This is a genomic window from Rhizobium sp. SRDI969 (genome assembly GCF_025152725.1).
Lineage (GTDB): Bacteria > Pseudomonadota > Alphaproteobacteria > Rhizobiales > Rhizobiaceae > Rhizobium > Rhizobium leguminosarum_I.
Genome location: NZ_CP104035.1, coordinates 3,150,973 through 3,378,921, shown reverse-complemented (window position 1 = coordinate 3,378,921; position 227,949 = coordinate 3,150,973). Strand labels below are relative to the sequence as shown.

The following is a 227,949-nucleotide window of genomic DNA, read 5'->3' as shown; positions in this document are numbered from 1 at the left end:
CGGCAAGGTATTTCGGGCCATAGTGCACCCTCCTAAAGTGAATTCCGGTTCCCGATGGAAACGCATCCTCGCGTTAAAAAAGGCAAACCGGGGCGTGCGGCTCTCTCCGAGCCCGCACTAAGTCAATATATAGATAAGTGTGGCGAAACAGCGGTTCAAGATGCCGCTCATGCAGGTGTGAGGCGGGCAGGCGACATTTCGGAGCCGCCTTTATTGGCGCAGCGCCTCGATCAGTTCGACCATATCATCCGGCAGCGGCACTTCGAAATGCATGATTTCGCCGGTGCGGGGATGCTCGAACTGCAGCATGAAGGCGTGCAACGCCTGGCGGCCAAAACCGTTGACGATCTTGCGGATCTCTTCCGGCAGGAGATTGGCCTTGGTCTTGAAGCCGGCGCCGTAAACCGTGTCGCCGAGCAGCGGATGGCCGATATGGGCCATGTGGACACGGATCTGGTGGGTGCGGCCGGTTTCGAGGCGGCACTCGACCAGCGAGGCGAACGCGGTTGCGTCCGGCTTCTCATGGAAGCGCTCGATCACCTGGTAGTGCGTGATCGCCTCGTCGGCGTCCTGACTGTCGGGGCGCTTGACGGCGCGGCGCGTGCGGTCACCGGTGGCGCGGCCGAGCGGGGCGTCGACCGTGCCCGACAGCGTGCGGGGCCGGCCCCAGACGATTGCCTGATAGGCCCGCTCCAGCGGCATGGTGCGGCCATGGTCGGCAAATTGCAGCGACAGGTGACGATGAGCGATGTCGTTCTTGGCGACGACCATGACGCCTGTCGTGTCCTTGTCAAGACGGTGGACGATGCCGGGGCGGCGTACGCCGCCGATACCGGAGAGCGTATCGCTGCAATGGTGGATCAGCGCGTTGACCAGTGTCCCCGTCCAGTTACCGGCGCCGGGATGGACGACGAGACCGGAAGGCTTGGAGATGACGATGACATCGTCGTCCTCATGGAGGATATCGAGCGGGATGTCCTCGCCCTGCGGTGTCGGGTCTTCCGGCTCGGGCAGCGTGAGTTCGAAATTGTCGCCGGTGCGCACCTTGCGCTGCGGGTCGGTAACGGGTTCGCCGCGCAGAAAAACCTGGCCGTCCTTGATCAACGACTTGATGCGGCTGCGCGAAAATTCCTCGCCGACTTGCGCCGTCAGCCAGGCGTCCAACCTGCCTTCGGCAGTTTCATCGGCGGTCAGGACTTTTCTATTGCCGGCTGCTTGTTTAAAGGGGTCGCTCAAGACGCTTCTTCTCCGACGTATTTTTAGAACGGGATGCACAGATGACAGCAATCGAGCCAGACGACCAGGAAGAGAAGCCCCTTGATCCGGCGATGGAAAGTGTCCGGCGCAAGATGGTCCGCCTGCAGATCGTTTCCGGCGCCATCATGTTCGTGAGCCTTATGGCGGTCTTCGGCGCGGTTGTCTACAAGGTGATGCACAGCGAACCGAAGGAGACGGCGTCCGCTGTTGCCGCCTCCGGCGTACCCTCGGATGCGCCGCTTGCGGCGACCGTTTCCCTGCCGCTCGGCTTCAAGGTGCAGTCCACCTCGTTTTCATCAGGGCAGATCCTGTTCTACGGCGAAACGGCCGAGGGCAAGAGCAAGGCGCTGGTTTACGATCTCAGGACCGGCCGGACGGTTGCCGACGTCACTGTCGCGGGCAATTGAAACCGGCATGGCCGCCGTTCCGATCGACATCAACAGCGCCGACGATCCACGCGTCGCTGAATTCCGCGCGATCCGCGAGCGCGACCTGACGGGCCGAGAGAACCGCTTCATCGCCGAGGGCACCGTCGTGCTGCGCATGCTCGCCGAGGCGCATGCGGCAGGCCGCGGCTTTTTCGCCGAGAAGATCCTGCTGCTGCGCAATCGCGTCGAGGGCGTCCTACCCGTCCTGGAGCGGTTTCCGGCCGACGTGCCGGTCTATGTCGCCGGGTCTGATGTGCTCGACGGCGTCGTCGGTTTCCACCTGCACCGTGGCGTTCTCGCGCTCGGCCGGCGGGAGGATCGCGGCGAGGCGGCACTTCTCGACGCGCTGCCGGAACGGGCGCTGGTGCTTGTCGGTTGCGGCATTTCCAATCACGACAATGCCGGCTCGATGTTCCGCAATGCGGCCGCCTTCCGAGCGGACGCGGTGCTGCTCGACGAAACCTCCTGTGATCCACTCTACCGCAAGGCGCTGCGTGTCTCGGTCGGTTCGGTGCTGAGTGTTCCGCATCGGCGTGGCGGCAAGGCCTTGGATGTGCTCCTGGCGCTTGCCGAACGGGGCTTTGCCATCTGGACGTTTTCGCCGCACGGCAAGACCGATATCCGCGCCATTCCGGCCTCGACGCGGATGGCGCTCGTCGTCGGCACCGAGGGCGAGGGGTTGCCGGAGGCGCTGCTTGCGCGGTTCCGGAGCGCGCGCATTCCACAGTCGGAGGAACTCGACAGCCTCAATGCCGCGACGGCGACGGGTATCGCGCTGTTTTCCATGGCCTCCGCGATGGGGCGGATTTAGCCTATACGCCCGAAAATCGGAATCGTTTTTTGGGATTATGCCAATTCAAAATGATGGCGCGCCGCTCGTCTTATCCGACGCGCGCCGCGCTAAGGCGTCAGCGCGGGGGATCGGCGATGATCGCCGCCGCTCTGTCGGCAAGGCTGACGCGATCGTTGGGGTTCTTTTCCGCATGTGCGAGCAGCGTGCGGATCGGCGAGGAAGGCCCCTCGTTGAGTGCGGTCAGCGCCACCATATTGGCGGCGATCGAGGCGATCTCCTCGCGGATCGCGCCATCGCGCCCGGTTACGGCCTTTGCCTTTTGCAGGCGCTCGGCAAGGGCGGCGCTGCGCTTGCGGACATCCTCGCCCATCTCGGCCGTCATGGCGGCGGTGTCGAGCGCGGATGCGGTCGTGTCTTCGGCCATCATTTCCGCCGGCAGCTCCGCGACCATCCCGGCAAGGCCGGCGTCGCGCAATACCCGGTTGACCTTGCGGATCTCTGCGTTAGCGGCCTTCAACTGCTCCTTCAATTTGGCGATCTCCTGCTGGCGGCGAACGACCAGAGTTTCCTTTTCGGCGGCGGAAGCGCTCTCACGCGCGGCCTTATCCTCCAGGCGGATCACCATATGCTGCTGTTGCGTCAGTTTCTGTTCGGCATCCTTGGCGCGCTTCTGCAGCAGGTTGACGTCCTGACGCAGGGTATCGCGTTCGTCACGCAGCGCGTTGACGCGGAATTTCAGGCTCTCTGCCTCGGTTTCGCGCGCAGCCAGGTCGATCCTCAGCCCATCGACCTGTTCACCGAGTTTGCTCAGCCGCGTCCGCATCGTCGCCAGTTCGCTCTCCTTGCTGGCAGCGGACTGCTCGGCAATATGCAGGTTGGTCTTCAACTGGCTGATATAGTTCTCGTCCTTGCGCAGATGCGAGCGCTGGTCGGCGGCCTCGACATGCATCTCGCCGATCTGGGTCTGCAATTCGCCGATTTCGGCGGCAAGCCTGCCGGCATCGACGGCGAGTGCGTCATGACGAAGCTGGAGCGACAGGGATTTCTCGCGCTCACGCAGAAGATCCTGGGCCGTGCGGGCATTTTCGGCGGCATAGAGCGCACGCACCATATCCTTCTGGGCGCGAACCTCCTGAGGGCTCAGCGGCATCGTCGCTTTCAGCCTGTTCTCGGTATACCAGACAATGCGGCGGTGAACGGCGGGCGAGACCAAAAAGACAAGGAAGGCCGCGGTCAGGAAGCCCAATCCGAACAAAAGAGCATATTCGATCACGGCGCGGCCATCGGTAAGAAGGTTGATACGGCGTCAGCCGCGATAATTAAGCACGCATGACACGCATGGCAAGGCCGCCGGTGTGAGCGGCGGCAGATTCCGGTGGCTTTGCGGCCTCAGAAAGGGTTCCAGGTCGGCGCCTGGGTGATCTTGAGATAGCCGACATTGATGCCCAGGCGGGCGCCGACGCCGGTGCGGATCGGCACGACCAGCACGTCGTTGTTCTTGAGCAAGGTCATGCCGAAGCCGGCGATCACATAGGCCGAGCCGCTGACGCCGCCGAAGCGCGCATAGATGCCGTTGACGGAGGGCAGGTCGTAGACCAGCATCATCACGCGCGAGCCCTGGCCACCGTAATCGAGACCGAGCGAAGGTCCCTGCCAGTAGAGATTATGTTCACCAGCGTTCTTGGTGTTCAGCTGGCCTTCGCCATAGGTAAGACCGGCGATGAAGGCGCCGCCGCCTTCCTGTCCGAGGATATATCCGTTTGGCAGGCCGTATTTCTGGAACGCACTCTCGACGACCTTGGCAAGTCCGCCGCTGGCGGAACCGAAGAAGGAGTGGCCGGCGTCGACGATTTCCTGAATCGTGTACTGGCCGTTGTCCTGGGCGGTGGCCGGCCCGGCAACCATCAGCGAGGAGAAGACGAGGGCCGAAAGCAACCTGAAGAAGCCGATGAATCGGTGCGGAAATCGAAGGCGCATGGTGTCATCCGTTCGTCGTTTGGCTTGGAGCGGGCAACCGCTCGCGGCGATTGGTGCATTTTGCCCCGATGATCTTAACAATCGGTTTACCAAATATGGTGTCATTATGGCACCGAGTACGATCGCAAACTTCGCGCAATTTTGATGAAGCATATTCCGGGCGCGATGAAATTGCCGCCCCTCAGGAGACGATGATGTCCAAGAACCCAAATCTTACTCTGTCTGGCCCGGATCTGGCCGCGCTTCTTTGCAGCCGCGTTTGCCACGATGTTATCTCGCCCGTCGGCGCAATCAACAACGGCCTGGAACTCCTGGATGAAGGCGGCGCCGATTCCGATGCGATGGACCTGATCCGCACCAGCGCGCTCAACGCTTCCGTCCGCTTGAAGTTTGCACGCCTGGCCTTCGGCGCATCGGGTTCCGTCGGCGCCTCGATCGACACCGGCGAAGCCGAACGCGCTGCCAAGGATTTCGCCGTCGCCGAGAAGAAGACCGAAGTGATCTGGAACGGACCACGCGCCATCGTCGCCAAGAACCGTGTCAAGCTGCTGCTCAACCTCTTCCTCGTTGCCTATTCCGCCATTCCGCGGGGCGGCGTGCTCGAGGTAACGCTCGAAAATCCCGAGTTCGATGCCAGGTTCAGGCTCACGGCCAAAGGTAAACTGATGCGCTTGCCGCCGAAATTCGTCGAGATATCGACCGGCACCATCGAGGAGGCGATCGACGCCCATTCGATCCAGCCCTATTACACCGTGCTTCTGGCGCAGGAGTGCGGGATGACGCTTGAGCACAGCGCCAGTGCCGACGAACTGGTGTTCACGGCGGTGGCCGCGGCAGCCTGATTTCGGAGCGCGGACGCGTGCCCAGGCTCGTCCGGTAACGATTCCTTAGCCTGATGGACCTATTCTCCAGGGTTGTAAGAGGCCTCTTGCTACGACGAATGCGGGGGCAAAGGAGCGGCCATGCAAAGGTTCATGATCACCGATAATTCGGACATCGTCCGTAAGGTCGGCAAGCGCATTCTCTCCGAACTCGACTTTCTCGTCAGCGAAGCTTCCAACGCCGGCGAGGCGCTGCAGCGCTGCCAGGCGGAGCTGCCGGAATATCTGATCGTCGATTCCGGCATGGAAGGTGCGCTTGACCTCATCGCCGCCATCCGCGCCATGGAGGGCGGCAAAGAGGTCAAGATCTATTACTGCGTCGTCGAGGCGGATCTGAAGAAGCTGATGGCAGGCAAACGGGCCGGTGCCACCGACTTTCTGCTGAAGCCGTTCGATCGCAAGATCCTGACCGCCGTTTTCGGAAACCGCGCGATCGCCGCCTGACCGGCGCGGCCTCTTTCCCCGCCGATGTCGGCGTCCCTGGAGCATGACGCCGAAAGTGCAAGCACGTTCGACGGCTGCCACGTTCTATTTTCTTCATCGAGATACAGGGCGCTTCAGGCTGATCCAGCCTAAGATCCTCTACATCGGGTAAGTCTCGCCCATCGTAAGCAGAAACGAAAAATCCCGCCGAAAAGGCGGGATCTTCGTTTGTCCGATAAGGGGATCGGAAAAATATCAGGCGGTTTCGGCGTATTCGGCACCATCCGGCTCGCGAAGAACGTAACCGCGGCCCCAGACGGTCTCGATGTAGTTGGCACCGCCGGCAGCATTGGCGAGCTTTTTGCGGAGCTTGCAGATGAAGACGTCGATGATCTTCAGTTCCGGCTCGTCCATGCCGCCGTAGAGGTGGTTCAAGAACATTTCCTTGGTGAGGGTGGTGCCCTTGCGGAGCGAAAGCAGCTCCAGCATCTGATATTCCTTGCCCGTCAGATGGACGCGCTGGCCGCCGACTTCCACAGTCTTGGCATCGAGGTTGACGATCAGCTCGCCGGTCATGATGACCGACTGGGCATGGCCCTTGGAGCGGCGGACGATGGCGTGGATACGGGCGACGAGCTCGTCCTTGTGGAACGGCTTGGTCATGTAGTCGTCGGCGCCGAAGCCGAGGCCACGAACCTTGTCTTCGATGCCGGCCATGCCCGACAGAATGAGGATCGGTGTCTTGACCTTGGACAGTCGGAGAGTGCGAAGCACCTCATATCCGGACATGTCGGGCAGGTTCAGATCGAGAAGGATGATGTCATAATCATACAGCTTGCCCAGATCGACGCCTTCTTCACCGAGATCGGTGGTATAAACATTGAAACTCTCTGATTTCAGCATCAACTCGATGCTCTGCGCCGTCGCGCTGTCATCCTCGATTAGAAGTACCCGCATAATTATCCCCTTTACCGCCGCCGAAAGGTGGTCTGGCCCCCTACACGATACCGAACACGCTACGTGATTTGAAAGCTGCCACGAAATGGTTAACAAATTCTAATTCACTCTGGCAAGGAGTATCGAATTTATTAAACAATTTTTCCATTTCTCTGTTTTCCAATAGGAATCTCAAAAAGGCGTTCCTCTACTTTAACATTAGGAAACAGCGCTAAGTGATTCATCCGACTCGCCAATGAAAAGGTTCGAATTTCATGCCGCGGCATTTACCGACCCTTAAATCATCGGGCCTATCATTAACGATGCCCGTAAACGAAAGGTTACCAGCGGTAGGTATTTGTTAATATCGCAGGAAATTTTTTAGCAAACCGTGTCAAAGCGGCGCGCAGGGCGGTTTCAAGTTGAGCCGGGGTCTCGCATCACGGGAGTAATGCGTATGAAGTCGCGAGAAAGTCTCGTTCGCCTGAAGGAATTTCAGGTGAATGAAAAACGACGTCAGTTGCAGCAGTTGCAGATGATGATGTCCGAATTCGAACGGATGACGAAGGATCTGGAGAGCCAGATCGTCGTCGAGGAAAAGAAGTCCGGTATATCAGACCCGAATCACTTTGCTTATCCGACCTTCGCCAAGGCCGCGCGTCAGCGGGCTGACAACCTGCAGGTTTCGATCAAGGAACTGAAGATGCAGGAAGAGACGCTGGAAATGGCGCTCGAGGAGATGCAGGCGGAATATGCAAGGGCCACAGCGCTGGAAGAGCGTGACGGCGCCGCCCGCGCAAGGGCGTAAGAGAAACGGCGGGCGCCGGCTTCGGCGCTCTGGCATCGCCACTGAGAAGCCATGTATGATGGGCGCGCTGTCCGTCATACATGGCTTTTGGTGTTTGCGCCTTGGGGCGGCTCTCGCCGAAATCGAGGTTGTCAGGCCGCGAGCGATGGAAGACGCTAGGTCCAAAGCGGGTCACATCGAGCGTGATTCACACGATGCGATTGCATTTTTTGTGCGTGTCCCAAAACCGCTGCGTGTCTTTGAGCCCGCGCATTAGAGCGCCGCGGGCCCTTCCGGACACGCAAAAGGACGCTCTAACTCTTTCAATCTCGCATCGTGCTTTTCCGAAAATCGATACCGATTTTCGGGCCAATGGACTAAAGCGCGTTGCGATCTTTCAGATTCGCTCCTTGCGCTTTAGGTCCTTGTTTTTACGCATCTAGTTCACGACGTCTTTCCATTCCGGATGGCGTTGCGCCTGCGCCTTGAAGAAGGGGCAAAGCGGGATGATCTTCCAGCCACCGGTGCGGGCTGCTTCCACAGCATGGAGCGCCAACGCCTGGCCGACACCCTTGCCGCGCAGCGCATCGGGAACGCCCGTGTGATCGATGATGACGAGCTTCGGCGATGTGCGTGAATAGGTCATCTCCGCCTCGTGTCCTTCGACCTCGGCCGCATAACGGCCGCCGGAGGCGCCTTCCTCGTTTCGAATGTCCATTGTCTTTCCTCGTAACGGATTTGTCTTGGCGGACCGTGACATGGCGGCGCGGTCATGCCAAGCCGTGGAGGCAATAGAGGCAGGAGACGGAGTGTTCATGCAAAATATAGGGTCGATACGAGGTTCGCGGCAATGAAGGCGCTTTCGATGGCTCGCCCCGTGCTTCTCGTGGCCGCGCCGTTCTTCCTGGCGCTCGGCCTCGTCTTACCGCTGGTCCGTTTCGAGACTCTATATTTCTTCGACGACACGCCGTCGCTCATCGAAATCATCGTCTCGCTTTGGCAAGGCGGGGATGGGCTGCTGGCGGCGATCGTCGCGTTGGTTTCGATCCTGCTGCCGCTTCTGAAGATGATCGGCATCACCGCGGAGGCGATGGGGATGGCCGCAGAAGCGCCGGCCGCCGGCAGCGGGGTCGGCAGCCTGTTCTATCGTCGCGTCGTACCGCATCTGTCCAAGTGGTCGATGATGGACGTGCTGCTGGTTGCGATCGTCATTGCGGCGGCGAAGACGACTGGGCTGGCCGACGCCTTCACGCAGCCCGGCCTCTGGTGCTACGCGGCCTCGTCAATGATTTCGGGCCTTCTTCATTCCCTCATGGGAGATGCGTCCGGCCCGAAATAGATGTCGTCGATGCTGGCGCGTGATCAGTGACGATATTGCTGAATGCGCGTGGTGCGCAGGCCGGCGAGACCGTGACTGTTGATCGACGACTGCCAGGAGAGGAATTCTTCGACCGTGAGCGTATAACGCTCGCAGGCCTCTTCCAAGCTCAACAAGCCACCGCGAACAGCCGCGACAACCTCTGCCTTCCGGCGAATCACCCAGCGCCGCGTATTGGGCGGCGGAAGATCCGCAATCGTCAGGGGGCTGCCATCGGGGCCGATGACATATTTCACTCGGGGACGTATCATTTCGGTCATTGGACTCTCTACACAACGCAAGACCACGAGCCCCACTCTAGCCTGCCACATTTAAAAATTGCCTAAACCCATCGTAAGACTTTGATAACAAATTTAGACGCCCGGCCCTGGCCGGCGATTTGGAGCGGCCGCTTGCCGCTACGGCAATTTGTGGCGCCTGCATGGGAGCCATGTGGAATAAATATTAGCTGATTTCCCGGGATGATCTTATCAGCGCTGCAACATAAGACTGAGCGCAAGACTTCGTCTCCGTTCTTCCCGCTGTATCAGTCCAGTCGCGTTTTTGATGCTTCGTGTCCTCGGGATGCGAGACAGAAGCCATCTTTGCTGATGCTCCGGCGCCAGCTTCTCGCCGCCGGCAGCGAGGCCGAGCCGAAGCTGGCTATATGAGGATTACGAAGATGAAAAGACCTGAGCGCGCAGTCGACGACTGCGCTGAGGATGCTGTATTTTCGCCTTCGCAGGCCGATGGCGCCGGGGTTTCGTTCAATGATGGCAACGATCGGCTCGGCGAGATGGCGAAGCTTGCGGGCTTCGATTTCTATCTGCTCTCGGCTTTCCCGCGGGGCGACCGTACGGCTTTCACCGAAAACCGGCTGATCAGCAAATGGCCGCAAAGCCTTGTCGGCTTTTACGAGGCCGCCGATCTCTTCTATTGCGGCAGACTGGTGACTGCGATGAAGCGCGATCGTGCCGATCTTCTGCGAGGAGGGGCGTTTGCGGGCAGCGCCGCCAATCAGGAAAACCGCAAACTCAACAAGCTCTTTCGGATGCAAGGGCTGAAGGATACCTTCGCCTTCGCGCTACACGACGCTGACCTGAAATAATACATCTTCGCCTTCTCAGGCGGCTGTCCTATGCCCACACGAGCGCAGGCGATGGCGCTGCTCTACGGCTGCATGGAGCTTCTGGACAAAGTTTCGCGCAATGGCAGCGGGGAAGACGGTCCGTCGGAGGCGCTTACCCGGCCCGCGAAATCGAATGCTTGCGACGCTGGCTGATTCCTTTAATGGGAATCGATTTAAGGAATCAGCCAGCAATTCAAAGTGCTACAGCGTCCTTTGCGCGTCTAAAAAGACGCGCGGCGCTGTAGTCGGCGGCCGGCAAGAGCAGCGACGAGATCGCGATCGTTCTCGATCTCTCGTCGCATACGGTGGCAGGTTATCTGAAGAGCGCGATGCGCAAGCACGATTCGGTCAATCGCATGCAGGCGGTCGCCAGAGCATTCCGGTACCGGCTGCTCTAAAGCGCGTTACATCGCGCTTTAGGTCTTTGTCTCATGCATGTCGGTTTCCCGAAACCGCTGCACATTTGTGGGCGACATGCATAAGGCCGCCGGCCCCTTCTCACAAAGCTTAAAGCTTAGAAGCCTTTACCGCCGGTCAGCTCCGACACGACGGTTCCGACAATGATGCGGATGTCCATCCAGATCGAGAAATTCCCGACGTAGTAGAGATCGCTGGCAATGCGGGCGCGCGCCTTGGCCGGACGATCGGTCGGGCCGCGCAGGCCACGCATCTGGGCAAGACCGGTCATGCCTGGACGCATCGCATGGCGCTGATGGTATTCCGGTACGAGCTCTTCGTAGAGCACGCCGCCGGCGCGCATGCCGATTGCATGGCAACGCGGGCCGACGATCGACATATGGCCCAGCAGCACGTTCAGCAGCTGCGGCAATTCATCGACATTCGTCCGGCGTAGAATGGCACCGATGCGGGTGACGCGCGGGTCGTCCTTGACCGTCTGGGCAATGCCGGAGACGTCGCAAAGGTCGGTGCGCATGGAACGGAACTTGTAGACCTTGATGGCCTTGCAGTTCTTGCCCCAGCGGGTCTGCTTGAAAAGCACTGGTCCCGGGCTGTCAAGCTTGATCAGCAGGGCGACGAACAGAAGGAAAGGGGCGAGGACGAGGAGGGCGCTCAACGACGAAAAAATGTCGAACGCCCGCTTCAGGACGAGATCCACCAACGGCGCCTGCGGCGCATCGCTATGGATAACAGGGGTCTGGATCTTCAGGCTCGGCTGCTGGCGGCGGCTCGGCCGGAAGGACTCTGTCGAAATGCTGTTGTTTAGTTCCGTGATGCTCAAGGATCGTACTCTGTTGTCTTCGAGGGGGCGCGGCGGCAATAGGCGATCAATGGTTAACCCTGTCACCAGGGCTGCACTCAGGTCTTAGTAACCCTACTAAAACGGAAAAATGCGACAATTGTGTAATGGTGTCCAGAGAAATATCGCATCGCAACAAATCTTTCGCACTTGCGTTAAGTTGAGGCAAGCTCATGATATTTCGTTAATAATTGGAATTTTGTCAAAGTTTTTAGGCCTTTGGCAGGGGTTCACCGGGGGTTGGCGACGTGCTGTTTCGACACGTGCACCGGGTCTCTTAAGCATATTTCTTAACGGAACACGCGGCGAAATTTTTCGGATGAAGATATCGAGCACTGTCGAAGGCGTGCTGAAATGTGACAAAACCAAGGCAGGATTGTTGGCGCGCGGCGTCTTGAAAAGATGCAGGGCAACGGATTCGCCGCCGAATCGCTCAATGAGGGCCGATAACGCGAATCACTTCACAGCTGGAAAGGGAATCGTGGACGCGCTTTAAGGAGGGACGCTTGCTCAGTTGAGGCGCGCACGCCGGAGGCCGGTCGCGGATTGTCGCGACAGGTCTGAGCTCATGGTTACGATGCAGAGAATCGCGCCGCTTGCCGGTCTTCAGCGATCCTGAGGATGGTCACGCCGGTTCGAGGATGCGTTTCCTGCCGCCCCAGGAGATGAAGTTCGGGTTGGCGAAGTCGAAATCGGCCGCCTTTCCCGTCTTGCCGTAGGTCAGCGGCATTCCGTCCAGCGTCACCGTCGAACCGCCGGCGGCGCGCAGCACCGCATCGCCGGCCGCGGTGTCCCATTCCATCGTGCGGGTAAAGCGCGGATAGACGTCGGCCTTTCCCTCGGCCAGCAGGCAGAATTTCAGCGAGGAGCCGATATTGGTGCATTTGAAGATCGCGTGGTCGGCGAGAAAGCTTCCGGTCTCGGGGCTGTTGTGGCGAAGGCTTGCAAGCGCCAGCCTGTCGGCGGGCTGTTCGCGCACAGTGATTGTGCTGCGAGCGCCAACTGCGAAATCGTCCGTGACGACGAGCTTTTCGGCGTGGCCGCGTTCTCCCGAAAAGGCAAGCCCGAGCGCTGGCGCGTAGACAATGCCCGCCACCGGGGCGCCGTTCTCGATATAGGCGATGTTGACGGTGAATTCCTGCCGCCCGTCGACGAACTCGCGCGTGCCGTCGAGAGGGTCGACCAGGAAGAAGCCACGGCCGGCAATGTCGGGCACCTTGCCGGCGGCAACCGATTCTTCCGCCACGACGGGTATTTCGGGATAATCTCTGGCGAGATGAGCGAGGATGATGCGTTCGGCTTCCTCATCGGCGACCGTGACCGGACTTGCATCCGCCTTCATAGCGACGGGGAAGCCTTCGCGCAGGATCGTGATGATGGCCCTGCCGGCTTCGAGCGCCGCCTTTTCAAATGTCCTCAGCATTGTCCTTTTGCCGTTCGCCACGCGGCGAGCACCCATTGTCGCTCGTCCGCAAACCCCCTGTCACAACCAGATACTCAAGTTTATATGGTGTTCCCCGTCGTGCCCCGCATCCCTCAATGCACAGTCAGATGATGCTACCATAAGTTTTCAGCCTTGTCAGACGAAGATCGGGCATCGCTCGTGAAATGACATTCGTCAAAGAGGCTGCCGTGGGGTCTGAATTTGCTCCATCTTCCAATTCTGTGGAATAGCTTACGCGGCAAGCGGAGCAAGAAATCGACGGCGATATCTCCGGATGGTTAATCCAGTGGCAGTTTCTGGCTAAAAATAGGCCCTGCTCTGCCGTTTTTCTGTGGATTTTGGTTCAAAACGCGCCATCTAGCCCTGTTCTGACAAGAATCTGTCGGAGTAAATCCTTTTTGTCTTCACATTTCCAACGAAACCGCTATGCATTCGGCCTATGAGGTTCTCTGAAACGGAGAACTGAAGAACCAAAAAGAGATGCAGCGTGTTTCGCTCGCATCCAGGGGAAAACGACATATGGAGTATTTCGTCCAGCAGCTCTTAAACGGGCTGACGCTCGGATCCATCTATGGCCTTGTGGCTATTGGCTATACGATGGTTTACGGCATTATCGGCATGATCAATTTCGCCCATGGCGACATCTTCATGCTCGGTGGTTTCGCCGCTCTTATCGTCTTCCTCGTCCTCACATCCATCTTCGCAGGTCTCCCGGTGGCAGTTCTGCTGTTGGCGATGCTTGTCGTCGCGATGTTGATGACGAGTTTGTGGAATTGGACGATCGAGCGCGTCGCATACCGTCCCTTGCGCGGTTCCTTCCGCCTGGCGCCGCTGATTACCGCGATCGGCATGTCGATCACGCTGTCCAACTTCATCCAGGTGACGCAGGGTCCACGCAACAAGCCGATTCCGCCGATGGTGAGCTCGGTCTACCAGTTCGGCAACATCTCGGTGTCGCTGAAGCAGATCATCATCATCTTGATCACGGCGGTGCTGCTGACGATCTTCTGGTACATCGTCAATCGCACCGCACTCGGCCGTGCCCAGCGCGCCACTGAGCAGGATCGCAAGATGGCGGCGCTGCTCGGCGTCAACGTCGACCAGACGATCTCGATCACTTTCGTTATGGGTGCGGCACTCGCAGCCGTCGCCGGCACGATGTACCTGATGTATTATGGCGTCGCCTCTTTTAACGACGGCTTCACGCCTGGTGTGAAGGCCTTCACGGCAGCCGTTCTCGGCGGTATCGGTTCGTTACCCGGCGCCGTCTTCGGCGGCCTGCTTATCGGCCTTATCGAGTCGCTGTGGTCGGCATACTTCACCATCGCCTACAAGGACGTCGCGACCTTTGCGATCCTGGCTTTCGTGTTGATCTTCAAGCCGACCGGCATCCTCGGGCGGCCGGAAGTCGAGAAGGTATAACGTCATGGCAAAAATCGAAAATTCTGCAGGCAAGCCCGATGCCGGACTTGTCCGCAAAGGCCTTACCGAAGCTCTTTTCGCCGCAGTCCTGTCGTTCGGCATGTTCGTTCTCTATGTCGGCCTCAAGACCGACCAGAACATCAGCAACGAACTGATCATTGTCCAGCGCTGGGGCCTGCTTGCGATCTTCGTCGCGATCGCCGCCATCGGCCGCTTCGCCACGGTGGTTTTCCTGCGGCCGCATCTCGACAGCCGCAAGCTGGCAAAGGCGAGACACGGCGAACTCGACATCTCAACCGAGAAGAGCTTCTTCCACCGGCATTTCCTGAAGATCGCGCTGATCGCGCTGCTGCTTTATCCTATGGTGGTGGTGGCGATCAAAGGCCCTCAGGGCTCGCTGACATATGTCGACAATTTCGGCATCCAGATCTTGATCTATGTGATGCTGGCCTGGGGGCTGAACATCGTCGTCGGCCTCGCCGGCCTGCTCGACCTCGGCTATGTCGCCTTCTATGCCGTCGGCGCTTATTCCTACGCGCTGCTTTCGACCTATTTCGGCCTGTCCTTCTGGATGCTATTGCCGCTTTCGGGCATGTTCGCGGCACTCTGGGGCGTCATTCTCGGCTTCCCGGTGCTGCGCCTACGCGGCGATTACCTCGCCATCGTGACGCTTGCCTTCGGTGAAATCATTCGTCTCGTCCTCATCAACTGGACTCAAGTGACGAAGGGCACCTTCGGTATCTCGAGCATCCCGAAGGCAACACTCTTCGGCATTCCCTTCGATGCGACGGCCGGCGGCTTTGCCAAGCTCTTTCACCTGCCGATCTCCTCGGCCTATTACAAGATCTTCCTCTTTTACCTGATCCTGGCGCTCTGCATGCTGACCGCCTATGTCACCATCCGCCTGCGCCGCATGCCGATCGGACGCGCCTGGGAAGCCTTGCGCGAAGACGAGATCGCCTGCCGTTCCCTCGGCATCAATACGGTGACGACCAAGCTCACCGCCTTTGCGACGGGCGCGATGTTTGCCGGTTTCGCCGGCTCGTTCTTCGCCGCCCGCCAGGGCTTCGTTTCGCCGGAATCCTTCGTCTTCCTGGAATCGGCCGTCATTCTGGCCATCGTCGTTCTCGGCGGCATGGGCTCGCTGACCGGCATCGCGATCGCCGCCATCGTCATGGTCGGCGGCACCGAGTTGTTGCGCAGCATGGGCTTCCTAAAACTGATCTTCGGACCCGATTTTACGCCCGAACTCTACCGCATGTTGATCTTCGGCCTCGCCATGGTCGTCGTCATGCTGTTCAAGCCGCGCGGCTTCGTCGGCTCGCGTGAGCCGACAGCCTTCCTCAGAGCGCGCAAGGCGATATCCGGAAGCTTCATCAAGGAGGGCCATGGTTGATGAGCCCTGTAAAGAATACGATGTCTGACGACACTCTTCTCAAGGTCGAGCACCTGTCGATGAAGTTCGGCGGCCTGATGGCCATCAACGACTTCTCCTTCGAAGCCAAGCGCGGCGATATCACCGCGCTGATCGGGCCGAACGGCGCCGGCAAGACCACTGTCTTCAACTGCATCACCGGCTTCTACAAGCCGACGATGGGCATGATCACGTTCAACCAGAAGAGCGGCAAGCAATATCTGCTCGAGCGTCTTCCGGACTTTCGCATCACCAGGGAAGCCAAGGTCGCACGCACCTTCCAGAACATCCGGCTGTTCTCCGGCCTGACCGTTCTCGAAAACCTGCTGGTTGCCCAGCACAACAAGCTGATGAAGGCATCGGGTTATACGATCCTCGGCCTTATCGGTGTCGGCCCCTATAGGCGGGAAGCGGCCGCTGCAATCGAGCTCGCCCGTTTTTGGCTCGAGAAGGCCGACCTGATCGACCGCGCCGACGACCCGGCCGGCGACCTGCCCTATGGCGCCCAGCGGCGTCTCGAAATTGCCCGCGCCATGTGTACCGGTCCGGAGCTGCTTTGCCTGGACGAGCCGGCTGCCGGCCTCAACCCACGGGAATCGGCAACGCTCAACGCGCTGCTGAAGAGCATTCGCGCCGAAACAGGAACGTCGATCCTGCTGATCGAGCACGACATGTCGGTGGTCATGGAAATCTCCGACCACGTCGTCGTCCTCGAATATGGTCAGAAGATTTCCGATGGCACGCCGGATCACGTGAAGAACGATCCGAGGGTCATCGCGGCCTATCTTGGCGTCGAGGATGAAGAAGTGGAAGAGGTGATCGCAGCCGTCGAGCAGCTCGAAGGAGGCGCAAACTGATGCGCGATGAAGTAATGACGGGTCAACCGCTCCTTCAGGTGAATAGCGTCGAAACCTATTACGGCAATATCCGGGCGCTGGCCGGCGTCGATGTCCACGTCAACAAGGGCGAGATCGTCAGCCTGATCGGCGCCAATGGCGCCGGCAAGTCGACACTGATGATGACGATCTGCGGCAGCCCGCAGGCCCGCATCGGTTCGGTGGTCTTCGAGGGCCGCGACATCACCCGCATGCCGACGCATGAAATCGCCCGTCTACGCATTGCACAGTCGCCGGAAGGCCGCCGCATCTTCCCGCGCATGACGGTTCTGGAAAATCTTCAGATGGGCGCCGGCCTCGACAATCTGAAACACTTCGCCGAAGACGTCGAGAAGATCTTCACGCTCTTCCCGCGGCTCAAGGAACGTCACGCCCAGCGGGGCGGAACGCTTTCGGGTGGTGAGCAACAGATGCTGTCGATCGGCCGCGCGCTGATGGCGCGCCCGAAGCTGCTGCTTCTCGATGAACCCTCGCTCGGTCTTGCGCCGCTGATCGTCAAGGGCATCTTCGAGGCGATCAAGAAGCTCAACGAGGCGGAGGGGCTGACCGTTTTCCTCGTCGAGCAGAACGCGTTCGCCGCCCTCAGGCTTTCTCATCGCGCCTACGTGATGGTGAACGGCAAGGTGACGATGAGCGGCTCCGGCAAGGAGCTTCTTGCCAATCCCGAGGTTCGCGCCGCCTATCTCGAAGGCGGAAGACACTAGGTCGAAAGGAGAGTTTGACATGCAGGGACTTTTCTTCGAAGCGGATGCCGGCTCCCTTGTGGCGATCCGTGTCATCGTCTTGCTCTTAGGCTTCTGGACGGCATGGCGCGCCGGCAAAGCGGTTGCCGAAGGCTGGGCCGACTATCCGTTGGTCATCGTCTATACATTCCTGCTCGCCTGGGCGATGCAGTTCCTGCATCATGCCCTGTTCAATGGCCCGATGCTCAGCGCCTTCTACTATATCCTCGACTTCGTGACCCTGCTGGTGTTCTCTACGGCCGGCTTCCGCTACCGCCGCACCAATCAGATGGTTAACAACTATTACTGGCTGTACGAAAAAACTTCCGCGTTTTCGTGGAAGGACAAACATTGACAGTCCGTTGAAACTAGGCATGAATTGCCTTCCGAGTGGAACAGCTTTCCTGGCGCAGTCAATGGTGGGTAGTGCGCTGGGCCTTGGACCGGAACCCGCCCAAAAATTGGGAGTAATAATATGAAAAAGTCTCTTCTGTCGGCAGTGGCTCTGACGGCGATGCTCGCCTTCAGCGGCAACGCGTGGGCCGACGTTCTCATCGCTGTCGCTGGTCCGCTGACTGGCCCGAACGCTGCGTTCGGCGCTCAGCTCCAGAAGGGTGCGGAGCAGGCGGTCGCCGACATCAACGCGGCTGGCGGCATCAACGGCGAGCAGATCAAGATCGAACTCGGCGACGACGTCTCCGACCCGAAGCAGGGCATCTCGGTCGCCAACAAGTTCGCTGCTGACGGCGTCAAGTTCGTCATCGGCCACTTCAACTCGGGCGTTTCGATCCCGGCTTCGGAAGTCTATGCCGAAAACGGCATCCTCGAAATCACCCCGGCCGCGACGAACCCGACCTTCACGGAACGGGGCCTCTGGAACACGTTCCGCACCTGCGGCCGTGACGACCAGCAGGGTGCCATCGCCGGCAAATACCTTGCCGATCACTTCAAGGACGCCAAGATCGCTGTCGTTCACGACAAGACCCCCTACGGTCAGGGCCTTGCCGACGAAACCAAGAAGGCTATGAATGCCGCCGGCGTCACGGAAGTCATATACGAAGGCATCAACGTCGGCGACAAGGACTTCTCGGCCCTCATCGCCAAGATGAAGGAAGCTGGCGTCTCGATCATCTATTGGGGTGGTCTGCACACCGAAGCTGGTCTCATCATCCGCCAGGCGGCTGACCAGGGTCTGAAGGCGACGCTGGTTTCGGGCGACGGTATCGTTTCGAACGAACTGGCCTCGATTGCTGGTGACGCCGTCGCCGGTACGCTGAACACCTTCGGCCCCGATCCGACAGCGAACCCTGCGAACAAGGAACTCGTCGAAAAGTTCAAGGCCGCTGGTTTCAATCCGGAAGCCTACACGCTCTATTCCTACGCTGCGATGCAGACGATCGCCGGGGCCGCCAAGGCTGCCGGTTCGCTGGATCCTGAGGCTGTTGCCAAGGCCATGAAGGAAAAAGGCCCGTTCCCGACCGTTCTCGGCGACATTTCGTTCGACGAAAAGGGCGACCCGAAGATCCCTGGCTACATCATGTACGAATGGAAGAAGGGTCCGGACGGCAAGTACAGCTACTTCCCGCAGGGCATGTAAGCCTCGCTCCCTTTTATGAGATAAGATTATCGAAGCCCGGTTCTCCGGCCGGGCTTCTTTCTTTTCGCGGACGTTTCAATTTTCGCCTGGCTGGTCTAACTCTTGGCATCGTTTTGAAGCATTGAGCGGAACCCTCCATGTCCAAACCCCGCATTCTCGTCACCCGGCGCTGGCCAGCCTCGGTGGAAACTGTCCTTGCCGAACGTTTCGATGTGACGTTCAATCGTGAAGATATTCCGCTCGGCGAAAGCGAGATGCGGCTGGCGCTCTCGACCTATGATGCCGTATTGCCGACGGTTTCCGATCGGTTGCCGGCCGCCGTCTTTGACGGTGTGCCTGTCGTCACCAAGATCCTCGGCAATTTCGGGGTCGGCTACAATCACATCGATATATCAGCCGCCAGGGCGAGGGGCATTGCGGTGACGAATACGCCGGGCGTGCTGACCGACTGCACGGCCGATATCGCCATGCTGCTGCTGCTCTCCATTGCCCGGCGCGGCGGTGAGGGCGAGCGGCAGGTACGCGCTGGTGAATGGAAGGGCTGGTGCCCGACGCATATGGTCGGCACCAAGGTGACCGGGAAGACGGTCGGCATTATCGGTTTCGGCCGTATCGGCAAGGCCTTCGCGCAACGCTGCCATTTCGGCTTCGGCATGGATGTGGTGTTCTTCAACCGTTCGCCGATCGATCCGGCGGAGGCGGCGCGTTACGGCGCGCGGCAGCTGGCGACGATCGAGGCCGTGCTGGCGGTGGCCGATTTTGTCTCGCTGCATTGCCCAGGTGGAGCAGAGAACCGACACCTAATGAATGCGGCGCGGCTTGCGGCGATGAAGCCGGGCGCCTTTCTCATCAATACGGCGCGTGGCGACGTGGTGGATGAGGCGGCGCTGATTGCAGCGCTCAAGGCGGGCAAGATCCGCGGCGCCGGGCTTGACGTCTACGAGGCGGAACCTGATGTGCCGGAGGCACTGCGGCGGATGGAGAACGTCGTGGTACTGCCGCATCTCGGCAGTGCTACGGAAGAGACGCGGACCGCCATGGGCATGAAGGTGGTTGACAACGTGACGGCGTTTTTCGAGGGCAGGGATGCGCCGGATCGGGTGGTTTAGAGCGGGATTGTTTTATGTCCGTTCATATCCGGCTTCCTTGAAGTAGTTTTGGCACTCTTTCGGCGAGACGGTTTGAAGGGTGGCTGCCAGCGCGTCGTCGATGGCCTGTCGGGTTCGAGCCTGCGCCTTGCGCAGCTCGTGCTTGATCTTGGCGAAGAGTTTTTCGATCGGATTGAGATCGGGGGAATACTGCGGCAGGAAGAACAATCTGGCGCCGGCCTTGCGGATGGCGGCACGGATAGCGCCGGCCTTGTGCGAGCCGAGATTATCCATGACGACGATGTCGCCGGGTTTGAGCTCCGGTACCAGCACCCTCTCGACATAGATGCGAAAGCGTTCGCCATTGATCGGGCCGTCGATGATCCACGGTGCGCTGACGCGGTCGGCCCTGAGGGCTGCGACAAAAGTCATGGTATTCCAGTGGCCGAAGGGCGCATGGCCCAACAGCCGTTCGCCGCGCGGCGCCCAGCCCCTGAGCGGCGTCATATTCGTCTTCGTCCAGGTTTCGTCGATAAAGACAAGGCGAGATGGATCGATGCGATGGCGATGCTTCAGCCAGCGCGCCCGCCGGGCGGCAACATCGGGCCGCTCGCGCTCGCTGGCGACCAACGTCTTTTTTTATAACTCAGCCCTTCCTCATGCACGAAGGTCCGGACGGCGCTGTAATCCACTTTCAGGCCGCGCTCTCCGAGTTCCGCCACCAACCCGCGCAAGGTGAACGCCTGCATGTGGCAGCGATCGATCAACCAGACCCGATGTTTACCTGAGATCGCCCGTGGCTTGTGCCCGCCCATCTGGCCGGGAGCCGCGCTGCCCGTCTCACGCAAGCGCCGGACCCAGTCGATCGCGGTGCTGATGCCAATGCCGAAGCGCTTTGCCGCCGCTCGACACGACAGGCCCTCGCGCGTTACTGCGCCAACAACGCGTTCCCGAAGATCATCCGAAAAAGGTTTCGCCATCCAGACCGGCCTCCTGCACCGGCCAGAATGGTGAATCTGATTTGCACCAGAAAGGGAATCCCTGTTCCGATTCCGACTAAAACAATCCCGCTCTAGCGCCTGGAGTATGATGCCGAAAAGTGTGAGCGGTTTTCGGACGACATCATGCTCTCACCATTTAATTTAGAACAGGATCCAGATTTTAGGCCGAACAGAGCTAAGATCATGCTGTTCCAGCCTCCAACACCATCTCATATCTCGTAGAGCACATGCGTGGCTTTCACGGCGGCCGAGGCCCGGTTCTCGACGCCGAGCTTCACGTAAATCTGTTCGAGGTGCTTGTTTACCGTCCGCGCCGACAGTCCCAATATTTCGCCGATGTCGCGGTTGGCTTTGCCCTTGGCGATCCAGAGCAGCACTTCGGATTCGCGCTGGGTGAGCGAGAAGCGCTGACGCAGCACCTCGTCGTCGCTGCGCTGATTGGCGGCGGTGAGGCGGAAGAGATATTCGTCAGGGCCGATTGCGCCCAGGAAGGCGAGCTGCAGCGCTGCCTGGCCAGCATGGGCGATCGAGATGATGCCATCGCGCACGGCCGCGACCCGGTCGCGCATCCAGCCAGCGATATGGCGTACGACGATTTCCATGCCGTCGTCGCTGCCCATGGCGGCATTGACCAGCCGTGTCGCCTGCGGCGTTGACCAGTGGATGGCGCCGTCGCCCTTGACTGCCAGCAGATGGCGGCCGGCTGCGTCCAGCGCAATGCGGGCGCTTTGGGCCGAGCGAGCGTTGCGCAAATGGACACGGATGCGGGCGCGCAGTTCGTCGATGTTGATCGGCTTGCTGAGATAATCGACGCCGCCGGATTCCAGCGCGTGCACAACATGCTCAGTCTCGGTCAGGCCCGTCATGAAGATGACAGGTACCTGCGCCGCCGCGGCGTTCGCCTTCAGCCGACGGCAGGTCTCGAAGCCGTCCATGCTCGGCATCACCGCGTCCAGCAGGATGAGATCGGGCGTGATGCGCTCGACGATACCAAGTGCCGCCGTGCCCGATGTGGCGATCAGCACGGAGAAGCCGGATTGTTCGAGTGCGTCGGTCAAGAAGCCGAGTGCTTCGGCCGAGTCGTCGACGAGCAGAACGATGTCGCGGGGGAGGGAGGCCGGCTCAGCCAATGGATTCCACCTTTTCGTCGAAGTCGTTCAGGAAGGTCATGAAGCCGGCGAGATCGAAGGCGGCGACATAGGCGCGAAGTTCCTCGGTGAATGGCTGATTTGCCTCCACCTTGGCAAGGTCCGAAAGCTTGGCTTCGATGCCTCTGATATAGCCGATCTCGCCGAGCCGCAGCAGTTCCTGCACATGGGCAGCACCGGGGCTCAGCATCGGCGCTTCGATCTTAAGGGGAACGGCTGGCGCGGCATCGGCATAGATCCACTTCAGGCCAAAATGCAGGGCGAGCTTATCACGGAGTTGGCGGATATCGACCGGCTTGCCGATGGCATCATTGTGGCTGTCGTCGCTGTCGCTGAGAACAGCCGCGTCACCGATATTGGCCGAGAGCATCAGCACTGGCGCCGTCTGGCCGGCCTCACGCAGACGCGAGACGAGCTGCCAGCCGTTCATGCCGGGCATCAGGATATCGACAAGGAAGAGGTCCGGCATAATGCCCTCGATCAGCGTCAGGCATTCGCCGCCGCCCGCTGCCGTCAGCACGATGAAATCGAGCGGCGCCAGGATTTCGCGCATCATCTCGCGATGGTCCTCGTTATCGTCGACGACGACGACCGTCCGACGCGGGCCGTCATAGCTGACAATGCGCTTTTCCTGCGGTGCGGCGGCCACGGCGCGCATGACGGCGGACAACATCAGGCGGACGCGGAAGCTCGAGCCTTCGTCCTTCACGCTCGAAACCGAGATCTCGCCACCCAGCGTGTTGGTCAGAAGCCGGGTGATCGTGAGGCCGAGGCCGAGCCCCGGCATTGGCCGCACGCTTTCGGCCTCGCCACGCTGGAAAGGCTCGTAGATGCGGGTCAGGTCTTTCTCACTGATGCCGCGCCCGGTATCGGCGACGGTGAAAGTCGCGACCTGGCTGCGATAGCCGACATCGAAGGTGACGCTACCCTCGTCGGTGAACTTGATGGCGTTGGAGAGCAGGTTGACGAGGATCTGGCGCAGCCGTTTCTCATCGGTGCGAACGAATTGCGGCAAGGCCGGCGGGCGTTCATGGATGAAGACGAGCCCCTTCGCCTGGGCCTGCGGGCGGAACATATCGACGATCTGGTCGAGGAAATCCTGGATGTTGATCTCGTTCGAATAGACCTGCAGGCGGCCGGCCTCGATCTTCGAGATATCGAGCAGGCCGTCGATCAGGCCGGAGAGATGTTCGGCGCTGCGGCGGATGACCTTGATCGAAGATTGGCGCGGCGTCGGGATCGTTTCGTCGCGCTCGAGGATCTGGGCGTAGCCGAGCACGGCGTTCAACGGTGTGCGCAACTCGTGGCTCAAGCCGACGACATAGCGGCTCTTGGCCCGGTTGGCGGCCTCGGCGGTTTCCTTGGCGTTCTGCAACGCGGCGTCGGTTTTCTTGTGGGCGGCGATTTCCTTGAGCAGCAGCGTGTTCTGGCGCGAGGATTCCTCCTCGGCGACGACGCGGCTGTCATGGGCAAGCACATAGAACCAGCAGACGACGCCTGATATCACCGAGAAGACGAAGAAGACGATGAGGATGGTGCGGTTGACGACCTCGGCCGTTTCAGGCGAGGCGGCGGCGACCTGATGGGCGATCATTGCCAGGATGGCGCCGATGGCGGTCAATGCCAGCACGACGGCGGTGCCGTAGCGGCCGAGGCGAGTCGTAAGCTTCTCGATGATGGTCTGAGGCAGCAGCACCTTGGCGACGGTGCCGACTTGGGCGTTGAAACGGGCGGCCGGCTTGCACATGTCGTGGCAGCGGCTGTCGAGCGAACAGCAGAGCGAGCAGATCGGCGCGGCATAGGCCGGACACCAGGCCATGTCCTCCGGTTCGAAGGGATGTTCGCAGACCGAGCAGGTGATGCTCGTCAGGTTCTTCCAGCTGTGGCGTGGCTTGCGGGCGAGATAGAACTTGCCTTTGGTCGCCCAGGCGATGACAGGCGAGGCGATCAATGCGACGACGAGGGTGATATAGGGCGCGAGCGAGGCGGCAATATCGCCGAAGGCGCCGAAATGAGCGATCAGCGATACGGCCGCCGACAACGTCATGGCGCCGAGGCCGACGGGGTTGATGTCGTAGAGATGGGCGCGCTTGAACTCGATGCCGGGGGGAGCAAGGCCCAGCGGCTTGTTGATGAAGAGATCCGCGGAGATCGTGCAGAGCCAGGCCATCGCAATGATCGAGAAGATGCCGAGTGTTTCCTCCAGCAGCCGGTAGATGCCGAGTTCCATCAGAAGCAGGGCGATTGCGACGTTGAACACCAGCCAGATGACGCGGCCGGGATGGCTGTGGGTTAGCCGCGAGAAGAAGTTGGACCAGGCGAGCGAGCCGGCATAGGCGTTCATCACGTTGATCTTCAGCTGCGAGACGACGACGAAGGCGGCCATCAACAGCAGCGCGGCATTGTGCCAGGGGACCATGTAGCCGAAGGCGGTCAGATACATTTGCGCCGGGTCGGCGGCGCGATCGAGGGGGACGCCCGAGGTGAAGGTCAGCACGACCAGAAATGAACCGGCAAGCAGCTTCGGCGCGCCGATGATGACCCAGCCGGGCCCGGCGAGAAAGATCGCCAGGCGGTGGCGCCACTTGCGCTGCGGGTCCGGCGGCAGGAAGCGCAGGAAGTCGGCCTGTTCGCCGATCTGCGACATCAGCGCCAGGATGACGGCGGAGGCAGCGCCGAATTCCACCAGATCGAATTCGGCGATGGTGCCGGGCGGGCCGGAGGCATGGCGGATGCCGGCGAAGGCGCGCCAGAGATCGAATTTTTCCCAGTCCAACAAGGCGATGAAGATCAAGGGAAGGATATTCAGCACGATCCAAAAGGGCTGGGTCATCAGCTGGAACTTGCTGATCAGCCGCACGCCGTGCGTCACCAGCGGGATTACCATGACGGCGCTGATGATGTAGCCGATCCAGAGCGGGATGCCGAGGGTGAGCTCCAGCGCGCCGGACATGATCGATGCCTCGATCGCAAACAGCATGAAGGTGAAGCTCGCATAGATCAGCGAGGTGATGGTCGAGCCGATATAGCCGAAGCCCGCGCCACGCGTCAGAAGATCGATGTCGACGCCGTGGCGGATGGCGTAGCGGCTGATCGGCAGGCCGATCGCCAGCATGGCGACCGAGGCGACGATAATGGCGTAAAAGGCGTTGGTCGTGCCGTAGGAAAGAGTGATCGCGCCGCCGATCGCCTCCAGCGCCAGAAAGGAGATCGCGCCGATCGCCGTCTGCGAGATCCGCTGCGAGGAGAAATGGCGAGCGCTCTTTGCGGTGAAGCGCAACGCGTAATCTTCCAGCGTCTGGTTGGCGACCCAGCGATTGTATTCGCGTCTCACCGGAATGATGCGTTGGCGCGCTGCCATGTCTTCCTTTCCGGCATTCCGGTTGGGCTCATCGTCTCTCCGGCAGTTTTGGCGGGATGGTTGGGAAAGGCAAGAGGCGGGCACCGACAGGTTCACAGAATGGCAATATTTTTGCAATTGATCTGTCACATGAGAGCTCTAACTCTCCCGGCGTTCGTTCAATCATTTCGGGTATCACCATGTCTGTTTTAAGCCTTTGCCGCCTGAGCACCGCCCTCGTCTGCCTTCTTTCCATCGTGCCATCGCTTGCCAGCGCCGAGCAGGCGACGGCGGCGAAAGCGCCTTATGCGCAGGCCGGAAACACCAACAAACGTGGTGACGCCTGCTTCTCGACGGTGGACACCAACGCCGCCGTTCATCTTCTCTCCGGCTTCCTCGAAATCTGGACCCCGCGCACGCCTTTCGTCGATGCGGGTGTCGAGGCCCCGGCCAAGGATAATTGCCCGGCGGTCGCCAAGACGGATTGGGACGGCATTCCTTCCAGCAAGACCGACGGCCATATCGTCAACCAGGCCGTCCATGACGCCAACATCGCCTATGTCGTCAAAGCGACGCGGGCGCGGACGGCCGATCAGGCCGTCGCCGCCTATCTCGACGATCGGCGCGGCAAGAATGCCAGCATCGTCGATGGCCTCGGTCCGCTGACGGATGCCTGGAAGGCCGGCTCGAAGCAGACCACCACGATCACCGAGGTGGCAGCCGATGCGACGACGGTCAAATATGATGACAAGGGCAACAATCGCGGCGCCGGCAGCAAGCCGGATGCGGAAAACAAGACCGACGCTAACCCCGATATGGGACTTGCGATCGACTTCATCAACGCCACCAGCGGTGACGGCTCGACGGAGCCGGCCAAACGCTATTTCAAATATGCCCGCCCCTACCGCTGGAGCCAGGACGTATCGGTCGTCCCAACGCTGGAGCCGGCCAAGGGTGGCAAGCCGGCCGAGGACGGCGGTTTCCCGAGCGGGCATACGGCGGAAGCCTGGCGGGATGCACTGGCCATGGCCTATCTCGTGCCGCAGCGCTTTCAGGAAATGATCACGCGTGCCAGCGAGCTGGGCGAAGACCGCATCCTCGCCGGCATGCATTCTCCTCTCGACGTGATGGGCGGCCGGATGCTTGGCACGGCCACGGTCGTCTACAATCTGAACAAGGCCGACAATGCCGCGCTGAAGAGCGATGCCTACGCCCAAGCGCAGTCATGGCTCGTCGCCAAATCAGGCGTTGCGGATGCGGGTGCACTCGAGGTTGCGGCCCATGCAGCACCGTTGGCCGCAGATCGTTTCGCCGATCATGACGCCAATCGCGCCTACGTGCTGCAGCGCTTGAGCTACGGCCTGCCGACGATCCATGCGACCGATCAGCCGGCGCGCGTGCCGCAGGGCGCCGAAGCGCTTCTCGAAACGCGTCTGCCCTATCTGGGCGGCGAGCAGCGCCGCGCCGTGCTGAAGTCGACGGAGATCGCCTCCGGCTACCCGCTGCTCGACGATGCGGAAGGTTACGGCCGTCTCAACCTCTTTGCGGCGGCCGACGGTTACGGTGCGTTCGAACAGGACGTGACCGTGACGATGGACGCGGCAAAGGGCGGTTTCAATTCGATCGACACCTGGCGGAACGACATCACCGGCAATGGCAGGCTGGTGAAGCGCGGCAGCGGCATTCTCGGGCTGTCGGGCGCCAACAGCTATGCCGGCGGTACCGTGCTGGAAGAGGGCGCACTGGTGGCCCTATCGCCCTCGGCCTTCGGTACAGGCGGCCTGACGGCCGACCGCGGTTCGCTCGTTCTGGCGGCGGAAAAGCCCGTGACCGTCGGCGGCGACTATCAGCAGCTTGCCACGGCCGTGTTGAAGCCGAGGCTCGGCGCGAACGGCGAGGGTACGCTGATCGTCCATGGCAAGGCGGTGCTGGCCGGCGAGCTCGATGTGACGCTTGCCGACGGTTTTGTCCCGACGCCTGGAACCAAGATCGAGATCCTGAAGGCGAGCGCCGTGACTGGCGCCTTCGAAAAGCTGACCGTCGCAGGCCATAGGGCGAGCCTCTCTTACGGTCCGACGTCGATCGTCTTGACGATCGACGGATAATTCCTGCGAGAGGATCGACCGGGCATCTCCCGCTTCGTGGGGATGCCACCTCTTCCGGCCTGCCTGTTTGCCCCCGGCGCCTACGTCAATCGACGTATGTGTTTTCGCGCTGCAGCACCCGATAGTTCTTTAAGCAACAGTTAATCTCCGTTTCCGGTCTGTTGCGGAACAAGAAGAGGGGAGTTCAACCAGATGAATCTCAAATCCACTATTACGGGCGCAGCGCTCGGCGCCATCATGGCGGCGTCGGCTGCCTTCGGCAGTGCAGTTGCCGCCGACGACACGATCAAGGTCGGCATTCTGCACTCGCTCTCCGGCACCATGGCGATCTCCGAGACCACGCTCAAGGATGCCATGCTGATGCTCATCGACGAGCAGAACAAGAAGGGCGGCCTTCTCGGCAAGAAGCTCGAGGCTGTCGTCGTCGACCCGGCTTCCGACTGGCCGCTGTTTGCCGAAAAGGCACGTGAGCTGATCCAGAAGGACAAGGTTGCCGCCGTCTTCGGTTGCTGGACGTCCTCGTCGCGCAAGTCCGTTCTGCCGGTTTTCGAAGAGACCAACTCGATCCTCTTCTACCCGGTCCAGTATGAAGGCGAAGAGTCCTCGCGCAACATCTTCTACACCGGTGCTGCTCCGAACCAGCAGGCCATCCCTGCCGTCGACTACCTGATGGAAAAAGAAGGCGTCAAGCGCTTCGTTCTCGAAGGTACGGACTACGTTTATCCGCGCACGACCAACAAGATTCTCGAGGCATACCTGATTTCGAAGGGTATTCCGAAAGAAGACATCATGACCAACTACACGCCGTTCGGCTTCTCCGACTGGCAAACCGAAGTTTCCAAGATCAAGGAATTCGGTTCGGCCGGCAAGAAGACCGCCGTCGTCTCTACGATCAACGGCGATGCCAACGTTCCGTTCTACAAGGAACTGGGCAACAAGGGCATCAAGGCAACAGACATCCCCGTCGTCGCCTTCTCGGTTGGCGAAGAAGAGCTTGCCGGCCTCGACACCAAGCCGCTCGTCGGCCATCTCGCTGCCTGGAACTACTTCGAGTCGGTCGAAAGCCCTGCCAACAAGAAGTTCATCAAGGACTGGCACGCCTTCACCAAGAACGACAAGCGCGTGACGAACGACCCGATGGAAGCTGCGTATATCGGCTTCAATGCATGGGTTAAGGCCGTCCAGGCTGCCGGCACGACCGATACCGACAAGGTTCTCGACACCATCATCGGCGTCAGCGTTCCGAACCTCTCCGGCGGTTATGCGACGGTCATGCCGAACCACCACATCACCAAGCCGGTGCTGATCGGTGAAATCCAGGCCGACGGCCAGTTCGAAATCGTCCAGCAGACACCTGCCGTCGTCGGCGACGAATGGTCGGACTTCCTGCCTGACTCCAAGGACCTGATCTCCGATTGGCGCAAGCCGATGTCCTGCGGCAACTTCAACGTCGCTACCGGCAAGTGCGGTGGCAAGGGCTCCTGAGTACGACCGCGATCCGATGATTGCATGAAGGCTTCCGTCCGGGTTTGATCCCGGGCGGAAGCTCCGTCCCAGCGATTGCGCCGCGAGGCCAACACTATCAAGGGCGAGAAAGCCGATGTATCGCGCCATAAAGATTTTCCTCATCACGATTTGCCTGACATTTTCGGGCCTCGTATTTTCAGGCTTTGCTTTTTCGGGCGTGATAACCTCGAGCGAAGTCCAGGCCCAGGACGATATCCACGTGCTTGTCGACGCGCTCGGCGTCGGCGATTTCCCGGAACGGGAAGCGGCCATCAAAGCGCTGGTCGCATCCAAGGAGCAGCATGTCAGCCAGATCCTGCAGCAGTTGAGCGACGGCCTTCTCTACGTCAATTCCGATGGCGGCCCGGTTCTCCTTCAGGGCGGTACCGATGACGAACCGACCTATTCCGATCCGATCACTGGCGAAGCCGCTGCCGATGTCGATCCGGATCTGATGACGAAGGTCAAGATCAACAACGCGCTTCGCGGCGTCATAGGCGCCGCTACCAGCCAGTTGACGCTGATGAGCCCGGACCGTTCCGCGCGGCTTGCCGCGGCGCAGGGCCTTCTGAAAGATGCCGATCCCGCCAATCTCGACCTGCTGAACTCGGCGCTTGCGGCCGAAAAGGACGCTGAGATCAAGAATACGATGGAAGCGGCGCGCGCAGTGCTGCTGCTCAAGACGGATGCGAGCGTCGAAGACAAGAAGACTGCGATCGATACAATCGCGGCGCGCGGCAATCGCGATGCACTGACCATCCTCACGACCACTCTCGAAACCGCGCCTGACGACCTGAAGCCGGCGATCCAGGCGGATATCAGCACCATCAATCGCAGCCTGGCGCTGTGGGATGTCGTCCAGAACATCTGGTACGGATTGTCTCTCGGCTCGGTACTGCTGCTTGCCGCGATCGGCCTTGCCATCACTTTCGGCGTCATGGGCGTCATCAACATGGCGCATGGCGAGATGGTGATGATCGGCGCCTACACCACCTATGTGGTGCAGGAGTACATCACCTCCGCCTTTCCTGAACTTGCCGATTATTCGCTGGCCTTTGCCGTGCCTGCGGCCTTCGTCTTTACCGGTTTCGTCGGTCTGGTGATCGAGCGCGCCGTCATCCGCTATCTTTACGGCCGGCCGCTCGAAACGCTGCTCGCCACCTGGGGCGTGTCGCTCATCCTGCAGCAGGCGGTGCGCAGCATCTTCGGCCCGACCAACCGCGAGGTCCGCAATCCGACCTGGATGTCCGGCGTCTTCGATCTCGGCGGGCTCTCCATCACCTGGAACCGACTGTGGATCATCGTCTTTTCGATGGTGGTCTTTGTGGCGCTGCTCCTGCTGCTCAAGCGGTCCGCCTTCGGCCTGCAAATGCGTGCCGTTACGCAGAACCGGCGCATGGCGTCGTCGATGGGCATCCGCACCGGCTGGGTCGATGCCTTCACCTTCGCGCTCGGCTCGGGCATTGCCGGCATCGCCGGCGTGGCGCTCAGCCAGATCGACAATGTCTCGCCGAACCTCGGTCAATCCTACATCATCGACAGCTTCATGGTCGTCGTCTTCGGCGGTGTCGGTAATCTCTGGGGTACGCTGGTCGGTGCACTCTCGCTCGGCGTCGTCAACAAGTTCCTCGAGCCCTTCGCCGGCGCCGTGCTCGGCAAGATCCTGGTGCTCGTCCTCATCATTCTCTTCATCCAGAAGCGTCCCCGCGGGCTCTTCGCACTCAAAGGAAGGGCGGTGGAAGCATGATAACGGCCTTCCTTCTCCGATCACTCGATCGCAAGATCGTCGTTGCCATCGCCCTCCTGCTTCTGGTCGCGGTCCTCGTGCCGGTCCTGAACCTGATGACGGGGCCGACCAATCCGCTGCACGTGCCGACTTATATCATGTCGCTGTTCGGCAAGTATCTGACCTATGCACTGCTGGCGCTGGCGCTTGATCTCGTCTGGGGCTTCTGCGGCATCCTCTCCCTCGGCCACGGTGCCTTCTTTGCGCTCGGTGGCTATGCGATGGGCATGTATCTGATGCGCCAGATCGGCACGCGCGGCAGCTACGGAGACCCTGTTCTGCCCGACTTCATGGTGTTCCTGAACTGGAAGGATCTGCCGTGGTTCTGGTACGGCTTCAACCATTTCTGGTTTGCGGCGCTGATGGTGCTCGTCGTGCCCGGCCTGCTCGCCTTCGTCTTCGGCTGGTTTGCCTTCCGCTCACGCGTCAATGGCGTCTATCTCTCGATCATCACCCAGGCGATGACTTACGCGCTGCTGCTGGCCTTCTTCCGCAATGACATGGGCTTCGGCGGCAATAACGGCCTTACCGATTTCAAGGACATTATCGGTTTCAACGTCCAGGCTGACGGCACGCGTGCAGTCCTCTTTGCGGCAACTGCGATCTTCCTGGCTCTGTCGCTGCTGCTTGCCTCGGCGATCGTGCGCTCGAAGTTCGGCAAGGTGCTGGTCGGCGTGCGCGATGCGGAAAGCCGCACGCGCTTCCTCGGCTACCGCGTCGAGCACTTCAAGCTCTTCACCTTCGTCGTCTCGGCGATGATGGCTGGTATTGCCGGTGCGCTCTACGTGCCGCAGGTCGGCATTATCAATCCCGGCGAATTCGCGCCTGCCAATTCGATCGAAGTCGTCATCTGGACGGCGGTGGGCGGGCGGGCGACGCTGATCGGTCCGATCATCGGCGCGATCCTCGTCAACGGCGGCAAGACGATCTTCACCGGCCTCTTCCCGGAGTTCTGGCTGTTTGCGCTGGGCGGTCTCTTCGTCGCCGTCACGCTGTTCCTGCCGAAGGGCGTCGTCGGCACGATTTCGCAATATCTCGGCAAGCGGAAGGTCGTCTCCAAGGCTGCCCCGCCGGCTGTTGAGGAAGACGGTATCGAGCCGAAAATCCAGGCAGCGGAGTGAGCGCCATGATCCCCGACGTCAAACCCACCAGCGTGCTTTATCTCAACGGCGTCTCGGTTTCCTTCGACGGCTTCAAGGCGCTGAATTCGCTGTCGATCGTCATCGAACCCGGTGAACTCAGAGCCATCATCGGCCCGAACGGCGCCGGCAAGACGACGATGATGGATATCATCACCGGCAAGACCAGGCCCGACGAGGGCGAAGTTTTCTTCAACGGCACGATCGATCTCACCAAGAAGGACGAGGCCGATATCGCCCAGCTCGGCATCGGCCGCAAGTTCCAGAAGCCGACGGTCTTCGAGAGCCATACGGTCTGGGACAATCTGGAGCTGGCGTTGAACCGCCGTCGCGGCGTGTTCTCAACGCTGTTCTACCGGCTTTCGGGCGAGGACAAGACGCGCATCGAGGAGATCCTCGAAACGGTGCGGCTGACGCATCGCCGCGACGAATTCGCCGCCAATCTCTCGCACGGGCAGAAACAATGGCTGGAGATCGGCATGCTGCTGGCGCAGGAGCCGAAGCTCCTGCTCGTCGACGAGCCGGTGGCCGGCATGACCGATGCGGAGACGGCGGAAACTGCAATCCTGCTCAAGGATATCGCCAAAACCCGGTCGGTCGTCGTCGTCGAACATGACATGGGCTTCATCCGGGACCTCGGCGTCAAGGTGACCTGCCTTGCTGAAGGCTCGGTGCTGGCGGAAGGCTCGATCGACTTTGTGAGTTCGGATCCGAAGGTCATCGAGAACTATTTGGGGCGGTGAGGGACGATGGATGCATCGGATGTTTGTGGGTGTGTTGCCCCTCCCCAACCCCTCCCCACAAGGGGGAGGGGCTTAACCAAGAGGCTCGCTCATCGCTACGAGCGCCAGCTTGTCTATGATCTCCTGGGGAGTGGGAGGGCAGCTCCGAGTTTGCCCCTCCCCCTTGTGGGGAGGGGTTGGGGAGGGGTCTTTTTTGGACCCGCAAAGATTCAGGAGACGGCATCATGCTGACAGTCGAAAACGCAAACCTCCACTACGGTGCCGCTCAGGCGCTGCGCGGCATCTCGATCAAAGCGGAGATGGGCAAGATCACCTGCGTGCTGGGGCGTAACGGCGTGGGGAAGAGTTCTCTTCTGCGCGCCGTTACCGGCCAGCACCCGCTGTCGGCCGGTACCGTCACCTTCAATGATACCAAGCTCAACGGCCTGCCGCCCTTTGCCCGCGCCAAGCGGGGCATCGGCTATGTGCCGCAGGGGCGCGAAATCTTCCCGCTGCTCACCGTCAAGGAAAATCTCGAAACCGGCTTTGCTCCGCTTGGCCGCCGCGACCGCAACATCCCCGATGACATCTTCAGTCTCTTCCCGGTGCTGAAGTCGATGTTGTCACGTCGCGGCGGCGATCTTTCCGGCGGGCAGCAGCAGCAGTTGGCGATCGGGCGGGCCATGGTGACGCGGCCTCGGATTCTCGTGCTCGACGAGCCGACCGAGGGCATTCAGCCGTCGATCATCAAGGATATCGGCCGGGCGATCCGTTACCTGCGCGACTCCACCGGCATGGCGATCCTGCTCGTCGAGCAGTATCTCGATTTCTGCCGCGAGCTTGCTGACTATGTTTACATCATGGACCGCGGCGAAATCGTGCATGAAGGGCTTGCCGAGACGCTGGATACGCCGGAGGCCCGCCGCCACCTGACTGTCTGACTGTCTGGCTGGCAGATGCCGCATTTTGCAGCAGAAGGCGCGGCGCCTGGAAAACCTTCCGCCGCCGCCAAAGGTCTGCCCGGTGCGGCATAGGAATTGCTTGCTTTCCGCTATCCGCGCGCTTGAATGAAAACCAGGGGCGCGACCGAAAGGGACGATATGACGATTGCGGCGGCAGGCACGAGACCGCAAAGAGCCGAAGGGCGAGGGCATCTGACGGCAAAGCTGTTCGATGGCCGCACGCGCATCCGTGAACTCTATCAGGAGGGGACAGCGAAGATCCGCCTGCCCGACACCTTCGACGCCTCCATGGAAGCCGTCATCATCAATACCGCTGGCGGTTTGACGGGCGGCGATCGGATGGATTGGAGCGTGGATGCCGGCGCCGGCACGCGCATCGACGTCACCACTCAGGCCTGCGAGAAGATCTACAAGGCATCGGCCGGCATCGCCGAGGTGGCGACCAGCATCACGGTCGGAGCCCAAGCCCGCGTCGACTGGCTGCCGCAGGAAACGATCCTCTTCGACCGGGCCGCACTTTTTCGCCGGCTGGACGTCGATCTTGACGAGAGCGGCGAATTTCTGGCCGTCGAAGCCGTGCTGCTCGGCCGCAAGGCGATGGGTGAGGCGGTGATATCAGGGCTGTTCCGTGACCGCTGGCGCATCCGCCGCTCGGGTCAACTGATCCACGCCGAAGAACTGAGACTTTCCGAAGCTGTGGCGGCGCTGGCGGCGCGGCAGGCCGTGCTCGGCGGACAGGTGGCCTTTGCGACGCTGTTTTATGCCGGGCCGCTTTCAGAAGCCTATCTCGGCAAGGTCCGGCCGCTCGTCGAAGGATCGATGGGCGGTGCGAGCGCTTGGAATGGCAAGCTCGTCGTCCGCCTGGCAGCGGCCGACGGCTTCTCACTCAGAAAAATCCTGATCCCGGTCATTTCCGCCTTGCGCAATGGTGCGCCTGTGCCGAAAGTCTGGAATCTATGAACTTCAGCATTCGATCAAGCAGATGGACAAGCGATGAACCTCACTCCGAGAGAAAAAGACAAGCTGTTGATTTCGATGGCGGCGATGGTGGCGCGGCGGCGGCTGGAGCGCGGCGTCAAGCTGAATTATCCCGAAGCGATCGCGCTGATCAGCGACTTCGTCGTCGAAGGCGCCCGCGACGGCCGCCCGGTTGCCGAGTTGATGGAAGCAGGCGCCCATGTGATCGGCCGCGACCAGGTGATGGAGGGGATTGCCGAGATGATCCACGACGTGCAGGTGGAGGCGACGTTCCCTGATGGAACCAAGCTCGTCACCGTGCACGAGCCGATCCGTTGAGGAGATAGGAATGCTCGAGCTCAGGCCCAATTGCGAATGCTGCGACAAGGATCTGCCGCCTGATAGCATTGAAGCACGGATCTGCACCTATGAATGCACCTTCTGCGCCGATTGCGTGGACGGCGTGCTGAAGGGTGTCTGCCCGAACTGCGGCGGCAATCTCGTCGCGAGGCCTATTCGGCCGGCGGCGATGCTCGCCAAAAATCCGGCATCGACGAAGCGCGTACTGAGGGCCGAGGGCTGCGCGCCCAAGGCGGCTTAAGGAGGACGAGATGATTCCAGGCGAGATCATTGCCGCAAGCGGCGACATCGAACTGAATGCCGGCGCGCCGACGGTGACGCTGGAGGTTTCCAATACGGGCGATCGGCCGGTGCAGGTCGGCAGCCATTACCATTTCGCCGAGACCAATGCCGGGCTTTCCTTCGATCGCGCGGTAGCACACGGCAAGCGGCTCGATATCCCGGCGGGGACGGCGGTGCGCTTCGAGCCGGGGCAGACGCGCTCGGTGACGCTGATCCCGCTTTCCGGCAAGCGCGAGGTCTACGGTTTCCGTCAACTGGTGATGGGCAAGCTTTAAGAACAAAATACGGGAGAAGTGCATGCGCTTGAATATCTGCCTCGTCGGGGCGGCGATGCTGCTGACGGCAGGTGCTGCCTCTGCTCAGGATATCGATTGCAACAATCCCAAGACGCAATCGGACATGACTGGCTGCGAGGCGGCGCGCCACGAGACTGCCGACAAGGCGCTGAATGCGCAGTATAAGAAGACGCGCGCCGCCCTGGCGGCGATCGACAAGGACCTGGATGGCGACATGAAGGGCGCAGAGCAGGCGCTGGTCAAGGCGCAACGCGCCTGGATCGACTATCGCGACGCCGAATGCGACGCCTTTGGCTTTCAGGCCCGTGGCGGCACGATGGAGCCGATGCTGGTCGCCGGGTGTCTCGCCAACATTACGGACAAACGCACGAAAGAGCTGAAAGAGCTCGAAGATACGATGAGCAACTAGGGTGATCAGAAAAATCATGATCGTCGGCAATGGCGACATCGAGGAGGGTGGGGCTGGCATCATCGATGCCGCCGATATTGTCATCCGCTTCAATGATTGCCGCTCCTATGGCGCCGGCGGCAGCCGCACGGATGCCGTCGCGGTCTGCAACACCGGCAGGCCGGCAAAGGCGATGCTCGGTTCGCGTGAGTGGCGCGCCCATCCGGGCGTCGTTTCGGCTGGCGAAATCTGGAGCGTGCGCGACCCGGAAAAATTCGCCGCGATGCGGGCGCCGCTTGCCGTCTCTCATCCGGAGCTTGATGATTTCTGCGACGACCATACCGCTGCGTTCAGCGCCTTTTGCGCAGACACCGGCAAAAGGCACGTCATTATCGGCAAATCGGTTCACGAGGCCGTGGATGCGTCGCTTTCGGCGCTTTCTCCAGCGCCCTATGTCGTGCCGAGCAGCGGGATGATCGTCATTGCCGAGGTGCTGAACACATATGCCGAGGCCGAGGCGACACTTGCCGGCTTTGGCCACGCCGGCTGGGAATGGCACCCGTTTTCGGCCGAACGACAGCTTGTCGATAGCTATATTGCCGCTGGCCGCCTCAAGCGGCTCGGCGGAGAAACACTCGTCTCTTCCTCCCAAGGAGCCTGATAGATGCCCTACAAGATCTCGCGCGCCGCCTATGCCGGCATGTTTGGACCGACCACCGGCGACAAGGTGCGCCTTGCCGATACGGAGCTCTTCATCGAGATCGAGAAGGATTTCACCACCTATGGTGAGGAGGTGAAGTTCGGCGGCGGCAAGGTGATCCGCGACGGCATGGGACAGAGCCAGGTGACGCGGGCGGATGGCGCGGTCGATACGGTCATCACCAATGCGGTGATCGTCGATCATTCGGGCATCTACAAGGCCGATATCGGCCTCAAAGACGGTCGCATCTTTGCGATCGGCAAGGCCGGTAATCCCGACATGCAGCCGGGTGTCAACATCATCGTCGGCCCCGGCACGGAGGCGATCGCTGCCGAAGGCAAGATCGTCACCGCCGGCGGTATGGACAGCCATATCCATTTCATCGCACCGCAGCAGATCGAGGAAGCGCTGATGAGCGGCATGACCTGCATGCTCGGCGGCGGCACGGGACCGGCGCACGGCACGCTTGCCACCACCTGCACGCCCGGTCCCTGGCATCTCGCGCGCATGATCGAAGCGGCCGACGCCTTCCCGATGAACCTTGCCTTTGCCGGCAAGGGCAATGCCTCGCTGCCAGGGGCGCTGACCGAAATGGTGCTGGCCGGCGCCACGTCGCTGAAGCTGCACGAGGATTGGGGCACGACACCAGGCGCCATCGACTGCTGCCTGTCGGTTGCCGACGAATACGACGTGCAGGTGATGATCCACACCGATACGCTGAATGAAAGCGGCTTCGTCGAGGATACGATCGGTGCCATCAAGGGCCGCACCATCCATGCCTTCCACACGGAAGGAGCCGGCGGCGGGCATGCGCCTGACATCATCAAGATCTGCGGCCAGCCGAACGTCATCCCGTCGTCGACCAATCCGACGCGTCCGTATACGGTCAATACCATCGCCGAGCATCTCGACATGCTGATGGTCTGCCACCATCTGTCGCCGTCGATCCCCGAAGATATCGCCTTTGCCGAAAGCCGGATCCGCAAGGAGACGATCGCCGCCGAAGACATCCTGCACGATATCGGCGCCTTCTCGATCATCTCGTCCGACAGCCAAGCCATGGGCCGCGTCGGCGAGGTGGCGATCCGCACTTGGCAGACGGCCGACAAGATGAAGCGTCAGCGCGGCCGGCTGAAGGAGGAAAAGGGCGACAACGACAATTTCCGCGTTCGCCGCTATATCGCCAAATATACGATCAACCCGGCGATCGCCCACGGTCTCAGCCGTGAGATCGGCTCGGTCGAAGTCGGCAAGCGCGCCGATCTCGTGCTGTGGAATCCTGCCTTTTTCGGCGTGAAGCCCGATATGGTACTGCTCGGTGGGTCGATCGCGGCCGCGCCGATGGGCGATCCGAACGCCTCGATCCCGACGCCGCAGCCGGTACACTACCGGCCGATGTTTGCCTCCTATGGCAAGAGCCTCACCAATTCCTCCGTCACTTTCGTCAGCCAGGCCTCGCTTGACGCCGGCCTGAAGGGCCGGCTCGGCGTTGCCAAGGAACTGGTCGCGGTGAGGAATACGCGCGGCGGCATCTCCAAGGCATCGATGATCCACAACGACCTGACACCCGAGATCGAGGTCGATCCGGAGACCTACGAGGTCAGGGCGAACGGCGAATTGCTGACATGCGAGCCGGCGACGGTGCTGCCGATGGCGCAGCGCTATTTCCTGTTCTAAGCCCACGCCCATGTGCGACGGACGGCCGCGATGAGGACCGGTATCCGCTGGTTGTTGCGGATCGTATTTCTGCTTGTGCTCTCGGCGGCCTGCGGCACCTTTATTCCCCGGCCGCTGATTGCGCCGGTCGAGGCGTCGTCTGCCGCAGTGACGCATCGAATTCTGCTGCTGTCGGGCCCGATCCATACCGATATTGCCATTCCGCTCGACGCGGAAACGCGGGCTGCCTTTTCCTTCCTCGACAATACTGGTTTTCCGCTCGGCCATCCGAATGCGGAGTGGCTAATTATCGGCTGGGGCGGACGTGCCTTCTATCTGGAAACTCCCACATGGGCGGAGCTGAAGCCGCTGCCGGTGTTGCGCGCGCTGACGATCGACCGTTCAGTGCTGCATGTGGACCTTGCCAGTCATATCACCGAGCCGCAGTCCACCGTTACGGCATTCAATGTCAGTGAGGATCAATTGGCGCAGCTGCGCGATTTTATCGCCGAGAGTTTCGTCCGCGACGCGGGCGCGGTGGTGCCGATTCCGGATGCGGGTTACGGCGAGATCGACCGGTTCTTCGAAGCCAGGGGATACTTCAACGCACTCTTCGGCTGCAACACCTGGACCGCCGCTGCCCTGCGCTCGGCTGGGTTTCGAACCGGCATATGGAACCCGCTTCCACAAACATTGCGGTTGTCTGTTGCTGTCTACAATTGAAGCAGCCGTCGGGTCGGTCCGCTCTTAAAGTGAATTGTGAATAGCGCTCTCCATATGGTTGTAAAAATCGGTGGAAAACTCGGTATTTTGTCAAGCTAGCCCATTCTGGAACAACTGCATCACGAAACCTGATGAACCCCTTTTATATCAGTCGTTTAACTGTCTCTTCGCGCTGTTCGATTCAGGGATTGGAAAGCTGCACCCCCTGCTAGAAAAATTCTGTCCACCGAAACGTCCGAACCGTTCGAATTTTAACGGGTCGATTAAGACACCCGCAGCAATTGGGCTCTTATCAATGCCTGGAAACGCCGAGCAGGAAGGTTGATTCTCATGAGAAACTGGATTTTGCTGCAGGCCGATTTCGGCGATCTTCAATACCGCAAGAACGTCTATGTCTTCGCCCTGAAGATGGCTTTTCTTGCCGTTATTCTCTCGGGAGTCATTATCGCATTGACGATGCCGTCGCTCGATCTTCTCGGGCTTCTGCCGGTGACGCTCGCCCATGCAATCGGCTTCAGCGCGATCTTTTCCTGGCTGATCGGCGGTACCGTTTCCGGCATGCTGTCACTGTTTGCCGGCTTTGCCATGCGCGATCTCGCGCTCTCGCGGGCGGAATTCGAAAAGCTCAGCCGCACGGATACGCTTTCCGGGCTGCTCAACCGGCGCGCTTTTACCGAGGCGCTTGAGAATACCGATGGCGATGCGTCGCTGGTGATTTTTGACGTCGACCGTTTCAAGGCGATCAACGACCGCTTCGGCCATGGCTGCGGCGATGCCGTCATCATCGCCGTTTCGGCCATGCTGAGATCCGCCTTCGATGAGATGTCCGTCGTCGCACGGCTGGGTGGGGAGGAGTTCGGCGTCATCGTCTCCGGCGAGCCGCTCGAGACGCGTATGGAGCGCGTCGAAAGCGTCCGGGCCCGGATCGCCGGCGGCGCCATGAAAGCCGAGGGGCACGATATCCGCATCACTGTTTCCGGCGGCGTTGCCGATCTCGTCACCGGGCGCACCAAGCAGGCGGTCTATGCTTCCGCCGACCGGGCGCTCTATCTCGCCAAGGCACTTGGGCGCAATCGCGTCGTCCACGAACGAGAAGGTCTGCATCACGTCTGGCACGGGCTTGTCGACAACGGCGCCGATGGCGAGAACAGAGGGCCGGAGAGCGACAACGTGATGCAGGCTTACGGAATATAAAAGTCACACCCGGACGAAAGGGCATTGGTGCTTGCATCGGGAAGAGCTATTTTGCATGGTCGTCCTCTCAGCAAAACGGACATATCATGCAGCGCGTCACGTCCTATCTTCCCGCCGGAACCCCTTCCTCCCATCCGTTCGCCCAAGTCAAGCTGCCGCATGATCTGCGCCATCTGCGCCGCAAGCTGCTGCATTTGGAAAATGGCGAAATGGTCATGCTCGATCTCAAGGATCCGGTGCTTTTCGCCAATGGCGACCTCTTGGTGCGCGACGACGGCGAACTGATCGAGATACTCGCCGCCGACGAGAAGCTCTTCGAGGTTCGCGGACGCGACCGCACCCATCTGGTCGAGCTCGCCTGGCATCTGGGCAACCGGCATCTTGCGGCCCAGATCGAGGAAGATCGCATCGTCATCCTGCGCGATCATGTCATCCGCACCATGCTGCAGGGCCTCGGCGCCGTCGTCCTCGAGATCGACGAGCCGTTCCAGCCGGCACGCGGCGCCTACCATTCCCAAGGCGGGCATTCGCATGGGCATGATCACGATCACAATCATGACCACGGCCATGATCACGGCCATGACCATGATCACGAACATGGCTACGAGCATGAGCATGAGCACCGCCACGATCGCGGTCATGATCATGACCACGGGCGGGATCATGGTCATGAGCACGGACGGGATCATAGTCATGACCACGGACATCACGACCACAAGCACGACTGAGCCTTGATGACCGGGGATCGCGAGCTGCAGGCACTGCTGCGTCTGACGGCATGGCTCTCACCGGCCTTTCCGATCGGCAGCTTTGCCTATTCGGGCGGGCTGGAGCGGGCGGTTGCCGACGGGTTGGTCACGGATGCGGCCTCGCTTGCGGCCTGGACCGGCACCTTGATCGGCAATGGTTCGGTCTGGAACGATGCGGTGCTTCTGGCCGAAAGCCACAGGCACCAGGCTGAAGCCGCGCGCCTTGCCGAGATCGCCGCGCTCGCCGAGGCGCTTGCAGGATCACGCGAGCGCCATCAGGAAACGATGCTGCTCGGCGATGCTTTCCTGGCGGCGGCAGGCGCTTGGCCGGACGATGTGTTCGAGAGGCTGCCCGGCAAGGCCGCTTATCCTGTCGCGGTGGGAGCGGTTGCGGGTGCACATGGCATAGGATCCGAGAAGGTGCTCGCAGTCTTCCTGCACGCCTATGCCTCGCAAGCGGTTTCGTCAGGCATCCGCCTCGGCATCGCTGGGCAGAGGGATGGCGTTGCGGTGCTTGCCGGCCTTGAAGAGCACCTCGCGAAGATCGCCCGGCAGGCGGCTATCTCGACGCTCGATGATCTGGGTTCGGCGACGGTGCAGGCCGATATTGCAAGCCTGCGCCATGAGACGCAGGCGACGCGGCTGTTCCGCTCGTAATTGTCCGAAATTATCGCGGCGGCGAGAGCAATTCCAGCAAAAGTGCGCAGCGGTTTTGCGTCCGGAATTGCGTGAAAACAAAGAGATAGAGCGCTTCGGTGATTCGAAGAAAAACAAGCGCTCTAAGTCATTTGACGGTGGCGCGGGCGGGCGGCTTCGTTATCATCGGGGTTCGATTGGAGTAAGGCACATGAAATCAAGAAACGGACCTTTGCGCGTCGGCATCGGCGGGCCAGTCGGCTCGGGCAAGACAGCGCTGACCGAAAAGCTCTGCAAGGCGATGCGCGACGACTATTCCGTCGCCGTCGTCACCAACGATATCTATACGACCGAGGATGCCGAGGCGCTGGTGCGGATGCAGGCATTGACTTCGGACCGCATCGTCGGCGTCGAGACAGGCGGCTGCCCGCATACCGCCATTCGTGAGGATGCGACGATCAATTTGCAGGCGATCGCCGGCCTCAACCAGCGGATCCCCGATCTCGACGTCGTCTTCATCGAATCCGGCGGCGACAATCTAGCGGCGACCTTTTCGCCCGATCTTGCCGATATCACCATCTATGTCATCTCCGTTTGCCAGGGCGAGGAAATCCCGCGCAAGGGCGGGCCGGGTATCACCCGGTCGGACCTGCTCGTCATCAACAAGAAGGATCTGGCGCCCTATGTCGGCGCCGATCTCGACGTGATGGACCGGGATGCGACGCGCATGCGCGCTTCGCGCCCCTTCGTCTTCTCCGACATGAAGCGCGGCGACGGCGTCAGCTCGATCGTCAGCTTCCTCAGGGAGCAGGGCGGACTCTAGATCCGGATTTTAGGCCGGATCGGCCTAAAATCCGGATCAAAATCAAAGAATTAGAGCATGTCGTCCGAACACCGCCCGCTTTAGGTCTTTGTTTTTACGCATGTCGCACCAAAGCCGCTGCACACTTTTGCGCGACATGCGTTGGAAATGAACGAAAAACGAAACGGGCCGGGAGATCGCTCCCGGCCCGTTCGTTTCCTGGGTTTTGCTTATTCCGCCGCGAAGGGCGGCAGGCGCAGCACGTTGGTGTCGTTGCCCTTGGCGCTCTTGCGTTTGTCTTCCGGCTTTTCGATCGCCGTCAGGCGCTCCTCCAGCGCGTCGATGTCGCCGCGGTTCTCCCGGGTGACGCGGGTGAGATCCTCGCGCGACAGCGGCAGCTCCTCGTTGTCCTTCTTGCCGACCAGGCGGCCGAAAGCCCAGCCGAGCAGGCGGGACAGATCGTCCATGATCAGGAAGAAGGAGGGCACGACGACGAGCGAGAGCACGGTCGAGACGATGATGCCGCCGATCACCGCGATCGCCATCGGCGCGCGAAACGAGCCGCCTTCGCCGACACCGAGCGCGGAAGGCAGCATGCCTGCCGACATGGCGATCGAGGTCATGATGATCGGCCGGGCGCGTTTGCGGCCGGCTTCGACCATGGCCTCGACGCGGGACATGCCCTGGTGGCGCATCTCGATTGCAAAATCGACGAGCAGGATGGCATTCTTGGTGACGATACCCATCAGCATCAGAATGCCGATCATGACCGGCATCGACAGCGGATTGCTGGTGATGATCAGGCCGGCTGCGACGCCGCCGATGGCGAGCGGCAGCGAGAACAGGATGGTGAAGGGCTGGATCACGTCCTTGAAGAGCAGGATCAGCACCGTCAGCACCAGCAACAGGCCCATCAACATGGCGTTGACGAAGCTCTGCTGCATCTCGCTCTGCACCTTGGTGTCGCCGCTTTCGGCAAGGTGCACCGTGGCCGGGATATTTGCGTCGTTGACGATCTGGCGGAAGCGGGCCGAAGCCGTGTCGAGTGCGACGCCCTGCGGCAGGTCGGAACCGATCGAAACGACGCGGTTGCGGTTGTTGCGCTTGATCGAACTTACGCCTTCCGAATAGTCGATATTGGCGACGCTTGCGAGCGGAACGGTGCCGCCGCTGGCGGTCTGGATCTTCAACGTCCGGATGGCCGCGAGATCGCGACGCATGTCGAGTGCGGCCTGAACGCGGATCGGGATCTGGCGATCGTCGAGCGAGATCTTGGCAAGGGCGGCATCGACATCGCCAATGGTGGCAACGCGGATCGTCTCAGAGATCTGCTGCGGCGTAATGCCCAAGCGGGCGGCCTCATCCATGCGCGGGTGAACCTGCAGTTCCGGACGGGGCAGCGAGCCGTCAGCGCTGACATTGGCAAGCAGCGGATCGGCGCGCAGTTTGGATTCCAGAATGCCGACGGCGTCGTTCAGGTCCTTGTCGTTCTTGGAAAGGAAGTTGAAGGAGAGGTCGCGTTCGCCGCGGTCATTGAGCTTCAGGATCCGGACGTCGGGAATGTCACGCAGCTTGGCGAAGACTTCCTTTTCGATATCCCACTGCGGGCGTTCACGGCCGTGGACCTCCACCTTCGGCAGTTTCGGGCCAATGACGGGGATACGGCCGAGCACGTCGTTGACCATCTTCTTGACCAGCGATTGGTCGAGCTTGTCGAGTGCCAGCGTGATGGTCGCACGGCGCAGTTCGAGATCGCCCTTCGGCGACGCGCCGCCGAGGACGAAGACGCTTTCGACGCCGTTGATGTCCTTGACTCTGTCATAGATCGCATCGGTCGTCTTCTCGGTGTCGTCAAGCCGTGCATTGGGCGGCAGCTCGACAGAGAGCACGATGCGCGAGGCGTCTTCGGGCGGCAGGAAGCTGCCCGGAACCTGCATCAGCAGCATAATGGAGCCGGCGAGGAAGCCGAACGCGACAAGCAGAGTCGCATAACGCGTGTACCAGCGGCCGGTCGTGCCGCGTATGAGGCGTGTGTATCCACGCATCAACAGGCTATCATTGTCGTGATGATCGTCGACGCCGTCTTCTGCACGCATGAGATACGCGGCCATCATCGGGGTGATGAGGCGCGCGACCATCAGCGAGAAGAAGACGGAGAAGGCGACGGTCAGACCGAACTGGATGAAGTATTGACCCGGAATGCCCGGCATGAAGGAAACGGGCACGAAGACAGCGATGATCGTGAAGGTGGTGGCGATGACGGCAAGGCCGATTTCGTCGGCTGCCTCGATCGCTGCCCGATAGGGCGTCTTGCCCATCTTGATGTGGCGGGCAATGTTTTCGATTTCGACGATCGCATCGTCGACAAGGATACCGGTGGCGAGCGTCAGAGCAAGGAAGCTGACGAGGTTCAGCGAGAAGCCCATCATGTCCATGACCCAGAAGGTTGGGATCGCAGACAGCGGAAGGGCGATTGCAGAGATCAGGGTCGCACGCCAGTTCCTGAGGAACAGGAGGACGACGATGACAGCGAGCAGCGCACCCTCGAGGAGCGTATGAATGGCGGCTTCGTAGTTGCCGTAGGTGAAATAGACCGAATCATCGATCAGTTCGATCTTCACATTGGGATTTTCGGCTCGCACCTTGTCGAGGTTCTGCGCCACGGTTTCGGCGACGCTGACCTCGCTGGCGCCCTTCGAGCGGAAAACGCCGAAGGTAACGACCGGCGTAGCGTTGAAGCGCGAGAAGGATTTCGGCTCCTCATAAGTGTCCTTGATAACGCCGAGATCGGATAGTTTGACGAAGCGGCCGTTCGGCAGGCCAATGGTCGTATTGGCAAGGTCGGCGACGTTGCGGGCGTCACCGAGAACACGGATCGCCTGTTCGCTGCCCGCCACCTGGCCGCGACCAGAGCCGAGGTCGATGTTGGTGCCGCGCAGCTGCTGGTTCACGCTGGCGGCGGTGATACCATAGGCATTGAGCTTGTCAGGGGTGAGTTCGATGCGTACTTCGCGTTCTGCGCCGCCGTAACGGTCAACACGGCCGATGCCGGCCTGGCCCTGCAGCGAACGTTTGATCGTATCGTCGACGAACCAGGAAAGTTCTTCCAGCGACATCGCAGGCGAGGAAACGGCGAAGGTCTGGATCGCCTGTCCCTCGACATCGACCTTGGAGACGATCGGTGCTTCGGCCGTTGCCGGCAGATCGCTGCGGATGCGGTCGATCGCATCCTTGGTGTCCTGAACGGCCTGTTCGGTCGGCACTTCCATCCGGAACATGACGTTCGTTTGCGAACTGCCGTCGGTGACCGTCGACTGGATTTCGTCGATGCCGGTGATGGAGGCGACCGCGTCTTCGATCTCCTTCGTTACCTGCATTTCGAGTTCAGCCGGCGAAGCGCCGCTCTGCGTTACGCTGATCGAGACGAGCGGCACGTCGATATTGGGAAAACGCGTGATCGGCAGCGAATTAAATGACTGCATGCCGATGAACACCAGCAGGCAGAAGGCCAGCAGCGGCGCAACGGGATTTCGAATGGACCAGGCTGAGAAATTCATCGGATGGTCTCTTTAGTTGGAAGCCGGGGGCTGTTCACGCACCGGCGTGATGTGGTCGCCGTCGCGGACATAAGCGCCCGCCTTGGCTACGACCTCGTCGCCGGTCTTCAATCCATTGACCACCTCGACATAGGCGCCGTCCTGGATGCCGGTCTCGATCTTGGCGAATTTCACCACGCCGTCCTCGACTTTGCGGGCGGAGGAGCCTTCGTTGCCGGTGAGTACTGCGGTCAGGGGAAGCGCTACGCCTTCAGTCTCGCGCACGATGATTTCGGCGCTGCCATACATGCCGGAACGCGCCTTGCTGTCATCATCGATGGAGATATGCACGAGGCCGAGGCGAGTGACCGGATCGACAGTCGGCGAAACCAGGCGTACGGCGCCGGAAAGTTTCTCACGGCTGCCAGAAAGCGAAATCGTTGCCTTTTGGCCGGCCACGATCCTGACAACATCGCTTTCGGCGACCTCAGCGACAAGCTCGATATCGCCGTCGCGGATGATGGTGAACAGCGGATCGCCGTTGCCGGCGGCAATGGCGCCGACCTTGGCGTTCTTCGCCGAGACCGTGCCGGCGACCGGCGTCTTCACATCGGTGCGCGCCAGCTTCAAATCCGCATCGGCGATCTGGCTGTCGAAGACCTTGAGATCCGCTTCGGCGACCTCGATCGCCTGTTCGGCGGAGACGACGCGAGCATTGGCGGCGGCGGCAGTCGCATCGGCCTGTTCGACCTGGGCGGTGGAAACCGTGCCCTTCTTGACCATTTCCTGGGCGCGGGCCTGCTGCTGCCTTGCCTGTTCGGCATTGGCCTGCGCCTCGATGAGCTGGGCGCGCAGCTGGGCGAGGCTTGCCTCGCCCTTGGCCCTCGTCGCCATCATCTGGCTCTTTTCCAGGACCAGCGCGTCATCGTTGAGCGTCGCCAGCGTGCTTTCGGCCTGAACCTTGTCGCCGACATCGGCTTTCAGGGTGCGAATCGAGAGGCCTTCGACCTGCGGCTGGATATAGACTTCTTCGACGGGTTTGACTGTTCCCGTGCCGATGACACGGTCGACGAGGGTGCGATTGACAGCCGTGGTGACGACGATCGCCGGCAGGTTCTGTTGCGGTTTTGCGACCGGCGCTTCCTGCGAAAATGCGGTGGATGCAGCAAGTGCCGCTGCAAAAAGGGTAGAGGCGCCTAGAATTCCAATCGGCTTGCGTGCCATGCGTCTTCGTCCAATCTTATGATAAGGTTGGCCGAACTCGAGCGTCTGCCACTCAGCGCGCGATCAGGCCACTGCCCTTCCTGCATTCTCAGAGGTTTCCGCGGTCCTTTGCCGTCTTCATCCCTCGGCGGCAAATTCGGCTTGTAGGTGGTATCGATTTGCTCGATCTACAAGTCCGGCAGAAAACAATTCCCCATCAGGCGATAATAATTACCATTCCGACGTCAATCAATCACCGCAAGGTTATGTCAACATTACGAAGATTGATCGCGTTCTTACCCCATGACGTTTGACGCCCGATAAATGCGACAGCTGCAAGGCGTTTTTTTTCCACCTCGCACGGAAAAACACGAAACGCGCGGAAAATCTCCCGCGCGTTTCGCTTCGCCGCGTTGACGAACCTACTTGGAAGCGGCGTCGGTGATGTCGTGCGTCCAGGCGCCTGACGGCTCCTTGCTGATGATCTTCTGGTCGAGCAGCGCCTTTGCCGTGCGGGCATAGAGTGCCTCGTCCAGCTTGCCGGAGCTGTCGCCGACCAGTTTGGCGACTTCACCCATCATACGCTTCTGATGGTTCTCGTCCTGGCCGCCGTTGTCCATGACGATCTCGGCGGCTTCGTCGGGATTCTCGGTGGCATATTTCCAGCCCTTCATCGAAGCGCGGACGAACTTGACCATCTTCTCCTTGAAGGCGGGGTCCTTCAGCTTGTCTTCCATCGCATAGAGACCGTCTTCAAGAAGGTCGTTGCCCATTTCAGTGTAGTTGAAGACCGTCAGTTCTTCCGGCTTGAAGCCGGCATCGATCGCCTGCCAGTATTCGTTATAAGTCATGACGGAGATGCAGTCGGCCTGCTTCTGGACAAGCGGCTGCACGTCGAAGCTCTGCTTCAGCACGGTGACGCCGTTCGGACCGCCTTCTGTGGACAGGCCGAGCTTGTTCATCCAGGCGAAGAAGGGATACTCGTTGCCGAAGAACCAGACGCCGAGCGTGTGGCCCTTGAAGTCGGCTTCGGTCTTGACCGGGCCATCCTTGCGGCAGACCATTTCCAGGCCCGCCTTCTGGTAGGGCTGGGCGATGTTAACGAGCGGAACGCCCTTTTCGCGGGCAACAAGGGCGCCACCCATCCAGTCGACGATGACATCGGCGCCACCGCCGGCGATCACCTGCTCGGGGGCGATATCAGGGCCACCCGGCTTGATGTCGACGTCGAGGCCTTCTTCCTTATAGAAGCCCTTGTCCTTGGCGACGTAGTAACCGCCGAACTGGCTCTGCGTGACCCATTTCAGCTGCAGCACCACCTTGTCGGCGGCCATGGCATGGGCCGATGCAAGCGACATCGCGCTCGCCATCATTGCAACCATCAACTTTCTCATTTTTTATCCTTACCCTCTGAAGTTATGCCCGGACCCGTTTCTGGAGCCCGCGCGCGCCTAGCCACCACGGATAGACGGATGCCAGAACGTCACCGCCCGTTCGGTCAGGGCGATGATGCCATAGAAGATCGAGCCGGCCAGCGCCGCGACGGCGATTTCCGCCCAGACCATGTCGACATTCATGCGGCCGATCTCGGTGGAGATGCGGAAGCCCATGCCGACGATCGGCGTTCCGAAGAATTCCGCAACGATGGCACCAATCAGCGCCAGCGTCGAGTTGATCTTCAGTGCGTTGAAAATGAAGGGCATTGCTGAGGGAAGCCTGAGCTTCAGCAGTGTCTGCCAATAGCCGGACGCATAGGTGCGCATCAGGTCGCGCTCCATGTTCCCTGAGGCGGCAAGGCCGGCGACGGTATTCACCAGCATGGGGAAGAAGGTCATGATGATGACGACGGCGGCCTTCGACGGCCAATCGAAGCCGAACCACATGACCATGACAGGGGCGACGCCGATGATCGGCAGGGCCGAAACCATGTTGCCGATCGGAAGAAGGCCGCGGCGCAGGAAGGCGATGCGGTCGGCCAGCACCGCGACGACGAAGCCGCTGAGGCAGCCGAGGATATAACCGATCAGCACCGCCTTGAAGATCGTCTGTCTGACGTCTGCGCCGAGGATCGGCAGCGATGCCATGAACCGCGCGCCGATGGCGCTCGGCGGCGGCAGCAGGATGAAGGGAACGCCGGCGCCACGCGTGACCGCCTCCCAGAGAATGAGGATCCAGGCGCCGAAGATTGCTGGGATCAGGAGCTGGAGCGCCGACTTGCCGGACGTTGTGACGGGCTGCAGCTTCGACAGCTCGGTGACGCATCGCCAGGCAAGCAGCCAGCAGGCGAACAGCAGCAGGAAGAAGGCCCGCGTCGCCGCACCATCGTTGCCGGAAAGAGCCGAAAGCAGCATCCAGGCGGCGCCATGCGCGCCGATAAACAGCACGGTGGCCCGATAGGCCGGCGGCTGCGGCGCTAGAGACAGCAGGGCAGCCGCGATGATGATGATGAAAATGAGGGTTGCCGTGCCATCGGTGAGGGGTCGCGTCGCGCCGTCGGCCAGGAGCGGCGGGGCCATCAGTGCTCCGATGCAGAGGAGGAGGGCGACGACGCCTTGCCAGGAGAAGGTCAAATGTCTCATGCCGGCCTCCCGCCCATGGCGCGGTCAACGATTTTCGCCGCAACGCCGACAATCGCGACCAGGATGCCGGCAAGCAGCGATCCGGCGACGAGGGCGGCCCAGATATCGATGGTCTGGCTGTAATAGGAGCCGGCGAGCAGCTTCGAGCCGATGCCGGCGACAGCACCCGTCGGTAACTCGCCGACGATGGCGCCGACGAGGCTGGCGGCAATCGCTACCTTCATCGAGGTGAAGAGGAAAGGGATCGAGGCTGGAACGCGCAGCTTCCAGAAAGTCTGCATCGGGCTGGCATAATAGGTGCGCATCAGGTCGAGATGCATGATCTCAGGCGAACGCAACCCTTTCACCATGCCGACGGCGACCGGAAAGAAGGAGAGGTAGGTGGAGATCAGCGCCTTCGACACGAGCCGGGAAGCGTCGGAATCGAGATTGAGGAGATGTGCAATAGCATTGTCGCCGGTCAGCACGTTATAGGAGATGATGACGATCATCGGTGCGATGGCGAGGATCGGTATGGTCTGGCTGGCCACCAGCCAGGGCATCAGCGAGCGGTCCATGGCGCGGTTGTGGACGATCAGCACGGCGAGAAGGATGCCGAGCAGCATGCCGAAGCCAAAGCCGAGCAGGGTGGAGGAGAGCGTTACCCAGCTGTGATAGACGAGGCTGCGGTTGCTCGAAAGGCTGCGCAGAAATGTGTTCTCGTAGACGTTCTGCGCCACCTGATGCGGCGCCGGCAGGACCGGCTTCGGCTGCGCCAGCGTCTTGCCGATGAATTCGAGGGTCGAAGGTGTGACGCCGGCGCGGCCGTCCATGTCGCGCTGGAATGGCGCGTTCATGAGGATGGCGGCGACATACCAGATGACGACGAGGGCCAGCAGGATGGTGGTGACGGGGACGATCTTATCCTTGAACGTGTCGGGCTTCATGCTACGCGCTCCTTCAAAAATGGCGCGGCATATTTCTCGACGGTGAGAAACACGTAATCGGGTCCATCAAGTACTTGGGCATTGTCGAAGCGCAGCACTTTGAAACCCTCGTTGCGCAGGAATGCATCCCTGGCAAGATCGTGGCGGCGGCCGTCGGCAGTCTCGTGGCTGTCACCGTCGACCTCGACGATCAGTCGTGCTGAAAGCCAAGCGAAATCGGCGATATAGGGGCCTATCGGCGTCTCGCGCCTGAATCGGGCACCATAGGGCCTGAGATCGCGAAGCATATCCCACATGGCAGCCTCCGCCTTTGTCAGCTCACGGCGGAGCCGTTTTGCCGTTTGGCGGGTTTTGAGGCTGATGTTTGAGTGTGGCATCTAGACCCCTCCCCAACCCCTCCCCACAAGGGGGAGGGACTTAACGGTCGAACCCGCGGGTGGCGGCAGCGCTCTCCCGCGACATTCCATGGAGAATTCAGCGAGCGCCGCGTGTTTGCCCCTCCCCCTTGTGGGGAGGGGTTGGGGAGGGGTCTTGCCAAACAACACGCGCCCGCTCCTCATGCGTGTCCCGTCCTCAGTCCCTCGCGAACGCGGTGGGCAATCTCCAGGAACTCGGGGGTTTCGCGGATGTCGAGTGGGCGCTCGGCCGGCAGGGTCGAGTCGATCACATCGGTCACCCGGCCCGGTCGCGGAGACATCACCACGATCTTGGTCGAGAGATAGACCGCCTCGGGGATGGAATGGGTGACGAAGCAGATCGTCTTGTTCGTACGGGTCCAGAGTTTCAGCAGCTCTTCATTCAGATGGTCGCGGACGATCTCGTCCAAGGCGCCGAAGGGCTCATCCATCAGCAGCAGGTCCGCGTCGAAGGCGAGTGCGCGGGCGATCGAGGCCCGCTGCTGCATGCCGCCGGAAAGCTGCCAGGGGAATTTCTTCTCGAAGCCCGAAAGACCGACGAGATCGAGCGCTTCGGCGATGCGCCGCGTCCGCTCGGCGCCGGAATAGCCCATAATCTCCAAGGGCAGAGCGATGTTGTTTTCGATGGTGCGCCAGGGATAGAGCGCCGGCGCCTGGAAGACATAACCGTAGGCGCGGGCCTTGCGCGCCTCCTCCGGTGTCATGCCGTTGATCGAGATCTCGCCCGAGGTGCTCTTTTCGAGATCGGCGATGACACGCAGGAAGGTGGTCTTGCCGCAGCCCGACGGGCCGATGAAAGAGACGAAATCGCCCTTGCGGACATCGAGATTGACATTGCTCAGTGCACTCACCGGGCCATCATTGGCCTGGTAGGTGAGACAGAGATCCTTGGCGGATACGACGGAGGGTGCTTGCATCAATGCGACCAGTCTTGTTTTCCCCGCTTGAACGCGGTTTGCGTGCTATCATTACCGCCGGTTTTATCGACGACACACTCCATGGAGGATGAGGATGGACGTGACATCAAAGCCCACCTGCCACATCGTTCGCCCCAATCATGCCTATGACGGCAAGCAGGGGCTGAGCTATTTCGCAGGCATCGCCGCCGAAACGGTCGGCGCCAAGGGCATCTGCATGCATCTTTTGACGATCCCGCCCGGCGTGCGCGCCAAGGCGCATCTGCACGAGGCGCACGAGACGGCGATCTACATGCTCTCCGGCGAGGCTCATACCTGGTACGGAGACCGGCTCGAGCATCACGTCATCGTTCATGCCGGCGAACTTTTCTATATCCCGGCCGGCGTGCCGCACCTGCCGGCCAACCTCAGCAGCACGCCGTGCACAGCGATCATCGCGCGCACCGATCCGAACGAGCAGGAAAGCGTCGTGCTTCTGCCGGAGTTGGACGCTTTGGTGCCGGCGTGAGGTCATTGGCATAGAGGCAGCGGTCCCCGATTGATGGCCGTATCGTCATGCGCCATCGTCATACGCCGCTTGCCGGAATGCCGCTACGCGTCACCTTGCGCGGTGCGGTGATATCCTTCCACTGGGAAAGCGCCTTGCTGACGGCCGTGACCGGCTCGCGCCTGACGAATTCGCCGTGGCCCTGGCGGGTCTTGATCGCGCCTTCCTCGATCGCGAGGACGCCGCGCGTCAGCGTATAGCGCGGCAGGCCGGTCACTTCCTTGCCTTCGAAGACGTTGTAGTCGATCGCCGACTGCTGGGCTTTGGACGAAATGGTCTTGGAACGTTGCGGGTCCCAGACGACGATATCGGCATCGGCGCCGACAAGGATTGCGCCCTTCTTGGGATAGATGTTGAGGATCTTGGCGATGTTGGTCGATGTGACGGCGACGAATTCGTTCATCGTCAGCCGCCCGGTGTTGACACCATGCGTCCAGAGCATCGGCATGCGGTCTTCGAGGCCGCCGGTGCCGTTCGGGATCTTGGTGAAATCGCCAACGCCGAAGCGCTTCTGCGCCGTGGTGAAGGCGCAATGGTCAGTGGCGACGACCTGCAGCGAGCCGGAGGCGAGACCTGCCCAGAGCGAATCCTGATGCTGCTTGTTGCGGAAGGGCGGCGACATCACCCGGCGGGCCGCATGATCCCAGTCGGGATTGGAATATTCGCTCTCGTCGAGCGTCAGGTGCTGGATCAGCGGTTCGCCATAGACGCGCATGCCCTTGCTGCGCGCACGGCGGATCGCCTCGTGCGCCTGTTCGCAAGAGGTGTGGACGATATAGACCGGGCAGCTGGCCATGTCGGCGATCATGATGGCGCGGTTGGTCGCTTCACCTTCGACTTCGGCGGGCCGGGAATAGGCGTGCGCCTCGGGGCCGTTATTGCCCTCGGCGAGCAGCTTTGCCGACATCGAGGCGACGACGTCGCCGTTTTCGGCGTGCACTAGCGGCAGGGCGCCGAGTTCGGCGCAGCGCTGGAAGGAGGCGAACATTTCGTCATCGTCGACCATCAGCGCGCCCTTATACGCCATGAAGTGCTTGAAGGTGTTGATGCCCTTGTCGCGGACGATGGTCTCCATTTCCTTGAAGACCTGCTCACTCCACCAGGTGACTGCCATGTGGAAGGAATAATCGCAATTGGCGCGGGTCGATTTGTTGTCCCACATGGTCAGCGCTTCGAGCAGCGACTGGCCGGGAGCGGGCAGGGCAAAATCAACCACCATGGTGGTGCCGCCGGAAAGGGCGGCGCGCGTGCCGCTTTCGAAATCGTCGGAGGAATAGGTGCCCATGAAGGGCATTTCGAGATGAGTGTGCGGATCGATGCCGCCGGGCATGACGTAACAGCCCGTGGCATCCAGCGTCTCGTCGCCCGAGAGATTCTGCCCGATCTCGATGATCTTGCCGCCGTCGATTTTCACGTCAGCCTTGTAGGTGAGGTCGGCCGTGACGATGGTGCCGTTCTTGATGACTGTGGTCATGATCATTCCCCGTTCTTGTCTGCAGTTTGGGCCGGCGAATAGAAGCCGAGCAGTTCTGAGCTGACCTCGATCCGGCCCTGCAAGGCAGCTAGAATCGTTTCGAGTACTGAGCGACGTTCGCGCGAGATTTCCCGATTCCAGAAGCGTAGGACGGAATAGCCATTCACATTGAGCCATTCAGTTCGGCGCTGATCCGACGTGCTATCGGCATGCTGGAAGCCGTCGACTTCGACGATCAATCGTTGTTCACGACAGAGGAAATCGACGATGAATGGGCCGAGGGGAACTTGCCTTGCAAACTTATAGCCATTCAAGCGGCGGGCGCGGAGGTCGCTCCAGAGGTGGTATTCCTCTTCAGTTTCTTTGCGGCGAAGCGTTCTGGCCTGGTCGGTCTTGTTGGTGCGATGTTTCCGGATATCCTGCTTGATAATTTTCGTCGCGCCCGGAGCCCCCTCATCCGCCCTTCGGGCACCTTCTCCCCGAGGGGAGAAGGGGGAGACCGCGACGTCTACCGATCCCTTCTCCCCAGCGGGGAGAAGGTGGCCCGAAGGGTCGGATGAGGGGGCTCCGGGCTCGACATAAGCCATCACACCACAATCTCCGCCGTCTCGACCACCGCATGAAACAGCACATCGGCGCCCGCCGTCGCCCATTCCTTGGAGATTTCTTCCGCCTCGTTATGCGAGAGCCCGCCGACGCAGGGGCACATGACCATCGTCGCAGGTGCCACTTTGGCGGCCCAGCAGGCGTCATGGCCGGCGCCGGAGATGATGTTCATGTGGCTGTAGCCGAGCCGCTCGGCGGCTTCGCGCACCGACGTGACCAGTTTCGGATCGAAGGTGATCGGTTCGAAGTGGCCGATCGCCTCGATGGAACAGCCGACGCCGAGTGCATTGGTGATCTCAGGCGCCTTTGCCTCGATCTTTGCCCGCATACGGTCGAGCTTCTCCTTGTCGGGCGAGCGGATGTCGACGGTGAAGACCACCTTCCCGGGTAGCACGTTGCGGGAATTCGGCGAGAAGAACACCTGGCCGACACCGCCGACGGCACCCGGCTGTTCGCCCATCGCCACGTCCTGGACCATTTCCAGAATGCGGGCCATGGCGAGGCCGGCATTGACGCGCAGGTTCATCGGCGTCGAGCCGGTATGGGCTTCCTTGCCGGTCAGTGTGAATTCCAGCCACCAGAGGCCCTGGCAATGGGTGACGACGCCGATCTGCTTTTCCTCGGCTTCGAGGATCGGTCCCTGCTCGATGTGATATTCGAAATAGGCGTGCATCTTGCGGGCGCCGACCTCTTCGTCGCCGACCCAGCCGATACGCTTCAATTCGTCGCCGAACAGATTGCCCTCGGGGTCCCTGCGATTATAGGCAAAGTCCAGGCTGTGCACGCCGGCGAAGACGCCTGACGCCAGCATGGCAGGGGCAAAACGCGCGCCTTCCTCATTCGTCCAATTGGTGACGACGATCGGATGTTTGGTCTTGATGCCGAGATCGTTCATCGTGCGCACGACTTCGAGGGCCGCAAGCACGCCGAGCACGCCGTCATATTTGCCGCCGGTCGGCTGGGTATCGAGATGCGAGCCGACATAGACCGGCAAGGCATCGGGATCGGTGCCGGGGCGGGCGGCGAACATCGTGCCCATCCGGTCGACACCCATGGTCAAACCGGCATCGTCACACCATCTTTTGAAAAGACTGCGGCCCTGCGCATCGGCATCTGTCAGTGTCTGGCGGTTGTTGCCGCCTGCTATGCCGGGGCCGATCTTCGCCATGTCCATGAGACTGTCCCAGAGACGGTCGCCATTGACGCGCATGTTCTCGCCTGGTGCTGCCACCATTCTTTATGCCCTCACCTGTTTGCGGCAGTCATGCAAAGAGGCATGCCCGCTCGTTCCCGTGGTCCTTTCCTGCGCCCCCTTATTGGTTTTGTCGAGCGCCGGAAAATCGCCAGTTGCCTTTGTTTTACATCTGACGGATAATTTGACCGATTGGTAAACATTACAACTTCCATCGCCGGGCTCAAGACGAAAATCACGAAAATTGCCGATAAAAATGCGGGCAGTTGCTCAAGGAAGCGGCGAGGGTCGTCCCTAGCCAAAACTTGAGCGAAGAAGTTGAATTTCAAGGGGAAACGACAGCCTGTGACAATACCGAGAGCAGCGAAAACCCTGAGGCGGACGCGAATCCAGGAAGAGAAGGAAGAGCAGATCCTGGAAGCTGCGCTCGATGTGTTTTCGGCAAGCGGCTTTCGCGGCTCGACAATCGATCAGATTGCCGAAGTGGCCGGCATGTCGAAACCCAACTTGCTCTATTATTTCCGCACCAAGGAAGCCATGCACCGGGCGCTGATCGACCGGGTACTTTACACTTGGCTGGAGCCGCTCCGCGCCTTCGACGCCGAAGGCAATCCAGAGACGGAAATCCGCAGCTACATCCGCCGCAAGCTGGAGATGGCCCGCGATTTTCCCCGCGAGAGCCGGCTCTTCGCCAACGAGGTGCTGCAGGGCGCGCCACATATCGAAGACGAGTTGAAGGGGCCGCTGAAGGAACTGGTCGACGAGAAGGCGGAGGTCATCCGCGCCTGGGCGACATCAGGCAAGATCGTCAAATGCGATCCCTACCACCTGATCTTCTCCATCTGGTCGACGACGCAGCATTACGCGGACTTCGACGTTCAGGTGCGTGCTGTGCTGGGGCAGGAACATTCGGGCGAGGGGCGCTTCGAGGATGCGGCGCGGTTTCTGGAACAGCTCTTCATCGGTGGGCTGCGACCGGATACCCTTGGAGGATGAGGCTTTACCCTCTCCTCGGAAGCGACACCCGGGCAAGAATATGCGTCATGCCCTCCATCGTATAAGGCTTCTGCAGCACGGGCGCGTCGGAGTGGCTACTCGCCTGAGCGATGCCCTCCCCATACCCCGTGGCAAATAAGAAGGGCACGCCGTCAGCAGCCACTCGATCGGCAATCCCGAAACTCGTCTCATCGCCAAGATCGACGTCAAGAAGCGCCAGATCGAAGGACTGTCCGGTCAGGATCTCAATCGCTTCGGCGACACTTGGCGCCGTTGCCACGTCGGCGCCTAAACGGCGCAGGATATCCTCGCCATTCATGGCGACGACTAGATTGTTTTCCACCAGGGCGCTGCAAAGTGACATGCTGACGTTTTTCCGAGTGATATGGCGGCCGCCCACAGTGGACGGTGAATGAGCGGATGTACTGCGCCATCGCGTTATTTCCAGAGAAACGCCTAGGAATAACATGGGTTTCTAGTCGCTCGCAGACCCGCGGCGAGCGCTTCAGCCCATCATTGCCGGCAATCCCGCAGCGAGCGTATCGATCGCGAGCCGCACCTTCGGCAGCATGACCGGTGAGCGCAGCCAAACGGCATGGGCATCGGAGATATTGGCCGGTTCGTGCTTCAATACCTGAATGAGCCGGCCCGCCAGCACCTCCTCGCGGACCAGCCAGCAGGGCAGCCAGGCAAGACCGCGCCCGGCGACGGCGGCATCGGAAATCGAAGCGAGGTCGTCGAGCCGAAGTCGCGCCTTTGGCACCAGCCGCCGCCCGGGATCAGCCGCAGTCGGAAAGATCCAACCTTTGTCATCATCGCCCCGCCTGTAGACGATGCCCTCATACCGCGGAATATCGAAGACCGTCTGCGGTGCGCCATGTTTTTCCAGATAGGCGGGCGATGCGCAGACGGTCATGCGCTGGCGCGCGATCGCCCGGGCCATCAGATCCGGATTGTCCTTCAGCGGTCCGTTGCGGATGACAAGATCGAACCCGTCCTCGAGCAGGTCGACGATACGGTCGTTGAAGGAAAGGTCGAGTTCGAGGTTCGGATGTTCATCGAGCAGGCGTGCGAGGATCGGCGCGATGCAGTGGCGGCCGAAAAGCACGGGCATCGAGATGCGCAATCGGCCGCGCACGTCACGCCGGCCGGATTCCAGCATGGCTTCCCCGAGGCGGATTTCCTCGATCGCCCGCAGGCAGCGCTCGTAGAAGAATCGGCCTTCCTCGGTAAGGCTCTGCATGCGTGTCGTACGGTTGAAGAGGCGCACGCCGAGACGCTGTTCCAGACGTGCGATCGTCTTGCCGACGGCCGAACGCGTGAGATGGAGCCGCTCGGCGGCAGCCGAAAAGCCACCAGCCTCGACGGCTTCGACGAAGATCGAGATACCCTTCAGCTGTTCCATTTGTTTCCTCTTTGGAACCATTCTGGTGAATTAATATCGCAACTGGTGCGAAATATTCAACGATATCCTTGTGCTCCCTGCAATGGACAAGGAGCAAGGCAATGCAAACAACACGGCAATGGCAGATCGACGCGGTTGGACCGGAGCGCCAGCTGACGATCGGCGAGCGGAGGCTCGAGCCGGTTTCGGGAAACAGGGTTCTGGTGCGGACGGAAGCCGTTTCGCTCAATTTCCGCGACCGACTGGTGATGGAGAGCGGCATGGGGTTGCCGCTGCAATTTCCCTTCGTGCCGGCTTCCGATATGGCGGGGGTCGTCGAGGCAGTCGGACCGGAGGTCAGCCGTTTCAAGCCGGGCGATCGGGTCATCTCGACGTTTTCGCCCGACTGGATCGACGGACGCGGGTTAGGCGATGCGCGCACGCCGCCTTACAAGACGCGCGGCGGCTTTTATCCCGGCGTCCTCTCGCAATACACCGTGCTTTCCGAAGAATGGTATTCAGGCGCGCCTAACACGCTCGATGCGGCGCAGGCGAGCACCTTGCCCTGCGCCGGGCTGACTGCCTGGTTCGCACTGATCGAACGCGGCGGTCTGAAGGCCGGCGACAAGGTGCTGGTGCAAGGCACAGGCGGGGTGGCGCTCTTCGGTCTGCAGATAGCCAAGGCCCATGGTGCGGAGGTCTTCATCACATCAGGCAGCGCGGAGAAGCTCGGCCGCGCCGTTGCCCTCGGCGCCGATCACGCGATCAATCGCCATGAGGGCGACTGGGTTGAGCAACTCTATCAGTTGACCGGCGGCTATGGGGCCGATCACGTGCTTGAGATCGTCGGCGGCCCACATCTCGGCCAGGCGCTGAAGGCGGTGGCGATCAATGGCCGCATTTCCGTAATCGGCGTGTTCGAGGGATTCGAGGTTTCCGGCCCGACCGGGCCGTTGCTGCTCAAGGCGCCTGTTGTGCAGGGCATTTCCGTCGGCCATCGCCGTGCGCTTGAAGATCTGGTGCGGGCAATCGACCAGACCGGGCTGAAGCCTGTGATCGACAAGCGTTATGCCTTCGACGAATTCCCTGAGGCGCTCGATCATCTCTATCGCGGGCCTTTCGGCAAGGTGGTCGTCGAGTTCTGACGATCGCGATTTTCCTGTCTCCCCGCTGCATGATTGTAGGGGGAGACGGCCATCAGGCGGCAGCAGGGACGCCCTGTTCGAAGGCGAAGCTTTCATCGGCCCAGCCGGTCATGCCGCCGATCATCAGCTTGGCCTGGAGCCCGAGATTGGCGAGGCGGAAGGCGGCCTTGTCGGCGCCGTTGCAATGCGGGCCGGCGCAATAGACGGCGAAGAGTGTATCGCTTGCCCATGCTGACATTCGGTGCGCCGTCATCTTGCCGTGCGGCAGGTTGATGGCGCCGGGAATATGGGACTCCGCGAAGAGCTGCGGCGAGCGCACGTCGAGGAGAACGAAATCGACGTTGCCGACCGCAAAGGCGGCATGCACATCCGAGCAGTCGGTTTCGAAAGCGAGCTTGGCGGCAAAGTGAGCGACAGCGGCATCCGGAGCTGCAGCAGGTGTTTGGGAAACGGGGCTTGGCATCGGTCTTCCTTTTTCTGAAGTTGCCGCCTGGTATCGCCGATGCTAGAGCTTTGCGAAATTGGCCATCATGTCTGGCAGCGTAAAGATCATGCCAAACTCATTGCCGCAGCAGACGAAAGGACCGCTGGTCGCCGCACTTGCCTATGACGGGCTCTGCACCTTCGAATTCGGCATCGCCTACGAGGTCTTCGGCCTGCCACGGCCGGAAATGGGCGAAGGCTGGTATCGCTTCTCAGTCTGCGGCATCGAACCGGGTCCGCTTCGCGCAGCGGGAGGGCTGACGGTCGCAGTCGACCAGGGACTGGAAGTGCTTGACGAAGCGGACCTGATCGTCGTGCCGGGCTGGCGGTCGATCGATGCCGTCGTTCCCGAGCCGCTTGTTTCAGCGCTCAAGGCAGCGCATCAACGCGGCGCACGGATCATGTCGCTTTGCTCGGGTGTTGCCGTTCTTGCCGGGTCGGGCCTGCTAACGAACCGCAGGGCGACGACGCATTGGCGTTATGTCGCCTCGATCGCCGCGCGTTATCCCGATATCGCACTCGATGCCGACGTTCTCTACATAGACGAGGGCAGTCTGCTGACGGCAGCGGGCAGTGCTGCCGGCATCGATCTCTGCCTGCATGTGGTGCGCGGCGATTTCGGTTCGGAAGCAGCAAACAGCGTTGCAAGACGCCTCGTCGTGCCGCCGCACCGCGAAGGCGGACAGGCGCAGTTCATTCACGCGCCGGTTCCTGAGGAACGCGAGGGCATCCGCTTGGGGCCGCTGATCGAATGGATGCGCGAAAGCCTTTCCGAGGATCAGCCGATCAGCCTGCTTGCGAAAAGAGCGGGCATGAGCATGCGCACCTTCCAGCGGCGCTTCGAAGCGACGACGGGCCTCAGCGTCGGCGAATGGCTGCTCACGGAGCGGCTGCGGCATGCCCGCGACCTGCTGGAGAAGGAACTTGCTGTTTCGCTCGACGACATCGCCGCCGCCAGCGGCTTTGGAACACTGGCAACCATGCGGCATCATTTTCGCAGGCGGCTCGGGACAAGCCCTCATGCCTATCGAAAATCATTCGGTGGCTAAGGCATCCTTTGCCTGCATTTAACCTAAATGGCCGCTCTCGATCGCATCTCGAGATGGCGCGTGATGATGAGCGACATCTCAGCGCGCTCCGAGACAGCAAGAGCTGACTGAAACGGCGCGATGTCCGCCGGCCGGGAACTTCAATGGCGCCGGGTTGTTGCGCAGAAAGGGTAAATCGAAAGGACGCTTCGACTATGACAACCAATCTCGAGGATGCTGTTGTCGTCATTACCGGCGCATCGAGTGGTATCGGTCAAGCCGCAGCCGAGGCATTCGCCAGGCGGGGTAGCAGGCTGGTGCTCGCGTCGCGCAACGGTGCCGCATTGGAAAAAGTGGCAGAGGTCTGCCGCCGCCTCGGCGGCGAGGCCACTTCAGTTGTTGCGGATGTCACCGACCCCGATGCAGTCAAGGCTCTTGCCTCGAAAGCTGCCTCGTTCGGCAAGATCGATGTCTGGGTCAGCAATGTCGGCGTCGGCGCGGTTGGTCGGTTCGAGGAGACGCCAATTGAGGCGCATGAGCAGGTCATCCGCGCGAACTTGCTGGGACATATCAACGACGCACACGCGGCTCTCCCGGTGTTTCTACGCCAGGGTACGGGCGTATTCATCAATATGATTTCGCTCGGCGGTTTTGCAGCGGCGCCGTTCGCCACAGCCTACAGCGCCAGCAAGTTCGGGCTTCGCGGATTTTCCGAGGCCTTACGGGCGGAGGTGGCGGATAAGCCTCGCATTCATATCTGTGACATTTACCCCGCCTTCGTCGACACCCCCGGCCTGATGCATGGTGCCAACTATGTCGGCCGGAAGGTCTCCGCGCCGCCGCCGCTGATCGATGCCCGGCGCGTTGCCGAAGCCATAGTCCAGGTGGCAAAACACCCGCGAGCAACGACCACCGTTGGCGCAGTAACCAATGCAACACGTCTCGCTCACCTGCTGGCGCCAAACCTGGCGGCGCGTTTGCTCGGCCGCTTCATGGCCGCCTATTTCAACCGAGCATCACCTGTCGCGAAAAGCGACGGTAATCTCTATCGGCCTTCCCAGGACACGGCGCATATCGATGGCGGGTTACGCTCGCGCTCGCGGCCATCGCTGTCGACGCCTCTGATGCTGGGCCTTGCAGCCCTTGCTTCCATCGCGGTCGGCGCGGCCATTGCATCGAGAGGCAGCCGGCGCCAGTCTCTTTCGCTGCCCCGGCGCTTGCGATAGCCGAGAAGATCGCAGCACCGAGCACTATCAAAAAGCCCGAGCAACTGTGACCGGATCCCAGCTTCACCTAGACGCTATGGCGAAGGCCTCGTAGGGGCTGAGTTCAATGGTCTCGTTGATCTTGTGCACCGGTTCATAGTTGCAAATGAGACATTCTCCGTTCATCCCGAGCTCCGATGGCAAACTCAGCCCAATGTGCCGCGGGGTGAAATTAGCGATGACAATCATCCGTGTCCTGTCGAATGTACGGGTATAGACGAAGACATCAGGATGTTGGTCGAGCCAGGATCGGTATTCCCCGTAGACGATGACAGGGCAGGTCTTCCGGAGCGCGATCAGTTTGCGATAGTGGTTCCAGATCGACTTCTCGTCTCCGATGGCCGCTTCGGCGTTGACCTTCGGATAATTGGGATTGACCTCGATCCAGGGTACGCCGGTCGAAAAACCGCCATAGGGGGCCGCACTCCATTGCATCGGTGTGCGGGCGTTATCGCGACCGTTCTCGTTTGCTCCGCGAATAAACTCTTCTGGGGAAAGGCCGGCCTCCACGTGCAGCCTGTGCATGTTGAGGGTTTCGATGTCCCGGTACTGATCGATGGAGGTGAAGGGGACGTTTGTCATTCCGATTTCCTCGCCCTGATAGACGAAGGGCGTGCCTTTCAGCAGATGCAGCACGGTGGCCAGCATCTTGGCCGACTCGATATGATAGCCGGTCACGTCGCCGTAGCGGGAGACGGCGCGCGGCAGATCGTGATTGCCCCAGAAGAGCGAATTCCACCCGTCTTCCGATAGAGCAAGCTGCCATTTGCTCAGGACGGTCTTGAGATTCACAAGGTCGAACGGTTTCGGGCGCCATTTGCCATAGACCGCGTCCCATTGCTGGGTGACGTGCTCGAACTGGAAGATCATCGAGAGTTCTTGGCGGTCGCGTCCGGAATAGAGGAGGGCTGCACCGGGAGTGGCGCTCCAGGCTTCGCCGACCGTCAGGATATCGCGGCTGCCAAAGGTCTTGGCATTCATCTCCTGCAGATAGTCGTGCAGATGCGGTCCGTCCTTTATAAGCTCCTGGTCCACCTGCTTGCCGATATAATCAATGACATCCATGCGAAAGCCGGCAATGCCTCGCTCAAGCCACCAGTTCATCATGTCATAGATTTCCGCCCGCACCCTTTCGTTCTCCCAGTTGAGATCCGGCTGGCGGCGAGAAAACATATGCAGGTAATATTCGCCTGTTGCCGGGTCGAGCGTCCAGGCCGGTCCGCCGAAGGAGGACTTCAGGCCGTTCGGCGGTCCTCCGTCCGGCGCAGGTTTGCGCCAGATGTAGAAGTCGCGGAATGGGTTGTCCGAACCGTGACGGGATTGAAGAAACCACGGATGCTCGTCCGATGTGTGGTTGACGACGAGGTCGAGCATGATGCCGATTTCTCGGTCTTTCGCCTCAGCCACCAGCCGGTCGAAATCTTGGAGCGTGCCAAACTCGGGGGCAATGTCCCGGTAGTCCGATATGTCATAACCATTGTCGTCCATCGGCGACTTGTAGATCGGCGACAGCCAGATGATGTCGATCCCGAGCTTTTTCAGGTAGTCGAGCTTTGAGGTGATGCCGGGGATATCGCCAATGCCGTCTCCGTTGGAATCGCAAAAGCTGCGCGGATAGACCTGGTATACAGTTGCGGTATGCCACCATTTCGGTTGGAGAGGTGATCGCTCGGGACCTGCCAGCGGTGTCGTGGAGTAATCCATCGGAGGCTTCCTATCTGTTGGGGATATCGGGAAAACACTGGTGATGTCTGCAGGTTCCACCGGGCCAGACCTTCCTTCCGCATCCCCCGGCATCCTTGGACTTGGCGCAATCCGAGGAACCCCCTCCTTCCGGGACCGTTAGAAGGGGTGGCAACAGAGATTATCGGGAGACCGTCGCGGTGCCGAACCGAAGCAGCAGCTGGTATGAGGAGGCGGTGATCTACAGCATCGATGTCGAGAAATTCGCCGATGGCAATGGTGACGGCATTGGCGACTTCGCGGGCCTGACGGAAAAGCTGGCCTACCTTTCGGAACTCGGAATTACCTGCATCTGGCTACTGCCGTTTTATCGCAGTCCGGATCGCGACAATGGTTATGACGTCAGCGATTTCTATTCGATCAATCCAAAGGTGGGAACGCTTGACGATTTCCTGACATTTCTGCACGGTGCCGGTGAGCATGGCATTCGGGTGATCATGGACCTCGTCGTCAATCATACATCCGATCAGCATCCCTGGTTCCAGGCCGCTAGGCGGGATGACGAGACGCGCTACCGCAGTTATTATGTCTGGAGCCCCGATCCTGCACCTGTCGCTTCAGGGGCCAAATCGATTTTTCCGGGCGAAGTGGACAGCCTCTGGACCTATGATGAGGTGGCGAGGGCCTATTATTTCCATAGCTTCTACGAGTTTCAGCCCGAATTGAACGCTGCAAATCCGCAGGTGCGCGAAGAAATATTGCGCATCGTCGATTACTGGATCGCATTCGGCGTCAGCGGGTTCAGGCTGGACGCCGCCCCGCTCATCATCGCCGATAAAGGACTTGAGCATGCCAATCCTCGCGATCCCCACGGCATCCTGAGGCAGATCGGCAGCTATCTGCAAAGCAGGCGATCGGGTGGTGTGCTCCTCGGAGAAGTCAATCTTCCGCCGGAAGCTTCCGACGCCTTTTTTGGCGAAGGAGACCAACTCCAGCTTCTGCTCAACTTCATGCTTGCCTGCTATCTCTTCGCAGGCCTCGCTGGGGAAGACGCGGCCTCGATCAATCAGGGACTGAGCCTGCTTCCGGAGCCACCGCCCGGTTGCGCATGGGTTAATTTCCTGCGCAATCTCGATGAGCTCGATTTTTCCCGAGTTCCCGCGGATTTGAAGAAGAACGTCTTCGACGCCTTCGCTTCGAAGGAAGAAATGCAGGCATTCGGCCGCGGCATCCGCCGTCGCGTTGCGCCCATGTTGGGCGGCGACCAACGACGGACGGAACTCGCCTTCAGCATCATCTTTTCTCTGAGCGGGCCGCCGCTTATCGTCTACGGCGACGAGATCGGTATCGGCGAGGACCTTTCCCAGCCCGGACGCAATGCAGTGAGGGTACCGATGCAATGGTCGGCGGAGAGGAATGCCGGTTTCTCCAGTGCCGACGCCGGAAAACTGTGTCAGCCGATCGTCTCGGACGGGCCGTTTTCCTACAAGAAAGTCAATGTTGTCGACCAATTCAATGATCCTAATTCCCTGTTGAACAAGATCAGGCGTTTTATTTCTCTTCGCAGGAATCAGCCGATCTTCACAAAAGGGCGGCTGGTGAGATTGAGCGCCGAGGATCCGGCTGTTTTGGTCCACGGCTTTGAAGACGCCGGGTCGCTTCTGCTGCTCGTCCACAACCTCGCTCGCCGGCGTATTAAGACGGAAATCAATTTTGGCGGAATGCAGCCTCGGAAGTTCCGAGATCTGATCGGCGAGGTGGAGTACGCAGGCGCCATCCAACCACGCCTGCAACTCGAGCCCCATGCCTACCACTGGTTTATTTCCGAGGGCAACGGATCATGACGCTCATCGGCTATCACGCGTCCCATGAACAATTTTCGCCAAGCGAGCTCCTCGGATATGTGCAGGCTGCGGAGGCTGCAGGTTTCGGCGCCGTGATGTCGTCCGATCACCTGACGCCATGGAGTGAGAGGCAGGGTCAGTCGGGCTTTGCTTGGGCCTGGTTAGGGGCCGCGCTCCAGGCCACGCAATCTATTCCCTTCGGTATCATCACAGTCCCTATGGGCTGGCGTTATCATCCGGCGATTACCGCACAGGCTGGTGCGACGATTGCAGAGATGTTTTCGGGCCGGTTGCCGTGGATAGCGGTGGGCAGCGGGCAGGCCATGAATGAACATGTCATCGGCGAACGCTGGCCCTCCAAGGCAGAACGAAATGAACGGTTGCTGGCTGCGGTCGAGATCATGAGGGACTTGTGGTCGGGGAAGCTGGTCAGTCGGACAGAACCCATCAAAGTCGATCAGGGCCGCGTCCATACTCTCCCTGATGAGATCCCGCGCATTGTTGCCGGCGCTCTTTCGCCAGAAACGGCCGAGTGGGCGGGAGGCTGGGCGGATGCGCTTATCACCATCAACCAGCCGACCGGCAAGCTCGACAAAGTCGTCGAAGCCTTCCGGCGCGGCGGCGGGAGGCAAAAGCCGCTCTACTTGCAAACACATATTTCCTATGCCGGCTCCGAAGAGGAAGCTAGGGCTAATGCCTTCGACCAGTGGCGCAGCAACGCGATTTCCGCTGCAATCTCGGAAACGCTTCGTTTGCCGGAGGAGTTCGATGAGGCATGTCTGAAGGTGCGGCCTGAAGATATGGACCAGCATGTGCGCATCTCGGCCGATCCACGACAGCATGTCGAGTGGTTGAAAGCCGATGTCGCGATGGGATTTGACGAAATCTATATTCACAATGTCGGGCGCAATCAGCGCGAGTTCATCGAAGTTTTTGGTCGAGAGGTACTAAGCTCATTCAGGACTGATGCGCCGGTCAATCCATGCGATCTTTCAACGGGAGATGGCTTCAAGGGCAGTCCAGATATCAGTTGATGAGGAGCGAATGCGGCTGGCCGTCGCAATTGCCCGCACTGTCGGGAACATGCTGCTCCAAAGAACAGCGAACTCCAAGCCGAAGTGCGCTACCGAGTGCGCTACCGCACAGAAACAAGTCTCTCCAGACGACGTTCGGTCTTACGGTAGTCAGGAGGATGCGTGCCACACGACAAACAAATATCGGCGATTGCCACCGCGATTGAACGCCGGCAGGCCGTTTTGTTCGTTGGTGCAGGAATATCGATGAACGTCGGCCTGCCCTCATGGAGCTGTCTCATCGATCATATGCTGATGGATCTCGGCCTGCCTTCGTCGTTCGCCGCCACGCACGGCGCAACCTATCAGGAAATTGCCGAATATTACCGTTTGAAGCACGGCTCGTTGTCTCATTTGGTCGAATGGATGAAACGCGAGTGGCAGATCTTGCCTGAGCAACTTGAGAACTCCGAGCTGCATAGGCTCATCGTCGAATTGGACTTTCCTCTCGTGTACACCACAAATTACGATGCAAATCTCGAAATCTCCTATGAGGCGTTCGGGCGGCCATTCACACGGATTACAAGCGCGAAAGATATGGCGACCGCGCCAGTCGGCGAAACTCAAATCGTCAAATACCACGGCGACTTCTCCGATCCGGACACACTGGTGCTGACAGAGTCGGATTACTTCGATCGCCTATCGTTTGACGCTCCTTTGGACATAAAATTCAGGAGCGATGCCTTCGCCTCGACATTGCTGTTTGTCGGCTACAGCATGTCCGATCTGAACATTCGCTTTTTGCTCCATCACCTGTGGTCGACATGGCGGCGGACCGGACTAGACCGACACCGGCCGCCGCTATTTCTCTTCATGCACGAGCCGACCGAGGTTCAGGTGCATGTTCTGAAGAGGTGGGGCGTTACGTCCTCAGCGGCGATGGCGAGAGTTCAGGCGACTCCCTCTCTCATTTTCTCGAACGTCTGCTTCAACGACGAAAATCGAATGCCGGCAGTTAAGTGCTAGGGTCCCCGGCTCGCAAGATGCCGGCTTGCCAGTCCTCAATTGGCATTGCTGAGACGTTTTGCCGGTTCTGGAGTTTAAAGGGGGCGACGACCAGAGCAATATCCCCGTTCAATACCCAACGCTTCCAAAAATCATATGGGCGGCGTCCACTGCCACCGTAGGCGGCATCTTCACTTGACCAAGAGAGATGCCATTGGTGAGCTTCCGGCGGCGCAAAAAGCGGATCCGGCAGACTATCGATCACGAGGTCATTGCCGAAGTTGATCAACAATATTCTTTCGTCCGACGGCTTCTCCGCGAAGAACCTCAGGAGGAAGGCGGAGCTGGACAAAACATTACCGTCCATTTGGCCGTCACGAGCGCAAGCTTGGCGAGAAAATGCCTTGTTCGTCTGACGAAGATTCAGCAGGTCGCGATGAAGCAGCACGACTGCCGCGTTTCTCTCCCATTCGGCCCAATCGAGCTTCACCTTCTCAAACGTCGTGCGAGCACACGGATCCGCCATCTGTCTGATGAGCTCTTCATCCCTCAGGTTCGGGAATTGGCTGAGGAAACTGCGCCGCCCCTGCCGGACCATGTCGGCGATTTCTCCAGCGTGATCTGCGAAATAATAAAACGGAGAAGAGGCACCAAATTCCTGTCCCTGAAAGAGCATGGGCGTCTGCGGCCCCAGCAGTTGCAGCGCCGTCATGGCCCGAAGACGGGCTGGCGATGTTAGGTGGCCGATCCTGGCGCCCGTGCCGGAATTGGCGACTTGGTCGTGATTCTGGAGGAAGTGCACGAAATTCCACGGCTTGAGGTCGAGCCCAGCCGTTCCGCGCGGTTTATCCTGCCAATCATATCGCTGCCCCTGAAACAGGCAGCCATATTTGGCGGCAGAAACGAGTTCCTGGGCCGTACCGCGGTGATCATGATAATAGGCTTCGTTGCGGCCGGTCAGCGCCACTGTCGCGGAGCGGTGGAAATCATCGTTCCATAAGGCGTTCAGCCCATGCCCTCCCGCGCTCTCCGGCCGCACCATTTCGCTTTGCTGCGGCTCATTTTCGCTCACGAGATAGATCTGCCGCTGTCCCGCTGCTGCTCGAGCTTCCCTAGCAATGACCGTGACGATGTGTTCGTGGCTTGAGTCGAACAACGCCTGCGTTGCATCGATACGCAGTCCATCGAAATGGAATTCGTCGATCCAGTAGGCCGCGTTCTTTGCTATATATTCCCGAACACCGTGGCTGTTCGGACCGTCGAAGTTGATCGCCTTGCCCCATTCGTTCGAGTACCGCTCCGTGAAATAGTCGGGCGTGAATTCAGAAAACCGCTCGCCGATACCGAAGTGGTTGTAGACCACGTCGAGGATCACCCCGATGCCGATCCGGTGGGCTTCGTCGACGAAAGCGCGCACATCATCCGGTGTTCCATAGAGCCGCGTCGGAGCATAGAGCAATGTTCCGTCGTAGCCCCAGCCGAATTCGCCTTCAAACTCATTGATGGGCATTACTTCCAGGCAGTTGATGCCGAGTGCGCGAAGTCTTTCCAGCTTTTCCCGGGCTGCCGCAAAGGTACCTTCCCTTGTGAAGGTGCCGATGTGCATCTCGTAGAGAGCAGCTCCGAAGGCGGGCATTCCTTGCCAGTCGTAATCACTCCACTGATACCGCGCCGGATCTACGACGACTGATGGCCCCGATGGACCATCTGGCTGAAAACGCGAGGCAGGATCGGCAAGAAGATCATCCGCGTCTCCAAAGTGAAACTGGTATCGCGTTCCTACATCCAAACCGGGCAGATACAGGCAGAAGTAGCCGCCGTCCTCCGCCGTCATCTTATGTTCGGAATTTCCCTCGATCACGAGGAAACAGCGTTCTCTGGCAGGGGCCCATACTCGGAACGAAACGCCGCCGGCATCAACCTCCGCTCCGATCGGGGAGCGTCGGCTCCAACTGCGAGGCTTCGATTTCGACTCTTCGCTGCTTGAGTGGTCGTGCATGGCTCTCTCGTGGAATCGCCTGCGCTAACTTCGGCAGCCTTATGATGTTCCCGTAATCGCCTTTCGCCAGCTTTCGGGCCCATCCATCAAGCCCGAAACTTGCATTTGCGGTGCAGCGCAATGCCGCGGACCGAGCTTGCCCGTGGCGTTGAAGCTCCATCACTCCGCCGCCTGGCGCGCCATTGGGTTGTTCGGATGCGTGGTCCAGTTGGCATAGTTGGGGTCGACAACCCGGCCGGTGCGTTTGTCGAGGGCGCCGGCGGGAAGCTGCTCCATGGTGATGCAGTTCTCAACCGGACAGACGCTGACGCAGAGATTGCAGCCGACGCATTCCTCATCCATCACCTCGAAATGGCGAGCGCCATCGACGAAGTTGGTGATCGCCTGGTGCGAGGTGTCCTCGCAGGCGATGTAGCAGCGGCCGCATTTGATGCAGGCGTCCTGATCGATCTTGGCCTTGGCGATGTAGTTGAGGTTCAGATACTGCCAGTCGGTGACGTTGGGCACGGCGCGGCCGGTAATGTCGTCGAGGCTGCGGTGGCCTTTTTCGTCCATCCAGTCGGAGAGGCCGGTGATCATCTCCTGGACGATCTTGAAGCCGTAAGTCATCGCCGCGGTGCAGACCTGGACGTTGCCGGCGCCGAGCACGAGGAATTCGGCAGCGTCCCGCCAGGTGGTGATGCCGCCGATGCCCGAGATCGGCAGGCCATAGGTTTCGGGATCGCGGGCGATCTCGGCCACCATGTTGAGCGCGATCGGCTTTACCGCCGGGCCGCAATAACCACCATGGCTGCCCTTGCCGCCGACCGTCGGGTTAGGGGCGAAGTTGTCGAGATCGACGGAGACGATCGAATTGATCGTGTTGATCAGCGAGACGGCATCGGTGCCGCCGGCCTTGGCGGCGCGGGCGGGGCGGCGGACATCGGTGACGTTGGGCGTGAGCTTGGTGATGACGGGCATGCGGGTGTACTGCTTGCACCAGCGCACGACCATCTCGATATATTCCGGCACCTGACCGACCGCGGAACCCATGCCGCGCTCCGACATGCCGTGCGGACAGCCGAAATTGAGCTCGATGCCGTCGGCGCCGGTTTCTTCGACCAAGGGCAGGATCGCCTTCCAGGCCTCTTCCTCGCAAGGTACCATGATCGAGGCGATCAGTGCCCGGTCCGGCCAGTTCATCTTCACCTGCTTCATTTCGCGCAGGTTGGTGTAGAGGTCGCGGTCGGTGATGAGCTCGATATTGTTCATACCGAGCAGGCGGCGGTCGGCGGCCCAGATCGCGCCGTAGCGCGGGCCGTTGACGTTGACGACGGGCGGGCCTTCCTCGCCCAGCGTCTTCCAGACCACGCCGCCCCAGCCGGCCTTGAAGGCGCGCTCGACATTGTAGGCCTTGTCGGTCGGCGGCGCCGACGCCAGCCAGAACGGGTTCGGGGACTTGATGCCGACGAAATTATTACGGAGATCAGCCATTATTCATTCTCCCCTTTAGGCAACCGCGACAGCCGGAGCGGCTGCTGCGGTGAGGGCACGATGGATGGATTCAGCCGCATCGCGACCGTGGGCGACGGCGGAAACGGTGAGATCGTCGCCGCCGAAGACGCAGTCGCCGCCGGCCCAGACGCCGTCAAGCGAGGTATGGCCTTCGCCATCGACAGCGATGCGGCCGGATTCCATGCGCAGCGAACCGAGACCAGAGGCGTCAAAGCTCTGGCCGATCGCCTTGAAGATCTGGTCGGCGGCAATCACACCGGTCTCGCCGGTGCCGACGAGACGGCCATCGAGGATTTTGGTATATTCCACTTCGATCGCGGCGACTTTGCCGTCCTGCGACAGGATCGATTTCGGCGCCAGCCAGTGGCGGATGATGACGCCCTTGGAGCTTGCCAGATCCTGTTCGAATTCGGAGGCGTTCATGTGCTCCTTGCCGCGGCGGTAACAGATCGTCACCTCCTCGGCACCGAGCAGCTTTGCCTGCACGGCGGCGTCGATCGCCGTCATGCCGCCGCCAAGGACGACGACGCGGCGGCCGATGGCGATTTTGCTTTTGTCTTCGGCTTGGCGGAGTGCGGCGATGAAATCGACGGCGTCGTCGACGCCTGCAAGGTTTTCGCCCTCGATGCGTAGCGCGTTAACGCCGGCAAGGCCGATACCGAGGAAGACGCCGTCATATTGCGCCTGCAGATCGGAAAGTAAAAAATCGCGGCCGAGACACTGGCCATGCCGAACCTCGATACCGCCGATCGAAAGGACGTAATCGACTTCCTTCTGGGCGAAGTCGTCGACGGTCTTGTAAGTGGCGATACCGTATTCGTTGAGACCGCCGGATTTTTCCCTGGCATCATAGATGACGACGGAATGGCCATTCACGGCCAGGCGATGGGCGGCGGCAAGGCCGGCCGGGCCGGCGCCGACAACGGCGATCGTCTTTCCGGTCGGCTCGGCCCTGGCATAGAATTGCTTGTCGGCCTGCATGGCGGCATCGGTGGCATAACGCTGCAGGCGGCCGATCTCGACCGGCCGCTCTTCAGCCGTGTTGCGCACACAGGCCTGTTCACAGAGTTCTTCGGTGGGACAGACGCGGGCGCACATGCCGCCGAGGATGTTCTGGTCGAAGATCGTCTTTGCCGAGCCGATCGGATTGCCGGTCGAAATCTGGCGGATGAACAGCGGAATGTCGATCGAGGTGGGACAGGCCGTCATGCATGGCGCGTCATAACAGAAATAACAGCGGTCAGCGGCGACCAGCGCCTCATGATTATCGAGGCGCGGATGAAGATCGGAAAAATTAGCCTCATACTCGGCGGGCGAAAGCCGGCCGGGATGAATCCCGGTTTCCAGTCGTTCCATTGAAGTTCCCTCATTATTGGTAAACGGCCTGTGAGGGAAAGCGTAACTCAGGTTTAAAAATTTATCAAACGGTAAAATTTTGACGATTTTCCCTTGCTGACTCGCAAGTAATCCTCTGTTTTTGCTGAGAAAATTTATTCGACCTAAATCGGTGAAACGGCTGAGCGCGTGATGAGGGAAGGGCATCCGAAAAAAGATTCAAAAAAGTCGAATTTTTTTTCGGATGGCAGGGAACCAAAGTTTGAGGTCGTCGTTATTGCGATATCCGGATGGTGATCGCATCGACCCAACATGCGCGCCCCCAACCCACTATCCGGACGTACTCACGGTCCCCTCCCGGTGAGTGAAGACAGCTGGTGCGCCGCCCTCGCACCAGCTGTTTTTCGTTCTCGGCTGTCTCCAGGGCTTTTCACACCCGCTTGAAGATCTCGAATTCGGTTTCCGGAATGGTCAGACGGTACTCGATGCGGCCGGGAACGAGGTTCAACTCCGCTTTGCCATTGACCGATGAAGGCACGACACGCTCCAGCACAGTGCGGCCGAAGCTGTTGTCGCTGAATTCGTGGACTTCCGACTGATCATGCAGAACTTCCGCCCAGGCAACTTCGATCGCCCTCCTGTCGTTGATCATGGCTTCGCGGCAATTCAGCGTGATGGAGGCGGCGCCGCCTGATATTGCGCCGAAGGAGGCGGAATTGACGATGAGTTCGTGGAGGGCGAGCCCGAGGTGCACGGCGGCATTCGGTGTCAGATGAGCGTTGATGCCATAGATCGGCATGGAGCCGGCCGTCTCCGGCCAATAGGGGGCGAATTGCTTTTCGGCGAGTTCGAAGAGGTAGGCGCCGCGCCAGCTCGAATCAGTGATCAGGTCCTGCGAATTGGAAAGCGATTGCAGCCGTCCGCGGAACTTGAGGAGGAAGCTGTCGAGAGAGAGCGTGTTGCGCGCCGTCTGCGTGGCAATGCCCTGGATGATGGCCAGAAGGTTCTTCGAGCGGTGTGAGAGCTCGCGCAGCAGCGATTTCAGAACTTTTTCCCGATGCCGGCTTTCGGTGACTTCAGTCATGACGGACAGAAGTCCATGTGCACTGCGTTCGCCGGTGCGCTGGATCTTCAGTTCATAAGTGCGCCTTTCGCCGTCGACATCGATTTCGACTTCGGCATTGTTGGGAATGCCGGTTTCCAGGACCTTGTGTTTCAGCGCTGTCAGATATCGCCCATGGGCCTCGCCGAAAAGGGCGGCGTCGCTGCCGCCGGGCATAAAGAGCGCCGCGAAATGCGGCGGCAGATTTTCGACGTAGAAGATCGACAGTCGAGCATCCTGGCAGAGGATCGAAACCCCGGCGCTGCCGAGCGCGCGCTCCATCATTGCGGCTTTGCCTTCGAAGGTAAAAGGCATGCCGGACAATGGTTCAGTCGTATTCACTCGGCCGCCTTTCCTTGTGACATCTTGACCGTCGCTGAAGGGAGCGCCCTTCCATACAGCGCCTGCCAACTCTAGAACAAAGCGCTGCAAAAACCGTTAAAGCCATCGGAGCGTCCCGGTAGCACCGGAACGCCTGTTTTGGCGATTTGGTTCCGAAAGCCGGAAAATTACGTCTCAGGCGGCCACTCTGGTCGATTCATTGAAGAAAAGAGCCTGGCTGATCAGTGCCTTGACCATGTCCGGATTGAAGGGCTTGGTGACAAGGAAAGTCGGTTCCGGGCGCTCGCCGGTCAGAAGGCGTTCCGGGAAAGCGGTGATGAAGATCACCGGCACGCTCGACGTCTTGAGGATGTCGTTGACTGCGTCGATACCGGAGCTGCCGTCGGCAAGCTGAATGTCGGCCAGCACCATGCTCGGCTTGGTCTTATTGTAGAGCGCCACGGCCTCGGCATGCGTACGGGCAATGCCGGTGACGCGATGGCCGAGGCTCTCGACCATCTGCTCGATATCCATGGCGATCAGCGGTTCGTCCTCGATGATCATGATATCGGTTGCGACCTGACGGGAAATCTCCTGCGACGCTACGTCGAGCAGCTGCACGACATCCTGCTCCTCGGTTTCCAGGATTTCGGCAATTTCAGCGACGCGGAAATTCTCCACGGAGGCGAGCAGGAAGGCCTGACGGGCGCGCGGCGAAACCTTGGAAAGGTTCAGCGTGGCGCGTTGCTCCCAGGCATAGGGCGAGGTCGGCTCCGGAATCTGGACTGCGGTGGAACCAAACAGTTGCGTGAACAGTTTGTAGAGTGCGACCCGGTCATTCGCCGTATCCGGGAAAATCGACAGATCGGCGATGATGGCTTCGAGAACGGCGGCGACGTAAGCGTCGCCCGAAGTCTGAGTGCCGGTAAGGGCGCGGGAATAGCGGCGCAGATAAGGAAGGTGCGGCGCAATTCGAGTAGAAAGTGTCATTAATGGCTCCTGAATGCAGACCGGCATTGGCTTCAATGAGCGGTTAACGCTGCCTTCATAAAAAAGTTCCGGAATGACAGGAACTTTTTTCGTCGCGCCGCATTATTCCAGCCGACGAAGAAAGGGCGTAGCGTTTTGACCCATGCAGCGGCAAATACCAGCGATATCGATCGAACGTTCGATGTCGCTGGTTGAAATCGTGATTGATCCCATCCACGCCCCCTAGAACAGGATGATTTTCGGCCGGGTCGGCCTAAAATCCGAATCCTGTTCTAAATTAGAAAGTTAGGGCATGATGTCATCCGAAAACCGCCCACACTTTTCGGCATCATACTCTGGACAGACAACCGGCGAGAAGACGAATTGATGACTACACGCAAGAAAGAAGCAGCCGATCAGCGAAAGCTGGAGCTGCGGGCGAGCGACATCCTAGACCCGAACAATCAGATCGGCGTCAGGCTGCGGTCGCTTTATGCGGCCGCACAGGGTGAGGCGATCCCCGATCGTTTTCTCGACCTTCTCGAAAAGCTCGACCATGCTGAAATGATGGCTTCTGCCAAGATGGCCGAATAGGATCTCGCCGCATGGAAGACAAATCGCAACCCAGCTTCAAGCGGGAACTGCTGGCGGCACTCCCAAGTCTTCGCGCCTTCGCGATCTCGCTCATCGGGCGGCACGACCGTGCCGACGATCTCGTCCAGGACACCATCATGAAAGCCTGGGCCAAACAGGATCATTTCGAGATGGGCACCAATATGAAGGCCTGGCTGTTTACGATCCTGCGCAACGAACTCTACAGCCAGATGCGCAAGAGCGGTCGCGAAGTGCAGGACAGCGACGGGCTGTTCACTGAATCGATGGCGATGCACCCCTCGCAATATGGCGCGCTCGATCTGCAGGACTTCAAGAAGGCGCTCGACCAGCTGCCGCCGGATCAACGCGAGGCAATCATCCTCGTCGGCGCCTCGGGTTTTTCCTACGAGGAGGCGGCCGAAATCTGCGGCTGTGCCGTGGGTACCATCAAGAGCCGCGTCAACCGAGCCCGGCAGCGGCTGCAGGAGTTGCTGCAGATATCAGGCGAGGCCGATTTCGGCCCCGACGCCACCTCGGCGCCGCTGACGTCGAAGGCCTTCGCATTCTGACAAGAGTTACATTTGGGAAGGCAAGCCGGTCGCCCGTCGGGGAGCGGGCTTTTTTGCGTTGTCGACTATATCATTGATATGATTGTGGATCCGCCCCTCATCCGGCTGCCGCCACCTTCTCCCCGTAAACGGGGCGAAGGGGATATGCCGCAACCTCTCCGCCCCTCTCTCGCGTCTCGTATGGCGCGTCCCCTCTTCCCGTTTTTACGGGGAGAGGGCTAGGGTGAGGGGCCGCCGCCTGTTGCCGTCTCCTCAATCAATCCTCGCGCTTCGATCCCACCAGATTGGCTGCGACAATTGCCGCCAAAACACCGGCGGTCAGGAGCGGCTGGGCGCGGATAAGGCCGAGCCCGACCGTTGCCAGCGATTCCAGCGCCGCGCGGCGTTCCCGGGTGCGGCGGGCTTCCCGGGCGTTGATGATCGACATTACCACCAGCGCGATGATGGCGATCAGCAGCGCGCAGGCGGCCAGGAAAAGAGCAGCGCCGACCGGGCCATATATGCCGGCGAGCCAGATGGCGCCGGCGGTAACAGCCAGCGCGTAGGCAGTAAGGAGGAAGAGCACGGCAAACGCAATGAAGATGCCATTGCGCTTGGCGCGCGCGACGGTTCGGTGCACGCTTGCGCCCGTCAGCAGGCCGAGGATCGAGAAGAGCATCGCGCTTCCTCAGCGCCGGGCGAGGAAGGCGATGGCAAGGCCGAAAGCGGCTGCAGCGCCGATGGTCGCTAAGGGATGCTTGCGCACCGTCTCCCGCATTTCCGTCGCTCCACGCTCATAGCCGTGCTGCAATTCGCGCAGCAGATCCTCGCTGCGGCCGAGCAGTTCCTCATAGCCGGCGCCGGCCTGACTACGGATTTTCTCACCCTGGTGGCGCGAACTCTTGCCAACGAGGCGCGTCAGTTCTGCGAGTTCGTCGCGCAACGCTTCGATCTGTTCCTCGATGCCGGATTCCAGATTGTGGAAGGTGCCGTTGCGGCGGCTGCGGCCGGACTGGAAGATAGAATAGCTCATGGCTGTCTCCATTGGCTGGGGCGCGCACAAGCCCGCCTGTTTCGCACGAGGGTCACCACCGTCCGTTGCATGAATGATATCGCTCGGCATTGACCCAGATCATGCCGGAAACGTGCCGGGCGATCAAAAGTTCCGCTCGCGCGGTGCTCAGGAGCGCGAAACGGCGCTGTGGGCGAGCACGAAGGGCGTGCCGTCTGACGGTACCTGGTTGATCCGCAGCGCGCAGCCGAACACCGAGAGCATCGTTTCGTTCGTCAGCACTTCGCCGATGCTGCCAGCGGCGGCGAGCCGGCCGGATTTCATCAGCACAATGCGGTCGGCAAAGAGCGCCGTCAGGTTGAGATCGTGCATGACGGCGATGACACCGCCGCCACGTTCGCAGAAATTGCGGGCAAGCGTCATGATGGTCAGCTGGTGGCTAATGTCAAGGCTCGAGACCGGTTCGTCGAGCAGCAGCCAGCAGGGCTTGCCGTCGACGACGGGTTCGGCGATCTGGCAGAGCACGCGGGCAAGCTGCACACGCTGCTGCTCGCCGCCGGAGAGCTCCTGATAGAAACGGCCTTCGAAGCGGCTCAAGTCGACGGAGGCAAGTGCTGCGGCGGCCGTCTGCTCGGCCTTGTCGGGATGCAGGTCGAGGCCCGAAGTCAGGCCCATGCGGACGATCTCGCGCACGGTGAACGGAAAGGAGATCGTGCTTGCCTGCGGCAGGACACCGCGAACGGCAGCAAGCTGCCAGGGCTTCAGAGCCCTCACCTCGTCGCCGCCGATGCGCACCGAGCCGCCATAGGCAAGTTCGCCGGAGATGGCTTTCATCGTCGTCGTCTTGCCGGAGCCGTTCGGCCCGGCAATCGCCGTCAGCTCGCCGGCTCTTGCCGTGAAAGTGACGTCGCTGATGATGGTCTTGCTGGAAAGGCGCACGGAGACGCCGGAAATTTCGATCATCTCAATGTCACTCACGGGGGTCACTCACGGGGTCACTCACAGGGCAAGGCGCGAACGCTGCCTCAGCAGGATCCACAGGAAGAACGGCCCGCCGACCGCCGCGGTGATGATGCCGATCGGCAGCTCGGCCGGGGCGACCAGGGTGCGCGCCAGGACGTCCGCGAAGATCAGCAGGGAGCCGCCGAGAAGAGCTGCTGTCGGCAGCAGGAAACGATGATCGGGGCCGATCGCCATGCGCAGGATATGCGGCACGACGATCCCGAGGAAACCGATGCCGCCGCTGACAGCGACGGACGCGCCGGTCGCCGCGGCGACGCCGACGATCGCGACATTCTTCAGCCGCTGCACCGGCACGCCCATATGAAAGGCGGCCGCCTCGCCGAGCGTGATGGCATTGAGGCCGCGGGCCATGAAGGGCAGGGTGGTGAAGGACAACAGGATGATCGGGCTGGCGGCGGCGATCTTCGTCCACGTGGCGCCGGCAAGCGAACCCATGCTCCAGAAGGTCAGGTCGCGCAGCTGCTGGTCGTTGGCCATGTAGATCAGCAGCCCGGTGATGGCGAGGGCGAGTGCGCCGAGCGCGATGCCCGCAAGCAGCATCGTCGCCACCGAGGTCTGGCCACGATGGGTGGCGATCCTGTAGAGCAGTAGCGTCGTGACGAGGCCGCCGCCAAAGGCGGCCGCCGGCAGAGCGTAGATGCCGAGAAGCACCTGGAGCGGAGCAGCGATGCCGCTGCCGAGTACGATCATCGCGACTGCGCCGAGGCTTGCACCGGAGGAAACGCCGACGAGGCCGGGATCGGCCAGCGGATTGCGGAACAGGCCTTGCATCACCGTACCGGAGACGGCAAGCGAGGCGCCGATCAAGAAGCCGAGGATCGCCCTTGGCAGGCGGATATCGAAGATGATGATCCGGTCACGCGTACTGAGCGCCATCTCGGAACCGGCCATGTTGCTGATGACGTCGAGGATCGAGGCATCCGAGGCGCCTGTCGTCACCGAAAACAGCATCGAGAAGACCGAGCCGGCGACGAGCAGCGCGATCACCAGCAAGGCCAGCCGCGTCCTGTCGCCCGCCTGCCTGATTTCGCGGATGTCCGGCATAGGGAATGGTCGCCTTCGTTCCGTCATTGCAAGCGGCAGGGCCATGATCAGCCTCCGTAGATCGCCGTGTTGAGCTGACGCGCGGCGGCTGCAGTGCGCGGGCCGAAGCCGAGCAGGTAGACGCCATCCATTCGGATGATCGCTTTCTTCTCGCCTGCCGGCGTCAGCGCGATCGCCGGCTGAGCCAGCAGGTCTTCGCTCTTGGTGCCGGCGTCATCGCCGCGGTTCATCATCAGGATGATGTCGGGCTTGGCTTCGATAAGCGCCTCGTCCGTCAGCGGCTTGTAACCCGGGAATGCGCCAACGGCGTTGATGGCGCCGGCGAGCTTGACGATGCCATCGGCGGCCGTGCCGGTGCCTGATGCCATGATCCGGCCGTTCTGGGCGCTGAGGATGAAGAGAACGCGCTTGCGCTCGGCCTTCGGGCGCTTTTCGGCGTCGGCGATCATCGCGTCGAGATCGGCTGCGACCTTTTCTTCTAGCGCCTTGGCCTTGTCGGGCACGCCAAGCAGCGTGCCGACACGGTCGATCTTGGCGATGATGCCGTCGCGGGTAAAGGCGCTCGGCACGGTCTCGAAGGGCACGCTGGCATTCTTCAGCACGGTCAGCGCCTCCTGCGGGCCTGAACCTTCGACGGCAATGATCGCCGTCGGGTTCATGGCGAGGATGCCTTCCGGCGAGAGCGCGCGCATGTAGCCGACGTTGGGCAGCTTCAGCGCCGCCTCCGGATACATGCTCGTCGTGTCACGGGCGATCAGCCGGCTTTCCTCTCCGAGCGCATAGACGATCTCGGTAATGTCGCCGCCGACCGAAACCAGGCGCGACGTGTCGAGCTTCTTTTCGTCAGCATGGGCGGCGCGGATGAAGGCGAAGCCTTCGACCGTCGGCGCCATCGGGATCAGCGGCAGCGCCATGACGGCCGCCGTCAGGGCCAGTTCCCAAGCACGGATCCGGCGCAGATTGTTACGCATCGTCATCGTTGCGATCCTTATGCTGCCACGCTTGCTGCCCGCGGCAGGTTTTCCATGATCTCGCGCCATGCGGCGCGTTCGTCGGAACCTTCCTGCCGCTTGCCGAAGAACTGGATGATCATCTCGCCTTCGGCGTTGTAGGCCTCCAGCGAGGTGACGTGGCCGTCCGTGGTCGGCTTGCGCACGGCCCAGGTCTCGGCAATATGATCCTGGCGCAGATGCAGGTGGAAGCTCGGGTCCATGATATTAATCCACGGACCCATGGCCTGCACGTTGAAGATCGGGCCGGAATGGATCTGGACGATGCCGTCATTGGCGACGAAGCACATGATCGGCAGGCCAGATTTCACAGAGGCATGCATCATCTCTGCCGTGGCGCTGATGTCGAGCTTCCAGGCATAGTCGTCGCCGACAGTGCGCACGGCCGCCTGGCGGCCGATCTTCAGGCGCTTCAGCATGCCGAAGAACTGATGCGTATCGGTGAGCTTGCTCCAGTTGTCGCGCAGTTCGTCACGGCTGATGTCGGCGGTCTCATCGGCGGCGTTCGAGGTTTCAGCCTCGACAAATTCCTGCGACTGGTCTTGCAACTTCAACTCGGCGACGATCGCGTGATAGGCCTCGACATTCGAGCTCGCGCGCAGGTGCACCTTGTGCACGGCGTTGCCGGCCTTGCCGAAATATTGCAGGCTGAGACGCTCCTGATCGCCATCCTTCTTGGATACGGCGAAACCATGCTCCCAGCGGCTCGGGAAGATGCGCAGGTCGATGTTCTCGCCGAGAACGATCGCGGCCTGCGCGCCGCTCTTGATGTTTTCGAAGACGCCGATCTTCTCGTGCACGGCACTTTCGTTGCGCGACAGCGCCATCACTTCACCGAGCCCGGCGACGCGCTCGAGGAGCTTCAGCGCGCTGCCATCGATGCGTGTCACGCTGATGCCGGTCTCGGCGGCGACGAGGGCTGCCTCGGAAATCTTCAGCTGGGCGGCGATATCGCGCTCGCGCATCTTCGGATTGTCAGCGCGAAACGCGCGGATTTCGGCTGGCGTCGGTCTTGTCTGTTCGGTCATGTCCTACCCTACTTATTGAGAATGAGCTTGCCCTGACGGGTGATCTTCAGGCGGTAGACCAAGCCGTCGTGTCGAATCATGATCTCGTTGGTGCCGCGGAAAAGGTCCGCGCTTTCGACGATCCGGTGCTGCGCCGCAGGTTCGCTCTGCAGCGGCACATGCTTAAAGTTATCTGGCTTTTCAACCATCATTTCGGTTGGCAATTCCGTGAGGCCGGTGATCGGGATCCCCGGTTGTGATGACAATTATCTTGACTTTCTTACTCATGGTTTTTTAAAGATGCAATAGGAGACTATTATAGTCAAGTTTTTGAGATTGCTGATATGAAGCCGCCTGGCGGCGGTTCGCAACAACGGCGGAGAAGATGATGACGGTTAGGTTTGTGGCTGTTGCGGCCGGCATGATGACGGCGGTTTCAAGCGTATGCCAGGCGCAGGATGCGGCAACCGCCAAGCTCGATATCGAACTCAACGCTCTGGCGCCGTCGCAAAAGGGCTGCATGATGACCTTCATCGCCGAGAACAATCTTCAGGCGCCGATCAACAAGATCTCCTTCGAGCTCGCCTTCTTCAACGACAAGAATGCCGTCGACCGCATCACCGTGCTCGACTTCCGCGATCTACCGCAGGGCAAGAAGCGCGTGCGCCAGTTCGATATGCCGAATGTGAAGTGCGAGACGGTCACGCGTATCATCATCAACGACACGCCGGTCTGCGATGGCCCGGCGGCGGGTGAATGCATGAAGGGTCTCGTCACCCGTTCGCAGATTTCCGTTCCTTTCGAGGGGTAGAGCGGTTCAGCTTTTCACGGAAGCGCTGAACCGCTCTATCCGTTTTTTACGCAATTCCGGACGGAAAGCCGCTTCACACCTTTCCTGGAATCGCTTTGAGGATACGCCGGGGATGAACCCCGGCCGACATGTTTCAGGCTGTCCGAGGCATACAAATGGCAATTTCAGCGAAGACCAGATCGAGACAGGTGCTCATCGGGGAACCGGACGCTGACGGCGGTCTGAACGACAATAACATGCATCCCGGCCATGAGCTTTCCGACCTGCGCAACGTGCAGCGGCAGCCGGCCGGCGAGGCTGTGGTCCACTATGCGCGTTTCGCGCAGATACCCTCCTTTCCCGATCATCCGGAAGCCGAGCCGATAGCCTCCGTTCCTGCGCCGCCGATGGATGCGGCGGTGGAAAAGCAGGAGGACGAGAAGAAGCCGGTACGGCGACGGGTGGCGCTTGCCTGCGTTGGTTCGCTGATTTTCCACGCGACGCTGGCCGCTGTATTGATCACTGCCTTCCCCAAGGCGCAGGAGGAGGCGATCGAGGAAGCAGGCGATGCGGTGAGCGTCGTCATGTATGGCAATTCGGACATTGATCAGGCTGCCGCCGGCGAGACCGAAGTGACAGTGCAGGAAGAAATTATTGCAGAAGCTGTTCAGCCTGACACGATCCAGCCTACGGAAATGGCCGAACCTCAACCCGAAACCTTGCAGCCGTCCGAGGTGTCGCCTGTAGAGACGCAGGATCCGGTTCGGCCGGCTCCGGCTCAGGAGGTGACGCGCGTATCGCCGGAATCCGTGACCGCAGTGGAGCCAGAGATTCTGGTTTCCGAGGTGCCGGCTGAAACGGCAGTCGCGCAGCCGATGTCGACCGTCACCCCGGAAGAGCAGAAGCCAGCCGATGAGGTTCCTCCGGAAGTTCAACCATCCGAAGTGCAGCCTGTCACGGCAGAGATGCCTCGGACGGTAAAGCCGGTTGAAACAGTGGAGGTTCAGCCAGAACCCGAGGTGCCGCAAGAGATCGTGACGCCAATGCCGAAACCAAAGGTGGTGACGCAGGAAAAGCCGAAACCGGTCGAGAAGAAGCGCCCGCCGAAAAAGGTCGCCGGTTCGCGGGGGGAGGCGCAGCAGGACGCGAAGCAGGGTATGGCCGAGGGTGATCCGTCGGCTCAATCGGATCGCAATTCGCGTGCCGTTGGCAACAATGATGGGGTCGGAACCGCGGCCAAAGCCAATTACGACGGCAAGGTCCGCAGCCGTATTCGCCGTGCGATCAGAACACCTCGTGGTGTCGAGGGCACTGTGGTCGTCACTTTTTCGGTGAATGGCAGTGGCGGCCTGACGTCGGTTCGCGTGGTAAGTGGATCTGGTGTTCCCGAAATCGATCAACTCGCCATCGATGCTGTCCGCCGCGCAGCACCGTTTGGGGCTACGCCCGGTGGAGGTGGAAGGAGCTTTGCCTCCTTGCCAATCACGGTCCAATAAATATGATAAAAATCATCAACTTTATACTTTACTGTAAAAATCAAGTTTAATAAGGTCCGCTCGCACACGCAAGAAATCGTGTGACGATCAACGAGCGAACGGGTGGCATATGGCTCGCAAGGGCAAGAAGGGTTCGAACCGGGAGGTCCGCGACAGCGCGGGCGAGGACGCTGGTCAGGCACCCTCCGGGCGATCCAAACTGGATGGCCGCAGTTTCCTCTATGTCGGTGGCCGCGACTGCCAGGTGGCGCATCTTCGCCAGATCTGCAGCAATTTCGGTGCCGAGCTCATTCATCACGACGGCGGGCTGCGTGAAGCGGTTTCCCGCATCGATACCGTCCTTCCCTCGGTCGACTGCGTGTTCTGCCCGATCGACTGTATCAGCCACGATGCCTGCCTGCGCGTGAAGACCGGCTGCAAGAAGTTCGGCAAGGCCTTCATCCCACTTCGAAACGGCAGCAAGTCCAGCCTGGAGCGTGCGCTGCAGACGATGAACGAACGAGACAATTCCCGATGAACGACCAGCGCCCCGACGGCTTCACCATGATCGGCCTGCATAAGCTCGCCGCGCAGACAGGCGAGGGCCTCGTGCCCGAACTTTACGAACTTTTCCAGCAGCATGCTGAACGCCAGCAGATCTACCAGAATGTGACGCTGTTCCCGACCTGGGAAGCGCGCATGCCCGGGGAAGCGACAACAAGACCGCTTGGCCCAGCAGCGGCAAACGGCGATAATGTTCTCGCCTTTCCCTTGCGTTCTGCAAGGGCGGGCAAGAGGAAGGCGTAGGGAGATTCCATGTATATCGCAATGAACCGCTTCAAGGTTGCAACCGGGAGCGAAGGCGATTTCGAGACGGTCTGGCGCAATCGCGATTCCAGCCTGCCCGAGGTGCCCGGTTTCGTCGAATTCCGCCTGCTGCGCGGCAAGGTCAACGAAGAGGAGGGCTATACGCTCTATTCCTCACACACGGTCTGGAAAAGCGAAGCGGATTTTCAGAGCTGGACGAAGTCCGAGAGCTTTCGTGCGGCGCACCGCAATGCCGGCGATCACAAGGCGATCTACAAGGGACCGCCGATCTTCGAGGGCTTCAACGTGGTTGATGGGATCTAATTGCGGTTGATTAAGAGCGACTTGGCTCTTCGCTAAAATCTTGATTTTTTGCTCTCTCTCAACTCCGGCGGAGAAAGGAGCCTGAGGCGCTGCCACAGGTCTCTTCTCCCCAGCGGGGAGAAGTGCCGGAGCGATAGCGAGGCGATGAGAGGGTGAGCGGCTAAGCCGCGAATGCACTGAGAGTAAGCGAAGGGCAATAATGGATGGCGTGCCGTGCGGCCCCCTTGCATCCGACCCTTCGGGCCACCTTCTCCCCGAGGGGAGAAGAGGGAGCAAGCCGCGGGCCCCAGCCATTCCTCGGGATGGTATCTACGATGGTATATCTACTCTGTGAACCTTCATTAAGCCCCTGAGCAATATCGGCAGAGCGCTATGCCGAACCGACAATCCTAGGCCCGGACGCGAAAAACCGCTCCGGCGGCAACGGCCAGCCAGCCGAACATCATGGCGAAACCGCCGGTCGGGGCGGCCATCGGGAATAGGCCGGAACCGGCAAAACGCAGCGAAACGAGATCGCCTGAAAAGAGCAGCGTGCCGATGCCAATCAGCAAACCGGCCAGCCAGGCGGTATTGATTCTGTCGGCGGCGAGCGCCAATGCCAGCAAGGCAGGCGCATGCGCCAGGCACATTGCCGAGGCCGAGGCGAGCAGGTGGGCATCGCCACCGCCATGCGCAGCCGCTGCCGCAAGCGCCACGCCGGCAAAGCCGAACAGGCCCGACAACAAGTAAAACAGCGGCACGAAACGGTCATTGAGGCGCATCGGCTATTCCTTGTTCTGCATGTGATAGGCGAGCCGTTCCACCGGCGCCCAGATGAGATCGCGCAGCGCTTGGCTTGCGATCGTCTCGTCCAGTGCGCGGCGGAAGCAGAGCAGCCATTCGTCACGCACGACAGGGCCGATCTCGGCGACGAAATGGCGGCTGCGCAGGCGCGGATGGCCGCGCTTGTCGGTATAGAGCGGCGGGCCGCCGAGATAACCGCTCATATATTCGTAGAATTTCACTTCACTGCCCGTAAGGCTCGGCGGATGCACGGCGCGCACGTTGCTCGCCTCCGGCAGCGTGTCCATCAGCTCGTAGAAGCGGTGCGTCAGCGCCCGCACGACCGGATCGCCGCCGATCGCCTGATATAAGGTGGTGACCTTCTCCGTCACGGAACCATCCCCACTGCCTGGACCAACCCCGGCCTCTTCATGCACCGGGCGGAAAATCATCGCAACTGTCATCAAGGTGCCGCGGCATTTCGCGCATAATGCCGAAGCAGCAGGGTAGTCGCCGATTCTGCTTGACAAAACCGTCCGGACGGTATCTTTTAATTTTTGCATGTCGAACGCTCATCGTCGCAAGAAGCAGCCCGCCCTCGTGCGCCAGCAGTTGCTGGATGTCGCCGCGCGCCTTGCTGCCAGCGAAGGCATGGCCGCCGTCACGCTCGATGCGGTTTCCGCTGCGTCCAGCGTCAGCAAGGGCGGGCTGCTGCATCACTTTCCGACGAAGAATGCGCTGCTCGATGCCCTGTTTGAAAGCCTGCTCGAAAAGTTCGACGCCGATATAGAGGAATTGATGCGCGGCGATCCGCTGCCGCAGGGCCGCTTCACCCGCGCCTATCTCAGGGCGGTATCCGGTCTCAAGGATCGTCCCGACGATTCCCGGAGTTGGACGCAGGTGACGATCGCGCTTCTTGCCGAACCCCGGCTGCGTCTTCGGTGGCGCCAATGGGTGCAGGCGCGGGCGGAGGAATATATCGGCACCGACTCCTCCCTCGACGCACAAGTCGTGCGTTTCGCCGCCGACGGACTTTGGTTCGCAGATACGTTGGAAAGCCATGATATCAGCGGCGTTCTGAGGCGGGATCTCATCGATCGCCTTGTCGAACTGACCGGCAAGTAATTCGAAAAGGAATTCGCCATGAGCCAGGCCGCCGTCTACGGGCTGCTGTTTGCAGCCATCGTGCTCGAAGTCATCGGCACGACCGCGCTGCAACTGTCGCAGCAGTTCACCCGCATCGGGCCGACGGCACTCGTCCTCGCCTGTTATGCGGCTGCCTTCTATTGCCTATCGTTGACCCTGAAGAGCATCCCCGTCGGTATCGCCTATGCGATTTGGAGCGCTTTGGGAATCGTGCTGATTTCCTCGGTCGGTCTGGTGTTCTTCAAGCAGCGCCTCGACCTTCCGGCAATCGTCGGGCTTGGGCTGATCATATCGGGCGTTATCGTCGTCAATCTGTTCTCGAAATCCGTTTCGCATTGATATTGCTATGATATTGGTAGGCGGATCCTCCGCCTCCAGCTGATAAATTTTCCCCTTTGTCAAAATACTGACAAAGGTCTATGTGTTCCTTGGACGTGGAGGAGACGAGGCGCAGTCGGCGCCGTTTTCCAAAGCGCTTTGAATCCTGACTTCCCGCCTATCGATACTTCCAGGTTCTACAGGAGCACATCATGGCCATTCGCACCGTCGTCTGGGGAGAGAATATCCACGAGAATACCAATGCCGTCGTCCGGAGTATTTATCCCGAGGGCATGCACACGACGATCGCCAACGCACTGAACACCGATCCAAGTATCTCGGCGACGACAGCGACGCTGCAGGAGCCGGAGCACGGCCTCAGCGAAGCCCGCCTTGCCGATACCGACGTCTTGACCTGGTGGGGCCACAAGGATCACGGCGCGGTCGCCGACGTCGTCGTCGAGCGGGTTGCCAAGCGCGTCTGGGAAGGCATGGGCCTGCTCGTGCTGCATTCCGGCCATTTCTCCAAGATCTTCAAGCGGCTGATGGGCACGCCCTGCGCGCTGAAATGGCGCGAGGCTGGCGAGCGCGAGCGTCTGTGGACGATCAACCAGCGCCATCCGATCGCCGCCGGCATCGGCGAGCATTTCGAACTCGAGAACGAGGAAATGTACGGCGAGCAGTTCTCGGTGCCGGAACCGCTTGAAACGGTGTTCATCTCGTGGTTCCAGGGCGGCGAAGTGTTCCGCTCGGGCCTGACCTGGCGCCGTGGCGCCGGCAACATCTTCTATTTTCGCCCCGGCCACGAGACCTATCCGACCTATCACGACGTCAATGTGCAGAAGGTGCTGATCAACGGCGTGAAGTGGGCCTATAGCCCTGAGGGGGCGTTGACTGGTATCACCGACGCTCCAAATGTGCCGGTAGAAAAAGCACTGGAGCCGATCGTCGAACGCGGCCCGAGACTGCACCAGGCCGGCGAAGCCGGTTACCGCTGAGGAGCATCCATGCGACTACTCGTTCTTGGCACGGGGGTGATGGCGAATAACCAGCTCGCCCGCTTCCCCCTCATCGACGGCGTGACGGTGGTCGGCGCCGTCGACACCGACCCCGAACGGCTTTCGGCCTTCGCCGACAAGTTCAACATCGAAAAGCGGTTTCTTTCGCTGGAGGAGGCGATCGCCTGGGGTGAATTCGATGCGGCGACAAATGTCACGCCAGACCGCATCCATCACCCGACGACGATGGCGCTGATTGCTGCGGGCAAGCACGTCTTCTGCGAAAAGCCGCTGGCGGAGAACTATGCGACGGCGCTGGAGATGACGGAGGCCGCCGAAAAGGCCGGCGTCATCAACATGGTCAACCTCACCTATCGCAACGTCGCGCCGCTGCAGCGCGCCCGTGAGATGGTGCTTGCTGGCGAGCTCGGCACGATCAGACATGTGGAAGCCTCCTATCTCCAGAGCTGGCTGGTGTCGCGCGCCTGGGGCGACTGGCGCACGGAATCGACCTGGCTGTGGCGGCTTTCCACCGGCCATGGTTCGAACGGCGTGCTCGGCGACGTCGGCATCCATATTCTCGATTTCGCCGCCTATGGCGCGGCGACCGACATCGATCACGTCTTTGCGCGGCTGAAGACCTTCAACAAGGCGCCGGGCGGCCAGATCGGCGAATATCTGCTCGATGCCAATGACAGCTTCACCATGTCTGTCGATTTCGCCAACGGCGCGCTCGGCGTCATCCATGCCAGCCGCTGGGCGACAGGGCATCTGAACGAGTTGAAGTTGCGCATTTATGGCGAGAGGGGCAGCCTTGAGGTCATCCATCGTCCCAGCGGTTCGGAGCTGCATGGTTGCCTCGGCGAGGATGTCGAAACCGCGACCTGGACGAAGATCGAGGTTGAACCGGTGGCGACCAACTACGAGCGTTTTGCCGAGGCCGTGGCAAGCGGCATCCAGCCGGACCCGAACTTCCGCCACGCCGCCAACCTGCAGAAGGTGCTCGACCTTGCGATGGTGACCGAGCGCGAGCGACGCGAGTTGAAGGTTTGACCCTGTCCGCTGGATAAGCTGCCGTTCATCCGACGGTGGCTTATCCAGCGCATCGGCGCACCATCGGCTTTCAGTCCGCAATATTTTCGCGCTATGCTCTGGCAATGAGCAGCTCAAGGCTTTCGTTTGGTCCGTTCCTTTACGATCCCGTGACAGGAAGCCTGTGGCGGGACGGAAAGTCTGTTGCGGCGGGACCACGGCCCGTAGCGCTGCTCGGCTTGCTGCTGGAGGCTGAGGGCCGCGTCGTCACCAAGGCGGATCTGATGGAGCGGGCCTGGCCGGGACTTGCCGTAGAAGAAGGCGACCTGACGGTCCAGATTGCCACGCTCAGGAAGCTTCTCGGCGCAAACCCGGATGGCACGGAGTGGATCGTCACCGTTCCCAGGGTTGGTTATCGCCTGCCGCGCCAGGACAATGCCGGGATGGCGCCCGTGGCGCCGCAGGCGCCGTCGGTTGCCGTTCTTCCCTTCGCCAATCTCGGCGGTGACGCCGACCAGGATTATTTCGCCGACGGCGTGGTGGCGGAGATCATCACCGCGCTTTCGCGCTTCCGTTCCTTTTCGGTGGTCTCGCAGAACTCCGCCTTCGTCTACAAGGGACGCAGCGTCGATGTGCGAGAGGTGGCCAGGGAATTCGGTGTGCGCTACGTGCTCGAAGGCAGTATCCGGCGAGAGGGCGCGCAGCTGCGCATCAACGTGCAACTGGTCGACGGCCTTTCGGCGGCCAATCTCTGGGCCGATCATTTCGAAGACGGCATCAGCCACGTCTTCGCCTTCCAGGACCGGATCACCGAGCGCGTTGCCACGATCGTCGAGCCGGCGATCGAGATCGCCGAAATCCGGAGATCGCGGCGAGACCGGCCGAACAGCCCCGCGGTCTATGATCTCTATCTGCGTGCGCTTGCTGCCATCACCGACGAGTCGATCGAAAGCAATGCCGTTGCCTATGCGCTGCTGCGCGAGGCCCTGGCCATCGAGCCGGAAAATGCGTTGATCCTGTCGCTTGCCGCGTGGGCGCTCGAACATCGCACGACCATGGGCTGGCCGCCGCTCGGAGAAGACGACAAGGCGGAATGCCTCAGGCTTGCACGCAGCGGCCTCCAGCATTCGGCCGGCGATCCCCGGGTGATGGTCCATTGCGGTATGGCGCTGCTGCAGACGGGCAAGGACTACGACGGCGGCATGGCCGTCCTGGAGGCTGCCGCTGCCGCCAATCCCAATGATCTTCGCGTCGCGGCATGCTCCGGCATCGCGGCCCTGCACTGCGGCGATATCGATGACGCGCTCGAGCGTCTGCACCGCGCCTTGATGCTGGGGCCGCGAGATCCGGACGCGCGTTTTTCGCTGACGGGCATCGCGATGGCCGAGATCTTTCGCGGCAATTACGAGGCGGCGGTCTCTTTCGGCGCTCGCTCGCTGGCGCTCAATGCCCATTTCGACCCGACCTACTGGATGCTGATCGCAGCACATGCGCATCTCGGCAACATGGCCGAGGCGCGGCAGTACCTGCATGCGCTTGAGGCGATCGCACCCGGCGCGACCCTTGAGAAAATTCAAGCCGGTCAACCGGCCAGGGACCCGCGGCGCTTTGTTCCGGTTCTGGCAGGACTGGCGCGGGCCGGAATGCGACCGCGCTGAAAGCTCTTGGAAGTTTTAGTAGCCCTTAATCGGTCTCTTAAGGACCCAAAGCGGACGTTTCGGCGATGCTGATCCCGTCAATCGATGGAGGATCGGCTCATGCTTTCCACCGTGCATATTCTATCGCTCAGGCAGGGCAAGCTTTACGGCGACCAAATTCCGATAGAGGCGCTGCCGCGGGGGTTCGAGTTGCCAGAGTACGCCGTCGTTCTGTTCTCACTGATCGGCAGGTGGCGCGAGCGCACGAAAAAAGGCTCCGCCGAAGCGGAGCCGGAAGTTGCCGAACCACAACGGGCGGCTTCGGTTGCCTGATTATTCGATGACCTGCACCACACGGTGGGTGCGGGGTTCGACAATCACGCGTTGATTGTTGATGACCGTATAGGCATATTTCGGATTGTCAGGTACCGGCGTCACCACGACGTCTGCCGGAAGCGGCTTGCCGACGACGATCGGTTCCTGGACCACCACGGAGGCGGTCGGGGCTGGCTGCTGCTGGACATAAGTGACGACCTCGCGCGGCGGCGGATCGACAACGGCACCGGCGACACCGCCGGCCACACCGCCAATGGCAGCACCCACAGGGCCGCCGACGATTGCGCCGGTGATGGCGCCGCCGGCTGCACCGGTCACGGCTCCATCAGCGAGCGCATTGGTTGCAAATGACGACAGCGCAAGGGCGCTGGAAACAACGAGAATCTTGTACATTTTGCTTCTCCTTTTCTGGGGATTGCACTGGGGTAACGACCGCGCCAATCCGAGGTTCCGGCAGGAGAGTGTCACGCTTTGGACGGCCGGTTCACATTATGTGAGGCCGCTAAAGTCCGGGTCGGAATGCGTTATTCCAGCCGCCGGCGGAAAAGCCAGGCGGCGGCACTGAGCGTAACAGTGGCGATCAGCGCCAGTGGGATCGTCTGGTTCACCACCTCGCTCAAAGGAATATCCTTGAGGAAGACGCCTTTGACGACGACCAGGAAATAGCGCAGCGGATTGATCAGGGTCACCGGCTGCAACCATCCCGGCATGTTCTCGATCGGCGTCGCAAAGCCGGAGAGCAGCATAGCCGGGACCATGAAAAGGAAAGCGCCGAGGATCGCCTGCTGCTGCGTCATCGACAGCGCCGAGATGAAGAGGCCGAGGCCGGCGACCGAACCGAGATAGAAGATCGCGCTGCCGTAAAGCAGGAAGAGCGAGCCGCGCAGCGGCACCTCGAAGAGGAAGACGGCGGCCAGGATATAGACGGTGATGTGGAAGAGGCCGATCATCATCGGTGGAATCAGCTTGCCGATCAGAATCTCGTGCATACGCAGCGGCGAGACCATCAGCTGGTCGAAGGTGCCGAGCTCGCGCTCGCGAGCAATCGACAGCGCCGTGACGATCAGGCCGATGAGGAGCGCGATGCTGGCGATCAGGTTCGGCACCATGAACCATTGATAGGTGAGGTTCGGGTTGAACCAGTTGCGCGGCAGTGTCGAGACGATGTCGGCGCCGGCACGTTTGCCGGCCGGTGTCTCGGCGGCAAGGGCGGCGCCGATTTGCGAGAGATAGCCCGCGACGATCTGCGAGGCGTTGGAGCGACGGCCATCAAGCACCATTTGCAGGTCGGCTGGCGTCCCGGCCTCGATATTGCGGGAAAAGTCTGGGCCGATCTCAACGGCGGCAATGGCCGTCTGATTGTCGATCGCCACCCGGACCTCCGCCTGACTTTCTGCAATCTCGATCTTCCTGAAAGTCGGCGAGCCGTCGATGCGCTCGATCAGTTCCTGGCCCCAGTGACCGCTGTCGCGGTTGAGGATCATCACATCGACATTGCGCACTTCGAGCGTCGCGGCATAGGAGAAGACGAGAAGCTGGACGATCGGCGGGCCGATCAGGATGGCACGGCCCTTCGGATCACGCAGGACGGCGAGCAGCTCCTTGACGATCAGGGCGTAAAGCCTTGTCCAACCCATCTCAGCCGATCCTCTTTCTGGTGCTGCGCGCCGCAAGCACGAACATGATGACGCCGATCGTCAGCATCACGCCGATCGCCTGCAGGAACATCGGCCAGATATCGCCGGCGAGGAACACCGTCTGCAGGCTGGGGATCAGGTAACGCGCCGGCACGATGAAGGTGACCCACTGGATCACGGTCGGCATGGAATTGATCTCGAAGAGAAAGCCCGACAGCAGGAATGCCGGCAGAAAGGCCGAGATCAGCGCCAACTGTGAGGCGAGGAACTGATTCTTCGTTGCCGTAGAGATCAACAGGCCCTGGCCGAGCGCCGGGATCAGGAAGGCGACCGATAGGGCATAGAGGGCAGCGACGGAGCCACGGAACGGCACGCCGAAGAGAAAGACCGCAAGCAGCACGCAGAGCGTCATCGAGGTGAGGCCGAGCAGAAAATAAGGCAGGATCTTGCCTGCGAGCAGCTCGACCGCTGTTACCGGCGTTGCCATCATCGCCTCCATCGTGCCCCGCTCCCATTCGCGGGCGACGACGAGCGAGGTCAGAAGTGTGCCGACCAGCGTCATGACGATGGCTATGGAGCCAGGCACGAGGAAATTGCGGCTAGTCAGTTCAGGATTGAACCAGAAGCGCTGCTCGACCGAGATGGCAGGACTATGGGAGGCGACGTCCGCTTGCCTCTGCCGCTCCCAGTTGGCAATGGTGCCCCGCGCATAATTCTGTACGAAATTCGCCGTGTTCGGATCCGAGCCGTCGACAATCATCTGAATATCGGGACGGTTGCCGGCGGTGTAGCGTGTGGTGAAATCGGCGGGAATGACGACAATGCCGCGTACCTTGCCGAGCACAAGATCGTCCTCGAACAGGCGCCGGTCGCGGCTGACGGCGACCTCGAAATAGCGCGAGGCTTGGAAACTCGCCGACAGATCCTGTGTCAGCGGCGTCATCTCCTCGGTCACGAGGCCGATGCGAGTGCGGGTGGTATCGAGCGAGACGCCGTAGCCGAAGAGAAAGAGCAGGATCAGCGGCAGCACGAAGGCGATGAGGATGCTGCTCGGATCGCGAATCGCCTGAAAGCTTTCCTTGCGCACGAGGGCCAAGAGACGCCGCATCCGGCCGGAGGAGGTGCTCATGCGGCATCCTCCTTCTCGGATTGCTGCACCAGGGCGATGAAGGCGTCCTCCATCGTCGGGTCCGGCTGCTCCTTGGTTGCAACCCGGGCTTTCAATTCATCGGGCGAACCGAGCGCGATCGAACGTCCGCGATAAATCAGCGAGATGCGGTCGCAATATTCCGCCTCGTCCATGAAATGGGTGGTGACGAGCACGGTCACGCCCTTTTCGACCAGCGCATTGATATGCGTCCAGAATTCTCGCCGGGTGATCGGATCGACGCCGGAGGTCGGTTCGTCGAGGAAGAGGGCGCGCGGCTCGTGCATGACAGCGCAGGCAAGCGCCAGGCGCTGCTTCAGGCCGAGCGGTAGATCTTTCGCCGGCTGGCTGGCATGGCGGCCGAAATCGAAGATGCTGGCCATCAGCTCGATGCGTTCGCGCCTGTGCGGCCCGCGAAGGCCATAGACGCCAGAGAAGAATTCGAGATTTTGCATGACAGTCAGATCGCCATAGAGCGAGAATTTCTGCGCCATGTAGCCGAGGTGGTTGCGGGCCTCGGCGGCATCGCGGCGAAGGTCGAAACCGGCGACGCGGCCTTCGCCGCTTGTCGGCTTCAGCAAGCCGCAGAGCATCTTGAAGGTGGTGGATTTGCCGGCGCCGTTTGGGCCGAGCAGGCCGAAGATCTCGCCGCGGCGGATATCGAAGCTGATATTGTCGGCAGCGGTGAAATCGCCGAAGCGCTTGGTCAGCGCCTTGGCCTCGATCACCGGCCGGTCATCCTCGCCTTTCGTCGGCTCTTGCGCCTCGGCCAATCTCGAGCGGCCGCCAGGACCACCACCCAGCATGTCGATAAAGGCATCTTCGAAGCGCGGCGGGGCAGGGGTGAGTGTCGCGCCATCGCCGGCCGAGCCTATATCCGGTTTCCTGTCCTTGGCGGCGACGAGGCGGATCGCCTCGCCCTGGATCACGCCATCGATGACGCCATCAGCCTGCAGAAGTCCGGCGAGCACCTGCCGGCGGCGCCCTGTCAAGCCCGAGACGCGGAAAACCCGGTCGCTGACGCGGCCGGTCATGTCAGCCGGTTTCCCCGAAAAGAGCAGCTTGCCCTGGTTCAAGAGCAGCACATGATCGCAGGCTTCGGCCTCGTCGAGATAGGCGGTCGACCAAAGGACGCCGATGCCTTCCTTCGTCAGGTTCTCAACCATCTTCCAGAGGTCGCGGCGCGAGATTGGATCGACGCCGACGCCCGGCTCGTCGAGCAGCAGCAGGCGCGGCTTCTTCAGAAGCGCGCAGGCAAGACCGAGCTTTTGCTTCATGCCGCCGGAAAGCTTTCCAGCGAGCCTGCCGGTGAAACGCTTGAGATCGGTAAAGGTGAGCAGTTCGTCGAAGGCGCTCGCACGTTCGCTCTTCGGCAGGCCACGCAGATCGGCGTAAAGGTCGAGGTTTTCCTGTACCGAAAGGTCCTCATAGAGACCGAAGCGCTGCGGCATGTAGCCGATCGCCGCCTGGATGCCGGCGGCATTCTTCCGGGTATCGAAGCCGAGAACCTCCATAGCTCCCGTGTCGGGCAGCATCAGGCCGGTCATCAGGCGGATCAGCGTCGTCTTGCCGGCGCCGTCAGGGCCGACGAGACCGGTGATCGCGCCGCCACCGATGACGCCGGAGACGGCGTCAAGGACGGCCGGCGCATCGTCGAAGCGCTTGGTGACGCCGTCGATCCGGACAAGCGGCTTGTCGCCCCGGCCGGTCTCGGCGGCGGTCATCGTTCGTCCGCCGTCGGCGTAGGAAAACGCATGGTGACTGGCATGCCCTGGCGCAGATCCGGGCCGGGCTTATCGATGACAATCCGCAGGCGATAGACGAGGTCGGTCCTGAGCTCCGGCGTCTCCACCGATTTCGGCGTGAATTCGGCAACCGGCGAGATGAAGCCGATCGTACCTTCATAGGGTTTGTTGGACGCCGTATCGGAGGTGACCGAAACCTTCATGCCGGGATGGATGCGGCCGAGATCGGGTTCGGCGACATAGGTGCGAACCCAGACGGGTTCTGTCAGCGACAACACGAAGACGGTGTCGGCGGGGGAAACAATCGCGCCATTTTCCCGGACGCGGGAGAGCACGACGCCGTCGTTCGGCGCGCGCAGTTCGGTGTCATCTAGCGAAGTGCGGGCGGAAGCGAGTGTTGCCTGTGCCGCCTTCAATTGGGCGTCGGCAGCGGCAATATCCTCGACACGGGAGCCTTCCAGCAGCAGTTTCAGCGCCTCGTTGGCGGAATCGGAACGTGCGGCGGCCATGGCCCTTGCAGCGGTTGCCTGATCAAGGCTCGCCTCGGAAATCGTCCCCTGCGGTCGCAACTGGCGGGCGCGGTCATAGGCGAGGTTGGCATTGCGGAGATCGGCGATACTTTCGTCATAGGCGGCGCGTGCCTGGGCGATCTCGGTCGGCCGCGGACCGGCTTTCAGCTTGTCGAGCGTCGCCCGAAGGGCTGCGACATTGGCCTCGCCGGAGCGGACCGCGAAGTCATAGGGGGTTGCGTCGAGCTTCGCCATGACCGTTCCGCTCTTGATGACGTCACCTTCGTCGGCAAGGAGTTCGGAGAGGCGGCCACTGACGCGGAAGCCGAGCGAGACCTGGCGGATATCGATATTGCCGTAAAGGACGAACTCGCGGCTGGCCTCAGGCAACCAGCCGAGCTTTTGGGGCAGGCCGTACCACCAGCCGGCGGCACCTGCCGCAACGAGAAGAAGGATTGCGAGGGGAAGGATGCGTTTCATGCTGCACTTCCTTTCGGCGAGCCGATGCAATCGACCAACTCTGCGGCAAGGCCGCGCACCGTTTCCACCTGTTCCGGGCCGACTCCGTCCCACTCCATCTGGGCGAGCACGGCCGCGTGGGCGACGCGGAAGACGAGAATGCTGCCGAGAAGGGTGAAAGTGCGAAGGCGCACATGTTCCGAGGCGGGATCCTCGTGAAGGATGGCTCCGATCAGCCGCCGGCCCACCTCGATCATCGGCCGCATGAGGCCCTGATAGACCCGTGTGAAGGCTTCGGTCGGCTCCATCTGCTCGCGGATCAGGAAACGCGCCCAGGATTCGGATTCCCCGCCGACGAACAGCGTCACCATGGTCTGCAAAATCTCGATCAAGAAATGGCGGGCCTCCGCTTCCCCAAGCGGTTTGCCCGCAGCGTCGAGCGCCAGCAGATGCGCACCGACGCGCGCCCTCATGTCACCGACATGCGTATTGATCCGCATCATCAGATATTCGGCCGTGGCGATGTAGAGACCTTCTTTGCTGCCGAAATAATAGGGGATCGCCTGCAGGTTGACGCCGGCCGCATCCGCGAGCTGGCGCGTCGAGGCGCCATCGAAGCCATAGCGGCCGAAGACGTCGAGGGCAGCGTCCAGCATCTTCTGGCGCGCGATCTCGGCGCGGGCGGAGGCCGGTGGCTGGCTGTTAGCTTCTCGGGTCATGGCAATTTGTAACATTAGTCGAAAAGTAAGTCAATCGATTGATATATTTGCCAAGGCAAGAAGATGACATTGCTCGTGGAACGTGTGGTCTGGTTTGGGATCGAGATATGCCGTTCAGCGGTCCAACGTCAATTCGGATCAGGCGATCTCACAGTTATGGAAAAACGCTTGGAAAGAAGCAAAGAGGCCGGTGGGAACGGACCTCTCAGGGTTCTCGGGGTGGGAAGAGGAACCAAGCCTCGGGGTCGGCTGCTAACAGGTAGCAGTGCAATATCACTAATTTTCACGACACTAATATGTCTGGTGCCAGCCGGCTGCAAAACAAAGAACGCGCCACTTTTTCGTGATCCCTGTGACTATGTTTTGACACAAAACTGCCTTGCTCTTTCCGTATCGGCAGTTCGATGCGTATTCAGATCTATATTATCGCTCTGCTGCTCAGCGCCATCATGTGGTCGATCTCGTTCGATGCGGCGCGAGAATCCTATCATGCTGCGCAAAGTGCGGGATTGATGCCGAACCTGCACATCAACAAGAAGCTGGATCGTGTCCTGTAGACTGCGATGCAGCGTCGAGGCCATCGGCATTTCCGCGTTTTTTCCGTGGATTCCGAACCGGTGCGACCGGAAAATCAAATTTCTTAAAATTTGACCGATCTGCTTAAAAACCCTGAAAATACTGATGTGTAGAGTGGTCTCATGAAAGCGACCGAAGCGTGGACAGACGCGTCGATCGTTTGGAGCCGGGCAAAATGAAGCCCGCCGATCCGCAAACGGGGACTTCGACATGCACAGAACTCTTGCCACCATCGCCTTGACCCTGACGATCACCGCCGCCGCCGAGCCGGCCTTCGCCATCGGCCCAGCCAGCCTTGCCCGCGACCTGATGTACACCTCAGCCATTGGCCATTCGCCCGAGGTTCCGTTGACGACACGCGCCGGTTTCATGCGCCCAGGCGTTCCTTTCGTCCTGCGCGGCCCTGCTACGGTCGAGGGCGAGGGCTACCGGCTCAAGACCTATTCGCAGAGCCTGACCGTTGTCGTCGGTTACGTGTTTGCGACGGCGGTCGCTGCCGTCGACGCCGTCACGTTTCTCCGCTGAAACATTGGGCCGGCTTCGGCCTGTCGCATCCTCTGCGACACCTAGCGCATGATACCGAAAAGTGTGAGGGGTCTTCGGACGTCACCCTGTTCTAAGCGTCGAGTTCGCCGCGCACGTCGAGATACCAGTCGACGAAGGCCTTGACGCCGATATCCAATGTCGTATCCGGCCTGTATCCCGTCAGCGCGACGAGCAGATTGGGGGCTGCGAAGGTGCGCGGCACGTCACCCTTCTGCATCGCCAGCATCTTGCGGATGGCGGGACGGCCGAGCGCTTTCTCCACCGTTTCGACGAAATCCATCAGGCTGACCGGCTTGCCCCCGCCGATATTGACGACGCGGAAGGGCGCCTGGCGCGAAAGCGTTTCGACAGCTACGTTGTCAAGACGATTTTCCTCGCTCGGAGCGATTGCCGAGAGCCTAACGATCGCTTCAATGAGATCGTCGATATAGGTGAAGTCACGGCTCATATTGCCTTCGCCGTAAATCTCGATCGGCTGGCCTTCGAGCATGTTCTTGGTGAATTTGAACAGCGCCATGTCCGGGCGGCCCCATGGGCCATAAACCGTAAAGAAGCGAAAAGCCGTGGTCGGAATCTTGTGAAGATGGGCATAACTATGCGCCATCAGTTCCATTGATTTCTTCGTCGCGGCATAAATGGTCAGCGGCTCGTCGGCGCGATCGGTCTCGTGAAAGGGGACGGTCGGATTGGCGCCATAGATCGAGGATGTCGAGGCCAGCATCAGGTGACGGATTTCGACGCTCCGCGCGATTTCCATGATGTTCCACGAGCCTTCGACGTTCGAACGAAGATAGGCCTCGGGATTTTCCAGGCTGTAGCGGACGCCAGCCTGTGCGGCGAGGTGGATCAAAATGTCGGGCTTGGCCTCCAGAACGGCGGCTTCCAGCGATGGGCGGTCCTCAAGCATAGCGATGACAGGTTTGAAAGCCGGAAACTGGGAGAGTGCCGCATGGCGCATCTCCTTGAGCTTGACGTTATAATACGGAGTCAGGCCGTCGAAGCCTGTGACGTCGTGCCCTTCCTGCAGCAGGCGCCTGGCCAGATGAAAACCGATAAAGCCGGCAGTCCCTGTAATGAAGTAGCGCATTCCCACCTTTTCTCGGCTCCCTGCCGACGGCAAAGAGCCGATTCCGTATCAAGTGACCCCACTTACAAGATAAGAAGAGGCCGAGTCGATAGGTCTTTGAAAGAGAAGGCCACAGCACCGTCCCCGCTGCCGTCGGTCTATCCGCCGCTGTTTTGCCGGACGCCGGCTCCCGGCTGTTTTGTTGCATTGCACCATAACTGATCGCATGTTATGGCCGGACGGCCGTCTGCAAGCAGGTCAGGATCGATGAGAGATATAATTTATTGGATTCTCTGCGCGTTTCTGACCGTTGCCATCGCGATCGTATCGTTACGCTATGTCACGAACTTCTGGCTTCTGTCCTTCGTCTACAGCTTTCAGCTTCACCTCGGCGTCGTGTTCGTCGCCGCCAGCATCATCATTCTGGCCATCAAGAGACAGATCTACGGCTTTATCCTTCTGATTGCCTCGCTTCTTCTCATCGCTCACGGCATCATCATGCTGCGCGAATTCGCGGAGGGCGACAGAAGCACCGACACCCCGCCGCTTTTCCGTCTGATGTCGTTCAACATCGCGATCGACAACTGGAAAAACTCAACTGAGATCACCAACATGGTGATCGCGTCGAATGCCGACGTCGTCAATCTGCTCGAAGCAAAGCCGTTGACGTTTCACCTGCAGCAATTGTTCAAGGCCTATCCCTACCATATCGGCTGCGATACCGGGAAGGATACATGCGATACGCTTGTGCTCTCCAAACGCCCGTTCGTCAGCCCGCAGGTTGCAAGCATGGGCAGTTTGCGAAAAAATAGGCTGGTGATAGCAAGCGTCGATTTCGGCGGCGAGACCATCAATCTGGTTTCAGCGCACCTGACTAAACCATACTTCGACGATTTTCAGATGGCTGAATTGGAAGATCTCGCCAAAGCGCTCGGCTCAATCGACGGCCCTCTGGTGGTGTCAGGCGATTTCAACTCCTCGGTGATCGCTCCGAGCATCCAAGCTTTCCTGCGCGACCAGAAGCTGAAGACGATCACGCCGGAACCGGCAACATGGCCGGTCGGCGCCGGCCGGCTCGGGATCGCCATCGATCACATATTTGCGCGCGCGCCGCTTCATCTGACATCGCTGAAACGTGTCGATGATAGTCTCGGCTCGAACCATTCGGGTCTGATCGCCGACTTCGTTCTCGACAAGGACAGTGCAACTTCACCCGCAAAATGATTTTGCCTGCGGGAAGACAAGCCCGGGCAAGGAAATTGCCGGCCACAAATCAGAATCTGGTTCGGCCGCCTTTTTTGTCGATCATCTGAAAGGTCTTGCCGTCGGTCTTCACGTTGACGCAATCGGTCTTCTTGCTGGGGAACAGGACGCACACCTGGCCATTGTTTATCTTGTAGCCATTCTTATTGCCGTCGCGATATTCGTAGCCATTCTTGCCTTCTTTCAGTTCGGACGTACCGGGCAGGTGCTGGCGAATTTCGGACTCGCTTGCGGTTCGCATGCTTGCCGTTTCGGCAAACGCCATTCCCGGCACCATGATTGCAAGAAATCCGGCGAGGACGGGCAACGTACGCATCAGGGGGATATCTCCGGTCATGTCTGTCGGTACATCCATTCTACGAGAACCCCAAGAGGAAATTCAACAGCGAGGATGGTCGCGCCGGAAAAGACCCGACCATCGCTCCGGTTGCGATTTTACGTTCTTCCGAACTCATCGACGATACGGATGATGTCGTCCTCGCCGAGATAGGAACCCGTCTGCACCTCGATGAGTTCGAGAAGGATCTTTCCGGGGTTGGCGAGGCGGTGGACTTCGCCGAGCGGAATGTAGACGCTCTCGTTCTCACGCAGCATCCGCACGGTCTCACCGACCGTCACCTCGGCCGTTCCCTTGACGACGATCCAGTGTTCGGAGCGGTGGTGGTGTTTTTGCAGCGAAAGCTTCTTGCCCGGTGTAACGAAGATGCGCTTCACCTGGAAGCGATCGCCGTTGAAGATCGAGGTATAGCCGCCCCAGGGGCGATAGGATGTCGGATGGGTTTCGGTGAATTTCGCGGTGGCGGACGTGGACGCCAGCATCTTGACCAATTGCCCGACGTTCTGGCTGTCTTTGAGCGGCCCGACATAGACGGCGTCTTCGCTGGCGATGACGGCGACATCATCCATGCCCTGGACGGCAAGATGCACGCCATGCGTCATGACGAGCGAGTTGCGGGTATTGACCACGGTGGTGTTTGCGGCGGCGACATTGCCGTTACCGTCGCGTGCGCCTGATTTCCAGACGGCATCCCAGCTTCCCATATCAGACCATTTGAAGGGCGAGGGGACAACGGCGGCCTTGGAGGTCCTTTCCATGATCGCGTAGTCGATGGAGATGTCGGGGCTCTTGGCGAAATGGTCGGGGTCGAGGCGGGTGAAATCGAGGTCGCGGCTTGCCTTCGAAACGGCCTTGCTTGCAGCCTTCAGCACGTCAGGCGCATATTCCTGCAGTTCGGCGATAAGTTCCGCAACCGGGAACATGAAGATGCCGGAGTTCCAGTAGAAGCCGCCTGCGGCGAGCATCTGCTCGGCCTTCTCAAGCGCCGGCTTTTCGACGAAGCGCTTGACCTTGTGCGCACCATTTTTGAGCGCATCGCCGATTTCGATATAACCGTAACCCGTCGCCGGCTCCGTCGGACTGATGCCGAAAGTCACGAGCTTGCCGTCGCCTGCGGCATCGCGGGCGATGCGGATGCAATCGAAATAGGTCTCATCGGCCAGGATCTCGTGATCCGAGGCGAGCATCTGGATGATGGTGTTCTTGCCGAAGAGCTCGCCGGCAAGGTTAGCGGCGGCGGCCACCGCTGCCGCGGTGTTGCGGGCAACCGGTTCCAGCAGGACGGCGGCGAGCGGGATGGCGAGTTCGCGGGCCTGCTCGGCGACCAGGAAGCGGAATTCCTCATTGGTGACGACGATCGCGGCTTCATAGAGATCCGGATTGGAAACCCGGTCGAGGGTCTCCTGAAACAGCGTCTTGTCACCGACGAACTGGATGAACTGTTTCGGTGCGGTGGCACGGGAAAGCGGCCAGAGCCGGGTGCCTTTGCCGCCGGCCATGATCACGGGAACAATTTTCTGCGTCATAGGCGGGTTCCTTGAAAAAAGCGTGTTCGTCGCATGTTTAGCGGGTATCTCCGCCCAGTCTCGTATACGGGTCAGCCCGGCGGTCAGAAGATCCAGGGCTGCGGTTTCGCTCTCGGCTTCCACGTAACAGCGCATTTCCGGCGCATTGCCGGACGGGCGGAAATGGATAATCCTGCCGTCCCTCAGCGTCAGGCGAAGTCCATCGATGTCGGACTTCGCAGCCACCTCGCCGATCGGCTGCAGGAAGGCCGAAAGATTTTCATCAGAGGCACGCAGATACTGCATCAGCGCTGCGCTCGTCTCGACCGGAAAACTCTCCAGGCGGTCGGCGGCTGCAAATGGCAGATGATAAGAGGCGGCAACGGCCGAAAGCGGCTGCCTGCGAATGGCGGCGAGCGACAGGATCGCGAGCATCGGGATAAAACAATCGCGTGTCGGCAAGGCACGCACGTTCCGGCCGTTGATATCAAAGGCGGTTGCGGTCAGCAGTCCGCCATTGGCTTCAAAGCCCATGACATGATCCTTGCCGGCCGTCACGGCCTCTTCCATGCCTGATATGACGAAGGGTGAGCCGACGCGGGTGCGTCGGACGGCGAAAGAGCCCGCGGCCTCGATGCCCGAATTGGAGGTAACCGGCGTCACCACCGTGCCGGCGCCGAGGAAATTGGCTGCCACGAGGCCGAGAAGGTCACCGCGCAGCGGCGTGCCTGTTTCGTCTGCGACCAGCGGACGGTCGCCGTCGCCATCGGTCGAGACGATCGCATCGAACTTGTGGTCGGACACCCAACGCCTCATCAGCGCGATCGTCTCGTCGGAAACGGCTTCGGTGTCGACGGGAATGAAACTCTCCGAACGTCCGAGAGCGGTGATCTCGGCGCCGTAATGAGCGAGAACGTCCACCAGCAGGTCGCGGGCGACGGTGCTGTGCTGGTAGACGCCGATCTTCAGGCCGGCAAGCGCGCCTTGCGGAAGCAGAGCGGCATTGCGTTCGAAAAAGAGCTGCCGGCAGATCGCTTCATGATCCTCCGTCCCGGTCGGCGCCTGCGTTACCGTTTCGCCGGTTCGTTCGATCTCGGCTGCCAAACTGGTGATCGCTGCCTCGTCCGCCTTGTCGATCTCGCCATCCGGGCGATAGAATTTGATGCCGTTGCGGTCGGCCGGAATATGTGAGCCCGTCACCATCAGACATGCGGCGTTGCTTTCGAGACCATAAAGGGCAAGGGCGGGTGTGGGGACATTGCCGCAGTCGAATATCCGAAAGCCGAGCGCGGCAAGCGCACCGGCACAATTTCCCGAGATTTCAGGGCTTGAATCGCGAAAATCGCGGCCGATCAGAATGACGTCGCCGGTCCGCGCCTTACCGGTCTGCAGCAGATATTTGCCGAACGCGGTGGCGTAGAGGGCAGAGGCGCGCCCCTTGAGATCGACTGAAAGTCCGCGAAGGCCGCTCGTGCCGAATTTCATAGGAAGACATGGCTCCGATTTCACAATCAAGGTTCTACTCAGGCCGCCTGCCGGCGTAAATACCGAAGCTATCATATAGTTAAACACGGACGACGGTGCCCCGGCCAGCCTCTCGCAAATCCTCTCTCCGAATTCTGAAGGTGTAGACCTATTGCCGAGCCGACGGGCATTGCAGCGTAGATCGATTTTGCTAGAACCGTGTGACCGTTATTTCGTCATATGCGAAGGGTTTCCGGGATGAGCGATCCATCCGTCAGTCTCGAGGAGAGCTGGAAGGCTGCGCTGGAGGGGGAATTTTCCAGCCCCTACATGCAACAGCTCAAGTCTTTCCTCGTCGCGCAGAAGCAGGTCGGCAAGCGGATATTCCCCAAGGGCAGCGAATATTTTCGCGCCCTTGATCTGACGCCGATCTCCAACGTCAAGGCCGTCATCCTCGGCCAGGATCCCTATCATGGACTTGGGCAAGCCCATGGGCTGTGCTTCAGTGTCCGGCCGGGCGTGCGCATACCACCCTCGCTCGTCAACATCTATAAGGAGATGGAGACGGATCTCGGCATAGCGCCGGCACGGCACGGTTTTCTCGAACATTGGGCAAGACAGGGTGTGCTCCTGCTGAACAGCGTGCTGACCGTCGAGGAGGGGCAGGCAGCGGCCCATCAGGGCAAGGGGTGGGAGCGCTTCACCGACGCCGTTATCCGCAAGGTCAACGATGAATGTGAATCCGTCGTCTTCATGCTCTGGGGTTCCTATGCCCAGCGCAAGGCCGCCTTCGTCGATACGACGCGGCATCTCGTGCTCAGGGCGCCGCATCCCTCGCCGCTTTCGGCCCATAACGGTTTTTTCGGCTGCGGGCATTTTTCAAAGGCAAATGCCTTCCTGCAGTCGCGCGGGCGCGCGCCGATCGACTGGCAATTGCCGGCCGATCCCCACGGGGCATAGGTGTGAACGCAATCTGATGTTCGTTCACTAATAGAAGACAATGCGTTTTGGTCTGCGGGTCTGTTCCGTGAGAGTTTCAGCGCGCATCTTAGCCTCATCGAAAGCCCGCAACGGCGGGCATGAAAAGGGGTCTCAAATGCTCGATCAGATCAAGGGTCTGCACCACGTCACGTCGATGGCGCAGGACGCCCGCACCAACAACCAGTTTTTCACCAATGCGCTCGGTCTGCGTCGCGTCAAGAAGACTGTCAATTTCGACGCGCCTGACGTTTATCACCTCTATTACGGTGACGAGACCGGCACACCCGGCAGCGTAATGACCTATTTCCCGTTCCCGAAGATGGCGCAGGGCCGTCCCGGCACAGGCGAGGTCGGCACGACGGTGTTTTCCGTTCCGCAAGGCTCGATCGGCTTCTGGAGCGATCACTTTGCCGCGCTTGGTGTCGGCGGCCTGAAGGCTGAGGAAAGTTTCGGCGAGAAACGCCTGAATTTTTCCGGTCCCGACGGTGACGGTTTTGCACTTGTTGAAGTCGAGGACGATAACCGCCAGCCCTGGACGCATAGCGGCATCAGTGAGGATCACGCTATTCGCGGCTTCCATTCCGTTGCCATGCGGCTGCGGGACGAGGGCGCCACGGCCGAGCTCCTGAAGTTCATGGGCTACCAGGTCGCTGAAGAAAGGGACGGCGTCAAGCGGCTGATCAAGCCCTCCGGCAATGGCGCGCATCTCATCGATCTCGAGACCATGCCGAACATCGCCCGCGCGCTTCCCGGCGCCGGCTCGGTTCATCACGTCGCCTTCGCCGTCGAAAACCGCGAGAAGCAGCTCGAAGTGCGCAAGGCGCTGATGGACACGGGTTATCAGGTCACGCCGGTGATCGACCGCGACTACTTCTGGGCCATCTATTTTCGCACGCCGGGCGGCGTGCTGTTCGAGGTCGCGACCAATGAGCCAGGTTTCGACCACGACGAGGACACGGCCCATCTCGGCGAAGCCTTGAAACTGCCGCAGCAGCACGCCCATCTTCGCGCGCTGCTCGAGCAGCACCTGCAGCCGCTCGAAGCGTAAGGAGAGGCGATATGACCGAAACTGGATATGTGCACCGGCTGCATGCCGGTGCACCTGATAAACCTATTCTGCTGGTGCTGCACGGCACCGGGGGCGACGAAAACCAGTTTTTCGACTTCGGTCGGCGCCTGCTGCCGGAAGCGACGATTCTCTCCCCGCGCGGCGATGTTTCCGAACACGGCGCGGCGCGGTTCTTTCGCCGCACCGGGGAAGGGGTCTACGACATGCCCGACCTTTCGCGCGCGACCGAGAAGATGGCTGCCTACGTCAAAGCATTCGCTGACGAGTACCGGGCTTCCGAGATTCTCGGCCTGGGATTCTCGAACGGCGCAAATATTCTTGCCAACGTGCTGATCGAGAAGGGTATCTTCGATGCCGCGGTTCTGATGCACCCGCTCATTCCGTTTCAACCCGAAGCCCAGGTAACGCTTGTGGGAAGAAAGGTGCTGGTGACGGCGGGACGACGGGATCCGATCGCTCCCGTCTCCATGACCGAGGCGCTGTCCGAGCATCTGAAAGACCGAGAGGCGGAGGTCAGGGAGGTCTGGCACCCCGGCGGTCACGAAATTGCGCCGCTCGAGATCAATGCGGTTCGCGATTTCCTCGGCAATTATTGACCGCGCGCCGCGGCAGCGCCGCGTCTTTTTAGACACGCAAACGACGCCGTAGCATTTTGAAGTGCGGCATAATTTGTCCTTCAATCGATCCCGATTTAAGGAATTATGCAAGTGCTGGCGGGAAACTGATTTGCGGGACCGGCGAATGCCGGTCCCGCATCTTTGCTGGAACGATGATACTATCATCCGTTCTCGATAAGGCATTAGGGACGGGGAGGATATTTGCCCCGGATTGCCTTCATATAAAAATTTCCTGGCGATGCCGCCATCGTCAAACCGACGACGACACCCTTGGGAACGCCTTCATATTCTCGCCTCTGACCGTTGGTCAGATAGACCCTTAGATGCCGGCTGTCTTCGTCGTAGGTGATCGCCTCGATAAGCTTCGAATCAACCGCAGTTTCCACTTTGCACCCCGCAGTTTTGGATCTGAGATTCCTGACCAAGAATGTCATTCACGCTCGCAACGCGCCATCATTATGCTGCGCCGCAAGGGCGTCAAGCGCGATCTGCTTTAACGTTCATTTTTTCCCGCGGCCTCTCGTTATAGTTGATTTTTGCAGCTTCTCGAAGGTCACCCCTGTGGAAATCCGATGCCTGTGGCTCCTCCATTTGAGGAATATTAGCCGATAATGTCGCGAGAAACGCAATAATCGCCGGCTTAACGCCGGATTAATCATCATATAGCAAACTATAGCGTATTATTAACCGCAGCACCCTCCCAAGCATGAATGACTACATCCGCAAGGCGGAGCGTGACCTCGCCGCTGCAACGGTCAATATCGGCGCTGCCGAGTCGCAGCTTTATCCGAGCATCACTCTCAATGGTTCGATCTCGCCGTCATCCATAAAACAAGCGGGTAGCGCTCCCGGTGGCCTGACCACCTGGTTGTTTAGGCCGGCTCTCAACCCGCCAATTTTCGGTGGTGATCGGCTGCGCCCGAATGTGGAGATGTCGAGATCCAATGCGAAGGTGCAGTCTCTTGCGTGGAAGCAGATTGTTCTGGCCGCCCTCGAAGAGATTGAGCGCGCTCTATCGTCCGTTCACCGCGACGCGCAAACCATTCAGGCGCTGCGGGCGCAGGTGAAGACCACGCAGGAGACTCTTGCGCTTTCAATCGGGAGCTACAAGGATGGACAATCATCCTTGCTTGATGTGCTGGATGCGCAGCGTTCAGCCGTGACCAGTCAGGCCAACCTGGCGCAGGCGGTGCAGCAAACGGCGAAGAACTATGTCACTCTGAATGTGGCAATTGGTTCGGGTTACAACTTCGGTGGGGCCGCGATCAGGCCAAATTCTTATGAACAGTGAGCCTCATGCCGTTTCAGCGATGGATAAGAGATGGATTATTTCCGCAACCCGCCATTCGGTCGGGTCTCATAAATGGGTTCCATGTTTAACTATCTAGCGCCGTGGCGACAACACATACCGATACTGGCCGGCAACCGTAAAAGACGCGCTCGGCTGACGTTTGCCGAAGGCGAATTCGCTGCGGTCTACGCGATGAGCGATGTTCACGGATGTTATAACGAGCTCGTCGAGGTGCATCGCCGCATCGTCGAGGATGCCGCGCGCATCCCGGGACCGAAACTCATCGTCATGCTCGGCGACTATGTCGATCGCGGGCCTGATTCGAGTGCGGTGCTGGAGTTCCTGAGCAAGACCCCGCCGCCGGGATTTCAGCGCTTCGTCCTGTGCGGCAATCACGACGCGGAACTGGTCAAACTCTACCGCAAGCCGGCACGCATTCTCGAATGGCTCGGCTTTGCCGGAACGGAGACGCTGCACTCATACGGTATCGACATCGAGCATCTGCTGGAATCGGCGGCCGGAAGCGAAACAATTGCCCGCGTCATCCGCACCATGATACCCGAGCGGCATATCAAATTCCTGGAATCGCTGCCGATCATGCTGCGGATAGGAAGGGTCGTCTTTGTTCATGCGGGCATCAAACCGGGCATCGACCTCAAAAAGCAGAAAGACAGCGACCTCATGTGGATCCGTCAGCCCTTCCTGGATGAAGGGCCGCAGCTTCCTGTCCTCGTGATCCACGGGCATACGCCGGCACGAATCCCGACATTCGGGCCGCAACGCATTGGTATCGACACTGCGGTTTCGGCGACGGGCCGGCTGACCGTGCTGACGATAAAGGGGACGCGGGTCGGAATCCTCTAAATCGGCAAGCATGGTGTCGTCCGAAAACGCCTACACTTTTCGGCGTCATGCTCAAAACCAAACGCCGCGGATTATGCTCCGCGGCGTCAGGACAATAAAAGTTCACGGAGCTATCTCAGGCGCCGGTCGCTTCCTGATAAAGGTTGGTGCCGATACCGGTATAGGTAAAGCCGTGTTTGCGGACCTCGTCGCTGCGGTAGATATTGCGCAGATCAACCAGGATCGGAGCGCGCATCGACTGCTTCAGGCGATTGAAATCGAGCGCGCGGAACTGGTTCCATTCGGTGACGATGACAATGGCATCCGCACCAGCGGCCGCCTCGTAGGGTCCGCTCGCATATTCGATGTTCTCGATTACCTTGCGGGCGTTTTCCATGCCCTCGGGATCGTAGCCGACCACTTGCGCGCCGTTGTCCTGCAGGGTCTGGATGACCGCGATCGCCGGGCTGTCGCGCATGTCGTCGGTATTCGGCTTGAAGGTCAGGCCAAGGATCGCGATCTTCTTGCCGCGAATGTCTCCGCCGACGGCCGAAATGACTTTGCGTCCCATCGCGCGCTTGCGGTTGTCGTTGATCGAGATCGTCGTCTCGATGAGACGCATCGGCGCGTCGTAATCCTGCGCCGTCTTGGCAAGAGCAAGCGTATCCTTGGGGAAGCACGAGCCGCCGTAACCCGGGCCGGCATGCAGGAACTTGGAGCCGATACGGCCATCGAGGCCGATGCCGCGTGAAACGTCCTGGACGTTTGCGTCGACCCGTTCGCAAAGATCGGCGATCTCGTTGATGAAGGTAATCTTCATCGCGAGAAATGCATTGGCCGCATATTTGATCAGTTCGGAGGTGCGGCGGGTGGTGAAGACCAAGGGGGCCTGGTTGAGATAGAGCGGGCGGTAGACCTCGGTCATGGTTTCGCGCGCCCGGTCGTCGTTCAGGCCGACGACGATACGGTCGGGACGCTTGAAGTCTTCGATCGCCGCACCTTCGCGCAGGAATTCCGGATTGGAAACGACGGCGACATCTGCCGCGGGATTGGTTTCGCGCATGATCCGCTCGACCTCGTCACCCGTGCCGACCGGCACCGTCGACTTGGTGACGATAACGGTGAAGCCTTCCACATAGGTGGCAATCTCGCGTGCAGCGGCGTATACATAGGAAAGGTCTGCGTGGCCGTCGCCGCGCCTGGACGGCGTGCCGACAGCGATGAACACGACGTCGGCGCTGCGGACGCTTTCGCCGACATCGGTCGAAAAGGACAGCCGGCCGGTGCTGGTATTTTCGGCGACCAGTTGCTCCAGACCCGGCTCGTAGATCGGAATGCGGCCTTCGCGAAGGGCTTCGATCTTACTCAGATCCTTGTCGACGCAGATGACGTCGTGGCCGAAATCCGCAAAGCAAACGCCTGAAACGAGGCCGACATAGCCTGATCCAATCATCGTGATGCGCATATTTCCCTCAAATCATTAGAGTAGAACGTCATGCTGCGTCGCAGCATGACGTTCGTCATACTCAATCTGGGCGAAAAGACAATATCGAAGATCGCTTGATACCCACATCGAAAATCGAACTCCGGGCACCGCAGTTCGCTGCCGGTTAGCCCGTCGACAGCCAAAACATAGGTTTATGTGGGCGATATGACAAGTCGAGCGGCTCGTCAGAGCAGGCTCGACTTCAATCCGGAAACAGGATCAATCAATCTATGTCGCTGCCTCGGCCGTTATAGCTGGTACCAGACATAGGGGTCTGTTCCCGATTGAATCTTGTCCCAGCGCAGATCGGTATCGCGCCAGTTCTTGATGCTGCTCTTCCTGTTGTCGAGCACGAGATCGCCCTTGTCGGTTCTGACGACGAGGACCGCGTGCCCTTCACCGGAGGGCGTATATGCCGTCGCGATCCGCAGAGCGCGCGACGACCAGCCCATCGCTATCAGCCGGCTGCGCTTGGTCAATGCGAAATCTTCGCAGTCGCCGCTGCGCACATTCACCTTCCAGACGTCGCCATTCAATTCGTTGCGGGGGTCGTTCCGGCCGATCATCGTACGATTGACGGCAGAGTTGACGTCCTTCAGTTGCAGCATTTGCGTGTCCGTCAGTGCAACGACCGCCAAACCATTGTTATCGCGGCATTCGGTCGGGTTCTGGGCGCAGAACAGCACCTGGGCGAAAGGTGGAATGATCTTGCCTTTTTCAGAGATATAACTGACCGCCGAATTACCGGTCATACCGCGGGCAAAACCTGCGGGACCGGCGGCAAATGCCGAGCATGCATTGCCTGCTGTAAAGGCCAGCGCCAGAAGTGTAACGACTGTTTTCTTCATCTCTTAAATCCCCGTTACGGGCAACCGATTGAGATCAGGCTTGCCTTTGGCCTCAGTCAATGGCATGGCGACTTAGTGATCTGCCAAGTATTGGCCGCAGAACGTCTGTCCCGTTCCTGCTGCTTCAAGGAGCATAGCCAGGGGTTGTCTCGATTGATTTAAACGTTTCGCGACAATTTTAAATGATGTGGAATTCTGCTGCACTTTAACACGCAGGCGCTTGATATGCAACTTATGTTAGTACGGGAATATTGATCGTATTGGCTGTAGGCCCCTCATTCCCGCTGCTGCCGGTGAGCGATTCAAATGTTATCCAACCTCATCAACAGGCAGATCATGCGGGAGGTGATCCTCGTTGTCTTCATTTGCCTGGTGATATTGACTCTTATTCCGTTCGGAAGCGTCACGCCCTTTCCCTTCGCCTTCGCTGCGATCGGAATGTTTGTGCTGGCGATTATTTCCGCGCTGTTGTTCGGGGAGCCGAGGCAGACCAGATCGGTTTTCAGCATCGCTTTGTTTCTGCTCGTCGTGCTGACAGGCTGGACGTTCATCCAGACCGTCGAGTTGCCTTCCAATTGGTTGGCCAATCCTGCCTGGAGTGCTGCGCGTGATCTGGCAAGTGTCCAGTACGCAGCGATCTCGGTCGAACCGGCCGACACGCTTGCGTCGATCCTGTGGATCGCCCTGCCTTTCGTCACATTTCTGACCGGGCTGCTCTTATGCGATACCGATCAGCGTGCGCGGAAAGTGCTGACGGGACTCGGGCTTACGGCGGGCATTGTCGCTGTTTTCGGCCTGCTGCAGTTTTTGCTGTTTCCCAACATCCTAATCGTCGTGGAGAAACGCGCCTACCTAGACAGCCTGACTACAGTCTTCGTCAACCGCAATACCGCCGCGACCTTCCTCGGGCTTGGAACGCTGCTGATGCTGACCCTGGTCAGGGACATAGCTCGTGCCTATTCGAACTATCCGCCCGGCGAACCGGGCCGAAACGCGCTTCTCTTGAAATCGTGGATCTACATACTGCTCTTGTGCGCATGCTTCACCGCGCTGATGCTGAGCCGCTCGCGCGCCGGGATATTTGCGACCTTTGTTGCCGCTCTCATCTATTTTCCATGGCTTGTCCTCAATTGGAACGGATCGAGGCGCCATTTAAGGCCGGCGCCAAGATGGCGTTCGTTGCTGATACTCCTCTCGGCGATTGGTTTCGTCGTAGTGTTACTGACGATGTTTGCAGGCCAGACGATTTTGCGCGCGCAGGAGCGGCGACTCGAGGATGATGATCGGTTTTGCATTCTGCCGGGCATATGGCGTGCCATTTCGGATCATTTGTTGACGGGAACGGGGCTCGGAACCTTCCGGACCGTGTTTTCCGCCTACCGCGATCCGGCTTGCGGAATTTTCGGGGTCTTCGACCGCGCGCATAATTTCTATCTCGAAGGATTTCAGGGTCTCGGAATATTGTTCCCCATTGCAGCGGTCCTTGCCTTCTCGGTGCTTGCCAGAGTGTTCCGGCGCGGGTTCGCCCAAAGACGGCGTCTCAGGCATTATGTTCTTCTTGGCCTGGCGGCGAGCGTTTTGGTCGCCCTTCATGCGGCGGTCGATTTTTCGCTGCAGATACCCGGTTTTGCGGTGTTTTTCTCCGCCTTCCTGAGCGCCGTTGTCGCGATATGTCTGGGACGCAGCAACGGAGAGGCGGACATGGCTTATGAGCGGCCGTTAACCAGTAAAGTTTAAACGGATGGATTTTAATAAGATTTTCGGAAAAGATCGATTGTGCAGGTGCGAACGGTTGACTCTGAAACCCTAGAAATTTTATAGCGGGTGCAGCCTTCGGATTTGTTGCGATGCAAGAAAAGTCGGACCGAAGTCGTTTTCGCTTCCTACAGGGCTCGGCGTTGCCAGCCTGCCACAGTTAGGGGAATGTTAATCGGCTTTCAGTGTTATTGATCGGGGATTGTCTTGTATTTTGTCAGATTGCGGGGCAGTAGCTTCAGGGGCGTAAACGCAGGGTATTCTATGGGTTGTTCTCGTATCGGTAGTACACGCGTCGCCATTGTTGTAGCGCTAACGACTATATTGGCAAGCTGCACATCGTTGCCAAGATCCGGTCCCGATCACAAAGATGTTGATCGCGATGCAGCCGTGAAAGTGACAACCAAGGAGCGTCGCGTCGGTATCGACTACGCCCTGATTGATCTCAGCAAAAACGTCTTGTCGTATTTTACCGCTCCCCAGCCGACCTCGTTCAAAGGGTTTGGTGGTGGTCGAGGCGGGGCGCCTGAAATTCCGCTCGGTTACGGCGACGTCGTCCAGGTCGCCATCTTCGAAGCTCAGTCCGGCGGTCTCTTCATCCCATCGGACGCAGGTAGCCGACCCGGCAATTACATCTCGCTGCCGGAGCAGACCATCGATAGAAACGGGACGATCACAATTCCCTATGCGGGTCGGGTTCCGGCTGCCGGTCGCCTGAAGGAGACCGTAGAGCAGGACGTCGAGGATCGCCTCGCAAGCCGCGCGATCGAGCCGCAGGTGGTTATTACGACAACCACAAGCCGCTCCAGCCAGGTTGCCGTGCTCGGTGACGTCAACAATCCCCAGCGCGTCGAGATCAGCCCGGCCGGCGAGCGCGTTCTGGATGTCATTTCCGCGGCGGGCGGTTTGACGACCAACAATATCGAAACGAATGTGACGCTGCAGCGCCGTGGCAAGACGGCAACCGTCGCCTACACGACGCTGTTGAAGAACCCGGCCGAAAATATCTATGTTGCGCCCGATGACACGATCTCGATCGATCATGAGCGTCGCACATATCTTGCGCTCGGCGCAGCCGGCGTCAGTGGCCGCTTCGATTTCGAAGAGTCTGATCTGACACTTGGAGAGGCAATCGCCAAGGCGGGCGGCTTGCGCGACGACCGCGCCGATCCGGCTCAGGTCCTGCTCTACCGCCTTGTCCCCAGGAAAACGGTTGCAGCGATGCACGTGGACGCGACGAGGTTTACGGGTGAAATGGTTCCGGTGATCATCCGTGCGAATATGCGCGACCCGGCAACTTTGTTTGCTGTTCAGCAGTTCAAGATGGAAGACAAGGATATTATCTATATTTCCAATTCGGACTCTGTCGAACTGGTCAAGTTCCTTGACATCGTGAACTCGGTATCATCCACTGTTTCCGGAGTGGCCGACGATACGAGGGATACCCGCAACGCGGTACAGGATCTTGGAAATTGATTGAAATAGGTCGCCGGCATCGATCGCGAATGATCAGTGCCGGCGGCCTATATTGCGGATTTGATGAAGGACTGTGGTTATGGCAAGTTCAGGTGTTTATCGTAAGCTTGCGTACAGCGGAATTGTCGTCGCGATATTTGCCAGCATGAATTCAAGCGCTTTTGCAGCAGCTTGCGTCAAGCTTTCAAGCGTGACTTTCGTCGATATCAATGGATTTACGGCCAACCCCACCGCTCTGCTTGATATGTCCGATCCGCTGGTTTTGTCATCGAGCGTCCGCGCACTGGTTGGGAGCAGCAATGACGCGCTGTCGCTGGTGATCGAGCAGGCCAAGAAAGCGGATGCCGCACAGATGGCCGCTATCGGTTCCGGTCTTGGGCGGGCCGCAAACAGCTGCCAGGTAACGGATCCACTATTCAAGCTAGCCATCGAAAAGGCCGTCGCCGAGGCGGCGAGCACCGATCCGAATCTTGCGCCGCTCCTTGCCGCCTTTGCGAAGGTTCTGGCTGAAGGCGGCACCGCGGCGCTCGGTCCGGGTGGAAGTGCTGCAGCTGCCGCATCCGGCATCGGCAATGACGGGCAAGTTGGACAAACCGGGCCTGGAGCGGACGATGGTACGCCGTTCGACGGCGCGGTCACAACTGCGGGTACGCTGAAGGTTTCGAATGCCGGCGCAGATGATTCATCGTCGACTTCAACGACGACGATCGTCAGCATCGGAGCGGCTGGGCAGTCGTCCACCGATCCGACGCAGTCGACGAGTCAGAGTGTCCCGGTCATACAATAGCTGGAATTGCCCGTAGATCTTAGCGCTTGACGCTTTTGTTGGAGATCGAAATTGCTATCGCCAGATAAACTTACGCCGCGTATCGACCCCTCCCGCGATACTGGAAACGAAGCTGACTTCATCGATTTCGACAAGCTCATCGCAATCGCCCGCCGACAGTGGCGGATGGTTGCGGCGTGCGGTTTCGCCTTCGCCATTCTCGGCATTGTGTATGTCCTGACGTCGGTGCCTGTTTACACCGCCGACACAAGTGTGCTGATCGACCGCAGCGATAGTCAGGTGATCAACCAGCTGGCGGCTTTCGGCCAGATGGACGATGACGAAGGTACTGTCCTCAGTCAGGTCGAACTATTGAAGTCTGACACCATCGCCTATGCTGTCGTCGACAAGCTGAAACTTGTCGACAATCCGGAGTTCATGGCACCGAAAACCTCGCTCTTTTCCGTTTCGACGTTGAAATCCTTCATGAATTTTCGGTCGTGGTTTGCCGATGATGCAGTCGTCGCCCCCGATCCGGAAATGAGGCGGCGAGGCGCTGCGGAAACTGTCGCAGGCAATATCGATGTCGAACGCGTCGGCCGGTCCTACGTCCTCGATGTCAGCTATACCGCGCAGTCGCCCGGCCTGGCGCGTGATATCGCGGCTGGGATCGCCGACGTCTATCTGGTCGACAAGCTCAATTCGAAATACGAGGCGACACGCCGGGCCGGCCAATGGCTGCAGGAGCGTATCGAAGAGCTCCGGCAGCAGGCGCTGGACACCGACCTTGCGGTTCAAAAATTCCGCGGCGAGCATGGGCTTGTCGAGGCCGGATCCGGTACGCTGATTAGCGAGCAGCAGCTTTCCGAGATCAACACCCAATTGATCAATGCGCAGGCCGAGACAGCGAAGGCCGAGGCACGATATGCCCGCGTCAAGTCGATCATCGACGCCAAGCAGACCGATGCGATCGTCACGGATGTGCTCGACAGCTCCATTTCGAACGACCTGCGCAAGAAATATCTGGAAGCTTCCAAGCTCGAGACCGAAATTGAGGCGCGGCTCGGGCCCGATCACGTCCAGGCGGTTCGGCTTCGTGCGGAAATGGAAGAATATAAGAGGCTCATGTTCGATGAGTTGAATCGCATCGCCGAAAGCTACCAAAGCGAGCTGCAGGTCGCGAAATCGCGGGAAACTTCTCTGCGCGACAGTGTGACACAGGCGACGGGCGTTGCCGCAACGGCGGGCGAAACGCAGGTGCAGCTTCGCGAGCTGGAGCGCACGCGCGATACCTATAAGAATCTCTATCAGAGCTTCTTGACGCGCTATCAGGAAGCAATTCAACAGCAGAGCTTTCCGATTACCGCTGCGCGCATCATCACGACAGCGGAGACGCCGACGAAGCCGAGCGCTCCGAAGAGAGCTCTCGTCGTGGCTTTCGCGATGTTCGTGGGATGTGCATTTGGAAGTGGTATAGCCGCCTTCCGCGAATTCCGGGATCGGTTTTTCCGCACCGGCGATGATGTCAGGGACGTGCTCGATGTCGAGTCTCTCGGTGTCATGCCACTGATTGAAAATAGCGTCGACGATCCGACACTTATTGATCCCGGCAATCCGCGAAGCATCGCCAGGGGCGGGAAGACCACGACCTATGTCGAGGAGCATCCGCTCTCGGCATTTGCCGAGACGCTTCGAAGCGCGAAGATTGCCATCGACCTCAGTGCTGCCGACCAGCGCTGCAAGGTCATCGGTGTCGTGTCGAGCTTGCCCGGTGAGGGGAAGTCTACGACATCCATCAACTTTGCCAAGCTCCTGGCAATGCAGGGTGCGCGTTGCCTGCTTATCGACGGCGACATGCGCAATCCCGGTGCTACCCGGGCGATCGGCCGCCATGCCGAGGCCGGCTTGCTCGAGGCGATCGTCGACAGCCGCCCGCTCAAGGATCTTATCCTTCTCGATCCCAAAACAAAGCTCGCATTTTTGCCGACGGTGGCACGGTATCGTGTTCCGCATTCGTCGGAGCTGCTTGCGTCACGCGGCATGGATCAGCTTCTTCAAACGGCACGTCAAAGCTTCGATTATATTATCGTCGACCTGCCGCCCTTGGCGCCGGTTGTGGACGCACGCGCCATCAATTCGAAGCTGGATGCGGTGGTTTTCGTTATTGAGTGGGGAAAGACATCGCGCAAGGTCGTGCAGTCGACCCTGCTGTCCGAGCCGGAGCTCTATGCGAAGTGCGTCGGCACTATATTGACCAAGGTCGACCCGTCGCAGATGAAGCTTTACCGGACATTCGGTTCGAGCGAGTATTATTATAAGCGGTATTCGCGATACTACACCGAAAGCTGATGTTCCGCGGTCAGGTCGTTTCGGTTACCAGGATCGCTTTCGTTATCGTCACCGTCGTCTTTGCGGTGCTGGCCGGTCGAGAGCTCTCCGCTTCGATAAGAACGGCCAGCATCTCGATCGTCGCCGAAAGGATCGAGCGTGGGGAGACCGTCGCGGATGATGTCGTGACCAAATATGCGTTGCGTAGTGTCGACGTCGTTGACGGACATTATTGTCGATCAGACATCGTGGCTGCTGGCGTAACCCTCGTTCTGGCGCAACTCGATCGGCAGAATGTTAATGTCAACTACGACGCCTGGGCCGTTGCGGCGTCGAGTGCCCGCCAGTATCTGCGGTATGCGCTTTCATGCATGCCGACGAACAGCAATTTTTGGCTTCGCCTTGCGGCCGTGGAGTCGACAATTGCGGAAGAGCCGGTCGCGATCGCAGAGATTATGAAGCGTTCGGTCGTGCTCGCGCCCTACGACCAGGTGATGATTCTGACGCGGTTTTATTTCTGGAACGATTTTACCGATGCAACGCTTGCCGCGGCAAAGCGTGCGCTCGATAGCGATCTCACGACGATGCTGAAACTGGGCGATCGTTGCAGGGTCAACGCCACGATAAAAGAGATCAGCCCACAGCTTCGTCCAATCTTCGATCAAACCTGGACGAGCGTTGGAGAGGCTGCGACGGCGCGATTCCGACAGCGTTGCAGCAAGTAATCGCAATGCGGTTTTTTTAGCCGCATGCAAAGAATACCCAACGCCCTGAATTGGCGATCTTACGCGAATTATGAAGTATTGGTTTGCAAGTTTCGGCGGTCATGGCAGGTCGAAACATAGAAACTGCGCTCGAAAGTGTCGCGTCGCTCGCGATCCGTACGGGACTGGCTAACTAGGTTCGTAAGCGCTTCGTTATTGAAGAGGGCTTGATCTGACGACCGGCCTTTTCCCAAATTTGTTTATCCGTCGGCGCAGAAAATCATGAGATGGCTTGTCAAAGATATAATAGCAGGCGACGCCAACTACCATCAGCGCCAAGAATGTCAGCGTGAAAAGAAGCAACTGCTGGCTCAGCGCTATATCCCGCCGTTCAAGGCCAGCCTTGGAAAGCAAGTATTTGCAGACGGCGATTGTAATCGGGTGCGATAGATAAGTGGCATAGGAGGCGTCCCCGAGCATCTTTAGCCATTCGATCCGCCATACTCTGTGGTTCTTTTCATAGGACAACGCCCCAAAGAGTATCAACGCCGCAGGAAGGCCCCACATCAAAACACGCCCGGCAGTGCCTTCCAGTGGCTGCATAATGAACGAAAGTGCGATGCCGATTAGGCCGGCAACGATGAAAAGCAGATCCGCGCCTCTGGTGAGAGAGCGGCCAGACTGGTGCCAAGCTGCTATCAAAATTCCTGCAGCAAACTCCACAAGCATAGGGGACGTGGCTACCTCGAATGGCGCATTTTTGAAGGGGAGCGCTCCAGCCAGGACGAGGGACACTAAGGTCAGGGTGATGCACGGCAGGCGATAGCGCTCACGAAGCAGCAAGGAAAGCGAAAAAATCAAATAAAAGAACATCTCATAGTTGAGTGTCCAGCCGACATCCAAGGCAGGTACTATTTTTCCGCTTTGATCGTAATAGGGGATGAAGAACAATGACATAACAATTTGTATTGGCTGCGACGTATGGTTGTTAAACGGTCCAGGTGATAATGTCACCCCGACAACGAACACGGCAGTGAAGAGCCAATATAGAGGAACGATCTTTATCAAGCGACGCGCTAGAAACTCGCCCGGCCTCGTTTGTTTGTTAGCCGTTACGGACCACATTATGAAGCCGCTGATCAGGAAGAACAGATCGACGCCGGCGGCCATTGGTCGCCAGTTCCAGCCAAAGATTAGTCCAATGTGGAAAATGACCACGGCAGTGGCGGCCAGCGCCCTTAGGTACTGAAGCGAGTAGATCATCAAAGTCCCCGCGCTAATGAGAGACTCTTAAACCTGCCTAGCTTATCATTGTCAAGAAAGTATGGCCTCCCGAACAGGACCGATATGTCGTCAACATTTCACATCGGCGGGTATTCCCAGGTGTTGCTGGACAACACGGCGGTATGAGGCCCGATAGGCGATCGGGACCAGGCGCTGTTTACACCCGCCTCGATTTTATCGGGTATTTCCGACAGACGCGACGCCGCTTTACATAAGCCGAATAGGAGCGCTGCGCAGGATGCCGGAACAAAGCGCGGCGGTATAATCCGGTGCCCGGATGAAACATAATTCGTGCTGTGCTGGGCGTGGTCGTTTCGCGCCTTGCTGAAAGCCTCGATGCGATTCATCTGGTCGCAGACAGCTGAGCACCTATTCTCTTGAGGAACTCAACTTGCATAAATAATGCCCGCCGTCTGCGCGGCAGGCATTGTTTATTGACTGGGTGTTGACGATCAGACGCTGGCGCCGGAGACAAAATCCGTGCCCGTGATATTGAGCGTCAGAATGCCGGCATCGGTGTGGCCTTCGCCGTCCGAGATCTTGTAATACTGGACTGTTTCCGTGACGTGATCGCCCGGAGCGATATCCGCTGCCAGATCATAGGTGAATGAACCATCTGCCTTCACATGGAACGTACCGTAGGCTCCGGTGACGTCGGTCGTTGCGCTCGGATCGCCGTTTACAGCCTTGCCATCGAACTGACGGAGGAAGAGCTTGCCATTGTCGCCGGCAATATCGTTGTCCAGGGCGTTGCCGCCGATGACGTCGCCTTCGTTGAAGCTGTAGTGATCGTCGACCGCAATCGGCTTGACCTGGGTTACGCCCTGAATGTTCAGAGTGAACAGGCCAAAATCGGTATGACCGCTGCCGTCGGAGATCTTGTACGAGACCTTCTCTTGGATCAATTCACCATTGGTGAAGCCGATCTTGGCAGCGTCGCTCAGGACATAAGTGTAACTACCGTCAGGCTTGACGAAGAAGGTGCCGTAGTCGCCCTGGATCTCTGTGACCTGGCTGTTGCCGCTCTTGGCGCCAACGCTCGCACCGTCGAAGGCGCGCAGGAACAGGTGTCCGTTATCGGATGAGTCGTTGGAAAGCAGATTTCCTGAAATGGCGTCAGTTTCCAGGAATGTTGCACTATCGTCGGTTGCGTGAACAGCCATCGGTTCTCTCCTTGAATTGTTCTTTGCTAGGTCAATTCTGACCTTTAGCGAGCCGCCCGATTAAGAATATCTTAATACTGAGAGTCAAGGGTGTAATTAACAGCAAGTGAACGTTTTTGGGGTGTATTGTACAATAATGACACACCTTGAACTCGCATAGGGCAATGAAACGCCAAGGGATTGTTACTTTTAAAATAAGAGAAAATGTCGAATAACAGATACGAATCCATTGTTCTTCAGGAGATAAGGATGTTTATGCAAAGGTAATTTATAAAAATACGCTGAAGTTCAGGTGTGCAGATGAGATATTGATATAATCACTACGGGCTATGGCGTGACATCGCTGTATTGTTTCGTTTCCCGCTCTATCTCATGGTTTTCGGCGAAGTGACTGATGTCGTGCTCTTGTCACATATGGTTATCGGGTAACGTTTCTTTCGAGGCGCAAGTTTCGCAAATTAATATGCGTGTCCTGGAAGATAGTCTTAATGTCACCGCTGATGTCAGCCAACTTATTCATAATTGTGCAGCGCAACTTTTTTTGCAATGCGAAATATGAGAGAAGCGGAGATAATTTGTAGAGGATGTAAGAATTATCGCGAGATAGAACGCATTTTAGTGTTCCATTTCAGGAGGCAGAGAGGGGTCCGCAGGTAAAAGATTTTCCAGTATCTTTGGGAGATCATGGCGTGACCGTCTACTATGTAAATTCGGCAACGGGATCCAATCAGAATAGTGGGATGAGCGAGCAGTCGGCTTTCGCGACGCTTTCCGCAGTCGAATCCTTGAGGTTAAAGCCGGGAGACAACGTGCTGCTTGCCGCCGGAAGCGTGTTTAACGAACAATTCGACCTGAAATACTCCGGCACTGTCAACTCTCCGATTACCATTGGCAGTTACGGCGTTGGCGATGCGCCGGTCATTCACAGTAGCAATGACGGCATCCACGGATCGAAAGCGTCAAACATCATTGTGGAGAACATCAAGATTGCTGATACCGGCGGTGGGGCGATATATGCGGGAAATGTCTCTAACTGGATCGTCCGCAACGTCGAGGTCGAAAATACCGGACTTGCCGGCAAGCCCGGTTCCGTCAATTTCCAGAGCAGCCAGAACATTACCATCGAGAACAGCAAGATTTCCGGGGTGAACGGAGACGGCATCTGGATGGATAGGGTGATTGGCGTTACCATCGTCAATAACCTGGTCATTAACAGCCAAGGCGCTGCGGCGGACGCCGTTCAGTTGAACGACAGCAGCAATATCCTGATCAAGGGTAACCATCTGGAGCAAACGGAGACCAATAGCGCAAAGGGCGTTCTAGCGCTTGTTCGGGCTGTAAATGCAGTGGTCGAGGACAACACCGTGGTCGGCGGCGGTTTCGGGATAGGTGCCAACGCGGGCACGAATATCGCCATCCACAACAACGACATCTCGGGATACGGCGGCTATAGTTGGTCCTACGGTATCGGCCTTGGCGATCAGGGCAATGCGACAAATTACGATATCAGTGGAAACTATATTCATGACGGCGTCTGGGGCGTGTCGATCAGCGCTGCAGGTTACCCAAGTTATACACGCATCGATATCGATATTCATGGTAATGTCTTTGACGACCTGTCGTCTTCAGCGCTGAAGGTCGACAGGCCTGCATCCGGCTCTTTTCATGATAATGTCATCGACAGCGTGGTGTCGACGTTGACAATGCCGGTCGCAATTGCCCTCCAGAGCACCTTTTTGATCAACGATAATAAAACGCTGGAGCAAGCGCAGGCCGAACTCGACGCTGCGACTGGCAACACCCCGTCCAACAGTGAGACGCCTACCACACCGGTTGTGGAGCCGCATGTCGAACCGTCAACACCGACGCAGACAAGCACTCCGGCGCCCGCGACCGAAGCGCAGGTTTCCACAGCACCCACCGTCGCCGTTCCCAAGATCGTCGCAGCCCATGACAGCCTGAAGATCTCGACGGATACGGGCAGCGCCTATCATGGCAACCTCCTCGAAAACGATAGCGCAATCAATGGAACCGTGCTGCTTCGTCGCTTCGGTGACAGTGCAGTGGATAAGCATGGCCTGACGCTGACCGGGAAATACGGAGTCATCCATGTGGAGAGCGATGGTGATTACACGTATACAGTCGATGCGGTGAAAATCGCCGGTCTCAGCGGAAAGGTCAGCGAATCCTTCCAATACAAGATTTCTGACGGCGCTTCTCACATCGATACCGACTCGCTCGGCGTTTATATCGATGTGGACGCGTTCCATAGCAGCCAAGCATCGCACCTGCTGGTTTGAATCACGCCAAAAAGAGCGCCGGCCCGCTGTTCAACATCTGAAAGCTTGATGATGAAGGGGTGTCGCGGCGGTCGAAGGTGCGGATAAAAAAATAGTTCCGCCGTTCAAAGGAAAAATGAACTACAGATTGAATTTAAAGTTAACGCCGGAGTAATGGTCGCACATATGCGCGCGATACGTTCATCTCTCTGCGCCGTTGTTGGGCAATCTGCGATTTTCACTTGCTTAGGTTGGTATATTTAGCGTAGCGTCAAGACAGAATTCCTGAAACCGCTCGTTATAAATTGGAGTTTTTGGCCACTTTTTGGTTGGATTCATGTAATAGGTCGTGGGCTTGCAAGCGGGTCCGGCGCCGGTGTCGGGGGGCCAATGCAGTCGTGTCATTGATCGGGCGTGGACCCGGAGCTGGAGTTGCGCCGGCATATTTGCTTTCGTGCGATGCGGTAAGAGAGGGATTATTTCGTGTTTCAGAATTCAGCAGCTGATGTCAGCGAGCCATCCAAAGCATTAAAGAAATGCAAGGGGGGGCTCGTTTTCATCGGAATAGCAAGCGCGCTTATTAATATCCTATACCTTACAAGTTCATTTTTTATGCTTGAGGTGTATGACCGGGTCATCCCTAGTAAAAGTATACCATCGCTGGTTGTCCTGGCAATACTTGCGTTAATGCTTTACTGTTTTCAAGGAGCGTTCGAGGTTCTGCGAAGCAGGATGCTTGTACGTGTTGCCGGTGCGCTTGACGAGATGGTGAACGGACGTGTGTTCCGCGCGCTGATCAAGGCTCCGTTGAAAGTCAAAATCGGCGGAGACGGGCTTCAGCCGTTGCGCGACTTCGACCAGATCAGAACCTTCCTGTCCGGTATGGGGCCGACAGCGATGTTCGATCTGCCCTGGTTGCCGTTCTATATCGTAATCTGCTTCCTCTTTCATCCGGCGATCGGATATATCGCGATCGGTGGATCGCTGGTTCTCGCTATCCTGACGTTCATGACCAATCAGGGAACGCGTACGCTCTCCAAAAAGCAGTCTGACTCCGCCAATATGCGGAATGCCTTCGCGCAGACCTCGATCCGCAACTCCGAGGTTATTCACGCCATGGGTATGGCAGGCACGATGGCCGAAATCTGGGACCGCAAGAACAGTGAATATCGGACGATCACCCGGCAGGCATCGGATGTCGGCAACGGATATGCGACCTTGTCGAAGATTTTCCGTATTGCTCTGCAATCGGGAACGCTCGCGACCGGCGCAATCCTGGTCATTCAAGGGCAGGCCTCTTCGGGAATTATCATCGCGGGCTCGATATTGACCTCGCGCGCCCTGGCGCCTGTCGAAGCGGCGATTGGAAATTGGCGTGGTTTCGTTTCTGCTCAGCAGAGTTGGGCGCGGCTTTCGAGCCTGCTGAAAACCATTCCTGAGATTCCAGCCCCCCTTGCGCTCGCGGCTCCTACCAAGCAAGTCACGGTCGAGGGCTTGGCGAGTGGACCGCCGGCGGGTCAGCGCCTGGTCATCTCCGATATCAGCTTCGGCTTAAGGGCAGGGAGCGCGCTTGGTGTCATTGGTTACAGCGCCTCGGGTAAGTCGTCGCTGGCGCGGGCGATGATGGGTATCTGGCCGACCGTCAGAGGGTCCATTCGTCTCGATGGCGCAGCACTCGACCAGTGGGATGGCGACGCGCTTGGCCGGCATATCGGTTATCTCCCGCAGGATGTGGAGCTTTTCTCGGGGACCGTCGCGCAGAATATCTGCCGTTTCGCGAAGGAGATGTCGCCTGAGACAGTGGTTGCCGCAGCGAGAGCGGCGCGTGTTCACGATCTTATTCTTCGTCTACCGAACGGTTACGAAACCGAAATCGGCGAAGGCGGTGCTGCGCTTTCGGCCGGCCAGAGGCAGCGTATCGCGCTTGCAAGAGCGCTTTACGGCGAGCCATTCCTCGTCGTGCTCGACGAACCGAACTCCAATCTCGATGAAGAAGGCGAGCGGGCGCTGAGTGCCGCGATCATGAGCGTGCGGGCGCGCGGCGGCATTGTCGTTGTCATCGCACATCGGTCAGGCGTTCTGGCAGTCTGCGACTTCGTGCTGATGATGCAGGAAGGCCGTATGATCGCGTTCGGTCCCAAAGAGGAAGTTCTGGCAAGGGTCAGCCGGCCGGAAGCGGCGCGTACGCCGATTGCCGAGCGCGTGGCTCAGCTTAAAGTCGTCGTCGACGGCATAAATGCGGCCGAATAGGCCAGAAGGAAGATTGTGATCAAGGTTATCAGTGAATCGAAACGCTCCCTCAATCGGCATGTTGCCGTCGTCGGTGTGTTGTCGATAGCCCTCGTTTGCGGCATTGGCGGTTGGGCGGCGACGTCAGAGCTGTCGAGCGCAGTCATCGGCGAGGGCGTAATCGTCGTCGACGGCGATGTAAAGAAGATCCAGCACCTGACAGGTGGTATCGTGTCGGAATTGCTGGTCTCGGAAAACGACCATGTGACGGCAGGGCAGGTCCTGATCCGGCTCGATGGGACGACGACCAGAGCGAACCTTTCGATTGTCGAAAGCACGCTCGCTCAGCTTTATGCGCGCCGTGCCCGTCTGAAGGCGGAACGGATCGGCGCCGAATCGTTCGAGGTCGAGGAAAACATCAGCGATCTGACATCCAGCACTTCGGCGCAGAAGCTTCTCGATGGCGAGCAGAAATTGTTCGACAGTCGCAGGACGGCGCTCATCGGAATGAAGAGCCAGCTGGCATCCCGCAAGGATCAACTGGCCGAGCAGGTAAAGGGGTTGGTCGTTCAGATCAACGCCACCAACGATTCCCTGGGCTTGATCGAACAGGAGCTTGAAGGCATTGATACGCTCTACAAGAAAGGCCTCGTCACGCTTCAGCGTTTGAATACGCTCAAGCGCGCCCGCGCCGATCTCCAGGGCAACAGCGGCCAGGAAATCGCAGCTAAGGCGGAGGCCGAAGGTAAGGCAATCGAGATCGATCGCCAGTCGATCCAGTTGGATGAGGATCGTCGTTCGGAAATTGCAAAGGACCTGACCGACGTCGAGGCGCAGATCGCCGAATATGAAGAGCGCCGCGGAACCGCAGTCGATCAGCTGCACCGTCTCGACATTACCGCACCGTTGACTGGGCGAGTTCACGAACTTTCGGTTCACACCGTCAATGGTGTTATCGATCCCGGTCAGACGTTGATGCTCGTCGTTCCCGAAAATAACGAACTTACGGTCGAGGCGAAAGTCGCCACCCGCGATATTGATCAGGTTCGCGTCGGCCAGTCCGTCGATGTGCGTTTCAGCGCTTTCGATCAACGCACGACGCCTGATGTGAGCGGTGAGATTACCTCAATCGCCCCTGATATCGTCAAGGATGAGCGCACGGGCATCAGCTACTATCCCCTGCGCGTCAAGCCGAAAGCTGAAAGCATTGCCAAATTGAAGACGATAAAGCTCTATCCCGGCATGCCGGCCGAGGTCTTCATCAAGATCGGCGACCGGACCGTGATATCCTATCTGACGAAGCCGCTGACCGATCAGATGCAACACGTATTTCGCCAGGAGTGATTGGCGGCTGTTTCGGGTCGTTAGGAGCCTTAACGTCTCAAAGCAGCCGGTATCATCCGCCAGGCTGAGGTTGGATAGTTTCGCCTTGCTCGAATGGGCATGAGCGGCCATTTCACGAAATTGTCTCAAGCCTGCTGCAAGGTCTCCCCATGATGTGTTTGCTGCCTTGGCGAGGGGCGCCGACTGAGAAGCGATCGGCTTATGGATTGGTTCTGTTTCTGGCGTGTCTGGTAATGTTTTCAGCGGTCAAAAACGGCCATGCCGATGGCGCTCAGCCGCTGAAAATAGTGGCTTTCGGCACATCCTTAACGGCTCGCGGGGGATGGCAGCCCGCTCTCGAGACAAGGCTTGCAGCCTGCCTGCAAAGGCCCGTGAAAGTCGAGAGTGTTGCAAAGAGCGGCGAGACGTCATTATGGGCCCTTACCCAAGTTGATCGCGTGGTTGCCGCGCAGCCGGATATCATCCTAATTGAACTCTACGCCAATGATGCAACATTGCATCGATTCGTGTCGCTTGCGCAAAGCCGAAAGAATATCGGCGACATTCTCGACCAACTCCAGCAGCGCCTGCCGCAAGCGCGGATCATCGTCATGGCCATGAATCCGTTTTCAGGATTGCGTGGGCTGATCCGCCCCTTCGTCAATAGCTATGTCTCTGCACATCAGGCGGAGGCGGAAAAACGTGGTCTGGAGTTTGTCGACCACCGGCCCAACTGGGAGCGTCTTACACCGGATGACCTGGCCACGGCAATTCCCGACGGCGTGCATCCTCAGCCCGACATGGCCTCCAAAGTCATCGCGCCTGAACTCGTCAAACGTATCGCCGGCAACAATTGCGGAGAGTGAAAAGATTTCTCAAATCCGTCACAGATTTTGGCGGCTTCCAGGTCAGACGGCCGCAATATAGGTTTTCAAGTAGGTGACCAGCGAAGCCCGGCCGGCCTCCGACGAATCTTCGTGAGACGGGCTATCCAGCTCTTCAAGCAGATAGTTCCTGAGATCGTCATCGGTATGTGCGACGTAGATACCCGGTCGGCCTGCGAGCTGACCCACCGTGGCAAGCTGATGATCGTTTCGGTGCTCGCCGAGCGCCGCCTGTCGGGGAACGAGAATGATCGGCTTCCCAAAACGCTTGGCCGTGAGCACAGTGCCAATTCCCGCATGAGAGACGATGACCGTTGCATCGCGAAAGACCTTATCGAAGTCCTTAGGCTCGATATTCTTGATCCATTTCATATTCTGTGGCGTGTAACTGCCTCTGCCGATCTGCGCCAGAACCGGTTTGGACAGTTCCTTTGCAAAGGTGTCGACAGACCTGACGAGGCGATCAAACGGCAGCTGTGTTCCGACGGTGACAAGGATCAAAGGACAGCTCCTGCGTAATGCGGGCCATCCGGCCGCGACAGATGTTGCCATTGCGTGAGCCAGAGCGTCGCAATATGGCCGGCCAATTTACCCGATAGGGACAGCTTCTCGACATTGGCGACGCTATCGATCCAGATCGTCCGCTTGCCCGTCAATTTGCCGGCAAGCAGGCAAAAAAGCCCAGGCGCCGCACCGGTCGAGATAATGACGTCTGGCCTCTGCTTGATGACGATGGAGAAGGCGCTGAAAAAGCACCGGATCGACATGGCAATCGAGTCGCGGCTGCAATCGGGAAGGACCACTCCGTCCCGAATGTCGTATTTTGCAAGCAGTCCCGGGATGGTCGTCGCAAAGACGATATCGCAGCCCTCGAATGCGCCGCGCATGGCCATCAGCTGCTCCCAATGACCGCCTCCCGACGAGGCAGCGAGAACCTTCAATTTTTTCTCAGCCATAGACAGGCATCTCCTATATTTGACCGATGAAGCGCGAAAACCATTCGGTTCGAATAGCGGCTGTGTCACGATAGTTCAGTAGAAGTGTAGCATTTTTGGCCCGGTTGGTTGAAGCCTTGAAGTTCATGGACAGCCAATCACTCATGAGTTTTCATCTGGAAGATAATAAGGGTCAGAACTCTTCCAAGGGGCGCTCTTGCAAACAATATCAGAGAGCGGCATTGGGCTTGTATTCCTGATATGCATGTCCGAGAATTCCATTAACCATGCCCGCACCGCGCAGAACATGGGTGAGGGCTCGCATGCCCCAATAGGGCGAAATCAAGATCGCCGGCAGCATGAGCAGTCCAAGCACGACTCTGGTGGCGCCATAGGCCGCGCGATAGATCCGGCGCTTGAGGTTGCCATGCAGGACCTCGCTGACTGCGAAGGTATTGCCGAGCCGGTATTGTCTTTGCAATACCCATTTCCAGGTCATCCGGCTGGCAGGAACGATATCATGGACAAGCGCCTTATCAGCCCAGAAAACCTGCATGCCACGGCGAATGGCCTGATTGAAGAACAGATAATCCGTGCCCCCGGTGAAGCGCATCTTCTCTTCAAAACGCAGATTCCATGAGCGGATCAGGGGATAGTCGAACATGACGTTGTTCGAGGCGGCATAAGAAATGCGTTGGCCGTCTTTGTTCTTCTTGCGCTCGAACACCCTTGCCTTGATGAAATATTCCGGCGGGTTTTCGGGATAGACCGGTTGGACGGGGCCATAGACGCAATCGGCGCGGTTTTTCTTCCTTGTCTCCAGCATCGCGTCCAGCCAGCCGTCGACCGGCCATTCATCATCGTCGAGAAAGCAGAAGAGGTCGGTGCCGAGGGGCGCTGAATCCAGCGCGCGATTGCGCGCAAAGGGTATGCCCTGGTTTTGTTCGATGACGTAGATCAGGTCGTAGGCACCAGTCTGGCCGAAACCCTCCACCGTGGCCTTTGCGCTGCCGGCCGCATCATTATCCACGATCACCATAGTGAGATGATAGGGGCGATCCGGATGCCTGACCTGGCGGGTCATCACGTCGAGCAGCTTGGCGATCCCGTCGAGGCGTCGATAGGTCAGCACGCCGACGGCGATATTCAGCGGTGCGGTGCCTGCTTCCGTGCCGACGGATGAATGCGGAAAAGTCTGTTGCTGATTCATGACTGTCCTCTCCGCAGCATATTTCCCAAACGTTTGCGCGCCGCCATCAAGGCCACTTCGGTCGCGGCAGCATCGCCGAACGGACCGCCGGCCACCGTGTTGCGAGCTTCGCCCCGGAGCTTCAGCAGCGATGTCGTTTCGGCAATGCCGCCGGCCACCAGGCTCTTGCCGAGTGCCTGCAGCCCGTCATAGCGGCGTGCCAGTTCCAGCCCAGTTGCGATCATGATCCGCGGGCGCAGCGTCTTTGCTCTGCTTGTACCTGTGTAGCGGTTCGACTCATGAATGCGCTGAAACGTCAGCGGTGTTTCGACGATCGCGCCGCGGCCGAGAAAGGCAGCAGCAAACTTGATATAATTGTCGCTGAGGACGACGTCTGTCGCGACGGACATCGGCAGGATCTGGGACAGCAGGTGGCGGCGGAAGCTCAAGCCCGATGTCGGAACCGGAAGCGAGGGAAAGCCGCCCCTGCGAAGCGTGTCCCGCTTGTCGAACAGTGTCACTTGCAGCGCTGCAGGAGGCTGGTCGCTTTCCTCGGTCGTCACCCGATCGAAGCACCAGTCGATCTCGTTGCGATCGTAGATCTCGGCGATACGAGCAAGTTTGCCGGGCAGAAACGCATCATCGGCATCGAGGAGAAAAAGGATATCGCCGCTTGCGGCCGCAAAACCCGCGTTGAAGCTCGAGGCCTGGCCACCGTTTTCCTTCAATACCGTCAGGATCCGTTCCCCGTAGGAGGCAAGGATCTGGCGAGAATCGTCGGTCGATCCGTCGTCGACCACCACCACTTCGAACTCCGGATAATCCTGCTCGAGTGCGCTATCGATGCAGGCGCGTAGATAGGTCGCGTAGTTGTAGTTGTTGATCAGAACGGAAATTTTCATGCCCATCCCCTAGCGATTTGTAACCGGTATCGACGGTGCATACCGCCTTACGCCCGCTCTATAGCCGCGCATATAGTAGTTCTTCCAGATTGCCCAGAACCGCTTCCTCGAAGAGGGCGTGGGATAGAGCAGGGCGGCGCGCAACGCCCATTGCGCGCTCTCGATCCAAGTCTTCATGGGTACACCCGCGATCCGCGGTCCAGTTGGGACATCCTGCGGAAAGAGCGCGGGTACGCCGTATCCAAGTCGTTCTCCGCGCTTCTGAACCCAAAGCTCATTCACGCTGGATGCGGGAATCCAGTGATGAACGACGGCCTCGGCGCAACGATAGGCTTGCACCCCGCGCGCCGAGAGGCGCATGATGATCTCCTGGTCTTCGCCCATTGCGAACAACCCTCCCGGTAGGGGGCCGAGATCTTCTCTATATCGAACGTCCGAACCTAGAGCGCTCCGTCGCACGATAGTGTTCGGTCCCCACACTTTCGTAGGATCGCAGGGCCCGCTGATCTGCTCGTCGACAATCGCAAAGGTCGATCCCATAGGAATCCATTCGAGCAGAGGATTTCCGGTCGGAAGATGCTCCCATTCGGCAACAATCCTGCCGCCAAAAATGCCATAGTGCGGGTTGGCATCCGCGCAAGCAGCAATTTCGCGAAGCCAATCAGGTTCGGCGCGTATATCATCGTCGGTAAATACGACAAGAGACCCGCCGGCTTTCTCAAGTGCGGCGTTGAGCGCGCTTGATTTGCCCGGCTGCGAATGTTTCAGGATCAAGATTGGCAGGCGCTCGCGATACGTCTCCAATAGATCCATTGTGTTGTCTCCGCTGTTGTTATCGACAGCAATCAACTCCCACTGATCAGGGGATAGATCCTGATGAACGAGGGATTCCAAGGTGTGCTTCAACCTGCGGCTTGCACCATTATAAGATGAAAAGACGACACTGATTTTAGGATCTGCCATGCCTCATGGACTCCTTTTCGAATCTACATTGGCGGGCCGCCTTATATCGATCGCCGGTGTAGTTTCTTGAAACGCCCTAAAACACCAGAAGCCATCTTGACCAACTCCGACTCAATCCCAACTTGCGATCGGCCACTCATCACCCAAAGCAAGGCGTGAACGCAGCAATAGACGCCGCCCCCAAGCAGGACGGTTTCGACAAGCATCTTGCCCGCGCCCAAATTGGTCGCTATCGGCGCCGAAAAATCTCGTAGCGTCAGGAGTGCTAACACCATGGCGCCGCCGCTGACCCATGACCGCCAGGTCACGAGCAACTGCCGCCATGGACTAAGCCCGGTCAAGGATCTGACGATATAGAAATTGACAATCGACACCACTACGCCTCCGGATATCACTCGAGCAACGAGCAGACCAACGAGGCCAAAGAAATAGAGGCCAGTCAGCACGATCGGCACTCTAAATATGAGGAGTACGATGCCCCTGTTGAAAAGAGTTCGGGTGGCGCCCAGAGCATAGGCAAGAGCGTTCGAGGGGCCGAACACGATCTGCATTCCAAGTACCGGTGCGATAAAGTGAATAACAGTGACGGCAATAGACCATTTGGGTCCGAGCGTCAGATACACGAAAGGCTCGGCCACCAACGCAAGGCCGACACCCATCGGAAAGCCGATCGCGAAAAGAGAAGCCTGACTTTTCTGGAAAGCTTCATTTAATCTCGCCTTGTCTCCAGTCAATTTTGCAAAACTGGGAAACAGGACCCGTTCCAGCGGCTGAAACGCGGATTGCGTAATCATAGCTGCGATATTGTTGCCGACATTATATGCGCCAAAGCTCGAAATTCCGAGCAGGCCGCCGGCAAGGAAGTTATCAAAGCGATTCCCGATAATCGTAACGAATTGATTTAGCGTAACCCAAACTGAAAAGTTGGTAAGTTTTCGCCACGAGGACAATGTGAAGTGGGGAATATAAGGCGCCCTAATATAAGTCGCGACAATTCCGGTAGTGGACGCGGCCACCGCACCTGCGACGATTGCCCAGTAACTCTCGGTAAACCAGGCGACACCGACGGCTACGACCAGTTGCGCGGTATAATTCAACGCCTCGTTTTTGGCGACCGTACCGAAATCGAGTTCCTTCGCGAAGGTTACGTAGTAGGGACTTCCTAGTCCGCTAAAAAGCGGGCGCACTGCGAGGCCCGTGCAAACGCCAATAAGCCTAGGGTCGTTATAGAGGTGAGCCATAACAAATCCACTGATCACCATAACAATCGCCAGCAAAAAGCCGCGAATTGCACTCAGCGTAAAAGCAGTATGGAAATCAGCCTCCTTGTTATCCTGATGATGAATGAGGGCATTTGCCAGAGACAAGTCCGTCACTGACGTCAGGATAATAAGTAATGTCGTGCCCAGCGCCACAAGACCAAAATCTGCGGGCACGAGGATACGTGCGAGGATTATCGTCATCGCCAGATTTGCGAGGCGGCCATAGAAGACACCTGTCATCAACCAGAACGACGCTTGGAGTGTCTTCGCTCCTATCCGCTTGGGTGCATTTGTCATGATGATGCCTGCTCTACAAATTTTGCGTCAATTTTTGCGTCATGCAACTGCGACGACAAGGATGCCTGGATGAGTGGGCCTGCCGACCAAGCCGATAAAGACTGTTCACGAATCTTTGGCGCGGCAGCTTGAAAGAATTCATCCAGATGCTCGGTGAATTCGAGTACGCGTTCGGTAAAGCTCACGGGCTCGATGTGCGATATGTCTGTTACCCATTGGCTCTGAGACAGACCGTTGTACAGTTCTGTGGTCTTGAATTCATATGAGATTGGAAGCACCGGCACCCCGGCACACAGTGATAAAATAGCCATGTGCATGCGTGTGGAGATCACGAAATCAAAATCGGCCACTTTTTTGAGGAGTGCATCGGGGCCATAAAACCCTGAATCAACGGAGACCGATTTTTGTGTCTCTGCATCCAATTCGTTAGCAATCCCCTGGGCGACAATGGAGTCATCATAGTGGTACTCGGCAATGCCCTGGCAAGTTGACAGAAACGTGACCTCTGCATTCTTTGTCTTCACCAGCGCTACAACTGCTTGAGAGATTGCATTTCTGTATTGAGCCATACCTTGCTGTGGCGAAAGTCCGTCAAAATGTGCCCAGTCACGGACGGATATAGCGACTTTGAGCTTTTTTGATCCCCCTGATTGCGGGCGCGCTGATAGACGTTCCATATCTGCAAAGGCAAAAACGCTATCTGATACAACTTTAAGACGATCATGCTTGACGCCGATAGCGCGCAAATTACCTTCGGATTTTACATCTCTCAAAAGGGTAAATCTGGCTTGATCGATGATAGATTTAATTCTGCTCTGGTTTTCCCGTTTGTTGAACGGGCCGAGTGACTGCGTAAACAATACCAGCGGCTTTCCAAGCATTAAATCCTTTTCGAATTCTTCAAGGCGAGATGAAATATCGTAGTGCTCAACGAGGTATGTCCCCCCTGTGGATACAATAAGGTCTGCCTTGGCGTAGAGTTCGATATTTTCGCGAACTTGCTTGTTCAGAAGCGGACTCCAGCCGACGCTTCCATTATTTCGCGCCGAACTCAGCAATCTCCGAAACTCATGCTTTTTTAAACGGTCGATATTGCGGCGCAACCGTATCGCGAAGCGCTTCCCAACGAATGGGAGCGAAATCGATGGTGTTGCTGTCAGAGTTGTTGTCAGCGGTCGAAATCTGATGTCAGGATAATATCGCGCTGCAACCTCTGGGTTACTGTCAAAAACGACAAATTCACTTTTCTCACCGAATGCGCGTCGCAAGATCCGCATTATTGCCAGCGCGATCGCCGCATCACCCGCGTTCAAACAAACGGTATTTTCTATCAAAATCAACATGACGACCCATCAGATCCTTTTGTTTGAAGCCATTAAAGCACTTGCTTAAATAGCATCATCTTATACTACTCAGAGCTGCGAGGAGTTTTTTGGCCTGCTTTTCTTCGTTATAATTTTCTTCGATAATATTTCGTCCTTCGCGTCCCATCGATGCGATCTTTTCGGGGTTCGCCGCAAGTGTTTGCATTGCCGCGCTTAAGGCCTCAACATCGCGTTCAGGGACCAGCAGACCGGACTTTCCGTCTGCGACCAATTCCGGGATACCGCTGTGATGTGTGCTAATAACGGCAAGGCCTAGAGCCATGGCTTCCATGATCGCAACTGGTATGCCTTCCATATCGCCATCGGCAGCCGTCACGCTCGGCAGTACGAATACATGCGCTTCATCCAGGAGCGTGCGCACCTCGTCATGCTGAAGGCTTCCGTGCAAGACGAGACGGCTGCCTAGCTGATAATGATCGGCGAGCGCGCGAATGTCATCGAACAGCGGGCCTGATCCGATCAAGTCGAGGCGGATGTCGAGATCGGGCTGGCTGGCGACCAGTTGGGCAAATGCCTCAAGAATATAGCGGTGCCCTTTCTTTTCGGTCATACGGCCCACTGAGATCAAGCGTAGTGGCTGGTCGGACCTTTTCACCCTTTCCCTGAAGCGAAAGGCCCTGCAATCGATGCCGAGGCGCTGGGTGCGGATCTTCTCTGGCGGCGCGCCGAGTTCGATCAAACGGCGGTGCCAGAGATCGCTGATCGGCAGCAGAAGGTCTGCTTGCTCGAACAGATCGTGGTATAGGTCGGCGCGCTTGTCCTGCATATATTGGGTAAGGTCATAACCATGAAAAACCACTGAAAGCGGCGCTGTGCCGAGTCCGAGCTTCTTCAGATCCGCCATGAATTGACCGGCAGGACCAAAATGGCAGTGGATCACCGGCCTCTGGCTTTTCGGTTGCAGTTTGGCAGCCACCTGGAGCTTTAGCGAAAAGGGCATTTCGCGCAAACCATTAGCCCGATTTTTCATGCTGGCACGGAGTGCAGCGCCAATGCCAACACCGCATTCCGTCATTGCTCGAGCAGCTTGCAAGACCCTTCTGGATCTGCGGGGGCGAACGCCCGGCGACAGCACAAAATCTACGGCGTTCGAGAAGCCATATTTTGCCGGCAGATCGGACGCCCCGACTTCCGCGTGGCGCAATGCGACAACCCGCACAGCTGCTCCCTCATCACGAAGACTGCGCATCTCATTGAATACGAAGGTCTGGCTGAGCTCCGGATAGTTCAGACTGAAATAGACAACATTCAACTCGGTCGTCATAGTATTCATCAGCGAACACTGGCTCCCTGTATCGTTTCGGAATAAATTCTCTCGTAGTTTGCAAGCATCGAATCCATCGAAAACTGCTTTGCACGGTTACGGCAGTTCTCGCGCGACAACTGGCTCGCCTCAGTGAAAATCTGCTTGAAATTCACGCTCGCATTCCGCTCGACGAAAATACCGCTGTCCTTGTCGATGATTTCGGGTGCCGCACCGCTTTGATAAGCAACGATCGGCGTCCCACAAGCCAGTGCCTCCACGAAAGTCAGGCCGAAGGGTTCATCCCATTCAGGCAAGAATACCGCCACCGACGCTTTGCCGATGGCAAGTGAAAGCTCGGAATGATCCGCCAAACCATGATAGACCGCGCGTTCAGGATCCAACAGCGGTTTCACCATAGTCTCGAAGTACGACATGTCTTCTGCCAAGCCGTATAACGAGATGGAAAATCCTGCCTCCAGGGCAGCTCGCACCGCCATATGCGGCGCCTTCTGGCGATTTATTCGGCCATACCATATGGCCGTTCTCTTCCGATCGGGTTGTTCGCTGAAATGCCAGCCATTTAGATCAACGCCGTTATAGGCGACCTTGCTTTCGATATAGGGGCGCCAAGATTCTTGTAGAAATCGCGAAACGCAAACGAAATCCGAGCCCTTTCTAGACCTCGCGGCCTTAGCGCCTTCAACCACTTCCTTGAAGACGGGCGTATGGATCGTCGTCACCACCGGAGCGCCCAGGCGATGCGCATTCGCTAGGGGGTATTTCGATAGTGAATTGTTGTGCACGATATCGAATTTGGAAGCGCAGACCACATCGATCATGCGCGAATATGCCTGATCCGCGATCCGGTTTCTTTGAAAGCGCCGATATTTTTCGATCCACCGCCCGTCATGTTTCTGCAGGCGCTCAGAATTCAGTACGGAGCTATCCACGATCGGGTGCAGAGGCAGTGAGCTATCGCTATCTGATGCGGCGAAAAGTTTTACGTCATGCCCGCGGCTGACGAGCCCGCGGGTGAGGAACCACAATTGTGATTCAACGCCTCCTCGAAAAGGCTTTCCGATCGGATGCTGGATGGGCGCGATAATGGCAATCTTCATGCAGGATCGCCCTTCAAGGCGCCCCGGCTATCCTGCCCTAAAGACCTAATTTTCCTAAAGTTTCCAAGTCGCCTCCGATATTCCCATGCAGCTTTGAAACGGGTTTCGGCGTCGCCCATCCATCGCAGGAGAAAATATCTGAGAAAGGCATAAGCCATAAGCATCGTGGACTTGGCCGGAATTCCGAATACAAAGAGGGGCTCCTTGAACCAGGCGGGCATCGTCACTGGCTGTCCCAACCCGTAGCGCTCCGCGCGCCCCAGTATCCATTTCTCGGAAAGATAATCAGCAGGGACGATGTGCCCGACAACGGCAGCATCGGTATGGTATGCCTTGGCATCGATACCGATGGCAAACATCGTATCCTGCCCCATTGCATATTGGGCAACACTCGCATTCGGCCCCAATCCGGCATTGGTGCGGTAGGCGTCGCCCAGGCTCGCTCGACGATAGGCGCAATTGGGACCGTGGACCCAGGCACTCGGTATTTCGCCCACCGGCACCTTCGAATTGTCGGCATAAAGGATATTGAGTGGCGCCCAGCTCAGAACCCATTCTGGAGGTGTCACGTCCCAAGCGGGCTTGATGAGGCCACTGAAGATATTGAAGTCGTGCCTCTCTTCCGACACCCGCAGAAACGTCTCAACCCAATCTGATTGGGGGATAACGTCATCATCAGTAAAGATGACAAGATCACCATCGAGATGCTTGAAACCGGTTTCGAGCGCATTTTCCTTTCCCTGCCTGGGCTCGAAATAGATCTCAAGCGGCAGCCGGTCCAGAAAGGCGTCGAGGATTTCGCGCGTATTGTCCTTGCTGTTGTTGTCGACGGCCACGATCTTCCACTGATCGCGCGGAAGCGTCGTCTTGGTCAGCGCCTCCAACATCCGGGGTAGCGTCTTTGCGCCATTATAGGTCGAAAAAAGGATGGTGACCTTTATCGTGCTCATATTGCTCTCTCAGACGCGTCCGAAGGCCGCTCAGCTTTTCTGGAATTCCGCATCGGGACGGTAACCACTGTCGGGATCCATCCGGCCGTAGCGGGAGATTATTTCGATGTCGCTGCGGATGATCTTTGCAGGGTTGCCTGCCACGAGCGAGCGCGGTGGAATGCTCTTGGTCACCACCGAGCCCGAGCCGATGACGCATTCGTCGCCAATCTCGATGCCGGGCAGGATGATGCTGCGGGCGCCGATGAAGCAGCGTTTGCCAATCCTCGTGTGAAGGTAGAGCCCGCGTGTGAGGTCGTGGGTCAGAATCGCAGCCTCAAAGGCAACGTAAGTTTCCGCGCCGATATGCAATCCCCTCGGGTTGGTCTTGTCGAAACGCACGCTCAAGGAAAAGCTCGCCGTCGGATCGATATCCATTCCCCAGAATTTCGTATAATAGAGCCACTTGGCCTTCACAAATCCGTTCCGCAGTGGCCGAAATACGTTCAGTCCCCACTTCGGCTTTTTTCCTGTCTGCACCATCAAGTCCGACCCCGGCTGGAAAATTCGTCTAGCACGGAACTGTAATAGTCCTCGAGCGTCCCCGTCTGACGACGTAAGTCGAAGCGCTCGGCCACCAGAAGCGGTGCCCGCGCGCTAAAGGCTGTCCACAGGGTCCGGTCGTTGAGCAGTCTTCCGACCGCGTCCGCCATTCCCGCGACATCCCGCTCCTCCACGAGATAACCAGTTTTCCCCTCTTCGATCGCTTCGCCGACGCCTCCCGAGCGAAATGCGACGACCGGAGTACCGACGGCTTCCGCCTCGAGATTTGCGAGGCCGAAAGCTTCGGCGTGACCATTGTCGAGGGTCACGCTTCCATGGAGATAAAGCTCCGCACTGGCGAGCAGATCTCTTATCTCAGTCTGCGACAGATTTTCATGGATCGTGACGCTTGGCAAGGAACGACGCGCCAGTGCTTCGATTTCCTCCTTCAAGGGACCCTGGCCGACCATGACGAATTCGACCGGGGTGCCGGCGGCAGCCACACGCGAAAGCGCATCGATCATGAAACGATGGCCCTTATAGTCGACGAAGCGGGCAATTGAAACCACGAGCCCTTTTTTTCGGGGGCGGGGTTCCATTTTGAAGAGATCGAGATCGATGCCGATATGATGGCGATAGACGCGTTCGGCTGGAAAGCCGAGGGCCAGCAGCCGGTCGCGGATGAAATCGGAAACGGCGATGTTCCAGCTGTTCCAGCCGGCCATCTCGCTCCGGCCCTTGGCGAAGAAACGCACCTGATTGAAGCCGCCCGGCTTTTTCGGGTCGCCGCGATAGGTGGCATCGAAGCCGTGAAACGTCGTGACGAGCGGCTTGCCGGCGGCCCGGGCCAGCGGGCCAATGACATAGCCGTTCTTACCGAAATGGGCGTGAACGAGATCGGCTTTGCCGATCGCAGGAAAGAGGAAGGGAAGGCCGATCTGCGGGATTTTCAGCAGCAGTTCACCGGCCCGCGCAATGGGAGACCGACGGATGTCATGAACCGGAACAGTGGATTTTTTTGTATGCGCCGAAGAAATTCGCGAGCCGGCAAGAATTTCAGCTTCGAAAGTACGAAACGCTACCGCCTGGTTGAGAACAAATGCCTGGCTGGCAGGCAAAAATTTTTCCACATAAATAACGGCTTTTTTCATGAATCTGTTCGCGTCTCCGTTGTCTTATGCATCACATCGCCTCTATTGCCCGCCGGACACCGTCAACCGCACTTCTTGGCGCATTATTTTCGTCGTAAAGATTAACACGCTTCGTGCAAGCGGCGGCGGGATCGGCCGCTTTCTCATCGCGCTCGCCGTATTTTTCCGACATGCCCCATACTGTCACGCCTTTCAAGTCGCCATGTTCGGCCGCCACGGTGATCACGTCACTGAAAATATCGGCGTAGGATGCCGGCGTGAGGGCTTTGTCGCGGTTCAGGAAATGGCAGGACGCATCCAGTTCGGTGATGAAAACGCCGACACCCATGTCCTTCAACGCCGCGCAGAAGCGCCCCATTCCTTCCGGATCGATCCGGTCGAGTCCGGGGCGGAAATGCGCTTGCAGCCCCACCGCATTGATCGGCGTTTTTTTTGCCACGAGATCCTCGACGATTTTCAAGATGCGCGCGCGCTTCTGTTCGAACACGTCGGATTTTTTCTCCAGATGCGTTTCGTTGAGTACCAGCGTTGCGTCGGGATTGGCCTGGTGCGCCATGTCGAAACTCATACGAATATAATCGTCGCCAAGAAGGCGTCGGAAAACACAATCCCGCAGATCCGGTGCATCATACTCCAACGGTTCGTTGACCACATCCCAAGCATCGATCGAGTTCTTATAGCGAGTGACAACCTGTTTTATATGACGGTTCATCGCCGCCTGAATGGTCTTTGCGTCCGTGATATCAGACACCCAGCCGGGGACGCGATACCAGATCAGCGTATGGCCATAAACCTTCATGTTGTTTTTGCGTGCAAATGCAACCATGCGGTCGGCACTGCCGAAGCTGAAAACGCCTGGTCTCTTTTCCGTCGCATTCCACTTCAGCTCGTTTCGCGGCGTTATCGAATTGACGTTGTCGATGTAGATCTCGGAAGCGATTGGATCGTTGATGTTTTGCAGGTCGATTGCCGATCCGAATCGGAACGACTTCTTGTCGGCAAGGGCGCGTAAGCCTGCAGCGGCAGGCACCTGTGCCAAGGCCTGGCCTGCACGAACATATAACAGCGCGAGCGGAAGCGAGGCGAGGAAACGTCTTCTATTCATTCTATCTCTCTCTGTTAGCTTTTTCATGTCCGCGGTGGAATTTGAAGGACCGAGCTCGTGGGCACCGATCCGCCAGGGGATTCGCGTTCAATTCAGCAGGCTAATGCAACCTCAAATATACTTTCCCGGCAGGGGCATTGTCAGTGTCTGCAGGACTTTTCAGCATACTCCAAGATATAGACCGCTGGGGGAGGGCGCCGGTGATGGAAGATTGGTCTAGCTATCTGACGAGCTATTTTATATGGCATTTCAAAATGCCGTTTTTTTTATGGCGACCGTCCGAAACGATCTATCTCTTCTCGATGACCGGCAGTTCGCTGCGCTTGTTCTCGGCATCGTTGGCGTCATTTTCCTCCCGTTCGCAGTGATCGTCAGAATGTCGTGGCGGCTGCGTCGATCGGAGATCGTCATTCGCTCGCTGAACGATGACCTTGTGCAAGTTACACAGGACCTCAGTGCCGAGCGTGTCTGGCGCCTGGCGGGTGGGGACAGCACCGAACGGCCGAGTGCGGACAGTTTGAAAAGCTCTACAAGATTCTGGCCAGACATCGTGACGATGTAAGTCACATGGCGTGACAGGCCGTTGCTTGGGGCGAAACCGGAAATCGACAACATGTTCGCCTTTCTCCAGGTCGCGAAGATGCTCTATCTCTTTGTTTTCGCGCAAGTCCTGTGAAACCGTTGCACAGTTTTGCTGATGCGAGGATTGAAAGAGTTAAAGCGTCCTTTGTGCGTCTGAAACTGCGCAGGGGCTCTAATGCGGGTGTTCCCGACTTTCTGCCGGGGCCTCGGCATCGGGAGGCCTGGAGACTGCTTCCGGTTGTGGGCTGCCGGTCTCGACCGCGGGGTCCGGCAATGGCAACCATATTCTGCCGGAAAAATAATTTCTCGTTCTTTTCTGAGCTCCTGAAGTCGCATCCAGCGAGAGTGTGAAGTTGTAATTCCCGGGATTGAGCACCTCGCGGGTGAAGCTGATGCTGGCTCCGAATCCGTCTTCCTTGATGTCCCTCAGATTCTTGATCGCGTTCAGGGTTTCGTGAAAATCGAGCCACTGCGGTTGCCGCAGCATGATTTCGAAAATTCGCAGAATGCCGGGATCGAGCTGGCCATTTCGATCAGTCTCGGGATTGATGATTTTCACGCGCATATTGTTGATCGTGCCGGCGGCGTTGCCGCGAACGATGACGAAGATGGACTTTGGGAGCTGATCCTTTTCCCGCTTGCCGCTCTGCTCGAAAAAGCACTCGAACGTATCGGCGTTGAAGCTCGCCGCTGCCCAATCGCTGGTCTCGATGCCGGCATTGCGCAGTGCCGCACACATCGCGGCGCCGGATATCCGCCATGTCCGTAGAAAAGTCGACGCGGCCTCTACCATCGGCGGTTCGATGGCATGCAAGGGAAGCTTAAAGCTGGCTGGGGGCGTCGGGCGGGGAAGGGGTTTGGGTGGAGGCGGCCTCACCTCATGGGGAAAGAGATCGAAACCAAAATAATGGCTGACTGTCTTTAAGTGTTTCATGTCGTTGGAAAGCAGCACCGTCCCCATGACCAGTGAGAGGGAAATCGCCAGCAGCAACCAGAAGACCACGGGAATCCGCGGTTTTCCCACCGGCTGTTTCGCATATGCGGACGACGAATTATCAGGCAAGCTTGTCTTCTCCGGCGCGCGAGAAGGGTTTCGATCGGGCTGGCTAGAGCATTTCCGTTTTTCTCCAAGCCACGGAACCCTGTATCTTTTTGTTTTTGCGCAACTCCGGACACAAACCGCTGCGCACTTTTGCTGGAATTGCTCTAGATCCAGCATATACATTCAGCCGTTAAATATCTTTGGCTTCGTGTCGGCAATTGGGCACCTTTGTGCCTCGTCATCAGGAAGGCGCGCTGCATATTTTGGATACCGGCTTCGACAATGTTCGTTTGAATATGTTGGAAGGATTGCCGTTTTCGCCAAGTCGATGATCGCTGTTGCGCAAAAGCCTCTTAGACACGGCGTCGGAGCGGCGCTGGTTTCGAACGGGATTCGTCCGCTGCGACATGCGCGATAGCAGCACCGCGCCAAATGGCACCCCGTTGCAATAATCCACAAGTTGCTTTTACTGGTGCACGGCTGAAAAAAACCCTTACGAAATATTTACTTTTAGTTGCATTCTTGCTTAAACTCTCCATTATACAGCTGGGCGTGCTGATAACGCGGGAGACTAATTCACATGAAGGCTAAATCGCCGAATTCGATCGACGTCTATGTTGGCAACCGCGTGAGAGTTCGGCGGAAGACGCTCGGGATGACCCAGAACGGCTTGGCCGAACTTCTCGGCATCACCTTCCAGCAGATCCAGAAATACGAAAAAGGAACGAATAGAATAGGCGCCAGCCGCCTTCAGCGCATATCCGAGATTCTTCGCGTGCCCGTCGGCTTTTTCTTCGAGAATGGCGGCGCCGGACCAATCGAGGGCGAGACGAGCGAATTGAACAAGTTTTTGTCCTCGAAGGAGGGGCTGGCGCTCAACAAGGCATTCATCGCCATCGAGGACCCGAATATCAGGCAAAAGCTGGTTGCGTTGGCCAAAAGCCTGGCAGCCGCGGGGTTGCCTGAAAGCGACAGTGAGTTGCACGATTCGGTTGTGAACAGCTGAGGACGGATCGTGCTCCATCTGCAGACATTCGGCGATCTGCGGTTGATCGAGACGAATGGCGACCCGGTTCGTTATCCGATCAAGGGCCTGTTGATGATGGCCCATCTCTATGCCGGCGCGGACCATGAACTCAGCCGTTATGAATTGGCTCAGTTTCTATGGAACGACGTCGAAGCTGACCTGGCGCGGCTCAATCTGCGCAAACTGCTTTCCCGCATCCGCGATACAGACGGCGGACGCGCGGAAATGCCCTTTGATTTCACCGCCACCACGGTTCGTCTCGACACGCAGGCAGTTTCCAGCGATCTGGATATCTTTCGCACAGGCGGTTCGCCGCTGGAGCGGCTGAACGCGATCGCCGAACTGACCCAGCGCGGCTTCATCGGAAATATCAAACCAGCGACAAAGCTGATAGAAGCGTGGATCAGGGCGCAACGGGACGCTCAGGCGCTGCAGTTGCGGCAGGCACTGCTGGATGCGCTGCCGGACGCGCAAAAGCCCGGCGCGGCGCGCACCATTTCCAGCGCCGGCCTGCAGATCCTCGAACGGGATCCGAATGACGAGCAGGTCAGAGCCTTGCTGCACCGGCTATCCGGCGGTTCGTCCCTCAATGAGAGATTGCCGAACGGCGACGACCATGCCCGGGTACAGGTGAAGCGGTCAGAGGCCGGTGGTCAGACAGCTGCCGACATCGAACGTATATCGCCGATACCGCTGATCTTGCCTCGCCTGGTGCTGCTTCCTCCGACATCGAAACATGTCGATGCCGGACTTGCGCTTGCCAACGCCCTGATCGAAGACGTTACAATCGAACTCTGCGCGCTACGAAACATTTCCATCGTCGCGCCGCATACGGCCGGCCAGATCCGCCGCGATTCCGAGAAGGCTGCCGTGGTCGCGCGTCATTCGATCGCCTATCTTCTGGATACGAGGCTTTCCGAAGAGGGATTATTCGCCCAGCTGGTTTACTTTCCCACGGACGAGATTATCTGGGCCAATCGCTTTGCGATGACGCCCGATATATTGCCACGGCAAAGACGGTTGATCGCGCAGCAACTGACCTTATCGGTGGCAAGCGAGCTGGCTGAAAACGAGGAAGAGCGACTACGCTTCGAAGCCAACCCGAAAGCTTATCATTCCTATCTCGTCGGCTCGAGCCTGATGAGCAGGTTGACGTTGCCGCATATCCGCCGGGCAAGGAAGGCATTCAAGCAGTCCCTGTTGCATAAGCTAGATTTTTCTCCGTCATTTACCGGGCTGGCCAGGACCTTCACCAGCGAGTGGCTCGTGACGGCGCAGGGAAACAACGAACTGCTGCATCTGGCCGAGCAGAATGCGCTTCGGGCCATCGAGCGGGATCCAGAATCGGCGGCGGGTCATCGCGAGCTTGGCGTCACCAAACTCTATCTCGGCGATGTCGATGCCAGTGTCGCCGCACTTCATCTGGCGGAAGAACTCAGCCCGCATTTTGCCGATGTCATCTACAGCCATGCCGACACGCTGGTGCATGCATCCCGCCCGGGCGATGCGCTCGCCAAGATCAAAAAGGCGATTTCGCTCAATCCGATTGCGCCTGACGCCTATCTCTGGTGTGCTGCGGGAGCGAGTTTCTTCCTGGAACAATACGAGGAGGCCATCGCCTATGTCGAGGCGATGAAAGACAAAGCGCCGGCCCATCGCATTGCTGCGGCCAGTTGCGCAATGATCGGCGATCGAAAACGGGCGCTTTTCCATCGGCAACGGGTCGCAAGCATCAACCCGGCCTTCGACGTCGAGAAATGGCTTGCCATCGTTCCCTTCAAAGAGCATTGGCAAAAAGAGCTGTATCGGGAGGGCCTATTGAAGGCCGGTTTTTAACAATAGCTTAGGGGCATTACATGGCGAAAGCTGTCATTGTAGGTATACCCGGTGAGGCGGATCTTTGGCTTGCCGATCTCGGCGCAGGTGCGGTCAAGCCTCTCAATCCGACGGGGGATTTGGCGACCGCGAACGACCTGCGCAAAGCCGGCGGCACATTTGTGAAGGGCGTCGACCTTGCCGTTGCCGTCTCGTCGGCGCAGGTTGCCCTCTCCGGTCACGTCGACGGCTGAGCCGGCATTCTGACGGATCGGTCCATATATTCCGACAGGATCATGTCGCCGCGAGAAACCCTTTCCCGCGTCGAACCTCTTTTGGCCGGGTTCGGCATTACCAGGGTTGCGCGACATACCGGACTGGACGACATCGGAATCCCCGTCTGGTGCGCATATGCCCCGAATTCCCGCTCGATCGTGATTGCCCAGGGAAAGGGCCTGACCGATATTGACGCCAAAGTATCCACTATCATGGAAGCCCTCGAACGGGCGGTTGCCGGCGAACCCGCCGTCGATCTCGTCCACGGCACCTCTTCCCGTCTGCAGGCGATGGGATGCAAGACCGACACGCTGAACTGCCTGACCGCTCTTCATAAACCCGATCTTGGACCGGACGAGGAGACGGAATGGGTTGCCGGCATCGATATCCTCACCGGCGAGGAGGTCTATGTCCCCTTTGAAGCGGTGGTGCTCGACCGCACGCGTGACGCGCGATACTGGATGTCTTCAGACGGCCTGGCGTCGGGAAACAATGCCGAGGAGGCGATCTTTCATGGCGTTCTGGAGCGTATCGAGCGTGACGCCCATGTGCTGTGGCAGGTGGGCGCGGAAGCGGATCGTTATGCCGGCTGCGTCGATCCCCGCGGCTTCCAGGACGTCGCTTTGGACGGGCTGATCGACAAGATCGAAACATCGGGATTGGCGCTCAGGCTCTTCGATATCACCAGCGACATCGCAATCCCCTGTTTCACCGCCATGCTGGGTCCTGGGGATGCCGTGCTTGGTTCCCGGGACCTTCACGGAAACAGGGACATTCGCCTCGTCGAGGTGACCGGCGGCACCGGCGCTCACCCGTCTCCCGTGCGCGCGGCCATTCGGGCGGTGACGGAAGCCGTGCAATCTCGGTTGACCTATATCAGCGGAGCCCGCGACGATATCTCTCCCGCAACTTTCTCACGATCCTTGCCGCCGCTGATGCGGCAGGCCTTCGCTGCGGTTGCCGCACCGCCGGCTGCCGCCATCGGCCTTGATGCGGTTGCCAGACATGGGCAGCAGGATCTGGCCCGCTTGCTGCAGCATGTGCTTGACCAGCTACGCGGCAGGCGGATCGCTTCGGTGATCGCCGTGCGCCTCAGCGACGACACGCTTCCCTTCAGTGTCGTCAAGATTGTCATCCCCGAGCTCGAAAATCCGGAGGGGGAGCGTGCCCAGCGGTTCGGAACAAGGGCGCTTGCCAGGGCAATAGGGTTTTGAAGATCATTTTCGCAGGTCCCAGTCTTCCCGATGCGGCGTCGCTTGCCGGCGAGGGGATATGCGTCCTGCCGCCTGCGACGCAGGGCGATGTCTTGGCGGCGGTGGAACAGGGCGCCAATGTCATCGGCCTGATCGACGGCGGCTTCGAATATACCGCACCGGTCTGGCACAAGGAAATTCTCCATGCTCTTTCGCTGGGCGTCGCGGTTCTCGGGGCGGCAAGCATGGGTGCGTTGCGCGCTGCCGAATGCCATCCGTTCGGCATGATCGGGATCGGACGCATTTTCGAAGACTATCGCATCGGCCGGCTGGTCGACGATGCCGCGGTCGCACTCACTCACGCGCCGAGCGCGCTGGGCAGCAAGCCGCTCACGATACCGCTCGTCAATGTCAGCGCAACGCTCGATATGATGGAGGATAGCGGACTGCTGGAAAGTCGGTTGCGCCAACAGCTGGAGGATGCCGCAGGCGCTATCTTCTTCAAGAAGCGAACTTGGCGGGCGGTCGTCGAGCAATGTGCAGGGCTGGCCGAGCAGGATCGTCCGCACCTGATGGCGGCACTTTTGTCGAATGCCGTCGACCAGAAACGCATCGATGCCTTGGAATTGTTGAAAGCCGTGCAGGACGTTCGCGATATTCGGTCGAATGCCGATCTGCCCTGGAAACTGCGCCAAACTTCATTCCGCACGCGCCCTGCATTGTGAATCGCAGCCGGCAATAGTCACCGGGAGTTGTGTCACGCTTTTTTCACGGGGTGGATCACGTCTAGGCGCGTATCATTCCTTCAATTCATTGGGGAAATGGGACATGGGCGTGACATCGGTTGGCAATGTAGAAGCAGACCAAAGGGCGGAAGATGGTGTGGAAGAGCTCGTCGCATTGGCGCGGATGATCGCCTATGCGCGACAGGTCGCCCAGGATGTCAAACTGCCGTTCGCGACGAATTGCCTCGACCTTGCGCTCGAGGCAGTGAAGCAGGAGGTCGGGGAGGGCTTGACCAGGGAATTGGCTGAATTGAGCTCCCCGGTTCCGCAAGTGAGCGTCAGAAGCCACTAGACCGGCATGCGTCCGATCGGACGCGCTGGAACGCTCTACCACTTCAAATCCATGCATAACCCCGGAAATCAGCATCGATTTCCGGGGTTATGCATATGTTGGTCCGGTGAGCGGTCAATCGAAATCCATTCTGTGAGCTGGCGCGAATTATAGATTGGGAGAAGCCCGGTTCGTTCAGGGCGGACGCATGCGCTGTTGAGTGTGGTTGGGCGGTTTATTCAAACGCTGTTCGACATCATCGCTCGGATGGTTTCGGCGCAATCCGTAAACGATTCCGTTGACGTTGCCTCCGGGCAGAAAAGCGGCGGCGATTTTGGGTCACGCACATCGTGCGGACGATCGGCCGATTGACGGCCGATCCATTGACCTCAATGGGTCAAATTGCGCTTCTGGGCCAGCAGTAAAATGTAATCGTCGGCAATGTCTGCGATGGCCATTGCGACTTCCGCTGGATCGCATCCCTCGACCTTCGTATTTGCAATGAACTGATAGACCGCCTTTTCGATCTGCTTCCGGCAGATCATCACGCGCTCATCGTAACCAAATTCCGGAATCTGCGATGCCATATCACTCATCAGGTCGGCTCCCTCGCTACTTACAGTGACCATGACACAAATTATAAGTTGAGCAAGCAAATGCTTTATGAAGGGTTAATTCGCGGGCGAGGTGCGACCATTTCGACACAGGTCGGGGCCTTTGATGTAATGAATCAGGACCGTCCAACTTCGTCCAAGCATATCAGTTGTTTCGTATTAGGCGGCTCGCCTAGAGGATAGGCATTTCTTACGCCGCGGGTTTTGCATCGGTATTTCCGTTGGCAAGTACAGCCCCATATGCCGGCCTTTGAAATGACAGACCGAATGCCGTTGGGCTGAATTGGCCGGTCCTATATAATATCGTTATGTATCAGAATGTTAATGTTTCGTGCGGCGATGTTGAATTGCATCGGCAACTTTTCCACGCGCGACCAGCCCCAGGACTATTGGGGCCATCGGCCGTAACAACATCACCAGTGTGCCGGCAGGTTGTCCGATCGTTGAGAACCGGGGGGAGGAAAATAGCTTTCGGGAGATTTCCAGCCCTCGCGCGAAACCTGAACGCCGATGCTTATGAAATGAAGGAACTAATTAAACTGGTAACAATAATTGAGTATAACAAAAAAATTTATCAAAAGGTAAAATTTATGGCTTTCAGATAATGGTTGTATTTAGATGCCAGTGGTGAGGCGGTTAAAATTATATCAAGAAATAATCAGAGGATGCATTTTCTAATAGCGGCATCGATACTTATTAATTTCTATTGAAAAGCAATATCAACTTTATGATGGATTGCTCCGTCTCCGAAATTTCACTGCAGATCCCAAAATATCGCGCGCTCAATTGAAATTTTGATCGAAGTATTAAGCAGGAGAGCCGGCACTTCGACCGTCACCTGCCGATGATGCGAGATTTTCTCATCAAGCCGATCTCAACAGCGTAATATCGTCGTCCGAAGTAAGATCTATCTATGCTGATGCAGAGTTAATGGCGATTGCATTTGTGCAACCGGTCGAGAAGGAAAGTTGAGGACCCGCCGGGGTGGTTGGCGGGTCCTCCAGTCGGAATGCTTGCACAGTACGCAGGTATGATTGCAGTTAAAATCGACATTGTCGAAGATTATTATTGGGGTAGTTCTTCCTTCTGTAGATTACTCTCTTTTTTAGCAATTGCTATTCTTCGTTAAAATAAAAGCTCGTAGTACAAAATAGCGAGATAGTCACCAGGCTGATGGACGGGAGGCGTTGTCAAACCTCTGAATGTTTGACGGTGCTCGATCTCTTCGGCGCGACATAGCGGCCGAGCGAAAAACGCCATCGACAGTCGTTCAGCCGACAGACATCAAGCCTCCTGCGATGAGGTCGCCACAGAGCATTCGCCAGACCGATCCATCTCAGACAAGCGGCTGAGCAATGCCTTCGTTCTGAAGCGAGACCAACCACCGACCAAGGGGAGAAGCGGGTCTATCTCTTCGAATTTCCTGAGATTCTTTTGCTTTTGTTCCCTCGCTGGCCAGACTTTCGACAACGCCCGGCGTGTGGCTCTGCCAGCTTTTGAAAAGAGCAGCCTGGCGAGGATGCCGGAGGCGAGCATTGGGCTATGATGATAAATGTGTTTGAGCGAGGTCGCAGCGCTGGACCAATCTTTCAAAGCGGCAAATTTTGAGAATGCATAAAGATGCGCCGACGCGCGGGCGCAACTGATGACAAAAGCCGGAAGCTCAGGATTGCGGGCGATGCATTGCTCGGTCACCGCCAGAAGCGATCGCGCCATCCGTGACCTGTCTGAAGACATAGCTGCGGAATGTGAGCGATAGCCCACCAGACCCAACGGCACCGTCTCGATCTTGAAATGTTCAGCGGTGCGGAGTTCGAAATCGAAATCCTCGCATCCTCCAATCCCCTTTCTGGCATAGCTTGAATCGTAGCCGCCGATCTTGTCGATAACAGCGCGGCGAACCATGAAGCCGCTGCCATTGCCGACGAAGCGGAATACGAGATGACGGTTGAGAATGCTGTCTCGGGCGTTCAGCGACGAACCGGATCTTGTGCAATATCCTTCGGTATCGATGAAGCGGTGAAGCGCATAGACCGCGCCCCAGGCGTCCGGCAAAGGCTGGAGAGCCGAGAGCATTCTTTGGATATAGGTCGAATGCCATAGGTCGTCTGCATCGAGGAAGGCGATAAAGTCGGATTTCGATGCCTGGATCCCGGTATTGCGGGCCGCAGCGACGCCACGGTTTTCGGTCGACAGAATTCGGATCCTTGAATCACTCGCGGCGAAACGGCGACAGATCGAGGGCGTCTCGTCCGTCGAGCCGTCGTCGACGATGATGATCTCAAGCGCCTTGTGGGTCTGGTCGACAACGGATTGGAGCGTCTGGGCAAGGTATTCTCCGGCATTATAGGCAGGGATCACGACCGCCACCCGAACACCTGACATCGTTGACACATCCATGTCCGTCACCCGAGCTTAGATGTGGGTGCGGGCGGGCGGAGATCGATCCGGTTCTTCATCAGCCTGGCCACAGCGGGCCGATGGCTGACGACAATCAGTGTTCTGCCGGCGTCTTCTTTCATCGCCGAAAACACCCGCATCTCGGTCTCTTCGTCGAGCGCGCTTGTTGCTTCGTCCAACAGCAGGATCTGAGGCCGGCCGGCGAGCGCGCGCGCCAGGCCTATGCGCTGCCTTTGCCCGCCCGAAAGCCGGATCGCCTCGTCACCCAGCCATTCATCAAAGCCATACGGCAGATCTTTGATGAACTCCGTTGCGCAGGCCACATCGGCCGCCCAGCGGATATCCTGCTCCGAGATATCGCGACGGAACCGGATGTTGTCGAGGACCGTACCCTCCATCAGTTCAACGTCCTGGCCCGACACGGAGAGCAGTTGCAGCCAGCTGGAACGGTCGATGGTTGTCAGATCCCTGCCGTCGACCGTGATCAGGCCCCGGGTCGGCGGGTTGAGATCGAGAATCATGTTGAGGATTGTGGTTTTGCCGGAGCCACTCGGCCCCGTCAGAGCCGTCGTCTCGCCTGCCCTGATCGAGAAGCTGAGATTGTGAACCGCCGGTGCGTTCGATCGCTCATAGGCGAACGAGACGTCGTGGAAGACAATCGCCTCCGCCAGGCGGCTTACCTTTTCCCCTTGCGAAGCCTGCTTGATGTCATCTTTCTCTGATAGCAGCGCCAGGACGTTTTGCAGGGACGCTTCCATCTCGTAAAGGCTGAGAATCTGGGAATCAAATCCCTTGATATGCGGTTGAAGCCTGTAAAGAAGGATCGTCGCCGAGAGCGCCGCCTTGAAATCGACCGGCAGGAACTCCGAAGACAGAATGATCGTCAGGATGACCCCGAAGGTCAGAATTTCGCTCAGAAGCGAGGTTATCGCTCCCATCCAGTCCGACCGCCGCCAGGTCTGGCCGACGTCGTTGGAAAGCGCCGCGAAGAGTTGTTGATGACGCTTTTCCATGCCGAAGCTTTTGACGGCTTTCAAAGTCTGTAGCGTTGTCCAGCTCAGTTGCGTCAATGCTTCCACTGCCGCCAATGCAGAGGCGCCGAGACGGCGGTAGGCACCGGCAAAGAAACCCAATACAAAATTATGGATGAAACCGAAGGCGAGGGCGAGCAACGCGATCGGCCAGGCCATTACCAGCATGCCGACGCCGAAAATCACAATCGTGCCGAAATTCACTCCCAGTCGTACCAGGCTGGCATGCGCCGACGACACTGCATGGGATTCGGTCGCGATAACGTTGATCAGGTCGCTACGCTCGTAATCCTGAAAGCGCTGAAACGGCATGGTCAAGACCTTGGCGTAGAGACGGTCTCGCATGCGGTCGCTAATTCGGTGGTTGACAGCGCTTGCAATGAGCGAATTGGCGCATCCGAGAAAAATCCGAAACAGGATCGAGCCGATCAGGATGCCGATCAGGACAGGCTTCGAGAGACTGAGGTCAATGCCGCCGAAAAACGCCGGAAGCCATGCAACGGCGGAGCCGGAAGCGGGACCTTGCTGCCCGAGAAGAAAGACGAGGCTGACCAGAAAGGTGATGCCGACCATTTCCGAGAAGCCGGTAAGAATTCCCAGGATGATCATCACTGTCATCTTGAGTCGCAGTGCCGGTACGAGTTGCAGAAGCTCGCGGAACCGAGCCGCTACAACCAGGTTGTAGGCTCTTGCGGGTTTAGCGGAAGGCGGCTTTCGAAACCTATTCATTGTTGACCATCCGGGAAGTGGTCAGACCGGTTGCCTCTTTGGCAGGCACGGCTATGAAACGATCGCTGAATGCTGTTCCGGGTTGCGGAAGCGGCGCGTTCGCGACGCGGGTTTTCGGCCGCGCCGAAGACTTGCCGAGGACGCGCTTTGCCATCCGGAGGCCGCGTTTCGCCTGGCGCCAGCCCTGCTGCACGCCGTGGGCGATAAGGCGCAAGGAATATTTGCTGACCATCATCGGCGCCAGCTTTTTGACCTGGGCAAAATCGCTGCCGAGAAACGCCTTGGCGAAATACCAGCGCGCCGTGTTGAATTCGGCTGTCTTGATGTCACGCGTAAAATGCGGATAGCGCGTGATGATCGGGGCCATCACCAGGGCGTGGGACTTCAGCATCCGATAAGCGTTGCTGGACATATTTCCCTTGGTGAAACGATAACCGGTCAGGAAATCGGGAACCAGCGCAAAGGGCAAGGTTTCGGCCAAAGCCAGATAAAGTTTCAGATCTTCGCATCCCTCGGCGCCGTTGTCGCGCAGGCTGGCGTCATAGCCGCCGCAGCGAAGAATGTCCGCCCGCGGCATCAAGGGCGTGCTGCCATTGCCGATGAAGTTTTCCCTTAACAGAGGTTCGAAGATATTCCCTTGATGCAGGACTGGTCGCGAATGACCGAAAATGATCCCGTTTTCGTCAATCGCCGCATACCAATTGTAGGCGACTCCGCGTCCGTCCGGAAACTTCCCTAGTGCCTCAAGCTGGAGCTCGATTTTCCGGGGGTGCCATAAATCATCGGCATCGACGGGGGCTATGTAAAGGCCGCTGGCCTCCCGGACGCCGTGGTTGCGCGCGCGCGCAACCCCACCATTCTCCTGGCGGAGAACACGGACACGGCGATCGATCAGGCTGTGGTCGCTCGCGAGATCGAAGGTGCCGTCCCGCGATCCGTCGTCGACCACAAGGATTTCGAGCTTGTCGTAGGACTGGCTGGAGACGCTTCTCAACGTTTCGGCAAGCGTCCTCTCGGCGTTGTAAGCCGGTATGACGATGGTAATGAGAGGGGCCGCAACGCCAGTTATTGTCATCCGATAAAAGCTCCCGGCAGGCCCATAAGTTCGGGAAAGGCTTCAAGAGGACAATCGCCGCGGACTTCCAGGCGTGGCAGACCGAAGAGATTGTCGGAAAAGGTGGCTTTCGCCTGCCGTGTCGTGAAGCCGACCCCATAGCCGGCAAGCGCCAGAATGCCGGGGACCCTGAAGTCCGTCGCGCCATAAGGAAGCGCAATGGATTCCACGGAGGTGCCCAGCCGGCTGTGCAGCGCATTGCGCGAAAGCATGGCTTCGGCCAACAAGGCTTCGTTGTCCATCGCAGTGGCCGGTGTGTGTGATACGAGGTGGGAGCCGAAGCTGATGCCCTTTTGGTGCAACTGCTGAATATCCGACCACAACATCAGCGGCGCAGGCTCTCCATAGGCAGAATCCCAATCTGATTGACCGCCGACTTTATCGGTGACGACGAATACGTCGGCGCTGAAATCATTCTCGGCAAGGATCGGGAAGGCGTCCGTCAGGAAATCCAGGTAGGCATCGTCGAAGGTCAGCATGACGGGCCGGCCCTGGACCGGCTTGCCGCTGCGCAGCAGATCCGTAAGCGCCTGCGCCGTCAGCGTGTAATAACCCTGGCGCCGAAGGAACTGCATCTGCTTGCGGAAGACCTCGGGCGGCGTGCGGAAGCGCCGGAGTGCCGCGGGGCCCTCGTCTGCGATCCTGTGATACATGAGGATGGGAACCGAGGTCGTAACCTCCGTTGTCCATGCCGCCTCACGCTCAACGCCAGCCGGCCCCCAGATGATGTGCTTCGCCACGTCGGCGTCCAACGGAGTTCCGTGCCGCTCGACCCGCAGCACAGGATCGGCCAGAGAGCCCTTTCTGAACCGGTGGATGGCGTAAAGTTCGGTTTCGATCGTGTCTTCCAAGGCCAGGCCAGGCTGTGCGGCCAAAACCTGTTTGATCGTGCCGACACCGAAGGGATTGCCCCAGTCGAAACCGGTCCGGGTGGGTTCGTCCCGGCGGATATGCGCGTGGGCCGTAATCAGGTAGCCGTTCGGCTTCAACGCTGCGGCCATCTTACCGCAGACGGCGGCAAGCATCTCCTCATCCTTCATGTAATAAAGCACTTCGGAGCAGACGACGAGATCCTGTTCGGGTGGAAGATCTTGTCTGACGAAGTCAAGCACACGAAGCTCGACATTGCGGTGGTCGTGGCACCGCTCGACGGCCCTGTCGATCGCCCGCTGGGAAATATCCGTGGCCGTCAGCCGACCGACCTTCCGCGCCAGCTTCTCGGTAAAGATCCCCTCGGCGCAGGCGAGCTCGAGGGCCTTCTCGATCCCTTCCGGGATCAGGCTCAACGTCTGCGCATATTTGACCTGCTCGTAAACGGAGACGTAATTCCATGGATCCGGGCGCTCAAAGATATGCTCCCAATACTCTTCTTCCGACTGAACAGGGGGAGCCGCATTTTTTTCCTCCGGACACGGGCCAGAAGAGTCTGAAAGCAGTCGAGTCGGATCGCGTCGGAGATTCCGCAGGATGTCGGACAGCCTGGCGTCGTTGTCTTGTTTGTCGCTTGGCGCGCAGGCAAGAAGGGCGTTGCGTCCGGTACGGACCAAAATCCGTTCGAGACGTCCCCGCCGCCGGCCATTTCGTATGATGAGGCCACCGAAGGCTCTGTACCCGCGCAATGCCTCCTTCGTCCAGGAGCTCATATAGGCGAGCTTGGGCGGTGTTTGCAGATGCTCTTCGGCCTGCATCTCATGCATGATCAGCCTGATCTGCGCCCGGATCGAAAGATCGCCCCAGAATGGCCCGACGAAAGAGCCGACATGCTGTCCGCCGGACAGGGCATGCATGATGAGCGTGTCGGCTGGTTCGGCCTTGGGAATTCGCGAAAGCGTCTCGAGCGCGACACCGACCACCTGAACATTGCCAAGCGTGAATGACCGCAAAGGGTTTGCGGCCGATATATGCCAGGAAGCGGCCTCAATGATCTTGCGCCCAGTGCCAGGGAAGGAATGTTTCTGAATCAACTGGATGAGCAAAAGGAACGTCGGCTGCCATTTATCGCTGACATCAATGAGATCGTCGGCCCGATCGATAAAGAGCCCTGTCTGCAAACCATGCAGAATTACACCGGCAAGAAGGTTCTCGTAGCCCGCGCCGTCCGGCATGTCAGGCAGGAGCGATGCAAGGGCCGCTATATCCAAAGTCGGATCGAGCTTGGCCGCGACGACCCAGGCTAGCATGCGCAGCTGGCTGATCGCGGGCGTGATCCAACCTGTCTCCGGCTCCTCGGCCGACAAGCCTTGCTGCATCTGCAGCGCTTGCGCCTTCGTTGTCACGAGAATGGCATCACGCATCATTTTGGTCGGATCGCCGGATAGAGAGCCCGACTTCATGCGATAGAAAGCCAGGCACCTGTCGACTCGACGAAATTCGGCGCCCGAAAAGGCCATGCGAAGCCAAAGATCCCAGTCTTCGCAGGTCTGCAAGGTCTCGTCCATGCCTCCCAAAAGCTCGAAAAGGCTCCGGGGAAAGACAACCGTATGTATGGCGAGCGCACAAAAGGAGGAGAATTCGCGCTTGGCGGCATCACCCGTCAGGGTGGGAGGCTGTTCTACCTGCATAAGCCTGCCGTCCGGGGCGACACGGCGGTAGGCGCAATAGGAGATCACTGCTGGAGATGCATCTTCTGCCACCGGCAGCATGCTTTCAATGAAGGTCGGATCCAGCCAATCGTCGGCATCCAGCATGCAGAGCAGAGGTGCGGCAGCCAGTCTGGCGGCATGGTTTCGCGCCGCGGCGGCGCCGGCATTCGGCTGACGGGCGGGGAGAATGCGGCTGTCCGTTTTTGCGATGCCCTCGATAAGCTCCCAGGTGCCGTCTGTCGAACCGTCATCGACCACGACGGCCTGCCAGTTCGATCGCGTCTGCTGCTGCAGGCTGGCAAGACATTCAGCAAGCGTATCGTCGGCATTATAGGCGGGTATGAGGAAAGAAATGTCAGGCTTCACAGCGGTTACCATGCGGGCCTCTTCCATCGCCGCAGAACGTATAGAGCGCCATTTACGCTTCCGAGCATTTCCTGCTTCAGGAAGAAGTCGTGTGATGTCGCACCTTTGCGAAGCCGTCTTTTAACCCTTCCGGCATAATATTTCGGAAACGAGAGCAGGATCCGCCGCAGATTGGCGTTATTTCCTGTGTTCTGATACTGGACGAGCAGGGCTGCGACGTGGCCACTCATATATTGGTAGATCTGTTTGGCGAGCCCCTTCATATCCTTGCGATGAAAGTGCCAGGCTACCGCCGTCGGCTCGTAGCGGCAGACATGGCCATGATGGAGGAGCCGATTCCAGTATTCGGAATCGCCTGAGCATCCGGCAGCTCCCATGTCCAAGCGGACATCGAACAGGCCGATCTCGTCGAAGACCTTGCGGCGGATGGCCTGGCTTGCGCCGGCTCCGATCGTCCAAACCGGAGCGCCGTAACGTGTATCCCTGGTATAGAAATCCTGATTGAAATCCTGCCGCAGATAGCCCCGGCCGAAACTCCAATGCTTTTCGAAGATAAACTGTGCAGGCGTTGCGAGTTCTCCGGGAAGGACCAATCCGGTGACGCAGGCGATCTCCGGCAGATCGAACCCCTTCATCAAGTTCTCCAGCCACCGCTCGTGGAGGACGACGTCATCGTCCGTAAACGCGACGAATTCGGTTCTCGCCGCACGAACCGCCGCATTGCGCGCATAATCCAGCCCGACCCGATCTTCACGGACATAGGTGGCGCCCGATTCCTCTACCACCCGACGCGTCGCCTCGCCGGCGGAGGCATTATCCACCACAATGATCTCAATGGGGCTGAGTGACTGCTTGGGGATCGAGGCCAAGCAACGGCGTAGTTCCTCCGGCCGGTCCTTTGTGCAAATCAGAATGCTGACGTCGCGGTTGCGCACCGGCGTTTGCGCGACATGACGCGCATGCTCGAGCGTCTCGGGTCGCACGACACGTTCGGCGAGTGCCGCCGCCGTCTCGGCCCTTTCGATATAGGCTTGTCCTACCGGAAGACCATCCGACAGAAAGACCACGAGCCCATTGGAGACAGGGGGCGAAACGGCATCGAAGCGAGGGGTGGCGAGATCAAGATAGTGAATCGGTATGGGAAAACTTATATCCTTGAGATCGGACGGAACTGGTTCTCGCATTATTACTCTCTCAATCGCACCGTGAACATACGCCACCTGCATCCAGGACGCGAGTCTCGAAAGTCATCATGGCTTATTCTGCCGCGTGTGCCTTCATTTGGTTCCTGAACCAGTCGAGCGTCATTGCCACGCCCTGTTCGTAGGTGATTTTGCACGACCACTCGGGCATGACATAGTGCGCGTTGGTCAAGTCCGGCCGTCTGTTCGTGGGGTCCTGCGGCGGTGACGGCTCGAAGACGATCGGCACGCCGCCAACGAGTCTGGAGACATATTGCGCGACCTCGAGAACCGAAATCTCGCGATCATTGCCGACGTTCAGAGGCCCCTTATAGTCGGTTTCATTTATCCAGAAATAGCGCGCGAAACCGTCGACAACGTCATCGACATAGCCCCAGCTGCGAGACTGTAAGCCGTCGCCGAAAACGGTAATCGGGCGACCCGAAAGCGCCTGGGTGATGAAGTTGGAGACCGCGCGGCCATCGTCGGAACGTGTCCGGGGACCATAGATGTTGAAGGGGCGAACGATCTTGACGTCAAGCCCTTGGGTACGCTGCATCTCGAACAGCAGCGACTCCGTGCACCGTTTGCTCTCGTCGTAGGACGAGCGCGGACCGGTGCAGTCGACCTGGCCTTTGTAGGATTCCGGCTGCGGCGACACCAGAGGATCGCCATAGACTTCGGAAGAAGAGGTGAAACCGAAACGCCCGCCCTTCTTCAGCAAGTCGAGCAACCGGAACGCCCCGAGGAGATTGGCGGAGATCGTCCTCTTCGGCTCCTTCATGTACCACGGCGGCGATGCGGGCGATGCAAGGTGATAGATTTCGTCGAATTTATCCGAGGTCTGCAGCGTCTCGACGTCGGATTTCACGAAGTGGAAACGGGGGTCCCTGATGTGGGCGATATTCTCGAAAAGCCCGGTCCAGAGGTTGTCGACAACGACCAGCTTCTGGATGTCTTTCCTAAGCAAAAGTCGATCGCACAAGTGGGATCCGATGAAGCCAGCCCCGCCAGAAATCAATACGCTTTTCATTGCTTTGCCCCTCGTGACTTGAGATAAGGTGTTTGCTTATTAGCATCGCCTGTATTGCATGACAATTACTTAGAGTCTTTCTAAGAAATACTCGCTTATTAATGTTAATTCTTATACGTGCCTACCTTAAGGCGATGCGTGTCCCTGCCGCGTTCGGTAACGAGCGGCCACGCCGGAACGGATGCTACAGATGATCGTCGCGCGATCATCACGACCTGCCCAATCTCGACCATCCGTTCCATGAGACGGCCGCCAGCATCTGCGGGTCGATCGAAGGAATCGGCATGGTATCGAGAACCTCTCCGACGAGTTCGGATCGAGAGCTGAGGTGCCTCATCGAAAAGCATGTCGCTCGGTGGAAACACTGGATCCTTGAAGTGTGTTATATTTTCGAAAGGTCCGGTGCAAAGATTGTCAATAACAGCCAGTTTCTGGATATCACTTCCTAAGTACAAGTCGGTGGCATAAATGCGATCCAATGAAGCCGACCTAGGAATTAACACGTTTCTCACATCGTCCTGCCTCGTTACTTAAGAATATATTATTGTTATTACAGCGCGCGGACGTTTTGTATGGGCACGAAGTCCGGGGTGGGTCGGACTTTGGTCTGGGTTTCGGGCGCGCGGAAACGTTCGTCATCGTCGTTCGACGCGCGTCCTTTTCAGGCGCGGAGATCGCGCATTAACACATTGAATCAACCTCATTGTTCCGGAGAATCGATTCCGATTTTCGAGCCGATGCGCGAGTGACTGTAAGGCATGCTGGTTTTTTAGGAGCTTCTAAAAAGTGCGAATTGGCCGCCGTGCGGCCATTCTAACGCTGACGATAGAGTTTCCAGAGGCATCTGTATGTCCTCGTCAATCGCGCTCGGCATGGGTGGCGGCGGCTGGTTTCTCGGGATCGCCAACCGGTTCTCACCATGGTTGTTCCAGCGCTTCCGATCGGCTTCGTACAGCGCATCAAGCCTTGATGATTGAGGTCAGCCCTCCGGAGGCGACGCAAACCGGCTCGCATCGAACAGGTCTGTGGCGGCGAGCGGAATGATATCCTCACCTGACGTCGCGACATTGACCTCGCGATGAACCGTGCGGGGGGAAACGTGAGGCGCGCTCAATCCCATCAGCTCTCCTGGAGAATGCAGCGCCCATTTCATCAGCGCCGCGTCGGACGTCGATCCAAAGAAATTGGCTCCTTCCCAGGAAGCGGTCATGGGCAGGGAGGCGATCATTTCAGCGCCGTATTTGGAGGCCTGGTGTGCAACAACGAGGGGTTCGAAGCGGGCGTAGGTCGGCAATGCCGGCGCCGGCCTATCCGGAAGCACGGCAATTGGGCCAATCGACGCAGTCTCCAGTATGTCATCTGCGCCCGCGTCGTGCTCGAGGGCAGGCGGCCGCATCGCTGGTACCGGAATCGGCAAAGAAGAAACATCCCCAGTGGACCGTTTGTCATCGCGCTCGACCGCGCCCGTCTGCAGCGCGAGCGCATTCAATGCTCGGCTTCGGGGCGCAGGCAGAAGCGCCGTCACGAGGTTATTGTCGCCGCTCGAAGTGGTCGGCGCTCCTGTATCTTCGTCTTGTCCAGCGGTGCTGGCGATCTGGATCGAGGTGGGGCCGACGCGCTTCTTGTAGTTCGCAATCGCCTGATCGTATCCCGGCAGCGGCCGGCCATCGGCCGGGAGATGCATGGTCTGCCCATCCGGGAATATTCGAGCGAGTTCCTGCCGGGACATGCGGGGCCAGGCCCTGACGTTGCCGACGTCGAGATGCACGAAGGGCGATCCCGAGGTCGGATAATATCCGACGCCGCCGACCTGCATCTGCATGGCAAGTGCACGCAGCCTCGAAAGCTTCACGCCGGGAACATAGAAGTCCATCGCCTTGCCCAGCATGTGCTGGCTCTTCTTGGCGACGCCCGTGGTGCGTGAGCGGTTGCGGAGCATATTGTTGGTGGTGGGCGAACGATAGGCGGAGACGATGTGGATGTAGTCCGTGCCGCCGCTGCGCTTGTACACTTCCCAGACCAGGTCGAGCAGCCGGGGATCCATCCGGGTCGGCTCGTTCCTTCGCCAGTCGCGCAGAAACCGGTTGATCTGGGCAAGGCCCTTTGGATCGAACTTGCCGTCCCGCTTGTAGGTAATCGTCGCCCTCTCGCCCGTATGGGTAAAGAACAGCTTCAGGGCGCGATCTTCCGCCGAGGCAAATGATGCGGAGCCGACAAGTGCCGGAAGCGCAAACAGCGCCGGCAGAATGGTCTGCGCGACGAAACGTTCCGCACGCGACAGGAGTGTCGCAATTCCGCCCAAGGCTGCGCCTGATAGTCCTTGCACTGGATACCTCAACACGAACAATCCCGCCCACACCAAACACTCGGCGACGTGCGGGAACCTCCGCATCCATCGCGCTCAGTAAAGCCAGCTTATGGTCAATAAATTCCTAACGAGTGGATGCGTGAGCTCGGCGGATTGAGGATGCGAATCATCCCAAGCGCAGTCGGAGCCTGCGCCCGCGGGAGGAGAGCAGCCGCTCTGAAACGGTTACAACCGCTCCCGACCTTCGATCTCCCCGAACACGCGACCTCAACTCCCACCTGGCGGCTGACCAGAACATGCTTCGACCTTAAACCCGGATCAACAGGGCAGGCCAGTTGGGAATGAGGCATCCGATGCGCTGCTATCCGCCAGCCTTGTCGATCGGTACAGACGCGATGCTTGCCCAGAAATGCGCACGTCGGTCGGAACTGGAAAAATTCGCTGAACAAACTCTAACTATGTCCTCAGAAGTTTGGACTATCCTCATACCCTTCCAACTCGGGGCACCCCCTGATGTTGCCGAAACCGATCGTTCGCCGGTCGCCCGATTCATCCAGACCTCTGAGCACGATGACATTATCATCCTGCTGTATAATCTCGCTACGATAGATGCCGGCCCGAAGCGCCCTGTTCTTCGCTTGGCTTATATTACATTGCCCGGGCGGTGGAGTGACGTGCCAGTATCTCGTTCCTTGCCCATCGGAATGCCATCCTCCCGAAGCTGCGAATCCCGACAAGCTGGATAGCAGTATGGCAGACGCCAATATTACACTGCCTAGAACCAGTTTCATGTAACCTCCGTAAGCCGCGGCAGGGCTGGTCTTCATTCTGCTTGTCCTGTTTTCAACGGACAACCGAGTTTCCCATGGCGTCACCACACTAGGTGGCTCGCGCTAACACTGTGCTAACGACCGCTTCGGCAGCAATTTGCGGATAGTGAAAACGAGGTTTTTTCGACGCGGTTCGCCTTTTGCTACCGATGTCGCCGCCTTTGTTCACCCTCGCGCGGATGGTCGGATCCGGCGATCGTCTCGAACACGGGTAGCAGCCGGGCTGCGTCCTGCGCGATCTCCGCCATTTGTCGTGACGTGGAGCTCCTCGTCGTCGCTGTCGGAAGCGCTGCGACTTTCTCCAAAAGCGCGACCGCGTCGCACTGGAACTCCTGCACGGTCTCGGCCGAGCGCCGGCGGGCGGCGTCGAGCATGGCCTTCTTGCTAGCTCGAGCCTGATACTGAAATTCGGTGAGCTTGCTATCGGCAACTCCGCGCCGGACTGCTCTCAGGTCGGAGGTGTCGAAGCGGACGCCGGAAGCGATCTGGGCCAGGGCGATCTCGCGAACCGTCGAATTCGTGGTAATGAGACCGCGGATGACATCGTACGAGACGGCATTCTTCTGGAGGAACTCCTCGTAACCTTTGAGCTTCCGCGAGAACTGTGAGCAGGTCTTGATTTCGCTAGGCATAAGGCCGCAGCGGGTCATATCAACGAGCGCATAACCGGGCTCGATGCTGGCGCGGACGGCTATCTGGCCAAGCCCCCATACCAGGGGGAACTCCTGCCCACCTATTTAATCGAACGTGACTTCGCCGCCGGAACTTGATTAGCGCTCGTACGTTGAGCGCGAAGGCCAAGGAGACGCAAGATGCCTCGGTTGATTTCATTCATGCTGACGCGCATCGCTGCCGGCGCCGGATTGGGGTGCGTGGTAGGGCTCGTCGTATGGAGCAACGGGTTTGCCGGAATTTCCTCAGCTAGTTCGACGGATTATTACATCGCCCAGGGCATGTTCGTGTACCTGTTCGCCAGCACCCTCGGCGTTGGCTATCTCGCCACGGCACTTATGCTCGATGACACCCGATAACAAGCGGGGCGTCGCGAGCTCGCGGCGACTTTGGAACAGCTTACGGGCGTCTCCGAGACAAGGACGAGGGCAGGGCCATTGCGAGCGTTCCACATTGCGATGTCCCGGTGCCAGCTATTCATTATCCCGCGCTTGCTCCGAAGAACACCCAGGTTGCGTCGCGTCGTTACCAACGCGGACATGATCGTCCTGGATCCCCCTCTTAAATGCCTTTATGCCGTGTGCAACGTCGGCCATCAGTTCAGGTATCTTGCCACGACCAAACAAGATAAGCACGATGACCAAATCTAGAAAGATGGGCGCAGCCTTCGCACGCAATTGAGACGAGCGGCAGCGGTTTCGAGAAGAAAGCTTCTTGGCGACCATCCCTAGAAGGCTTCTATGGCCGACCTAAGCCGTTTCCCGCTGCGTCTTGCATCAGGAGGCGCGAGGTACCTGCAAGATATTTGTTTGGGGCACACCAAGCGGATCGAGGCGCAACCAAGCTGTTGCGCTGACTGGCGGCCACAATCGGGATCCCCTTGAGCGAGTCGTTTCGATGTGGCGACGCGTGTGCAGGCATCGCCCGCCGAGAACACTTCTGACTGCTTCGCGACCTTGTCGGCCGCGCGGGGGAACGTGGGTTCTCTGCCGCGTCAGGACGGACTGTGACAGCAAGGCGCCGTGGTACTAGGATCGTCCTTCAAATGCTTCCCGTCCCAGACGTCAATGCCGATCGAAAAGCTCCCGGATCATGGACGCCAGTTCCCTCGCAGTGTATGGCTTGCGAAGCCATCGAGCGCCGGAGATGACATCGGTCGTCGCGAGGGCCGGCTCCGAGTACCCGGAGGTGAAGAGGACGGCGACGTCGGGCCGAAGGAGGCGAGCCTCCCTCGCCACCTCGTCTCCGGTCATTCCGCCCGGCATGACGATGTCTGTGAACAGGAGCGCGATTTCCTGGTGGTCGCGCAAGATTCCCAATGCTTCACGGCCGTTCTCCGCTTCAAGCACCACGTATCCCATGTCGGCGAGCCGCGCGACGGCTACCCGGCGAACGCGTGGATCATCCTCCACCACAAGAATGCTTTCGCTTCCTCGCGGAAGCGGATTGGCTTGTTTGCCGTCTTCTGAATCTGGCTTCTGCAGTTTGGATCCTGTCAGGGCCGGAAGGTAGATCCGTATGGTGGTGCCTCGACCTACCTCGCTGTATATCTGAAAATGGCCCCCGGACTGCTTGACGAAGCCGTAGACCATGCTGAGACCCAGTCCCGTTCCCGATCCGACCTCTTTCGTGGTGAAGAATGGCTCAATGGCGTGCTTCTTCACTTCGTCCGTCATTCCGACGCCCGTGTCGGTGACGGAAATGAGCACGAAATTGCCGCTGCGGACCTCTGGGTACATCTTCGCATAATCTGAATCCAGGTGGACGCGCGAGATTTCGGTGGTCAGACTACCCCCCTTGGGCATGGCGTCGCGAGCGTTGAGAGCGATGTTGAGAATAGCGTTCTGAAGCTGCGAGCTGTCGACCACCACGTTCAGATCGGATCCCGCGATCGTCGTGGAGAGCTTGATGTCTTCTCCGAGGGTTCTCCTAAGCAGATCAGAAAAACCTGTCACGAGCTGACCGAGATCAGCATGCTTGGGATTGAGAGGCTGACGCCGGCCGAAGGCAAGCAACTGGCCCGTAAGTTTCGCGCCGTCGGCCGCCGCGTCCTGCGCCTCCCTGAGGATGTCTCGAAGCTTGCCGGGGGGTAGCTTGTCCTCGATCATCTCGAGATTCCCGCTGATCACGGTCAGAAGGTTGTTGAAGTCGTGGGCCAGGCCGCCCGTCAACTGCCCCACGGCTTCCATCTTCTGAGCCTGGCGGAGATCTTCCTCGATCTTGAAGCGGCTTGTCAGATCACGGACGAAACCGGTGAAGATCCGTTCACCGTTTGCCGTCGCTTCCCCGACGTGTAACTCCATCGGAAATTGGGTGCCGTCGGCCCGCTGGCCGGTGACGACTCGGCCGTAGCCGATGATCCGCTTTTCACCCGTCTCGATGTAGTGGCCGATGTAGCCGTCGTGGGCGTCACGATAGGGATTCGGCATCAGGTTTCTAACATTGCGCCCACAGATCTGATCGGAGGCCATCCCGAACAGCTTTTCTGCCGCCTTGCTGAATGAAAGCACCATTCCTTTATGGTCGATGACCACCATCGCATCCGGAACGGTGTCGAGAATGGAACTTAGATGGGCCTCGCGGGACTTGACCGCGTCCTGAGCCTGTTTCAGGGCGCTGACGTCGCTGTTGGTCTGAATGATGGCCAGGTCGCCGTCGGGAAGGTTCACAAGCACGCAGCGGGAGGCGGCGTGGATCTCATGCCCGCTTTTGTGACGATGGATGATTTCGCCCTGCCAGAACCCGCGTTGCTTGATCTGGTTTCTTATTTCGTCCACCGGCTCCGGAAACCTGGTGGCGAGCAGTTCGTAGACGTTCTCGCCGACCGCCTCGTCCCTGGTCCAGCCATACATGTTCTCGCAGCCGATCGACCAATGGCTGATGGTGCCCTCGAACCGATGGATCAGGATATCGGCGCCGTCCAGCACGTGAACCATTACGTCAAGCTCCTGATAGGAGGCTGTTCGTGGCGATACGAGACGGTGAGGCATGGTTTGTCCGGCGTGCAATTAGTGGAGACTGACGCTATGGCAGGTTTTCTCCGAGAAATCATCTGGGTTGCCTGAGAGTTCCTGCAAACGGCGCAAGTTTACGATTCTCAGGTCATGACGCCCTTCCGGAACAACGATGTTCCGGGAAGCGAGCTTTGTGATCGTGCGGGATACCGTTTCGATCGTCAGGCCGAGGTAGTCCGCAATATCCTGGCGGTTCATGGGGATCCGCAGCAGGCCCTTGTTGACCCCGGCGGTGTGACGGAACACCAGCCTGGCGATGAAGCTGCAAAGCCGCTCTTCGGCATTCTTCTTGGACAGAAGCACCATCTGGTCATGAGCGGCGACGGTCTCGTTGCAGAGCAGAGAGATGTATTCGGGACGCAGCAGGTCGCATCGCCCAACCTCGTCAAGAAACCTCTTGCGTGCGACACGCCGAATCTTGCAGTCGGTGACTGCCTCGGCTGTGAAGAGGAAGTCGTTCTGAAGAAAGGCGCCGACAACGTCGCCCCCGAAGTGAAAAGCCGTGATCACGCGGCGTCCTTCGCCGATGATGCGCTGGAGCCGGACGACGCCTTCGACGACCTGGAAGAGGTGTTTCGCTGCGTCGCCCTCCCAGCAGATGGCCTTTCCGGCCGAAACCGATTCCAGTGGCGACATATTGAATACGGAACCGAGGGAGGGACCGCCGCGCGCATTGCTCGTGGTGGCTTCGATCTGTTGGAAGCCTTGGCGATTCTGCATCAGCATCTTGGTGTCCCCGCGTTTTCGATGGATGCAATAGAAGGCACGCACGTCACACGACAATGATTGGCGGGTTTCAAATGGTGAGACTGTGTAACCGTTTGTAACAGCCGCGGGATGCGGCCCCCAAAGTCGTCCTTCATTGATTTAGATCAAGGAGCAGAGGCCGCCCCCATGCCAGTCCTGCCTCAAAGTACGAGAAAGCCGGCCGCGTTGCGGTCGTCTGGGCACTGGGGACGACGTGATGAATTATACAACGGAAACGGCAGTGGTCGCGGTCGCTGCTTTCCTAGCGCTGCTAGGAGCCGCATTCGCGCACGATAATCTATTTTCGGTCCACATGGGCATATTATGCTTCTGCTTGTCCGTTGGCACCCTGCTGCTGGTGAGGAACGTCGATTTTTCGCCCGCTGGAAGACAGCAGAAGGTCGACACGTCAGGCTATTTTGACGAGGTGATCCGGTACGGACTGATCGCTACGGTCTTCTGGGGCGTAATCGGCTTTCTCGTCGGCGTAGTCGTCGCCGCGCAGTTGGCCTTCCCGGACCTCAATCTAGCGCCTTATCTCAATTTCGGCCGTCTTCGACCTGTGCACACCTCCGCCGTCATCTTCGCCTTCGGCGGCAACGCGCTCATCATGACCTCATTCTACGTCGTTCAGCGTACGTGCCATGCGCGCCTTTTCGGCGGCAGCTTGGCGTGGTTCGTTTTCTGGGGCTATCAGCTCTTCATCGTCATGGCCGCGACAGGCTACGTCCTGGGGATCAACCAGGCGCGCGAATATGCGGAACCGGAATGGTACGTGGACATCTGGCTGACCATCGTCTGGGTGGCATACCTGGCCGTCTATTTGGGGACGATCCTAAAGCGCAGGGAACCGCACATCTATGTGGCGAACTGGTTCTACCTTGGCTTCATCGTGACGATCGCGATGCTGCATGTGGTGAACAACCTTGCCGTTCCGGTGTCCTTCCTTGGCTCGAAGAGCTACTCGGTCTTCTCCGGCGTTCAGGACGCGCTGACACAGTGGTGGTACGGCCACAATGCGGTCGGCTTCTTCCTTACCGCGGGCTTCCTGGGCATGATGTACTACTTCGTGCCCAAGCAAGCGAACCGCCCGGTCTATTCCTACCGGCTGTCGATCATCCATTTCTGGGCGTTGATCTTCATGTACATATGGGCGGGTCCGCATCATCTGCACTATACGGCGCTTCCAGACTGGGCGCAGACGCTCGGCATGGTCTTCTCGGTCATGCTCTGGATGCCTTCCTGGGGCGGCATGATCAACGGCCTCATGACCCTTTCCGGGGCCTGGGACAAGGTTCGGACCGACCCTATCATCCGCATGATGATCGTCGCCATCGCCTTTTATGGCATGTCGACTTTCGAGGGCCCGATGATGTCGATAAAGACCGTCAACTCGCTGAGCCACTATACAGAATGGACGATCGGCCACGTACATTCGGGAGCCCTCGGCTGGGTCGGCATGATCACCTTTGGTGCAATCTACTACCTGACGCCCAAGCTCTGGGGACGTGAACGTCTCTACAGTCTGCGGATGGTCAACTGGCACTTCTGGCTCGCTACACTCGGCATCGTCATCTACGCCGCCGTGCTCTGGGTGGCCGGGATCCAGCAGGGCCTTATGTGGCGCGAGTACAATTCGCAGGGCTTCCTCGTCTACTCGTTCGCCGAGACCGTGGCCGCGATGTTCCCATACTACGTGCTCCGCGTCGTCGGAGGCGGCCTGTATCTGGCCGGCGGCCTGGTGATGGCATGGAACGTCTTCATGACGGTCCGCGGCCATCTCCGCGACGAGGCAGCCATTCCGACCGCATACGTGCCCCAGGCACAGCCTGCCGAGTGAGGTGAGAAAATGGCATCGATACTTGATAAACATAAGATCCTCGAGAAGAACGCAACGCTTCTTCTCGTCGGCTCGCTGCTCGTCGTCAGCATCGGCGGCATCGTCGAAATCGCACCGCTGTTCTACCTGCAGAATACGATTGAAAAGGTGGAGGGGATGCGTCCCTATACGCCACTCGAGCTGGCCGGCCGAAACATTTACATTCGCGAAGGCTGCTATCTCTGCCACAGCCAGATGATAAGGCCGTTCCGCGACGAGGTGGAACGTTACGGTCATTACTCTCTGGCTGCGGAATCGATGTACGACCACCCATTCCAATGGGGTTCGAAGCGAACCGGGCCGGACCTTGCGCGCGTCGGCGGCCGCTATTCGAACGAGTGGCACGTCCAGCATCTTTCCGATCCGCGGGCCGTGGTGCCTGAATCCATCATGCCGAAGTATGAGTTCCTCAAGTCGAAGGAGCTTTCGGTCACGGATATTGGCATGGACCTCAAGGCCAACGAGGACGTCGGCGTTCCCTATACCGACGACATGATGGCCAATGCCGAAGCCGACATGAAGATGCAGGCCGATCCGAACGCCGACACCACGGCGCTGCTAGAGCGCTATCCGAAGGCCAAGACCGGCGACTTCGACGGCGATCCGCAGACGCTCACGGAGATGGACGCACTCGTCTCCTACCTGCAGATGCTTGGGACGTTGGTCGACTTTTCAACCTACGACGACGCAACCGGCTATCGATGAGGCGATGCAATGGAAACGTACACAGCGATGCGGCACTTCGCCGACAGTTGGGGCCTGCTGGCAATGGCCGCGTTCTTCGTAGGCGCCGTCGTCTACACCCTTCGCCCCGGCAGCAAGCAGACGGCGGCGGAAGCAGCCGATATTCCCCTGAAGGATGACTGAGATGTCGGACAAGCATATCGATGAAATCAGCGGCGTCGAGACTACCGGTCATGAATGGGATGGTATCCGCGAGCTCAACAATCCGATGCCGAGATGGTGGGTCTGGACGTTCTATGTCTGTATTCTATGGGCGATCGGCTACGCGATCGCTTATCCAGCCATCCCGATGTTCACTTCCGCCACGAAGGGCTATCTCGGCTACTCAACTCGCGCCGAACTGCAGCAGGAGCTTGATCTCGCCAAGGCATCCCAGACGAAGTTCCATGATCTGATCGCTGCCAAAACGGTGCAGGAGATCGACGCGGATCCTGCTCTTCGTGAATTTGCGAGCGCCGGCGGCGCGTCCGCGTTCAAGGTGAACTGCGCGCCCTGTCATGGCTCCGGGGCGAGCGGCGGTCCGGGCTTTCCGAACCTCAACGATGACGAGTGGCTGTGGGGCGGAGATCTGGATGCCATCCAGACCACGATCGCCCATGGGATCCGCTTCGACTCGGATGCCGAAACCCACGCTTCCGAGATGCCGGCCTTTGGCGACGTTCTGGAGCCTGTCCAGATGCGGCAGGTCGCCGCCTATGTGTGGGGGCTGAGCAATACGCCCTCGGACCCCGCTCTCGCAGAGGCGGGAAAACAGATCTTCCTCGACAACTGCGCCGCATGTCACGGCGAGAATGCCAAAGGAAAGGCGGAAATGGGTGCGCCGGACCTCGCCGACGCAATCTGGCTGAAGGCGCGCGGCGAAGATGCGATCGTTCGACAGGTCGCCTCTCCCAAACATGGCGTAATGCCTGCCTGGGCAGCGCGCCTGGGTGAGACAACGGTCAAGGAGCTTACCATTTTTGTCCATTCGCTTGGCGGTGGAACCTGAAGGAGATCAACATGACCACGCACGACCACGACCCCTTGCTCGCCCTTTATGGAATCCCCCGCGCGGTCGTACACTCGCGAGTTTCCGTGCGCGCAAAGCCCGTCACACCCGATCCCGAAAAGGGGATGCGGAAAAGATGGGGAATTCGATGATCAGTTTGATCGGGCTCAAAGAACAGAAGCCGACAAGCAGGTAGGAACCTCTCGAGGACGTCCAGGCGGTCTCTCCCCCGCAGTTCCTCCAGGCCACGCGTTCTCTTCCGAGGCGTGGCCATTCCTAAGCTCCATCTCTCAAAGGAGCCGATTGCGGCGGGCTGCTACCAGCCGGCATCTAGTCTTTTTGGGCCGCGTTTCCCTGTCCGGAGTGCGGCCCACTTTTTTGAGCAGTTGTCGTCCTTGACCTGGATCAAGGACGGGTCCTCCCAAAGCTGAGAAGACAGGGAAAATCGGACAGAGCGCAATGAACCTCTACACAGCACCAGATCCCACGCCGGTCGAACGGATCGACGTTGAACCCGTAAACAACCGCCATAAAAATGAACCCCTCTACGCTCCGCGAAAGAAGGTGTTTCCGAAGCGTGCCGAGGGCCGTTTCCGGCGGTTCAAGTGGATCGTGATGCTGATCACGCTGGGGATCTATTATTTGGCTCCCTGGATTCGCTGGGGCCGGGGGCCCTACGCACCGGATCAGGCTATCCTGATCGATCTGGCCTCACGCAGATTTTTTTTCTTCTTCATCGAGATCTGGCCTCAGGAATTCTACTACGTCGCAGGCCTGCTGGTCATGGCGGGGTTCGGTCTCTTCCTGGTCACGTCCGCCGTCGGGCGGGCCTGGTGTGGATATGCATGTCCGCAGACGGTGTGGGTCGATCTTTTCCTTGTCGTCGAGCGCGCGATCGAGGGGGACCGAAACGCCCGCATGAAGCTCGACGCCGGGCCGTGGAATTTCGACAAGGCGAAGAAACGTGTCGCCAAGCACACGATATGGCTGATCATCGGCCTCGCGACCGGGGGGGCGTGGATCTTCTATTTCGCCGATGCGCCCACGCTCCTCGTCTCCTTTTTCACCGGAAAGGCGCCGGTTGTCGCCTACGCGACCGTCGCCACACTTACCGCCACCACCTACGTGCTTGGTGGGCTCATGCGCGAACAGGTCTGTACCTACATGTGCCCCTGGCCGCGAATCCAGGGGGCCATGCTCGACGAAAATTCCTTGGTCGTCACCTACAACGATTGGCGCGGCGAGGCTCGCTCACGTCACCCGAAGAAGGCATTGGCTGCCGGACAGCCCGTCGGCGATTGCGTCGACTGCAATGCGTGTGTGGCCGTCTGCCCCATGGGCATCGACATCCGCGACGGTCAGCAGATGGAATGCATCACCTGCGCTTTGTGTATCGACGCCTGCGATGGGGTCATGGACAAGCTCGGGAAGCCTCGTGGGCTGATAGCCTACGCGACGCTCAGCGAATACGCCGCCAACATGGCCATCGCGACGGACGGCGGAAGGACCTCGGTGCAGCCCGCGAAGGTCCGCAATGCTGATGGCTCGTTTATCGAAACGATCAAACATTTCGATTGGCGGATCATATTCCGCCCACGCGTGCTGTTTTACGCGTCTGTCTGGCTTTTGATCGGCGTCGCGATGGTCGTCCACCTCGCAATGCGTGAGGGACTTGAACTGAACGTGGTCCACGATCGCAATCCGCAGTACGTCATGGAGAGCGACGGCTCGATCCGCAACGGCTACACGCTGCGAATACTCAACATGGTGCCGGCTCCACGCAAGGTCGAGCTGAGCCTTCTAGGCCTCGACGAGGGCGCTACCATGCGCATTCCCGAGCTCGGCAAAGAAGACGCCCGAGCTTTCACCATCGAAGCGGCGCCGGATGTTGCGACCACCGTGAAAGTGTTTGTGACGAGCAAACCGTCGGCTGCCGCGGTCGCCGAGTTCCTCTTTGCCATCGAGGACGCCGCCCACGCCGACAGAGCAACATATCGAGCCGCGTTCAACTCACCAGGAGATACCAGATGACGACTGCCAGTCAAGGATTCACAGGGAGGCACATGCTGATCGCCACGTGCTCGTTCTTCGCGGTGGTGATCGGCGTCAACGTGATCATGGCCTGGTTCGCCTCGTCGAGCTGGAGCGGTCTGGTCGTCGAAAACACCTATGTCGCCAGCCAGGAGTTCAACCGCAAGGTGGCAGATATGAAGGCGATGGCGGCGTCCGGAATCATCGGAAGCCTGTCGCTCGACGGCGGCCGAATCCATTACGACATCCGTAACCGTGACGGATCTCCTGTCATCGTCGACGACGTGACCGCAAACTTCAAACGCCCCGTCGGCGATCACGAAGATTTCCACATTTCGTTCACGAAAGTCGCAGACGGACAGTTTGAGTCCCGGCACCGTGTCGGCTCGGGCGACTGGATCGTGGAGGTCATCTCGCGCAGGGAAGGCAAAGTCGTCATGCACGAGGCCTCCCGTCTCGATACCGCGGGATTCGGCGAATGACATGCTGCACGATGGATGCCGAAGGGGTTCTCGCGATAAGCACGACGTTCATCAGCGCCGAGGAAATCGCGCTAGTGAGCCATTCCTTAGGCGAAGGACTCCGGCAGCTCGACCTGAGCGTTCCGGACGTCCACTGCGGGAGCTGCATATCGACCTTGGAAAAGGCCGTTTCAGCGCTCCCATACGTCCGGAAAGCCAGAGTGAACCTCACGTCGCGGCGCGTCACCTGCGTGTACGCTGAAGAAACCGTTGAAGGGGCCACCGATCCGACGGGTATCATCGCTGCGGTCAATGCCGCCGGATACCGTGCGCATCTGTTCACGCCAGTGGCGCCCGAGACCGACAAGACAAGGAACCAGCTTCTCCTGGCAGTCGGAGTATCCGGCTTTGCAGCCACCAATATCATGCTTCTGTCCGTCTCCGTCTGGTCCGGCGCCGACGCCGCGACGAGGGACATGTTCCACTGGATCTCGGCGCTGATTGCCGCGCCAGCGCTAGTTTACGCGGGGCGGTTCTTCTTTCGGTCGGCGTGGCACGCGTTGAAGCACGGCCGCACGAACATGGACGTGCCGATATCGTTGGCCGTGACCCTTTCCTACGCGGTTTCGCTCTGGGAGACCGCGCATCATGGCGAACACGCCTGGTTCGACGCGACCGTCTCCTTGTTGTTCTTCCTTCTTATCGGCAGGACGCTCGACCATGTGATGCGCGAAAAAGCCCGTGCTGCCATCAACGGCCTGGCGCGACTTGCGCCGCGCGGTGCGCTGCTCCTGTCGTCCAACGGATCGCGCCGTTATGTTCCGCTTGACGAGATCGTCGTGGGAGACGAGATCGCGGTCGCGGCCGGCGAACGAATTCCGGTGGATGGAACCGTCGCGGTCGGCGAAAGCGACCTCGATCTTGCGATCGTTACCGGTGAAAGCGCCCCTGTCTCCGTAGGCGTCGGCGTCGGGGTCAGCTCCGGCGCCATGAACCTGACGGGCGCTCTCGTGGTCCGCGCTACCAAGCTCGCGAAGGACTCCCTGTTGGCCGAAATCATCAGCCTCATGGAGGCTGCGGAGGGCGGAAGGGCGCGCTACCGGCGTATCGCCGATCGCGCCGCCGCGCTGTATTCCCCGGTCGTCCATCTTCTCGCACTTGCCTCGTTTCTTGCCTGGGGCCTGATCGACGGCGATTGGAAGCATGCGATGCTGGTCGCGGTGGCCGTGCTTATTATTACGTGCCCATGCGCGCTGGGTCTTGCGGTTCCAGTCGTTCAAGTCGTGGCGGCTGGCGAGCTTTTCCGCAGGGGTATCATGGTGAAGGACGGCTCGGCGCTCGAAAGGCTTGCAGAGATCGACACGGTCGCCTTCGACAAGACGGGAACGCTGACCATCGGGCGTCCAAGGCTGGTCAGGCTCGAGGCCGCGCATGAGGCCGATCTGGGGAAAGCGGTGGGACTAGCCGTCCACTCGAGGCACCCACTGTCCCAGACGTTGGCCCAGAGCGCCGGCCACGTCGCGGCTCCGTTTGATCGCGTCAGCGAAATTCCCGGTGGCGGGCTCGAAGGCATGCGTGGCGAGGAGACCTATAGGCTGGGGAGCGCGGCGTTCGCGTGCGGCGTAGATCCGGCTCCGTCGACGGCCGACAGCCCGCTCTCCGAAGCCGTCCTTTCCAGGAACGGAGAAGCGCTTGCGCGCTTTTTCTTCGAGGACGCGCTCCGAGCTGGCGCGCAGGACGTTATCAAAGAACTCGAATCCGGCGGATTTGGAACATTGATCGTTTCAGGAGATCGTCAGAGCGTAGTAGACAGTGCGGCGCGTGCGCTCGGCGTCGGTCGGGCGATGGGAGCGCTTACTCCGAAACAGAAAGTCGACGAGTGCCAGAAGATCGGCGACGCCGGCCATCGCGTCCTCATGGTGGGAGATGGCATCAACGACGCGCCGGCGCTGGCTGCCGCCCATGTCTCCATGGCGCCTGCCACGGCTTCTGACATCAGCCGGCAGTCCGCCGATCTGGTATTCTTCAACGAACGGCTGGACGCCGTCCCCCAGGCGATCGCAGTGGCGAAGCGATCGGCTGCCCTCATACGTCAGAACTTTGCGCTGGCGATCGGCTACAACGTGCTGGCCGTCCCGATCGCGATGGCGGGACTTGCCACGCCCCTGATCGCAGCAGTGGCGATGTCCACTTCATCGATCATCGTCGTTACGAACGCTCTCAGGCTCAACGCAGGCTCCAAGCGATCTCCTGTCATAGATGCTTCGCGGCCAGCCGCGAGGGGCGGGGAGGTCAAAGTAGCATGAACATGCTGATCTTTCTTATTCCGATAGCGCTCCTCATGGGCGGCGCCGGACTTGCGGCATTTCTTTGGTCTCTTCGGAGCGGTCAGTATGACGATCTTCAGGGAGCCGCCTGGCGGGTGCTCGCTGACGATGAATACGATCCGCCTAAGTCGTAGGCCGTTAAAGGGGGGGCGACGATGTCCTTAGATGATGAGATAGTACTGCGGTCAGAGCTCTTCGAAGGACTCGATAAGAAAGTATGCCGAAGCATGCTGGAGTTGGTGGGTCTGCGGGCAGTCGCGGTCAACGAACGAATAGTGGCCGAAGGACAGCGAGCGTCCCACGTGTTTTGCGTTCTGTCTGGCGTGGTCCGGTTGACCAAGGCCGAGGCTGGCGGGCGCGAGGCCGACGTCTGCATCTGTGAGCCCGGAGACTGCTTTGGCGAATATCTGGTTCCCATGGGGGACGCCTACGCGCATGGGGCTTGGGCCGCGGCCCCCGTGGAGCTTGCGCAGTTCGATCTGCCCGGCCTTCGTGCACTTGCCGCCGAACACGGCGGCATCCAGCGCAACGTCATGCGGATCATGGCCAGGCATCTGCTGGGCTCGTTGGACTGCATCGCGGGAGACCGCCTGCACACCGCTGCCCAGCGCGTTGCCAACTACTTCGTGAGCCGGTGTCCCAACTCCGCATCTCAGGCGACGTTCCGACTGCCTTATCAGAAAAGAGTTCTTGCCGGAAAGCTTGGGCTCGCTCCCGAGGCGCTGTCGCGCGCCTTTGCAGCTCTTTCCGGTGCGGGAGTGGACGTGAGGGGCCGGACGGTCTGTATCGGCAGCGTGGCCCAGCTAAGGGAAGCTTGTTAGAAGTCTTCTTCAGCGCCCCCCGAGAGCGCTAACCACGATGCGCGACGGACGAGACCTGCGGGGCTGTGACGACTTGCTGCTCGGAAGGGAGCGCTCGCAGTCGGTCGGTTACGATCTGGACTGTTATCATGACCAGAACAACAGTAGCGCTGTCCCCGATCCTGCGGTATCTGGTTTTGAAACAGAATTGCAGCGGGACGAATGAGGGACATGGAACCGGATCGCATTCTGGTCGTCGACGACGACGCCCGGATCAGACAGATGCTTGTCCGCTACTTCGAGGACAACGGATACAGGGTGAACGCCGTCGGCAATGGCGCCGCCATGCGCGCCGAATTGTCCAAGGCGTCCTACTCGGCCATATTTCTCGATCTCGTGCTCCCAAATGGAGAGAACGGCCTCGAACTGCTGAAGGAGTTGCGCAACACGTCCGACGTTCCGGTGCTGATGCTCACTGGGCAGGACGACGTGACCGACAAGGTTGTGGGCCTGGAATTTGGTGCTGACGACTATATTGCAAAGCCATTTCATCTGCGGGAACTGCTCGCAAGGCTAAGGACTGTACTAAGGAGGCGGATACAGACCCCTCCGACGGACCGAGCCGCGAACGCAGAGGAGGAAGTCCTCCAGTTCGACGGCTGGAAGCTCCAGGTTGGTCGAAGGAAGCTAACTTCTCCGCAGGGAGAGGACGTCTCCTTGACGACCGGAGAATTCGAAATGCTTCTGGTCTTCGCGCAAAATCCTGGCCGCGTGCTGTCGCGTGACAAGCTAATGGACCTAACGAGAAGCCGCAGCCTGGAGGCCTTCGACCGGGCGATAGATGCGCAGATCGTCCGCCTTCGGAAAAAAGTCGAAGTTGACCCAAAGGAACCGACGATGATCCAGACGGTTCGCGGCGTCGGATACGTCTTCACACCACGCCCATCAAATGTGAGATAGTTGATCAGGGTCAATGTTCCACGTAGCGATCGTGCATACGGTCGGCCGTGCAATGGCTTCTGGACCAATGATCATCTGGATACTTTTTGCGGTCGTCTCGGCCGCAACAACCGCAGTCCTAGTGCATCCGCTGTCGTCGGTTCGCGCCCGTCATTCGAACGTCGGCGTGGACGCCCACGTGTACCGGGACCAGCTCCTCGAACTCGAAAGGGAGCTGGCGAGGCAACAGATTGGTGCAAACGAGTACGAACTTGCCAAGGCGGAAACAGCGCGACGGCTCTTCAAGTCCATGGATCTGCCACGGACGCCTAGCGGTCCCCAACGCTCCCACAGGCGCGTCAGACTGGCCGTCGCTGCGATGCTCCCACTAATTAGCATCGGAGTCTACGCCTCTCTCGGTTCTCCTGAGCTTGAGTCGCGACCTTTGCAGGCCAGACTTGATGACCCTGGCGAGGATCTTGCGATCCTTGTCAAGAAGACCCACGACCATCTCGTCAGCAGTCCACAGGACGGTCGGGGGTGGGATCTACTTGCCCCCGTTCTCCTCAAGATGGGTCGAGCGGACGACGCGGTCGAGGCATATCGATCCGCGCTTCGTATCCTTGGCGCGAGCGTACCGCGTCTGGGCGGGCTCTCGGAAGCGTTGATGGCTCGTTCAAACGGGCTTGTGGGAGAAGATGTCCTGCTCGCGCTCAATAACTTGCTGCAGATCGATCCTGCGAATGTGCGCGCCCGTTTCTACATCGCCCTCAGCATGGAGCAGGCGGGACGGCCCGATGAGGCGCGGCAGGCCTTCGAGGCGCTGGCAAAACAATCGCCGGCCGATGCGCCGTGGCTGCCGCTGGTCAACCAGCATATCGCCATGAACGGCGGCGCGCCGGCAGGCCCTGACGTCAATCCGGGCGCCGGTGCGGCTGCTCCCGGCAATCCCACGCAGCAGGATGTGACGGCGGCCGACGCCGGCGACCGGCAGCAGATGATCCGCGGCATGGTCGAAAGCCTCGATGCCAAGCTCAGCGAGGATCCTGCAGGTGGCATGGGCTTCATCCTCGCCGCCGTGCTGCTTGTCATGTTCGCCTTCAGCCAGTCGGTTGCCTATTTCTACATGCCGGCCGATCTCGCCAAGACGCCGGTGGCGCCGGAAACCCGCATCCGCCTCGGCGGCCTGGTCGGTGAGGGCAGTGTCGTGCGCGGCACCGGCTCGACGGTGGAATTTGCCGTCACCGACGGCAGCGCCAATGCCGTCAAGGTCCAATATACCGGCATCCTCCCCGATCTCTTCCGCGAGGGCCAGGGCGTCGTCACCGAAGGCATGTTCACTGCCGGCACGAACATCTTCGTCGCCGACACCGTGCTTGCCAAGCATGACGAGACCTATATGCCGAAGGAGGTGGCCGACAAGCTGAAAGCCCAGGGGCTGTGGAAGGAAGGCCAAGGCCAGGAAGGTCAGGGCCAGGAAGTGAAGGAACAGCAAGTGAAGGCGACGCCATGATCATCGAGATCGGCCATTACGCGCTGGTGCTGGCGCTGGCCACGGCGCTCATCCTTTCCATCGTGCCGGTGATCGGAGCCCGTCGTCACGACCGGGCGATGATGGATGTGGCGACGGTCGGCTCGCTGGCGATGTTTGCGCTTGTGGCCTTCTCCTTCGCCGTGCTGACCTATGCCCATGTCGTCTCGGATTTCTCGGTCGAAAACGTCTGGGAGAATTCGCATTCGCTGGTGCCGCTGATCTACAAATACTCCGGCGTCTGGGGCAATCACGAGGGATCGATGATGCTCTGGCTGTTGATCCTGACGCTGTTCAGCGCGCTGGTCGCCGTCTTCGGCCGCAATCTGCCGGAGACGCTGAAAGCCAATGTATTGGCCGTGCAGGCCTGGATTTCGGTCGCCTTCACGCTGTTCATTCTTTTGACCTCCAATCCCTTCCTGCGGCTCGATCCGGCGCCGGCCGAGGGCCGCGATCTCAACCCCGTCCTTCAGGATGTTGGCCTCGCGATCCACCCGCCGCTGCTCTATCTCGGCTATGTCGGCTTCTCCGTCTGCTTCTCCTTTGCCGTTGCTGCGCTCATGGAAGGGCGCATCGACGCTGCCTGGGCACGCTGGGTGCGGCCCTGGACGCTGGCGGCCTGGACCTTCCTGACGCTCGGCATCGCCATGGGCTCCTACTGGGCCTATTACGAGCTCGGCTGGGGCGGCTGGTGGTTCTGGGACCCGGTGGAAAACGCCTCCTTCATGCCGTGGCTCGCCGGCACCGCGCTGCTGCATTCGGCGCTTGTCATGGAAAAGCGCGAGGCGCTGAAGATCTGGACGGTGCTGCTCGCCATCCTCACCTTCTCGCTGTCGCTGATGGGCACCTTCCTGGTGCGCTCCGGCGTGCTGACCTCGGTGCATGCCTTTGCCAGCGACCCATCCCGCGGCGTCTTCATTCTGTGCATCCTGCTGATCTTCATCGGCGGGGCGCTGTCGCTGTTTGCCTTCCGCGCGCCGAAGCTTTCGGCCGGCGGGCTGTTTGCGCCGATCTCGCGCGAGGGCGCGCTCGTCGTCAACAATCTGATCCTGACGGTCGCCTGCGGCACGGTGCTCACAGGCACGCTCTATCCGCTGCTGCTGGAAACGCTGACCGGCGACAAGATCTCCGTCGGACCACCCTTCTTCAACCTGACCTTCGGCCTGCTGATGGCACCGCTGATCGTCATCGTACCCTTCGGGCCGATGCTGGCCTGGAAGCGCGGCGATCTGCTGGGTGCCCTGCAGCGGCTCTATGTCGTCGCAGGTCTCGCCTTCCTTGCCGCGCTGATCTTCTTCTATATCGAACATGGCGGGCCGGTGCTTGCCGTCCTCGGCCTGGCCGCCGGGCTGTTCCTCATCCTCGGCGCGGTCGCCGATCTCTGGTATCGCGCCGGCATCGGCAAGGTGGCGGGCAGCCTTGCCTGGCGGCGGCTTTCCGGCCTGCCGCGTTCCGCCTTCGGCACGGCGCTAGCCCATGCCGGGCTCGGCGTCACCGTGCTCGGCATCGTCGCGGTGACGACGTTTGAGAGCGAGCATGTCATTGAGATGAAGCCCGGCGAGGTGACCGAGGCCGGCGGTTACAGCCTGCATTTCGACGGCATGCAGCCGGGGACCGGGCCGAACTATACCGAGGAGCGCGGCCACTTCACCATCCGCCGCGCCGGTGTCGCGGTTGCCGATACCTGGTCGGCCAAGCGGCTCTATACCGCCCGGCAGATGCCGACGACGGAGGCTGGTATTCTGACCTTCGGCCTCAGCCAGCTCTACGTCTCTTTGGGTGACGCCACCAAGGACGGCGGCATCGTCGTGCGCATCTGGTGGAAGCCGTTCATTCTCTGCATCTGGGGCGGCGCGGTGATCATGGCCTTCGGCGGCCTGGTCTCGCTCAGCGACCGGCGCCTGCGTGTCGGCGCCCCGCGCCGCAAGGCGAAGCCGGCAGCTCCTGCCATGGAGCCGGCGGAATGACGCGCTCACGGCTTTCTTCCCCTTCTCCCCATCGGGGAGAAGATGCCCGAAGGGCAGATGAGGGGGCCGAGCGGCGGAGCTGCGAGGAGCTTGAGCGCAAGCGAAAGGTCGCCTGTGCTGCGAAGGGTGGCCCCCTTGCATGTTCAAACTGCATCCGTTGATGATGGGTGCGACCCCTGGGGGATGGCCATCCCCGGGGTCGGACGGGCGGGACCGTAACCCCCTTGGCGTGAACCGGGGATGAGCCTGGTCCGCTCGTCCTTCGCGTTTGTCCTGAACAGATAGTGGGGAGCAGGTCCCGTATGCAAGGCAAGGTATCGTCCGAACGCGCCGCGATGGCGACAGTTTATGTCGGCATCGATGTCTGTAAAGAGTGGCTGGACATTCATCTGCATCCTCTCGGCCGCAGTTTTCGGGTGACCAACGACACGGCCGGCCTGCGCCGCCTCAAGCGGGAGCTCGATGCGCTTGACCAGATGCCGCGCTCGGCGCTGCGTATCGTCATGGAAGCGACCGGCAAGTGGCATCGCGCCGTCCAGCGCTCGCTGCATGCCGATGGCTTTTACGTGTCGGTCGTCGATCCGCTGCGCGCCCGACTGTTTGCCAAAGCCTGCGGCTTTCTCGCCAAGACCGATCGGCTCGATGCGCGGTTTCTGGCCATCATGGGAGAAGCCCTCAAGCCCGCACAGACCCCACCGCCGGACCAAGCGCTGGAAACCCTGCAGGAACTGGTCAATGCCCGATCTGCCGCCAATGGTGAACGCACCGCCCTGTCCAACCGGATGAAGACGGCCGTGACCGCTTTCCTGCGCAAGGAACTGACGCGCCGGCTTGCCGCGCTCGACACCCATATCGCAAGACTGGACGCCGAGATCGAGCGCAGCATCTGCGCCGATCCCGAGATGCGCCGCCGCCTCGACATCCTCATCTCCATTCCTGGCATCGGAGCCGTCACCGCCGCAAGCCTGATCGCTGGCCTTTGCGAACTTGGCGCCTGCTCCGGCAAGCAGGCCGCCATGCTGACCGGCCTTGCGCCGATTGCCTGCGAAAGTGGCGAGCGGGCCGAACATCGCTCCATCAGGGGCGGACGCCCAGCACCCAGGAACGCCATCTACATGGCCGCCCTGTCCGCCTCTCGTCACAACCCGGACCTCGCACGCTTCGCCGCAAGGCTGAAGAAAGTCGGAAAACCCAATAAGGTCGTCCTCGTCGCCGTCATGAGAAAGCTCATCGTCCTGGCAAACACCCTCATCACCAAAAACCGCATCTGGACACCAAATCCACCTTGACACCAAACACAGATGCTCATCCGCCCTGTCGGGCACCTTCTCCCCGAGGGGCGAAGGGGAATGCGGCTTCTCTCCCGGCTCCTCATCGTCCTTTTCGTCCTCTTCACGCCCGTCTCCGCCTTCGCCGTCAATCCCGACGAGGTGCTGGCCGATCCAGCTTTGGAAGCCCGCGCTCGCGCTCTCTCGGCCGAGCTGCGCTGCATGGTCTGCCAGAACCAGTCGATCGACGATTCCAACGCCGATCTGGCCAAGGACCTGCGGCTGCTGGTGCGCGAGCGCATCAGCGATGGCGACAGCGACGAGGCGGTGCTGAACTACATCGTCTCGCGCTACGGTGAATTCGTGCTTTTGACACCGCGTCTCAGCCTGAAGACGGGGCTGCTCTGGGGCGCACCGCTGCTGCTGATCCTTGCCGGCGGACGGTCACTGCTGGTCTTTGCCCGCAAGAGGGCCGGCAAACCGACCGGCAGCAAGCTGACGGCCGATGAACAAGCGAAGCTGAGCGAGATGCTTCACAGAAATCGCACTATTTGACGGAGATCAATGGCGGCTCGACGCGGTCGTCCTATCGTCGTCGCAGCAACAATTCCTATAAACGAGGCAGGACAATGCAGGCGAAGGACATAATGACCACGAAGGTGGTGTCGATCGGTCCAGCAGTCAGTATACGCCACGCTGTCGCTGTCATGATGCACAACAACGTCAGCGGCCTTCCTGTCATTGACGACGAAGGCCGCGTCTGCGGAATGCTTACGGAGGGCGACCTGCTGCTGCGAAGAGAGATCCGCTTCGCTCCCCGCGCCGCCCGCGCACCCGAAATCATATCCGAGATCGATCTTGAGCGATATATTTCCAGCAATGGCTGGTGTGTCGCCGATGTCATGTCTCAAGATGTGATCGTGGCGAGCCCCGACAGCGAGGTATCGGATATCGCCGAAAGCCTCCAGGCGCACCGGATCAAGCGGCTGCCTATCGTCGAGGACGGGCGCCTTGTCGGGATTGTCAGCCGCAGGGACATCCTCGGCCTGATCATCGATGCCCAAACGGCACCGTTGCCAAAAGAAGATGAATCGATCAGGCTGGCTGTCCGGACGCGACTGAGGTCGGACTTGGGGATAACGCCTCAGAAGATCCAGGTGACCGTCAAGGACGGCCAGGTGACACTCGACGGCAACGTCGAGTCGGAGCTGAAGCAAAAGGCTGTTCGCACCCTGGTCGAAAGCCTGGGTGTCGGCGCCTATCGTGACCGGCTCCAGATCGCTCGGCTGACCGGGACCGAGGTGGGTTGAGACAGCGCCTCTATGCTGTTTAAAGCGCCGACCAATATCCGCACATCCGCGGAGACCAATTTCTGGATGTCGGAGCATATGCGGCGATAAAGCATCTTATGCTCGCCCGCTGGTGTTCAAGCCGAATCTCGCAAAGATTTAGTGAAATCGCCGCTTGCCTCAACCAGACAATCTCGCAGATTCTGGACACCCGAAATTCTCAAGCTTGCGGCACTGCCGCCCGCGCCTGGCGGCGCGGCTTCGGCTGGCGCTCGTTGGTGAGAGTGAATTTGACGCGAGGAGGCTCGCTCGGTGTTGCGCCCCAAAACCGAGCGAGCCTCTGTCAAGTTTCCCCCCTTGACACGGGAAAATCCCGACCCGCCAAATCGACATACTCAATAGGCGAGGCCGTTTCCTTGATGGAGGTCAAACACGGCTGGCAGAGGCAGCGTTCATTCGGCGGCAATGATCTCTTCCAAAATGGGCAGAAAATCAATCGTGAGGCTTTTCTCGTCGATCGGTCGGACATGTTTCAAGAGGATTCGTCCCGTGCGATCGATAATAAATGTTTCGGGGACGCCGTAGGCTCCCCAGTCGATCGAGCTTCTTCCCGTGGTGTCGATTCCGATTGCCGCGAACGGATTGCCGTTTTCCACAACGATTGGAACGGGGGAATCTCGTGACTGGTCCGATGCGCTCGCCAGTCGGTGTTCAGCTTTCACCCAACTTGATCAGGATCAAATACGCCGCAACCACCGCAATGTACTGCTCGAATCGAACAGGGAGCGTGCACATGGATTTCGAAGCGTTTTTCAAAGACGAGTTGGACGGACTTCGTACCGAAGGCCGTTACCGCGTTTTTGCCGATCTCGAACGTCACCGCGGCAATTTCCCCCGCGCGACGCGTCACACCGCGGATGGCCAAAAGGAAGTCACGGTCTGGTGTTCCAACGACTATCTCGGCATGGGCCAGCATCCGAAGGTGATCGAGGCGATGAAGAACGCCATCGACCACTGTGGCGCGGGTGCGGGAGGCACCCGCAATATTTCTGGCACCAACCACCATCACGTCATGCTCGAGCGCGAGCTTGCCGATCTGCACGGCAAGGAAGCAGCGCTGATTTTCACGTCGGGCTATGTCTCCAACTGGGCAGCACTCGGCACGCTCGGCGCCAAGATCCCCGGCCTGATCATCTTCTCCGACGCGTTGAACCATGCCTCGATGATCGAGGGCATCCGCTATGCCAAGTGCGACAAGGTCATCTGGAAGCACAATGACGTGGCCGATCTCGAAGCCAAGCTCAAGGCCGCCGATCCGAAGGCGCCGAAGCTGATCGCCTTCGAGAGCGTCTATTCGATGGATGGCGATATCGCCCCGATCAAGGAAATCTGCGACCTCGCCGACAAATACGGGGCGATGACCTATCTCGATGAAGTGCATGGCGTCGGCATGTACGGCCCGCGCGGCGGCGGCATTGCCGAGCGCGACGGGCTGATGGACCGGCTGACCGTGATCGAGGGCACGCTCGGCAAGGCGTTTGGGGTGATGGGCGGCTATATCGCCGCGTCGACGGCGCTTTGCGATTTCATCCGCTCGTTTGCGTCGGGCTTCATCTTCACCACGGCGCTGCCGCCGGCGCTGGCCGCCGGTGCCGTCGCCTCGATCCAGCACCTGAAGATCAGCCAGTTCGAGCGCGCCCGCCATCAGGACCGTGTCCGCAAGCTGCGGGCGCTGCTCGACCAGCGCGGCATTCCGCATATGCCCAATCCGAGCCATATCGTGCCGGTGCTGGTCGGCGATGCGGCGAAATGCAAGTGGATCTCCGACCTGCTGCTCGACAATTGGGGGGTCTATGTCCAGCCGATCAACTATCCCACCGTGCCGAAGAAGACCGAGCGCCTGCGCATCACGCCGACGCCGCTGCATTCCGACGCCGATATCGCCCATCTGGTCGAGGCGCTGCATTCGCTCTGGTCGCGCTGCGCGCTCGCGAGGCACGTCGCCTGATGCATTGAGGACACTTCCGTTCTCTAACGAAGGCATGACCCGTCGTCTGCTTGAATTCAGACGTCGTGCAGCCCTCTACGTTTTTTCAGGTCTCGGGTGCGGGATCGCGCTTCCGGCAAGACGAGGATGTATCGCCATTATTATTGATCGCGATCAAAGACAGAGCCGCCTTCCCAGAAGAAGAGTGCCACGGAATGAAGTCGGAGACCAAGACATTGATGATTGCAAAGCACGACTGCCGTTCCGCCGGCCCGTTGGAAGGCGCCACGGATACATGCGGGGGAAATTCCGCGAAGCGGAGGATCGGCGGCCTGATGCGTTTGCGACCATTGCTTCGCAATCATCGGCCGCTGGTGGTGTGCGCGGGTGTTTCGCTGACCTGTGCGGCTCTGATATCGCTTGCGCTCCCGTTGGCGGTTCGCAGGATGATAGACAATGGCTTCAGCCAGGCTGATGGCGCGTTCGTCAACCGTTACTTCATGATGCTAATGATCCTCGCGATCGGACTCGCGGTAGCAAGCGCCTGCCGATACTACTTCGTCACGACGCTTGGGGAACGGATCGTTGGCGATCTCCGGATAATGGTCTTCCACAAGATCACCCGTCTCCCCGCGAGTTTCTTCGATGCAAACCGGTCGGGGGAAATCGCCTCGCGGCTGACCGCCGACGCTGCTCACATTAAGACAGCGACGAGTCTCGCCGCATCCGTAGCGTTGAGAAACTCCATCCTCTGCGTCGGCGCTCTTGCCATGATGTTCGTCACAAGCCCCGCTTTGTCCGCGATCACCATGGGCGCCATTCCCTTAGTCGTGGCCCCGCTGGTGGTATTCGGACGCTCGGTTCGGAAGCGGTCGAGGGCCGCTCAGGACGCCCTGGCCAATGCATCCGCTTACGCGGCCGAAATCATAGCCGGAAGCCGCACCGTCCAGGCATTCAACGGCGAGGAGATCGCCTGTCGCCGATACTCAAAGGATATAGAGGAGTCCTATCGAAGCGCAGTCGTCGCTTCGCGCTCGCGGGCAGTCCTTACGGCGGTTGCAATCGCTCTAATATTCGGAAGCGTCGTCGGAGTGCTATGGATTGGGGCGCACAGCCTGCTTAGCGGAACGCTTTCTGCCGGTAATCTCAGTCAGTTTCTAATCTATGCCGTGATCGCGGCGGGCTCGCTCGGGTCGCTCTCCGAAGTCTGGGGCGAAATGGCCCAGGCTGCTGGAGCGGCTGGACGGCTTTTCGAGCTATTGGACGAACAAGGGAGCGTCCGTCAGCGTGGTTCCGTCAGACCGATCGGTCAGGTACGGGGCGACGTTCAGATCGCGGATCTCCATTTCGCCTATCCTGGCTCGCCTGAACGAGAAGTCCTTAGAGGCCTCTCGCTGCAGGTCGTGGCCGGCGAGACAGTCGCGATCGTCGGCCCATCGGGATCGGGGAAGAGTACCGTTCTCTCGTTGTTGCTCGGTTTCTATGACGACTACTCGGGCAGCATCGCGATCGACGGGCGGGATATCAGATCGACCACGCCCGAAGATCTTCGGAAGGAGATTTCCGTTGTCCCGCAGGACGTGACGATCTTCGGCGCCTCGATCGCTGAAAACATCGCATTCGGTCGTCCTGACGCCACGGAGGCGGAAATAGCGGCGGCTGCCGCCAAAGCGCGGGCGGACGCCTTTGTCGCCGCGCTCCCAAAGGCATACGAAACCGTCGTCGGCGAACGCGGTCTGACGCTCTCCGGAGGACAACGCCAGAGGATAGCGATTGCACGCGCGCTGCTCAAAGATGCTCCAATCCTCCTTCTCGACGAAGCGACCGCCTCGTTGGACGCCGAGAACGAGCAGCTCGTTCAACGGGGATTGGAAGGACTCATAAGCGGTCGGACGACGATCGTTATTGCGCACCGGCTCGCCACCGTTCTCAATGCCGACCGCATCCTGGTCATGGACAAGGGCAGGATCGTGGAGGAGGGTCCACATGCGTCGCTAGTTCGACAGGGGGGACTTTACGCAAGACTCGCGGAGTTGCAGTTCAATGTCGCCACCCAGCCCGAACAGGATGCCGCCTGATGAAGTCGGGAGGAGCTGCACAGAACCAAATCAAGATCGGTACGCGAGCGAGCCCGCTTGGGTTTGCCCAGGCGAAGGAGGTGGCCGGCCGGCTCGCCGCCTACCACGGTCTTCCTGGTGACTGCTTCGAGATCGTGCCTCTGACGACCAGAGGCGATCGGATTGACGAACGGCCGTTGCCAGAGGTCGGAGTGAAAGGCTTTTTTACAATTGAACTGGAGGAAAGGCTCCTTTCAGGAGACCTCGATCTTGCGGTGCATTCGGCCAAGGACGTCGCCACGACCCTTCCGGACGGGCTGCACCTCAGCGCGTTCCTGCCGAGGGAGGACGTGCGCGATGTGTTGATCTCACGCAGCGGATATCGATTGTGGGAGCTGCCGCCTGGCGCCGTGGTCGGTACGTCGTCGATCCGACGCGCAGCGCTTGTCGCAATGCACCGGCCAGATCCAGATATCGTTCCATTTCGGGGATTCGTCGGTACGCGGCTGCAGAAGCTCGAGAGTGGGGTTGTTGACGCGACGCTGCTTGCGATGGCGGGACTGAACCGACTGGGCATGTTCGACGCCGCAACGGAGATTTTGAACCCGCGCGATTTCCCACCTTCGCCCGCGCAGGGAGCCATCTGTATCGAGAATGTCGTCGCGAATGACCGAATAACTGAACTGGTATCGGCTCTAAACGATGCAAGCACGGCCGATGCCGTTCGCTGCGAGCATGCCTTCCTTCGAACCCTCAACGGCTCGTGCCGAACGCCGATCGGAGCGCTCGCGGTCTGTCATGGAAGCGAGATTCTGCTTCGCGGTCTGAGCATTGATGCTGATGGGCGGAACCCTCGGCGCGTGACCGTGCGTGGCGCTCGGACAGTCCCGGCGGCGCTGGGCGAAGAGGCCGGTCGGATGGTCCTGGCCGGGGTGGGGATGGCGTCCGGACACGTTTAGAGGGATCGGGTGGCGTCAAGTTCCCATGGACGTGCATACGACGTCGGATCTTTCGAGGCCGGTAAACCGATCGGTAAAATGCAAGCGATCTCAATGAGCCCGAGATACCCGGCGAGGAACCGTTCCCCGATCAGGAACCAGACAAGGGCGCGCCGCGCTATCAGCCAGATGTCGTCCCACTGCCCGACGTGGGGAATAATCAGCGATGGGCTTTTGCGCCACGATCCTGTGCCCGTCCAATTGCATCGACCTGACTTGGTGATCGATGGCGTCGTCTTCAATCACCGTCTTTAGCTGACGCCGATTGGGCGGCGGTGTCGGCGCCGTCGGAGCCTAACGCGGGTGACATCCGGACGGCCAACATCGATCGTGTTGAACGCGCCATGCCGCACCACTGGGCGGCCATGACCGCAAATGTTCCGCGGCCATGTTCCTCCCTCAGTCAATGCGCCATGAAAATCGGCATGCTGCTTTGCTCTATCATGTTGCGCGTCACGCCTCCGAAGAGCGTCTGCTGCCAGCGAGGGTGATTGTATGCGCCCATGACGACCAGATCGGCGTTGACGTCCATCGCATGCCGCCTCAGGACCTCGTCGGCGGTGTTTCCGCCACTGGCCACGCGATCCACCTGAACCTTGACCCCGTGACGGGAGAGGAAGCTCGCGATGTCGGCGCCTGGTTCTTCTCCATTCACCCGCTCTCGCGAGACCGGATCGACCATCGTCACGTAGACGCAGTCCGCCGTCTTCAGCAGGTCGAGGGCCTGCCTTGCAGCACGCGACGCCTCGTCGCTCGAATCCCACGCCAGTACGATCGATTTTGAAGTTGAAGAGAGCGGCCGCCGTCCGCGGTTGATGATGATTGGCGTCGGCGTATGGAACAGAGCGCCATCCATGACCCTTTTCTGGAGTTCCTCGTCCTTGCACGCTTGGCGGCCGACGAGAACGACGTCGGCGTAGAGCGCCCGTTCTGCAACGTCCTCCCGTGCAAAAGCATATTCCGTATAGACGTCCTGCACGTCGTAGGACAGGTCGGTGCGCGAGAGATACGCCTTGATCTCTTCGGCTTTCTTGACGATTTCCTCGATTTCGCGCTGGCGTTCTTCCAGCCAGACGGTCGACAGGGAGTTATATTCTCCCATCATGGGCGACGCGCCCATGCAGATCACGACCGCGCTGAGATGCGCTCCTGAGGCTCCGCAAAACTCGACGGCGGCCTTCAGGTCTTCATCGAAATATTTGGAACTCAGGATGCTCAATACCGTGCGAATGGACATTTCGATCACCTCTCTTGTTGAATATCGAAAGGATAACGGCGCATGCGCTGACGTCTTTGATCTTCGTCAAGCAACACGGGATGAACGATCGCGGTCGTCCCGGCGGACGAGGGTTCGTTTGCAAGCAGTGCGCGCAGCAGCCTGCGCGCCCTCTCGCGGACCAGGCCGCCGTCCAGCACCTGTCGAGATCGGCATGGGCGTCCAGAGCGATGTCCGTGCCATCAGGCAGGCGAATTTCAGTCACCGTCTGCACGTTGCTGGTCAAGGTACCCGTCTTGTCCGTGGCGATCATCGTGGTCGAACCCAGGGTCTCCACCGCCGGCATGCTTCGGACGATGACATTGCGGCCGGCCATCCGCCGCATGCTGACGGCAAGCGCGACGGAAATGGCGATCGGAAGCCCTTCCGGCACAGCACTCACCGCCAGACCTACGGACATCATGACAAGATCGTGCAGGCCCCGCATGAAGCCGGCGACGACCAGCACCAATGCCGCCAATCCTACGAAAAGAGCGAGCGCGTTCGTGAACTTCAGCAGACGGGCGACAAGCGGAGGCTGCGAGGAATCGGCTCTTCCCAACTCGGCGGCGATGACCCTGGCCGACGGCTGCTCGAGCTTGCGAAGGGCGGCGGCCACCCGATCCGCAGAATACTCCTGATACGTGCCGATGGAGGCATTGATCAGAAGCACGACGAGAATGAACAGGGCGTCCTCGATCCTGCCGGTCGCAAACGAGAGCCCCGACGCCAGCAAAAGAATGTAAATGATCGGGTTGCGAAATTGGATGGGGAACACCTTCAGCGGCGATGGCGGCTCAGGCTCGGGCAGCGTGTTTGGCGCGAGCTCGGCAAGGCGTTCCGCGGCCTCGACGTCGGTCAGACCGATTGCCGTAGGTGCGGTGGGGGCGGGTGTCTGCGCCGTGAGATTCATCATGGTCTCCGGGCTGGTCGCAACGATTTCACTGAAAGCTCGCGCGACAGCCTATGTGCCCCTGCGCAGGCGGCATTGACCGGGATCAAGGAGCTCCGATCGCATTGAGATATGCTGCAGACGACTTGTGGGCCGCGGCATACGCGGTCATGGCGTTTCGAAGGTGGTGCGTTTGGTTCGGTATTACGACGGCATCGCGTGTGGACCCAAATTGATCCGGCATGATTGAAAGGCGATTAAAATGAATAAAAGCTCGGTACAGACGGTGTTGCAGACGATGAAGGAGGATCTTGTCCGTCGTCTCGGAGCGATCGATGCGGACCTCTGCGTGGCGCTCGAGAAGGACAGCGAGGAGCGCGCGACCCAGGTTGAGAACGACGAAGTTCTCCGCGAGATGCAAGCCGAGGGGCGCGACCAGATTGCGGCCATCGACGCGGCGATCGACCGGCTGAACGACGGCACATATGGGCGATGCGTCAAATGCCATCATCCGATCGGCAAGGAGCGGCTAACTGCGGTTCCCTATACGCCGTTCTGCATCGATTGCGCAAAATCGTTCCGCTGACTTCTGGATTGATGGGAGGATGAGAGGTGGCTACAGCGGCGGCTTGGAGGGCTGGCAGGTGGACGTGGCCTCACGGCGGCATGTCGCGACTGAGGGCGGCGGGCTCCCGGTCGGGCCTTCTGGTGCTGTCGTCGCTTTTTGCGCTTGCGGCCGCACTCGCCTTTTATCTCGCGGATCATGACCTTGGATATCGGTTAATACTGGTAGGCTGCACCAGTCTGATTCTGCTGTCTCTTTGTATTGAGATCGCCAAGAAGCTGCGGAAGCAGGAATACGGCCTGGATCTGATCGCGGCGATGGCCATGGGGTCCTCCTTATGGTTCGGCGAATATCTTGCCGGCGTGATCGTCGGTCTCATGTATTCCGGCGGTCAGTTCCTCGAGGCATACGCACATCGTCGCGCCGACGAGGGCATGTCGGCTTTGCTGGTGCAAGTTCCGCGGACGGCCCTGCGGCTTGCCGGAACCGGTTTCGAAGAAATTCCGATCGAGACGGTCGCGGTCGGCGACGTGCTCCTGATACGCAAGGGTGACGTCATACCGGCCGACGGGACTCTCGTTGGCGAAGTCGCGACGATCGACCAGGCGGTGCTGACCGGAGAGCCTTTCCCGGTGCGCATCGCCAGGGACGGCAAGATTTCGAGCGGCGCTACGAACGAGGGCGATGCGATCGAAATCCGCGTTCTGAGCCGCGCCGAGGACAGCACCTATGCGGGTATAGTCAGGCTCGTGGAAGCATCGAGGCGCTCCAAGGCGAAGCTGATGCGCCTGGCCGACCGGTTCTCGGTCTGGTTCCTGTTCGCCACGGTGGCGATTGCAGGATCCTCGGCGTTCATGTCCGGAGACCTTTCAAGGATCGTGGCCGTGCTGGTCGTCGCCACCCCCTGTCCGTTGATCCTAGCCGTGCCCGTCGCGCTTGCGGCCGGCACTTCAAAAGCAGCCAGGGAGGGGGTGCTGGTGAAAGGCGCGGGACCTCTCGAGGCACTCGCCCAGGCCACCGTGGCGGTATTCGACAAGACGGGAACGCTCACCGCGGGACAGCCGGAAGTAGGCCACATCGAGGGCACGGTGCATCCCGACAGGATCCTGCGGCTGGCCGCCTCGCTGGACCAGGCGTCGGGGCACGTGGTCGGGCGCGCGCTGGTGGACGAGGCGCATAGACGTGGGTTGCTACTGAGCCGCCCATCGGAGGTGACCGAGACCGCCGGATCCGGAATTTCCGGGATTGTCGATGGCGTGCGTGTCGGCGTCGGAGGAGACACGTATTTCGGAGAAGCGCCGCCGTCCGAGCCGAACGGGTCAATCAGCGCAATGCGCATAAAGGTGCTGTTTGACGGCACGCCGGCTGGCACGATCACGCTCGAAGACCGGCTTCGCGAAGATGCTGTCCAACTCGTCGCCCAGCTCAGGGCGTCGGGAATCTCTCGAATAGTCCTGGCTTCTGGTGACGGGTTGGCTATCGCGACAGCCATAGCTCGCTCGCTTGGCTTGGACGACGTTGCGGCGAGGCTCGCTCCCGCAGACAAAGTCGCAGTCGTCGAAAAGGAGCGCGTCCACGGGAAAGTGCTGATGGTCGGCGACGGCGTGAACGACGCGCCAGCGCTGGCGGCGGCCGACGTCGGAATCGCGGTCGGTGTCGAGAACCTTGCGGCGGCCGCGGAGGCCGCGGATATCGTGCTCGTCCGGGACGATCTCGCCAAGATAGCGACGGCGATCGGCATCGCGCGTCGTTCCCGCAAGATCGCGCTTCAAAGCATCTATGCCGGCATAGGTCTCTCGCTCCTCGCGATGGGGTTCGCGGGAGCGGGATACCTTCCGCCAGTCGCCGGCGCATTGCTTCAGGAGGCCATCGACGTTGCCGTCATTCTCAACGCCCTTCGCGCCCTCTAATGGGCGAGAAGCACCGGCAGTTCGGCCTTGACGAGCAGTTCGCGAGTAACGCCGCCGAGGATAAACTCACGAAGCCGCGAATGGCCAAATCCGCCCGCGACCAGAAGGTCCGCCTTTCGTTCCAGCGCCGCCGATTGGATGGCAGCTGTCGCGGTCTCGCCGAGTGCCTGGATCGATACGTCATCCACGTCGAGTCCCGAATGCTTCAAAGAAGAGATCAGGAGGGCGCGGTTCGCCTCGTCGATCTCCTTATCGTCGGTGATCGAGATGACCTGCACCTTGATCGCGCGTTCGATGAAGACCCGTGCGCAGGAAAGAGCGCGCGCTGCAGTGGCACTGCCGTCCCAGGCGACGGCGATCGTGTCCACACGAGAGTAGACGCTGGTGACTGGAAATAGCACGAGCGGACGGCCGCTTCCGAATAGCAGCGTTTCGGAGAGCTGTCGGGAGAGCTCCGAGGCTTCGACGATGGAAAGGTCGTAGCACTTGGCAATTTCAGAAAAGCGTTCATAGAGGAACGGTTCCCTGACCTTGAATCCGTGGATTCGCACCTCGAAGCCAGTTTCCGAAATAGCGTCGGCGACGTGTTCCCGCAGCGAAGTCCCGCTGTCCCGGCTATACCGCTCTGCTTGTTCCCGCCATGTGTCGACATCGATAAAAGTGGGAAAGGGCTGATGGACCTGGGGGATCCGGACTTGCGGGATGCTGGCGACGAGATCGGCGTCGTTCTGCCGAGCGAGGTCGATCGCGTTGTCGATGACGGTGAAGGAACTCGGGTCGGGATAGGTCGATAACGGAAGATGGAACTGCGCCTTCATGCTGGCCTCCTGAGGTTAAACAGCCGTCATGATGCATGCCGCGGAGAGAGTTTGCATTGCGCTTTGTCAAGGCCGCGGCGCAACGGAGCTCCTATGATCGTGCCTTCATTAAAGCTGGAGAACACGGCCATGACGATCAAGCTGACGGAGATCAACCCCGGTGAGTGCTACCGAATCCTTGAGAACGAACGCTTCGGTCATCTCGCCTGCTGCAAGGATGGGCAGCCTTACGTGGCGGCGATCTATTTCGCCTTTTCCGGCGGCGTCGCCTATAGCTTCACCATGCCCGGCAAGAAGCTCGACTGGATGCGGGGGAATGACAAGGTCTGTCTTCACGTCGAGCAGCGTTCGAGCAGTGGCGGGTGGACGAGCATCGTCGTCGAAGGCAGGTTCGAGGAGTTTCCGGACAGCGATGCGCGACGAAGCGAAAGGCTACACGCGTGGTCGCTTCTCCAAAAGTATTCGGACTGGTGGGAGATCGGCTCTATGAAGCCCAACGAGATCCCGATGTCCGATGGTTCTCCTCACGTCTTCTACGGCATTGCCGTCACGGCCGTGTCGGGACGCAGCGCAGTCAGAACGAAATGACCGTCGACGCTCGAGCCGAACCCAACCCACATCCCTCAAGCGGAGCACCACATGACATATCTCCCCAGTCCAAGCGCCACATTCAACTTCACCCTCGCACCCGCATTTTGTGCAGGGGCTCTGATCCAAGAGCAGATCTTCGTCACGTCGGCCACGATCACCACGGATTTGACGGCGTCCGCCGCTCGGCGAGGGCTTCGATGCTTTGAATTTCTGACAAGACTTGGCTGCAGCATCGACCACGGCGATGCGGTCGAGGTCCTTTCGGACTTCGTCGAGACCGAGCTGGAGGAATATCCTAAGGAGGTGTCGCGGCTTTGCGAGACCGGGTCACGACTGTTGTCGCATACCGCCGAACTGTATCGTGACATCGCCGCCGGTCAGGTCAGGGAGGCTGAGGCGAAGAGGGTCGTGTGAAGCGCGCTGCTCACCGGGTCGTTCGCAAGACGAGCACGGAGCATGGTGCGCGCTGCACGACGTGATCCACGACCGAGCCAAAGACCCGGTCGAGCACGTCGTCCCGGTGAGAGGCAATCACGACGAGATCGGCGGCGGTCACCTTCGCGATGGCCACGATGATCTGAGACGGGTTGCCCGCCCTGACGTGTATAGAAGCAGGAGTGTCGGTCGACCGCAGGGCTTCCGAAAGTCTGGTCTCAGCGGCGGCCATCACCTCGATCGCCCAATCGTCCGGCGAGGCGGACGAGGGTAGGCCCTCCACCGCGTGAACGAGGTGGAGGCTTCCGTTGTGCGCGAGCTGCGCGCGGGCCGTTTCGATAAGCTGGAGCATGCGTTGCCGGGATCCTCGGCCGATGGCGCAGACGACTGTGGCGAACATCTCAGTATATGTCCTTTCCAGACAGGCTGACGAACTCGGTCGTCAGGCCCTCGCCATGCGCTTCCTTGAGAAGCCGATCGGCGCTCATGATGTCGAGACACATGCTGCCAGTGAAAGATTGCCGCAGCGCGCAGCAGAAATGGTCTCTCGCCCATGCCTGGCCCCGCGGCGTCGCCGCCGTCACCTCCCAGCGATTCTCGTCCCGACGTTCGAGAACAAGGTCTGCCGATGTTCGCTCGACCGGGGAAGCGGTCGTGGCTAGGTCGGCTGCGGTGTTGCGTGTCTTTTCGTGTTCGCGCATGTCCGTCTCCTTTGGATGAGGTCGTGGCGCTGTGTCCAGGGAGGCTATCGGACCTCAGGCATTCCGTCTTTGACGAGCATCAATCCGGATGTTTGACCCGGATCAAGCGAAGGTCGGGAAGGCGATGAGATTCCGCTGACTATGAAGGGACACGTTAGGGCAATGGTGCTTGACGAGGGGCCGTACGATTCGCCTCGGGGATTGGGCCACGCCCGCGGCACTGCGAATTTTGCCGCGGGTCGCGGATAATCTATGCGACGAGCCCGGCTTCACCGGCTACACGCGACGGCGGTTTCGCAACGCGATCGATCGCCAGGATCGGAGTATTCTCGATGGCGAAGGCGGCCGCATCCGATGCGTCACCAGCGTCCATGCTCTTGTGGATGCAACGAGGCCTTCCTGCAGCAACTCTTAGGCGCCCGACGGCTAAGCGTCCGTCGTCGAGCTTGTCTTTGACCTTCGTCAACGTACGATCGCCTGCGGCGGCGTAGGTTCGTGACAACAGTAGGAGTTGTCATGGCCAATCCCATTCTCCATTTCCACGGCGCCGCGGGGTCGGTCACCGGGTCGTGCTTCTTTTTAGAGGCTGGTGGCACGCGCATTCTGATCGACTGCGGAATGTTCCAGGGCTCGAAATCGGAGAAGGAGCTCAACTACAAGCCATTCCCCTTCGAACCATCGACGATCGACGCCGTGCTGCTCACGCACGCGCACATCGACCACTCGGGGCTGCTTCCGAAGCTCGCGAAGGCGGGATACGGTGGACCGATCTTTGCAACGGCAGCAACGATCGACCTTTGCACGATCATGCTGCAGGATTCGGGTCATATCCAGGAGTCGGAGGTCCGACAGCTCAACCGAAGGAATCGCAGAAGGGCGCGAGAGCCGGTGGAGCCCATCTATACCGCCGACGACGCCCGCAGCATGCTGCCGCAGTTCATCGCCGTCGAGTATGGTGAGTGGCGGGAGACCGTTGGCGGCGCAAGGTTCCGTTACTGGAATGCTGGACACCTGATGGGTTCCGCATCGATCGAACTCGAGGCCCCCGGCGCCGACGGACCGACAAGAATTTTGTTCTCCGGCGACGTCGGCGCGAGCAACAAGCTGTTCGAAAATCTCCCGCGGGCACCTTCCGGGGTCGATTACCTCATCTGCGAAAGCACATACGGAGACCGGGAACGGGAAGAATACGCCCTGAAGGTTCGACGGGACCGGCTGCGCGACGTGGTGGCGACCTCGAACAGCCCTGGCGGGGTTCTTCTCATTCCCTCCTTCGCCGTCGAGAGGACGCAGGAGGTGCTGACCGATCTCGTCGCCCTCATGGACGAAGGAGAGGTGCCGCGGTGCCCTATCATGATAGACTCGCCGCTTGCATCGCAAGCGACCGAGGCATTCAAGAGGCATGCGGCCGACCTCGGTCACGGCAAGGCGTTCCTTCGCGCGCTCAATGCGCCGAATGTCCGCTTCACCGAGACGGCCGAGCAGTCGAAGGCGCTCGATCTCGTCCGAGGCTTTCACATCATCATCGCGGCAAGTGGAATGTGCGAGGCGGGGCGGATCCGCCACCGCCTGAAGAACTGGCTTTGGCGGCAGGAGTGCACCGTCCTGTTTGTCGGGTTTCAGGCGGCGGGGACGCTCGGCCGCATCCTGCAGGAGGGCGCGACCGACGTCCGCATCCAGGGCGAGGAGATTCACGTCGGCGCCAGGATGGCCACGCTCGACGCCTATAGCGGACATGCGGATGCAAGCGAACTGGACGCGTGGGTTGCGGGTCGGGAACCGATCCGGAAGGCGATCTTCCTCGTCCATGGAGAGGAGAGCGCTCGTGAAGCGATGTCCGCCCGGCTCCCAAAGCAAGTTTCTGCAAAGGTCGTCTGCCCGTCGCTGGACGACGCCTACGAGCTTGCACCGTCGGGTGCACGCCTCGTCGATGACCGGACGCCCGCACGTATCAAGCCGGTCGTGCCCGGCAGGCCCGACTGGAACAATGATTATCAGCGGTTCGTGCTCGACCTGTCGGATCGCCTGACATCCGTCGCCGACGAAAAGGGTCGCGCGGTCGTGCTGCGCAGGCTTCGACGCGCACTGGACCCGGACGATGCTCCGGCGGTCGAAGGGAGGAGGGACGGCAATGCTGATCATGGATCGTGACTGCAAGCGCGGCGGGGAACGCTTCGCGATACCGAGCCAGGGGGAAGTGCAAGGCAAGCTTATCGTCCTGGAGGTCGTCGCTATAACCTGCCTGCAGGAGGTTCTCGCTTCGAAGAATGCCTTTGCGGTCGCTGCGCTAAAGAAGAAGATCCTGCGGGCGATGAAGGAGCAGTGCGCGCCGTTCGGTCTGTCGTCGGAAGACGAGAAGGCCGCCCTAGAGTACGCATGCGAATTCTTCGCAGAGGCAAGCAAGGAGGCAGCCAGGCAGGCTGCAACGAAGGTGGCTGCGAGGTCTGCTGGGACGGCACGCCCCAGGACTCCGGGCCATGGATAGGGTTGCCGTCACTTTCAACGCCGGTTCCTCCAGCCTCAAGGTCGGCGTCTTCAGGTTGAAGGACGGCCGGGCACTCCGGCTGGGAAGCGGCGTTGCCACGCTCGGAGACCAGCCAAGGTTCACCTTTCGATTTTCTGACGGGGACGAGGCTGTCGATCTTCCGTCCGGGACAGCAATCGACGCGGGGCTGGTTTTGCAGCTCGTCGATTGCATCGTCCGCAGAGGATTCGACCCCGTGGTGGCCGGCCATCGCGTCGTCCACGGCGGACAGGTCTTCGATGGCCCCGTTCTGCTGGAGCCCGAAGTGGTCCTCAGAATGGAAGATCTGACGCATCTCTCACCGGTGCATCTTCCTCCGGCGCTTGCGATCGTCCGCGCAATCCGAAGCGCATATCCGGACATACCCCAAACAGTGTCATTCGATACCGCATTCCATTCGTCGCAGAGCAGTCTTGCCGCACGGCTCGCCCATTCCGAGAGAGCTGCACGACGCCGGGATCCGCAGATACGGCTTCCACGGTCTTTCCTATAAGTACGTCGCCGGCGAACTCAGGAAACACGATCCAGATCTTGCCGCTGGCCGTGTCGTCTGCGCGCACCTTGGAAGCGGTGCGAGCCTTTGCGGCATGGTCGACGGCGTGAGTATAGACACCAGCATGGGGTTCTCCCCGCTGGACGGAATTCCGATGTCGACCCGGCCGGGCTCGCTCGATCCGGGCGCTGTCGTCCACCTTTTGCGCAACAATTTCCACGACGCAGACAGTCTCGAGGATTTCCTCTATCACCATTGCGGCCTGCTCGGCGTCTCCGGGAAAAGCGGCGACGTCCGGGTCCTGCTGCAGGACTTCCATCCGGCGTCAAGGGAAGCCCTCGACCTCTTCTGCTTCAGGATCGCCGGCGAAATCGGAAGGCTTGCCGTCTCTCTTGGCGGGGTGGACGCCATCGTCTTTACCGCCGGCATAGGCGAGCATCAGCCGGAGATACGGGGTGGCGTCGCCCGCCATCTCTCTTGGCTGGGTCTCTCGTTGAGCGAGCCCGCGAACAAGATGAACGCGACCGTGATCAGCGCAAGGGAAAGCGAAATCGTCGCCCTCGTCATTCCGACCGACGAGGAACAGGTGATCGCCGACGAAGCGATCGAAGTCATCAGCCGCCACAGGCTTTAAGGGGTCGAACATGTGTGCACGCTAAGTCGCGCGTTCAACGACATCTTCACGGAGTAGGCCGGTCATCTTCGCTTACTTCCACTCATTCATCGGTTGGCGTACCGTCGCACCGATCACGGCAGGTCCATGTGCGTGGAGCAATGCACGACGACCATGCCGTTCAACATCACCGTGATGAGGCTCGTCGAAGCGTCCATCAAAGAGGATGGCGAGGACATGCCGGAGGTACTGAACTCGCACGGGAAAGGGCGTCTTAGGAGGAAACTGGTTTCCTCGACCTCCGGTGTGACACGATGCTCAGGTTTGATCTTCGTCAAGGCGGCGGATCGATTTTTCGCGTGTAATTGTCCTGCCAATCTAAAGGAGACGACACGATGCTTGCTAGAGACATCATGACGACCCCCGTTACGACGCTCGACGAGGGACACAACGTCAGGGAAGCCGTCGAGATCGTCAACGCCAGCAAAATTGGCGCGGTGCCCGTCGTCGATGGCGAAGGTCGGCTCACGGGCATCGTCACGGAGGGAGACCTGCTGCGCCGGGTGGCGTCGTCTTGGGCGAGACGGGCGGTCCCACATACGCGCGACCGCGAAGATGGACTGGCGGACTACGTGAAGGCCCGAAGCTGGCGCGTCAGGGACGTGATGTCGACGCCCGTCGTCAGCGCCACCCCGACCGCCACCGCCAGCCAACTCGCCGAGCTGCTGCAGGCCCACAACATCAAACACCTGCCGGTCGTCGAGAACGGTAGGCTCGCCGGAATGATCAGCCGTCGCGACTTGATGCGAGCGCTTCTCGATGTTCCTCGGCAGTGCACAGCTTCCGGCGACGAGGCGGTAGGGACCGCCGTTCGTAGCCGCCTGGAAGCCGAGCTCGAAATAACCGCCCCTACGGTCAAAGCGACCATCTCCAACGGGATCGTCACCCTGAGGGGAGAGGTCGACACTGAGCTGGAACGCTCAGCGGCCAAGGTGGCGGCGGAAAGCGTCCGCGGCGTCGGCGGCGTGGTGAACAAGATCACCCTGGCCTTCGCATGGTAAGTCCCTCAAACGATGAAATCGTCCCCGGTGTTTCCGTCATGTTTGTCAGGGTCATTGCAGACGCCATCATGTCGAGGCTTCTCCTCGTCATTCTTGTCCTCATGGTCGGGACGGTCTTGGGCGTCCTGCTGGTGAAACCATCCGACGACTCTCGAAGCGGGCGCGTCGAGCGCTCTCTCTCTGACCCGTGAGTGCGCGATGAACATTTGGCCCTCCAGGATTGGAATGCCGGGCCGCGTCTTGCAAAAGACCGGAAGCGCGACAGATTCGATGCCCTCCGACCTGTTCGGCTTTATCTGGCTGATGGGAAGGCGTCATCAGGCGTTGATCGCCGGGCTGTCCCTGGTTCTGTTTGTTATCGGCGCGGCGCCTCTCGAACTCCAGCGCCGGATCGTCAATGAGGCGACCCAGCAAGCATCCTACGGGACGCTTCTTTTTCTCGTATCCCTCTATCTCGCGGTGGCAGTGTTGGAGGGCGTGATAAAATTCACCCTCAATCTCTACAGAAGCTGGGTGGGCGAGAAGGGCACGCTCTGGCTGCGAGCGCGCGTTCTGCATCGGGCCGAGACGCCGCCATCAGAATCCATGCTCGAGGGCGTCGAGCTGTCGATCGTGCTTGCGGAAGCCGAGCCGGTCGGCGGTTTCGTCGGAACCAGCATCTCCGAGCTGCTGCTGCAGGTCGGCATCCTTGTCACCGTCTGCAGCTACCTGATCTATCTCCAACCGCTGATGATGCTGGCCGTCGCAGCAACCTTCGCCCCGCAGATTGCGTTCGTCCCGATGTTGCAGGCCGCGATCAACCGCCGGGTCGAGGCGAAGGTCGCCATCATGCGCGACGTCAGCGAAGGCAGGGTGCATGCGATCGAAGGTGGCCAGGGAGAGGATCCTCAAACTTCGCGCATCGGAGCGATCTTCTCCGCCAACATGGAGATCTACCGCTACAAGTACGCCATGAACTTTCTCATGAATCTCATGGCGCAACTGGGCTATGTCGGCATTTTCGTCCTCGGGGGATATTATGTTGTCACCGGCAAGACCGAGATAGGCACCGTTGTCGCCTTCGTCTCGGGACTGGCAAAGATCGTCGACCCTTGGGGGGCGATCGTGGACTGGTATCGTGACCTCAGGGTGACCCAGGTGAAGTTCAGGCTCATCAGGGACGCCGCGAAGTTCGATGGCGCTGGCATTGGCAAGACGTGAGTGCCTTCCGCGCCCGGCGATCACGCCTATTTTGAAAGGCGCCTTGTACGAGCGCGAGGCCGACGACGCGACGCTCGCTGCAGTGAATGGTGCTGCGTTGACAACGTCGCAAAGTAAAAGATCTTCACGGTCTCGAGAGCTGATACGTAGATCAAGGTCACAGCCAAAAGCACTGCGAGAATTTCGAGGGGGATCCGAACGAAACCAAAAAGCCCACCGATCGGGGTGTAGGGGATGGTCACTCCTGCCGCAGCGACGGCGATCGCCGTGCCGAATAGCAGCGGACTGGGCCGGTTCCTCCAGATCGGACCCGGCGTCCTGATGACGAGCATGGTCGCTAACTGTGTCATGAGCGATTCAACGAACCATGCGGAGCGGAACTCGTCCTGTCCGGCGGAAAACACTGCCAGCAGGACGACGAACGTCGCCAGATCAAAGAGAGAACTTAGCGGCCCGAACCAGAGCATGAACCTCTTGATGCGGGAGATGTCCCAACGCTGCGGACGCCGAAGGTCTGCCGGATCGACCTTGTCCGTGGCGATTGCCATCGCCGGCAGGTCCGACAGCAGATTGTTCAGCAGTATCTGCTTGGCAAGGAGCGGCAGGAATGGCAGCACGAGCGACGCCGCTGCCATACTGATCATGTTGCCGAAGTTGGCGCTGGTCGCGATCGATATGTACTTCATCGTGTTAGTGAAGGTCCTGCGTCCGTCGTCCACGCCTTTGGAAAGGACGGCGAGGTCCTGCCGCATCAGGACGACGTCGGCAGCCTCGCGGGCGACGTCGGCCGCGCCCTCAACCGAAATCCCGACGTCCGCCTCGTGAAGGGCCGGCGCGTCATTTATCCCATCTCCAAGATATCCGACCACGTGTCCGGCCTTGCGGAGGGCCGCCACGATCCGTTCCTTCTGATTTGGGTCGATCTCGACGAACAGGTCGGTTTTCCCCGCACGGCTGAACAGTGCGTCGTTGCTCATGCGGCCGACCTCTTTCCCCGTGAGCATGCAGGAACCGTCGATTCCGATCGACGACGCGAGATGCTGGACGACATATCGGTTGTCTCCCGATATCACCTTGATCCGCACCCCTCGTTCCATGAGGCTTGCTACCACGGCTGAAATATCGGTCTTCGGGGGATCTGAGAAGAGCAGAAAACCTTGCAGGCAAAGCCCGCATTCGTCTTCCCTCGAGATTTCGGGAGCGGCTTTGGATATGGGCCGGGTGGCGACCGCGAGCGCGCGCATGCCTGCTTCTCCCCATTGCCGGCAGGCATCGTCTAATCGTTTGCGGACATTGTCGTCCAAGGCCACTTCGCGGCGCGCGGTCATGACTGCGGCGCAGACGTCGATCACGTTGGTGGCCGCTCCTTTGCAGATCAACAGCGGCGGCCGGTCCTTGCCGGCAACGATCACGGATAGGCGCTTGCGCGAGAAATCGTAGGGGATCTCGGCAAGCTTGCGGGCGTCGGGAGAAATCTCCCCCGCGGCGATCGTGGCCGTCACGGCGTCGTCGAGCGGATTCTTCATTCCCGATTGAAACGCCGAATTGAGAAGTGCCAGCCGCCGCACTTCCGGCGAGCCGACGCCCTGCGGGTCGACACAACTGTCAAGGCGGATGACGCCCTCGGTAAGCGTCCCCGTCTTGTCCGTGCAAAGCACGTCCATGCTGCCAAGGTTCTCCATTGCATCGAGGCGGCGAACGATCACGCCAGACTTCGACATCATCCGGGCGCCGCGCGCGAGCGTCACGCTGATGATCGCAGGCAGCAGCTCAGGCGTCAGGCCGACGGCAAGCGCGAGCGAGAAAAGCAGAGAGTCCACGATAGGTCTATGAAGCAGGAGATTCGCCACCAGCACGACGACGACGATGCAGAGCATGATCCGCGTCATCAGAAATCCGAAATGCCGAACACCTCGAGCGAATTCCGTTTCCGGAATCTGACGCGCGACGGCGCTGGCGATCCGTGCGAATTCCGTGCGGGGGCCGGTCGCGATAGCAAGGGCCGTCGCCGTGCCGCTCCGAACCGAGGTTCCTGCGAACGCGCAGTTGGAACGGTCCGCGAGACCGGCGTCCTCGGTTGAAAAGCCGGGCGCCTTCGCAACGGGAAAAGTCTCTCCGGTAAGCGTCGCTTCGCTGACGTTTAAATCCTGCGCGACAACGATGACTGCATCGACAGGCACGAGGCTCCCCGCCGAGAGCAGGATCAGGTCGCCCGGCACGATGCCGGTTGCAGTCACGACCTTGTCGGCGCCGTCGCGGCGGACCCTTGAAGTGAGAGAAATTCGCTGTCGCAGCGCCTCGACCGCTCTTTGCGCGCCATGTTCCTGCAGAAAACCCAGGAAGCAGCTAGCGAGAATGATGATGCCGATGATGAAGGCGTCGTGGACTTCGCCGACACTACCCGCGACAAGCGCTGCGAACACAAGCACGAGCACGAGCGGACTTTTGAACTGGCGCGCGAAGTTCGCCAACATGCCTCCGCCGCTTTCCTCGGAAAGAGAGTTCGGCCCGAACCGTCGTAGCCGTTCTTCCGCTTCGCCGGACGTCAGCCCGTCCTGCAGGGAGCTGGCGAGGGCAGCGCCCAGCTCCGTGGGCGATCTCACCCAGTATGCAGAAGTCGCGACCTCTAAAGCGGACGAAGGGGGAGGAGAGGGAGGAACGGGGATATCCATGGCGAACTCCGTATGTGATTTCGCCGATTATCGTCTCCGCCAGGGGGACGTCATTGATGGTTGTCAAAGCTTCGCATCGTAGGTGCCTGGCTTGATCGATACCCACGTCCACGCCGTTCGAAGCCGGTGAGGTCCCGCCGCTCGATAGCAGCCGAAACCAGCCACGGCGGGCACAGTTCGTCAATGCGACATGAGGATGGGCAGAAGAGGCTCGTGCAAGACGCCATCGGTTGCTCCGCCCAGGACAGAATCGCGTAACCTCGAGCGTCCAAATCCTCCCATGACCAGGATATCGGCGTCCAGTTCCAGTGCTGCTTCCTGAATGCTCAAACCGATGGATGACGAGGTAAACCGAGCGGCAAATATTGTGCCGTCATGTCCTGCTCCATCTCTCGCGGACCGCCGCGATTGCAATCATCTATCTCCTATTCGTTTCGACTCGGCATTGATGTAACGCAATTGCCGGCGCTCCGGCTTCCTGGCCACGGCCGGCGCCGTGTGCCAGAATTCCGTCTCTCCTTCGCCGAGCGCCACGATAACCGGAAGTTCACATAGGCGCCTTTCCAACTGGAAGCCCGCGTAAGTTGATCGTGGTCAAATCCTTGATGGCCGAGCTCCGGTATTGAAGCCAGGAGGACGTGTCTGTGAACAATGGGAGCGCGAAGTGAATTCAACGACCGCCGAAACCACCGGGATGCGGCGGAGACTAGCACGTACGCTAACCCTGTCGCACGCCGTCCTGTACAGTTTAGGCGTTACCATAGGCGCGGGTATTTACGTGCTCGTCAGCGTCGCCGCCGGCGGGAGACGCGCATGAGCAGACTGCATTCGGAACATCACCTGGTCTCCCGCATCGGTTGGCTAAGGGCTGCCGTCCTCGGCGCAAATGATGGGATCGTCTCGACGGCGAGCTTGATCATGGGCGTCGCCACCGCGTCCGCCGGACCCTCGCAGATCCTGGTAGCAGGCGTCGCTGGTCTGGTCGCGGGCGCGATGTCCATGGCGGCCGGTGAATACGTGTCGGTAAGCTCTCAAGCGGACACCGAGGAAGCCGATCTTGCACGAGAACGAATCGAGCTGGATACGCAACCAGAAGTTGAGTGCGAGGAGCTGACGGAGATCTACGTCAAACGCGGCCTTACCGACGAGCTGGCCAGGCAAGTCGCGATCCAACTGACTGCAAATGATGCTCTCGACGCGCATTCACGCGACGAACTCGGTATCGTCGAACACATGGCGGCCCGGCCGGTTGAGGCGGCCTTGACGTCGGCCGTCACGTTTGCGGTGGGGGCCGCGTTGCCCCTGCTCATGGTCGTACTTTCGCCCGCCTCGGTGCTAATCTATACCGTTGCAACCGCGTCTTTGGCCTTCCTCGCGCTGCTGGGAGCTATCGGTGCGAAAGCGGGCGGCGCCAACGTCTGGAGAGCCACCACGCGCGTCACTTTCTGGGGCGCTTTCGCTATGACATTGACGGCGGGGATCGGTGCGCTGGTTGATACCGCAGTCTGACCAGTAACTTTCCGCCCCTTCCTGCACGCCCAGCTTGAGGACGGGGTGAGTTTGTAGGATGTTGCGGTTCTGGTCGCAACGAAAGGGGCGACGCAAGATCGACCCCTCAGAGCTCGGTGGCCGGAACTCCCAATCGTCAGATCTCGGCGACCGTCTCGGTGAGCATCGAGCGAACCCGGCCTGCCAGACTGGTCAGCATTTCGTTGTCGATAGCCTGCATGGATGCGACCGGATCGATGGCGCTCACCATGACATTGCCGCCACCGACCCCGCGCAGGATGACATTGCACGGCAGCATGGCCCCCACCTTCGGTTCCAGTTTCATCGCCTCGAACGCCATGCGCGGATTGCAGGCTCCGAGGATGAGGTAGTCGTCGATGTCGGCGTCGATCTTCTTTTTCATGGTTGCCTTGACGTCGATCTCCGTCAGAACACCGAACCCGTGCTTGATGAGAGCGGATTTGGTCCTGCCGACCGCATCGTCGAAACTGGTCGCCCAGAGAGTTCTATCGAGCGTATAGGTCATGAGAAGTCTCCTTTAGGCTCCCATGCAACGGCCGGCAAATGCACGGCGTCCAATCACATGTCTTGCATGAATGCCTGCATTTCTTCAGGTGTGACTTTGCCGTCCTTGTTTGCGTCGACCGCGTTGAAGATGCGTTTGTGGATTGCGGTCACCTCTTCGAAAGATATTGCGCCGTCCCCATCACTGTCGGCGATGACGAACATGATCTTCATCATATGACCGCGCATAGGCCCCATCATGCGCACTCCTTCATTCATGTCCGATGACATCATGTTGCGGCCCATCATGCCTGGCATCATTTCCGATCCGTCGGCATCGGGCTTGTCCTCCGACTGGGCCGGGTCTGGACTTTTCGTCTGGGCAGAGGCGATACCCACGGCACCGAGCAAGGCCAACATAGCGATCGTTGGCAGTTTGAACATGGACATCCTGAATCTCCTTTAAGTGTTGTCCTCCACGAGTTGGAGCTGCCTTTGAGAATAGGATGCCCACTGGCTTCACACATTGCGCTGGATCAACCACTTGTATGGTTCGAGTCATCGAGGTCGGACCGATCGCCTTCGTGCGGCGCCATGACTGCGACGTCAGCCACCTGCGTCGCCGAGGAATGATCGCGGCTGAAGCGACCTGGCTTGATCAACGTCCATGCCAGTCGAACGCTGTATCCTGACGCCATCAGCCAGCGCCTGATCGTGGTCCCGCCCTCGTAATGATGCCCCGCTCGCAATTCGAAACGTTCAGGAGATCGAGGATGACGTCCCAGAAACAGATTGAAGGAACCTGGTCGGAACCTGTTTTCGTCCAGGTGGGATGAACGTCCCTGAGGCTGTCGGCGGAGGGAGCGCTCGACTTTCCCGCAAATCGATGGCGTAGAAAACACGCATTCGCGAGAGAGATCTGCGCCGCGGCCGTAAGCGGGAATGTCTCGCAGGAGCCAGCGCGCACGGCTTTCATTCAGGCCGCTGACGAAGCCAGGATGTCCACCTGCGCGGCCCCTGGTCGTTCGTAGACGCCGGGACGAGATCAGCTCGGCAAATGAGCAACAAGTCCTTAACCAGGTGTCTTCCATGGCTTCAGGTCCTACTTGGCCGCGACGCCGATCCAGGTCAATCGGCTCGCTTCCTGCCGGTTACCATCGCTCGGACAAGGTTTTCCCTGTGCTCGATGCTTGCCAGGAGGACGCCAGCGATGTGAAGGACGACTAGGCCAAGCGTCAAATTGACCAGCAGTTCATGCGCCACTTCCACCCATTCCACTCCCCAGTAGGCGTCCGTCGTCATCATGTACCCGGTTGTGGCAATGCCCGAGATCGCGAGGAGCAGCGCTAACACCATCGCGCCTCCGGCCGGATTGTGGCCGATGTAGCGCTTCGCGCGCATGGCCAGGCTGTCACGCAAGAAGCCGAGGGTGGTGATCGGATCGTAGATGAAGTTGGAAAAGCGCGCGTGATGGCTGCCGACGAAGCCCCAGATGATCCGCACGAGCAGGAGACCTACGATGGCGTAGCCCGACAGAATATGCGCCTGTTTCCACTCGTCGCCCGTCAGAAAGGAAAACGCGAACAGGCCCACCAGACCCCAGTGGAACATCCGCACGACCGGGTCCCAGACCCTGATCTTTGGCGGCGAGCCAGCGCCCGCCGCATCCATATCCATCCTGCGCATGGTCATTCGCTTTCGTTGCCGACCACTGCGCCGGTTTCGGGGTTGAACAGGGTTTCGACCTTCTTGCCCTTCATATCGACGGCGTAGACCTCGTAGCAACTGCCCTCCACCTTGACCCGGCGCACATCGAGGCCCGCGGCCTTGGCCTTTTCCTTGATGCCGTCCTCGCTCAACCACCTGTCCTTGGAAGCCTGCGTGCAATTCTGACCTTCTTCGGCGCGGGCAACGCCGATCGACGCGGTGGCGAGCAGGAGGGTTGCGAACATGATTTTCTTCATTGGTCTTTCTCCATCATCCCAGGAGCGATTTTGCTCATCTGGTCGGCCTCGAACCTATGAGGCGCGACCTGACGGCGACCTGATCGCGATTGTCAGGTTATTGTCATCTTCGATAGGATATTCTTCGACAATGTACCCGCCCCGCACGCTCGCGTTCGTCTGCCTAGTTCTTCTGTGGCCGTTGCTTCCGATATGGAGCGCACATGCCGACGATTTCCCTGGTCGTTCCCGCGAAGCGGATGACCTGCCGTCGCACGAGGACCTTCCTAAACGGGTGCACGAAGGGAAAATCCTGCCTCTGGCCGTACTGAAGGCGAAAGTCCTCGCCAAGTTGCCCGGCGAATTGATCGATATCAGTGTCGATCGGCATGACGATCGCATAATCTACGAGTTCCGGATTCTGAGGGGCGGCGGTCAGGTCACGGAGGTGGAACTGGACGCCGCGTCAGGCAGGATCGTCGAAATCGAGAACGAATGATGCGCCTATTGCTTGCCGAAGACGACCCGCTCATCGCCCGTGACGTGGCCGCCCAGCTCACCAAGGCCGGTTTCAACGTCGTCCACGAGACCGACGGAGAAGCCACCCTGTTCGCCGGCGAGCATGAAGACTTCGCCGCCGTCGTCCTTGATCTGGGTCTGCCGAAGATCGACGGCCTAACGATCCTCAAAAACTGGCGGGCGAACGGTCGTGACATGCCGGTCATCATCTTGACGGCGCGCGGCAACTGGGAGGAGCGCGTCGAGGGGATCAACGCTGGCGCCGACGACTACCTTGGCAAGCCATTCCGCATCGCGGAGCTTCTCGCCAGATTGCACGCAGTCCTGCGCAGATATTCTGGCCATGCCAGTGCGGTCCTGTCTTCAGGTCCCGTTTCCATCGACCCGCGCCGACGCGCGGTGATGGTCGACGGGATGCCTGTGGATGTCACGCCCATGGAGTACAAATGCCTGTCCGTGCTGATGCAGAACCGCGGTCGCGCGATCTCCCAGCTCGAGCTTACCGAGCAGCTTTACACCCAGGATTTTGAACGGGAGAGCAATTCGGTGGAGGTCCTGATCGGACGGCTGAGAAAGAAGCTTGGAAGGAACGCCATCGTCACGCGCCGAGGCTTCGGGTACCAGATAGCATCGGGCGAGGGGACATGAGGTCGCTTCACGGCCGTTTCATCATCACGTCGCTGATAGCTGTGTCGATCTGCCTTGCCGCTGCATCCGTCGCTCTCGTCCAGATCTTTGCGGACAGCTACAGCAAGCGCGTGCAGAACGAGTTGACCGGACACATAAACCGTCTGGCGGCCGTGATCCGCTTCTTGCCCGGAGGCAGGCTGCAGGTGCCCGAGAACCCTCCTGACAATCGTTTCCTGATACCTTATGGGGGGCTCTACTGGCAGATCGACGATCCTGTGGGGAAGACGGAGGTCCGATCTTCCTCGCTCTTCGACTACGTCCTGGCTCTGCCGCAGGATTCACATCCTGTCGGCATCATGCATCAATATCGTCTCTCCGGGCCGGAGGGGAAGGATGTCCTTGTTCAGGAACGCGTGCTGTCGTTGGTCGCACCGGAGGGCACGAGACCCATTCGCATTGCTGTGGCGGTGAATGCCGACGAGGTCGACAGCGCGCGCCTTGGATTTGCTCTCGACATCCTGCCCTATGTCGCCGTTCTTGCCGCGCTCCTCGTGTTGATGTCGATCGGGCAGCTTTGGATCGGATTGAGACCCCTCGACCGCATTGGCCGTGATCTTGAAGCGGTGCGCGACCGGAGGGCCAGCCGACTGGCGGGGGCCTATCCGCGCGAGGTCCAACCGCTCGTCAATCAACTGAACAAACTTCTGGAAAGCCAGGCCGCGGCGATGGAGAAGGCCAGGGGCAGGGCCAGTGATCTGGCTCACGGGCTGAAGACGCCTCTGACCGTTCTCACAAACAACGCGTACTCGCTTCGAGAGAAGGGCGAGGTGGAGATCGCCGATGAACTCGACCATCTTGCCGAGACTATGCTCTCGCACGTCGAGCACGAGCTCGCCCGTGCCCGTATCACCCCGAGCCCTGATCAACGGAGTGGCGATGCCGACGTCGAGAAGATCATCAACGAGACCGTTCGAATGCTCAGACACACTGATGCAGGCGAACGCCTCGCCTGGAAAATAGACGTTGCCAACGGCTTAAGAGTGCCGGTCGACCCGCACGACTTTCGCGAACTTGTGGGAAACCTGCTCGAGAACGCCTGCAAGTGGGCCAGGAGCAGGATAAATGTCAGCGCGGTTCGACAGAATGGCCATTCCCGCCTCGTAATCGAGGACGACGGCCTAGGCGTGTCGCCAGAGAGATTGCCCGATCTTCCGCATCGGGGTGTCCGTCTCGACCGTTTGAAACCCGGCTCTGGTCTGGGTCTTGCCATCGTGTCGGAGATCGCAGCGGTGTACGATCTTGCGCTCAGCCTGGAAAACCGCGTCGAAGGTGGCTTCCGTGCGGAAGTCGTCTTCCCCGACGTCATCGCCCCCGAAAACTCCATTCAAGAGTAGCGGCGACAACATAACATCTTCCGAGGGGATCGACGCCGTATGTCCGCGTTTGCCGACGCGCGAGTATCCTTCATTAAATTGTGCCGTAACTGCGGCCGCGTGGAAACCAACAGGGAGGGGACAATTACCGAATTCGGTAGCAAATGCATGCACGCAATTAGGTAGCAACTGCCACCAGACTTCGGTCTGCTGAACCCCTAGGATCGGTGTGATCCTAGGGGGTAATTGTGCATGGTCCTTGTTGCAGACGAATTGAAGCGGAAACAGGCCGAGATCCGCTTGAGGATCGAGGAGCTGCGGTTGGAGCTCGCCGCGCTGGAGCAGCAGCAGGCCGCTTTCGTCGTCGTCATCCGGACATACGAGCCGGAATATGATCCTGGCACGGAGCCAAGGGTGTTCCGCCGCCGTAGCAAGCGGGACGGATCGAATACCGACGGCGTTTCCGACCTCTTCAGGGACTTCGACCGCAGAGGCTTCGCTCTGCGCACTCTCCGTGAGGCCGGACGGCCGATAACGACGGTGGAGTGCGCCACGGCCTTCGCGCGCGAAACTGGGCTGGGGGATAACGACGCCGGGCCGGGCAAAATCGGAAACGCCCTTTCGCAGGTTCTCGACCAGCTCGCCAGTGTCCTTCCCGAGAGAAGGGTGACAGTTCATACCGGAGACATGGGTTACACTTTTGGCCTTTGCGAGGAGAGCGAAGGTGCCTTGGCAGGAGTGTAACCTTATGGACGAGCGTCTCAAATTCGTTGCGCGGGTTCTGGATGGCGAGAAGATAGCGGCGCAGTGCCGCGAGTTCGGCATCTCCCGCAAGACCGGCCACAAGATCATCAGCCGCTATAATGCCTGCGGACTGGAAGGACTGACAGATCGCTCGCGACGTCCTTACCGGCACGCCAATCAGCTTCCTTTCCAAATCGAGAAGCTGATTGTGCGTGCCAAGCAGGAGAAGCCGAGCTGGGGCGCACCGAAGATCAGAGAACGACTGGCGCGGCTTTACCCGGACGTGCAAACGCCGGCGATCTCGACCGTGCATGCGGTGCTCGACCGCAACGGCTTGGTCCAGCACCGCAAACGACGGCGCAACAGGGCGCAGGGAACACCACTCTCCCAACCTCGCCAACCCAACGACCTGTGGTGCGCCGATTACAAGGGCGAGTTCATGCTCGCCGACAAGCGCTACTGCTATCCATTGACGATCACTGATTTCGCCAGCCGCTATCTCCTGGCTTGCGAAGCGCTGCACACGACGAAGGAAGCCTACGCCTTCACCGTGTTCGAGAGCGTCTTCAAGGAGTTCGGCCTGCCCAGGGCGATCAGAACCGACAATGGCGTACCCTTCGCCAGCCCCAACGGATTGTTCAATCTGTCGCGGTTGGCGGTCTGGTGGCTCAGGCTCGGCATCGACATCGACATCGAGCACATCAAGCCAGGCAATCCGCAGCAGAACGGCCGCCATGAACGCATGCATCTCACACTCAAGCTGGAGACCACCAAGCCGGCCGGCGCCAATTTCCTGCAGCAGCAGGCCCGCTTCGACGACTTCATCGAGGAGTTCAACACCGAGCGGCCCCACCAGGCGCTTGACATGGCTTGCCCGGCAGAGCGCTACAACGCCTCACCACGATCCTATCGCGGCCTGCCGGAGCTCGACTATCCGTTCCACGACCAGACCGTTACCGTCACAACATGCGGCCGCATCTGCTACAAGCGAAAGAAGATCAATCTCAGCCTGGTCTTTGCCGGCCAGGCCATCGGCATCAAACAGGTCGAAGACCATATCTGGCTCGCAAGCTTCATGGATTACGACTTGGGATACTTCGATGACGAGACATGCAGGCTCGAACCGCTGCCGAACCCTTTCGGCGCGAAAGTGTTACCTATGTCTCAGGAATAAACCGTAACCCATGTGTCCAGAACGGGCCCCCATGTTTGTGGCGCACCCGACAGGATTCGAACCTGTGACCTTTGGAATCGGAATCCAACACTCTATCCAGCTGAGCTACGGGTGCATGCTTGAGGCGGTTTGAATCGCCTGTCCGATGGGTGGTTCTTAGCCTAGCTTGCGGCTGGCTTCAATCGCGAAATTCTCGGAAATACCGGATGCTTGCGGTTTGACGGGCGTTTTTATCCGCCAGGCTGGGGATAGTTGCATAAAAACTCCGCCGGCCTTGCGGGAGGCGGAGCTGATTGCCGCGGACTGGCGCCTTGGTGCGCGGTCAGATCTGCATGGCGCCGGGGCCGGGAATTGCCTTTGAGGGCACCTTGCCGAGGATGATCATGCCGAGCACTTCGTCCTTGGTCACGTCCTCGGTGCGGGCGTGCCCGACGACCTGGCCGTTCTTCATCACCGAGACGCGGTCGGCGAGGTCGAAGACGTCGTGGATGTCGTGGCTGATGAGGAAGATGCCGATACCTTCCTTCTTCAACTGCTTGATCAGCTCGCCGACCTGCGCCGTCTCCTGGGGCCCAAGCGCTGCCGTCGGCTCGTCCATGATCAGGATGCGGGCGTTGAAGAGGATCGCACGGGCGATCGCCACCGATTGCCGCTGGCCGCCCGAAAGCGCCTTCACCGGCTCCTTGAAGCGCTTGAAGTTGGGGTTGAGGCGCCCCATCACTTCGCGGGCGGAGGCTTCCATCGCGACGTCGTCGAGCGTGCCCCAGCGGGTCTTTAGCTCGCGGCCGAGATAGAGGTTGGCGGCGGCGTCGACATTGTCGGCGACGGCGAGCGTCTGGTAGATCGTCTCGATGCCGTATTTCTTGGCATCGCGCGGATTGCGGATGTCGGCCGGCTCGCCATTGATCAGGATCTCGCCGCCATCACGCTTGTAGGCGCCGGAGAGGATCTTGATGAGCGTCGACTTGCCGGCGCCGTTGTGGCCGAGCAATGCCACGACTTCGCCGGGGTAGAGATCGACCGAGGCATTGTCCACGGCATGAATGCCGCCGAAGGAGATCGAGATGTTTTTCAGTTCCACGAGGGGAGTGCGTTGATCAGCCATGTCTGGGGCTCCTCTCACTTGGCACGGGCGCGGTAGACGGTGTCGAGCCAGACCGCCACGACAAGGACGGTGCCGACGACGACGCTCTGCAGCGGCGTGTCGACATGCGCCAGCACCATGCCGGATTGCAGCGACTGCATGACGAGCGCGCCGAGCATGGCGCCGGCGATCGTGCCGGTGCCGCCTGCCAGCGACGTTCCGCCAATGACGGCGGCGGCGATGGTGTAGAGCTCGTCGAGCGTACCCTGCGAGTTCGTAGCGGCATTGAGGCGGGCGGTGGAAATCGCCGCTGCAATGGCCGCGAGAATGCCCATCAGCGCGAAGATGCGCACGGTGACCCAGCGGGTCTTGATACCGGCGAGCTCGGCCGCTTCGGGGTTGCCGCCGATCGCGAAGACATAGCGGCCGAAGCGCAGCCGTGTGGCGATGAAGGTCATGATGATGCCAACGACGATGGCGATCAGCACCGGCACGGCGATGCCGTAGGGGATATCCAGGCCGGTTTCGGGCCAGGGGACATTGTTGGCTTCCGCATAGCGCTTGGCGATGTTGATCGGCCAGTAATAGCTGTTGGCGATCCAGACCGCGCCGAGGATCAACACGCAGCTCAGAATGGCGAGGAAATATTCCGCCCAGATCGGCCGGCGCGGAAAACCGAAGCGGCGGCGCTGATGGCGCGAGCCGATGATGCTGGCAATGACGAAGAGGCAGGCGGCGATACCGACGATCCAGCTCCAGGTGGCGCCGATCGAGCCTTCCGCGCCGCCGCCCATGATGCGGAAGGTCTGGTCCATCGGGGCAACCGTCTGGCCGCTGGTGACGAGCCAGGTCGCGCCGCGCCAGACGAGCAGGCCGCCGAGTGTCACGATGAAGGAGGGAACATTCAAGAAGGCGATGATCATGCCCTGGAAGGTGCCGATCAGGCCGCCGGCGATCAGGCCGACGAGCAGCGTGATCATCCAGGTGAAGGGGCTGTCGAAGCCGATATATTCCGGCAGGATCTTTGCCTGCGTCACGCCCATGATCATGCCGCAGAGGCCGAGCACGGAACCGACCGACAGGTCGATATTGCGGGTGACGATGATCAGCACCATGCCCGTCGTCATCACCGCGATGTCGGTCGTCTGGACCGAGAGGTTCCAGAGATTGCGCGGGGTCAGGAAGAGGCCGCCGGTGATGATGTGGAAACCGATCCAGATGATGATGAGCGCGCCGATCATGCCGAGCAGACGCGTGTCGATCTCGGTGGCGCGGAAGAAGCGGGTCACCGGACTGGCTTCCGCCGCTCGCGGTCCGCTTGATGTTGTGGATTTTACCATTTCGGCCATGGGTTTGCCGTTCCCCCATTTTTGTTTGGACGGACGCGCCGGAGTGCTAGAGGCTGCCATCGGCGTCATGCGTCTGTTCTTCAACTCACCATCGCGATGCTTCCGGAAACCGTGGCGTGGCGTCGCGACACCCTTCCGGCAGGGAGTGAAAACCCGCGATGGTGCGGCGAGGCGGAGAAAACTTCGTCGTTGGAATTCTCATCCGCATCCGGCGCCGCAACGGTGTTCCGCTGCGGCGCCGGCAATTCCAGTTTACAAGCCCTGACTTACTTGCAGGCAGCGACGCTGTCGGCCTTGACGCCCTGGCACGCTTCCGCCTTGGAGATCCAGCCGGCGTCGATGACGACGTTCAGGTTTTCCTTGGTGATCGCAAGCGGCTTCAGGAAGACAGACTGCATTTCGACGCCCTTGGGACCGCCCTTGAAAGCCTGGGCGCCGTCGATCTTGCTCATGTCCTTGCCGCCGGCGAGGTCGAGAGCGACTTCGGCGGCGCGCTTGCCGAGTTCGCGGCTGTCCTTCCAGACGGAAACCGTCTGCGTGCCGAGAGCTATGCGGTTGAGGGCTGCCTTGTCACCGTCCTGGCCGGAAACCGGAACGGAGCCGGCGAGGCCCTGTGCGTCGAGAGCAGCGATCGCGCCACCGGCGGTGCCGTCATTCGAGGCGACGACGGCGTCAACCTTGTTGTTGTTGGCGGTCAGGAACTGCTCCATGTTGCGCTGAGCGTTCTCCGGCAGCCAGCCGTCGGTATAGGCCTCGCCGACATTCTTGATCTTGCCGGCGTCGATGGCGGCCTTCAGGACTTCCTGCTGGCCCGAGAACAGGAAGTCGGCGTTCGGATCGGAAGACGAACCCTTGATGAAGACGTAATTGCCTTCCGGCTTGGCCTTGAAAACGCCCTCAGCCTGCAGGCGGCCGACTTCTTTGTTGTCGAAGGTGATATAGAAAGCAGCCGGGTTTTCGATCAGGCGGTCGTAGCCGACGACGGGGATGCCTTCAGCGGCCGCCTTTTCGATCGCTGGGCCGATGGCGTCGGAGTCCTGGGCGAGAATGATCAGCGCGTTGGCGCCCTGCGAGATCAGCGATTCGACGTCGGTAAGCTGCTTTGCGGCAGAAGATTGCGCGTCAGCGGAAATATACTTGGCGCCCTTGGCTTCGAGAGCCTTCTTGATGGCGGCTTCGTCCGTCTTCCAGCGTTCTTCCTGGAAATTCGACCAGGAAACACCGACGACGAGGTCGGCAGCCATGGCAGCGGTATGCACGGAAACGAGGATGGCCGCGCCGGCCATCAATTTCAAAACAGACTTCATAATGTCCTCCCGAGTGGATTGCGACCGGCCCAGCCCATGCTTCCTCCGGCCACCGCGAATAGCTGTCGAGAAAGGTTCGGATTTTTTTCTCGACAGTCGAGAAATTTAGTGTCAGAGATTTTTTCAACTGTCAACACTGCACTGCCAGCTTAATTTCCTTGCGAAACATCGGCTGGAGATGCAGTGGAAACCAAGGGAAGAGCAAGCAGGAGGAGAGGGCGGCATTCATGCTGACCAAGTCGAGCACGGAGCTGGTCCGGCAGAGAAACAGCGTGCTCGTGCTGTCCGTGCTGCGTCGCCACGGTGCGCTCGCGCATACCGAAATATCCGATTCCACCGGGCTGTCATCGGCCACCATTTCGGCGATCACCACTGAGCTGGAAAAAGCCCAGATCATCGAAAAATCAGAACAGCAGCCGGCAAGCGGCCGCGGTCGGCCGCGCGTGCTGCTGCGCCAGCGGCGCGATTGCGGCTATCTCATCGTCGTCATCATCTCCTCGGATGCGGTGCAATATTCGCTGGTCGATTATGCCGGCAAACTGATCGATCGCTTCAGCGAGGAACGTTCGCATGATCCGGCGGGTGCCGTCCGCTTCGTCGCGGCGGTGCGGGCGGGGCTTTTGCGCATTCTCGATCGCTCGAAGATCAGCCAAGAAAAGGTGCTGCTGATCTCGATCAGCAGCAAGGGGCTGGTCAATTCCACGGAACCGGTTCTCGTCTGGTCGCCGATCTTCGGCAGCGACCAGATCGATTTCGAATCAGCACTCCGGCCGGAATGGCAGGCCAAGGTGATCCTCGACAACGAGACGCTGCTGGTCGCAGCGGCGCTCGGCGCGCGTGAGGAGATGGTAAAGGGCGCTGATTTCCGCTCGCTCGCAGCCCTTTCGCTTGGCCACAGCGTCGGTCTCGGCATCGTCAGGCGCGGGAACCAGACAGGCCAGGAGATATCGGCGCCCAATTTCGGGCACATGCTGCACATGGCCAATGGTGGGCTCTGCCGCTGCGGTACCCGCGGCTGTATCGAGGCCTATGCCGGTTTCTACGCGATCCTGCGCAGCGCCTTCGAAGTGCCGCTCGATACGATTCCGGCAAAGTTCGTGCCTGTGGCGGAACTCGACAAGATTGCTGCCAAGGCGCGCCAGGGCCACCGCGTCCCCGCCTTCGCCTTTCGCCAGGCGGGGCTGGCGCTCGGCAACGGGCTGTCGCGCATGCTGAGCCTGACGGAGCGGATGCCGATCGCCATCACCGGGCCGGGCACGCGTTATTACGACCTGCTTCGGCAAGGGATAGAAGAGGGGCTGGGGCAGTCGCATATCGTGCGCATGGAAGGCATGCCCGAGATCAGGGTAGTGGCCGACGAGCAGATCCTCGTCTTCGAAGGACATTTGAACCGGGCGCTGTCGGTGATCGACGAGGATATCGTTGTTTCGGGCGTTCAGGGAATCCAGGCATCCGCGATTATTCAGGAATCGGGTTGAGGGTTTCTTTCAACCGACGCGCGGTGATTGCAGCAGCAACGGGCTGATCGGTAGTAACTGGCAGTATGCGACTTTGAGGGGCGTGCCGTGTGGCACCCCCCCTCGGGCCTGCCGGCCATCTCCCCCACACGTGGGGAGATCACAAGTGGCTTGAACTTCGTGCCCATCTATTGTTTCGCCGTGCTGGATGCTGATTGTTGGGGAAGCCGATGCGTCCAGCCAATCTCCCGCCTGTGGGGAAGATGCCCGGTAGGGCAGAGGGGCACGCAACACGCACGTCGCCCTTTGAATATCTGCAAAACGCGAAATGGCCGGGCGTGCGCCCGGCCATCTCATGCATGGCGTCCGGCCGGGAGAGGGCCGTCAGCCGATCTTGATGAGCTTGCCTTCCTTGACGGACTGAACCGCGGCATCGGCGAGTGCCAGCGCTGCGAGACCATCGGCGCCTGATGGAGAGATCTTGGAGCCCTTCTCGATCGCGGCGATGAAGCTGGCGATCTCGTTGGCATAGGCTTCGGTATAGCGGGTCATGAAGAAATCGTGCAGCGGCGGGCGGGTATAACCGTCGCCGTTTGCGACTTCGATGGAGACCGGGCGCTGGTTTTCGGCCGAGACCAGGCCCTTGGAGCCATGTGCTTCGATGCGCTGGTCGTAGCCATAGGTTGCGCGGCGGGAGTTGGATATGACGGCCTGCTTGCCGGATTTCGTCTGCAGGATCACCGAGACGCTGTCATAGTCGCCGGCTTCGCCGATCGCTTTGTCGACGAGAACTGCGGCGGCCGCGAAAACCGACACCGGTTCTTCGCCGAGCAGGAAGCGGGCCATGTCGAAGTCATGGATCGTCATGTCGCGGAAGATACCGCCGGAGCGTTTGATATAGTCGACCGGCGGGGCGCCGGGGTCGCGCGAGGTGATCGTCACCATCTCGACATCGCCGATCTTGCCTTCGTCGATGACTTTGCGCACCGCCATGAAATGCGGGTCGAAACGGCGGTTGAAGCCGACCATCAGCTTGGCGCCGGTCTCTTCCACTACCTTGATGCAGGCCTTGACGCGGGCAACGTCGAGATCGATCGGCTTTTCGCAGAAGATCGCCTTGCCGGCGCGGGCGAAACGCTCGATCAGGTCGGCATGTGTATCCGTCGGCGTGCAGATGACGACGGCGTCTATATCCTTGGCTGCCTCGATCGCGTCGATGGTGCGGACCTCGCAGCCATAGGCGGAGGCGATTGCTTCGGCAGTCTGCGGAAAGGCGTCTGCGACCGCGACGAGCGTCGCATTGGCGTCGCCGCTGACGGCTTTTGCATGGACCTTGCCAATGCGGCCGGCGCCGAGAAGACCAAATCTCACTCTCATTTTAACCTCCCTTGAATTCGGAACAAATAAACCGAATTGCCAAAATTCTGGAATTTTCATTCCATCTTCTGTGGACCACGTCAAGCCCGCGGATCTTTCACATTTGCAAGATTCGAACCAGAGCCTGTCCCAGTCGGATTGAAGTATTCTGCCGGAGCAGATTTTGGTCAGGGCGGAGCCGATCGCCTGATCCTGGCGGAAAGATGCCCGGCCTTTCAGTTTAATCTGACCAGGAAAGGCCCTAGAACAGAATGATTTTAGGCCGGTCGGCCTAAAATCTGAATCCTGTCCTGCATTATATAGTCAGAGCATGACGTCGTCCGAAAACCGCTTACACTTTTCGGCATCATGCTCTAGAGACAATCGCGGCACGGGCCGCCGGCCGTGCGACAAATGCGACCGCGGGGCAAGGAATGAAACTCATCGATCCGACTCATCCGGCATATCGGCGCCTCTGGGTGCGGATTGCCATCGTTGCCGTTTGCTTCGGCTGGGCCGTGGTCGAACTTGTCACCGGCGATCCGTTCTGGGCGGTGCTGGCCGGCGGGGCAGGCGCCTATTCCTTCTATATGCTGTTCTGGACCTTCAATCCGCAGCCTCCGGCCATCGAGCCGCCCGTGCAGCCTGACGCCGAGGACGAGGACGAACCCGCGGCGGCCGCTGAAAAACCTTCGAAGGACGGGCAGGCGGAATAGTCAGCGGCTCAATCGCCGCAGCGCTTCGTCGATCAGCAGATTGGCCAGCATCATGCGCCTCGTCGCATTGTCACGGAAGGGCAATTCAACGCCATCGGGATGATTGGCGCGCGCGAAGGCGCGGCGCTTCTCGCGGAGTGTCAGCAACGTATCGGCGGCGGAGATCGCCAATTCCTCGGCAACCTCCTGCGGAGTCGTGCGGACGAGATGATCCGGCATGATGGGCTCGGTTGGAGGCGCAGGCGCCGGTTTCTCCACGACCCCAGCGACAGCATCGAGTTCCAGATTGTCGAAATAGGCCTGGCCAACGCGCTGCGAGGCGACTGAGACGCCCGCCATCACATCGAAGGCAAGCCCGGTGCCGAGACCGGAGACACGATGGGCCGCCGGGGCTTCGGCGTCTTCGGTCGTCTCATCCTCCGCCATCAGCCGCTCGAGGACTGATTGAAATACCGACTGTCCGAACAGCATCCCGCCTTCCTTGAGAGCATCTCCGTTTTTTCTTCGAACCACGGAAATGCTCTATCTTTTTGTTCGCGTAATTCCGGACGTTAAAACCGCTGCACAGTTTTGCTGGAATTGCTCCAGGCGCATTAAAAGAGAGCAAGATGGCGCAGGGCTTGCGGCTGTCGTCAGCCGGCCTGCTTGTGGCTCTCCTCGAGGATAATGTCGTAGAGCAGCCGCGCACTCGGCGGCAGCGCCCGTTCCCTGGCCGTGATCATGCTGTAGGGTTTGACGTTGATGTCGAAATCGATCGGCAGCATGCGCACATCAGAGGCATTCGAGCCCTGGCTGGCAAGGAACTGGGCGACGTCGACGGCAACGGGAGCGATCGCATCGGTTTCGCAGATGATGGCGCAGGTCAGAAGCAGCGAGGAGGTGTTGACGATGTTTTCGGGCAGCGCCACGCCACGCGACAGGAAAACGTCCTCGATCGTGCGGCGCAGCAGCGTGCCCGGCGGCTGGAACACCCAGTCGTAATCCCTGACGTCGGAGAGGCTGCTCGTCTTCTGCTTCATGAGCGGATGGCGGCTGCGCACGATCAGGCAAGCCCGTTCGATGCCGATCTCGGTCACCTCGAACAGGCGCGGGTTGAGATCATCGGGAATGCGGCCGATGACGAAGTCGTGGCGGGCGGCGAGTAGCTCGCGGGCAAGCACGTTGCTCGTCTCCACCTGGATGTTGATCTCGATGCCTGGATAGGCTTTGCGCACCTTGTTGATTGCCGGCACGACAAGGCTCATGGCCGGCGCCGTCACCGCGCCGATGAAGACCGACCCGCCCTTGCCGCTTTTCAGTTCGCCGATCTCGCGGCTCGCCTCGCGCAGCTCCAGGAGGATCTTCCTGGCTCTTCTGGCAAGCGCTACGCCGAAGGTCGTCAGCACCACGCCGCGGGCCACGCGCTCATAGAGCGACGTCTTGGTGATCGATTCCATTTCGGACAACATGCGCGATGCGGCGGGCTGCGAAATGTTCAGGACTTCCGCAGCTGCGGAAATCTGTCCACTATCTTCGATTGCGACGATCATGCGCAGGTGATTCAGCTTAAGTCCTGCACGCAAAAGGCCGTCATCGCCGAAATTATCGCTGTGGATATCGACGTGATCCATCAAAAATGGCTCAGAAATAATCGCCATGGTAGCAGCCTCCTCGCTGCGCTCCATCAAAAGTAATACTTTTTAACGATATACCAAAATTGTTATGCACGTTAGCACTTATTCTATTTGACAGTTATAGGAATCCATACCAGTTTGCCGCCGTGTGCTGGTTGGCACTCAACACGTGTGAGATCGTGGAGGAGACCTACTTCGTTTCTCACCATCTGAAGTAACTATCCAATACGGAACCTGCCACAGTTTCGGGGCGGGCGATTTTTCGTCCGCTGCTTATTAACAAGGGAGAGAGAAATGAAATCCATTATCTCATTGATGGCCGCGGCTGCCTTCGGCGTCGCTTCGTTCGTTGCACCGGCTCTGGCCGCGGATAAGGGCACCGTCGGTATTGCGATGCCGACCAAGGCTTCTGCCCGCTGGATCGATGACGGCAACAACATCGTCAAGCAGCTGCAGGCTGCCGGTTACGGCACTGACCTGCAGTATGGCGACGATGACATTCCGAACCAGCTTTCGCAGATCGAGAACATGGTCACCAAGGGTGCCAAGGTTCTCGTCATCGCTTCGATCGACGGCACGACGCTTTCCGACGTTCTCCAGAAGGCACATGACGCCGGCATCAAGGTCATCGCTTACGACCGCCTGATCCGCGATTCGGGCAACGTCGACTACTACGCCACTTTCGACAACTTCCAGGTCGGCGTTCTGCAGGCCGGCTCCATCGTTGACGGCCTCGGCCTCAAGGACGGCAAGGGCCCGTTCAACATCGAACTGTTCGGCGGCTCGCCGGACGACAACAACGCCTTCTTCTTCTATGATGGCGCAATGTCCGTCCTGCAGCCCTACATCGACAGCGGCAAGCTCGTCGTGAAGTCCGGCCAGACCGGCATGGACAAGGTCGGCACACTGCGTTGGGATCCGGCAACGGCCCAGGCCCGCATGGACAACCTGCTCTCGGCCAACTACACCGACGCCAAGGTCGATGCCGTCCTGTCGCCTTACGACGGTCTGTCCATCGGTATCATCTCCTCGCTGAAGGGCGTTGGTTACGGTACCGCGGCTCAGCCGCTCCCGATCGTCACCGGTCAGGACGCTGAAATCCCGTCGGTCAAGTCGATCATCGCTGGCGAACAGCACTCGACGATCTTCAAGGACACCCGCGAACTCGCCAAGGTCACTGTTGCCATGGTCGACGCCGTCATGTCTGGCAAGGAGCCTGAGGTCAACGACACGAAGACCTACGACAACGGCGTCAAGGTCGTTCCGTCCTATCTGCTGAAGCCGGTTGCCGTCGACAAGACCAACTACAAGCAGATCCTCGTCGACAGCGGTTACTACTCTGAAGACAAGCTGAAGTAATGAGAAGGACCGGAACCCGCGCTTGCGGGTTCCGGTCTTCGATTTTATGATCGCCCAGCCGCTTGACGGCTGTCGGCGCTGGAACTTTGACTATGGACAATACCATCCTCGAAATGCGGAGCATCACCAAGACGTTCCCGGGCGTCAAGGCGCTGGAGAATGTGAACCTCAAGGTTCGCCAGGGTGAAATCCACGCATTGGTGGGCGAAAACGGGGCCGGCAAATCGACCCTGATGAAAGTGCTATCAGGCGTCTATCCCACAGGAAGCTATGAAGGCGACATCGTCTACGAAGGCGAGACGCGCAACTTCAAGGTCCTGAAGGACTCAGAAGAAATCGGCATCGTCATCATTCACCAGGAACTGGCGCTCGTGCCGTTGCTGTCGATCGGCGAAAATATCTTCCTCGGCAACGAGAATGCCAAGAGCGGCGTCATCAGCTGGGACGAGACATTCAACCGCACGAAGCAGCTGCTGAAGAAAGTAGGCCTGTCCGAATCTCCGAACACACTGGTGACCGACATCGGCGTCGGCAAGCAGCAGCTCGTCGAGATCGCCAAGGCGCTGTCGAAGAGCGTCAAGCTGCTCATCCTGGACGAGCCGACCGCTTCGCTCAATGAACGCGATTCCGACGCGCTGCTCACTCTGCTCATGGAGTTCCGCAAGCAGGGCATCACTTCGATCATCATTTCCCATAAGCTGAACGAGATCCGCAAGGTCGCCGACCAGATCACGGTCCTGCGCGACGGCATGACGGTCAAGACGCTCGACTGTCACGCGGACGAGATCAGCGAAGACATCATCATTCGTAACATGGTCGGTCGCGATCTCGAGGACCGCTATCCTCCGCGTTCGGTGCCGATCGGCGAAACCATTCTCGAAGTCAAGAACTGGAACGCTTATCATCAGCAGCACCGCGACCGTCAGGTCCTGCACAATATCAACATCACAGTCCGCAAGGGCGAAGTCGTTGGTATCGCTGGTCTGATGGGGGCGGGGCGCACCGAATTCGCCATGAGCCTGTTCGGCAAGGCCTATGGCCACAAGGTTTCGGGCGAGGCGCTGATGCACGGCAAGCCGGTCGACGTCAGCACCGTGCGCAAGGCGATTGACGCAGGTCTCGCCTACGTTACCGAAGACCGCAAGCAACTCGGCCTCGTCCTCAACGACACGATCCTGCACAACACGACGCTCGTCAATTTGAAGGCGGTGTCGAATGCGTCCGTTATCGACAGCGTCAAGGAATCCAGGGTTGCGACCGACTATCGGTCGAAGTTGCGCATCCGTTCCTCCAGCATCTTCCAGGAGGCGGTCAATCTTTCCGGTGGCAACCAGCAGAAGGTGGTGCTGTCGAAGTGGCTGTTCTCCGATCCGGATATTTTGATCCTCGACGAGCCGACGCGCGGCATCGATGTTGGCGCAAAATATGAAATTTATACTATCATCAACCAGCTTGCCGCCGATGGAAAGGGCGTTCTGATGATCTCGTCGGAAATGCCCGAACTGCTCGGAACGTGTGACCGCATCTACGTGATGAACGAAGGACGCATCGTCGCAGAACTGCCGAAGGGAGAAGCAAGCCAGGAAACCATCATGCGCGCTATCATGCGCTCAGGGGAGAAGAAACAATGACGCCGATCAATCAACCCATCGCTGAGCAGGGGCGTGTCGTCTCGGTCGGAGACTACGTTCGCGGCAACATCCGCGAATACGGCATGTTTATCGCCCTCATCGCGATCATGGTGTTCTTCCAGTTCTCGACCGGTGGCGTTCTCTTCAGGCCGCTCAACCTGACAAACATCATTCTGCAGAACTCGTTCATCGTCATCATGGCGCTCGGCATGCTGCTGGTGATCGTCGCCGGCCATATCGATCTTTCTGTCGGCTCGGTCGTCGGCTTCATCGGCGCCATCGCTGGCGTGATGACGGTGCAATGGCACACCAACTATGTCCTGGCGGGTATCATCTGCCTTGCCATGGGCGCGCTTGTCGGCGGCGTCCAGGGCTATTTCGTCGCTTATCACAAGATCCCGTCCTTCATCGTCACACTGGCCGGCATGCTGGTCTTCCGCGGCCTGACGCTGTTCGTGATGACGGCATCGGGGACCGGCACCAGCATCGGTCCTTTCCCGCCGGCTTTCCAGCTGATCAGCATCGGCTTCCTGCCGAACGCTTTCGATATGGGCGGCATCAACTCGACCTCGATCATTCTGACCGTTGTCGGCGCGGTAACCCTCTTCTACCTGGCATGGCGCAAGCGCCTATCGAATGAAAAGCATGGCAATGACGTCGAGCCGCTGGGCTTTTTCCTCGTCCAGAACGCCCTCGTCACCTTCGCCATTCTGGTGCTCGGTTACCAGCTGTCGATCTATCGCGGCTTCCCGAATGTGCTGATGGTCATGCTTGTTCTGGTGGCTGCCTATGCCTTCATTACCCGCCGCACGACGATCGGCCGCCGCATCTACGCCATGGGCGGCAATGAGAAGGCGACGAAGCTTTCCGGTATCAACACCGAGCGGCTGACCTTCCTGACGTTCGCAAACATGGGCCTGCTTGCCGGACTGGCCGGACTGATCGTTGCCCTGCGTCTCAACTCGGCAACGGCCAAGGGCGGCTTCGGTCTCGAACTCGACGTGATCGCGGCCTGCTTCATCGGCGGCGCATCCGCCCAGGGCGGCGTCGGCAAGGTGACCGGCGCTGTTATCGGCGCTCTGATCATGGGCATCATGAACAACGGCATGTCGATCCACGGTCTCGGCACCGATTCGCAGCAGATGGTCAAAGGCGCGGTGCTCCTCGCCGCCGTGTTCTTCGACGTCTACAATAAGAACAAGGGCTGAGCGCTTCCTAAGCGCCAGCCAGGCATTCGCAGTCCTATGAATGATGGATTCCGGCTCCTGATGGAGCCGGACAGGCGGAGCTTTTTCCTGTCTTCGCCGAAACTAGAAGGATCGAAGACGTGCTTATTTCACAGATCAAGGGTGCAAACGGAGAGATCGTCGTTGCCGTTCGCGAGCCGGGCGGCGTTGCCAAGTCGGTCAAGAACGCCGTCAGCGTCTATGCGCTGGCGATGGAGGCCGCAGACGGCGGCAAGTCCCTTGCCTCAGTCATCGAGGTGCATGGCTACGGGGACGCTGTTGATCTTGAAAAGGCCTATGCGGAAGGCCGCTTCTTGCCGCCGATCACCCATCCCGACGCCGCCCATCTGCATCTGACCGGCACTGGCCTGACGCATTTGGGATCGGCGGCAACGCGCGATTCCATGCACAAAAAGACCACGGAAGCCGCCGAGGAAACCCTGACGGACTCGATGAAGATGTTCAAGATGGGCCTTGAGAACGGCAAGCCGAAGGCCGGCGAAAAGGGCGTCCAGCCTGAATGGTTCTACAAGGGTAACGGCTATGGAGCCGCAGCCCCCGGCGCGCCGCTGGTTTCGCCTTCCTTCGCGCTCGATGGCGGCGAAGAGCCTGAAATGGCCGGCATCTACGTGATCGCCAAGGACGGCTCGCCCTTCCGTATCGGCTTTGCGCTGTCGAACGAATTTTCCGATCACGTCACCGAGCGGATCAACTATCTCTATCTCGCCCATTCGAAGCTGCGTCCGGCAAGCTTCGGCCCGGAAATCCGCGTCGGCGCGGCCCCGGAAGATATTCGCGGCACCTCGCGCATCAAGCGCGGTGACAAGGTGATTTTCGAAAAGCCGTTCCTGTCCGGTGAGGCGAACATGTCGCACACCTTCGCCAATCTGGAATACCACCATTTTAAATATGGCCTCTTCCGTGTTCCGGGCGATGTTCACGTCCATATGTTTGGTACGGCGACCCTTTCCTTTGCCGACGGCGTCAAGACCGAAGAGGGCGATGTGTTCGAGATCGAAGTCGCCGAATTCGGCTTGGCGCTCCGCAATCCGCTTGAGGTGGCCGCCGAGGAAGAGATCGCCGTCAGGCAGCTCTGATTTGAAGACCCGGCCGCATTCGGCGGTCGGATCATGCTCGTAAACGGTAGAGGAGGCTTGTTGAGCCCATGACCATTTATCAAAACCTGATCGCCGGCGAATGGGTCGGCTCGAACGCGACGAAGAACATCAACCCGTCGGATACGAACGAGATCGTCGGCCTCTATGCCGACGGCAGCGCTGATGACACGAGAAACGCCATTGCCGCCGCCAAGGCCGCCTTCCCGGCCTGGTCGCGCTCCGGCATCTGGGAGCGCCACGTCATCCTGAAGAAGGCCGGCGACGAGATCATGGCGCGCAAAGACGAGCTCGGTGCGTTGCTTGCCCGCGAAGAAGGCAAGACGCTGCCGGAGGCGACCGGCGAGGTGATCCGCGCTTCGCAAATCTTCGAATTCTTTGCCGGCGAGGCACTGCGGTTGGCCGGCGAGGTTCTCCCGTCGGTTCGTCCGAATATCGGCATCGAGATCACCCGCGAGGCTCTCGGCGTCATCGGCATCATCACGCCGTGGAATTTCCCGATCGCCATTCCCGCCTGGAAGATCGCGCCGGCGCTCTGCTACGGCAACACCGTCGTCTTCAAGCCGGCCGAACTGGTGCCCGCCTGTTCCTGGGCGATCGTCGACATCCTGCACCGCGCCGGCCTGCCGAAGGGCGTGCTGAACCTCGTCATGGGCAAGGGCTCGGTGGTCGGTCAGGCCATGCTCGAAAGCCCCGACGTTCACGGCATCACCTTCACCGGTTCCACCGGCACCGGCAGACGTGTCGCCGCCGCCTCCATCGAGCATAACCGCAAGTTCCAGCTGGAAATGGGCGGCAAGAACCCGATGGTCGTGCTCGACGATGCCGATCTCAACGTCGCCGTCGAGGCGGCCGCCAATTCCGGCTTCTTCTCGACCGGCCAACGCTGCACCGCCTCCTCGCGGCTGATCGTCACCGAAGGCATTCACGACAAGTTCGTCGCAGCACTCACCGACAAGCTGAAGACGCTGGTCGTCGACAACGCCCTGAAGGCCGGCACTCATATCGGCCCTGTCGTCGATGAGCGGCAGTTGAAGACCGATACCGACTATATCGATATCGGCAAGTCGGAAGGCGCCAAACTCGCCTTCGGCGGCGAGGTGATCTCGCGCGACACGCCCGGCTTCTACCTGCAGCCGACGCTGTTTACCGAGGCGACCAACCAGATGCGGATTTCGCGCGAGGAGATCTTCGGGCCTGTGGTCTCGGTGATCCGGGCGAAGGATTACGACGAGGCGCTTGCCATTGCTAACGATACGCCGTTCGGCCTTTCGGCCGGCATCGCCACAACCAGCCTGAAACATGCGACGCACTTCAAGCGCAATTCCGAGGCCGGCATGGTGATGGTGAACCTGCCGACGGCAGGCGTCGATTTCCACGTGCCGTTCGGCGGCCGCAAGGGTTCGTCCTACGGTCCGCGCGAGCAGGGCAAGTACGCCGCCGAATTCTACACAACCGTCAAGACCGCCTACACCCTGGCTTGAGACAAGTGCGATAACCCGGGCCATACGAGGCGATCCGGCGATATCCTGAAGGATAGAGACTATGAAAAAGAAAGCGGAATGGCCGCGCAGGCTGAGGTCGCAGGAATGGTACGGCGGTACGAGCCGCGATGTGATCTATCATCGCGGCTGGCTTAAGAACCAGGGTTATCCGCACGACCTGTTCGACGGTCGGCCGGTGATCGGCATCCTCAACACCTGGTCGGATATGACCCCGTGCAACGGTCATCTCAGAGAGCTCGCCGAGAAGGTCAAGGCGGGCGTATGGGAGGCCGGCGGCTTCCCACTTGAGGTACCGGTGTTCTCAGCATCCGAAAACACCTTCCGTCCGACCGCGATGATGTACCGCAATCTTGCGGCGCTTGCGGTGGAAGAGGCGATCCGCGGCCAGCCGATGGATGGCTGCGTATTGTTGGTCGGCTGCGACAAGACCACGCCATCACTTATCATGGGGGCCGCTTCCTGCGACCTGCCGTCGATCGTCGTCACTGGCGGCCCGATGCTGAACGGCTATTTCCGTGGTGAGCGCGTCGGCTCGGGCACGCATCTGTGGAAGTTTTCCGAAATGGTGAAGGCCGGCGAGATGACGCAGGCCGAATTCCTCGAGGCGGAAGCCTCGATGAGCCGTTCGTCGGGCACCTGCAACACCATGGGTACCGCCTCCACCATGGCTTCCATGGCCGAGGCGCTCGGCATGGCGCTTTCCGGCAACGCCGCGATCCCGGGCGTCGATTCCCGCCGCAAGGTCATGGCGCAGCTGACAGGCCGGCGTATCGTGCAAATGGTCAAGGACGACCTGAAGCCCTCCGAGATCATGACGAAGCATGCCTTCGAAAATGCCATCCGCACCAACGCGGCCATCGGCGGATCGACCAATGCCGTCATCCATCTGCTCGCCATCGCCGGCCGTGTCGGCATCGATCTTTCGCTTGACGACTGGGACCGTTGCGGCCGTGACGTGCCCACCATCGTCAACCTGATGCCGTCGGGCAAGTACCTGATGGAGGAGTTCTTCTATGCCGGCGGCTTGCCGGTGGTGCTGAAGCGCCTCGGCGAGGCGGGCCTCCTGCACAAGGATGCGCTGACGGTATCAGGCGAAACCGTCTGGGACGAGGTCAAGGACGTCGTCAACTGGAACGAAGACGTTATCCTGCCGGCCGAAAAGGCGCTGACAGCTTCGGGCGGCATCGTCGTGCTGCGCGGCAACCTCGCGCCGAAGGGCGCGGTGTTGAAGCCTTCGGCGGCTTCGCCGCATCTGCTGGTGCACCGGGGCAGGGCTGTCGTGTTCGAGGACATCGATGACTACAAGGCCAAGATCAA

212 protein-coding genes, 1 tRNA gene and 13 pseudogenes (2 of these 226 cut by a window edge) are annotated in these 227,949 nt (G+C 59.6%); 123 read left to right on the top strand and 103 right to left on the bottom strand.

Going from position 1 to position 227,949, the window contains the following annotated elements; all coding sequences use genetic code 11:
- Positions 1–21, bottom strand: the start of a protein-coding gene (rpoH, locus tag N2A41_RS16945) for an RNA polymerase sigma factor RpoH (RefSeq protein ID WP_003542378.1). The gene continues 888 nt to the left of window position 1, outside the view; 21 of the gene's 909 nt are visible here — the first part of the coding sequence; its start codon is at positions 19–21; its stop codon lies beyond the left edge, outside the window.
- Between the two features lie 189 nt (positions 22–210).
- The gene (locus tag N2A41_RS16940; RefSeq protein WP_260109284.1) at positions 211–1,236 is read right to left on the bottom strand and encodes an RluA family pseudouridine synthase; all 1,026 of its coding nucleotides are present in this window, start codon (positions 1,234–1,236) and stop codon (positions 211–213) included.
- 41 nt (positions 1,237–1,277) lie between these two features.
- Here N2A41_RS16940 and N2A41_RS16935 point away from each other — a divergent pair, with 41 nt between their 5' ends.
- A complete protein-coding gene (locus N2A41_RS16935; protein WP_017965853.1) occupies positions 1,278–1,664 on the top strand; it encodes a hypothetical protein in 387 nt (128 codons plus the stop codon).
- Between the two features lie 7 nt (positions 1,665–1,671).
- Complete coding sequence (locus N2A41_RS16930) at positions 1,672–2,496, top strand: TrmH family RNA methyltransferase (protein ID WP_170281531.1); 825 nt, start codon at positions 1,672–1,674, stop codon at positions 2,494–2,496.
- A 97-nt stretch (positions 2,497–2,593) separates the two neighbouring features.
- On the opposite strand, the gene N2A41_RS16925 is transcribed toward N2A41_RS16930, so the two are convergent.
- Both N2A41_RS16925 and N2A41_RS16920 read right to left on the bottom strand, forming a co-directional pair.
- Positions 2,594–3,751 carry a hypothetical protein gene (locus tag N2A41_RS16925; RefSeq protein WP_222386786.1) on the bottom strand — a complete coding sequence of 386 codons (1,158 nt, stop codon included), beginning with the start codon at positions 3,749–3,751 and terminating at the stop codon, positions 2,594–2,596.
- Between the two features lie 116 nt (positions 3,752–3,867).
- Positions 3,868–4,455: a DUF1134 domain-containing protein gene (locus N2A41_RS16920; protein ID WP_170278836.1), complete on the bottom strand. Its 588-nt coding sequence runs from the start codon at positions 4,453–4,455 to the stop codon at positions 3,868–3,870.
- A 194-nt stretch (positions 4,456–4,649) separates the two neighbouring features.
- Between N2A41_RS16920 and chpT the strand changes: the two genes are divergently transcribed.
- Both chpT and N2A41_RS16910 read left to right on the top strand, forming a co-directional pair.
- Positions 4,650–5,297: a histidine phosphotransferase ChpT gene (gene chpT, locus N2A41_RS16915; RefSeq protein ID WP_026154325.1), complete on the top strand. Its 648-nt coding sequence runs from the start codon at positions 4,650–4,652 to the stop codon at positions 5,295–5,297.
- A 120-nt stretch (positions 5,298–5,417) separates the two neighbouring features.
- On the top strand, positions 5,418–5,780 hold the full coding sequence (locus tag N2A41_RS16910) for a response regulator (protein WP_003542364.1): 363 nt from the start codon (positions 5,418–5,420) through the stop codon (positions 5,778–5,780).
- A gap of 234 nt (positions 5,781–6,014) precedes the next feature.
- Here the strand turns inward: N2A41_RS16910 and ctrA are convergent, their stop codons facing one another.
- A complete protein-coding gene (gene ctrA / locus N2A41_RS16905) occupies positions 6,015–6,716 on the bottom strand; it encodes a response regulator transcription factor CtrA (protein WP_003542362.1) in 702 nt (233 codons plus the stop codon).
- Between the two features lie 436 nt (positions 6,717–7,152).
- On the opposite strand from ctrA, the gene N2A41_RS16900 reads away from it, so the two are divergent.
- Positions 7,153–7,503 carry a hypothetical protein gene (locus N2A41_RS16900; protein WP_024319371.1) on the top strand — a complete coding sequence of 117 codons (351 nt, stop codon included), beginning with the start codon at positions 7,153–7,155 and terminating at the stop codon, positions 7,501–7,503.
- Positions 7,504–7,921: 418 nt separating this feature from the next.
- Here the strand turns inward: N2A41_RS16900 and N2A41_RS16895 are convergent, their stop codons facing one another.
- Entirely contained in the window at positions 7,922–8,200 is a 279-nt protein-coding gene (locus N2A41_RS16895; protein ID WP_017965846.1) for a GNAT family N-acetyltransferase, read from the bottom strand.
- Positions 8,201–8,254: 54 nt separating this feature from the next.
- Between N2A41_RS16895 and N2A41_RS16890 the strand changes: the two genes are divergently transcribed.
- Positions 8,255–8,821 carry a paraquat-inducible protein A gene (locus N2A41_RS16890; RefSeq protein ID WP_260109283.1) on the top strand — a complete coding sequence of 189 codons (567 nt, stop codon included), beginning with the start codon at positions 8,255–8,257 and terminating at the stop codon, positions 8,819–8,821.
- Between the two features lie 23 nt (positions 8,822–8,844).
- Here N2A41_RS16890 and sciP read toward each other — a convergent pair whose 3' ends face one another.
- The gene (gene sciP / locus N2A41_RS16885; RefSeq protein WP_007533628.1) at positions 8,845–9,120 is read right to left on the bottom strand and encodes a CtrA inhibitor SciP; all 276 of its coding nucleotides are present in this window, start codon (positions 9,118–9,120) and stop codon (positions 8,845–8,847) included.
- A gap of 401 nt (positions 9,121–9,521) precedes the next feature.
- Here sciP and N2A41_RS16880 point away from each other — a divergent pair.
- Positions 9,522–10,366: pseudogene (locus tag N2A41_RS16880) on the top strand (response regulator transcription factor).
- A 116-nt stretch (positions 10,367–10,482) separates the two neighbouring features.
- On the opposite strand, the gene N2A41_RS16875 reads toward N2A41_RS16880, so the two are convergent.
- Both N2A41_RS16875 and cysQ read right to left on the bottom strand, forming a co-directional pair.
- Entirely contained in the window at positions 10,483–11,208 is a 726-nt protein-coding gene (locus tag N2A41_RS16875; RefSeq protein WP_026154324.1) for a sugar transferase, read from the bottom strand.
- Positions 11,209–11,851: 643 nt separating this feature from the next.
- Complete coding sequence (gene cysQ / locus N2A41_RS16870) at positions 11,852–12,649, bottom strand: 3'(2'),5'-bisphosphate nucleotidase CysQ (RefSeq protein WP_017965842.1); 798 nt, start codon at positions 12,647–12,649, stop codon at positions 11,852–11,854.
- Positions 12,650–13,189: 540 nt separating this feature from the next.
- On the opposite strand from cysQ, the gene N2A41_RS16865 reads away from it, so the two are divergent.
- The 7 genes from N2A41_RS16865 (at position 13,190) to N2A41_RS16835 (ending at position 19,830) form a co-directional block, all read left to right on the top strand.
- Positions 13,190–14,092 (top strand): branched-chain amino acid ABC transporter permease, encoded by a 903-nt coding sequence (locus N2A41_RS16865; RefSeq protein WP_170261673.1) that lies wholly within the window; start codon positions 13,190–13,192, stop codon positions 14,090–14,092.
- A 4-nt stretch (positions 14,093–14,096) separates the two neighbouring features.
- On the top strand, positions 14,097–15,488 hold the full coding sequence (livM, locus tag N2A41_RS16860) for a high-affinity branched-chain amino acid ABC transporter permease LivM (RefSeq protein ID WP_017965840.1): 1,392 nt from the start codon (positions 14,097–14,099) through the stop codon (positions 15,486–15,488).
- Positions 15,488–16,363 carry an ABC transporter ATP-binding protein gene (locus tag N2A41_RS16855; RefSeq protein ID WP_020486146.1) on the top strand — a complete coding sequence of 292 codons (876 nt, stop codon included), beginning with the start codon at positions 15,488–15,490 and terminating at the stop codon, positions 16,361–16,363. The genes livM and N2A41_RS16855 overlap by 1 nt, the downstream gene beginning before the upstream one ends.
- The gene (locus N2A41_RS16850; RefSeq protein WP_260109282.1) at positions 16,363–17,106 is read left to right on the top strand and encodes an ABC transporter ATP-binding protein; all 744 of its coding nucleotides are present in this window, start codon (positions 16,363–16,365) and stop codon (positions 17,104–17,106) included. The genes N2A41_RS16855 and N2A41_RS16850 overlap by 1 nt, the downstream gene beginning before the upstream one ends.
- A 19-nt stretch (positions 17,107–17,125) precedes the next feature.
- The gene (locus tag N2A41_RS16845; RefSeq protein ID WP_017965837.1) at positions 17,126–17,479 is read left to right on the top strand and encodes a DUF6867 family protein; all 354 of its coding nucleotides are present in this window, start codon (positions 17,126–17,128) and stop codon (positions 17,477–17,479) included.
- A 120-nt stretch (positions 17,480–17,599) separates the two neighbouring features.
- Positions 17,600–18,721: a branched-chain amino acid ABC transporter substrate-binding protein gene (locus N2A41_RS16840; protein ID WP_162117950.1), complete on the top strand. Its 1,122-nt coding sequence runs from the start codon at positions 17,600–17,602 to the stop codon at positions 18,719–18,721.
- Between the two features lie 137 nt (positions 18,722–18,858).
- Positions 18,859–19,830 carry a 2-hydroxyacid dehydrogenase gene (locus N2A41_RS16835; RefSeq protein WP_260109281.1) on the top strand — a complete coding sequence of 324 codons (972 nt, stop codon included), beginning with the start codon at positions 18,859–18,861 and terminating at the stop codon, positions 19,828–19,830.
- A 12-nt stretch (positions 19,831–19,842) separates the two neighbouring features.
- On the opposite strand, the gene N2A41_RS16830 is transcribed toward N2A41_RS16835, so the two are convergent.
- The 3 genes from N2A41_RS16830 to N2A41_RS16820 all read right to left on the bottom strand — a co-directional run bounded on the left by N2A41_RS16830 (position 19,843) and on the right by N2A41_RS16820 (position 25,319).
- Positions 19,843–20,789 (bottom strand): IS630 family transposase gene (locus tag N2A41_RS16830; RefSeq protein WP_222282285.1). Its coding sequence is split into 2 segments (ribosomal slippage): positions 19,843–20,448 and positions 20,451–20,789, totalling 945 coding nucleotides; the frame shifts between segments, so codons are not numbered across the junction.
- 230 nt (positions 20,790–21,019) lie between these two features.
- Positions 21,020–21,940: a response regulator transcription factor gene (locus N2A41_RS16825; protein ID WP_260109280.1), complete on the bottom strand. Its 921-nt coding sequence runs from the start codon at positions 21,938–21,940 to the stop codon at positions 21,020–21,022.
- Complete coding sequence (locus N2A41_RS16820; protein WP_260109279.1) at positions 21,933–25,319, bottom strand: hybrid sensor histidine kinase/response regulator; 3,387 nt, start codon at positions 25,317–25,319, stop codon at positions 21,933–21,935. Before N2A41_RS16820 ends, N2A41_RS16825 begins: the two co-directional genes overlap by 8 nt.
- 179 nt (positions 25,320–25,498) lie before the next feature.
- Between N2A41_RS16820 and N2A41_RS16815 the strand changes: the two genes are divergently transcribed.
- The 18 genes from N2A41_RS16815 (at position 25,499) to ureG (ending at position 42,282) form a co-directional block, all read left to right on the top strand.
- A complete protein-coding gene (locus tag N2A41_RS16815) occupies positions 25,499–27,403 on the top strand; it encodes an acid phosphatase (protein WP_260109278.1) in 1,905 nt (634 codons plus the stop codon).
- 192 nt (positions 27,404–27,595) lie between these two features.
- Positions 27,596–28,888, top strand: a complete 1,293-nt coding sequence (gene urtA / locus N2A41_RS16810; protein ID WP_017965831.1) for an urea ABC transporter substrate-binding protein — start codon at positions 27,596–27,598, stop codon at positions 28,886–28,888.
- A gap of 115 nt (positions 28,889–29,003) precedes the next feature.
- Entirely contained in the window at positions 29,004–30,656 is a 1,653-nt protein-coding gene (urtB, locus tag N2A41_RS16805; protein ID WP_260109277.1) for an urea ABC transporter permease subunit UrtB, read from the top strand.
- Positions 30,653–31,816: an urea ABC transporter permease subunit UrtC gene (gene urtC / locus N2A41_RS16800; protein WP_170261680.1), complete on the top strand. Its 1,164-nt coding sequence runs from the start codon at positions 30,653–30,655 to the stop codon at positions 31,814–31,816. The genes urtB and urtC overlap by 4 nt, the downstream gene beginning before the upstream one ends.
- A 5-nt stretch (positions 31,817–31,821) precedes the next feature.
- Positions 31,822–32,577 (top strand): urea ABC transporter ATP-binding protein UrtD, encoded by a 756-nt coding sequence (gene urtD / locus N2A41_RS16795; RefSeq protein ID WP_020486145.1) that lies wholly within the window; start codon positions 31,822–31,824, stop codon positions 32,575–32,577.
- A 224-nt stretch (positions 32,578–32,801) separates the two neighbouring features.
- Positions 32,802–33,497 carry an urea ABC transporter ATP-binding subunit UrtE gene (urtE, locus tag N2A41_RS16790; protein ID WP_260109276.1) on the top strand — a complete coding sequence of 232 codons (696 nt, stop codon included), beginning with the start codon at positions 32,802–32,804 and terminating at the stop codon, positions 33,495–33,497.
- Positions 33,498–33,656: 159 nt separating this feature from the next.
- Positions 33,657–34,478: an urease accessory protein UreD gene (locus tag N2A41_RS16785; RefSeq protein WP_260111064.1), complete on the top strand. Its 822-nt coding sequence runs from the start codon at positions 33,657–33,659 to the stop codon at positions 34,476–34,478.
- Positions 34,479–34,511: 33 nt separating this feature from the next.
- The gene (locus N2A41_RS16780) at positions 34,512–34,814 is read left to right on the top strand and encodes an urease subunit gamma (RefSeq protein WP_003561955.1); all 303 of its coding nucleotides are present in this window, start codon (positions 34,512–34,514) and stop codon (positions 34,812–34,814) included.
- A 10-nt stretch (positions 34,815–34,824) separates the two neighbouring features.
- The gene (locus tag N2A41_RS16775) at positions 34,825–35,076 is read left to right on the top strand and encodes a DUF1272 domain-containing protein (protein ID WP_170282220.1); all 252 of its coding nucleotides are present in this window, start codon (positions 34,825–34,827) and stop codon (positions 35,074–35,076) included.
- Positions 35,077–35,086: 10 nt separating this feature from the next.
- Positions 35,087–35,392 (top strand): urease subunit beta, encoded by a 306-nt coding sequence (locus N2A41_RS16770; RefSeq protein WP_003561953.1) that lies wholly within the window; start codon positions 35,087–35,089, stop codon positions 35,390–35,392.
- Between the two features lie 22 nt (positions 35,393–35,414).
- Positions 35,415–35,822, top strand: coding sequence for a lysozyme inhibitor LprI family protein (locus N2A41_RS16765; protein ID WP_011653187.1), 408 nt, complete (start codon positions 35,415–35,417; stop codon positions 35,820–35,822).
- 16 nt (positions 35,823–35,838) lie between these two features.
- Positions 35,839–36,462: a Urease operon accessory protein gene (locus tag N2A41_RS16760; protein WP_260111063.1), complete on the top strand. Its 624-nt coding sequence runs from the start codon at positions 35,839–35,841 to the stop codon at positions 36,460–36,462.
- 3 nt (positions 36,463–36,465) lie between these two features.
- The gene (gene ureC / locus N2A41_RS16755) at positions 36,466–38,178 is read left to right on the top strand and encodes an urease subunit alpha (RefSeq protein WP_162117962.1); all 1,713 of its coding nucleotides are present in this window, start codon (positions 36,466–36,468) and stop codon (positions 38,176–38,178) included.
- A 30-nt stretch (positions 38,179–38,208) separates the two neighbouring features.
- Positions 38,209–38,880, top strand: a complete 672-nt coding sequence (locus N2A41_RS16750) for a TIGR02117 family protein (RefSeq protein WP_260109275.1) — start codon at positions 38,209–38,211, stop codon at positions 38,878–38,880.
- 330 nt (positions 38,881–39,210) lie between these two features.
- Positions 39,211–40,074 carry a GGDEF domain-containing protein gene (locus N2A41_RS16745; protein ID WP_260109274.1) on the top strand — a complete coding sequence of 288 codons (864 nt, stop codon included), beginning with the start codon at positions 39,211–39,213 and terminating at the stop codon, positions 40,072–40,074.
- A gap of 86 nt (positions 40,075–40,160) precedes the next feature.
- Complete coding sequence (gene ureE, locus N2A41_RS16740; protein ID WP_260109273.1) at positions 40,161–40,802, top strand: urease accessory protein UreE; 642 nt, start codon at positions 40,161–40,163, stop codon at positions 40,800–40,802.
- A 6-nt stretch (positions 40,803–40,808) separates the two neighbouring features.
- Complete coding sequence (locus N2A41_RS16735) at positions 40,809–41,480, top strand: urease accessory protein UreF (protein ID WP_170257305.1); 672 nt, start codon at positions 40,809–40,811, stop codon at positions 41,478–41,480.
- 190 nt (positions 41,481–41,670) lie between these two features.
- Positions 41,671–42,282 (top strand): urease accessory protein UreG, encoded by a 612-nt coding sequence (ureG, locus tag N2A41_RS16730; RefSeq protein ID WP_017965817.1) that lies wholly within the window; start codon positions 41,671–41,673, stop codon positions 42,280–42,282.
- 209 nt (positions 42,283–42,491) lie between these two features.
- Here ureG and N2A41_RS16725 read toward each other — a convergent pair whose 3' ends face one another.
- The 7 genes from N2A41_RS16725 to N2A41_RS16695 form a co-directional block, all read right to left on the bottom strand.
- Positions 42,492–45,818 (bottom strand): efflux RND transporter permease subunit, encoded by a 3,327-nt coding sequence (locus N2A41_RS16725; protein WP_260109272.1) that lies wholly within the window; start codon positions 45,816–45,818, stop codon positions 42,492–42,494.
- Between the two features lie 12 nt (positions 45,819–45,830).
- Positions 45,831–47,021, bottom strand: a complete 1,191-nt coding sequence (locus N2A41_RS16720) for an efflux RND transporter periplasmic adaptor subunit (RefSeq protein ID WP_222295620.1) — start codon at positions 47,019–47,021, stop codon at positions 45,831–45,833.
- Between the two features lie 401 nt (positions 47,022–47,422).
- Positions 47,423–48,394 (bottom strand): ABC transporter substrate-binding protein, encoded by a 972-nt coding sequence (locus N2A41_RS16715; RefSeq protein ID WP_222295621.1) that lies wholly within the window; start codon positions 48,392–48,394, stop codon positions 47,423–47,425.
- Positions 48,395–48,451: 57 nt separating this feature from the next.
- The gene (locus N2A41_RS16710) at positions 48,452–49,579 is read right to left on the bottom strand and encodes an ABC transporter permease (protein WP_260109271.1); all 1,128 of its coding nucleotides are present in this window, start codon (positions 49,577–49,579) and stop codon (positions 48,452–48,454) included.
- The gene (locus tag N2A41_RS16705; protein ID WP_064248347.1) at positions 49,576–50,505 is read right to left on the bottom strand and encodes an ABC transporter permease; all 930 of its coding nucleotides are present in this window, start codon (positions 50,503–50,505) and stop codon (positions 49,576–49,578) included. Before N2A41_RS16705 ends, N2A41_RS16710 begins: the two co-directional genes overlap by 4 nt.
- Positions 50,502–50,801 carry an endonuclease domain-containing protein gene (locus tag N2A41_RS16700; RefSeq protein WP_246726162.1) on the bottom strand — a complete coding sequence of 100 codons (300 nt, stop codon included), beginning with the start codon at positions 50,799–50,801 and terminating at the stop codon, positions 50,502–50,504. Before N2A41_RS16700 ends, N2A41_RS16705 begins: the two co-directional genes overlap by 4 nt.
- Before the next feature lie 260 nt (positions 50,802–51,061).
- Positions 51,062–51,838 carry an ABC transporter ATP-binding protein gene (locus tag N2A41_RS16695; protein WP_260109270.1) on the bottom strand — a complete coding sequence of 259 codons (777 nt, stop codon included), beginning with the start codon at positions 51,836–51,838 and terminating at the stop codon, positions 51,062–51,064.
- A gap of 94 nt (positions 51,839–51,932) precedes the next feature.
- Between N2A41_RS16695 and N2A41_RS16690 the strand changes: the two genes are divergently transcribed.
- Complete coding sequence (locus N2A41_RS16690; protein WP_018073737.1) at positions 51,933–52,346, top strand: cupin domain-containing protein; 414 nt, start codon at positions 51,933–51,935, stop codon at positions 52,344–52,346.
- Positions 52,347–52,404: 58 nt separating this feature from the next.
- On the opposite strand, the gene hydA is transcribed toward N2A41_RS16690, so the two are convergent.
- Genes hydA through N2A41_RS16675 form a run of 3 tightly spaced genes read right to left on the bottom strand, consistent with a single transcriptional unit; the run spans position 52,405 to position 55,699 of the window.
- Positions 52,405–53,859 (bottom strand): dihydropyrimidinase, encoded by a 1,455-nt coding sequence (hydA, locus tag N2A41_RS16685; RefSeq protein WP_260109269.1) that lies wholly within the window; start codon positions 53,857–53,859, stop codon positions 52,405–52,407.
- A gap of 2 nt (positions 53,860–53,861) precedes the next feature.
- Positions 53,862–54,446: an endonuclease domain-containing protein gene (locus N2A41_RS16680; protein WP_170262108.1), complete on the bottom strand. Its 585-nt coding sequence runs from the start codon at positions 54,444–54,446 to the stop codon at positions 53,862–53,864.
- On the bottom strand, positions 54,446–55,699 hold the full coding sequence (locus N2A41_RS16675; protein WP_017965807.1) for a Zn-dependent hydrolase: 1,254 nt from the start codon (positions 55,697–55,699) through the stop codon (positions 54,446–54,448). Before N2A41_RS16675 ends, N2A41_RS16680 begins: the two co-directional genes overlap by 1 nt.
- A 276-nt stretch (positions 55,700–55,975) precedes the next feature.
- Here N2A41_RS16675 and N2A41_RS16670 point away from each other — a divergent pair, with 276 nt between their 5' ends.
- Positions 55,976–56,653: a TetR family transcriptional regulator C-terminal domain-containing protein gene (locus N2A41_RS16670; protein ID WP_170262109.1), complete on the top strand. Its 678-nt coding sequence runs from the start codon at positions 55,976–55,978 to the stop codon at positions 56,651–56,653.
- A 4-nt stretch (positions 56,654–56,657) separates the two neighbouring features.
- Here N2A41_RS16670 and N2A41_RS16665 read toward each other — a convergent pair.
- Together N2A41_RS16665 and N2A41_RS16660 are read right to left on the bottom strand one after the other, a co-directional pair.
- Positions 56,658–56,999: pseudogene (locus N2A41_RS16665) on the bottom strand (response regulator); the annotation flags it as partial.
- A 159-nt stretch (positions 57,000–57,158) separates the two neighbouring features.
- Positions 57,159–58,058: a LysR family transcriptional regulator gene (locus tag N2A41_RS16660; protein WP_170262110.1), complete on the bottom strand. Its 900-nt coding sequence runs from the start codon at positions 58,056–58,058 to the stop codon at positions 57,159–57,161.
- A gap of 101 nt (positions 58,059–58,159) precedes the next feature.
- Between N2A41_RS16660 and N2A41_RS16655 the strand changes: the two genes are divergently transcribed.
- Positions 58,160–59,182: a zinc-dependent alcohol dehydrogenase family protein gene (locus tag N2A41_RS16655; RefSeq protein ID WP_222386764.1), complete on the top strand. Its 1,023-nt coding sequence runs from the start codon at positions 58,160–58,162 to the stop codon at positions 59,180–59,182.
- 52 nt (positions 59,183–59,234) lie between these two features.
- Here N2A41_RS16655 and N2A41_RS16650 read toward each other — a convergent pair whose 3' ends face one another.
- Positions 59,235–59,645, bottom strand: coding sequence for a rhodanese-like domain-containing protein (locus N2A41_RS16650; RefSeq protein ID WP_260109268.1), 411 nt, complete (start codon positions 59,643–59,645; stop codon positions 59,235–59,237).
- 67 nt (positions 59,646–59,712) lie between these two features.
- On the opposite strand from N2A41_RS16650, the gene ftrA reads away from it, so the two are divergent.
- On the top strand, positions 59,713–60,714 hold the full coding sequence (ftrA, locus tag N2A41_RS16645; protein WP_260109267.1) for a transcriptional regulator FtrA: 1,002 nt from the start codon (positions 59,713–59,715) through the stop codon (positions 60,712–60,714).
- Positions 60,715–60,908: 194 nt separating this feature from the next.
- Positions 60,909–61,919, top strand: a complete 1,011-nt coding sequence (locus N2A41_RS16640; RefSeq protein WP_260109266.1) for an SDR family oxidoreductase — start codon at positions 60,909–60,911, stop codon at positions 61,917–61,919.
- A 63-nt stretch (positions 61,920–61,982) separates the two neighbouring features.
- Here N2A41_RS16640 and N2A41_RS16635 read toward each other — a convergent pair whose 3' ends face one another.
- A complete protein-coding gene (locus N2A41_RS16635; protein WP_170262114.1) occupies positions 61,983–63,662 on the bottom strand; it encodes a glycoside hydrolase family 13 protein in 1,680 nt (559 codons plus the stop codon).
- A 179-nt stretch (positions 63,663–63,841) separates the two neighbouring features.
- Between N2A41_RS16635 and N2A41_RS16630 the strand changes: the two genes are divergently transcribed.
- From N2A41_RS16630 to N2A41_RS16620, 3 genes and pseudogenes are all read left to right on the top strand, one after another.
- The gene (locus N2A41_RS16630; protein ID WP_260109265.1) at positions 63,842–65,485 is read left to right on the top strand and encodes an alpha-amylase family protein; all 1,644 of its coding nucleotides are present in this window, start codon (positions 63,842–63,844) and stop codon (positions 65,483–65,485) included.
- Positions 65,482–66,519, top strand: coding sequence for a TIGR03885 family FMN-dependent LLM class oxidoreductase (locus N2A41_RS16625; RefSeq protein ID WP_260109264.1), 1,038 nt, complete (start codon positions 65,482–65,484; stop codon positions 66,517–66,519). The genes N2A41_RS16630 and N2A41_RS16625 overlap by 4 nt, the downstream gene beginning before the upstream one ends.
- A 162-nt stretch (positions 66,520–66,681) precedes the next feature.
- A pseudogene (locus tag N2A41_RS16620) lies at positions 66,682–67,517 on the top strand (SIR2 family protein).
- Here the strand turns inward: N2A41_RS16620 and treZ are convergent.
- The 5 genes from treZ to N2A41_RS16595 form a co-directional block, all read right to left on the bottom strand.
- A complete protein-coding gene (gene treZ, locus N2A41_RS16615; RefSeq protein ID WP_260109263.1) occupies positions 67,514–69,502 on the bottom strand; it encodes a malto-oligosyltrehalose trehalohydrolase in 1,989 nt (662 codons plus the stop codon). The pseudogene N2A41_RS16620 and the gene treZ overlap by 4 nt on opposite strands.
- 159 nt (positions 69,503–69,661) lie before the next feature.
- The gene (preA, locus tag N2A41_RS16610) at positions 69,662–70,975 is read right to left on the bottom strand and encodes an NAD-dependent dihydropyrimidine dehydrogenase subunit PreA (RefSeq protein ID WP_260109262.1); all 1,314 of its coding nucleotides are present in this window, start codon (positions 70,973–70,975) and stop codon (positions 69,662–69,664) included.
- Between the two features lie 15 nt (positions 70,976–70,990).
- Complete coding sequence (locus tag N2A41_RS16605; protein WP_260109261.1) at positions 70,991–72,352, bottom strand: NAD(P)-dependent oxidoreductase; 1,362 nt, start codon at positions 72,350–72,352, stop codon at positions 70,991–70,993.
- Positions 72,353–72,761: 409 nt separating this feature from the next.
- Positions 72,762–73,757, bottom strand: coding sequence for a sensor histidine kinase (locus tag N2A41_RS16600; RefSeq protein WP_017965792.1), 996 nt, complete (start codon positions 73,755–73,757; stop codon positions 72,762–72,764).
- Between the two features lie 192 nt (positions 73,758–73,949).
- Positions 73,950–74,744 (bottom strand): response regulator, encoded by a 795-nt coding sequence (locus tag N2A41_RS16595; RefSeq protein ID WP_017965791.1) that lies wholly within the window; start codon positions 74,742–74,744, stop codon positions 73,950–73,952.
- Between the two features lie 366 nt (positions 74,745–75,110).
- Between N2A41_RS16595 and N2A41_RS16590 the strand changes: the two genes are divergently transcribed.
- Positions 75,111–75,317 carry a NepR family anti-sigma factor gene (locus N2A41_RS16590; RefSeq protein WP_017965790.1) on the top strand — a complete coding sequence of 69 codons (207 nt, stop codon included), beginning with the start codon at positions 75,111–75,113 and terminating at the stop codon, positions 75,315–75,317.
- Positions 75,318–75,328: 11 nt separating this feature from the next.
- Positions 75,329–75,886 carry an RNA polymerase sigma factor gene (locus tag N2A41_RS16585; protein WP_003542247.1) on the top strand — a complete coding sequence of 186 codons (558 nt, stop codon included), beginning with the start codon at positions 75,329–75,331 and terminating at the stop codon, positions 75,884–75,886.
- A 256-nt stretch (positions 75,887–76,142) separates the two neighbouring features.
- Here the strand turns inward: N2A41_RS16585 and N2A41_RS16580 are convergent, their stop codons facing one another.
- From N2A41_RS16580 to hemP, 7 genes are all read right to left on the bottom strand, one after another.
- Positions 76,143–76,544 (bottom strand): hypothetical protein, encoded by a 402-nt coding sequence (locus N2A41_RS16580; RefSeq protein WP_222280950.1) that lies wholly within the window; start codon positions 76,542–76,544, stop codon positions 76,143–76,145.
- 9 nt (positions 76,545–76,553) lie between these two features.
- Complete coding sequence (locus tag N2A41_RS16575) at positions 76,554–76,898, bottom strand: DUF883 family protein (protein WP_017965788.1); 345 nt, start codon at positions 76,896–76,898, stop codon at positions 76,554–76,556.
- Between the two features lie 147 nt (positions 76,899–77,045).
- A complete protein-coding gene (locus N2A41_RS16570) occupies positions 77,046–77,840 on the bottom strand; it encodes a heme ABC transporter ATP-binding protein (protein ID WP_017965787.1) in 795 nt (264 codons plus the stop codon).
- A 36-nt stretch (positions 77,841–77,876) separates the two neighbouring features.
- Complete coding sequence (locus N2A41_RS16565) at positions 77,877–78,989, bottom strand: FecCD family ABC transporter permease (protein WP_260109260.1); 1,113 nt, start codon at positions 78,987–78,989, stop codon at positions 77,877–77,879.
- Positions 78,990–78,991: 2 nt separating this feature from the next.
- Positions 78,992–79,921 carry a heme/hemin ABC transporter substrate-binding protein gene (locus N2A41_RS16560; RefSeq protein WP_260109259.1) on the bottom strand — a complete coding sequence of 310 codons (930 nt, stop codon included), beginning with the start codon at positions 79,919–79,921 and terminating at the stop codon, positions 78,992–78,994.
- 11 nt (positions 79,922–79,932) lie between these two features.
- A complete protein-coding gene (locus N2A41_RS16555) occupies positions 79,933–80,982 on the bottom strand; it encodes a hemin-degrading factor (protein WP_017965784.1) in 1,050 nt (349 codons plus the stop codon).
- Positions 80,983–80,990: 8 nt separating this feature from the next.
- Complete coding sequence (hemP, locus tag N2A41_RS16550) at positions 80,991–81,173, bottom strand: hemin uptake protein HemP (protein WP_012758649.1); 183 nt, start codon at positions 81,171–81,173, stop codon at positions 80,991–80,993.
- A 176-nt stretch (positions 81,174–81,349) separates the two neighbouring features.
- Here hemP and N2A41_RS16545 point away from each other — a divergent pair, with 176 nt between their 5' ends.
- The 5 genes from N2A41_RS16545 to N2A41_RS16525 all read left to right on the top strand — a co-directional run bounded on the left by N2A41_RS16545 (position 81,350) and on the right by N2A41_RS16525 (position 84,357).
- Positions 81,350–81,772, top strand: a complete 423-nt coding sequence (locus N2A41_RS16545; protein WP_026154316.1) for a hypothetical protein — start codon at positions 81,350–81,352, stop codon at positions 81,770–81,772.
- Between the two features lie 155 nt (positions 81,773–81,927).
- Positions 81,928–83,247 carry an energy transducer TonB family protein gene (locus N2A41_RS16540; RefSeq protein WP_260109258.1) on the top strand — a complete coding sequence of 440 codons (1,320 nt, stop codon included), beginning with the start codon at positions 81,928–81,930 and terminating at the stop codon, positions 83,245–83,247.
- Positions 83,248–83,356: 109 nt separating this feature from the next.
- On the top strand, positions 83,357–83,764 hold the full coding sequence (locus N2A41_RS16535) for a DUF2325 domain-containing protein (RefSeq protein WP_017965781.1): 408 nt from the start codon (positions 83,357–83,359) through the stop codon (positions 83,762–83,764).
- A complete protein-coding gene (locus N2A41_RS16530; RefSeq protein ID WP_003542206.1) occupies positions 83,761–84,033 on the top strand; it encodes a hypothetical protein in 273 nt (90 codons plus the stop codon). The genes N2A41_RS16535 and N2A41_RS16530 overlap by 4 nt, the downstream gene beginning before the upstream one ends.
- Before the next feature lie 9 nt (positions 84,034–84,042).
- Complete coding sequence (locus N2A41_RS16525; RefSeq protein ID WP_017965780.1) at positions 84,043–84,357, top strand: antibiotic biosynthesis monooxygenase family protein; 315 nt, start codon at positions 84,043–84,045, stop codon at positions 84,355–84,357.
- A gap of 389 nt (positions 84,358–84,746) precedes the next feature.
- On the opposite strand, the gene N2A41_RS16520 is transcribed toward N2A41_RS16525, so the two are convergent.
- The gene (locus tag N2A41_RS16520) at positions 84,747–85,118 is read right to left on the bottom strand and encodes a DUF423 domain-containing protein (protein WP_017965779.1); all 372 of its coding nucleotides are present in this window, start codon (positions 85,116–85,118) and stop codon (positions 84,747–84,749) included.
- A gap of 3 nt (positions 85,119–85,121) precedes the next feature.
- A complete protein-coding gene (locus N2A41_RS16515; protein ID WP_026154315.1) occupies positions 85,122–85,511 on the bottom strand; it encodes a group II truncated hemoglobin in 390 nt (129 codons plus the stop codon).
- Between the two features lie 169 nt (positions 85,512–85,680).
- Between N2A41_RS16515 and N2A41_RS16510 the strand changes: the two genes are divergently transcribed.
- The 6 genes from N2A41_RS16510 (at position 85,681) to N2A41_RS16485 (ending at position 90,583) form a co-directional block, all read left to right on the top strand.
- Positions 85,681–86,244, top strand: a complete 564-nt coding sequence (locus N2A41_RS16510; RefSeq protein ID WP_260109257.1) for a TetR/AcrR family transcriptional regulator — start codon at positions 85,681–85,683, stop codon at positions 86,242–86,244.
- Between the two features lie 18 nt (positions 86,245–86,262).
- Positions 86,263–86,604 carry a DMT family transporter gene (locus tag N2A41_RS16505; protein WP_017965776.1) on the top strand — a complete coding sequence of 114 codons (342 nt, stop codon included), beginning with the start codon at positions 86,263–86,265 and terminating at the stop codon, positions 86,602–86,604.
- A gap of 191 nt (positions 86,605–86,795) precedes the next feature.
- Entirely contained in the window at positions 86,796–87,581 is a 786-nt protein-coding gene (locus N2A41_RS16500) for a ThuA domain-containing protein (RefSeq protein WP_260109256.1), read from the top strand.
- Positions 87,582–87,590: 9 nt separating this feature from the next.
- Positions 87,591–88,634, top strand: a complete 1,044-nt coding sequence (locus tag N2A41_RS16495; protein ID WP_260109255.1) for a Gfo/Idh/MocA family protein — start codon at positions 87,591–87,593, stop codon at positions 88,632–88,634.
- Positions 88,635–88,738: 104 nt separating this feature from the next.
- Entirely contained in the window at positions 88,739–90,271 is a 1,533-nt protein-coding gene (locus tag N2A41_RS16490; RefSeq protein ID WP_260109254.1) for a winged helix-turn-helix domain-containing tetratricopeptide repeat protein, read from the top strand.
- A 99-nt stretch (positions 90,272–90,370) separates the two neighbouring features.
- Positions 90,371–90,583 carry a hypothetical protein gene (locus tag N2A41_RS16485; RefSeq protein WP_017965772.1) on the top strand — a complete coding sequence of 71 codons (213 nt, stop codon included), beginning with the start codon at positions 90,371–90,373 and terminating at the stop codon, positions 90,581–90,583.
- Here N2A41_RS16485 and N2A41_RS16480 read toward each other — a convergent pair whose 3' ends face one another.
- From N2A41_RS16480 to N2A41_RS16455, 6 genes are all read right to left on the bottom strand, one after another.
- Entirely contained in the window at positions 90,584–90,979 is a 396-nt protein-coding gene (locus N2A41_RS16480) for a DUF1236 domain-containing protein (protein ID WP_162117989.1), read from the bottom strand. It lies immediately after the preceding gene.
- A 131-nt stretch (positions 90,980–91,110) separates the two neighbouring features.
- The gene (locus tag N2A41_RS16475; protein WP_162117990.1) at positions 91,111–92,223 is read right to left on the bottom strand and encodes an ABC transporter permease; all 1,113 of its coding nucleotides are present in this window, start codon (positions 92,221–92,223) and stop codon (positions 91,111–91,113) included.
- Between the two features lies 1 nt (position 92,224).
- A complete protein-coding gene (locus N2A41_RS16470) occupies positions 92,225–93,352 on the bottom strand; it encodes an ABC transporter permease (RefSeq protein WP_260109253.1) in 1,128 nt (375 codons plus the stop codon).
- Complete coding sequence (locus tag N2A41_RS16465; RefSeq protein WP_260109252.1) at positions 93,349–95,094, bottom strand: ATP-binding cassette domain-containing protein; 1,746 nt, start codon at positions 95,092–95,094, stop codon at positions 93,349–93,351. The genes N2A41_RS16470 and N2A41_RS16465 overlap by 4 nt, the downstream gene beginning before the upstream one ends.
- Positions 95,091–96,104 carry a secretion protein HlyD gene (gene hlyD / locus N2A41_RS16460; RefSeq protein WP_222386744.1) on the bottom strand — a complete coding sequence of 338 codons (1,014 nt, stop codon included), beginning with the start codon at positions 96,102–96,104 and terminating at the stop codon, positions 95,091–95,093. Before hlyD ends, N2A41_RS16465 begins: the two co-directional genes overlap by 4 nt.
- Positions 96,101–96,802, bottom strand: coding sequence for a CerR family C-terminal domain-containing protein (locus tag N2A41_RS16455; RefSeq protein ID WP_222386743.1), 702 nt, complete (start codon positions 96,800–96,802; stop codon positions 96,101–96,103). The genes hlyD and N2A41_RS16455 overlap by 4 nt, the downstream gene beginning before the upstream one ends.
- Before the next feature lie 404 nt (positions 96,803–97,206).
- On the opposite strand from N2A41_RS16455, the gene N2A41_RS16450 reads away from it, so the two are divergent.
- On the top strand, positions 97,207–97,359 hold the full coding sequence (locus N2A41_RS16450) for a hypothetical protein (protein ID WP_003581757.1): 153 nt from the start codon (positions 97,207–97,209) through the stop codon (positions 97,357–97,359).
- Between the two features lie 229 nt (positions 97,360–97,588).
- Positions 97,589–97,903, top strand: a complete 315-nt coding sequence (locus tag N2A41_RS16445) for a hypothetical protein (RefSeq protein WP_162117995.1) — start codon at positions 97,589–97,591, stop codon at positions 97,901–97,903.
- Positions 97,904–97,994: 91 nt separating this feature from the next.
- On the opposite strand, the gene N2A41_RS16440 is transcribed toward N2A41_RS16445, so the two are convergent.
- Entirely contained in the window at positions 97,995–99,011 is a 1,017-nt protein-coding gene (locus tag N2A41_RS16440) for an NAD-dependent epimerase/dehydratase family protein (RefSeq protein ID WP_260109251.1), read from the bottom strand.
- 246 nt (positions 99,012–99,257) lie between these two features.
- On the opposite strand from N2A41_RS16440, the gene N2A41_RS16435 reads away from it, so the two are divergent.
- Positions 99,258–100,214 carry an endonuclease/exonuclease/phosphatase family protein gene (locus N2A41_RS16435; protein WP_260109250.1) on the top strand — a complete coding sequence of 319 codons (957 nt, stop codon included), beginning with the start codon at positions 99,258–99,260 and terminating at the stop codon, positions 100,212–100,214.
- 49 nt (positions 100,215–100,263) lie between these two features.
- On the opposite strand, the gene N2A41_RS16430 is transcribed toward N2A41_RS16435, so the two are convergent.
- The 3 genes and pseudogenes from N2A41_RS16430 to N2A41_RS16420 all read right to left on the bottom strand — a co-directional run.
- On the bottom strand, positions 100,264–100,569 hold the full coding sequence (locus N2A41_RS16430; protein ID WP_026154312.1) for a hypothetical protein: 306 nt from the start codon (positions 100,567–100,569) through the stop codon (positions 100,264–100,266).
- Between the two features lie 119 nt (positions 100,570–100,688).
- Positions 100,689–102,116, bottom strand: a complete 1,428-nt coding sequence (locus tag N2A41_RS16425; RefSeq protein ID WP_222386781.1) for a mannose-1-phosphate guanylyltransferase/mannose-6-phosphate isomerase — start codon at positions 102,114–102,116, stop codon at positions 100,689–100,691.
- 51 nt (positions 102,117–102,167) lie between these two features.
- A pseudogene (locus N2A41_RS16420) lies at positions 102,168–103,580 on the bottom strand (phosphomannomutase); the annotation flags it as partial.
- Between the two features lie 237 nt (positions 103,581–103,817).
- On the opposite strand from N2A41_RS16420, the gene ung reads away from it, so the two are divergent.
- The 3 genes from ung to N2A41_RS16405 all read left to right on the top strand — a co-directional run bounded on the left by ung (position 103,818) and on the right by N2A41_RS16405 (position 106,205).
- Positions 103,818–104,519, top strand: a complete 702-nt coding sequence (gene ung / locus N2A41_RS16415) for a uracil-DNA glycosylase (protein ID WP_260109249.1) — start codon at positions 103,818–103,820, stop codon at positions 104,517–104,519.
- Positions 104,520–104,655: 136 nt separating this feature from the next.
- Complete coding sequence (locus tag N2A41_RS16410; RefSeq protein WP_017965760.1) at positions 104,656–105,588, top strand: VOC family protein; 933 nt, start codon at positions 104,656–104,658, stop codon at positions 105,586–105,588.
- A gap of 11 nt (positions 105,589–105,599) precedes the next feature.
- The gene (locus tag N2A41_RS16405; RefSeq protein WP_017965759.1) at positions 105,600–106,205 is read left to right on the top strand and encodes an alpha/beta hydrolase; all 606 of its coding nucleotides are present in this window, start codon (positions 105,600–105,602) and stop codon (positions 106,203–106,205) included.
- Positions 106,206–106,408: 203 nt separating this feature from the next.
- Here the strand turns inward: N2A41_RS16405 and N2A41_RS16400 are convergent, their stop codons facing one another.
- A complete protein-coding gene (locus N2A41_RS16400) occupies positions 106,409–106,660 on the bottom strand; it encodes a KTSC domain-containing protein (protein ID WP_162118002.1) in 252 nt (83 codons plus the stop codon).
- A 284-nt stretch (positions 106,661–106,944) separates the two neighbouring features.
- Between N2A41_RS16400 and N2A41_RS16395 the strand changes: the two are divergent.
- A pseudogene (locus tag N2A41_RS16395) lies at positions 106,945–107,517 on the top strand (TolC family protein); the annotation flags it as partial.
- Positions 107,518–107,589: 72 nt separating this feature from the next.
- Entirely contained in the window at positions 107,590–108,381 is a 792-nt protein-coding gene (locus N2A41_RS16390) for a metallophosphoesterase family protein (RefSeq protein ID WP_162118004.1), read from the top strand.
- A gap of 115 nt (positions 108,382–108,496) precedes the next feature.
- Here the strand turns inward: N2A41_RS16390 and N2A41_RS16385 are convergent, their stop codons facing one another.
- Positions 108,497–109,825, bottom strand: coding sequence for a UDP-glucose dehydrogenase family protein (locus tag N2A41_RS16385; protein WP_017965755.1), 1,329 nt, complete (start codon positions 109,823–109,825; stop codon positions 108,497–108,499).
- A gap of 269 nt (positions 109,826–110,094) precedes the next feature.
- A complete protein-coding gene (locus N2A41_RS16380; RefSeq protein ID WP_260109248.1) occupies positions 110,095–110,694 on the bottom strand; it encodes a transglutaminase-like cysteine peptidase in 600 nt (199 codons plus the stop codon).
- Between the two features lie 306 nt (positions 110,695–111,000).
- On the opposite strand from N2A41_RS16380, the gene N2A41_RS16375 reads away from it, so the two are divergent.
- The 5 genes from N2A41_RS16375 (at position 111,001) to N2A41_RS16355 (ending at position 117,744) form a co-directional block, all read left to right on the top strand.
- Complete coding sequence (locus tag N2A41_RS16375; RefSeq protein WP_260109247.1) at positions 111,001–112,431, top strand: O-antigen ligase family protein; 1,431 nt, start codon at positions 111,001–111,003, stop codon at positions 112,429–112,431.
- Positions 112,432–112,713: 282 nt separating this feature from the next.
- The gene (locus tag N2A41_RS16370) at positions 112,714–113,925 is read left to right on the top strand and encodes a polysaccharide biosynthesis/export family protein (protein ID WP_032985158.1); all 1,212 of its coding nucleotides are present in this window, start codon (positions 112,714–112,716) and stop codon (positions 113,923–113,925) included.
- Between the two features lie 79 nt (positions 113,926–114,004).
- Positions 114,005–114,712, top strand: coding sequence for a sugar transporter (locus N2A41_RS16365; protein WP_222386736.1), 708 nt, complete (start codon positions 114,005–114,007; stop codon positions 114,710–114,712).
- A 51-nt stretch (positions 114,713–114,763) separates the two neighbouring features.
- The gene (locus tag N2A41_RS16360; protein WP_222386735.1) at positions 114,764–117,040 is read left to right on the top strand and encodes a polysaccharide biosynthesis tyrosine autokinase; all 2,277 of its coding nucleotides are present in this window, start codon (positions 114,764–114,766) and stop codon (positions 117,038–117,040) included.
- Positions 117,040–117,744, top strand: a complete 705-nt coding sequence (locus N2A41_RS16355) for a hypothetical protein (RefSeq protein ID WP_170279017.1) — start codon at positions 117,040–117,042, stop codon at positions 117,742–117,744. The genes N2A41_RS16360 and N2A41_RS16355 overlap by 1 nt, the downstream gene beginning before the upstream one ends.
- Positions 117,745–117,936: 192 nt before the next feature.
- Here N2A41_RS16355 and N2A41_RS16350 read toward each other — a convergent pair whose 3' ends face one another.
- Entirely contained in the window at positions 117,937–118,986 is a 1,050-nt protein-coding gene (locus tag N2A41_RS16350) for an acyltransferase family protein (RefSeq protein WP_260109246.1), read from the bottom strand.
- Positions 118,987–119,459: 473 nt separating this feature from the next.
- The gene (locus N2A41_RS16345; RefSeq protein WP_017965748.1) at positions 119,460–120,170 is read right to left on the bottom strand and encodes an Ig-like domain-containing protein; all 711 of its coding nucleotides are present in this window, start codon (positions 120,168–120,170) and stop codon (positions 119,460–119,462) included.
- Between the two features lie 689 nt (positions 120,171–120,859).
- On the opposite strand from N2A41_RS16345, the gene N2A41_RS16340 reads away from it, so the two are divergent.
- The 4 genes from N2A41_RS16340 (at position 120,860) to N2A41_RS16325 (ending at position 126,867) form a co-directional block, all read left to right on the top strand.
- On the top strand, positions 120,860–122,470 hold the full coding sequence (locus N2A41_RS16340) for a right-handed parallel beta-helix repeat-containing protein (RefSeq protein WP_260109245.1): 1,611 nt from the start codon (positions 120,860–120,862) through the stop codon (positions 122,468–122,470).
- A gap of 462 nt (positions 122,471–122,932) precedes the next feature.
- Positions 122,933–124,699 carry a type I secretion system permease/ATPase gene (locus N2A41_RS16335; protein ID WP_017965746.1) on the top strand — a complete coding sequence of 589 codons (1,767 nt, stop codon included), beginning with the start codon at positions 122,933–122,935 and terminating at the stop codon, positions 124,697–124,699.
- A gap of 15 nt (positions 124,700–124,714) precedes the next feature.
- Entirely contained in the window at positions 124,715–126,022 is a 1,308-nt protein-coding gene (locus N2A41_RS16330; protein ID WP_260109244.1) for an HlyD family type I secretion periplasmic adaptor subunit, read from the top strand.
- Between the two features lie 149 nt (positions 126,023–126,171).
- A complete protein-coding gene (locus tag N2A41_RS16325; RefSeq protein ID WP_222295652.1) occupies positions 126,172–126,867 on the top strand; it encodes an SGNH/GDSL hydrolase family protein in 696 nt (231 codons plus the stop codon).
- Between the two features lie 42 nt (positions 126,868–126,909).
- Here N2A41_RS16325 and N2A41_RS16320 read toward each other — a convergent pair whose 3' ends face one another.
- From N2A41_RS16320 to N2A41_RS16260, 13 genes are all read right to left on the bottom strand, one after another.
- Positions 126,910–127,386, bottom strand: coding sequence for a glycosyltransferase (locus N2A41_RS16320; RefSeq protein ID WP_017965743.1), 477 nt, complete (start codon positions 127,384–127,386; stop codon positions 126,910–126,912).
- Positions 127,383–127,841 (bottom strand): glucuronosyltransferase, encoded by a 459-nt coding sequence (locus N2A41_RS16315; RefSeq protein WP_170279012.1) that lies wholly within the window; start codon positions 127,839–127,841, stop codon positions 127,383–127,385. The genes N2A41_RS16320 and N2A41_RS16315 overlap by 4 nt, the downstream gene beginning before the upstream one ends.
- A 208-nt stretch (positions 127,842–128,049) precedes the next feature.
- Positions 128,050–129,030, bottom strand: a complete 981-nt coding sequence (locus tag N2A41_RS16310) for a glycosyltransferase family A protein (protein WP_260109243.1) — start codon at positions 129,028–129,030, stop codon at positions 128,050–128,052.
- Positions 129,027–129,911 carry a glycosyltransferase family 2 protein gene (locus N2A41_RS16305; RefSeq protein ID WP_170262145.1) on the bottom strand — a complete coding sequence of 295 codons (885 nt, stop codon included), beginning with the start codon at positions 129,909–129,911 and terminating at the stop codon, positions 129,027–129,029. The genes N2A41_RS16310 and N2A41_RS16305 overlap by 4 nt, the downstream gene beginning before the upstream one ends.
- A gap of 9 nt (positions 129,912–129,920) precedes the next feature.
- Entirely contained in the window at positions 129,921–130,874 is a 954-nt protein-coding gene (locus tag N2A41_RS16300; protein ID WP_170262146.1) for a glycosyltransferase, read from the bottom strand.
- Positions 130,875–130,915: 41 nt separating this feature from the next.
- A complete protein-coding gene (locus tag N2A41_RS16295) occupies positions 130,916–132,433 on the bottom strand; it encodes a lipopolysaccharide biosynthesis protein (protein ID WP_017965738.1) in 1,518 nt (505 codons plus the stop codon).
- Positions 132,430–133,776: a polysaccharide pyruvyl transferase family protein gene (locus tag N2A41_RS16290; protein WP_017965737.1), complete on the bottom strand. Its 1,347-nt coding sequence runs from the start codon at positions 133,774–133,776 to the stop codon at positions 132,430–132,432. Before N2A41_RS16290 ends, N2A41_RS16295 begins: the two co-directional genes overlap by 4 nt.
- A gap of 55 nt (positions 133,777–133,831) precedes the next feature.
- Complete coding sequence (locus tag N2A41_RS16285) at positions 133,832–135,091, bottom strand: glycosyltransferase (RefSeq protein WP_260109242.1); 1,260 nt, start codon at positions 135,089–135,091, stop codon at positions 133,832–133,834.
- Positions 135,091–136,182: a glycosyltransferase gene (locus tag N2A41_RS16280; RefSeq protein ID WP_260109241.1), complete on the bottom strand. Its 1,092-nt coding sequence runs from the start codon at positions 136,180–136,182 to the stop codon at positions 135,091–135,093. Before N2A41_RS16280 ends, N2A41_RS16285 begins: the two co-directional genes overlap by 1 nt.
- On the bottom strand, positions 136,179–137,132 hold the full coding sequence (locus tag N2A41_RS16275) for a glycosyltransferase (protein WP_162118017.1): 954 nt from the start codon (positions 137,130–137,132) through the stop codon (positions 136,179–136,181). The genes N2A41_RS16280 and N2A41_RS16275 overlap by 4 nt, the downstream gene beginning before the upstream one ends.
- 30 nt (positions 137,133–137,162) lie before the next feature.
- A complete protein-coding gene (locus N2A41_RS16270; protein ID WP_162118018.1) occupies positions 137,163–137,654 on the bottom strand; it encodes an acyltransferase in 492 nt (163 codons plus the stop codon).
- Positions 137,654–138,805, bottom strand: coding sequence for a glycosyltransferase (locus tag N2A41_RS16265; protein ID WP_260109240.1), 1,152 nt, complete (start codon positions 138,803–138,805; stop codon positions 137,654–137,656). The genes N2A41_RS16270 and N2A41_RS16265 overlap by 1 nt, the downstream gene beginning before the upstream one ends.
- Before the next feature lie 31 nt (positions 138,806–138,836).
- Complete coding sequence (locus tag N2A41_RS16260; RefSeq protein WP_017965731.1) at positions 138,837–139,910, bottom strand: endo-1,4-beta-xylanase; 1,074 nt, start codon at positions 139,908–139,910, stop codon at positions 138,837–138,839.
- Between the two features lie 137 nt (positions 139,911–140,047).
- On the opposite strand from N2A41_RS16260, the pseudogene N2A41_RS16255 reads away from it, so the two are divergent.
- Positions 140,048–140,486, top strand: a pseudogene (locus N2A41_RS16255) (hypothetical protein).
- Positions 140,487–140,664: 178 nt separating this feature from the next.
- Here N2A41_RS16255 and N2A41_RS16250 read toward each other — a convergent pair.
- Positions 140,665–141,555, bottom strand: coding sequence for a DUF6030 family protein (locus tag N2A41_RS16250; protein ID WP_260109239.1), 891 nt, complete (start codon positions 141,553–141,555; stop codon positions 140,665–140,667).
- Between the two features lie 239 nt (positions 141,556–141,794).
- Here N2A41_RS16250 and N2A41_RS33430 point away from each other — a divergent pair.
- The 7 genes and pseudogenes from N2A41_RS33430 to N2A41_RS16220 form a co-directional block, all read left to right on the top strand.
- Positions 141,795–141,952: pseudogene (locus N2A41_RS33430) on the top strand (class I SAM-dependent methyltransferase); the annotation flags it as partial.
- A 162-nt stretch (positions 141,953–142,114) separates the two neighbouring features.
- Positions 142,115–142,540, top strand: a complete 426-nt coding sequence (locus tag N2A41_RS16245) for a helix-turn-helix domain-containing protein (RefSeq protein WP_017965729.1) — start codon at positions 142,115–142,117, stop codon at positions 142,538–142,540.
- Between the two features lie 9 nt (positions 142,541–142,549).
- Positions 142,550–144,397 (top strand): peptide antibiotic resistance protein, encoded by a 1,848-nt coding sequence (locus N2A41_RS16240; RefSeq protein WP_260109238.1) that lies wholly within the window; start codon positions 142,550–142,552, stop codon positions 144,395–144,397.
- A gap of 20 nt (positions 144,398–144,417) precedes the next feature.
- Positions 144,418–144,630, top strand: a complete 213-nt coding sequence (locus N2A41_RS16235) for a hypothetical protein (RefSeq protein ID WP_017965727.1) — start codon at positions 144,418–144,420, stop codon at positions 144,628–144,630.
- 42 nt (positions 144,631–144,672) lie between these two features.
- Positions 144,673–145,866 carry a YcaO-like family protein gene (locus N2A41_RS16230; RefSeq protein WP_017965726.1) on the top strand — a complete coding sequence of 398 codons (1,194 nt, stop codon included), beginning with the start codon at positions 144,673–144,675 and terminating at the stop codon, positions 145,864–145,866.
- On the top strand, positions 145,863–146,570 hold the full coding sequence (locus tag N2A41_RS16225) for a TfuA-like protein (RefSeq protein WP_170260584.1): 708 nt from the start codon (positions 145,863–145,865) through the stop codon (positions 146,568–146,570). Before N2A41_RS16230 ends, N2A41_RS16225 begins: the two co-directional genes overlap by 4 nt.
- A gap of 103 nt (positions 146,571–146,673) precedes the next feature.
- Complete coding sequence (locus N2A41_RS16220) at positions 146,674–146,922, top strand: hypothetical protein (RefSeq protein ID WP_017965724.1); 249 nt, start codon at positions 146,674–146,676, stop codon at positions 146,920–146,922.
- Between the two features lie 368 nt (positions 146,923–147,290).
- On the opposite strand, the gene N2A41_RS16215 is transcribed toward N2A41_RS16220, so the two are convergent.
- From N2A41_RS16215 to N2A41_RS16170, 11 genes and pseudogenes are all read right to left on the bottom strand, one after another.
- Complete coding sequence (locus tag N2A41_RS16215; RefSeq protein ID WP_004676311.1) at positions 147,291–147,497, bottom strand: hypothetical protein; 207 nt, start codon at positions 147,495–147,497, stop codon at positions 147,291–147,293.
- A gap of 1,302 nt (positions 147,498–148,799) precedes the next feature.
- Complete coding sequence (locus N2A41_RS16210; protein WP_017965721.1) at positions 148,800–149,924, bottom strand: glycosyltransferase family 2 protein; 1,125 nt, start codon at positions 149,922–149,924, stop codon at positions 148,800–148,802.
- The gene (locus tag N2A41_RS16205; protein WP_162118025.1) at positions 149,921–151,675 is read right to left on the bottom strand and encodes an ABC transporter ATP-binding protein; all 1,755 of its coding nucleotides are present in this window, start codon (positions 151,673–151,675) and stop codon (positions 149,921–149,923) included. Before N2A41_RS16205 ends, N2A41_RS16210 begins: the two co-directional genes overlap by 4 nt.
- The gene (locus N2A41_RS16200; protein ID WP_260111062.1) at positions 151,668–152,744 is read right to left on the bottom strand and encodes a glycosyltransferase family 2 protein; all 1,077 of its coding nucleotides are present in this window, start codon (positions 152,742–152,744) and stop codon (positions 151,668–151,670) included. The genes N2A41_RS16205 and N2A41_RS16200 overlap by 8 nt, the downstream gene beginning before the upstream one ends.
- A 2-nt stretch (positions 152,745–152,746) precedes the next feature.
- Complete coding sequence (locus tag N2A41_RS16195) at positions 152,747–155,749, bottom strand: trifunctional glycosyltransferase/class I SAM-dependent methyltransferase/polysaccharide deacetylase (RefSeq protein ID WP_260109237.1); 3,003 nt, start codon at positions 155,747–155,749, stop codon at positions 152,747–152,749.
- Complete coding sequence (locus N2A41_RS16190; RefSeq protein ID WP_260109236.1) at positions 155,743–156,963, bottom strand: glycosyltransferase family 2 protein; 1,221 nt, start codon at positions 156,961–156,963, stop codon at positions 155,743–155,745. Before N2A41_RS16190 ends, N2A41_RS16195 begins: the two co-directional genes overlap by 7 nt.
- Positions 156,964–156,994: 31 nt before the next feature.
- The gene (locus tag N2A41_RS16185) at positions 156,995–157,951 is read right to left on the bottom strand and encodes an NAD-dependent epimerase/dehydratase family protein (RefSeq protein WP_162118028.1); all 957 of its coding nucleotides are present in this window, start codon (positions 157,949–157,951) and stop codon (positions 156,995–156,997) included.
- A gap of 359 nt (positions 157,952–158,310) precedes the next feature.
- Positions 158,311–158,431, bottom strand: a pseudogene (locus N2A41_RS33330) (NAD-dependent epimerase/dehydratase family protein); the annotation flags it as partial.
- A gap of 499 nt (positions 158,432–158,930) precedes the next feature.
- Positions 158,931–160,343, bottom strand: coding sequence for a DUF882 domain-containing protein (locus N2A41_RS16180; protein WP_222386714.1), 1,413 nt, complete (start codon positions 160,341–160,343; stop codon positions 158,931–158,933).
- Positions 160,344–160,723: 380 nt separating this feature from the next.
- Positions 160,724–161,086 carry a hypothetical protein gene (locus N2A41_RS16175; protein ID WP_260056558.1) on the bottom strand — a complete coding sequence of 121 codons (363 nt, stop codon included), beginning with the start codon at positions 161,084–161,086 and terminating at the stop codon, positions 160,724–160,726.
- Positions 161,087–161,232: 146 nt separating this feature from the next.
- Positions 161,233–161,721: a hypothetical protein gene (locus N2A41_RS16170; protein ID WP_222386713.1), complete on the bottom strand. Its 489-nt coding sequence runs from the start codon at positions 161,719–161,721 to the stop codon at positions 161,233–161,235.
- Positions 161,722–161,727: 6 nt separating this feature from the next.
- Here N2A41_RS16170 and N2A41_RS16165 point away from each other — a divergent pair.
- Together N2A41_RS16165 and N2A41_RS16160 are read left to right on the top strand one after the other, a co-directional pair.
- Positions 161,728–161,817: pseudogene (locus N2A41_RS16165) on the top strand (DNA-binding response regulator); the annotation flags it as partial.
- Positions 161,818–161,901: 84 nt separating this feature from the next.
- Positions 161,902–162,120, top strand: a complete 219-nt coding sequence (locus N2A41_RS16160; protein ID WP_017965712.1) for a hypothetical protein — start codon at positions 161,902–161,904, stop codon at positions 162,118–162,120.
- A 114-nt stretch (positions 162,121–162,234) separates the two neighbouring features.
- On the opposite strand, the gene N2A41_RS16155 is transcribed toward N2A41_RS16160, so the two are convergent.
- From N2A41_RS16155 to N2A41_RS16145, 3 genes are all read right to left on the bottom strand, one after another.
- Positions 162,235–162,438 (bottom strand): twin-arginine translocase TatA/TatE family subunit, encoded by a 204-nt coding sequence (locus tag N2A41_RS16155; RefSeq protein WP_260111061.1) that lies wholly within the window; start codon positions 162,436–162,438, stop codon positions 162,235–162,237.
- Positions 162,439–162,825: 387 nt separating this feature from the next.
- Positions 162,826–164,751 carry a hybrid sensor histidine kinase/response regulator gene (locus tag N2A41_RS16150; protein ID WP_026154302.1) on the bottom strand — a complete coding sequence of 642 codons (1,926 nt, stop codon included), beginning with the start codon at positions 164,749–164,751 and terminating at the stop codon, positions 162,826–162,828.
- Positions 164,752–164,769: 18 nt separating this feature from the next.
- Positions 164,770–165,501, bottom strand: a complete 732-nt coding sequence (locus N2A41_RS16145; protein WP_222386710.1) for a Crp/Fnr family transcriptional regulator — start codon at positions 165,499–165,501, stop codon at positions 164,770–164,772.
- A gap of 238 nt (positions 165,502–165,739) precedes the next feature.
- On the opposite strand from N2A41_RS16145, the gene ccoN reads away from it, so the two are divergent.
- From ccoN to N2A41_RS16060, 16 genes and pseudogenes are all read left to right on the top strand, one after another.
- Positions 165,740–167,362, top strand: coding sequence for a cytochrome-c oxidase, cbb3-type subunit I (gene ccoN, locus N2A41_RS16140; RefSeq protein ID WP_162118034.1), 1,623 nt, complete (start codon positions 165,740–165,742; stop codon positions 167,360–167,362).
- 9 nt (positions 167,363–167,371) lie between these two features.
- Positions 167,372–168,106, top strand: coding sequence for a cytochrome-c oxidase, cbb3-type subunit II (gene ccoO / locus N2A41_RS16135; protein WP_017965708.1), 735 nt, complete (start codon positions 167,372–167,374; stop codon positions 168,104–168,106).
- Between the two features lie 9 nt (positions 168,107–168,115).
- Complete coding sequence (locus N2A41_RS16130; RefSeq protein ID WP_017965707.1) at positions 168,116–168,268, top strand: CcoQ/FixQ family Cbb3-type cytochrome c oxidase assembly chaperone; 153 nt, start codon at positions 168,116–168,118, stop codon at positions 168,266–168,268.
- Between the two features lies 1 nt (position 168,269).
- The gene (gene ccoP, locus N2A41_RS16125; protein WP_017965706.1) at positions 168,270–169,133 is read left to right on the top strand and encodes a cytochrome-c oxidase, cbb3-type subunit III; all 864 of its coding nucleotides are present in this window, start codon (positions 168,270–168,272) and stop codon (positions 169,131–169,133) included.
- 459 nt (positions 169,134–169,592) lie between these two features.
- Positions 169,593–171,164, top strand: a complete 1,572-nt coding sequence (gene ccoG / locus N2A41_RS16115) for a cytochrome c oxidase accessory protein CcoG (RefSeq protein ID WP_260109235.1) — start codon at positions 169,593–169,595, stop codon at positions 171,162–171,164.
- Positions 171,161–171,646: a FixH family protein gene (locus tag N2A41_RS16110; RefSeq protein ID WP_260109234.1), complete on the top strand. Its 486-nt coding sequence runs from the start codon at positions 171,161–171,163 to the stop codon at positions 171,644–171,646. Before ccoG ends, N2A41_RS16110 begins: the two co-directional genes overlap by 4 nt.
- A complete protein-coding gene (locus tag N2A41_RS16105) occupies positions 171,643–173,931 on the top strand; it encodes a cation-translocating P-type ATPase (protein WP_260109233.1) in 2,289 nt (762 codons plus the stop codon). Before N2A41_RS16110 ends, N2A41_RS16105 begins: the two co-directional genes overlap by 4 nt.
- On the top strand, positions 173,928–174,086 hold the full coding sequence (gene ccoS / locus N2A41_RS16100; protein ID WP_017965701.1) for a cbb3-type cytochrome oxidase assembly protein CcoS: 159 nt from the start codon (positions 173,928–173,930) through the stop codon (positions 174,084–174,086). Before N2A41_RS16105 ends, ccoS begins: the two co-directional genes overlap by 4 nt.
- Before the next feature lie 21 nt (positions 174,087–174,107).
- Positions 174,108–174,773, top strand: coding sequence for a Crp/Fnr family transcriptional regulator (locus N2A41_RS16095; RefSeq protein ID WP_260109232.1), 666 nt, complete (start codon positions 174,108–174,110; stop codon positions 174,771–174,773).
- Positions 174,774–174,983: 210 nt separating this feature from the next.
- Complete coding sequence (locus tag N2A41_RS16090; protein ID WP_085991563.1) at positions 174,984–175,712, top strand: response regulator; 729 nt, start codon at positions 174,984–174,986, stop codon at positions 175,710–175,712.
- Between the two features lie 13 nt (positions 175,713–175,725).
- Positions 175,726–176,496 (top strand): annotated as a pseudogene (gene ccmI, locus N2A41_RS16085) (c-type cytochrome biogenesis protein CcmI); the annotation flags it as partial.
- 204 nt (positions 176,497–176,700) lie between these two features.
- Positions 176,701–177,204, top strand: coding sequence for a cytochrome c maturation protein CcmE (gene ccmE, locus N2A41_RS16080; protein ID WP_260111060.1), 504 nt, complete (start codon positions 176,701–176,703; stop codon positions 177,202–177,204).
- A complete protein-coding gene (locus tag N2A41_RS16075; protein ID WP_260109231.1) occupies positions 177,201–179,189 on the top strand; it encodes a heme lyase CcmF/NrfE family subunit in 1,989 nt (662 codons plus the stop codon). Before ccmE ends, N2A41_RS16075 begins: the two co-directional genes overlap by 4 nt.
- 302 nt (positions 179,190–179,491) lie before the next feature.
- Positions 179,492–180,478, top strand: coding sequence for an IS110 family transposase (locus N2A41_RS16070; protein WP_260109230.1), 987 nt, complete (start codon positions 179,492–179,494; stop codon positions 180,476–180,478).
- A 60-nt stretch (positions 180,479–180,538) separates the two neighbouring features.
- Entirely contained in the window at positions 180,539–181,012 is a 474-nt protein-coding gene (locus tag N2A41_RS16065; protein WP_260109229.1) for a cytochrome c-type biogenesis protein, read from the top strand.
- A 74-nt stretch (positions 181,013–181,086) separates the two neighbouring features.
- Entirely contained in the window at positions 181,087–181,767 is a 681-nt protein-coding gene (locus N2A41_RS16060; protein WP_260109228.1) for a CBS domain-containing protein, read from the top strand.
- Between the two features lie 431 nt (positions 181,768–182,198).
- On the opposite strand, the gene N2A41_RS16055 is transcribed toward N2A41_RS16060, so the two are convergent.
- Complete coding sequence (locus tag N2A41_RS16055; RefSeq protein ID WP_260109227.1) at positions 182,199–182,468, bottom strand: hypothetical protein; 270 nt, start codon at positions 182,466–182,468, stop codon at positions 182,199–182,201.
- Between the two features lie 71 nt (positions 182,469–182,539).
- Here N2A41_RS16055 and hemA point away from each other — a divergent pair, with 71 nt between their 5' ends.
- From hemA to hemC, 3 genes are all read left to right on the top strand, one after another.
- Positions 182,540–183,754, top strand: a complete 1,215-nt coding sequence (gene hemA / locus N2A41_RS16050) for a 5-aminolevulinate synthase (RefSeq protein ID WP_260109226.1) — start codon at positions 182,540–182,542, stop codon at positions 183,752–183,754.
- 314 nt (positions 183,755–184,068) lie between these two features.
- Positions 184,069–185,811, top strand: coding sequence for an ABC transporter transmembrane domain-containing protein (locus N2A41_RS16045; RefSeq protein WP_260111059.1), 1,743 nt, complete (start codon positions 184,069–184,071; stop codon positions 185,809–185,811).
- Entirely contained in the window at positions 185,811–186,749 is a 939-nt protein-coding gene (gene hemC / locus N2A41_RS16040; RefSeq protein ID WP_260109225.1) for a hydroxymethylbilane synthase, read from the top strand. The genes N2A41_RS16045 and hemC overlap by 1 nt, the downstream gene beginning before the upstream one ends.
- 442 nt (positions 186,750–187,191) lie before the next feature.
- Here the strand turns inward: hemC and N2A41_RS16035 are convergent, their stop codons facing one another.
- Positions 187,192–188,025 carry a universal stress protein gene (locus N2A41_RS16035; protein ID WP_222387067.1) on the bottom strand — a complete coding sequence of 278 codons (834 nt, stop codon included), beginning with the start codon at positions 188,023–188,025 and terminating at the stop codon, positions 187,192–187,194.
- Positions 188,026–188,126: 101 nt separating this feature from the next.
- Positions 188,127–188,959: pseudogene (locus N2A41_RS16030) on the bottom strand (HAD-IC family P-type ATPase); the annotation flags it as partial.
- Between the two features lie 238 nt (positions 188,960–189,197).
- Between N2A41_RS16030 and N2A41_RS16025 the strand changes: the two are divergent.
- Together N2A41_RS16025 and N2A41_RS16020 are read left to right on the top strand one after the other, a co-directional pair.
- Entirely contained in the window at positions 189,198–189,521 is a 324-nt protein-coding gene (locus N2A41_RS16025; protein WP_017965688.1) for a TraR/DksA family transcriptional regulator, read from the top strand.
- A gap of 26 nt (positions 189,522–189,547) precedes the next feature.
- On the top strand, positions 189,548–191,410 hold the full coding sequence (locus N2A41_RS16020; RefSeq protein WP_260109224.1) for a heavy metal translocating P-type ATPase: 1,863 nt from the start codon (positions 189,548–189,550) through the stop codon (positions 191,408–191,410).
- Here N2A41_RS16020 and N2A41_RS16015 read toward each other — a convergent pair.
- Positions 191,407–192,228 carry a universal stress protein gene (locus N2A41_RS16015; protein WP_260109223.1) on the bottom strand — a complete coding sequence of 274 codons (822 nt, stop codon included), beginning with the start codon at positions 192,226–192,228 and terminating at the stop codon, positions 191,407–191,409. The two genes, N2A41_RS16020 and N2A41_RS16015, sit on opposite strands and share 4 nt — an antisense overlap.
- Positions 192,229–192,357: 129 nt before the next feature.
- Here N2A41_RS16015 and N2A41_RS16010 point away from each other — a divergent pair, with 129 nt between their 5' ends.
- Positions 192,358–192,816: a pyridoxamine 5'-phosphate oxidase family protein gene (locus N2A41_RS16010; protein WP_260109222.1), complete on the top strand. Its 459-nt coding sequence runs from the start codon at positions 192,358–192,360 to the stop codon at positions 192,814–192,816.
- A 51-nt stretch (positions 192,817–192,867) separates the two neighbouring features.
- Positions 192,868–193,233: a hypothetical protein gene (locus N2A41_RS16005; protein ID WP_222387062.1), complete on the top strand. Its 366-nt coding sequence runs from the start codon at positions 192,868–192,870 to the stop codon at positions 193,231–193,233.
- 10 nt (positions 193,234–193,243) lie between these two features.
- Here N2A41_RS16005 and N2A41_RS16000 read toward each other — a convergent pair whose 3' ends face one another.
- The 3 genes from N2A41_RS16000 to N2A41_RS15990 form a co-directional block, all read right to left on the bottom strand.
- Complete coding sequence (locus tag N2A41_RS16000) at positions 193,244–193,654, bottom strand: universal stress protein (protein WP_222387061.1); 411 nt, start codon at positions 193,652–193,654, stop codon at positions 193,244–193,246.
- Position 193,655: 1 nt separating this feature from the next.
- Entirely contained in the window at positions 193,656–193,955 is a 300-nt protein-coding gene (locus N2A41_RS15995; RefSeq protein WP_260109221.1) for a hypothetical protein, read from the bottom strand.
- Between the two features lie 250 nt (positions 193,956–194,205).
- A complete protein-coding gene (locus N2A41_RS15990; RefSeq protein WP_162116424.1) occupies positions 194,206–194,421 on the bottom strand; it encodes a hypothetical protein in 216 nt (71 codons plus the stop codon).
- Between the two features lie 50 nt (positions 194,422–194,471).
- On the opposite strand from N2A41_RS15990, the gene N2A41_RS15985 reads away from it, so the two are divergent.
- The 5 genes and pseudogenes from N2A41_RS15985 to N2A41_RS15965 all read left to right on the top strand — a co-directional run bounded on the left by N2A41_RS15985 (position 194,472) and on the right by N2A41_RS15965 (position 199,846).
- Positions 194,472–196,106 carry an MBL fold metallo-hydrolase gene (locus tag N2A41_RS15985; RefSeq protein ID WP_260109220.1) on the top strand — a complete coding sequence of 545 codons (1,635 nt, stop codon included), beginning with the start codon at positions 194,472–194,474 and terminating at the stop codon, positions 196,104–196,106.
- Positions 196,087–196,440, top strand: coding sequence for a hypothetical protein (locus N2A41_RS15980; RefSeq protein WP_222387059.1), 354 nt, complete (start codon positions 196,087–196,089; stop codon positions 196,438–196,440). The genes N2A41_RS15985 and N2A41_RS15980 overlap by 20 nt, the downstream gene beginning before the upstream one ends.
- Positions 196,433–197,606: pseudogene (locus tag N2A41_RS15975) on the top strand (acetate/propionate family kinase). Before N2A41_RS15980 ends, N2A41_RS15975 begins: the two are co-directional and overlap by 8 nt.
- Positions 197,607–197,980: 374 nt before the next feature.
- Entirely contained in the window at positions 197,981–198,646 is a 666-nt protein-coding gene (locus N2A41_RS15970) for a CBS domain-containing protein (RefSeq protein ID WP_260109219.1), read from the top strand.
- Positions 198,647–198,916: 270 nt separating this feature from the next.
- Positions 198,917–199,846, top strand: a complete 930-nt coding sequence (locus N2A41_RS15965; RefSeq protein ID WP_260109218.1) for an ABC transporter ATP-binding protein — start codon at positions 198,917–198,919, stop codon at positions 199,844–199,846.
- A 26-nt stretch (positions 199,847–199,872) separates the two neighbouring features.
- Here N2A41_RS15965 and mgtA read toward each other — a convergent pair whose 3' ends face one another.
- Both mgtA and N2A41_RS15955 read right to left on the bottom strand, forming a co-directional pair.
- A complete protein-coding gene (mgtA, locus tag N2A41_RS15960) occupies positions 199,873–202,518 on the bottom strand; it encodes a magnesium-translocating P-type ATPase (protein WP_260109217.1) in 2,646 nt (881 codons plus the stop codon).
- A 180-nt stretch (positions 202,519–202,698) separates the two neighbouring features.
- Positions 202,699–202,878: pseudogene (locus N2A41_RS15955) on the bottom strand (universal stress protein); the annotation flags it as partial.
- A 453-nt stretch (positions 202,879–203,331) separates the two neighbouring features.
- Between N2A41_RS15955 and N2A41_RS15950 the strand changes: the two are divergent.
- On the top strand, positions 203,332–204,027 hold the full coding sequence (locus tag N2A41_RS15950; RefSeq protein WP_260109216.1) for a VIT1/CCC1 transporter family protein: 696 nt from the start codon (positions 203,332–203,334) through the stop codon (positions 204,025–204,027).
- A 136-nt stretch (positions 204,028–204,163) separates the two neighbouring features.
- Here N2A41_RS15950 and N2A41_RS15945 read toward each other — a convergent pair whose 3' ends face one another.
- Together N2A41_RS15945 and N2A41_RS15940 are read right to left on the bottom strand one after the other, a co-directional pair.
- Positions 204,164–204,553, bottom strand: a complete 390-nt coding sequence (locus N2A41_RS15945) for a DUF302 domain-containing protein (protein WP_026154295.1) — start codon at positions 204,551–204,553, stop codon at positions 204,164–204,166.
- Positions 204,554–204,606: 53 nt separating this feature from the next.
- Positions 204,607–204,981: an EF-hand domain-containing protein gene (locus N2A41_RS15940; RefSeq protein ID WP_222296494.1), complete on the bottom strand. Its 375-nt coding sequence runs from the start codon at positions 204,979–204,981 to the stop codon at positions 204,607–204,609.
- Between the two features lie 392 nt (positions 204,982–205,373).
- Here N2A41_RS15940 and N2A41_RS15935 point away from each other — a divergent pair, with 392 nt between their 5' ends.
- Positions 205,374–205,562 (top strand): DUF982 domain-containing protein, encoded by a 189-nt coding sequence (locus N2A41_RS15935; protein WP_311202881.1) that lies wholly within the window; start codon positions 205,374–205,376, stop codon positions 205,560–205,562.
- A 97-nt stretch (positions 205,563–205,659) separates the two neighbouring features.
- On the opposite strand, the gene N2A41_RS15930 is transcribed toward N2A41_RS15935, so the two are convergent.
- A complete protein-coding gene (locus N2A41_RS15930; RefSeq protein WP_222387053.1) occupies positions 205,660–206,223 on the bottom strand; it encodes a cytochrome b/b6 domain-containing protein in 564 nt (187 codons plus the stop codon).
- A complete protein-coding gene (locus tag N2A41_RS15925) occupies positions 206,220–206,495 on the bottom strand; it encodes a PepSY domain-containing protein (RefSeq protein WP_222296498.1) in 276 nt (91 codons plus the stop codon). The genes N2A41_RS15930 and N2A41_RS15925 overlap by 4 nt, the downstream gene beginning before the upstream one ends.
- Before the next feature lie 130 nt (positions 206,496–206,625).
- On the opposite strand from N2A41_RS15925, the gene N2A41_RS15920 reads away from it, so the two are divergent.
- The 5 genes from N2A41_RS15920 to N2A41_RS15900 all read left to right on the top strand — a co-directional run bounded on the left by N2A41_RS15920 (position 206,626) and on the right by N2A41_RS15900 (position 210,914).
- Positions 206,626–206,973 (top strand): PepSY domain-containing protein, encoded by a 348-nt coding sequence (locus N2A41_RS15920; RefSeq protein WP_222296500.1) that lies wholly within the window; start codon positions 206,626–206,628, stop codon positions 206,971–206,973.
- On the top strand, positions 206,970–207,641 hold the full coding sequence (locus N2A41_RS15915) for a response regulator transcription factor (protein WP_017965669.1): 672 nt from the start codon (positions 206,970–206,972) through the stop codon (positions 207,639–207,641). The genes N2A41_RS15920 and N2A41_RS15915 overlap by 4 nt, the downstream gene beginning before the upstream one ends.
- Positions 207,638–209,017 (top strand): sensor histidine kinase, encoded by a 1,380-nt coding sequence (locus tag N2A41_RS15910; RefSeq protein WP_260109215.1) that lies wholly within the window; start codon positions 207,638–207,640, stop codon positions 209,015–209,017. Before N2A41_RS15915 ends, N2A41_RS15910 begins: the two co-directional genes overlap by 4 nt.
- Positions 209,018–209,248: 231 nt before the next feature.
- The gene (locus tag N2A41_RS15905) at positions 209,249–209,740 is read left to right on the top strand and encodes a hypothetical protein (RefSeq protein ID WP_260109214.1); all 492 of its coding nucleotides are present in this window, start codon (positions 209,249–209,251) and stop codon (positions 209,738–209,740) included.
- The gene (locus N2A41_RS15900; protein WP_441005712.1) at positions 209,721–210,914 is read left to right on the top strand and encodes an integrase core domain-containing protein; all 1,194 of its coding nucleotides are present in this window, start codon (positions 209,721–209,723) and stop codon (positions 210,912–210,914) included. Before N2A41_RS15905 ends, N2A41_RS15900 begins: the two co-directional genes overlap by 20 nt.
- A 38-nt stretch (positions 210,915–210,952) precedes the next feature.
- On the opposite strand, the gene N2A41_RS15895 is transcribed toward N2A41_RS15900, so the two are convergent.
- The 4 genes from N2A41_RS15895 to xylF form a co-directional block, all read right to left on the bottom strand.
- Positions 210,953–211,029 (bottom strand) — tRNA-Arg (locus N2A41_RS15895).
- Between the two features lie 207 nt (positions 211,030–211,236).
- On the bottom strand, positions 211,237–212,019 hold the full coding sequence (locus N2A41_RS15890; RefSeq protein ID WP_003561812.1) for an ATP-binding cassette domain-containing protein: 783 nt from the start codon (positions 212,017–212,019) through the stop codon (positions 211,237–211,239).
- Between the two features lie 14 nt (positions 212,020–212,033).
- On the bottom strand, positions 212,034–213,347 hold the full coding sequence (locus N2A41_RS15885) for a sugar ABC transporter permease (protein WP_260109212.1): 1,314 nt from the start codon (positions 213,345–213,347) through the stop codon (positions 212,034–212,036).
- A gap of 266 nt (positions 213,348–213,613) precedes the next feature.
- Positions 213,614–214,654, bottom strand: coding sequence for a D-xylose ABC transporter substrate-binding protein (xylF, locus tag N2A41_RS15880; RefSeq protein WP_260109211.1), 1,041 nt, complete (start codon positions 214,652–214,654; stop codon positions 213,614–213,616).
- A gap of 227 nt (positions 214,655–214,881) precedes the next feature.
- Between xylF and N2A41_RS15875 the strand changes: the two genes are divergently transcribed.
- Complete coding sequence (locus N2A41_RS15875) at positions 214,882–216,132, top strand: ROK family transcriptional regulator (RefSeq protein ID WP_260109210.1); 1,251 nt, start codon at positions 214,882–214,884, stop codon at positions 216,130–216,132.
- A 363-nt stretch (positions 216,133–216,495) separates the two neighbouring features.
- Here N2A41_RS15875 and iolG read toward each other — a convergent pair whose 3' ends face one another.
- Positions 216,496–217,488 (bottom strand): inositol 2-dehydrogenase, encoded by a 993-nt coding sequence (iolG, locus tag N2A41_RS15870; protein WP_260109209.1) that lies wholly within the window; start codon positions 217,486–217,488, stop codon positions 216,496–216,498.
- Between the two features lie 413 nt (positions 217,489–217,901).
- On the opposite strand from iolG, the gene N2A41_RS15865 reads away from it, so the two are divergent.
- The gene (locus tag N2A41_RS15865) at positions 217,902–218,183 is read left to right on the top strand and encodes a hypothetical protein (RefSeq protein ID WP_222387049.1); all 282 of its coding nucleotides are present in this window, start codon (positions 217,902–217,904) and stop codon (positions 218,181–218,183) included.
- Here the strand turns inward: N2A41_RS15865 and N2A41_RS15860 are convergent, their stop codons facing one another.
- Positions 218,184–218,654, bottom strand: coding sequence for a hypothetical protein (locus N2A41_RS15860; RefSeq protein ID WP_222387048.1), 471 nt, complete (start codon positions 218,652–218,654; stop codon positions 218,184–218,186). It lies immediately after the preceding gene.
- 161 nt (positions 218,655–218,815) lie between these two features.
- Positions 218,816–219,820: a LysR family transcriptional regulator gene (locus N2A41_RS15855; protein WP_222387047.1), complete on the bottom strand. Its 1,005-nt coding sequence runs from the start codon at positions 219,818–219,820 to the stop codon at positions 218,816–218,818.
- 270 nt (positions 219,821–220,090) lie between these two features.
- On the opposite strand from N2A41_RS15855, the gene chvE reads away from it, so the two are divergent.
- The 6 genes from chvE to araD form a co-directional block, all read left to right on the top strand.
- The gene (gene chvE, locus N2A41_RS15850; RefSeq protein WP_003561803.1) at positions 220,091–221,155 is read left to right on the top strand and encodes a multiple monosaccharide ABC transporter substrate-binding protein; all 1,065 of its coding nucleotides are present in this window, start codon (positions 220,091–220,093) and stop codon (positions 221,153–221,155) included.
- Positions 221,156–221,247: 92 nt separating this feature from the next.
- Positions 221,248–222,786 carry a multiple monosaccharide ABC transporter ATP-binding protein gene (gene mmsA / locus N2A41_RS15845; protein ID WP_164577199.1) on the top strand — a complete coding sequence of 513 codons (1,539 nt, stop codon included), beginning with the start codon at positions 221,248–221,250 and terminating at the stop codon, positions 222,784–222,786.
- Positions 222,783–223,994 carry a multiple monosaccharide ABC transporter permease gene (gene mmsB, locus N2A41_RS15840; RefSeq protein WP_017965465.1) on the top strand — a complete coding sequence of 404 codons (1,212 nt, stop codon included), beginning with the start codon at positions 222,783–222,785 and terminating at the stop codon, positions 223,992–223,994. The genes mmsA and mmsB overlap by 4 nt, the downstream gene beginning before the upstream one ends.
- Before the next feature lie 119 nt (positions 223,995–224,113).
- Positions 224,114–225,109 carry an AraD1 family protein gene (gene araD1, locus N2A41_RS15835; protein ID WP_222387046.1) on the top strand — a complete coding sequence of 332 codons (996 nt, stop codon included), beginning with the start codon at positions 224,114–224,116 and terminating at the stop codon, positions 225,107–225,109.
- Between the two features lie 68 nt (positions 225,110–225,177).
- The gene (locus tag N2A41_RS15830; protein ID WP_017965463.1) at positions 225,178–226,611 is read left to right on the top strand and encodes an aldehyde dehydrogenase family protein; all 1,434 of its coding nucleotides are present in this window, start codon (positions 225,178–225,180) and stop codon (positions 226,609–226,611) included.
- Between the two features lie 61 nt (positions 226,612–226,672).
- A protein-coding gene (araD, locus tag N2A41_RS15825; protein WP_162116441.1) for an L-arabinonate dehydratase crosses the window boundary here: on the top strand, positions 226,673–227,949 show its 5' portion. 463 nt of this gene lie beyond the right edge of the window; 1,277 of the gene's 1,740 nt are visible here — the first part of the coding sequence; the start codon lies at positions 226,673–226,675; its stop codon lies beyond the right edge, outside the window.

Excerpts from the sequence above, each read along its gene's own strand:
- treZ (WP_260109263.1), bottom strand. The coding sequence starts at position 69,502 with ATGCACGACCACTCAAGCAGCGAAGAGTCGAAATCGAAGCCTCGCAGT.
- N2A41_RS16720 (WP_222295620.1), bottom strand. The coding sequence starts at position 47,021 with ATGGCACGCAAGCCGATTGGAATTCTAGGCGCCTCTACCCTTTTTGCA.
- N2A41_RS15885 (WP_260109212.1), bottom strand. The coding sequence starts at position 213,347 with ATGGCCGAAATGGTAAAATCCACAACATCAAGCGGACCGCGAGCGGCG.
- N2A41_RS16695 (WP_260109270.1), bottom strand. The coding sequence starts at position 51,838 with ATGCAAGCACCCTCCGTCGTATCCGCCAAGGATCTCTGTCTCACCTAC.
- N2A41_RS16480 (WP_162117989.1), bottom strand. The coding sequence starts at position 90,979 with ATGTACAAGATTCTCGTTGTTTCCAGCGCCCTTGCGCTGTCGTCATTT.
- N2A41_RS15925 (WP_222296498.1), bottom strand. The coding sequence starts at position 206,495 with ATGAAGAAAATCATGTTCGCAACCCTCCTGCTCGCCACCGCGTCGATC.
- ccmE (WP_260111060.1), top strand. The coding sequence starts at position 176,701 with ATGGTCGAAAGCCTCGATGCCAAGCTCAGCGAGGATCCTGCAGGTGGC.
- mmsA (WP_164577199.1), top strand. The coding sequence starts at position 221,248 with ATGGACAATACCATCCTCGAAATGCGGAGCATCACCAAGACGTTCCCG.
- N2A41_RS16355 (WP_170279017.1), top strand. The coding sequence starts at position 117,040 with ATGTTCCGCGGTCAGGTCGTTTCGGTTACCAGGATCGCTTTCGTTATC.
- N2A41_RS16895 (WP_017965846.1), bottom strand. The coding sequence starts at position 8,200 with ATGGACATTCGAAACGAGGAAGGCGCCTCCGGCGGCCGTTATGCGGCC.
- N2A41_RS16150 (WP_026154302.1), bottom strand. The coding sequence starts at position 164,751 with ATGCCTCACCGTCTCGTATCGCCACGAACAGCCTCCTATCAGGAGCTT.
- sciP (WP_007533628.1), bottom strand. The coding sequence starts at position 9,120 with ATGACCGAAATGATACGTCCCCGAGTGAAATATGTCATCGGCCCCGAT.
- N2A41_RS16385 (WP_017965755.1), bottom strand. The coding sequence starts at position 109,825 with ATGCGCATCACGATGATTGGATCAGGCTATGTCGGCCTCGTTTCAGGC.
- N2A41_RS16635 (WP_170262114.1), bottom strand. The coding sequence starts at position 63,662 with ATGGATTACTCCACGACACCGCTGGCAGGTCCCGAGCGATCACCTCTC.
- N2A41_RS16295 (WP_017965738.1), bottom strand. The coding sequence starts at position 132,433 with ATGACAAATGCACCCAAGCGGATAGGAGCGAAGACACTCCAAGCGTCG.
- N2A41_RS16710 (WP_260109271.1), bottom strand. The coding sequence starts at position 49,579 with ATGAGACATTTGACCTTCTCCTGGCAAGGCGTCGTCGCCCTCCTCCTC.
- N2A41_RS16835 (WP_260109281.1), top strand. The coding sequence starts at position 18,859 with ATGTCCAAACCCCGCATTCTCGTCACCCGGCGCTGGCCAGCCTCGGTG.
- N2A41_RS15860 (WP_222387048.1), bottom strand. The coding sequence starts at position 218,654 with ATGCTGTTCGGACAGTCGGTATTTCAATCAGTCCTCGAGCGGCTGATG.
- N2A41_RS16205 (WP_162118025.1), bottom strand. The coding sequence starts at position 151,675 with ATGAATAGGTTTCGAAAGCCGCCTTCCGCTAAACCCGCAAGAGCCTAC.
- N2A41_RS15940 (WP_222296494.1), bottom strand. The coding sequence starts at position 204,981 with ATGTCCATGTTCAAACTGCCAACGATCGCTATGTTGGCCTTGCTCGGT.
- N2A41_RS16585 (WP_003542247.1), top strand. The coding sequence starts at position 75,329 with ATGGAAGACAAATCGCAACCCAGCTTCAAGCGGGAACTGCTGGCGGCA.
- N2A41_RS16725 (WP_260109272.1), bottom strand. The coding sequence starts at position 45,818 with ATGAATTTCTCAGCCTGGTCCATTCGAAATCCCGTTGCGCCGCTGCTG.
- N2A41_RS16475 (WP_162117990.1), bottom strand. The coding sequence starts at position 92,223 with ATGGGTTGGACAAGGCTTTACGCCCTGATCGTCAAGGAGCTGCTCGCC.
- N2A41_RS16195 (WP_260109237.1), bottom strand. The coding sequence starts at position 155,749 with ATGGTAACCGCTGTGAAGCCTGACATTTCTTTCCTCATACCCGCCTAT.
- N2A41_RS16230 (WP_017965726.1), top strand. The coding sequence starts at position 144,673 with ATGTCGCCGCGAGAAACCCTTTCCCGCGTCGAACCTCTTTTGGCCGGG.
- N2A41_RS16370 (WP_032985158.1), top strand. The coding sequence starts at position 112,714 with ATGGGTTGTTCTCGTATCGGTAGTACACGCGTCGCCATTGTTGTAGCG.
- N2A41_RS15920 (WP_222296500.1), top strand. The coding sequence starts at position 206,626 with ATGTACCCGCCCCGCACGCTCGCGTTCGTCTGCCTAGTTCTTCTGTGG.
- N2A41_RS15930 (WP_222387053.1), bottom strand. The coding sequence starts at position 206,223 with ATGACCATGCGCAGGATGGATATGGATGCGGCGGGCGCTGGCTCGCCG.
- N2A41_RS16110 (WP_260109234.1), top strand. The coding sequence starts at position 171,161 with ATGACGACTGCCAGTCAAGGATTCACAGGGAGGCACATGCTGATCGCC.
- ureE (WP_260109273.1), top strand. The coding sequence starts at position 40,161 with ATGCAGCGCGTCACGTCCTATCTTCCCGCCGGAACCCCTTCCTCCCAT.
- N2A41_RS16130 (WP_017965707.1), top strand. The coding sequence starts at position 168,116 with ATGGAAACGTACACAGCGATGCGGCACTTCGCCGACAGTTGGGGCCTG.
- N2A41_RS16405 (WP_017965759.1), top strand. The coding sequence starts at position 105,600 with ATGACCGAAACTGGATATGTGCACCGGCTGCATGCCGGTGCACCTGAT.
- N2A41_RS16160 (WP_017965712.1), top strand. The coding sequence starts at position 161,902 with ATGCCTCGGTTGATTTCATTCATGCTGACGCGCATCGCTGCCGGCGCC.
- N2A41_RS16065 (WP_260109229.1), top strand. The coding sequence starts at position 180,539 with ATGCGGCTTCTCTCCCGGCTCCTCATCGTCCTTTTCGTCCTCTTCACG.
- hlyD (WP_222386744.1), bottom strand. The coding sequence starts at position 96,104 with ATGAAACGCATCCTTCCCCTCGCAATCCTTCTTCTCGTTGCGGCAGGT.
- N2A41_RS16245 (WP_017965729.1), top strand. The coding sequence starts at position 142,115 with ATGAAGGCTAAATCGCCGAATTCGATCGACGTCTATGTTGGCAACCGC.
- N2A41_RS16425 (WP_222386781.1), bottom strand. The coding sequence starts at position 102,116 with ATGACGCAGAAAATTGTTCCCGTGATCATGGCCGGCGGCAAAGGCACC.
- urtD (WP_020486145.1), top strand. The coding sequence starts at position 31,822 with ATGATCCCCGACGTCAAACCCACCAGCGTGCTTTATCTCAACGGCGTC.
- ureC (WP_162117962.1), top strand. The coding sequence starts at position 36,466 with ATGCCCTACAAGATCTCGCGCGCCGCCTATGCCGGCATGTTTGGACCG.
- N2A41_RS16555 (WP_017965784.1), bottom strand. The coding sequence starts at position 80,982 with ATGACCGAACAGACAAGACCGACGCCAGCCGAAATCCGCGCGTTTCGC.
- N2A41_RS16920 (WP_170278836.1), bottom strand. The coding sequence starts at position 4,455 with ATGCGCCTTCGATTTCCGCACCGATTCATCGGCTTCTTCAGGTTGCTT.
- N2A41_RS16465 (WP_260109252.1), bottom strand. The coding sequence starts at position 95,094 with ATGACCGCCGCCGAGACCGGCCGGGGCGACAAGCCGCTTGTCCGGATC.
- N2A41_RS16095 (WP_260109232.1), top strand. The coding sequence starts at position 174,108 with ATGTCCTTAGATGATGAGATAGTACTGCGGTCAGAGCTCTTCGAAGGA.
- N2A41_RS16840 (WP_162117950.1), top strand. The coding sequence starts at position 17,600 with ATGAAAAAGTCTCTTCTGTCGGCAGTGGCTCTGACGGCGATGCTCGCC.
- N2A41_RS15890 (WP_003561812.1), bottom strand. The coding sequence starts at position 212,019 with ATGGCTGATCAACGCACTCCCCTCGTGGAACTGAAAAACATCTCGATC.
- N2A41_RS15865 (WP_222387049.1), top strand. The coding sequence starts at position 217,902 with ATGAAACTCATCGATCCGACTCATCCGGCATATCGGCGCCTCTGGGTG.
- N2A41_RS16400 (WP_162118002.1), bottom strand. The coding sequence starts at position 106,660 with ATGACATTCTTGGTCAGGAATCTCAGATCCAAAACTGCGGGGTGCAAA.
- N2A41_RS16545 (WP_026154316.1), top strand. The coding sequence starts at position 81,350 with ATGACGGTTAGGTTTGTGGCTGTTGCGGCCGGCATGATGACGGCGGTT.
- ccoP (WP_017965706.1), top strand. The coding sequence starts at position 168,270 with ATGTCGGACAAGCATATCGATGAAATCAGCGGCGTCGAGACTACCGGT.
- N2A41_RS16390 (WP_162118004.1), top strand. The coding sequence starts at position 107,590 with ATGGGTTCCATGTTTAACTATCTAGCGCCGTGGCGACAACACATACCG.
- hemA (WP_260109226.1), top strand. The coding sequence starts at position 182,540 with ATGGATTTCGAAGCGTTTTTCAAAGACGAGTTGGACGGACTTCGTACC.
- N2A41_RS16640 (WP_260109266.1), top strand. The coding sequence starts at position 60,909 with ATGACAACCAATCTCGAGGATGCTGTTGTCGTCATTACCGGCGCATCG.
- N2A41_RS16455 (WP_222386743.1), bottom strand. The coding sequence starts at position 96,802 with ATGACCCGAGAAGCTAACAGCCAGCCACCGGCCTCCGCCCGCGCCGAG.
- N2A41_RS16350 (WP_260109246.1), bottom strand. The coding sequence starts at position 118,986 with ATGATCTACTCGCTTCAGTACCTAAGGGCGCTGGCCGCCACTGCCGTG.
- xylF (WP_260109211.1), bottom strand. The coding sequence starts at position 214,654 with ATGAAGTCTGTTTTGAAATTGATGGCCGGCGCGGCCATCCTCGTTTCC.
- N2A41_RS16745 (WP_260109274.1), top strand. The coding sequence starts at position 39,211 with ATGAGAAACTGGATTTTGCTGCAGGCCGATTTCGGCGATCTTCAATAC.
- N2A41_RS16445 (WP_162117995.1), top strand. The coding sequence starts at position 97,589 with ATGCACAGAACTCTTGCCACCATCGCCTTGACCCTGACGATCACCGCC.
- N2A41_RS16345 (WP_017965748.1), bottom strand. The coding sequence starts at position 120,170 with ATGGCTGTTCACGCAACCGACGATAGTGCAACATTCCTGGAAACTGAC.
- N2A41_RS16105 (WP_260109233.1), top strand. The coding sequence starts at position 171,643 with ATGACATGCTGCACGATGGATGCCGAAGGGGTTCTCGCGATAAGCACG.
- N2A41_RS16850 (WP_260109282.1), top strand. The coding sequence starts at position 16,363 with ATGCGCGATGAAGTAATGACGGGTCAACCGCTCCTTCAGGTGAATAGC.
- N2A41_RS16435 (WP_260109250.1), top strand. The coding sequence starts at position 99,258 with ATGAGAGATATAATTTATTGGATTCTCTGCGCGTTTCTGACCGTTGCC.
- N2A41_RS16750 (WP_260109275.1), top strand. The coding sequence starts at position 38,209 with ATGAGGACCGGTATCCGCTGGTTGTTGCGGATCGTATTTCTGCTTGTG.
- chpT (WP_026154325.1), top strand. The coding sequence starts at position 4,650 with ATGTCCAAGAACCCAAATCTTACTCTGTCTGGCCCGGATCTGGCCGCG.
- ccoS (WP_017965701.1), top strand. The coding sequence starts at position 173,928 with ATGAACATGCTGATCTTTCTTATTCCGATAGCGCTCCTCATGGGCGGC.
- N2A41_RS16175 (WP_260056558.1), bottom strand. The coding sequence starts at position 161,086 with ATGAAGACCAGCCCTGCCGCGGCTTACGGAGGTTACATGAAACTGGTT.
- N2A41_RS16815 (WP_260109278.1), top strand. The coding sequence starts at position 25,499 with ATGTCTGTTTTAAGCCTTTGCCGCCTGAGCACCGCCCTCGTCTGCCTT.
- N2A41_RS16900 (WP_024319371.1), top strand. The coding sequence starts at position 7,153 with ATGAAGTCGCGAGAAAGTCTCGTTCGCCTGAAGGAATTTCAGGTGAAT.
- N2A41_RS15995 (WP_260109221.1), bottom strand. The coding sequence starts at position 193,955 with ATGCGCGAACACGAAAAGACACGCAACACCGCAGCCGACCTAGCCACG.
- ftrA (WP_260109267.1), top strand. The coding sequence starts at position 59,713 with ATGTCTGGCAGCGTAAAGATCATGCCAAACTCATTGCCGCAGCAGACG.
- mmsB (WP_017965465.1), top strand. The coding sequence starts at position 222,783 with ATGACGCCGATCAATCAACCCATCGCTGAGCAGGGGCGTGTCGTCTCG.
- N2A41_RS16780 (WP_003561955.1), top strand. The coding sequence starts at position 34,512 with ATGAACCTCACTCCGAGAGAAAAAGACAAGCTGTTGATTTCGATGGCG.
- N2A41_RS16560 (WP_260109259.1), bottom strand. The coding sequence starts at position 79,921 with ATGACGATGCGTAACAATCTGCGCCGGATCCGTGCTTGGGAACTGGCC.
- N2A41_RS16280 (WP_260109241.1), bottom strand. The coding sequence starts at position 136,182 with ATGAAGATTGCCATTATCGCGCCCATCCAGCATCCGATCGGAAAGCCT.
- N2A41_RS16605 (WP_260109261.1), bottom strand. The coding sequence starts at position 72,352 with ATGGAACGACTGGAAACCGGGATTCATCCCGGCCGGCTTTCGCCCGCC.
- N2A41_RS16285 (WP_260109242.1), bottom strand. The coding sequence starts at position 135,091 with ATGAATACTATGACGACCGAGTTGAATGTTGTCTATTTCAGTCTGAAC.
- urtE (WP_260109276.1), top strand. The coding sequence starts at position 32,802 with ATGCTGACAGTCGAAAACGCAAACCTCCACTACGGTGCCGCTCAGGCG.
- N2A41_RS16525 (WP_017965780.1), top strand. The coding sequence starts at position 84,043 with ATGTATATCGCAATGAACCGCTTCAAGGTTGCAACCGGGAGCGAAGGC.
- N2A41_RS15950 (WP_260109216.1), top strand. The coding sequence starts at position 203,332 with ATGAGCAGACTGCATTCGGAACATCACCTGGTCTCCCGCATCGGTTGG.
- ureG (WP_017965817.1), top strand. The coding sequence starts at position 41,671 with ATGAAATCAAGAAACGGACCTTTGCGCGTCGGCATCGGCGGGCCAGTC.
- N2A41_RS16075 (WP_260109231.1), top strand. The coding sequence starts at position 177,201 with ATGATCATCGAGATCGGCCATTACGCGCTGGTGCTGGCGCTGGCCACG.
- ung (WP_260109249.1), top strand. The coding sequence starts at position 103,818 with ATGAGCGATCCATCCGTCAGTCTCGAGGAGAGCTGGAAGGCTGCGCTG.
- N2A41_RS16735 (WP_170257305.1), top strand. The coding sequence starts at position 40,809 with ATGACCGGGGATCGCGAGCTGCAGGCACTGCTGCGTCTGACGGCATGG.
- N2A41_RS16540 (WP_260109258.1), top strand. The coding sequence starts at position 81,928 with ATGGCAATTTCAGCGAAGACCAGATCGAGACAGGTGCTCATCGGGGAA.
- N2A41_RS16595 (WP_017965791.1), bottom strand. The coding sequence starts at position 74,744 with ATGACACTTTCTACTCGAATTGCGCCGCACCTTCCTTATCTGCGCCGC.
- N2A41_RS16500 (WP_260109256.1), top strand. The coding sequence starts at position 86,796 with ATGGCCATTCGCACCGTCGTCTGGGGAGAGAATATCCACGAGAATACC.
- N2A41_RS15945 (WP_026154295.1), bottom strand. The coding sequence starts at position 204,553 with ATGACCTATACGCTCGATAGAACTCTCTGGGCGACCAGTTTCGACGAT.
- N2A41_RS15970 (WP_260109219.1), top strand. The coding sequence starts at position 197,981 with ATGCTTGCTAGAGACATCATGACGACCCCCGTTACGACGCTCGACGAG.
- N2A41_RS16655 (WP_222386764.1), top strand. The coding sequence starts at position 58,160 with ATGCAAACAACACGGCAATGGCAGATCGACGCGGTTGGACCGGAGCGC.
- N2A41_RS16070 (WP_260109230.1), top strand. The coding sequence starts at position 179,492 with ATGCAAGGCAAGGTATCGTCCGAACGCGCCGCGATGGCGACAGTTTAT.
- hydA (WP_260109269.1), bottom strand. The coding sequence starts at position 53,859 with ATGACCACAGTCATCAAGAACGGCACCATCGTCACGGCCGACCTCACC.
- N2A41_RS16325 (WP_222295652.1), top strand. The coding sequence starts at position 126,172 with ATGATGTGTTTGCTGCCTTGGCGAGGGGCGCCGACTGAGAAGCGATCG.
- N2A41_RS16775 (WP_170282220.1), top strand. The coding sequence starts at position 34,825 with ATGCTCGAGCTCAGGCCCAATTGCGAATGCTGCGACAAGGATCTGCCG.
- N2A41_RS16310 (WP_260109243.1), bottom strand. The coding sequence starts at position 129,030 with ATGAATCAGCAACAGACTTTTCCGCATTCATCCGTCGGCACGGAAGCA.
- N2A41_RS16855 (WP_020486146.1), top strand. The coding sequence starts at position 15,488 with ATGAGCCCTGTAAAGAATACGATGTCTGACGACACTCTTCTCAAGGTC.
- N2A41_RS16930 (WP_170281531.1), top strand. The coding sequence starts at position 1,672 with ATGGCCGCCGTTCCGATCGACATCAACAGCGCCGACGATCCACGCGTC.
- N2A41_RS16530 (WP_003542206.1), top strand. The coding sequence starts at position 83,761 with ATGAACGACCAGCGCCCCGACGGCTTCACCATGATCGGCCTGCATAAG.
- mgtA (WP_260109217.1), bottom strand. The coding sequence starts at position 202,518 with ATGGATATCCCCGTTCCTCCCTCTCCTCCCCCTTCGTCCGCTTTAGAG.
- N2A41_RS16470 (WP_260109253.1), bottom strand. The coding sequence starts at position 93,352 with ATGAGCACCTCCTCCGGCCGGATGCGGCGTCTCTTGGCCCTCGTGCGC.
- N2A41_RS16520 (WP_017965779.1), bottom strand. The coding sequence starts at position 85,118 with ATGCGCCTCAATGACCGTTTCGTGCCGCTGTTTTACTTGTTGTCGGGC.
- hemP (WP_012758649.1), bottom strand. The coding sequence starts at position 81,173 with ATGATGGTTGAAAAGCCAGATAACTTTAAGCATGTGCCGCTGCAGAGC.
- N2A41_RS16035 (WP_222387067.1), bottom strand. The coding sequence starts at position 188,025 with ATGTCCATTCGCACGGTATTGAGCATCCTGAGTTCCAAATATTTCGAT.
- N2A41_RS16590 (WP_017965790.1), top strand. The coding sequence starts at position 75,111 with ATGACTACACGCAAGAAAGAAGCAGCCGATCAGCGAAAGCTGGAGCTG.
- N2A41_RS16220 (WP_017965724.1), top strand. The coding sequence starts at position 146,674 with ATGGGCGTGACATCGGTTGGCAATGTAGAAGCAGACCAAAGGGCGGAA.
- N2A41_RS16305 (WP_170262145.1), bottom strand. The coding sequence starts at position 129,911 with ATGAAAATTTCCGTTCTGATCAACAACTACAACTACGCGACCTATCTA.
- N2A41_RS15855 (WP_222387047.1), bottom strand. The coding sequence starts at position 219,820 with ATGGCGATTATTTCTGAGCCATTTTTGATGGATCACGTCGATATCCAC.
- N2A41_RS16235 (WP_017965727.1), top strand. The coding sequence starts at position 144,418 with ATGGCGAAAGCTGTCATTGTAGGTATACCCGGTGAGGCGGATCTTTGG.
- N2A41_RS15915 (WP_017965669.1), top strand. The coding sequence starts at position 206,970 with ATGATGCGCCTATTGCTTGCCGAAGACGACCCGCTCATCGCCCGTGAC.
- N2A41_RS16625 (WP_260109264.1), top strand. The coding sequence starts at position 65,482 with ATGACGCTCATCGGCTATCACGCGTCCCATGAACAATTTTCGCCAAGC.
- urtA (WP_017965831.1), top strand. The coding sequence starts at position 27,596 with ATGAATCTCAAATCCACTATTACGGGCGCAGCGCTCGGCGCCATCATG.
- N2A41_RS15910 (WP_260109215.1), top strand. The coding sequence starts at position 207,638 with ATGAGGTCGCTTCACGGCCGTTTCATCATCACGTCGCTGATAGCTGTG.
- N2A41_RS16760 (WP_260111063.1), top strand. The coding sequence starts at position 35,839 with ATGATCGTCGGCAATGGCGACATCGAGGAGGGTGGGGCTGGCATCATC.
- N2A41_RS16365 (WP_222386736.1), top strand. The coding sequence starts at position 114,005 with ATGGCAAGTTCAGGTGTTTATCGTAAGCTTGCGTACAGCGGAATTGTC.
- N2A41_RS16510 (WP_260109257.1), top strand. The coding sequence starts at position 85,681 with ATGTCGAACGCTCATCGTCGCAAGAAGCAGCCCGCCCTCGTGCGCCAG.
- N2A41_RS16890 (WP_260109283.1), top strand. The coding sequence starts at position 8,255 with ATGCCAAGCCGTGGAGGCAATAGAGGCAGGAGACGGAGTGTTCATGCA.
- N2A41_RS16270 (WP_162118018.1), bottom strand. The coding sequence starts at position 137,654 with ATGGTGCAGACAGGAAAAAAGCCGAAGTGGGGACTGAACGTATTTCGG.
- N2A41_RS16430 (WP_026154312.1), bottom strand. The coding sequence starts at position 100,569 with ATGCGTACGTTGCCCGTCCTCGCCGGATTTCTTGCAATCATGGTGCCG.
- N2A41_RS16535 (WP_017965781.1), top strand. The coding sequence starts at position 83,357 with ATGGCTCGCAAGGGCAAGAAGGGTTCGAACCGGGAGGTCCGCGACAGC.
- N2A41_RS16060 (WP_260109228.1), top strand. The coding sequence starts at position 181,087 with ATGCAGGCGAAGGACATAATGACCACGAAGGTGGTGTCGATCGGTCCA.
- urtC (WP_170261680.1), top strand. The coding sequence starts at position 30,653 with ATGATAACGGCCTTCCTTCTCCGATCACTCGATCGCAAGATCGTCGTT.
- N2A41_RS16300 (WP_170262146.1), bottom strand. The coding sequence starts at position 130,874 with ATGGCAGATCCTAAAATCAGTGTCGTCTTTTCATCTTATAATGGTGCA.
- N2A41_RS16185 (WP_162118028.1), bottom strand. The coding sequence starts at position 157,951 with ATGAAAAGCGTATTGATTTCTGGCGGGGCTGGCTTCATCGGATCCCAC.
- N2A41_RS16575 (WP_017965788.1), bottom strand. The coding sequence starts at position 76,898 with ATGAGCTATTCTATCTTCCAGTCCGGCCGCAGCCGCCGCAACGGCACC.
- N2A41_RS16845 (WP_017965837.1), top strand. The coding sequence starts at position 17,126 with ATGCAGGGACTTTTCTTCGAAGCGGATGCCGGCTCCCTTGTGGCGATC.
- N2A41_RS16505 (WP_017965776.1), top strand. The coding sequence starts at position 86,263 with ATGAGCCAGGCCGCCGTCTACGGGCTGCTGTTTGCAGCCATCGTGCTC.
- N2A41_RS16565 (WP_260109260.1), bottom strand. The coding sequence starts at position 78,989 with ATGGCCCTGCCGCTTGCAATGACGGAACGAAGGCGACCATTCCCTATG.
- N2A41_RS16375 (WP_260109247.1), top strand. The coding sequence starts at position 111,001 with ATGTTATCCAACCTCATCAACAGGCAGATCATGCGGGAGGTGATCCTC.
- N2A41_RS15965 (WP_260109218.1), top strand. The coding sequence starts at position 198,917 with ATGCCCTCCGACCTGTTCGGCTTTATCTGGCTGATGGGAAGGCGTCAT.
- N2A41_RS16570 (WP_017965787.1), bottom strand. The coding sequence starts at position 77,840 with ATGATCGAAATTTCCGGCGTCTCCGTGCGCCTTTCCAGCAAGACCATC.
- ccoN (WP_162118034.1), top strand. The coding sequence starts at position 165,740 with ATGAATTATACAACGGAAACGGCAGTGGTCGCGGTCGCTGCTTTCCTA.
- livM (WP_017965840.1), top strand. The coding sequence starts at position 14,097 with ATGGCAAAAATCGAAAATTCTGCAGGCAAGCCCGATGCCGGACTTGTC.
- N2A41_RS16000 (WP_222387061.1), bottom strand. The coding sequence starts at position 193,654 with ATGTTCGCCACAGTCGTCTGCGCCATCGGCCGAGGATCCCGGCAACGC.
- N2A41_RS16265 (WP_260109240.1), bottom strand. The coding sequence starts at position 138,805 with ATGAAAAAAGCCGTTATTTATGTGGAAAAATTTTTGCCTGCCAGCCAG.
- iolG (WP_260109209.1), bottom strand. The coding sequence starts at position 217,488 with ATGAGAGTGAGATTTGGTCTTCTCGGCGCCGGCCGCATTGGCAAGGTC.
- N2A41_RS16045 (WP_260111059.1), top strand. The coding sequence starts at position 184,069 with ATGCGTTTGCGACCATTGCTTCGCAATCATCGGCCGCTGGTGGTGTGC.
- ccoO (WP_017965708.1), top strand. The coding sequence starts at position 167,372 with ATGGCATCGATACTTGATAAACATAAGATCCTCGAGAAGAACGCAACG.
- N2A41_RS16675 (WP_017965807.1), bottom strand. The coding sequence starts at position 55,699 with ATGGTGGCAGCACCAGGCGAGAACATGCGCGTCAATGGCGACCGTCTC.
- cysQ (WP_017965842.1), bottom strand. The coding sequence starts at position 12,649 with ATGCTGAGGACATTTGAAAAGGCGGCGCTCGAAGCCGGCAGGGCCATC.
- N2A41_RS16490 (WP_260109254.1), top strand. The coding sequence starts at position 88,739 with ATGAGCAGCTCAAGGCTTTCGTTTGGTCCGTTCCTTTACGATCCCGTG.
- N2A41_RS16865 (WP_170261673.1), top strand. The coding sequence starts at position 13,190 with ATGGAGTATTTCGTCCAGCAGCTCTTAAACGGGCTGACGCTCGGATCC.
- N2A41_RS16580 (WP_222280950.1), bottom strand. The coding sequence starts at position 76,544 with ATGCTCTTCTCGATCCTCGGCCTGCTGACGGGCGCAAGCGTGCACCGA.
- N2A41_RS16180 (WP_222386714.1), bottom strand. The coding sequence starts at position 160,343 with ATGCGGAGGTTCCCGCACGTCGCCGAGTGTTTGGTGTGGGCGGGATTG.
- N2A41_RS16170 (WP_222386713.1), bottom strand. The coding sequence starts at position 161,721 with ATGCCTAGCGAAATCAAGACCTGCTCACAGTTCTCGCGGAAGCTCAAA.
- N2A41_RS16715 (WP_222295621.1), bottom strand. The coding sequence starts at position 48,394 with ATGAGAAAGTTGATGGTTGCAATGATGGCGAGCGCGATGTCGCTTGCA.
- hemC (WP_260109225.1), top strand. The coding sequence starts at position 185,811 with ATGAAGTCGGGAGGAGCTGCACAGAACCAAATCAAGATCGGTACGCGA.
- N2A41_RS16005 (WP_222387062.1), top strand. The coding sequence starts at position 192,868 with ATGACATATCTCCCCAGTCCAAGCGCCACATTCAACTTCACCCTCGCA.
- N2A41_RS15985 (WP_260109220.1), top strand. The coding sequence starts at position 194,472 with ATGGCCAATCCCATTCTCCATTTCCACGGCGCCGCGGGGTCGGTCACC.
- N2A41_RS16495 (WP_260109255.1), top strand. The coding sequence starts at position 87,591 with ATGCGACTACTCGTTCTTGGCACGGGGGTGATGGCGAATAACCAGCTC.
- ctrA (WP_003542362.1), bottom strand. The coding sequence starts at position 6,716 with ATGCGGGTACTTCTAATCGAGGATGACAGCGCGACGGCGCAGAGCATC.
- N2A41_RS16440 (WP_260109251.1), bottom strand. The coding sequence starts at position 99,011 with ATGCGCTACTTCATTACAGGGACTGCCGGCTTTATCGGTTTTCATCTG.
- N2A41_RS16700 (WP_246726162.1), bottom strand. The coding sequence starts at position 50,801 with ATGTGGGATATGCTTCGCGATCTCAGGCCCTATGGTGCCCGATTCAGG.
- N2A41_RS16705 (WP_064248347.1), bottom strand. The coding sequence starts at position 50,505 with ATGAAGCCCGACACGTTCAAGGATAAGATCGTCCCCGTCACCACCATC.
- N2A41_RS16090 (WP_085991563.1), top strand. The coding sequence starts at position 174,984 with ATGGAACCGGATCGCATTCTGGTCGTCGACGACGACGCCCGGATCAGA.
- chvE (WP_003561803.1), top strand. The coding sequence starts at position 220,091 with ATGAAATCCATTATCTCATTGATGGCCGCGGCTGCCTTCGGCGTCGCT.
- N2A41_RS16015 (WP_260109223.1), bottom strand. The coding sequence starts at position 192,228 with ATGAAGGCGCAGTTCCATCTTCCGTTATCGACCTATCCCGACCCGAGT.
- N2A41_RS16450 (WP_003581757.1), top strand. The coding sequence starts at position 97,207 with ATGCGTATTCAGATCTATATTATCGCTCTGCTGCTCAGCGCCATCATG.
- N2A41_RS15905 (WP_260109214.1), top strand. The coding sequence starts at position 209,249 with ATGGTCCTTGTTGCAGACGAATTGAAGCGGAAACAGGCCGAGATCCGC.
- N2A41_RS16290 (WP_017965737.1), bottom strand. The coding sequence starts at position 133,776 with ATGTTGATTTTGATAGAAAATACCGTTTGTTTGAACGCGGGTGATGCG.
- N2A41_RS16910 (WP_003542364.1), top strand. The coding sequence starts at position 5,418 with ATGCAAAGGTTCATGATCACCGATAATTCGGACATCGTCCGTAAGGTC.
- N2A41_RS16275 (WP_162118017.1), bottom strand. The coding sequence starts at position 137,132 with ATGAGCACGATAAAGGTCACCATCCTTTTTTCGACCTATAATGGCGCA.
- N2A41_RS16485 (WP_017965772.1), top strand. The coding sequence starts at position 90,371 with ATGCTTTCCACCGTGCATATTCTATCGCTCAGGCAGGGCAAGCTTTAC.
- N2A41_RS16690 (WP_018073737.1), top strand. The coding sequence starts at position 51,933 with ATGGACGTGACATCAAAGCCCACCTGCCACATCGTTCGCCCCAATCAT.
- N2A41_RS16820 (WP_260109279.1), bottom strand. The coding sequence starts at position 25,319 with ATGGCAGCGCGCCAACGCATCATTCCGGTGAGACGCGAATACAATCGC.
- N2A41_RS15980 (WP_222387059.1), top strand. The coding sequence starts at position 196,087 with ATGCTGATCATGGATCGTGACTGCAAGCGCGGCGGGGAACGCTTCGCG.
- N2A41_RS16260 (WP_017965731.1), bottom strand. The coding sequence starts at position 139,910 with ATGAATAGAAGACGTTTCCTCGCCTCGCTTCCGCTCGCGCTGTTATAT.
- N2A41_RS16215 (WP_004676311.1), bottom strand. The coding sequence starts at position 147,497 with ATGAGTGATATGGCATCGCAGATTCCGGAATTTGGTTACGATGAGCGC.
- N2A41_RS16145 (WP_222386710.1), bottom strand. The coding sequence starts at position 165,501 with ATGCTGATGCAGAATCGCCAAGGCTTCCAACAGATCGAAGCCACCACG.
- N2A41_RS16935 (WP_017965853.1), top strand. The coding sequence starts at position 1,278 with ATGACAGCAATCGAGCCAGACGACCAGGAAGAGAAGCCCCTTGATCCG.
- N2A41_RS16770 (WP_003561953.1), top strand. The coding sequence starts at position 35,087 with ATGATTCCAGGCGAGATCATTGCCGCAAGCGGCGACATCGAACTGAAT.
- preA (WP_260109262.1), bottom strand. The coding sequence starts at position 70,975 with ATGGCTGATCTCCGTAATAATTTCGTCGGCATCAAGTCCCCGAACCCG.
- N2A41_RS16410 (WP_017965760.1), top strand. The coding sequence starts at position 104,656 with ATGCTCGATCAGATCAAGGGTCTGCACCACGTCACGTCGATGGCGCAG.
- urtB (WP_260109277.1), top strand. The coding sequence starts at position 29,004 with ATGTATCGCGCCATAAAGATTTTCCTCATCACGATTTGCCTGACATTT.
- N2A41_RS16660 (WP_170262110.1), bottom strand. The coding sequence starts at position 58,058 with ATGGAACAGCTGAAGGGTATCTCGATCTTCGTCGAAGCCGTCGAGGCT.
- N2A41_RS15830 (WP_017965463.1), top strand. The coding sequence starts at position 225,178 with ATGACCATTTATCAAAACCTGATCGCCGGCGAATGGGTCGGCTCGAAC.
- N2A41_RS16315 (WP_170279012.1), bottom strand. The coding sequence starts at position 127,841 with ATGGCTGAGAAAAAATTGAAGGTTCTCGCTGCCTCGTCGGGAGGCGGT.
- N2A41_RS16025 (WP_017965688.1), top strand. The coding sequence starts at position 189,198 with ATGAATAAAAGCTCGGTACAGACGGTGTTGCAGACGATGAAGGAGGAT.
- N2A41_RS16010 (WP_260109222.1), top strand. The coding sequence starts at position 192,358 with ATGACGATCAAGCTGACGGAGATCAACCCCGGTGAGTGCTACCGAATC.
- N2A41_RS16380 (WP_260109248.1), bottom strand. The coding sequence starts at position 110,694 with ATGAAGAAAACAGTCGTTACACTTCTGGCGCTGGCCTTTACAGCAGGC.
- N2A41_RS16680 (WP_170262108.1), bottom strand. The coding sequence starts at position 54,446 with ATGGCTTATGTCGAGCCCGGAGCCCCCTCATCCGACCCTTCGGGCCAC.
- N2A41_RS16785 (WP_260111064.1), top strand. The coding sequence starts at position 33,657 with ATGACGATTGCGGCGGCAGGCACGAGACCGCAAAGAGCCGAAGGGCGA.
- N2A41_RS16650 (WP_260109268.1), bottom strand. The coding sequence starts at position 59,645 with ATGCCAAGCCCCGTTTCCCAAACACCTGCTGCAGCTCCGGATGCCGCT.
- N2A41_RS16765 (WP_011653187.1), top strand. The coding sequence starts at position 35,415 with ATGCGCTTGAATATCTGCCTCGTCGGGGCGGCGATGCTGCTGACGGCA.
- N2A41_RS15875 (WP_260109210.1), top strand. The coding sequence starts at position 214,882 with ATGCTGACCAAGTCGAGCACGGAGCTGGTCCGGCAGAGAAACAGCGTG.
- N2A41_RS16190 (WP_260109236.1), bottom strand. The coding sequence starts at position 156,963 with ATGCAGGTGGCGTATGTTCACGGTGCGATTGAGAGAGTAATAATGCGA.
- ccoG (WP_260109235.1), top strand. The coding sequence starts at position 169,593 with ATGAACCTCTACACAGCACCAGATCCCACGCCGGTCGAACGGATCGAC.